This is a genomic window from Rhodovulum visakhapatnamense (genome assembly GCF_004365965.1).
GTDB classification, from domain to species: domain Bacteria; phylum Pseudomonadota; class Alphaproteobacteria; order Rhodobacterales; family Rhodobacteraceae; genus Rhodovulum; species Rhodovulum visakhapatnamense.
This window is the reverse complement of sequence record NZ_SOEB01000008.1, coordinates 1-182015: the sequence shown is the minus strand read 5'-3', so window position 1 is coordinate 182015 and position 182015 is coordinate 1. Positions and strand designations below refer to the sequence as shown.

Sequence of the window (182015 nt, the reverse complement as noted above, 5' to 3'; positions counted from 1 at the left end):
GAATCAGGGGTCTCTCTGGTGAACCGCACCGGCGAGGCGCTGACCGATATCGTCGAGCGCGTCAGCAACATCGCCGAACTGATCGGCGACATCGCGACCGGTGCGCAGGAACAGTCGGTGGGGCTTGGCGAGATCAACGTGGGCGTGACCGAGCTTGACAAGGTGACCCAGCAGAATGCCGCCATGGTCGAGGAGGCGACCGCGGCCAGCACCACGCTCAAGCAGGAGGCATCGACGCTGCAGCAACTGGTGGCACGGTTCCGTCTTCGGAACGCGGCGCCCGGTCGGCCGACGGCGCGGCCGGCCCCTTCCGCCCGCCCCGAAGCTGCGCCCGCCGTGGGCGAGCCTCGCAAGCGCGCGGTCAACGACGCAGGATGGCAAGACTTCTGACGCTTCGGAACCGGCATCCCGACAGCCAGCGCCGGAGGGCTCCCAGGTTTTCTCGACCTGGTCAACGTCGTCCTGGGATCGGGCTGCGTGGGCGCGAACCTCCGGGTGTCGACAGGTCCGGCGGGCTATCCAGGACCGTTCGCCCGTGACATGGTCTAAACCGTTGCCTTTTCTCAGCGCGATTTGGTAGCGTCGGACGTGGGAGGAAAGACCAATGAGCCATGAACCGGTTGCGCCGGCATTGGCGGCCATAGAGTGCGTTCTGGTCGTCGATGATCACCCACTCTATTCCGATGCGCTTGCCGTCGCCCTTCGGCATGCTTTTCCCGATGCAGAGATCCGGACCGCCACGACGCTCGCCGAGGGTCTTGGGGCGCTTGGATCTGGGTTCTTGCCGGATCTGGTGATGCTGGACCTCAAGCTGCCCGATGTGGCCGGGATCAGCGGCTTTGCCCGGCTGCGCGAGCGTCTGCCGCAGGTGCCGATCCTGGTGATTTCGGCGCTGACCTCGGTCGAGGTGGTGACCGCTCTGATGGACGGCGGTGCGGCTGGGTTCGTCCCCAAAGATGCCTCGATCGACGATCTCAGACTGGCCCTGGCCGAGATCCGCGTCGGCAACCGGTATCTGCCGCTGGCCTATCGCCGGGCCTGCCGGTCGGCGATGCGGGCGCCGCGCGCTGCCAGCGCTCAGGAAATCGGTCGCCGCATTGCCGAACTGACACCGCAGCAGGCCCGCATCATGCGGCTGATTTGCGCGGGCAAGCCCAACAAGCAGATCGCCTATGAACTTTCGCTGGCCGAGGCGACCGTCAAGGCGCATATCACAGCGCTGTTGCGTCGGCTTGGGGTGCAGAACCGGACCCAGGCAGCGGTGCTGATCGAAAGCGCCGCCGTCGATGTCGGAGCGGGGTTCTCGGAGGCCGATGCCCGGGCCTTCCTCAGCCAGTAGCGTCCGGGATGGCGCCGCGGCCGGATCCGGGTCCGGAACCCTTGGTGTCGGGCTGTCGCGCACCGCCGACCCGGCGCGTGCCGCGGCCGAGGCGGCGGCACAGATCAACCGGAGCCAGGCGCGGTTCGTGCTGGCCTTCATTCCCGATCGGCTGGCGCGCGCGCCGCTGGCCGAAGCGCTGGCGCGGCAACTGCCGGGCCTGCCCGTCTTCGGATGCAGCTCGGCCGGGCAGATCACGCCCGAGGGCTACGAGGACGACGCGTTGCTGCTGTTGGCCTTTCCGCGCGCCCATTTCCGCTGTGCGACCCGGCTGATCAGCCCGCTCTCGCCGTTTTCCATCGAACAGGTTTCGGCCGAGGCCCGCCGCCTGGCTGCGCAATTCGCCCATAGCGCGCAATGGAACCGGCTGGCGCTGATCTTCGCGGATGGCCTCTCCAAGCAGGAAGACCTGCTGGTCACGGCGCTTGCGGCGGGGCTCGAGGATGTGCCGGTCTTCGGCGGGTCGGCCGCCGATGCGCTGCGGTTCCGGGAAACCGCGATCCTGCAGGACGGGGCGCTGCACCGTGATGCCGCCCTTCTGGTGCTGATCGAGACCGATCTGGACTTTCGCGGGCTCGGCTTCGACCATTTCCTGCCGACCGAACACCTGATGGTGGTGACCGACGCCGTGCCCGAGGAGCGGCTGGTGCTGGAACTGAACGGGGCGCCCGCGGCCAAGGAATATGCCCGGCTCGTCGGCTGTCCGGTCGAGGCGCTCAGCCCGCAGGTCTTTGCCGAACATCCGGTGCTGGTGCGCAACAATTCGATCTACCATGTGCGGGCGATCCAGAAGGTGGCCGAGACCGGGGCGCTTTCGTTCCTGTCGGCAATCGATGACGGGCTTTTGCTGACGCTCGGGCGCGGGCGCGAGATCCTGCGGACGCTCGAGGAGGAGCTTGCTGTGACCGACGCGGCCGGGCGGGCGCCGGACTTCATCCTGGGCTTCGACTGCTTCCTGCGAAAGCTCGAGATCGGGCAGAAGCAGCTGACCGCCCCGGCTTCCGAGATCCTGCGCCGCCACCGGGTGCTGGGCTTCAACACCTATGGCGAACAGCATTGCGGGGTGCATGTGAACCAGACCTTTGTCGGCGTCGCTTTCTTCGAGCCCCGCACCCGGGGGCTGGCATGATCGACCCGGACGAGCCGCCGGAGGTCATCATCGCGCGGCAGGCGCGTATCATCGACGCGCTGATCCGGCGCAGCAACCGCCAGCACGACATGGGCGGTAGCGCATACGGGCTTTTCCAGTCGGCGGTCGCGCTGCAGGGGCAGGTCTGGGCCAAGACCCGCGATCTGGAACGGACATCGACCGAGCTTGAGCGCGCCCGGGTCGACCGCGAAGAGACCCGCCTGCGGCTGAGCGAGGCGCTCGATGCGATGGAAGGCGGGTTCGCGCTGTTCCACGAAGGGCGGCTGCAGGTCTGCAACGACCTTTTCAAGTCTATCCTGCCCGATATTTCCGCCCGCATCCTGCCCGGCCTGACGGTCGAGGACTATTTCCGCGCGGTGCAGTCAAGCCGGGCCCTGGCCGATCCCGACCGCGCCTGCCGCGATCTGGCCGAGGCGATCACCCGACGCACGGCCGATGGGGCGAGTCTGACCTTCGTGCTGGAATTGCAGGGCGACCGCTGGTTCCAGATCGCGCGGCAGCGCACCCGGTCGGACAACCTGATCCTGACCCAGACCGAGATCACCGACATCGTCCGCAAGAACCGGATGGAAAAGGATCTGCTGATCGACATGCAGGCGCATTACCTGCAGGCCGCCTTCGATCACATGACGCTGGGGATTTGCACCTTTTCCCGGACGGGCGAGGTCACGATCCGGAACGGCCGGTTCCGCGAGCTGCTGGCGCTGCCCTATACGCTGGTGCAGGACGGCACGACTTTCGGGCAGATCCTGCGCCATGTAAAAGAGAACCGTCTGGTCGCCGAGGCCGACATTGCCGATATCGACCTCTGGCTGACGCGGCTGCGGGCAGAGGGCCAGCTGCGCCGGCGTCTGCGGCATGCAAGCGGCCGGGTGTTGGATCTGCATGTGCATCTCTTGCCCGATCGGGGCTTTCTGGCCGACATCTCGGATGTGACGCTGGAATCGCGGGCGACCGAGGTGCTGGAAAAGCGGGTCGAGGAACGCACCTTCGAGCTGACCGAAGCCAACCGGCGGCTGCGCGACCAGCATGCGGTTCAGACCCGGGTCGAGGAAGAGCTGCGCCAGGCCAAGGCCGAGCTTGAGGCTGCGATGAGTTCGAAGACGCGGTTTCTTGCCGCCGCGAGCCACGATCTGCTGCAGCCGGTCAATGCCGCCAAGCTGATGATCTCGACGCTGCGCGACAGCGCGCGTGGCAGCGGGCTCGAGCCGATGGTCGAGCGTCTGCAGGGCTCGTTTGCCTCGATGGAATCGCTTTTGCGGGCGCTGCTGGATCTGTCGCGGCTGGAAAGCACCGGGGCGGCGCTGACGCCGGGGCCGGTCTGTCTGGGGCCGATCATGCGGGCGCTGGGCGAGGATTACGCGATGGTCGCGGCCGAAAAGGGCATCCGGCTCGATGTGATCCCGGCCGCACTCTGGGTCGAGAGCGATCCGCAATTCCTGATGCGGTCGCTGCAGAACCTTCTGGTGAACGCGATCCAGTATACCGAAACCGGCCGGGTTCTGGTCGGCTGCCGCCGCCGCGGCGGCCGGGCGCTTTTGCAGGTCTGGGATACCGGGATCGGCATTTCCAGCGAGGATCAGACGCGGATCTTCGAGGAGTTCACCCGGGCAGGCAACGTGCCACCGGGCTCGGGCATGGGGTTGGGCCTGTCCATCGTCGAACGGACTTGCCGGCATCTGGGCCACGATCTAAGCGTCCGCTCGGCCCCGGGGGTGGGGTCGGTCTTCTCGATCGCGCTTGATCGGGTGGAGCCGCCAGAGGCGGTCTGCCGGACGGGCTGCGACGAGCGGGCAGGCGGTGCGGGCGACGGGATCGACGGGGTGCTCGTTCTGGCGGTCGAAAACGACAGCGACGTGCTTTTTGCCATGACGCGCGCGCTTGAATCCTGGGGGGCCGGGGTGCTGGCCGCGCGCTCGACCGCCGGGGCGCTGGGCCTCGTGGCCGAGATCGGCATGGCCCCCGACCTGATTCTGGCCGACTATCAGCTTGATGGCGAGGACAATGGCGTCCTCGCCATCGACGCGCTACGCCGTGCCGCGGGCGTGAGGGTTCCGGCGATCATGATCACCGCCGATGTCAGCGAGGCCCTGCCGCGGATCGCGGCGGACCGGGGCTTTGCGGTGCTGCGAAAGCCCGTCGATCTGGTGCGGCTCCGGCCGCTGATCGGCCGGACCTTGCGGGCGGGCGCGCCGGTCATGGCCGACGAAAGTCTGGCGTGACAGGCAGGGCCGCGCGGCTAGGCTCGGTGGCAGAGGGAGGACGGGCGATGCGCAGCAGGATGGTGGGTCTTCTGGCCGGGCTTTTGCTGGCGGGGGCTGCAAGCGCCCTGTTTGCGGCCGATACGGCGCCCGGCGAGGCCTATGACCTGATCTTCCGGACCGGCACGCTTGACGGGGTGTCGCGCAACGAGGGGCTGGTCTATCGGCGGTCGGTTCAGAACGACGCCCTGCCGGGGGAGGCGGCGGCCGAGACCGGAGAGCTGCGGCTGGTCTTTCCGCCCGGCGCGCCCGACACGGCCGATCTCCGGCTGATCGAGGGCGAGCGGTTTCGCGCCATCGGCAGCTTTCCGGCCGGGGTCGGCAACCCGGTCGCGATGTACTTCGTCGAGAGCGTCGTGCGCGACATGGCCCGGACGATGGGCGGCAGCCCGTTCTACATCCGCAACCGCCTGAAGGAGGCCCTGATGCGCCCGGCCGAACGGCGACCGGTGCGCGCGTCCTGGGGCGCGGGTGAAGTGGCGGCCGAGGTGGTGGTGCTGCATCCGTTCGAGGCCGATCCGGCGCGCGCCCGGATGGGCGCCTTTGCGGATATGGAGATCGCGGTGACGGTCTCGGACGCGGTGCCGGGCTGGTATCGCAGCCTCTCGGCCACGGTCCCCGGGGCCGGGGGCGCGGCCTATGCCGCGCGGCTGACCCTGACAGAGCCCGCAGCGGAGCCGGGGCAATGAGGCGGGCGGTGTTTCTTCTGGCGGTGGCGCTGGGCACCGGGTCGGCCGGGTCGGCGGCGGCCGAGGATGTGGTGGCCGCGCTGAACGACTATCCGACCGCCGTCCGGGCCGATTACGTCTTTGCCTGCATGGCCGTAAACGGGCAGGGGCACGACGTGCTGCAGAAATGCGCCTGTTCGATCGACACCATCGCGTCGATCCTGCCTTACGAGGCCTATGTCGAGGCCGAGACCGTGCTGTCGCTGCAGCAGGTGGGGGGCGAGCGGATGTCGATGTTCCGGACCGCGCCCACGGCCCGGGCCTTCGTGGCCGAGCTGCGCCGCGCCCAGGCCGAGGCCGAGATCGTCTGTTTCGAGTGAGGGCGGGCTCCCGCCCCCGGCCTGCACGGGGCTTCGCCCCGCTTGTCCGGCGTTGGGCCGGGCCGCGCGCCGGGCGCGCGGCGCCTCCGGCGGGGGTATTGGGACCAAGAAGAAGAGTGGGGATCAGATCTGGCCGTCTTTCGGCAGATCCTGTTCGAAGACATGGCCGTCGGTGTCCTCGGCCCGGACATGCAGGCTGGGGGCGCCATTGTCGGCATAGGAAAAGCGGAAGACCGGGTTTTCGCTGATCGAGATGCCGCCCTCGACGCGGAACAGAAGCTCGCCGCCCTGACGCACCTCGATCCGGTCGAGATAGAGCGGCGGGATGAAGAGCTGGGTCACCTGATCGCGCTGCAGGCCGGAATAGTTCGGGTGGCGGATCATGATCTGGGCCTCGCGCCGGGGTGTCGAAAGCGCGGGGGCTGTGTCGGCGAAGGGCTTGAGCCGCATCCGGCCGATATCGGCCAGCGCCAGATCGGGGCTCTTGCTGGCCGGGGCCGAGCAGCCGCCCGAGGCCTTGACGAAGCGGCCGTCCATGAAGAGGCCGGTTCCGGTATCGGCAATCACCCGGACGTTGGAATACTGGTTGACGCGCACCCGAAGCTCGAGGTCAAGCGGCGCCATGGCCGGGCCGAAGACGATGTCGGCGGCCAGCGGCATCGGGTTTTCGTCGATCACCAGGCGGGCGCGGGCGATATGCGCCTCGGGGTCGGTCTGGCGGATCCGGATCGGGACGGTCGCGGCCTCTTCGGCGCGGTAGGGGGCCTCGATTTCGAAGGGCGCGGGGCCTTCGGCGAGCGTCGCGCCTTGGCCCAGGATCTGCGGCCGGATCTCGTCCCAGACCGGGCTTGCGGTCAGCGGGTTGTCGCGGGGGCTGTCTTCGGCGGTTGCGGGCATGGCGGCCAGCGCGGCCAGCGCCGCGGCGATGACGGTCTTCATGGGAACCTCCCTTTCCGCATGAGATACGGATGAGGATGCCATAGCGGCAGGGCTCTGCCCATCGGCCAATGGTCGGTGTCGATCACGCCTGCGGGATCGGGCAGGATCGGTGTCGGGACGCATCGGCAGGGAGGGGGCATGTTCGAGGCGGTCGTGACGCTGTGCCTGGCGCTGTCGCGCGAGATGTGCCGCGAGGTGGCGCTGCCCGGGATCTGGGCTGCCAAGGTTGAGGACTGCCGCGCGGCGCTGGCGGCGGTGTCCGGGGTCACCGGGGGGCCGGAGCTTGTGGCGGACGGGCCGCCGCGGTGCCGGGAGGCGGGGCCCGAGTTGGCCTTCGACGAGATCGCGCCGGGGGTTCTGGTGCATCGGGGCGAGGTGGCCGAGGCCGATCGGGGCAACCTTGGCGACATTGCCAATATCGCCGTTGTGATCGGCACACGCTCGGTCGCGGTGATCGACAGCGGCTCGGCGCGCTGGATCGGCGAGGCGGTCTGGCGGGCGATCCGGGCGCGGACCGCGCTGCCGGTCAGCCATGTGATCCTGACCCATGTGCATCCCGATCATGTCTTCGGGGCCACGGCCCTGACCGAGGCCGGGGCCATGGTGGTGGCCCATGCGGGGCTGGCGCGCGCGCTGGCCGACCGGCAGGCGGGCTATCTCGACAGTCTCGGCCGGCTGATCGGGCCTGCGGCCCTGATCGGTACCGTCCCGCCGCCGGTCGGCCGCGCGGTCTCGGGCGAGGCCGAGATCGATCTTGGCGGGCGGGTGTTGCGGCTTCGAGCCTGGCCGCCTGCCCATAGCGGCACCGACGTGACCGTTCTCGACAGCGCAAGCGGCGTGCTTTTCGCGGGCGATCTGGTCTTCGACGGTCATCTGCCCGCGCTTGACGGCACGGTGCGGGGCTGGGCCGCGGTGCTGGAAGAGATGAGGCAAGACGGTGCCTCCCTGGTCGTGCCCGGCCATGGCGGGCCGGTGCTGCCCTGGCCCGCAGGCGGGGCCGCGACCGCGCGCTATCTGGAGGTTCTGGCGCGGGATGCGCGGGCGGCCGTCGCGAAAGGCGAACGGCTCGGCGACGCGGTCGGCCATATCGCCGCGGAAGAACGCGGGCGCTGGCGTCTGTTCGATGCCTTCAATGCGCGGAACGCGACCGTGGCCTTCACCGAGATGGAGTGGGAGTGACCGCAGCCGCCTGCAGCATCTGCGCGATGGCGTAAAGCCGCTTTTCCAGCAGCACCGGCGTTTCGCAGACATAGGTCAGCGATTTCTGCCGGTCGGTATAGATGCGCTCGTCCCAGGCGATCTGCTCCTCCAGACTGTCGGCGCGGTCGTAATCGGGTGGCTCTGCCGCCATTGCCGCGTCCATCTCGGTGCGCGCCGCGTCGATCCGTTCGGCAAGCGCGGTCTGTTTCAGCGCGTAGGATTGGATCCCTTTCATGATGGTGCGGCGCTGGGCGGCGAGCCGGTCGAAGCTGGCCTGGAACAGAAGCCCCATCAGGTCGGGACCGGCCGCCTGCGCGGCTGCGAACTGCGCCACCTGCGGGCCGAGGTCTTCAAGCGAGAGCCGCCGGAGCGCGAGCCGGGCGGCAAGATCGGTCACGGTCGCGCGGGTCTCGGGGGCGAGGGCGGCGAGCCCCTCGGGGTCGATCGGTTCGGGCCACATCAGGCCCGGCGAAAGCCGGTCGATCTTGCGCTGGATGCAGGGCCAGGTCGGGTCCGAGAAATCGGCCGCCGCCGCGGGCAACGCCCCGCAAAGCGCCCCCAGCACGGCCGCCATCGTCGCAATGGTCCGCATGTCTGATCCTCCCATCGGGGACTCTACCGGACCGGCGCTGCCTGTCCACCGGATCGCATACCAACCAAGGTCGCAATTGCCGGTGGAAGGGGGGGCTTCCATACTCGTAACTTAAGAGAAATCTAAGAACCGTCTCCGGAGGAACTATCCCATGAGAACCCGTGCCGCCGTGGCCTTTCAGGCGGGCAAGCCGCTTGAAGTGACCGAGGTCGAACTGGACGGCCCCCGCGAGGGCGAGGTCCTGGTCGAGATCAAGGCGACCGGCATCTGCCATACCGACGAATTCACCCTTTCGGGCGCCGACCCGGAGGGGCTTTTCCCGGCGATCCTGGGCCATGAGGGCGCGGGCGTGGTGGTCGAGGTCGGCCCCGGCGTGAAAAGCGTCAAGCCGGGCGATCACGTGATCCCGCTTTACACGCCCGAATGCCGCGAATGCGACTATTGCCTGAACCCCAAGACCAACCTCTGTCAGGCGATCCGGACCACCCAGGGCCAGGGGCTGATGCCCGACGGAACCTCGCGCTTTCGCACGCTCGATGGCGATCCGATCCTGCATTACATGGGCTGTTCGACCTTCTCGAACTACACCGTGCTGCCCGAGATCGCGGTCGCGAAGATCCGCGAGGACGCTCCGTTCGACAAGGTCTGCTATATCGGCTGCGGCGTGACCACCGGCGTCGGTGCGGTCGTCAACACCGCCAAGGCCGAACCCGGTTGCCGGGCGGTCGTCTTCGGGCTGGGCGGGATCGGGCTGAACGTGATCCAGGGCCTGCGGATGATCGGCGCCGACCAGATCGTGGGGGTGGACCTGAACCCCTCGAAGAAGCAGATGGCCGAACGCTTCGGGATGACCGATTTCGTCAACCCGTCCGAGGTCGAGGGCGATCTTGTGCCCTATCTGGTCAACCTCACCAAGGGTGGCGCGGATTACAGCTTTGACTGCACCGGCAACGTCAAGGTGATGCGTGCCGCGCTGGAATGCGCCCACAAGGGCTGGGGCGAGTCGATCATCATCGGCGTGGCGCCGGCAGGGGCCGAGATTTCGACCCGGCCGTTCCAGCTGGTCACCGGGCGCACCTGGAAGGGCACCGCCTTCGGGGGCGCGCGCGGCCGGACCGATGTGCCGAAGATCGTCGAGTGGTACATGCAGGGCAAGATCGAGATCGACCCGCTGATTACCCACACCCTGACGCTGGACGAGATCAACAAGGGCTTCGATCTGATGCATTCGGGCGAGAGCATCCGCAGCGTCGTCCTGTACTGAGGCCGCGCGGGATGGATGTGGTCACCCAGAACAGATGCTTCGACGGGGTGCAGATGGTCTGCACCCACCCGTCCGAGGTCTGCGGCACCGACATGACCTTCGCGGTCTACCTGCCGCCCCAAAGCGAAACCGGACCGGTGCCGGTGCTGTGGTATCTGTCCGGGCTGACCTGCACCCATGAGAACGCGATGACCAAGGGCGGCTTTCAGGAACATGCCGCCGCCCATGGTCTGGCCGTGGTCTTTCCCGACACCTCGCCCCGCGGCGAAGGGGTCGCCGATGACGAGGCCTACGATCTGGGTCAGGGCGCGGGGTTCTACGTGAATGCTACCCGCGCGCCCTGGGCCGCGCATTACCGGATGTACGATTATGTGCTGACCGAACTGCGCGATCTGGTGCTGGGGCGTTTTCCGCTGGCCGACCGCCACGGGATCACCGGGCATTCGATGGGCGGGCACGGGGCGCTGACGCTGGCGTTGCGCAACCAGGACCGGTTCGACTCGGTGTCGGCCTTCGCGCCGATTGCCAATCCGACCCAGTCCGACTGGGGCCGCAAGCAGCTAAGCGCCTATCTCGGCGATGACGAAGCCGCCTGGGCATGCTACGATTCCAGCATTCTTCTTGAGGAATACGGCTGGAAGGACGCGATCCTGATCGACCAGGGCGCGGGCGACCAGTTTCTCGATCTGCTGCGCCCCGAGGCGCTGGCGGGCGTTCTGGCCCGCCGCCGGCAGGCGGGGCTCGTCCGGATGCAGCCGGGCTACGACCACAGTTACTATTTCGTCGCCAGTTTCGCGGGCGAGCATGTCGCCTGGCATGCCGACCGGTTGCACCGGCCGCGCAACTGACGGATCGCAGGGAGGAACCGACCATGACCGGAGGGGATCGCAGCACGGGACGGCGCGCGGCCCCCGGCTCCGGTCAGGCCGGGTCTGTGCCTCCTGCCCCGTCGATGACGGACCTGCGGCCGCCCTGACCCGGCCGCGGCACCGGTCCCGGACCATTTCAGCAGAGGAGGGCCACGCCTGACATTTCCGAACGCGGCATCGGAGGGAGGACCAGAACATCCGATCGCCACGCATTCCGGTCTTGAAGCGCCCGGACAGTGTGTCCGTCGCGCGACTGACGCCGGAACAAGGACAAGACCAACGCAAGGGAGTTGAACATGAGAACGATCTACGCCTTGACGTCTGTGATCGCCCTCTCGACGGGCACTGCGGCGCTGGCCAACGATGCGCTGCAGCAGATGATAGACGACCCGACCCAATGGGCGATCCAGATGGGGGACTACGCCAACCATCGCTATTCCAAGCTCGATCAGATCAATGCCGACAACGTGGGCGATCTGAAGGTGGCCTGGACCTTCTCGACCGGGGTCCTGCGCGGCCATGAGGGCTCGCCGCTGGTGATCGGCGACACGATGTACGTGCATACGCCGTTTCCCAACATCGTCTATGCGCTTGATCTGAACGACAATGGCCGCATCAAGTGGCGCTACGAACCCAAGCAGGACACCAGCGTCATTCCGGTGATGTGCTGCGATACCGTCAACCGCGGCGTGGCCTATGCCGACGGCAAGATCATCCTGCATCAGGCCGATACCACCGTCGTGGCGCTCGACGCCAATACCGGCGAGGTGCTGTGGTCGGTCAAGAACGGCGATCCCGAGAAGGGCGAGACCAACACCGCCACGGTGCTGCCGGTCAAGGACAAGGTTCTGGTCGGCATCTCGGGCGGCGAGTTCGGGGTTCGCGGCTCGGTCACGGCCTACAACCTGGAAACCGGCGAGCGCGAATGGCGTGCCTATTCGATGGGTCCGGACAGCGACACGCTGATGGACCCGGAAAAGACCACCATGCTGGGCAAGCCGGTCGGCGTCGATTCCGGCACCGCGACCTGGGAAGGCGACCAGTGGAAGATCGGCGGCGGCACCACCTGGGGCTGGTATTCCTACGATCCCGACCTGAACCTCGTCTATTACGGCACCGGCAACCCCTCGACCTGGAACCCCAGCCAGCGTCCGGGCGACAACCGCTGGTCGATGACCATCATGGCCCGCGATCCCGATACCGGGATGGCGAAATGGGTCTATCAGATGACGCCCCATGACGAATGGGACTTCGACGGCGTCAACGAGATGATCCTGACCGATCAGGAAGTCGACGGGCAGATGCGCAAGCTGCTGACCCATTTCGACCGGAACGGCCTGGCCTATACGCTTGACCGCGAGAGCGGCGAGTTGCTGGTGGCCGAGAAATACGATCCGGCGGTGAACTGGACCACCGGCGTCGACATGGACCCGGATTCCGACACCTACGGCCGACCCGCCGTGGTGGCGGAATATTCGACCTCGCAGAACGGCGAGGACGAGAACACCACCGGCATCTGCCCGGCGGCGCTGGGCACCAAGGACCAGCAGCCCTCGTCCTATTCGCCCAAGACCGGGCTCTTCTACGTGCCGACCAACCATGTCTGCATGGATTACGAACCGTTCCGCGTCAGCTACACCGCCGGCCAGCCCTATGTCGGCGCGACGCTGTCGATGTATCCCGCACCCGACAGCCATGGCGGCATGGGCAACTTCATCGCCTGGGACAACATCAAGGGCGAGATCAAGTGGTCGATCCCGGAACAGTTCTCGGTCTGGTCGGGGGCGATGGCCACGGCGGGCGACATCGTCTTCTACGGCACGCTCGAAGGCTATCTGAAGGCGGTCCGGGCCGATACCGGCGAGGAGCTTTACCGCTTCAAGACGCCCTCGGGCATCATCGGCAACGTGATGAGCTACGAACATGGCGGCAAGCAGTATGTCGCGGTGCTGTCGGGGGTCGGCGGCTGGGCCGGGATCGGGCTCGCGGCGGGGCTGACCAACCCCAATGACGGGCTTGGCGCGGTGGGCGGCTATGCCGCGCTCAGCGACTACACCGCGCTCGGCGGCCAGTTGACCGTGTTCACCCTGCCGGACTGATCCGGCAGTCGCCTGCCAGAGGGACCGGCGCCGCCATGCGTGCGCTTCGGCGGCGCCGGTCCCGACGATAACAGAACAGGGTGCGAAGATGACGAAGATGAAACGCCTGCTTCTCGCGGGCCTTGTGACCGGGATCGCCAGTGCGGGTGCTGCGGCCGACAACGTGGCGCAGCAGGCCGGTAGCGACAGCGCCGCCGTGACCGAAGAGAACGGCCGCTATTTCACCGCCGACGGGATTCCCACCTACAAGGTGGCGGCCGATGGCACGGTCGACTGGCTGACCTTTTCGGGCTTCCGGCGCTATCATTCCGAATGCCATGTCTGCCATGGCCCCGACGGGATGGGCTCGACCTATGCGCCGCCGCTCAAGGATGCGGTCGAGCAGATGGACTATTACGATTTCGTCTACACCGTCTCGAACGGGCGCGAGAATGTCGACGTCTCGCACCAGAAGGTGATGCCCTCCTTCGGACACAACAAGAACGTGATGTGCTATCTCGACGACATCTACGTCTATCTCAAGGCGCGCGGCGACGACGCGATCCCGCGCGGCCGGCCGGCCAAGAAAGAGGCGAAATCCGATGCCATCGCCGAGGACGTGAATGCCTGCATGGGCTGACATTTTCGCGGCAGCGTCCTGCGCGGCCCTGCTTTGCTCCCTGGCGGGCGCCGGGCAGGCGCAAACCTCGGATCTGGTCTCGAAGACCGCGTTCCGGGTTTGCGCCGACCCGGCCAATCTGCCGCTGTCGGACGATCAGGGCGAGGGCTACGAGAACCGGCTGGCCGAGCTGTTCGCCCGCGAGCTGGGGCTGCCTGTGGAGTATACCTGGTATCCGATGGCGACCGGCTTCATCCGCAACACGCTGAGGGCCAATCGCTGCGATGTCGTGATGGGCTATGCCCAGGGCGACGAGATGGTGCTGAACACCAACCATTACCTGACCTCGTCCTATGTGCTGGTGGTGCCGCGCGAAGGGCCGCTGGCCGGGGTCGAGACGCTGTCCGACCCCGCGCTGCAGGGCCGCCGGATCGGCATCGTCGCGGGCAGTCCGCCCGCCACTCATCTGGCGCGGGCCGGGCTGATCGGCATTGCCCGGTCCTATCCGCTGATGGTCGACCGACGCCACGACTCGCCCGCCGAGGACATGCTGAGCGATCTCGCCTCGGGCGAGACGGCGGCGGCGATCCTCTGGGGGCCGATCGGCGGGCCGCTTGTGAAGGTCGGCTATCCCGGGCTGAAGGCGGTGCCGCTCATCCATGAAGAGCTGCCGCCCCGGATGGTCTACCGCATCACCATGGGGGTCCGCCCCGGCGACAAGGTCTGGCAGCGCAAGCTGAATTCGCTGATCCGCCGCCACCGGGGCGAAATCGACGCGATCCTGCGCGAGGCCGGGGTGCCGCGTCTCAATGACATGGGAACGGCGGTGCTGGACGCGGGGCAGTGAGGCGCGGCGCGGCCGCCCTGGCTCTGGTAGCGCTGGCCCTGCCCGTCATGGCGGGTGTGCCGGAGCCGTCCGGCTACCGGATGGGCGACTACCGCGCGCCGGTGCCGGAGACGCTGGAAGGCGCCCGTGTGGTCGGCCCCGAAGAGGCGCATGCGCTTTGGGCGGCGGGCGGGGCGGTCTTCGTCGATGTGCTGCCGCGCGCGCCCCGGCCCGCGAACCTGCCCGAAGGCGCGTTCTGGCGCGACCGCCCGCGGCTCTCGATCTCCGGCGCGGTCTGGTTTCCCAATGCCGGCTATGGCGCCATCGCCCCGGTGACCGATACCTGGTTTCGCGACGGGCTGCGCGCGGCGACCGGCGGCGACAGGACCCGGCCGCTGGTCTTCTTCTGTCTCGACGACTGCTGGATGAGCTGGAACGCCGCCAAACGGGCGCAATCCTATGGCCATAGCAAGGTGATCTGGTTTCCCGAGGGCACCGATGGCTGGAGCTTCATGGATTACCCTGTCGAGGAGCTGACCGCCGCGCCGGGCGAGCCCGTCACGCAGTAACCGGCCCCCTCAATAGCCCGGGAAATCCTTCCCGGCATGGGCGACTATGCCGTCGGTATCGGTCATGGTCGCCTCGGCGCGCCGGGTGCCTGCGGGGACGTCCAACCCGATCTCGGGGTTTTCCGACAGCGAGATCGACCCGGTGAGCGCGGCGAAGGGCTGGCCGTCCAGGTCGATCTTTAGCCTTTCGACGTAGCGCATCGGGATGAACAGAAGCGTCACCTGATCGCGTTGCAGCCCCGAGAGGCTTGGATGGCGGATGCCGATCCCCAGCCGCGCCTCCGGCCCGCCATGGGCAAGCGCGGCCAGCCGCCCGGCGGCGCCAAGGGGCGTCATCTCGAGGTTCATCTCGCCCAGCCGGGCCAGGGTCGCGTCGGGGTCGGTGCCGGGCGGTGCGGCGCAGGCGCCCTGACCCGAGGTCTTGACGAACCCCTCGGCCAGATAGACCTCGCCATCGGCGGTCTCGGCCAGCACATGCAGGGGCGTCGGCCCGTTGATCCGGAAGGTGATGTCGAAGGCCAGCCGGGGGTGTGGCCGGGCAAGCTCCAGCACTGCCGAGACCGGCATCGGGTTCTCGTCCAGCACCACGGTGACGCGCTGGATCAGCCGCCCGCCCGGGCCTTCGGCTTCGACCCCGATCACGGTGCGGGCGTCGTTTTCGGTCCGGTAGGGACTGGCGATCCGGATCGCCTTGCCCGCAGGCAGGGGTGTGCGTCCCTCCAGCAGCATCGGCGCGATGCCATCCCAGGCGGTCTCGGCGGTCCAGGCCGGAACCGGCGCCGCGGCAAGCAGCAGGCACAACAGGACCGGGCGCATCACGGAGCCTTTGCGATGAATCGCCCGAAGGCGCGGGGACCGTCGCCGGTTTCGATCTCGCCGGTGACGGTCAGGGTTTCGGCATCGATCAGGGTGACGCTGTTGGAAAACCAGTTGGCCACGACGACGGTGCGGCCGTCGCCCGCGCTGTCGATGCCTTCGGGATATTCGCCGACCGCGATCTCGGCCTGAGGCGCCAGCGTGGCGAGGTCCAGCACGCTGACGGTATCGGCATACTGGTTGGTGACGAAGGCGCGCCCGGCGGCGAAGGCCACGCCATAGGGTCGGGTGCCGACCGGCAGGGTCCTGAGGAGCGTGCCCGCCTCGGGATCGAGGACGCTGACATCGTCCGAGCCGACATTGCCGACGAAAAGCCGCCCGTCCGGGGCAAAACCCAGGCCGAAGGGGCGGGAGCCGACGCTGACGCGCGCGTGAAGCCCGAGCGTCGCCAGATCGAAGACCGAGACCTGATCGGCATCGCGATCGGCCGAGGCGAGCCAGCGCCCGCCGGGCGAGACCGCAAGCCCCGCGGGCGCGCTGCCGGTGGCAAGCTCCGTCGTGACCGTCATCGCGGCGGCGTCGATGACCCAGATCCGGGCATTGTACCAGTCGGACACGAAGACCCTGCCGCCCGTCACGGCCACGCCCATCGGCCCGCCCTCGAGCGCAAGCCGCCCGGTCTCGGCGCCCGCCGGATCGAACCGGCGCAGCGTCTTGCCCTCGGGCGAGACGACGAAGACCGCGCCGGGCGCCACGGCCACCCCGGCTGGCTTGCCGGTCACGTCGATCCGGGCGCGCTCGGTCCCGGCCGCGAGATCGAGGATCGACAGCCCGTCGCCGTTCTGCACCGTCACATAGGCCAGATCCCCCGCCGCGGCCGGGGCGGCGGCGAGGGCCAGCAGGGCCGCAAGGGCGGCAAGGGGTCTAGGGCGCGCCAAATCGCGCGACCAGCGCATCGAGCCCCGCCTGATAGACCGCCGAGACGGCGGCGATGGCGGCCTCGTCGTTCAGTTCGGGCGGGGGATCGTTGTTGGGATAGCCGCGGTAGAACGCGCCGCGCCATTCGACCTCGGACCCGCCGCCGTCGCGCGGCTTGACCGTCAGATGCGAGGAATAGTTGGTGACCGGCAGAATCTCGACCTTCACGTCGGTGATCCGGTAGGAATAGCTCATCTTGCTGGCGTCGTATTTGTAAAGCACCTCTGAAATCGTCGGCCCGTCGGCCGTGCCAAGATGCAGAACGCGGGTCGCGTCGATGGCATTGCCGCCCTCGCCGTCGCTTGCGGCGACCGCCGGATGCCAGCTCATGTCCTGGAAATTGCCGATGGCGGCCCAGACCTCTTCGGGCGGGGCGGCCAGATCGGCGGTCAGGGTGATCTTCTGGCGCGTCGGTCCATGGGCCAGCGCCATGGCGGGCATCAGGGCGACAAGGCCCGCCAGGGCCGCGCGTCTTGCGATGGGTGTCACGAGTTTCCTCCCTCACTCTTTCCCGAAATAATGGTTGTCCAGGATGTAGCGGATGCCGCGCAGCCAGGACTCGTCGGTGTTCGACCGGATATCGACCGACCGGCCCCGGACCATCCGGCCCTCGGGCATTTCCAGCAGCACCAGGTTCATCGACAGGATCAGGTTCGAGACCTTCTGGACCTCGCCCTCCAGCACATAGGCGGCGCCAAGTTTCCGCCCCATCCGCAGATCGCAGCCATAGCATTTCGCCGGGTTGACCGTGGCCTCCAGCTCGGCGGCGACGGGGGCCAGGTCCATCAGCGTGAAGCCCTCGGCGCGAAAGCGGCGGGCGACCTCGTCCCGAAGCAGGGCAAGCCGGGCCGCTTCGTCGTCGCGGGCGCCGAAATAGGCGCCCTCGGTCGAGGTGTCGAGGAAGGTCAGCCCCAGAAAGGCCACCGGCCCGTTCCGGTCGAGCGGCGGGCCCGTCGGCGCCCCGGCTTGCGCGGCGCCGACGGGCAGCGCGGCAAGCAGGACGGTCAGGGCGAGGTGGCGGAGCATCGTCCCAGCTTAGAAAGGGCCGGGACCGCTTCAATGCGCCTTTAGTATCGGTTTCCCCCGGCCGGGATCGTCTGCCACAGTCGGGCTGCGGGGCCCGGCAAGAGGCCCGACCGGGAGGATAACCATGCGACGCCCGATCTGCCTGCTGCTTGCGGCGGCGCTTGCGGTCCTGTCCGCGGGCGGTGCCGCCGCGCTTGAGGTCCGGGTGGGCGTGATCCGGGTCGACCGGCCGCAGCTGGCACCGATCTCGCGCCTTGAAGAATGGCCCCGGGATCTCGGCTTTGCCGGGGGGCGGCTTGCCGACGAGGACAATGCCACGACGGGGCGCTTTCTCGGCCATACCTATGTCACTGAAACCGCGGCGGTTCCGCCGGACACGGCCGAGGCCGCGCTTGACCGGATGCTGGGCGAGGGCCTGCGGCTGTTCGTGGTGCTGGGGCAGGGGGACGATGTGCTGGCACTGGCCGACCGGGCCGGGGACGGGGCCTTGCTGCTGAATGCGGGCGCGCGCGAGACGCGGCTGCGCGATGCCGATTGCCGGGCCAATCTGCTGCATGTGGCGCCCAGCGAGGCGATGCTGGCCGATGCGGTGGCCGAATTCGCGATCTGGAAGAAGTGGACGCGCTGGGCGCTGATTTCGGGCTCGCATCCCGAGGACCGGGCGATGGCCGAGGCCTATCGCCGGGCGGCAGCGATATTCGGTGCGAAGATCGTCGAGGAGCGGGTTTTCGAGGATACCGGCGGCAGCCGGCGCACCGATACCGGCCATGTCCTGGTGCAGCGCCAGATCCCGGTCTTTTCCGAGGGGATGAAGGACCACGATCTGGTGATCGCGGCCGATGCCTCGGACGTGTTCGCGCCCTATCTGCCGTTTCACATGTGGGACCCGCGCCCGGTGATGGGCGCGGCGGGGCTGCGCCCAGTCAGTTTTCACGCCGCCACCGAGGCCTGGGGCGCGACCCAGTTCCAGCGCCGGTTCGAGGCGCTGACCGGCCGTCAGGTCCGCGAGGAGGACTACCAGGTCTGGCTGGCGCTGCGGGTGCTGGGCGAGGCGGTGACGCGGACCGATACCGCCGATCCGGCCGAACTGCGCGCCTACATGCTGGGCCCGGAGTTCGAGCTGGCCGCCTTCAAGGGCCAGAAGGTGACGTTTCGGGACTGGAACGGTCAGCTGCGCCAGCCGCTCCTGCTGTATGACGGGCGGATCAATGTCAGCGTCTCGCCGCAGGACGGCTTTTTGCATCAGCGCTCGCCGCTCGACACGCTGGGGCTCGACGCGCCAGAGTCGTCCTGCGCGGCATTCAGATAGGGGCGGAAGGGAATGGACATGAAAGCGATGCCGATCGCGCTGGCGCTGGCGCTGGGGGCAACCGGCGCCCAAGCCAACAAGGTCTTCGTCTCGAACGAGAAGGGCAACACCGTCACGGTGATCGACAGCGACAGCTGGACGGTCATCGACGAATTCGCCGCCGGCAACCGCCCGCGCGGCATCACCATCAGCCCGGACGGCACCAAGTTGTACGTCTGCGCCTCGGACGATGACACGGTGCGGGTCTTCGACACCGCCACCCATGACGAGCTTTACACCCTGCCCTCGGGCCCCGACCCCGAGCTTTTCGTGCTGAACCACAGCGGCAACCCGCTTTACATCGCCAACGAGGACGACAACCTGGTGACCGTGGTCGATACCGAGACCCATGCCGTGCTGGCCGAGATCCCCGTGGGTGTCGAGCCCGAGGGCATGGCGATCAGCCCCGACGGGCGGGTCGTGGTCAACACCTCGGAAACCACCAACATGGCGCATTTCATCTCGACCGAGGATTACCAGATCCACCACAATATCCTGGTCGACCAGCGCCCGCGCTATGCCGAATACACCGCCGATGGCCGCAAGCTTTATGTCAGCGCCGAGATCGGCGGTACGGTCAGCGTGATCGACATCGCCGGGGACGGCACGCCCACTCTGGTCGATACCATCCGCTTCGAGGTGCCGGGCGTGCTGCCCGAATGGCTGCAGCCGGTTGGCATCCGCGTCACCTCGGACGGCAAATGGGTCTTCGTGGCGCTCGGGCCCGCCAACCGGGTCGCGGTGATCGACGCGGCGACCGACGAGGTGGTCGACTACATCCTGGTGGGCCAGAGGGTCTGGCAGATGGCTTTCACCCCTGACGAGGCCTTCCTGATCACCACCAACGGCAATTCCAACGATGTCACCGTGATCGACGTGGCGCGCCAGAAGGCGCTGCGCTCGATCCAGGTGGGTCAGCAGCCCTGGGGCGTGGCGGTGACCCCGGACGGAACCCCCGACTGAGCATGTGGAAACGCGCAGCGAGAGGGAGGACATAGATGCTGAAACGACTGACCGGCGTGGCGCTGGCGGTTCTGGCCTTTCTGGGGCCGGCCCGGGCCGAGGATCTGCCGCAACTGCGCGCGGCGGTGCTGAAGATCGGCACCGTGACCTGGGAGCTTGAGACGATCAAGGCCCATGGCTTCGACCGGGCGCATGGGTTCGAGCTGGTGCTGGCGCCCTATGCCGACAATGGCGCGACCCGGGTCGCTTTCGAGGGCGGCGCGGCCGAGACGATGGTCGCCGACTGGATCTGGGTCGCGCGCCAGCGCGCCGCGGGCCGGCCCTATGTGGCGATCCCCTATTCCACCGCGGTGGGCGGTCTGGTGGTGCCCGCGAACAGCGATGCCGAAACGCTGGCCGATCTGGCGGGCGGCAAGATCGGCATTGCGGGCGGGCCTCTGGACAAGTCCTGGCTGATCCTGCGCGCCTATGCGCAGGCCGAATACGGGATGGACCTGGAGGCCGCGACCGAACAGGTCTTCGGCGCGCCGCCGCTAATCTTCAAGGCCGGGAGGTCGGGCGATCTGCAGGGCGCGATCAACTTCTGGCATTTCCTCGCCAAGATGCGCGCGGGCGGCATGCGCGAACTGGTTTCGGTCTCGGAGGCCTCGACCGCGCTCGGGCTCGACCCGGGGACGCCGCTTCTGGCCTACGTGCTGGACGAGGATTTCATCGCGGCCCATCCCGGGATCGACCGCGCGCTTTACGCGGCCTCGCGGGATGCCAAGGACCTGCTGGCAACCGACGATGCCGCCTGGGACGAGATCCGGCCGCTGATGAACGCCGGGACCGACGCCGAGTTCGAGGCGTTGCGGGCAGACTGGCGGGCGGGCGTTCCCGCGCCCGGCAATGTCGCGCCCGAGGCCGCCGACCGTCTTCTCAGGTTGATGGCCGAGCTTGGCGGCGCCGATCTGGTGGGGGAGGCGACGACGCTGCCCGAGGGCACCTTCGCCGTGGTCGAGTGAGCCGCGATGCCGGACCGGATCGTCGTGCCCCTTGTCTCGATCCTGGGGCTTTTTGCGCTTTGGGCGGGGGCGGCCGCGCTGACGGCCGATGCGCAGATCCTGCCCTTTCCCTGGGCGCTGGCCGAACCCCTTGCCGAAGCGATCCGGTCGGGCGAGTTGCCCTATCATCTGGGCCGGACGCTGATCCGGGTGGCCTGGGCCTTCTGTCTGGCGATGGGGCTGGGGCTCGCGCTGGGGCTGGCGATGGGGCGTCTGCCGCGGCTCGACCGCTGGCTCGACCCCTGGCTGGTGGTGTTCCTGAACCTGCCCGCGCTGGTTTTGATCGTGCTCTGCTATCTCTGGATCGGGCTGACCGAAACCGCGGCGATCGTGGCGGTGACGCTGAACAAGATCCCGCAGGTGACGACCGTGATCCGCGAGGGCGCGCGGGCGCTGTCGCGCGATCTGGACGCCATGGCCCGGGTCTACCGGATGCCGGGGCTGGCGCGGCTGCGCCATGTGGTGTTGCCGCAGCTGGCGCCCTTCATCGTGGCGGCGGCGCGCTCGGGCATCGCGGTAATCTGGAAAATCGTTCTGGTGGTCGAGTTTCTGGGCCGATCGGACGGGATCGGGTTCCAGATTCACCTGTATTTCCAGCTGTTCGACGTGACGATGGTGCTGGTCTATGCGCTGTCCTTCGTCGTGGTGATGCTGGCGGTCGAATGGCTGCTGCTGCAACCCTGGGAACGCCGCATCCGGCGCTGGCGCGCGGCATGATCGGCCTGCATCTTCTGTCGAAGCGCTTCGGCGCGGCCGAGGTGCTGGGCCGGATCGACCTGCAGATCGCGGCCGGCGAGACCGTCGCCCTGCTTGGCCCCTCGGGGATCGGAAAGTCGACGCTTCTGCGGATCGTGGCCGGGCTCGATCCCGATTTCGAGGGGCGGGTCCAATGCCCCGAGCGCATCGCCATGGTCTTTCAGGAACCGACCCTGCTGCCCTGGCGGACGGCGCTGCAGAACCTGCGGCTGGTGCATCCGGGCCTCAGCCGGGCGGCGGCGCAGGACATGCTGGCCCGTGTCGGGCTGACCGACAAGGGCCGGGCCTATCCGGCGCAGCTGTCGCTGGGCCAGCAGCGGCGGCTGGCGCTGGCGCGGGCCTTTGCGGGGCGGCCGCAGGCGCTGGTGCTGGACGAACCCTTCGCCTCGCTCGACCCCGAGACCGCCGCGGCCATGCTGGCCCTGACCGAACGGCTGATCGCCGAGGCGCGGCCCGCGACGCTTCTGGTCACCCATGCCCGGGCCGAGGCCGAGCGGCTGGCCTCGCGCATCCATGTCCTTGTCGGCCAGCCGGCCGTGCTGCGGGAGGGGGCGTGATGGCCGAGGCGCTGCGGCTGGAGCATGTCAGCCTGTCCTACGGGGCGCGGCAGGCGCTGGACGATGTGTCCTTCTCGGTCGCACCGGGGCGGTTCTGTGCGCTGCTGGGGCCGAACGGCGCGGGCAAGTCGACGCTGTTCGGGCTGATGACCCGGCTTCTGGTCACCCGCAGCGGCCGGATCGAGATCGCGGGCCATGACGTCGCCCGCGCGCCGCGCAAGGCGCTGGCCCGGATCGGCGTGGTGTTCCAGCAGCCGACGTTGGATCTCGACCTGACGGTGGCGCGCAACATGCGCTATTTCGCGGCGCTGCACGGGCTGTCGGGGCGCGCGGCCGCGATCCGGATCGACGCGGCGCTCGACCGGCTGGCGATGCGCGAGCGGGCGGGCGAGAAGGCGCGCGCGCTGAATGGCGGGCACCGGCGGCGGATGGAGATTGCCCGCGCGCTGGTTCACGAGCCCGACCTCTTGCTGCTGGACGAGCCGACGGTGGGGCTCGATGCGATGAGCCGCAAGGCGATCACCGCGCATGTCCACGATCTGGCCGAGGACGGGCTGAGCGTGCTGTGGGCCACCCATCTGGTCGACGAGATCGGGCCCGGGGACGATGTGGTCGTGCTGCACCGCGGCCGGGTGCTGCGGCAGGCTCTGGCCTCTGACATCGCGGGGCCCGCGGGTCTGGCCGAGGCGTTTCTGGAGATGACCGCCGAGGGCGGCGGGGCATGAACGGCTGGCTGTCCGCCCTGCGCGCCATCGTCGCACGCGAGGCGTTGCGCTTTCTGCATCAGCGCGGAAGGTTTCTTTCGGCGCTGGTGCGGCCACTGGTCTGGCTCGTGGTCTTTGCCGCCGGGTTTCGCGCGGCGCTGGGCCTCTCGATCATCCCGCCCTATCAGACCTACATCACCTACGAGGTCTACATCGTCCCCGGGCTTTGCGGAATGATCCAGCTTTTCAACGGGATGCAATCGTCGCTGTCGCTTGTCTACGACCGCGAGATGGGGTCGATGCGGCTTCTGATGACCTCGCCGCTGCCGCGCTGGTGGCTGCTGTTCTGCAAGCTGACGGCAGGCGTCGCGGTGTCGATCCTGCAGGTCTATGCGTTTCTCGCCATCGCGGCCGGTTTCGGCATCGTGCTGCCGCTGGCGGGCTATCTCTGGGCCTTCCCGGCGCTGGTTCTCAGCGGGCTGATGCTGGGCGCCTTGGGGCTGTTCATCTCGTCGACCGTGCGGCAGCTGGAAAACTTCGCGGGCGTGATGAATTTCGTCATCTTCCCGATGTTCTTCCTGTCGACCGCGCTTTATCCGCTGTGGAAGATGGCCGAAAGCTCGCGGCTTCTGCGCGACATCTGCGCGTTGAACCCCTTCACCCATGCGGTCGAGCTGATCCGGTTTGCGCTTTATCAAAGCCTGAATGGCTGGGCGCTGTTTTGGGTGGCCTCGGGCTTTCTTGTCTTCTTCCTGCTGGCGCTCTGGGGCTACGACCCGGCGCGCAGCCGACCGGGGAGGGACTGAGGCGGTCAGCCCGCCGCTGCGCGCCAGAGGATTTCGGGCGCCTCCGTCGCGGCGAAGGCCTCGGCCCGGGCCAGAAGCGCTGCGTGATGCGGCGACTTGATACAGACCGGGTCGGCCGCCGCCGGATCGCCCGCCAGCGCCATCGCCTGACAGCGGCAGCCGCCGAAATCGACGGTCTTCCGTTCGCAGCCGGAACAGGGCTCGCGCATCCAGCCGGTGCCGCGATAGGCGGCGAAGGCAGCGCCCTCATACCAGATCCCGGCCAGCGGACGGTCGCGGAGGCTGTCGAAGACAAGGCCCGGGATGGTCTGGGCGGCATGGCAGGGTAGCACCGTGCCTTCGGGCGTGACGTTCAGCCCGGTCGTGCCCCAGCCGCCCATGCAGCGCTTGGGATAGTCGGAATGGTAATCGGCCCGGACATAGTCGATGACCAGCACACCCTTCAGCCGGGCACGGGCCTCGGCCACGGCGGCATCGGCGGCGCGGGCCTGGGCGCGGGTCGGCATCAGTGCCGCGCGGTTCTTCAGCGCCCAGCCATGGAACTGGACGGTCGCGACCTCGATCCGCCGCGCGCCCATCTCGACCCCCATCTCGATGGCACGCGGCAGCTGATGCAGGTTCTGGCGGTGCAGGACCGCGTTCAGGGTCAGCGGAAAGCCGATCTGCCCGATCAGCCGCGCGACCTCGAGCTTTCGCTCGAACCCGCCGTGATAGCCGCCGATCCGGTCGGCCATGGCGGCATCGGTGCCCTGCAGCGACAGCTGGATATGGTCGAGCCCGGCGGCATCGAGCGCGCGCAGCCGCTTTTCGGTCAGCCCGATGCCGGAGGTGATGAGGTTGGTGTAAAGCCCGGCCGCCCGGGCCTCGGCCACCAGATCCGTCAGATCGCGCCGGGTGGCGGGTTCGCCGCCCGAGAGGTGGAGTTGCAGCACACCCAGATCGGCCGCCTGCCGGAAGATGTCGGCCCAGGCGGCGGTGTCGAGTTCGCTGTCTTTCCGGGTCAGCTCCAGCGGATTCGAGCAATAGGGGCAGGCCAGCGGGCAGCGATGGGTCAGCTCGGCCAGCATGGCGATGGGGGGCGGGACACTCACTGGCGGATCTCCAGAAAGCGGCGGTCGAGGAGCGCGCCCAGAAAGCCCTGGCTGTCGGCGGCAATTTCGGCCTCGGGGGCGTCATAGGCCGCGGCCAGCGCGGCTGCGATGGCGGCGAAACTGCGGATGCCGTCGATTTCGGCCAGGATCGCCCGGCCGGTCTCGTCAAGCGCCAGCGTGCGTTCGGGCGCCAGCAGCACCCAGCCGCCACGCACCCGGTCCCGATGCAGACGCACGCCGCGCGGCAGGACGGGAATGTCGTCGGGCCCGATCATGATGCCCGCGCAAGCGCCAGCCCCTCGCCCGGCCGCCAGGCGCCGGGCGGGATGCGGGCGGGCGCGACATAGGCGGAATGAAGCGCGTCGAGCTGCGACCACAGAACATCGGTCTTGAAAATCAGCGCATTGGCGGCGGCGTCCTGACGGTCTGCGGTGTCGGCATGATCCAGCACCCAGGCCAGCCCGAAGGCCACGTCCTTCGGCGCCTCGGCCAGGCGCTTGCGGAAATAGGACAGGCTGCTGTCATCGGCGAACGCGTAGTTCCGCAGCAGGCCCTCGATCCGCTCGGCATGGATCTTCGGCGCGAAAAGCTCGGTCAGCGACGAGGCCACCGCCTCGAGCAGCGACCGTTCGCGGACGAAGCGCACATAGGCATCGACGGCAAAGCGGGTGGCGGGCAAAACGCCCGCGCAGGAGGCGACGTAATCGGGATCGAGCCCCACGGCCGAAGCCAGCCTGAGCCAGCGCGCGATGCCGCCCTCGTTGTCCTCGCTGCCGTCGTGATCCTCGATCCGCGAGCGCCAGGCCCGGCGCAGGGCCGGGTCCTCGACCCGCGACAGGAAGGCCGCGTCCTTCATCGGGATGCGGGACTGGTAGTAATAGCGGTTGATGACCCAGGCGCGCACCTGATCGGGGCTGCATTGCCCGCCATGCAGCAGGCCGTGAAACGGGTGCAGGTCGTGATAGCGCTCGGCGCCGATCCGGCGCAGCCGTGCCTCGAAGGCCTCGCGTGTCGCGGGGGTGTTCATGGGACGATCTCCAGTCCATCCTGTCCGACGATCCAGCCCGCCGCCTCTGCCTCGGCCCGTTCGGGGCTGGCAGGATCGAGCACCGGATTGGTGTTGTTCATGTGCACGAAGACCTTCTGTCCCACGCCGAGCCCGGCGAAGGCCCGGATGGACCCCTCGGGCCCGCTCATCGAGATATGGCCCATCCGCCGCCCGGTCTTTTCGCCAAGCCCGGCCCGGATCATCTCGTCATCGCGCCAGAGCGTGCCGTCGAAGAAGACAAGCGCCGCGCCCGTCAGCCGGGCCGCCAGATCGGGGGGGATCGCGGCGCAACCGGGGATGTAGAAGGCCTCGGTTCCGCCTGCCTCCAGCCGGACGCCGACGGTCTGTTCGCCGACGAGGTCGGTTTCGACCGTGTCGCCCTCAAGATAAAGCGCGACCTTGCCCGGCACCGGGAAAAGCTCGGCCGTGAGACCGGGCGCCAGCGCGAAGGGGCGGCCAAGCGCCACCGTCTGGCGCCGGACGAGGCCGGGCTTCAGCGCGCCGAAGATCGGGTTGGCGTCCAGCACCTTGTGGATCGCGGCGGTGGCGATCAGCGCGAAGGGCTGCATCTCTCGCAGGGTCAGAAGCCCCGCCACATGGTCGATATCGCCATTCGTCACAAGAACGGACCGAAGCGGCACGTCGCGCAGCCCGGTCGGATGCAAGGGCGGGCAGTGGGTCAGTTGCTGACGGATATCGGGCGAGGCGTTCAGCACCGCCCAGTCCCGCCCGTTGCCGGTCACGGCCAGCGAGGACTGGGTCTGGGCCGCAATCCGGCCCGCCCGGGCCGCCTGGCAATTCGGACAGCCGCAATTCCATTGCGGCAGCCCGCCACCGGCCGCCGCCCCGAGAATGCGTGCGCGAAGCGCCATCGTCGCGCTCCGCGCGCCGGCGGATCAGAACAGAACGCCGTCGTCTTCGCCGCTGTCGGGGCCGTACATGTTGATTTCCATGCCGCATTCGATTTCGCGGATGACGGGGGTTTTCCAGCTCATTGTGATCTCCTCCCAGAGTCGGTCTTGGAACAGATCCAGAGTGTCCGGCGGAACCGCATGCCGGTCAAAGACTATGTTCTAAGAAAAATTAAGGATCGGGCGCCGACAGCGGCTTAGGGTCAGGACCTGTTGATTTCAGGTGTTTGGCGTGATTCAGCCTCCGCGAGGACACCTGATCGATGAGCAATCTTTACGGGCTGACCCACGTCCAAATGGAGCGCCTGAAGCCGTTCTTTCCCAAGAGCCATGGCAAGCCCCGTGTCGATGATCGTCGCGTCCCCAGCGGCATAATCTTCATCAATCGCAATGGCTTGCGCTGGCGCGACGCGCCGAAGGAATACGGCCCGGCCAAGACCCTCTACAACCGTTGGAAGCGCTGGAGGTGAGTGGCTGAACGCCACTGGTTCGAGAGAAGCCACGAACACGGGATCTTCGCCCGGATCATGGTCGGCCTGTCCGCCGAGCGCGCCGAGCACAAGACGATCATGATCGACGCGACCTATCTCAAGGCGCACCGCACGGCATCAAGCCTTGGGGTGAAAAAGGGGGGCGCGGGCGCCTGATCGGTCGCACCAAAGGCGGCATGACCACCAAGTTGCACGCTATCTGCGACAGCAAGGGACGGCCGCTCAACCTGTTCGTAACGGCAGGACCGGTGAGCGACGACATCGGCGCGCGGGCACTGCTCGGCCCCCTGCCAAAGGTCGGCTGGTTGCTCGGGGATCGCGGCCATGACGCCGACTGGTTCCGGGAAGCGTTGCAAGACAAGGGGATACGCGCCGTTCGGGGCAGATCTGATCCACTGGATCAAATCCTGTCGCCCGTCACCCCCGGCCGGAAACAACGGAAGACGCAGGTGGAATACGACAAGCGTCGATACGAGCGGCGCAACCGCATCGAGATCTTGTTCGGCAGGCTCAAGGACTGGCGGCGCGTGGCGACACGCTACGATCGCTGTCCCAAGGTGTCCCTCCCCGCCATCGCCCTCGCGGCGGTCGTCATCTGCTGGTTATACCCTGACCCTAGTCCGAGGTCAGCTGCAGAACGAAGCCGCGATTGCGCAGGGTCTTGATCTCGAGCCCGTAAGCGGCGGCCGGGGCGAGCTTGCGGCGCAGATAGCCGATATAGACATCGACCACGTTTTCCGAACTGGTGCCCTCGCGCGCCCAGAGCCGGTCGAACAGGGCAGCGCGGGGCAGGACATGGCCGCGATGGGTCCAGAGACATTCAAGCAGCGCGAATTCCCGTTCGGTCAGCGCGACGCTGCCCTCTGGTCCGTGCAGGCTTCGCGTGGCCGGATCGAGCCGCGGCACCGGGTCGCGCCGAGCCCCGGCGGCACGGCGTTCCTGCACCTTCAGCCGTGTCACCAGTTCGTCGAAGGAAAACGGCTTGGCGATGTAGTCGTCGGCCCCGGCATCGAGCCCGGCGGCGCGATCCTCGACCTCGCTCAGCGCCGACAGCATGACCACCGGGGTCCGGTTCCCCGCTGCCCGAAGCGCGCGAACCAGAGCGATGCCGCTATCGGCACCGATCCGGACGTCGACGATGGCGGCGGCGAAGCGGGCGGCGCCAAGTTGCGCCTGCGCCTCGTCGGCGCGATGGGCGCAGACCGCGTCATAGCCGTGCAGCGCCAGCCCGCGCGCCAGCGCCGAGGTGATCTCGGGGTCGTCGTCGACGATCAGGACAAAGGGCCGGGGGCTTACGGTCATCGGCGGGGCTCAGTCGACAAGGGGCACATAGGCGCCGACCAGCGTACCCGGGGCCGTGCCGAGGCGAAAGCCGTCCGGCACAGGGCTTTCGATCGCGATGTGGCCCCCCTGTTGTTCCAGCACCCAGCGGGCCAGCGCCAGCCCGATGCCGAAGCCTTCGCCGGGCGGGGCGGCGCTGCCGCGGCCGAACCGCTCCAGAACGCGGGCCCTGTCCTTCTGCGGGATGCCGGGGCCGTTATCGACGACCCGGACGCAGCCATAGCCCGCCTCTGGTCCGACCGAGAACGCGACCCGGCCGCCCTCGCGGGCGTGGCGCAGGACGTTGCGCGCAAGACCCGCGATCACCTGGCGCACCCAGTTGGGATCGCCCGTTGCCCGAAGGGCGGACCCCGGCACCACTGTCACCTCAAGCCCGGCCGCCTCAAGCTCGGCTCGCGTCTCGGCCAGCGCCTCGGCCAGCGCGATCCGCAGATCCATCGGCTCGGGGCACAGCTCGATCCGACCGCTTTCGGACCGCGCGACCCGCAGCAGGTCGTCGATCCGCCGGCTCAGCCGCTGTGCCCGCGCCTGGATGGTGGCGAAGGCGTCCTGCGGGGCAGCCCCCTTCAGCCCCAGCTCGGCCTCCATAAGGATCACGGTCAGCGGCGTGCGCAGCTCGTGGCTGATATCGGCGAAGAAGCGGCGGCGATCCGCGTCGATGCGGGCCAGCGCGGCATTGGCGGCGCGCAGATCCTCGGTGCGGGCGCGGATCGTGTCGTTCAGCCGGGCGCGGTCGCAGGCCAGCGCCGTTGCCGCGCGGTTGGTCTCGGCGAAAAGCTGGCCGATCTCGTCGGCGGTGCGTTCCGGCAGATCGGGGGCGAAATCGCCCGCGCCGATCCGGCGCGTCGCCTGGCGGGCGCGGTCGAGCCGGTCGAATTGCGGGCGCAGGAGGCCCAGATAGAACCCGCCCACCATCAACGCCGCCAGTGCCGCGACCGCGAGCGCAAGCCCGGTCAGGGACCGGCGCAGGGCGGCGATCCGGGTCAGGATCGCGTCGCGGGTGCGGATCTCGTCGCCGACTGCCTCGTTCAGCAGCGGGTCGAACGCATGGGCAAAGCCGTTCAGGACGCCTTGCAGCCGCTCGCGGTCCCGGGTGTCCGAGGCCAGCCCGGCGCGGGCTGTCCGGAAGAGGGCCTCCATCCGCGCGATGGCAATGCCCTGGCTGGCGCGGCGCGACTGTTCGGCAAGCCCGAGAGCCGCAGCCTCGTCCACGGCCGCCGCAAGGTCCGAACGCATTAGATCGAACGTCCGGTCAAGGTCCGCGGCCGCCGGTGAAAGCCGGGCCGCGCGGGCCTCGGGGGGCAGGCCGGACTGGATCGCCTCGGCCGCCACGACGAGGAAGGTCGAGGCTTCGGTCGAAAGCACCGCATAGCGCGCAAGGCGGCGTTCGGCCTGCAGCGATGCCGCGATCCGGTCGCCGACCCGGTCCATGCCGACCACGGTCAGCGCGCTCGACAGAAGCGCAACCAGTCCGATCATGCCGGCCCCGGCCGCGAGTTTCGTCTTCAGCGAAACGGCCCGGCGCGGCGGCGCGGCAGGATCATGCTGCGTTGCAGCAAAGGCGCCCGAAGATGAGGCATGCGCCGAGCAAAGAGGCACGTTTTCGGGATTCTCCGTGATTTGCACGGTCGGAGACACCGGCTTCTCCTGGAACGGTCCGGCTGGAAGTTTAACCGTTCCAAAATGGAAAGATGCAATACCAAGGGCTGAATTGACAATCGAGGTCCCGCCATGGTCGAATTGCTGTTTGTTGCGTGCGTGAGCCTGTCGCAGACCAATTGCGAAGAGCGCAGCCTGATCTTCACCGATGTCTCGCCGATGTCCTGTATGATGGGCGCCCAGCCCGAGCTTGCGAAATGGGTGCGCGACCATCCGAACTGGACGGTCTCGCGCTGGCAGTGCCGGTACCTGAACCGGACCGAGCGCAAGGTCTGATCGCAACGGCCCGGTGGAACCGGTTCAGACCCGGTGCCATCCGACGCCGCCCCGCGGCCAGATCGTTCTTCCAAAGACCCCTGTCAGGTCCCGGTTCGCCGGGGACCCCTTGCAGACGCCGCGTCCGGCCGGGCCGGTCTCGCCCATCGCCGGGGGGGGGCGCCGAGGCCGTTGGCCGTCCGAAGCCCCGAGAGGGCCTGACGCTTGCCGCCGGGCCGGGCGGGGCGGTCAAAGACGGTCTGGCGCCGTGCGTGCGGCCGGGAATGGCACAGATCGCGGGTACAGGTGCCCGACTGACGCCAAGGCGTGCCGCTGCAATCGCAGCACAATTGCGGCCATGTCTTGTTCGTCGCTTTCCGCCGCTCTACATGCGAAGACATGAAACGGTGGCTTCCCTTCGTCAAATCAGATCCGCTCGTCTCGGTTGTCCGTCTTTCCGGCACGATTGCCGCGTCGGCCCGCGGAAACACGCTGTCCGATGCCGCGCTCGCTCCGGTGATCGAGCGCGCCTTCAAGAAGGGCAAGCCCGATGCGGTCGCCCTGATCGTGAATTCGCCGGGTGGGTCGCCCGCGCAAAGCGCGTTGATCGCCGCGCGCGTCCGGCGGCTGGCCGAGGAACGCGACACGCCCGTCATCAGCTTTGTCGAGGACGTGGCCGCGTCGGGCGGCTATTGGCTGGCCTGCGCGGGCGACGAGATCTGGCTCGATGCCTCGTCGATCGCAGGGTCCATCGGGGTGATTTATGCCGGGTTCGGCTTTCAGGATCTGATCGCGCGCTACGGGGTCGAGCGGCGGGTCCATACGGCGGGCGAAAGCAAGAGCTTTCTCGATCCGTTCAAGCCCGAGAAGCCCGAGGATGTGGCCCGGCTGATCAAGCTGCAGGAGCCCATTCACGACGCGTTCAAGGCACATGTGCGGGCCCGGCGCGGCGACCGGCTGAAGACCGACCGCGATCTCTTCACCGGCGATGTCTGGGTCGGGCAACAGGCCGTCGAGGTCGGTCTGGCCGACGGCATCGGGCATCTGGTGCCCAAGATGAAGGAGCGCTTCGGCGACAAGGTGCGCTTTGCGCTGCATGCGCCGCGGCGGGGGCTCCTGTCGCGGCTGGGCGCCCCGGGCGTTGCCGCCGTGGTGGACGAGGTCGAGGCGCGGCTTCTCTGGTCGCGGTACGGTCTCTAGTCCATGCTGCTGAAGGTCGCGCTTCTGTTTCTCGTCGGAATGGCCGTTCTCGGCATGTTCGGAAAGCTGCGTCTGCCGCGCCCGCGCGGCGGGGCGCGCGCCCTGGGGCGCCGCCGCCCCGTTCGATGCCCGCAGTGCGGGCGGTTCAGGATCGGCAGCGGGCCCTGCCCCTGCGGCAAGGGGTAGGGCCGGATGGCAAGCGATCTGCTGAATGCGGGATTGGGCCTGGCCCTGTTGCTGCTGGCCGGGGACAGTCTGGTCAAGGGCGCGGTGAACCTTTCGTTGCGCCTTGGGGTTCCGGCGCTGATCGTCAGCCTGACGATCGTCGCCTTCGGGACCTCGGCGCCCGAATTGCTGATCTCGATCAAGGCCGTTCTGGACAATTCGCCCGGCATCGCCATGGGCAACGTGGTCGGGTCGAACATTGCCAATGTGCTGCTGGTGCTGGGGATACCGGCCCTGATGACCGGCATTCGCACCGATGAATGCGACACCCGGCGCACCTATGCGCTGATGGTCGGATCGACGCTTTTCTTCCTCTTCGTCTGCATGATCGGGCCGATCACCTGGATCCACGGCATCGGGCTGATGCTGGCGCTGGGCTTTGTGCTGGTCGATGCGTTCCTGTCGGCGCGCAACCATCGCCGCGAGGCTGCGGTCGCGGCCGAGGCCGCCCGATGCACGGCGTCGGACGAGACTGAAGAGGTCGAAGGCGCCGACCCGTCGCTGGGCTGGTTCAAGATCGGCATGTTTCTGGTTCTGGGGCTTCTGGGCCTGCCGCTGGGGGCAGATCTGCTGGTCGATGCCTCGATCAGCATCGCGCAAGAGATTGGCGTGTCCGATACGGTGATCGGCCTGACGCTGGTCGCGGTCGGGACCTCGCTGCCCGAACTGGCGACGACGGTGATGGCAGCGTTGCGCCGCCAGGCCGACGTGGCGATGGGCAACGTGATCGGGTCGAACATGTTCAACCTGCTGGCCATCATCGGCATGGCAAGCTTCTTCGGCGACATCGCGGTGCCGCCCGAGATGTTGCGCTTCGACTTGTGGATCATGCTGGGGGCGGCGCTTCTGCTGACGCCCTTCGTGGTCTGGAAGCTGGCCCTGGGCCGCGCCTGGGGGGCGTTGTTCTTCCTGCTTTACGCGGCCTATGCCGGGGTGCTCTTGCTGTGACCGGCCGGGCGCTCGTCACCGGCGGCGCACCGGGGGTGGTCGTGGCGCTGGCGGTGCATCTGGCCAGAGAGGGCCATGACGTCGCGCTGCACTGTGCGGGCGACCCGGAGGTCGCCGCCCGGACGGTCGCCGAGATCCGCGCCCTGGGGCGCGTCGCGGTGGCGCTCGACGCCGATCTCCTCGACGAGGCTGCGGCCTCTGCCCTGGTGCCCCGCGCGGCCGAGGCGTTGGGCGGGCCGATGACAGTGCTGACCACCGCGGCCTCGGTCTTCGAACATGACACGTTTTCGACCGCGACCCGCCAGAGCTGGGACCGCCATATCGGGGCCAATTTGCGGGCGCCCTTCGTGCTGATGCAGACCTTCGCCGCCCAGGCGCCCGAGGCCGGACGCGACGCTGCGGGCGAAGCGCTGTCCGAAGGTCTGGTCGTCAACGTCATCGACCGGCAGGTGCTGGGCCCCACGCCTGATTTCCTGACCTACACCCTCGCCGAGACGGGACTTTGGGCTCTGACCCGGACGGCTGCCCAGGCGCTTGCCCCCGCGATCCGGGTGAATGCGATCGCCGTGGGCGAAGCCCTGCGCGGGACCCGGTGCGCCGACGCCCCCTACGCGGCGTTCCGGGCCAGCACGACCCCGGTCACGGGGCGGGGCAGCGAGCCGAAGGGGCTTGCGGGCTGCGGGGATGCCGCGGCCGCGCTCGGCTATCTGCTGGCGGCGAAGGCCGTCACGGGGCAAGTGATCTGCGTCGGCGACGTCCATCTTTCAGGGTGATCCGGGCCCGGGATCGCGTGTGTGCAGAGCCCTTGCAGGCGCCGCTGCGTGAGCTTTTCCACGCGTCATGTGAGCGTCACAGTTTCGTAATGATTTCTTAAACAATATCAACGTTTTGCCATGACGCCAAAAAATTTCATTTGAAATCAATATCTTGAAAAGCCGCCCAAAAAGTGGGCAAACCGAGGAGTTGGGCGGAAAACAATGAAAATTTCGAGACGCCCGCAGCTTATCCGCAACCTTATCCACAGAAGTCGTGGATTTGTTTCCCCTTGCCTCCGGCTGTTGCCCATTGCAGGCAGTCTCCGGAATCACGATCTCTGAGCGATGACCCCGACCGCCGACCCCGATACCGCCCCGCGCCCCCGAGGCCATGCCTGCGTCCAGTCCTATCTGGCGACGCTTGACAATTCGCCGGGCGTCTATCGGATGCTCGATTCCGAAAGCCGGGTGCTTTACGTCGGCAAGGCGCGCAACCTCAGGAAGCGGGTGTCGAACTACGCCAAGCCGTCGGGCCATAGCGGCCGGATCTCGCGGATGATTTCGGAAACCGCGTCGATGATGTTTCTGACGACGCGGACCGAAACCGAAGCGCTGCTTCTGGAGCAGAACCTCATCAAGCAGCTCAAGCCGCGCTACAACGTGCTTCTGCGCGACGACAAGAGCTTTCCGAATATCCTGGTGGCCAAGGACCATGCCTTTCCGCAGATCCGCAAACATCGCGGCGCCCGAACCGAGAAGGGCGCCTATTTCGGTCCCTTCGCCAGCGCGGGCGCGGTGAACCGGACGCTGAACCAGTTGCAAAAGGTGTTCCTGCTGCGGAATTGCACCGATTCGGTCTTTGAAAGCCGCAGCCGCCCCTGCCTGCTGTTCCAGATCAAGCGCTGCAGCGGGCCCTGCGTCGGACGGATCTCCGAGGCGGACTATGCGGCCGCGGTGCGGGATGCCGAGGATTTCCTGAAGGGCAAGTCTTCGGGCCTGCAGGAGGCATTGGCGGCCGAGATGCAGCAGGCCTCGGACGCGATGGAGTTCGAGCGCGCGGCCGGGCTGCGCGACCGCATCCGCGCGCTGACCCAGGTGCAATCGGCACAGGGCATCAACCCGCGTGGCGTGGCCGAGGCCGATGTGGTGGCGTTGCATATGGAAGGCGGGCAGGCCTGCGTGCAGGTCTTCTTCATCCGGGCGCACCAGAACTGGGGCAACCGCGACTATTACCCGAAGACCGGCAGCGGCGCCGAGGCGCCGGAACTGCTGCAAGGCTTCCTCGGCCAGTTCTACGACAACAAGGAGCCGCCCCGGCTGATCCTGCTGTCCCATGACATCGAGGACCGCGACCTGATGGCCGAGGCGCTGTCGCAGAAGGCCGGACGCCGGGTCGAGCTGTCCGTGCCCCAGAGGGGCGAGAAGGCCGAACTGGTCGAGAACGCGACCCGCAACGCCCGCGAAAGCCTCGGGCGGCGGATGGCCGAATCTGCGGCGCAGGGCAAGCTGCTGGCGGGCCTGGCCGAGGCGTTTGCTTTGGACGCGCCGCCAAAGCGGGTCGAGATCTACGACAACTCGCATATCCAGGGCAGCCATGCGGTGGGCGCGATGGTCGTGGCCGGCCCCGAGGGCTTTCTGAAAAGTCAGTACCGCAAGTTCAACATCCGCGGCGACAGCCTGACTCCGGGCGACGATTTCGGCATGATGAAGGAGGTCCTGACCCGCCGGTTCCAGCGCCTTCTGAAGGAAGATCCCGACCGCGCGAGCGAGACCTGGCCCGATCTGCTGCTGATCGACGGCGGCGCCGGGCAGGTGGGGGCCGTGGCCGAGATCATGGCCGATCTGGGCGTCGAGGACCTGCCCGTCGTTGGGGTCGCCAAGGGCATCGACCGCGATGCCGGCAAGGAAGAGTTCCACCGCCCCGGCGAACGCCCCTTCGCGCTGAGGCATAACGACCCGGTGCTTTACTTCGTGCAGCGCCTGCGCGACGAGGCCCACCGCTTTGCCATCGGCACCCACCGGGCGAAACGCGCCAAGGCAATGGGCGCGACGCCCCTGGACGAGATCCCGGGCGTCGGCGCCACCCGCAAACGCGCGCTTCTGACCCATTTCGGCAGCGCCAAGGCGGTCGGCCGCGCGGGCCTCGCCGACCTCAAGGCGGTCGAGGGAATTTCCGACAGCCTTGCCGAAACCATCTACGGCTTCTTCCATGAGCGCGGCTGACGCGCTATGACCCGGCCATGAGATGGACTCTCCCCAATATCCTGTCGGTGCTGCGCCTTGCGGCCGCGCCGCTGTTCCCTCTGGTCTATTTCCTCTGGGACAGCCCTGTCGCCGACTGGGTGGCGCTGGTGCTTTTCGTCGGGGCTTCGGTCACCGACTGGGTTGATGGCTATGTCGCCCGGCGCTGGCAGTTGACCAGCCGCTTCGGCGCCATGATCGACCCCATCGCAGACAAGGCGATGGTCCTGGCGGCCCTTCTGGTTGTGGTGGCCAAGTTCGGCATGCCGACCTGGCTGACGCTCGCCGCGACGGTGATCGTCTTCCGCGAGGTGTTCGTCTCGGGCCTGCGCGAATTTCTCGGCGCCCAGGCCGGACGGCTGAAGGTCACCAAGCTCGCCAAATGGAAGACGACGGTGCAGATGATCGCGATCTCGGTGCTGATCGCCCATGGCATCCTGCCCCATGCCGCCATCGAGGGGCTCGGCACCGCGCTGCTGCTGGCCGCCGCCGCGCTGACCCTGATCACCGGGGCCGACTATTTCGCCAAGTCCTGGCCCTATCTGAGGGATGAACAGGCGCGATGATCGACGTGCTCTATTTTGCCTGGGTCCGCGAACGCATCGGCCTGCCGAAAGAGCGGATCGAGACCGCGGCCCCGACCGTCGCGGCGCTGGTCGAGGAACTCTCGGCCCGTGAGGACCGCTATGCCGCCGCCTTCGCCGATCTCTCGGCGCTGCGGGTCGCGGTCGATCAGGATCTCGCAGATTTCGATGCGCCGCTTGCAGGTGTACGCGAAGTGGCCTTCTTCCCGCCGATGACCGGCGGGTAAGATGGACATCCGCGTCCAGGCCGCCCCGTTCGATTTCGGCGCCGAGGCTGGCGCCTTCGCCAGGGGCCGCCGCGACGCGGGCGCCATCGTCACCTTCGCCGGGATCGTGCGCGACGACGGCGGGCTCGCCCGGATGGTGCTCGAACATTACCCCGGCATGACCGAACGCGCTCTCGAGACCATCGCCGCCGAGGCGACGAGGCGTTTCGGGCTTCTCGACTGCCTCGTCATCCACCGCCATGGCAGCCTGACGCCCGGCGAAACGATCATGATGGTCGCGACCGCCGCCCCTCACCGCGCCGATGCCTTCGCGGCAGCCGAATTCCTGATGGACTACCTCAAGTCCCGCGCGCCGTTCTGGAAGAAGGAATTCGGCGCCGACGGCGCGGCCTGGGTCGCGGCGAAGGACGCGGACGAAACCGCGCTCGACCGCTGGGCGCAAGACTGATCTTCTTCTTGGTGCAAATACCCGATCGGCGCCGCAAGGCGGCCAAGGGAAACGGCAAAGGCCCGGTCGCTAGACCGGGCCTTTTCATTTGACTTCAGGACCGAAGGCTCAGCCGATGGCGGCTTCCTTCACGTCCTCGTCGATGAAGGGCAGGTACTGGGCGAAGTTCTCCGAGAACATCCTGACCAGTTTCTGCGCCTGCGCGTCATAGGCCTCCGGGTCGGCCCAGGTGCGGCGCGGGTCCAGCAGGACCTCGGGCACGTCATGCACCGCCAGCGGGACCTCGAAGCCGAAATTCGGGTCCTTGCGGAACTCGGCATCGTTCAGCGACCCGTCGAGCGCCGCGGTCAGCAGGGCGCGGGTGGCCTTGATCGGCATCCGCGAGCCGGTGCCATGGGCGCCGCCGGTCCAGCCGGTATTGACCAGCCAGCAGGTCGCGCCATGCTTGGCGATCTTGTCGCGCAGGAGGTTGCCGTAGGCCTCGGGGCGACGCGGCATGAAGGGCGCGCCGAAGCAGGTCGAGAAGGTGGGCTCGGGCTCGGTCACGCCTTTCTCGGTGCCCGCAACCTTCGAGGTGAAGCCCGACAGGAAGTGGTACATCGCCTGCGCGGGCGTCAGCCGGGCGATCGGGGGCAGAACCCCGAAGGCGTCGCAGGTCAGCATGATGATGTTCTTCGGATGCCCGCCCAGCGAGGTCTCGGAGGCGTTCGAGATGTAGTCCAGCGGATAGGCGCACCGCATGTTCGCGGTCAGGCTGTCATCCTCGAAATCCAGTTCCTTGGTATGCGGGTCGAACACCATGTTCTCGATCACGGTCGAGAATTTCGACGTGGTGGCGTAGATCTCGGGCTCGGCCTCGGGGCTCAGGCTGATGGTCTTGGCATAGCAGCCGCCTTCGAAGTTGAAGGTGCCGTTATCCGACCAGCCATGCTCGTCGTCGCCGATCAGGGTGCGGGCCGGGTCTGCCGACAGCGTGGTCTTGCCGGTGCCCGACAGGCCGAAGAAGATCGCCGTGTCGACCGGATTGTCCTTGGCATGGTTGGCCGAGCAGTGCATCGCCATGATGCCCTTGCCGGGCAGGATGTAGTTCATCAGGGTGAAGACCGATTTCTTGATCTCGCCCGCATATTCGGTGTCGCCGATCAGGATCAGCTTCTTGGCGAAGTTCAGCGCGACCACGGTCTTGGTGCGGCAGCCGTGGCGCTCGGGGTCGGCCTTGAAGCTGGGGCAGTTGATGATCGTGAATTCGGGCACGAAGCTGTCGAGCTGTTCCAGCGCGGGACGGCGCAGCAGGTGGCGCGAGAACAGGCCGTGCCAGGCCATCTCGGTGACGATCCGCACATCCAGACGGTTGTCGGGATCGGCGCCGGCATAAAGATCCTCGACGAAGACCTCGCGACCCTTCAGATGCGCCAGCATGTCGGCATGCAGGCGGTCGAAGGCCTCGGGCTCCATCGGGCGGTTGTTTTCCCACCAGATATGCTCGACCACGTCCGGCGTGCGCACGACGTGCTTGTCCTTGGGCGACCGGCCGGTATGGACGCCGGTGGTCACGAGGAAGCTGCCGCCCTGGCCCAGCGTGCCTTCGTTGCGCTTGAGGGCCTCTTCGACCAACGCCGGTTCCAAGAGGTTGTAATAGACCTTGTTCAGCCCTTCGATGCCCTGGGTCTCAAGGCGCTGATTGGGGTTCACACGTCCGAATTCCATGGTCTGTGCTCCTTGCCACCGCACTTCGGTCGGCGCGGCTATACCATGACGTTTCCATGAAACAACAGGGACCGGAGAGGCGTTAGCGCAATCATAGTTCGATTTTTTTACTGATAGCGCAACCATTTTGCGCGGATTGATAAAATTCGTTCGCGGCCTGCACGGACCCGGCCCCGGAGAGTGTTAGCGGTTAGGTAAACGTTTTCCGGCTTCAATGTGCCGCAATGTAATGCTGCGATTCGCAACGGGCCTGCGATTCGAGCTGTGGCGTGAGTAAATGTTGCGTAGATTCAATTGGTTCCGCTTGTGGACAGGATAAGGAACTCTCCCATGTCTAGGATTGCGCTCGTCGACGATGATCGGAACATCCTCACCTCCGTTTCCATGACGCTCGAGGCCGAAGGGTTCGAGGTGGAAACCTACAATGACGGCCAGGCGGCGCTGGACGCATTCAGCAAGCGCATGCCCGACATGGCCGTTTTCGACATCAAGATGCCCCGGATGGACGGAATGGATCTGCTGCAGCGGGTGCGCCAGAAAAGCTCGATGCCGGTGATCTTCCTGACCTCGAAGGACGACGAGATCGACGAGGTCCTGGGCCTCAGGATGGGCGCCGACGACTATGTCAAGAAGCCCTTCTCGCAACGGCTTCTGGTCGAGCGCATCCGCGCGCTCCTGCGTCGGCAGGAGGTCATCGCCGCCGATGCCGGGCCCACGCCCGAGGAAAGCAAGTCGATGGTGCGCGGCCAGCTCGCCATGGACCCGCTGCGCCATTCGGTGACCTGGAAAGGCATGGATGTGTCGCTGACCGTGACCGAATTCCTGCTGTTGCAGGCGCTCGCCCAGCGCCCCGGCTTCGTGAAAAGCCGCGACCAGCTGATGGATGTGGCCTATGACGATCAGGTCTATGTCGACGACCGCACCATCGACAGCCACATCAAACGGCTGCGCAAGAAGATGCGTCAGGTCGATTCCGACTTCTCGGCGATCGAGACCCTGTACGGCATCGGCTACCGCTACAACGAGGAATAGGCCGACGGTCCGGGGACAGAGCCTGTGCGCGACAGCAAGCGGATGGCAGTTGACGAGGCCGGGTTCGGCGACGATCCCTATGGCTGGGTGGGCGGGCGCGAGATCGACCGCCGCCGGTCGCCCCTGCCAAGCCGGAGCCTCATTTCGCTGAACCGCTCGCCGCTGGCGCGCCGGATCATTGCCGCCAACCTGATCGCCCAGATCGTACTGATCTCCGGGGTGCTCTATCTCAACCCCGCCCGTGACAGTCTGCTGAGCCTGCGCGAAAGCGGGATGGTGGCCGAGACCAAGCTGATCGCCGATGTGTTCGAGGCGCAGATCCCCCAGGGTGCCGCAGTTGACCTGGCCACCTCGGACGGGCTCGACGTCGGGGCCACGCTCGACGCGCTGGAACTGGCCCCGGGGGCCGAGGTCTATGTCTTCGACACCACGCGGGGCCTTGTCGGCCGGGCGACGGGGGTCAAGCGGGCCGACTGGCCGGTGGACGGCTACGAGGATGACGGCCGGATCACCATGATCACCGATGCGCTCTACCGGGTCTGGGAAACGATCCTGAGCCTTTCGGGCAGCGATCGTCTCGCCCCGGATACGGTGGATCCGCGCGTCCAGCTCAAGGATCAGGTCGCGGCCACCCTGACGGAGGGACCGCAGCTTCAGACCGGGGTCGACGCCGAGAACCGCACCACCTTCACCGTCACCACCCCGATCCTGCAGGAGGGCCGCGTGGTCGGCGTGGTCGCCATGGTCTCGGCCAGCGGCGAGATTGACTGGCTGGTCCGGATCGAGCGCGAGCAGGTCCTTCAGGTCTTCGTGATCGCCATTCTGGTGTCGATCGGGCTCAGCCTCGTGCTGGCCTCGACCATTGCCAACCCTTTGTCCGAACTGGCCGCGGCCGCCGAGATCGGACAGGACCGCAATGCCCGCTCGATGAGCCCCGGGCGCGTGCGAATCCCCGATCTCAGCGCCCGCCCGGACGAGATCGGCCGCCTGTCGGCTGCGCTGCGCGGCATGGTGGCCGCGCTTTACGACCGGATCGACGCCAACGAACAATTCGCCGCCGATGTCGCGCATGAAATCAAGAACCCGCTGGCCAGCCTGCGCTCGGCCACCGGCACGTTGCGCGTGGCGCGGCGCGAGGACCAGCGCGCCAAGCTGCTCGACGTGATCGAACATGACGTGCGCCGCCTCGACCGCCTGGTCAGCGACATCTCGAACGCCTCCCGGCTCGACAGCGAACTGGTCAAGGAAGAGGAGACGACAGTCGATCTGGTGCGGCTGCTGCGCGGGCTTGCGGACCATCTGGGCCAGCAGGCGCGCGAACGCGGGATCGACTTCATCGCCGATCTGCCACCCGATCCGATCCAGATCCAGGGGCTCGAGGCGCGGCTGGCGCAGGTCTTCGTCAACCTGATCACCAACGCGATTTCGTTCTGCGAAACCGGCGATGCCGTCCGGATCTGGGCGCGCAAGCGCGACAACCGGGTTCTGGTGGTGGTCGAGGATACCGGCCCGGGCATTCCCGAGCAGGCCTTGACCAAGATTTTCAACCGGTTCTACTCCGAACGCCCGGCCGGTCAGTTCGGCAACCATTCCGGCCTGGGACTTGCCATCTCGAAACAGATCGTCGAAGCTCATGGCGGTGTGATATGGGCCGAGAATATCCGCCCGACCGAGGCCGACCTGACTTCGGAACAACTGGGCGCCCGTTTCGTCGTGGGTCTGCCGATCTGATGCCCGCCCCCGCCGGAGACTGCCGCAGCTGTCATGCCCGCCCCCGAGACCTGCATCCTCCATGCCAGCACAGTCGTCCATCGCGGCCGCGCGGTCCTGATCCGGGGGGCCTCGGGCTCGGGCAAGTCGGCTCTGGCGCTGCAACTGATGGCGCTGGGCGCGACCCTTGTCGCGGATGACCGCACGGTGCTGACCCGCAGCCCCGAGGGTCTTGTCGCCTCCAGCCCCAAGGCGATCCGCGGTCTGATCGAGGCGCGGGGCGTGGGGCTCCTTCGCACTGAAACCGTCGCCTCCGCACCGGTGGTGCTGGCCGTCGATCTTGACATGGCCGAGACCGACAGGATGCCGCCGCCGCGCGAGATCGAGATCCTCGGCATGTCGCTGCCCTTGCTTCGCCGCGTGGATCGGCCATATTTTCCCGCAGCTATCCTGCATTGCCTCATCGCCGGACCCCGCTTCTGATGTCCAACGCCGCCGAGACCGAGCCGGGCCCCCGCCCACAGCGCATCGTGCTGGTGACGGGTGCGTCCGGGGCCGGGCGGTCGACGGCGCTGAACGTGCTTGAGGATCTGGGGTTCGAGGCCATCGACAACCTGCCGATTTCGCTGATCCCGCGCCTTCTGGACGGCCCGATGCCGGGGCCGTCGCTGGCCCTGGGCGTCGATATCCGTACCCGCGACTTTTCGGCCCGGGCGCTGGCCGATCTGATCCGGGCGCTGGCGGCGGCCCCGGGGCTCGAGGCCGATGTGCTGTATCTCGACTGCCGGCCCGATGTGTTGCTGCGCCGCTTTTCCGAAACCCGGCGGCGCCATCCGATGGCCCCGGCCGAAAGCCCGGCGGAAGGGGTCGCGCGCGAGCTCGATATCCTCGGCCCGATCCGCGAACTGGCGAGCAGCCTGATCGACACCTCGGATCTCACGATCCACGAGTTCCGCGCCGAGATGACCGCGCGTTTCGCCCCCGGCGGGGCCGCACCGCTGGCGGTTTCGCTGCATTCGTTCTCTTACAAGCGGGGGTTGCCCCTGGGGCTCGACATGGCCTTCGATTGCCGCTTTCTGCGCAATCCCTACTGGAACCCGACCTTGCGCGCGCTCGACGGGCGCGATCCGGCGGTCGTCGCCCATGTCGCGGACGATCCGCGCTTTACGGCCTTTCTCGACCGGATCTCGGATCTCGCGGCACTGGTGCTGCCGGCCCATCGCGACGAGGGCCGCAGTCATATCTCGATCGGCTTCGGCTGTACCGGAGGGCAACACCGCTCGGTCGCCGTGGCCGAGGCCGTGGCGAAACGGCTTGCGGCAACGGAATGGCAAGTGTCTATAAGGCATAGGGAACTGGAGAGGCGGGCGCAGGGCGCGCCCGCAAGACGAGCGGGAACGGGCGCGTGATCGGAATCGTCATCGTCGCGCATGGGGGGCTGGCGCGAGAATACCTGGCCGCGGTCGAACACGTCGTGGGTCCGCAGCCCGGTGTACGCGCCATCTCGATCGCGCCCGACGACGATCGCGCCGCCAAGCAGGACGAGATCTGCCGCGCCGCGGACGAGGTCGACGAGGGCGGCGGGGTGGTGGTGGTGACCGACATGTTCGGCGGCTCGCCCTCGAACCTGTCGATCCGCGCCTGCGCGCCCGGCGACCGGCGGATCCTTTACGGCGCCAATCTGCCCATGCTGATCAAGCTGGCCAAGTCGCGCCGGATGAGCGTCAGCGATGCCACAGCCTCGGCGCTGGCGGCCGGGCGCAAGTATATCGACAGTTTCGACGCAGGCGGCCTGTGAGGACCCATTGACCAGCAACAGCGTGATCCGAGTGTTCGAGATCGTGAACGAAAAGGGGCTGCATGCCCGGGCCTCGGCCAAGTTCGTGGAATGCGTTGAAGAGCACGATGCCAGCGCCGAGGTGTTCCGCGACGGGATGAGTGCGTCGGGCGATTCCATCATGGGGCTCCTGATGCTGGCCGCCTCGAAAGGCACCAGCATCGAGGTTGCGACCCGCGGTCCCGAGGCCGCCAAGCTCGCGGATGCGCTGGAACGCCTGGTGGCGAACCGGTTCGGCGAGGACATGTGACGCGAGCCCCCGATGCAGGACATGGCTGACCACCGCGCGCCGATGACCGCGCCCGCCCGGAACGCACCGCGCGCGGACCCGTCGGCCGAGCCGCCTTACGACGCGCGCGAGCTTTCCTACGCCCGGACCTTCCCCGACCCGCTTCGCGCCCAGGCGATCCGCGCCATCGAGATCCTGACCGGCAAGCTGACCCTCTTGCGCCTCGTGCGCGAATTCGAGGCGCGGGGCGTTCCCCGGGGCCAGGCCTTCTGGCGTCAGGCGCTGGATGTGATGGGCATTGCCGTCGCGACCCCGCCCGACCAGGTGGCGCGGATCCCGCGCGAGGGCCCGCTGGTGATCGTCGCGAACCATCCACATGGGCTGGTCGACGGCATGGTGCTGGCCGATCTCGTCGGCCGGGTGCGGACCGATTACAAGATCCTGACGCGCTCGCTGCTGACCGGCGTGGCCGAGGTCGCCGAGTTCATGATCCCGGTGCCCTTTCCCCATGCCGAAGATGCTCGCGAACAGAACCTCGAGATGCGGCGCGCCGCGATGGCGCATCTTGGCGAGGGGGGCGCGGTGGTGCTGTTCCCTGCCGGGGTCGTCGCCGCGTCGCCGACCTTCTTCGGCCCCGCAATCGAGGCTGGCTGGAACCCCTTCACCGCCAAGCTGATCCAGCGCTCGGGCGCCCGGGTCCTGCCGGTCCGGTTTCCCGGCGCCAATTCGCGCTGGTATCAGATCGCCAACCGGTTATCGCCGACGCTGCGCCAGGGGCTTTTGCTGCACGAGGTCGTTCACGCCCTGAACCGGCCCCAGTGCCCCGCCGTGGGCGAACCCATAGACCGCGACGTGATCGAGCGCTGGGTGGGCGATCCGCGTGGCTTCGTCGCCTGGCTGCGCGAACGCACGCTGGCCCTGGCCTGACCCAGGCCCCTGTTCTTCTTGGCACAATACCCACGTCCTGACGGGCGTCCTCCGCCCGCGGCGGGTGGTCAGCGCGTGGGAACCGGCGTCTCGCCCCGGTAGTCGTAGAACCCGCGATTGGTCTTGCGGCCCAGCCATCCCGCCTCGACATATTTGGTCAGCAGCGGGCAGGGGCGGTACTTGGTATCGGCCAGCCCTTCGTGCAGAACGTTCATGATCGCGAGGCAGGTATCGAGTCCGATGAAATCCGCAAGCTCCAGCGGCCCCATCGGATGGTTCGCCCCAAGCTTCATCGACTCGTCGATCGACCGGACCGATCCGACGCCTTCGTACAGCGTATAGACTGCCTCGTTGATCATCGGCATCAGGATGCGGTTGACGATGAAGGCCGGGAAGTCTTCGGCCGAGGCGGCGGTCTTGCCCAACGACTCGACCACTTTCAGCAGCGAGTGATAGGTCTCTTCGTCGGTGGCGATACCGCGGATCAGCTCGACCAGCTGCATCACCGGCACCGGGTTCATGAAATGGAACCCCATGAATTTCTCGGGCCGGTCGGTGCGGCTGGCCAGCCGCGTGATCGAGATCGACGAGGTGTTCGAGGTCAGGATCGTGGTCGGTTTCAGATGCGGCTGCAGATCCTCGAAGATCGCCGTCTTGACCGTCTCGCGTTCGGTCGCGGCCTCGATGATCAGGTCGGAAGATCCCAGATCGGTCAGCACCGTGGTGGTCGAGATCCGGCCCAGCGCGGCCTGCTTTTCGGCCTCGGTGATCTTTTCGCGGCTGACCTGGCGGTCGAGGTTCTTGCCGATGATGCCAAGGGCCCGGTCCAGTGCGTCGGCAGAGATGTCGTTCAGCGTGACCTCGTACCCGGCCAGAGCAAAGACATGGGCGATGCCGTTGCCCATCTGGCCCGCACCGACTACCCCGACCGTCTTGACGTCCATCTGCATCCCCCGCCTTGCTGGCGGCACATTGGCCGAAGCGGCGCTGCCGCACAAGGGCGACGTTATCCATAGAATGTGAACTTTAGCGACTTCGAAACGCCGCATGCCCAACCTGAAGAGCGGTGAGTCGCAAGACGCGAGTGGGTGCAAGATGAGCTTCGATAACATGGGCAGCGGATCGCTGGCCTACTTCCCTTGCCGTTACGGCAATTCGAGGTTGCTGTTCAGGGGGCCAAAGAGATCGCTGGACCAACCCTATTGTGCCGTGGTGGGTGGCACCGAGACCTATGGAAAATTCGTGCCGAAGCCGTTTCCGGCGCTGATCGAAGAGGCGACCGGGCTGCAGATGGTCAATCTGGGCTGCGTCAATGCCGGGATCGACGTCTTCCTGAACGACGTCTCGCTGATGGACGTGGTGGCCGGGGCCAAGGTCACGATCTTTCAGGCGCTCGGCGCGCATAACATGTCGAACCGGTTCTACGTGGTGCATCCGCGCCGGAACGACCGCTTCCTGCGTGCCTCGGCGATGCTGAAGGCGCTGTATCCCGGCGTCGATTTCACCGAATTCCACTTCACCCGCCACATGCTGAGCGTACTGAAGCAGAAATCGCCCTCGGCCTTCGAGATTGTGGTGGCCGAATTGCAGATGGCCTGGCAGGCGCGGATGCGCAAGCTTGCGGGGCGCATCCCGGGCGACAAGATCCTGCTCTGGCTGCCAAGCCGCGCGCCGGAGGGCGATCAGCCATCCGACGGGCTGGGACTGGATCCGTTATTCGTAACCCAGCACATGCTGGACACGGTGCGGTCCTATTTCACCCGGGTGATCGAGTTCGAGCCCAGCCCCGAAGCGCTTGCCCCGGGCACCGAGGGCATGGTGCATGGCGAGATGGACCAGGCCGCGGCCGCGTCGCTGCCCGGACCTGCGGTGCATGAAGAACTGGCCGAGGTGCTGACCGTGGCGCTGCACGAGCTGCGCGCGCTTTGACCCCGACCCACCCCGCGTGCCGACATGGAAAGGCCCGCCGGTGCGATCCGGCGGGCCTGTCGTTCAGTGGCGGCGCCCTCAGAGCTTGGAGACCAGCTCGGGCACCGCGTCGAACAGATCTGCGACAAGACCGTAATCGGCAACCTGGAAGATCGGCGCCTCTTCGTCCTTGTTGATCGCGACGATGACCTTCGAATCCTTCATCCCGGCCAGGTGCTGGATTGCGCCGGAAATGCCCACCGCGATGTAAAGCTCGGGCGCCACGACCTTGCCGGTCTGGCCGACCTGCCAGTCGTTCGGCGCAAAGCCGCTATCGACCGCCGCGCGCGACGCGCCGACCGCCGCACCCAGCTTGTCGGCCAAGTCCTCGATCAGCTTGAAGTTCTCTTCCGACCCGACCCCGCGGCCGCCCGAGACGATCACCCCGGCCGAGGTCAGTTCGGGCCGGTCGCTTTTCGCGGCGGTATCCGAGACCCATTCCGACAGCGCCGGGTTGCCCGCAGCCGCCACGTCCGAAACCGGGGCGCCCGCGCCTTCGCCTGCCGCCTCGAAGGTCGAGGTGCGGATCGTCAGGACCTTCTTGGCGTCCGAGGACGTGACGGTCTGGATCGCGTTGCCGGCATAGATCGGCCGGTCGAACGTGTCGGCATCGACCACGCCCACGACATCGGTGATGATCATGACGTCCAAGAGCGCGGCGACGCGCGGCATGATGTTCTTGGCATCGGTCGTCGCGGGCGCTGCGATATGGTCATAGTCGCCCGCCAGCGACACGATCAGATCGGCGGTCGGCTCGGCCAGGCGGTGGCCGTAGATCGCGTCCTCGGCGACCAGCACCTTGGCCACGCCGTCAATCTTTGCGGCGGCCTCGCCCGCGGCCTTGGCATGGGCGCCGACGCACAGCGCGGTCACCTCGCCCAGCGCCCTGGCGGCGGTCACCGCCTTGGCGGTCGCGTCGAGTTGCAGTTCGCCCCCGGTGACTTCGGCAAGCAGCAAAACGGCCATCAGAGCACCCCCGCTTCGTCTTTCAGTTTCGCGATCAGCTCGTCGACCGAGCCCACCTTGACGCCGGCCTTGCGCTCGCGCGGTTCGGCGGTCTTCAGCACGGTCAGGCGCGGCGCGGTGTCGACGCCGTAATCGGCGGGCGTCTTCTCGTCGAGCTGCTTTTTCTTGGCCTTCATGATATTCGGCAGCGAGGCATAGCGCGGCTCGTTGAGGCGCAGGTCGACCGAAACGATAGCCGGCAGCTTGACCTTGATGGTCTGCAGGCCGCCATCGACCTCGCGGGTGACCTCGGCCGCGTCGCCGTCGATCTCGAGCCCCGAGGCGAAGGTGCCCTGGCTCCAGCCCAGAAGCGCCGCCAGCATCTGGCCGGTCGCGTTCATGTCGTTGTCGATGGCCTGCTTGCCGCAGAGCACCAGACCTGGCTGTTCCTCGTCGACCACGGCCTTGAGGATCTTGGCGACGGCCAGCGGCTCGATGTCGTGATGGATGTCCTCGGCGGCGACGATCAGGATCGCCCGGTCCGCGCCCATGGCCAGCGCGGTGCGCAGGGTTTCCTGGGCCTGCTTGACCCCGATCGAGACCGCAACGATCTCGGTGGCCTGACCCTTTTCCTTCAGGCGGATCGCCTCTTCGACGGCGATTTCGTCGAACGGGTTCATCGACATCTTGACGTTGGCGAGATCGACCCCCGTTCCGTCCGCCTTCACGCGGACCTTCACGTTGTAGTCGATCACCCGCTTAACAGGCACAAGGACCTTCATCGGCGTGTGTCTCCCTTGCAGTCGCGCCCCCCTCCGGGGGCAAGTCAATGGTTCCGGAGAGTGTTAGCGAGTCTCAAACCGAGGGAACAGACCAAAAGCGTCGGGAAAGTATATTTCGTCAGGGAAGGTTTCTGCGGCCGTTTGTTGCGCGCCGTGTCTTCGGGCGCATGCCCCGGGCGCTGCGTCCCGCCTATCCCTTGTCGATCAGCCAGTCGAGCGCGGGTGTCGGCAGGACCCGCCGCGCGATGTTCATCAGGTAGGTGGGCGTCGTCACGAAATAGCGCGGGCGCGGGTGTCGCGCTTCCAGCGCATGGACCAGTTTGCGGCTGACTGCGGAGGGCGGCAGTTCGAACCTGTCGCGGCCGCGATCCTCGTAAAGCCGTTGCAGAAGCGAGGTGCGGTACTGGTCCGCCCGGGCGCTGGCCGTCCAGTCGATCCAGCGTTCGAAATGCGGGATCGAGTTCACCCGGATCTTCGAGGTCACCGGGCCGGGCTCGATCAGGATCACCCGGATCGGCGTGTCGCGCATCTCAAGCCGCAGCGTGTCGGTCAACCCCTCCAGCGCGTATTTCGTGGCCGAATAGGCGCCGCGCCATTTCAGCGGCACGAGCCCCAGCACCGAGGAACAGTTGACGATCCGGCCATGGCCCTGCGCGCGCATCGCGGGGATCACCCGCCGGGTGAGGTCGTGCACCCCGAAGAGGTTGGTCTCGAAAATCTCGCGCAGCGCGTCCCGCGGCAGGTCCTCGACCGCGCCGGGACAGCCGAAGGCGCCATTGTTGTAAAGTGCATCGAGTGTGCCGCCGGTGCGCGACAAGGCCTCGTCGACCGCGGCGGCGATGCTTTCTTCGCTGGCGTAGTCGAGCGGGAAGCTTTCCAGCCCCTCGCCGCGCAGGCGCGCGCAATCGGCGTCCTTGCGGCAGGTGGCGAACACCCGCCAGCCCCGCGCGGCGAGCGCGTGGGCGGCATCATGGCCGATGCCAGAAGAACAGCCGGTGATCAGGACGCTGCGTGCCATGACGCGCTGTTGGCATCCGGCGCGCGCCCTGTCCAGCCCCGAGCTGTCCTGCTATTCCACCGGGCAGCCCGAAAGATCGTCGGCGCAGGTCACCAGCGTGCCGGAACAGCTGACCGGTCCGACCTCGGTGCAGCCCGAACAGGACACGCCCCCCGGTCCGCCCGGGTCGCTGCTGCAGCCGTCGCAGCAGAAGGACCGCGACTCGGTCCCCATGTCGATAATGGCGAATCCGGTCCCGACCGAAACGCGGGGCCCGCTGCCGGGAGTGGCCCTGAGCGTGCCATGGCTGCCGGCCTGCGTGCCTGCCGACATGGACTGGTTCTGGGCGAGGGCGGGATCGGGAAGGGCGGCAAGGACAAGAGCGGTGCCCAAGGCGATTGGTGCGAAAAGTTTCATTGGGGTTCTCCCTGAAAAGAAGGGGAGTATACCCTTTTCGCGCCCAAATTGCCACGCGCGGGGCGGCGGCCGGGTCGGGGTCGGCAGGCGGGTTCCGCCTCTGGACTTGTCTGCTTGCCTTATCTAGACGACACCCATGTCAGACGCCACCGACACCCCCAAGATGGACGCCGTGTCCGAACCGCTTCGCCGTGCGATCGGCGACCGCTATCTGACCTATGCGCTGTCCACGATCATGGACCGGGCGCTGCCCGACGCGCGGGACGGGATGAAGCCCGTGCACAGGCGGATCCTGTTCGCGATGCGCGAACTCAAGCTGTCCGCGACCGGGGGGTTCCGCAAGTCGGCCAAGATCTCGGGCGATGTGATGGGCAACTATCACCCCCATGGCGATGCCGCGATCTATGATGCGATGGCGCGCCTGGCCCAGGATTTCAACGTCCGCTACCCGCTGGTGGACGGGCAGGGGAACTTCGGCAATATCGACGGCGACAACCCCGCCGCCAGCCGCTATACCGAAGCCCGCCTGACCGCCGCGGCCGAGGCCCTGATGGAGGGGCTTTCGGAAAACGCGGTCGATTTCCGCCCCAATTACGACGGCACGCTGGAAGAACCCGTCGTGCTGCCCGCGGCCTTTCCGAACCTGCTGGCCAACGGGTCGAGCGGCATCGCCGTGGGGATGGCGACAAACATCCCGCCGCATAACATCGACGATCTGGTCGGCGCCTGCCTGCATCTGATCAAGTCGCCCGAAGCCCATGACGACACGCTGCTGCAATTCGTGCCGGGCCCCGATTTCCCGACCGGCGGCGTCATCGTCGAGCCGCGCGACAGCATCGCCCAGGCTTATCGCACCGGGCGGGGCAGTTTCCGGCTGCGCGCCCAATGGGCGGTCGAGGATCTGGGGCGCGGCCAGTGGCAGATCGTGGTCACCGAGATCCCCTATCAGGTGCAGAAATCGAAGCTGATCGAACGCATCGCCGACCTGATCCAGACCAAGAAGATCCCGATCCTGGCGGATGTCCGGGACGAAAGCGCCGAGGATGTGCGGCTGGTGCTTGAGCCCCGCTCGCGCAATATCGACCCCGAAGTGCTGATGGGCACGCTGTTCCGCAACTCGGATCTCGAGATCCGGTTCAGCCTCAACATGAACGTGCTGATCGACGGGCGCACGCCGAAGGTCTGTTCGCTGAAGGAGGTGCTGCGCGCCTTCCTCGATCACCGCCGCGCGGTGCTGATCCGCCGGTCCGAGCACCGTCTGGACAAGATCGACCATCGGCTCGAGGTGCTGGAGGGGCTGCTGATCGCCTTCCTCAATCTCGACCGGGTGATCGACATCATCCGCTATGACGACGAGCCCAAGGCCGCGCTGATGGCCGAGGACTGGGCGCGGCCGCGCGCCAAGGCGATGTCCGATCGCGACTATGTCTCGCCGCTGCCCGCCGACGGTCCGGGCACGCTGACCGAGGTTCAGGCCGAGGCGATCCTCAACATGCGGCTGCGCTCGCTGCGGCGGCTCGAAGAGATGGAACTGACCGCCGAGCGCGACCGGCTGACCGAGGAACGCGCGGGCCTGCGCGATCTTCTGGACCACGAAGATCTGCAATGGAAGCGGATCGCCGACGAGCTGCGCGAGGTCCGCAAGAATTTCGGCGCCAAGGCGCCGGGGGGCGCGCGCCGGACCCGGTTTGCCGAAGCCGCCGAGGTGGCCGAGGTGCCGATCGAGGCGATGATCGAGCGCGAGCCGGTGACCGTGGTCTGTTCGAAGATGGGCTGGATCCGGGCGATGAAGGGCCATCTGGCCGACGGGTCCGCGCTGAAGTTCAAGGATGGCGACGAGGGCCGTTTCGTGATCCCGGCCGAGACCACCGACAAGCTGATCCTGTTCGGCGCGAACGGGCGGTTCTACACCCTGCCGGTGGCCCAGCTTCCGGGCGGGCGCGGCATGGGCGAGCCGGTGCGGCTGATGGTCGATCTGCCCAATGAAAGCGAGATCGTCGCGCTGTTCATCCATCGCCCCGGCGAAAAGCTCTTGGTGGCCTCCAGTGCAGGCGACGGCTTTGTTGTCGGCGCCGACGAGGTGCTGGCCCAGACCCGCGCGGGCAAGCAGGCGCTGAACGTCAAGGCGCCGGTCGTGGCCAGGGTCTGCGTGGCGGTCTCGGGCGATCACGTCGCCTGCGTCGGGCAGAACCGCAAGGTGCTGGTCTTCCCGCTGGAGGAACTGCCCGAGATGACGCGCGGCAAGGGCGTCCGGTTGCAGAAGTACAAGGATGGCGGTCTGGTCGATGCCACCACCTTCACCCTGGCCGACGGGCTCAGCTGGCGCGATCCGGCCGGGCGCACGCGCACCGAGGCCGACCTGTCCGAATGGCTGGGCAAGCGCGCGGGCAGCGGGCGGATGGCACCGCGCGGCTTCCCAAGGGACAACCGCTTCACCTGAGCGCGAGCGTTGCGTGACCGTGACCCTTGGGCTATTCCGGGTCGGCGATACAACATCTTGCGGGGATCCCATGAGCCGTCCGTTCACGACCCTGAGGTCCGTTCTGCTTGTCGCGGCGCTGGCGCTGTTAGCGGCCTGCGGCGCCAAGGACGATCTCGACGAGCCGCCGGTGCCGCTGGGCGATTTCAGGCTGGGCTATGCCATCGTCGTGGCCAAGAACGCCAAGGACATTCCGCCCTCGCGCCAGGCGACGGCGGAGGAATGGGAGACGGTGCTGAAGGAAGAGCTTGAACGCCGCTTCGGCCGTTATGACGGCGACAAGATCTACCATCTGGGCATCGCGGTCGACGGCTATGCTCTGGCGGTGCCGGGCGTTCCGGTGGTGCTGGCACCGAAATCGATGCTGGTGCTGTCGGCCAATCTCTGGGACGACGCGGCGGGCAAGAAGCTGAACGCCGAATCCGAGCAGCTGTCGGTTGGCGAAGGCCTGAACGGGGCTACCCTGATCGGCACCGGGCTGACGCGGACCAAGGACGAGCAGATGCGCGCGCTGGCCCGGAACGCGGCAAAGCGGATCGAGCGCTGGCTGGTCGAGCACCGCGAGGACTGGCTGAACTACGATCCCGATGCTGCCGTGACCGACGTTGCCCTGGCCGGAGTCGCGGCCGGATCGGCAGCCGACCCGCTGGCCGCCGCGGCGCCCGCATCGGCAGGCGAAATCGTGACGCGTCCGCTGGATACGGCCGCGGAACCGCTCTCGTCCGGCCCGGCGGCGGCCCCGTCCCCGGCGAACTGACGCTTGATTTCCGGCGGGCCAGAGACTAGAGAGCCCGCGATGTTGAATCGGGCCCGGAGGCGGCCCCCTAATCCATGAGGCGCCCAAGATGGGTAAGGCAAAGTTCGAACGGACGAAACCGCACGTTAACATCGGCACGATCGGCCACGTTGACCACGGGAAGACGACGCTGACGGCTGCGATCACGAAGTACTTCGGGGACTTCAAGGCCTACGACCAGATCGACGCGGCGCCGGAAGAGAAAGCGCGCGGGATCACGATCTCGACGGCGCACGTGGAATACGAGACCGAGGCGCGGCACTACGCGCACGTGGATTGCCCCGGCCACGCCGACTACGTGAAGAACATGATCACGGGGGCTGCGCAGATGGACGGCGCGATCCTGGTGGTGAACGCGGCCGACGGCCCGATGCCGCAGACCCGCGAACACATCCTGCTGGCGCGTCAGGTGGGCGTGCCCGCGCTGGTGGTCTTCCTGAACAAGGTCGACCAGGTGGATGACGAAGAGCTGCTGGAGCTCGTGGAAATGGAAGTGCGCGAACTTCTGTCCTCCTACGACTTCCCCGGCGATGACATTCCGATAGTTGCGGGCTCGGCGCTGGCGGCGATGGAAGGCCGCGATCCGGAAATCGGCGAGACCAAGATCAAGGAACTGATGGCTGCGGTCGACGCCTACATCCCGACGCCGGACCGTCCGATCGACCAGCCGTTCCTGATGCCGATCGAGGACGTGTTCTCGATCTCGGGCCGCGGCACGGTTGTGACCGGCCGTGTCGAGCGTGGCGTTGTGAACGTGGGCGACGAGCTTGAAATCGTCGGCATCCGCGACACCAAGAAGACGACCTGCACGGGCGTCGAGATGTTCCGCAAGCTGCTGGATCGCGGCGAGGCGGGCGACAACATCGGCGCGCTGCTGCGCGGCATCGACCGCGACCAGGTGGAACGCGGCCAGGTTCTGTGCAAGCCGGGTTCGGTGACGCCGCATACGGTGTTCGAGGCCGAGGCCTATATCCTGACCAAGGAAGAGGGTGGCCGTCACACGCCGTTCTTTGCGAACTACCGTCCGCAGTTCTACTTCCGGACGACGGACGTGACCGGGACGGTTCAGCTGCCCGAGGGCACCGAGATGGTGATGCCGGGCGACAACCTGAAGTTCACGGTCGAGCTGATCGCGCCGATCGCGATGGAAGAGAAGCTCCGCTTCGCCATCCGCGAAGGCGGCCGCACCGTCGGCGCCGGCGTCGTCTCCAAGATCATCAAGTGATCTGTCTCGCCTGAGCGCGAGCCGGGGCCGCCCTTCGGGGCGGCCCTTTTTGTGTCGGACCGGCAGTTCCCGGGCCTGGTCGGAGCGCCGCAGGCGCCAGGCGATGCGCTGGCCCGGATTGGCTGCCAATGCCTGGTCGGGCCGGTCGAAGCGTTCTCGCAGCGGAACCGCGCGAACCGTGCCCGGGCGGCGGTCAGGCCGCAGGCCAGTTCTGCGTCACGTGTGCCATGGCAGGCCGCCCGGGCCAGGTCGTTGGGCGTAGGCGGGCGCAGGCAGAGGAAGGCCGCCGTGGTGCCCGGGCCTGCCGTCAGCGGCGCGAAACAGCCCGCCAGCGCCTCCATCTGCACGGCGATCCAGGGCTGGCGCCAGTGAAAGCGATCCTGCTGCACCACCACCGCGCCGCCCGGCAGAAGCGCGGGAAAGAAGGTCCCGGCAATCGCGTCGGCGGTGTCGATGGCCTTGACCGCATCGATCGTCAGGATCTCGATCGGCCCGCCAGGCCGGACCGCCGATCGGATCTCGTCCGGCACCAGCGTCACGGGCCGGCGCGCCAGCAGCCGCCGGACGAGCGCCAGGAGATCGGTCCCTTCGAAGGGCGCGATGTCTGCGGCATAAAGCACCTGCGCCCTGACTTCGGGCGGGGCGGTAAAACGGTCACAGGCCAGGACAGGGCGGCAATGGCCCGCCTGCCGCCGCCCCTCGGCCAGCCGGGCGGTCGAGCCTCCGGCAAAGCATCCAAGATCGACGATGGCTCCGGCATCCCGGGCCCAGTCGCGTGCCAGCCAGAAATAGAAGGCCTGCTCGGCCCGCGACAGCATCGTCGGGCCCTCGATGGCCGTGGCGGTCTCTCTGATGTCGGGGCCGGTCCAGGGCGCGCTGTCGAAAAGCGCGCGGGCCTTGCCGCAAGCCCTGGCTTCGCCCCGGACCTGAAACCAGTGCGTCAGGTGAAAAGCCCCCTTGATTCCGCCGACTGCATATCTTAATCGGGCGCACGGCCTAGGGGTGTAGCTCAGTTGGTAGAGCATCGGTCTCCAAAACCGAGGGTCGGGGGTTCGAGTCCCTCCGCCCCTGCCAGGCCGCTTCCAAGTATCTGTCACGGGCGTCTTTTTGACTGGATTTGTCCAACCTTTCGGAAGGGTTGGACACGCCTTTGTGGCTTTTGCGGTCGTCGAGTCGCGCCAGCGCGGCGGCGCCGAGCTTCGTGCGCGGTGCGTTCCGGACATAGACCGCTGCCATCCGCGTGTTCTCGTGCGCGAGGAAGGCCGCGATCTCCCATTCGGTCGCGCCGTGCTCTGCAAGACGGGTCGCGCCCGCTTTTCGAAGCCCGTGAACATTTCCCGAGGGAACATCGGTTCCTGCCTCGGCGGCGCGCGCTTTGAACCAGTTCCCGAAGCCCGCTGCGGTATGAGCGGTTCCGGCCTGCGTCGGCAGAAAGAGCGTCTGGGGTTCGGGAATGCGGGCCAGTTCGGCGGCGAGCTCGGGCAGAATGGGGAGGTCAGCCTCGACGCCGGTTTTACCCCGGCGATACGAAATGCGGCCGGCGTTAGCGTTCTCCCATCCGAGCTTCGCAAGGTCTTGCCGTGCAGCGCGCGTGGTCATCGCCAGAAGCAACGCGAAGCAACATGTCGATTGCGCCGATCATCCGACCACGCGGCGTGACAACGGATCGGCGCCCAACCCGAAACCCATATCTATCAACCCCAAGGGCTCTCGTAATGAAGGAGGGACCACCGGCGGGAAGGCCACGGCCCACGGTCGCACCGCGCTGACGGATTGTCAGACGGGCTTCGGCCTCGACCCGGCCGAAGCGGACTCGAAGAGTATCGGCCATTGCGCCGGTCCTCGTGGGGACGGGCGCAATGGCCCGGTCGAGATCTTCCAGGCTCAAGTCGGGAGTTCGGGCGTTCTGCCCGCGAAGACGCCCCCGGATTGGATCGTGTCGAGATCCCGGGCGCGTTCGGTCTCTGCGGCTTCGGCCTGGGGGTGCGAGGCGACCATCTTTTCCAACGATCCGGCCATCGTCCGCCTGGCCGGTGCCATCGTGCTGGAGCGGAACGATGACGGGGGCATCCAGCGCACCCGATACATGATGCTGGAAACCATCGCACCGATGGGCGATGATCTTGTCATCGGTCTGCCCGCCGCAGCCTCCCGATCACGCAGGCCCGCACCGAGCATCACGGCGACGACCGGCGCCACAGACACCAATCCAAGGAACCGCAGCAGGAGACCCGTCATGGACATCGTGATTTCCTCTGCAGGGGACGGCTGGGAGGCGCGTTTCGGCGACCACCGCTGGCGCTGTGCCGTCGGACGCGGCGGCATCGGTGAAAAACGTGGGGAGGGGGACCATATCAGCCCCGAGGGCTGCTGGCCGATCCGCCGCATCCTCTATCGCCCCGACAGGGTCGCGGCCCCGCCAGCGCCGCACCTGCACTGCATCGCGATCGCCCCCGGAGACGGCTGGTGCGACGCCCCGGATCACCCAGAGTACAACCGTCCGGTCAGACTGCCGTTTCCGGAAAGTCACGAGACGCTCTGGCGCGAGGATGCGCTTTACGACATCGTCGGTGTGCTCGGCTTCAACGACGATCCGGTGGTTGCGGGTGCGGGCAGCGCGATCTTCATTCATGTCGCAAGCCCGGGCTACGGCCCGACCGAGGGCTGTGCCGCTCTGGCCCGTGACGATCTGCTTGAGCTTCTGTCGCGGATCGATGGCGACACCCGGCTCTGCTTCCGCAAGGCTGACTGACAGGCAAAACCGACCGGATGAGCGCCCCGGGATCGGACGACTGAGCGCACTATGGTCTGCTCGGGGGGATCGCGGCCCGGGTCGGAGGGGGCTGGGGCAGTCCTTGAAGACACGCCTGCCGATCGACTTGTTCTTCAGGCAGGCATTGCATCTTTGGAGCCTGGGGACAGGTTGGTCGGCCCGCAAGAAAAATGCCGCAAACTTTCCCAAAACCGTCTTCAAGCCGGACGAAGTTCTGCCCGGGACGTCTCTTAATTTTCCATCGCGAGAGGCGGAGAGGCCGCGCTCTTCTACCGGACGGTCCGGCGACATCGGTCGAATTCTCGGCAGTTTCGACGCCTGACTGCCGGTCGGGCCGGGGCGCCGCCGAAGGCGGGGCGGCGTTCCTCTGACCGTAGAGGGGGATAAACGTTCTTTGATGTTCGTGCGTTAGGTGAGTTCCCGGGGCGAAGTGGGCGGGACGTGACGTCATCGGCCCCGCGGACTGCCCGAAGGGGCGCCATCGTTTCGCGGCGGCGGTGGCCGTCTTCGGTCTGAGGCTGATTAACAAACGTGCAGCGATTATCGGATATCGCGGGGGCAAGCGTTTGCCGGGCTCGTGGGTCAAGCAACGTGCCCGAACGGAATGAGGATCACGATGTCGATCTTTCGCACCGCCGTCTTGGCGCTTCTGGTGCTCGGCCATGGCGGGGCCGCCCTGGCCGGAGACTTCGATGATCAGATGAAAGCCTTCTATCAGGCATCGATCCTGCCCTGGGCCCGGTCGCCGCAGATCCTCGACGCGGTTGCCGCCCAGAATTTGCGGACGGCCGACCTGACCCAGGACGATATCGACCGGCTCGACAAGCAATGGGTCAGCGAGATCGGAACCGGCTCGGCACAGCTGATCGACTCGGTCACACGCAGTCCGGTTTCCGACATGCTGCGCGCGCAGTTGATGGCGATGAAGGGCGCGGTGACCGAAATCATCGTGATGGACGCGCGCGGCCTCAACGTGGCGACGTCGAGCGTTCCGTCCGACTACTGGCAGGGCGACGAGGCGAAATACCAGGAAACCTACGGCGTCGGGCCGGAGGCCATGAATTTCGGCGAGGTCGAATTCGACGATTCGTTTCTGAAATATCAGGGACAGATCTCGTTCACGCTTGTCGACCCCGAGACCGGAACTTCCATCGGCGCGATGACCGTCGCCGTCGATGCAGAAGAGTTCCTTTGACCTGTTCCGCCAAGGAGTGTGATCGTGCAATCCACCTCTCAGACCTCCCGGACCAAGTCGTTCGGATCATCGGTTTTCGTCCGGATCGCCGGGGTGATCGCGCTGACGACCATCATCGTCGCGGTGCTTCTGACCGCCCTGTCGGTGCGATCGACGCTGCAACTCGTCGACAAGTCGGTCGACAGGCTGATGACAGAAATGACCAAGGGCAGCGCCGAGACGCTCGGTGGCCATATCGCCTTCCGCAACGGGGCTCAGATCGAGTCGGAACTGGCGAAATACGTGGCGGGTGCCGGCGAGGAACTGGTCCGGGTGCAGGTCTCTGCCGCCGACGGTAGCATTCTGGCCGAAGCGGGCGGTAGCGCGACCGATCAGGCCGGGCTTCAGCGTCAGATCGACCGTGCGGTCGAGAGCGGCACTACCGCCTATTCCGACGATGGCCTGACGATTGTCGAGCCGGTGCGTTACGGGAAAAGCGGTCGGGTCGTCGGCGTCGTCGCGGCCGTCTGGTCGCAAGAGGCAATGATCGGCCATTTCCTGGCGGATACTGGGCCGGCAATGGCGCTGATCGCGGTGCTTTTCGTCCTGCTCGTTGTCGGTACGACGATCCTTCTGCGCCGGATGATCGGCCGTCCGCTCGACGTGGTCAGCGAGGCAATGGCCTTGGTCGCCGATGGCGCGCTGGACCGTCAGGTCCCCGACACCCAACGCAAGGACGAGATCGGCGTGATCGCGCGCAGCCTTGAGTCACTTCGCGGCAAGTTGCTTGACGCCAAGCATGCCGAGGCCGAGCGCGAGGTCGACGTGGCCGATCAGAAGCAGGCGGTCGAACTTCTGGGGCGCGGTCTTACCGCGCTGGCCTCGGGCGATCTCACCTTCCTGATCGAACGCGAATTCGCCGGGAGCCGCGACAAGCTGCGCGTCGACTACAACGCAACCGTGCAGACGCTGAATGCGCTGATGGGCGCGGTCGTCGAGAACGCGACCGAAATCTCCACCCGGGCCGAAGAGATCAGCGGCGCCTCCGACGACCTGTCGCGGCGGACCGAGAACCAGGCCGCAACCCTGGAAGAAACCGCCGCCGCCATGGACGAGATGACCGCCAGCGTGCGCGCCGCGGCCGATGGCGCGGCCCAGGTCGAGAATGTGGTGCGCGAGGCGCGCGGCCATGCCGAACAATCTGGCCTGGTGGTCAAGGAAGCCATCGGCGCGATGTCCGAGATCAAGAAATCCTCCGACGGCATCAACCAGATCATCGGGGTGATCGACGACATCGCCTTCCAGACCAACCTTCTGGCGCTGAACGCGGGCGTCGAGGCGGCGCGGGCGGGCGAGGCCGGACGCGGGTTCGCTGTCGTGGCGTCAGAGGTACGGGCGCTGGCGCAGCGGTCCTCCGAGGCCGCGAAAGAGATCAAGACGCTGATTTCGTCCAGTTCCGATCAGGTCGAATCCGGTGTCGCGCTGGTCAACCGCACCGGCGAGGCGCTGACCGACATCGTCGAGCGTGTCGGCAACATCGCGGTGCTGATCGGCGACATCGCGACCGGTGCGCAGGAACAGTCGGTGGGGCTGGGCGAGATCAACGTGGGCATCAACGAACTTGACAAGGTTACCCAGCAGAACGCCGCCATGGTCGAGGAGGCGAACGCGGCAGCCACGACGCTCAAGCAGGAGTCTCAGGCGCTTCAATCCCAGGTGGCGAGGTTCCGGCTGCGCAGCGGGGCGGTCGTGGCTTCCGCGATCCGGCCCGAGCCTCGCGGCGAAATCCCGTCATTCGACGTCAAGGATGCTCCCGCCGCACGCGAGTCCAGGAAGCGTGCGGCCAACGAGGGGGGCTGGCAGGATTTCTGACGCCCCCGCTGCCTGGCACCAAAATCCGGGCATGGCGCAGGGCCATCGCCACTTCGAAAAGGCGCGCGCTCTTGGCCGTAGACGCACGGCATGACCTTGTTCGACGGCCACCTCGAGATCGACAGCAATACGATCAAGGCGTTGCATGTGCGTCATCATGGTTTGGAAAAGGAACGCCCTCTTTGCCGGAAGCTACGATGCCGCCGGAACCTTGGCGATCCTCTGTGCCCTGCCCCTAGCGCGCGGCAGCTTCCCGGACCGCGACTTGCCTCACAGACGCAGTGCCATCGTCCCCTTTGGTCCGGTCAGCTTTCGCCGAAATCTGTCGGCCTCGGAGGGAGTATGCACCCTTTGCGAACGAACGCGCCGGATGGCTTTCCATTCCGGCGCGTTCATTGATTTGCCAGACGATCCCAGCCGTGAGATCGGGAGAGACGATGCCGTTCAGGGGCGCTTCACGACCGAGACCAGAGCGGTTTCGAAGCGGCGGGCGAAGTCGGCGCAGTCGCCGAGGGTTTCGGTCCAGCGGGCCGCAAGGGCCGGGCCGCGCAACGCCGGGCGGCGGGCCGGATCGGTCGCCATCGCCACGGCGCGGGACACATAGTCTTCGGGGCCGGTGGCGATGCAGTCGGTCAGTCCGACGGCGGTCAGAAGGCTCGTGCCCATCCGGGCCGAGAAGGTGCGTCCCGCCATCGTCAGCACAGGCAACCCCATCCGCAGGGCGTCCGAGGCGATGGTCCCGGCATTGTAGGGGGTGGTGTCGAGGAAGAGATCGCCAAGTGCGAGCCGTGCCCGGTAACGTGCCGGATCGACCCGGGGCGCAAAGATCAGCCGGTCGGGCGCGAGGCCTGATGCTTGCCAGCGCGCAGACAGGGCGGCGACGCTTTCGGGCGTGTCCTCGATCAGCCAGAACAGCGTCTCGGGCGCGGCTGCCGCGATCCTGCACCAGGCGGCGAAGACGGGTTCGGTGATCTTGTAGTGATGCGAGACGCAGACGAAGACGAAGCGGTCCTCGGGAAGGCCTTCGCTGGCGCGGCTGACCGCGGGAAGGTCGGGCTGGTGGCCGTCATTGGCCTGATAGCAGCCCTCGATCCGCAAGGGGGCAGGGGAATAGCGGGCGGTTTCTTCCTCGGGCACAGTGATCGCGTCGCACAGCAGCCAGTCGAGTTCGGGAACCGGAACCGAGCCGATATAGCCCAGATAGGTGGCCTGGACCGGCGCCGGCTTCCAGCGCAGGATGCCCGGGCGGCCGCCGCTGGTCAGCCCGTTCAGGTCGATCAGGATGTCGATCTCGTCGGCCCGGATGCGCCGCGCGGCCTCTTCGTCGGTCATGGTCCCGACCGGGACATGGTGATCGAGCGCGGCAAGGATGCGGGCACGCACATCGCTGCCGTCTTCGGGCGAGACACAATAGCCGGTGACCTCGAACCGGCTGCGGTCGTGGCGTTCCAGCAGTTCGGCGATCAGGTAGCTCATGGCGTGGCGGCAGAAGTCCGACGACAGATAGCCCAGCCGGATCCGGTCGTGCCGGTAGCCGTCGGGGGGCGCGAGGCGTTCGCCCGGATCGGGGACGTTGCGCGCGATCCAGTCGGCGGCGACGCGGCGCTGCATCTCGGGGTCGTCATGCAGTGCGAGCGTGGCCAGCGGGCCGCACCAGAGTTCGGCCTCGGCGGTGCCGAGCCCCGGCACCGCAAGCTCGGCAGGCGGCCAGGCCGCCATCTTCTGGCGGGTATGCACCAGATGCTGGATCACGTCCGGCTGGTGCGGTTCGATCAGCAGCGAGGCGCGCAGCTCTTCGGCCGAGGCGCCGAGGCTCTTGTCGAGTTCCAGCATCCGCCCCAGCTGCTTGTGCAGCGCCACCCGGCCCTCGGCCGGCGGCAGCGCCTGGCGCAGGAAGGCGATGGCCGCGGCACGGTCGCCGAGGGCCTCGGCCGCCTGGCCCGCGGCGAGCGCGGCCTGCCAGAGGTCCGGTTTCATCCGGAGCGCCTGCACCGCCGCGTCATAGGTTCCGGCGAGATCGCCCGCCACGTTCAGCAGCACCGAGAGGTTGAACCAGGCGGCCCAGGCATCGGGACGCGCGCCGTTCCGGTCCAGCCAGATGCGGTAGATCGCGGCCGCTGACTGCGGGGCGCGGCTGGCCAGATCGACCACGGCGGCGGCGTCGGCGCAGGCCGCGGTCATTCGGGTGAGAGCGTCGAGGTCGGGAACGGGGTCCGGGTCCGTCCGGCCGGTGCGTGACAGGAACCCGGCCGGCGGCGTCGGGCCGCCGGAGGGCAGGAACACGGTCTGGGACATATCGGTCATCGGCACTCTCCTCGGTTTGAGGCAAACTCGCGCTTAGCGGTTAAGACGGGATTGCCATTCGAGCCCAAAAAACGCCGCGATCTTTATCGAGAGTGTCCGACGACGCTTCTTGCCGATTAGCAGCTTCTTTACGGGTTGCGCGGCAGGCTGGCGCGGATCCGAAGTCAGCAGGACTTCGACTGTCAGGCAGATGCGCGCGAGAAGCCGAGGCGTCGCCCCCCGAGTCGGACCCAGAGCCCATGTCGACCCTCAGTAACCTGTCGACCGCGCAGATCGCGGCGTTGACAACTGCAACAATCGCCTCGCTGACCAGCAGCGACATCGCCAGTATCAGTTCGGCACAGATGGGGGCTATGACGACGGCTCAGGTCGGCGCCCTGACCACCATGGCCATCCGCGGCATCGGCTCGGTCCAGGCCTCGGGCCTGACCACGGCCCAGATGGCCAAATTCTCGACCGCGCAGCTTAAGCAATTGTCGTCGCTGGCCATTCGCGGCCTGTCGACCGACAATATCGTGGCGCTGACGACCGCGCAGGCGGCCGAACTGTCCTCGCGGCAGGTCTCGGCGCTCAGTTCCAGCCAGGTCGCGGCGATGGAAACCGCCGATCTGGTCAAGCTGTCGACGATTGCCGTCAAGGGCTTCGGCAAGACGCAGGTGGCGGGTCTGACCACCGGCCAGGTCGCGGCGCTGACGACCGCGCAGACCGCGGTGCTGAGCAGCCTAACCCTGTCGGGCCTGTCCTCGACCCAGGTGGCGGCCCTGACCACGGCGCAGATCGGGGCGCTGACCTCGATCGCGATCAAGGGCCTGACCTCGACCCAGACCGCAGGTCTGACCACGGCGCAGGTCGCGAAGCTGTCGACCGCGCAGATCAAGGCGCTGGGCGTGTCCGCGATGAAGGGTCTGAGCACCGCCAATATCGTGGCGCTGTCGACCGCCCAGGCGGCCGAGATCTCCTCCAAGCAGGTCGCGGCGCTGAGTTCGACCCAGGTCGCCGCGATGGAAACCGCCGATCTGGTCAAGCTGTCGACGGTTGCGGTCAAAGGCCTTGGCAGGACCCAGGTGGCCGGCCTGACCACCGGCCAGGTGGCGGCGCTGACCACGGGGCAGGCGGCGGTGCTGAGCAGTGTGTCATTGTCGGGGCTTTCCTCGACCCAGATGGCGGCGATGACCACCGCGCAGATCGGTGCGCTGACCTCGATCTCGATCAAGGGCCTGACGGCGACCCAGACCGAGGGTCTGACCACGGCACAGCTGGCGAAGCTGTCGACCGCACAGATCAAGGCGCTGGGCAGCTCGGCGATGGCGGGGTTGAGCACGGCCAATATCGTGGCGATCTCGACCGCGCAGGCGGCCGAACTGTCCTCGGTGCAGCTGAAGGCGTTGAGCTCGACCCAGATGGCGGCGATGGAAACCGCCGATCTCGTCAAGCTGTCGACCGCCGCGTTCCGCGGACTTGCCTCTGACCAGATCGACGGGCTTTCGACCGCTCAGGTTGCCGCGATCACCACGGCCCAGGCCGCGGTGATGAGCAGCACCATGCTGGGCAGCCTGTCCTCGACCCAGTTGGCGGCAGTGACCACCGCCCAGATCGGGGCGATGAGTTCGATCGCCATCAAGGGGCTGACCTCGACCCAGACCGAGGGCCTGACCACGGCGCAGCTGGCGAAGCTGTCGACCGCACAGATCAAGGCGCTGAGCGGCTCGGCGATGTCGGGGCTGAGCACCGCCAACATCGTGGCGATCTCGACGGCGCAGGCGGCGGAACTGTCTTCGGCACAGATCCGCTCGCTGAGCTCGACCCAGATGGCGGCGATGGAAACAGCCGATCTGGTCAAGCTGACCACCCTGGCTGTGAAGGCGCTGGGCGAGGATCAGGTCGAAGGCCTGACCACGGCGCAGGTCGCCGCGCTGACCACCGCGCAGGCCGCGGTCCTCAGCGATACGGCCCTGGGCGGGCTGTCCTCGACCCAGATGGCGGCGATGACCACCGCACAGATCGGCGCGCTGACCTCGCGTTCGATCAAGGGGCTTGGCGCGACGCAGACCGAGGGCCTGACCACGGCGCAGCTGGCGAAGCTCTCGACCGACCAGATCAAGGGGCTTGGCGCCTCGGCGATGTCGGGGCTGAGCACCGCGAACATCGTGGCGATCTCGACTGCACAGGCGGCCGAACTGTCCTCGGTTCAATTGCGGGCGCTGAGTTCGACCCAGATGGCGGCGATGGAAACCGCCGATCTCGTCAAGCTGTCGACGGCGGCGATCCGCGGGCTTGCCGCCGACCAGATCGACGGCCTGTCCACCGCGCAGGTCGCGGCGATCACCACGGCGCAGACCGCGGTTCTCAGCAGTTCCATGCTGGGAGAGCTGTCCTCGAGCCAGATGGCGGCGATGACCACCGCGCAGATCGGCGCGCTGGGAACGCTGGCGCTCAAGGGCCTTGGCGCCACCCAGACCGAGGGTCTGACGACGGCGCAGATGGCCAAGCTTTCGACCGACCAGATCAAGGTTCTGGGCTCGTCGGCAATCTCGGGGCTGAGCACCGCGAATATCGTGGCAATCTCGACGGCGCAGGCGGCGGAACTGTCCTCGACCCAGGTCTCGGCGCTGAGCTCGGCCCAGGTCGCGGCGATGGAAACCGCCGATCTGGTCAAGCTCGACACCTCCGCGATGCGGGGCCTCGGGGTCGATCAGGTGGCGGGGCTGACCACGGCGCAAGTCGCGGCACTGACCACGGCGCAGGCGGCGGTGCTGACCGACATCACGCTGTCGGGCCTGTCCTCGACCCAGATGGGGGCGATGACCACCGCGCAGATCGGCGCCCTGACCTCGCGGTCGCTGCGCGGCCTGACCGCGACCCAGACCGAGGGCCTGACCACGGCGCAGATGGCGAAGCTGTCGACCGACCAGATCAAGGCGCTGGGCAGCTCGGCCATGTCGGGGCTCGGTACGGCCAGCATCGTCGCCCTGACCACGGCGCAAGCGGCCGAGCTGAGCTCGGTGCAGATCGCGGCGCTGGGCTCGGCCCAGATGGCGGCGATGGAAACCGCCGATCTGGTCAAGCTCGACACCTCGGCGATCCGCGGGTTCGGGGCCGACCAGGTGTCGGGTCTGACCACGGCGCAGGTCGCGGCGATCACCACGGCGCAGACCGCGGTTCTCAGCAGTTCGATGATGGGCGAGCTGTCCTCGACCCAGATGGCGGCGATGACCACCGCGCAGATCGGCGCGCTGGGAACGCTGGCGCTCAAGGGCCTTGGCGCCACCCAGACCGAGGGGCTGACCACGGCGCAACTGGCCAAGCTCTCGACCGATCAGATCAAGGTTCTGGGTTCTTCGGCGATCTCCGGGCTCAGTACTGCGAATGTCGTGGCGATCTCGACCGCGCAGGCGGCCGAACTATCCTCGACCCAGGTCGCGGCCTTCAGTTCGACCCAGATCGCGGCGATGGAAACCGCGGATCTGGTCAAGCTCGACACCTCGGCGATCAAGGGGCTGAGCTCGACCGGCATCGCGGGGCTGACCTCGGCCCAGGCGGCGGCGCTGACCACCGGACAGATCACCGCGCTGTCCACGTTGCAGATCGGGAATATCTCGACCTCCAGCATCGTCGGAATGGGCACCGCGGCGATCCAGGCCTTTACGACCAACCAGATGGGCGGGTTCAACTCGCAGCAGATCGCGGCGCTGACCACGGCCCAGGTCGCGGCCCTGCAGACCCAGGACATCGCGGCGCTGAGCGATACCCAGACCGAGGCCTTCACCTCGACCCAGCTGGCGGCCATGTCGACAGCGCAGCTGAACGCGCTGTTCCTCTGATCCGGACCCGGGGCCGGCCGCCGCGCCGGCCCCGAAACACCTTTCGATGGCCGGTGCCCCCAGAAGGGCATCGGCCTTTTCCTTTGCCGCGCAGCGGTGTCGGCGGACCGGCGGGTGGCGTTGACAGAGGCGCGCGCCCGGACCTTCTGTCGCCGCAGGGGCGGGCGGCCCAAGGCCCCGGGGTCGCGGCCCTTTTGCCCGAGCGCGGGTGGCGCGCCCGGCCGGACGGTGCGGCAAGATGCGGGCCTGTGCTCCGCGGCCCCCGGGCCTATCGGGAGGCGCGAAAGCGCCGATGCGGGGGTCCGCAGCCCAGGGCGAAACCGTCTTCGCCCGTGGCGTCCCGACCTGCAGGTGCCAACATTCTGGGTGCAGTCCGGTGGAATTTGCCCAAATGTCAGGATAATTCCGAATCGAAGGCGGCATCGGTCCGCCTGAGTTTCGGGAGGAGGCAAGAATGACGGATAGCCCAACGGCATCCCAATCCGGCGTCAGATCGCGGATCGAGGGCTTGCGCGACAGCGAGCCCGCTGACCGGCGCGCGGCCGTTGCCGCGGCGGCCGGTCTCGACGGCGCGGCGATGGAGGCACTGTCGGATGCGACCGCCCTGCCGCTTTCGGTCGCCAATGGCATGATCGAGAACGTCATCGGCACCTTCGAGCTGCCGCTGGGCGTGGCCACCAATTTCGTTGTGAACGGACGCGAGTATCTGGTGCCGATGGCGGTCGAGGAACCCTCGGTCGTGGCGGCGGCCTCCTACATGGCCAAGCTCGCGCGGGCGGGCGGCGGCTTCACCGTCAGCTCGACCGCGCCGATCATGCGTGCCCAGATCCAGATCGTGGGGCTTGGCGATCCGTTCGGGGCGCGCGCGGCGCTCTTGGCGCATCGCGACGAGCTGATCGCGCTGGCCAATACCCGCGACAGCGTGCTGGTGGGCCTGGGCGGCGGCTGCAAGGATATCGAGATCGAGGTCTTCGCCACCTCGCCCATCGGACCGATGGTGGTGATGCACCTGCTGGTCGATGTGCGCGACTCGATGGGGGCGAATGCGGTCAATTCCATGGCCGAGCTGCTGGCCCCCCGGGTCGAGGCGATCTCGGGCGGGCAGGTGCGGCTGCGCATCCTGTCGAACCTCGCCGACCGGCGGGTGGTGACCGCCAGCGTCCGGGTGCCTTTCGAGGCGCTGGGCACGAAGGCTCATGACGGGGCCGAGGTCGCTCGGCGGATCGTCGAGGCCTGCGCGCTGGCGCTGATCGACCCCTACCGCGCCGCGACCCATAACAAGGGCATCATGAACGGCATAGATCCGGTCGTCGTGGCCACCGGCAACGACTGGCGCGCGATCGAGGCGGGCGCGCATGCCTATGCCGCGCGTTCGGGGCGCTATACCTCGTTGACCACTTGGGAAATCGCGGCCGACGGCGCGCTGGTCGGCACGCTGGAAATGCCGATGGCGCTGGGCATCGTGGGGGGCGCCACGCGCACCCATCCGGCGGCGCAGGCCGCACTCAGGCTGATGCGGATCGGCTCGGCGCAGGAACTGGCCGAGGTGACGGCGGCGGTCGGGCTTGCGCAGAACATGGCGGCGCTGCGGGCGCTGGCGACCGAGGGCATCCAGCGCGGACACATGACGCTTCATGCCCGCAACATCGCCATCACTGCCGGGGCGACGGGGGGCGATATCGACCGGGTGGCCAAGGCCATCGTCGCGGCGGGCGACGTCAGCGTCGCCCATGCCAAGAAGGTTCTTGAAGGTGCCTGACTCAGTTAAAAATCCGGGAGAGTTACCCATGACCCAGACGACCCGACGCAAGATCCTGCATCTCGGCGGTGCGGCCGCGCTTGCCGCGCCCGCGATCCTGTCGACCGGCGCGGCCCGCGCGCAAGGCGTCACGAAATGGCGGATGCAGGCGCTCTGGGGCGGCGGCACCACGCCGATGCGCTACGAGGAAGACTTCTGCGCCCGCGTGGCCGAGCTGACCGGCGGCACCTTCGAGATCACGCCGTTTTCGGGCGGGCAGATCGTGCCCTCGGCCCAGGCCTTCGACGCGGTCCGGGGCGGCGCCTTCGAGATGATGAAGACCTTCGACGGCTATACCGCGGGCAAGATCCCGGCGCATGGCTTTTCCTCGACCGTGCCCTTCGGCTTTCCCGAGGCCGACCAGTACGAAGCCTGGTTCTACGAACGCGACGGTCTGGATCTGGTGCGCGAAAGCTATGCCCCCGCCGGGCTGACCTATGTCGCCCCCACCGTCTATGGCGAGGAGCCGATCCATTCGCGGGTCGCGATCCGCAAGATCGCCGACATGAACGGGCTCAAGGGCCGCTTTGTGGGGCTCGCTTCGGCGGTGATGGCGCGGTTCGGCGTCTCGGTCTCGCCGCTGCCGACCTCAGAGGTCTATTCGGCGCTCGACAAGGGGCTGATCGACATTGCCGATCGCGGCGACATCAAGGCCAATTACGAAGAGGGCCTGCACGAGGCCGCGCCCTTCCTGATCCTGCCCGGGGTGCACCAGCCGACGACCGCCACCTCCTATGTCGCCAATACCCGGGCCTATGAGGCGCTCGACGACCAGAAGAAGGCGGCGCTGGCGGTGGCCGCGCGCGAAATCTCGGGGACGCTGCGCCAGAACATCATCGTGTCGAACGGCGAATACCTGGCCAAGTTCGAGGAGGCGGGGGTCGAGATCCTGACACTCGATCCCGAGGACGTCGCCGAGGCGCGCGGCCGGGCGGTCGAGTTCTGGGCCGAGGCCGCCACCGACGATCTGTCCCGTCGCATGATGGACTCGCAGGTCGCGCTGATGAAGGACCTGCGCCTTCTCTAGGCCTGACCCGGTGCCGGCCCCTTGGGGCCGGTACCTCAAGCGGAGCATCCGATGACGACACTGGCCCGGCTTATCACCGCCCTCAACCGCGGGCTTTTCGGCATTGCGAAATGGCTGGTCTACGCCATCGTGCTGCTGATGCTGTGGGAGGTGGTGTCGCGCTATTTCCTGGCCCATCCCACCTCCTGGGCGCCGGAACTGGCGACGCTGATCTTCGGGCCGTTCTTCCTTCTGGGCGGGCCGTACCTTTTGCATCTGGGCGGCCATGTCGCGGTCGATCTGCTGTCGGCCCGGGCGACCGGCGGGCTGGCGGTCCTTCTGCATCTGGCGGGGCTGGCGCTGGCTGCGGCCTTCGGGCTGATCCTGCTGTGGTTCAGCCTGCCGCTGGTCGCGCAGTCGATCAGCTATGGCGAAACCAGCTATTCCGCCTGGAACCCGGTCGTGTGGCCCGCCAAGGCCTTCCTGCCGCTTTGCGCGGGGCTGCTGATCCTGCAGGCGGCGGCCGATGCCGTCTTCGCGATCAAGGGGGCGGATGCGGCGTGATCGAAAGCTCTCTGGTCCTTGTCTTCATGTTCACCGCGCTCGTGGCCTTCATGCTGAGCGGCGCGGGGCTTGCCTTCGTGCTGGGCGCCATCGCCTTCATCTCGACCATTCTTCTGTGGGGGCCGTCGGCGCTGATCGTTGCGGTGCTGAACACCTTCGAGACGATGACCTCGGAATCGCTGATGGCGATCCCGCTTTACGTGCTGATGGCCGCGATCCTGGAAAAGTCCGGCATCATCGAGGCGCTTTACGAGGCGATGGAAACCTGGTTCTCGCGGCTCAATGGCGGGCTTGCGGTCGGCACCATCGCGATCTGTACCATTCTGGCGGCCATGACCGGGGTCGTCGGCGCGGCGGTGGCGGCAATGGGGATCCTGGCGCTGCCCTCGATGCTGGCGCGGGGGTATCATCCGCCGCTGGCCCTGGGCGCGATCTGTGCGGGCGGTACGCTGGGTATCCTGATCCCGCCCTCGGTCGTGACGATCGTCTATGCGATCACCGCCCAGATGTCGATCGGCCAGATGTTCGCCGCAGGCATCGTGCCGGGGCTGATCCTGGCGGCCTGCTATTCGGCCTATATCCTGATCCGGACCGCGATCAATCCCGCGCTGGCGCCGAAGCCGTCCGATGTGGCGACCCTGCCGCTGGGGGTGAAGCTTGCCAAACTGAAAAGCCTGATCCTGCCCGCCGTCGTGGTGTCGGGCGTTCTGGGCTCGATCTATGCCGGGCTGGCGACGCCGACCGAGGCGGCGGCGGTGGGCGTGCTGGGCGCCGCGCTGTCGGCGCTGGTCACGCGCAAGCTCAGCCTGCCGATGCTGTCCGAGGCGGCCGGGGATACGCTTCGGGTCACGGCGATGATCCTCTGGATCACCATCGGCGCCCGGGCCTTCGTGTCGGTCTTTGCCGCGACCGGCGGGGCGGATTCGCTGCTGGGCTTCGTCGAGGGGCTCGAGACCTCGCGCTGGGTCGTGCTGGGCGCGATGGTGCTGGTGCTGGTCTTCCTCGGGCTCTTTCTCGACGAGATCGGGATCATCCTGCTGTGCGTTCCGGTCTTCCTGCCCATCGTCAAGGCGCTGGGCTTCGATCCGCTCTGGTTCGGGGTTCTGTTCATGATCACCGCGCAGATGGCCTATATCACGCCGCCCTTCGGCTATACGCTGTTCTACCTCAAGGGCGTATTGCCGCCGGGGCTGGGCATCGGGCAGGTCTATCGCGGGATCGTGCCCTTCTTCCTGATCCAGCTGGCCGTGCTGCTCTTGTTCGTGGTGTTTCCGGGGATCGTCACCTGGCTGCCCGAAACCCTGCTGCCCAGCCTGAAATGACGGAGGCCCCGCAAACCCCGGGCGCCGACCCCGGCAGGGGTGCGACGCGACGTCCCCCGGGGACGGTTTGGGCTTGGCGCAGCCGGGCAGTCGGCGGTATGGGACGGCGACGCCGCAGCGACATCCTCGGCCTTTCCGGATCTGGCAGGATCGATACCGGCGTCGCGGAGTTTCGCGTGGCGCATCTGTTTATCTTGCAACCCGGCCATCGCCCGCCTCTTCCAGGGAAGGCCGCGCGGATGCGCTTTCCCCATTGCAGAGGCGCCGGATGAGCGTCGCGACCGCCCCCCAAGGCACTGCCGAGACATTGCCCGAGGATGCCTCGCGCGCCCATGCGCCGGGCAAGATCATCCTTTCGGGCGAACATGCGGTGGTCTATGGCGCGCCCGCGCTCGCCGTGGCCGTCGCGATCTATACCGAGGTCTGGTTTCGTCCGATCCATCCCAGCGACGGGCTGAAGACCGTCTTCGCTCAGGTCTCGCAGGGCGCGTTCTATCCGCTTTCGGCGCTGAGCCATTTCAAGCAGTCGCTCGACCGCCGGTTCGAGTCCTTCCTGCGCGGCGAGCTGAAGGTCCAGCAGATCCTGCAGCGGCCCGACGACCTGATCGTCTATACGCTGATGTCGCTGGCGCAGCGGTTGCCGATGCCGGGCAAGAGCCCGGGACATTGCCTGCCGGTGCCGGGCCAGCTTGGCGGCACCAGCGCGCTGCCGGTCGGGGCGGGGATGGGCTCGTCGGCCTCGATCATCGCGGCGACCATGGTGCTTTACGAGACCCTGCTCGACCGGCTGCACAGCACCGAGGAACGCTTTGAATGGGTCCGCTTCTGCGAGCGGCTGCAGCACGGCAAGGGCGGCGCCATCGACGCGGCGGCGGTGACCCATGGCGGCGCGATCCGGGTGCAGGGCGACAGCCGCTTCGCCCCGGCCATCCCGCCCGGCCACGGGCTCTGGCATGGCGAGGGCTGGTACTGGGTGCTGCATGGCAAGCCCGCCAGCTCGACCGGGGAATGCGTGGCAGCCGTGCGCGAGGCCCATGGCACCGATCAGGCGCTGTGGCAGGGCTTTGAGGCTTGCACCGACGCCTTCCAGACCGCGCTTGAGACCGACAGCTCGCCGGTTGCGAGCCTGCGCGAGAACCACCGCCTGCTGACCCATATCGGCGTGGTGCCCGAGGCCGCGGCGCGTTTCGTCGACGAGGTCGAACTGGCGGGGGGCGCGGCCAAGATCTGCGGTGCCGGATCGGTCCGGGGCGAGAGCGGCGGCGTGATCCTCGTGCATCTGCCCGACGCACCCGGGATGGACCGCCTGATGGCCGCCCATCCCGACCTGCGCTGGGCGCCGCTTCACGTCGCGCCGACCGGGGCCGCCTTCGGACCGCCGCAATGAAGGTTTCCGCCCCCGGCTCGATCATGATCACCGGCGAACATGCGGTGGTCTACGGCCATGCCGCCATCGTTGCGGCGGTCGAACAGCGCATCACCATCGAGGTGACCCCGCTGGCCGAGCGGCAACTCCAGATCCTGTCCGACATCGCGCCGCCCGCCACGGTGCCGCTCGACCCCATCGTCGTCGAGGGGCCCTATCGCTTCGTGCTGGCCGCGGCGGCGCGCTTTGCCGGGCGTCTGCCCGGCGGGGCACGGCTGGAGATCGCGTCCGAGATCGACCCGACGCTGGGGCTCGGGTCTTCGGCGGCGGTGACGGTGGCGGCGCTTGGCGCCTTCGCCCGCCTCAGCGGGGCACCGACCGAGGGGCTTCATACCGACGCGCTGGCCGTCGTCCGGCGGATTCAGGGCCGCGGCAGCGGCGCCGATCTGGCCGCCAGCCTCAAGGGCGGGATGAATGCCTACCGTCTTGGTGCCGGCATGCTGACCGGCGCCCCGCCCGAGGCGGCCCGCGCGCAGATCGACCGGCTGCCGATGCCGCCTGCCCTCAGCCTGCGCCATGCGGGCTACAAGACCCCCACGGCCGAGGTGCTGGCCCGGGTCGCCGCCGCGATGGAGGGCCGCGAGGCCGAGTTCGCGGCGCTTTACGACCGGATGGGCGATTGCGCCGCGGCCACCATCGCCGCCGCCACGCGGCGCGACTGGGCGGGCTTCGGCGCGGCGCTGTCGGTCTATCAGGGCTTGATGGCCGAACTTGGGGTCTGCGACGACACGATGGGCCGGATCATCGCCGAGGCAAAGACCACGCCAGGCCTTCTGGGCGCCAAGATCACGGGGTCGGGGCTGGGCGATTGCGTGCTTGCGCTGGGCGCGCGGCCCGAGGGGTTTACGCCGGTCGCGGTGGCAGAAGAGGGACTGAGAATAGATGACTGACCGCGCCCGCGCGATCTTCGACAGCATTCTTCCGGCGCGGCTACCCGGGCCGGTGCCGTTCTCGGCGGCGGCGCCCAGCAACATCGCGCTGTCGAAATACTGGGGCAAGCGCGATGCCGGGCTGAACCTGCCGCTGAACAGCTCGCTGTCGATCTCGCTGGCGGAATGGGGCACGACGACCCGGGTCGCGCCCGCCAGGGACGGCACTGACGCGGTCTGGCTGAACGGCGCGCGGCTGGCCCCCGAGACCGGCTTTGCCCGCAAGGTCGTGGCCTTTGCCGACCGGTTCCGGCGCGGCCAGACCCTGCCGCTGCATGTCAGGACCGAAAACACCATCCCGACCGCGGCGGGGCTGGCCTCGTCGGCCTCGGGCTTTGCCGCGCTGACCCGGGCGCTTGCGGGCAGTTTCGGGCTCGATCTGGCGGACGATACGCTCAGCATGCTGGCGCGGTTCGGTTCGGGCTCGGCCACACGCTCGCTCTGGCACGGCTTCGCGCGGTGGGAGCGCGGCACCCGCGAGGACGGGACCGACAGTTTCGCCCGCCCGCTGCCCGAGGTCTGGCCCGAGTTCCGTATTGCCATCGTCCGGGTCGATACCGGCCCCAAAAGCCAGTCCTCGCGCGATGGCATGGGTCATACGGTTGCGACGAGCCCGCTGTTCGCGGGCTGGCCCGCGCAGGCCGAGGCCGATTGCGCCGCCATCGAAGCCGCCATCGAGGCCCGCGATTTCATCCGCCTGGGCGAGTTGACCGAGGCCAATGCGCTGGGCATGCATGCCACCATGATCGCGGCGCGTCCGGCGCTGGCCTATCTCAAGCCGGAAAGCTGGCAGGTGCTGGACCGGCTCTGGGCGGCCCGCCGCGACGGGCTTGAAGCCTATGCGACGATGGATGCGGGCGCGAACGTCAAGCTGATTTTCCTGGAAGGCAGCACATCCCGCATCGCGGAGCTTTTCCCCGATGCCGCCATCGTCGAGCCCTTCGGGGCTGCGGCAAAGTTCCCGGGGCAGCCCCGGCCCTGAGGCCGGAGCGCCCGGAGAGACGACGGGTTCGGGTCAGCCCAGCACCCGGCGCGCGATGACTTGCGCCTGGATCTCGGCGGCACCCTCGAAGATGTTCAGGATGCGCGCGTCGCACAGGATGCGGCTGATCGTGTATTCCAGCGCGAAGCCGTTGCCGCCATGGATCTGCAGCCCGTTATCGGCGGCCGCCCAGGCGACGCGGGCGCCCAGAAGCTTGGCCATCCCGGCCTCGAGGTCGCAGCGCCGGTCATGGTCCTTTTCCCAGGCCGCGAAATAGGTCAGCTGGCGCGCCACCATGATCTCGACCGCCATCATCGCCAGCTTGTCGGCGACGCGGGGGAAGGCGATCAGCGGCTTGCCGAACTGCTTGCGGTCCTCGGCATAGCGCATCGAGACATCAAGCGCCGACTGCGCCACGCCGATGGCGCGCGCGGCGGTCTGGATCCGGGCCGATTCGAAGGTCTGCATGAGCTGCTTGAAGCCCTGGCCCTCGACCCCGCCCAGAAGGTTCTCGGCCGGGACCGCGAACTTGTCGAAGCCAAGTTCGTATTCCTTCATGCCGCGATAGCCCAGAACCTCGATCTCGCCGCCGGTCATGCCGGGGGTGGGGAAGGGGGTGTCCTCGGTCCCGGGGGTCTTTTCCGCCAGGAACATCGAGAGGCCCTTGTAATCGGTCGTCTCGGGGTCGGTCCGCGCCAGCAGAGTCATCACATGCGCGCGCGCGGCATGGGTGATCCAGGTCTTGTTGCCGGTCACCTCGTAGCTGTCGCCCGCCTTGACCGCGCGGGTCCGGAGCGCGCCCAGGTCGGACCCGGTATTGGGTTCGGTGAAGACTGCCGTGGGCAGGATCTCGCCCGAGGCGATCCTGGGCAGCCAATGCGCCTTCTGGTCGTCGGTGCCACCGCACAGGATCAGCTCGGCCGCGATTTCCGACCGGGTGCCGAGGCTGCCCACGCCGATATAGCCGCGCGACAGTTCTTCGGAGACGACGCACATGGAGGCCTTCGAGAGGCCGAAGCCGCCGAATTCCTCGGGGATGGTCAGGCCAAAGACGCCCAGCTCGGCCATCTCCTCGATGATCTCCATCGGGATCAGCTGATCCTTCAGGTGCCAGTCATGGGCATTGGGCTCGACCCGGTCGAGGGCAAAGCGGCGGAACTGTTCGCGGATCATTTCAAGCTCGTCGTCGAGCCCGGTCGCGCCCAGCGTGACATTGGCGACCTGCTCGCGCATCAGCGCGACCAGACGGGCACGGGCGGCGGGCGTGTTGCCGCCCCGGATCAGCGCGGTCACCGCATCGGAATAGAAGGCGTGATGGGCCTCGGACGAAACGCCCAGTTCGGGCAGGCGGACGATCTCGCCCTGGCTCATCGGGATGCCGCCTGCGATCTGGGCCAGGTATTCACCGAAGGCGATCTGCAGGATCAGCTGTTCGATTTCGCCGAACTTGCCCTGTTCGGTCAGCCGTCCGGCCCAGGCCTGCATCTGGCGCAGCGCCTGGGCATAGGTCGCGAGCCAGGCCAGCCCGTGGGCGGCGTGCTGTTCGGCCTCGACCAGGCGGCCCGAGACGCGGCCCTCTTCGGTCACGCGGGCGGCAAGCGCGGTGCGCGCGGCCTCGGTCACCGCCTCGACCGGCCCGAGCGCGGCCTCGGTCAACGTCAGAAGATCGGCGAGAAGCGCCTGTTCGGCGGGCCTGTCCTGACCGTCATGGGGCATGAATCGTCTCCTTCCTTCGGGCTTGCCGTGACATAGGGCTTTCGCAGATGCAGCGCAACAAAAATTCAATTGTATTGCATGTTTTGAAGGATAATGACCCGTCCATTTTGCGGCTGCGGCATGAGCCGGTCCGGGCTATAGCCAGAGCGGGGAGGCGCGCATGATCCTGGGTATCGACACGGACCTTTTCGCCGCCGCGCTGGCGGTGGCGCTTCTGGCGGGCTTCGTCAAGGGTGCGGTGGGCTTTGCCATGCCGATGATCATGATCTCGGGCCTGTCGAGCTTTCTGCCCGCCGATCTGGCGCTGGCCGGACTGGTGTTGTCAACGCTTTTGACCAACATCGCGCAGGCCTTCCGGCAAGGGGCTGCGGCAGCCTGGGGCTCGGTCCGGCGCTACCGGCTGCTGATCGGTTGCGTGGTGCTGGCGATCGCCCTCAGCGCGCCGCTGGTCGCGATCCTGCCCGACCGGGTCATGTATCTGCTGATCGGGCTGCCCATCGCCGCCTTCACGGTGTCGCAACTGGCTGGGCGGCAACTGATCCTGCCCGCCCGCCACCGCGCCCGGGCCGAGATCGCGATGGGGCTGACGGGCGGGTTCTTCGGCGGCATCTCGGGGGTCTGGGGGCCGCCGGTCATCGCCTATCTGCTGTCCTTCAACACCGAAAAGACCGAGATGGTCCGGGTGCAGGGCGTCGTCTTCCTGATCGGGGCGGTGATGCTGCTGCTGGCGCATCTGGGCTCGGGCGTCCTGAACGGGCATAGCCTGCCGTTCTCGGCGGCGCTGGTGCTGCCCGCGGCGCTGGGCATGTGGGCGGGGGTCAGGCTGCAGGACCGGCTCGACCCCGGCCGGTTTCGCCGTGCCACGCTTGTCGTGCTGGCGGTGGCGGGGCTGAACCTGATCCGGAAGGGGCTGATGGGCTGAGGTCGCAGCCCGAGCCTTGGCTGGGGCTGCATTCCGCAGAGTCCCAGACCCTTTCAGGTTTGACCCAAGCTCGAGACCGGAGGCGATCCTGAGAAGACGCCCCCAGACAGGCGCAACCTGATCGGAAAGGTCCGGGCGCCGAGGCCCGCGCGCTGACCAATCCGTCACGCATCATCAGGCCTGCGCGCGATCCCTGCCTCCCTGCCGAGCGGCACAAGGTCGAGAATTTCCTCCGGACGATCAGACGGCTTCGGCGGATCGCCCTGCGCAGCGAAAGCCCTTCGCCGGGCGGAGGGGCATCGTGCGTCCCGTCTCGGCCCCCGACCGGCCCAAGGGGAATGCAGACAGGACCTAGCGGGCGTTGATCCGTTCGATATAGGCGCGCAGCTCCTCGGCCTCCTGGCGGGCATGTTGCAGCCCGTCCATCGCCGCGTTCAGCTCGGCCTCGGTCTGGTTGAGCTGGTTGGTCAGCTCGGCCTCGCGCTGGTTCAGATAGCCCACCGCCTGATCGCGGGCCTCCTCGGCCTCGTGCAGCGCATGGGCCATGCGGTCCAGTTCGCCCATGTCGGCGGTGGTGGTGCGCCCCAGCCGCTGCACCAGCCAGCAGGCGACCCAGCCAAGCGCGAAGGCCACGAACAGCATGACGCTGGTGACCAGAATGAATTCAGTCCTGTCCATCGATCTGGTCCTCTTCACCGGCATCGGCCGGGTCCTCTGCGTCCCGGGCAGTGTCGTCTACCCCGGTCTCGGGCCCGGTTTCGGCCCCGATATCGTCCTGGGGTTCGGTCCCGGTTTCGTCCTCTCCCTCGGCTTCACCTTCGGCCTCGGACGTCGTCTCGTCGCCGGTATCGGTGGCTTGCGCTTCGGTGTCTTCGGCTTGGGGCGCGTCGGGGTCGGCGTCTTCGATCAGGTGGAACTCGATCCGCCGGTTGGCCTCGCGGCCCTCCTCGGTGTCGTTCCCGGCGACCGGATTGTCCTCGCCATAGCCCTTGGCGGTCAGGTTGCCGACCAGAATGCGGCGGGCCATCAGCGCGTCGACCACCGCATTGGCGCGGGCCTGGCTGAGCCGCAGGTTCATCTCGTCCCGGCCCTGGCTGTCGGTATAGCCCGCGATCTCCATCCTGGCGCGGGGGCAGCCGCGCAGGATATCGGCGATCTCGTCGACCACGCGCAGGGACGCGCCGTCGATGGTGGCCGAGCCCGGGTCGAAGGTGATCTTGTTCTCGGCCAGAACGGCACCGATCTGTTCCACACAGGCGGCCGGATCGGCAAGCGCCGCGCCGGGCGTTTCGGGGGGCTTGCGATAGGTGATCTGCAGCCCGAAGTTCTGCGCATCGCCCAGCCGGTCCGACAGGATCTGCGCGACCCGGGCGCGCGCGGTTTCGTCTTCGGTCAGCCCGTTGATCTGCACGAAATCGGGCTGCACCACGGCCGAGCCGTTCCGGAGCTGCGACAGCGCCTCGAGCCCGGCCAGAACCCGCATCGGCCAGCCTTCGGGCAGCGCGGGATCGAGCCGCAGCGCCGAATGCACATGTTCGCCGCCAAAGCGCGACCGGGCATAGCTTTCGGTCGCGTCGCGCACCATCTGATCGGTCACCCGGCCGCGCATCTGCACCAGGCCCTCGGGGCTCAGCGTCGCCACGAACTCGGCCGGGCCGGGGGCGGCGCCGTCGGTCTTGACCGGGGCGGGCAGAACGGTGTGCAGGGTGAAGGCCTCGGGCAGGTCGGCCTTGAGCGCGGCGCTGGCCCGGTCGAACAGGGCGTTCTGGGTCCCGGCAGCGGCGACCAGCGTCACGTCCGTATCCGAAAAGGTCAGGCTTCCGCCGCCCAGCTCGGCCAGCGCCGCGATGCCACCGGCCGCGGCCGTGCCCCAGTCGGCCGAGGGGGCGCCAAGCCCCAGCGTGCAGGTGGCGTCGTCGGGCGCACCCGCTTCGCGCGCGGCGGCGAGGATCAGCGCGGCCGCGCCTTCGGTATCAGCGGCGCAGGCATCGAAACGCGCGCCCGCCTCGTCCATCAGGAAGCGCAGGGTGAAGGGGGCGATGGTCGGGCGTGGCGCCGAGATGTCCAGAGCCAGATCGAGCCCCTTCGGCGCAGCGGCGCGCAGCTCGCGCTCAAGCCGCGCCTTGTCCTGGGGGCTGTCCGAAATCGCGGTGACGGCGACCCGGTTCGCGGTGATCGAGATCTTCGAACGTTTCAGCCGGTCGAGCGCGATCAGACCGAAGTCAAGCGCGGCGTCCCAGCCACGGGGGGCGGCATCGTCGGCGCTGTCCATCATGTCGGTGACCGGCAGGCGCCCGGCGATCCGGGCCAGCTCGGCGGCCAGGTCCTCGGTGCGCGACTTGCGCGGGATCAGGCCGATCACGGAAATGCCGGTGTCGTTGCGCAGAAGCTCGACCGAAAAGCGCGGCCCGTCCAGCGGTGTCGGCGCGGCCACCTCGATATCGTCGATCAGGTTGGTGCTGTCGACCACGCTGCCCGCGGCGGCAAGCGCATGGAACCGGGCGGCCTCGTCCGGGGCGGTGCCGGACAGATGCATCAGCATGCCGTCGGCCCGCACATTGGCCCAGGGGATGCCGCGGTCGGTCAGCGCCGCCCGCACCGACTGGCGGGTATGGGATTCGATCCAGTTGACCGCAAGCAGCGCCGCGCCGAGGCAAACGGCTGCGGCCAGCGCAAAGACGGCGGGGGCGATCAGCTTCGACAGGAGGTGGCGCATCGGCCGGTCCGGGCTTTGGGGGTCATCGAAGGCCTTTCATCGCTTGGGGGCGGGACAGCGCTTCGGTCAGGCGAGGATCGCGAGACCGAAGCACAGCACCGGGATCAGCCCGGCATCGCGGTTGCTGCGGAACAGCGACAGGCAGCGGTCGGTGTTCTCGGTATCGAGGCGCCGAAGCTGCCAGGACATGTGCAGCGCGAAACCCGCGGTGCCGATCAGCCCCATGAAGGCCGCCGTGCCGCCGGCCGGGTGCAGGAGCGCCAGCAGCACCGCCAGCACCATCAGCGCGGTCGCTCCGAGCAGGAACTGCTGCAGTCGGACGGGCGTGTTTTCGGCAAAGAGCCGCGCGGTCGACTTGACGCCGATCAGGGCGTCGTCCTCCTTGTCCTGATGGGCATAGATGGTGTCGTAGAAGATCGTCCAGGCGATGCCCGCCAGATACAGCAGGACCGGGGCGAGGCTCAGGCTGCCAGTATGGGCGACCCAGGCCAGCATCGCGCCCCAGTTGAAGGCGAGCCCCAGAAAGACCTGCGGCCACCAGGTGAACCGCTTGGCGAACGGGTAGATCGCCACGAGCGCCAGCGAGCCCACGCCCATCGCGATGGTTGCCCAGTTGAAGGTGATGAGGATGAAGAAGGCCGCCAGCGACTGGATCACCATCCAGAAGACCGCCTGCGCGACCGTGACCTGCCCCGACGGGATCGGGCGCGAGCGGGTCCGCGCGACCTCGCCGTCGATGTTGCGGTCGGTGATGTCGTTCCAGGTGCAGCCCGCGCCGCGCATCAGGAAGGCGCCGATGCCGCAGCCCAGCACGATCCACAGATCGATCCAGCGGAACCCGGTCGAGGCCGCGGCCAGCGTCACGCCCCAGAGGCAGGGCAGGTACAGAAGCCAGGTGCCGACCGGGCGGTCGGCGCGCGACAGCCGAAGATAGGGGCGGGTCCAGACGGGGGCGAGCCGATCGACCCAGTTGCCCTTGACGGCATCGGCGACCTGGCCGTCCACGGCTCTGTCCCGGGCGTTGTGGCCCTCTGGCGTTTCGGCGGTGTCGGACATAACAATGGCCCCCATGAACGATCTTCGGTCAGCAAGAATCCGGCTCTATGTAGAGCAGCCCTTGGGGGAAGGGCAAACCGTTCCTCTGACGGGCGATCAGGCGCATTACCTGTTCGCCGTGATGCGGCTGGTTCCGGGCGACCCGGTGCTGGTTTTCGACGGCAAATCAGGGGAATGGCTGGCCGAGGTGGTCGAGGCGAAGAAGCGCGCAGGGGTGCTGATCTGCCGCGAAAACACCCGTCCGCTGCAGCTTCCGCCCGATCTGTGGCTGTGCTTCGCGCCGATCAAGAAAACGCGAACGGATTTCATCGTCGAGAAGGCGGCCGAGCTGGGGGCGGCCCGGATCTGCCCGGTGCAGACCGATTTCACCAATTCCGAACGTATCCGCCGCGACCGGCTTCAGGCCCATGCCGTCGAGGCGGCCGAGCAATGCGGCGGCACCTATGTCCCCGAGGTCGCCGATCTGCAAAAGCTGTCCGATCTGCTGGATGCCTGGCCCGAGGGCCGCAGGCTGATGTTCTGCGACGAGGCGCTGGTGGGCGCAGGGCAGGCGCTGGGTGCGGCGCCGAAGGCCCCGTGGGCGATCCTGATCGGGCCCGAGGGCGGGTTTTCCGACGGCGAACGCGCGCGGCTCCGGGCCTTGCCCTTCGCCCATCCGGTCAGGCTCGGCCCGCGGGTATTGCGCGCCGATACCGCCGCCGTGGCCGCGCTGACCGTCTGGCAGCAGGCGCTGGGGGACTGGGGGTGAGCTTTCTGCGGCCCGAGGCGGTCGCGGCTCTCCGGCGCCGGCGCGAGGTGATCGCGGCGGGCGCCGTCGCGCTGGCCGGGCTCTGGATCTTCGGGCTGGGCGGCTATCTTCTCCAGGCGCTGGGTCTGCTGACGGGTGCGCTGGGCGCGGGGCTCGGCTTCGTCGCGATCCGCCGTAACCGGTTCCGCATTCCGGGCAATGGCCCTGGGATCGTGCAGGTCGACGAGGGCCAGATCACCTATCTGGCGCCCCGGGGTGGCGGCTTTGTCGCGCTGAGCGAGATTACCCGCATCGAGATGGTCTTCGACGAGACCGGCGCGCGCGGCTGGCGGCTGAGCCAGACACGGTTTCCGGAGGTCACGATTCCCGCCTCGGCCAGCGGCGCCGACGCGCTGTTCGACGTGTTCATGGCGCTGCCCTGCGCCAATCCCCGCGCGATCCTCTCGGCGCTCGACCGCAGCCCCGCCGACGGCCCGGTGACGGTCTGGTCGAGGATCGTCCGTCCGGCCTTGACTTGAGCCCGCCCGCGACGCAGGTCTTGGCCGGAACACGAGCGAACAATCTGGAGGCCGCTGGCCCATGTCCATTCCCCAGTCAGGCGGCGGCCCGATCGAATCCCATGCGCAACTGACCGAGTATCTGGCCGCAGGCTGCAAGCCCAAGGCCGACTGGCGGATCGGCACCGAGCACGAGAAGTTCGGCTATTGCAAGGATGCGCTGAAGCCCATTCCCTATGACGGCCCGCGCTCGGTCAAGGCGGTGCTGGAAGGGCTGCGCGACCGCCATGGCTGGGCGCCGGTGATGGAGGGCGAGAACCTCATCGGGCTGCAGAAGGACGGGGCCAATGTCAGCCTCGAGCCGGGCGGCCAGCTGGAACTGTCGGGCGCGCCGCTCGAGACCATCCACCAGACCTGCGACGAGGTCACCGAGCATCTGCGCGAGGTGAAAGGCGTCGCCGACGAGATCGGCGTCGGCTTCATCGGGCTCGGTGCCGCCCCGATCTGGAGCCATGAGGACATGCCGATGATGCCCAAGGGGCGCTACCGGCTGATGACCGATTACATGGACCGGGTCGGGACCATGGGCAAGACGATGATGTACCGGACCTGCACGGTCCAGGTTAATCTCGATTTCGGTTCCGAGGCTGACATGGTGCAGAAGCTGCGGGTGGCGCTGGCGCTGCAGCCTGTCGCGACTGCGCTTTTCGCCAATTCGCCCTTTCTCGACGGCAAGCCCAACGGCATGAAATCCTGGCGCAGCCGGGTCTGGCGCGATCTCGATGCCGCGCGCACCGGCATGCTGCCCTTCGCCTTCGAGGACGGGTTCGGCTTCGAGCGCTATGTCGATTACGCGCTCGATGTGCCGATGTATTTCGTCTATCGCGACGGCCGCTATATCGACGCGCTGGGCCAGTCCTTCCGCGATTTCATGGCAGGCCGTCTGCCCGCGCTGCCGGGCGAGGTGCCGACGCTGTCGGACTGGGCCGATCACCTGACCACGATCTTCCCCGAGGCGCGGATGAAGAAATTCATCGAGATGCGCGGCGCCGATGGCGGGCCCTGGCGCAGGCTTTGCGCGCTGCCCGCGCTCTGGGTCGGGCTGACCTACGATCAGGGTGCGCTCGATGCCGCCTGGGATCTGGTCAAGGACTGGGATGCCGAGACCCGCGACGCCTGGCGGGTTGCCGCCGCGACCGACGGCCTTGCCGCCGAGGTGAATGGCGTCAAGATGCTGGGCCTTGCCCGGCAGGTGGTCGATATCGCCCGCGGCGGGCTCAAGGCCCGCGCCCGGCCCGGACTGGGCGGCATGGTGCAGGACGAGCGTCATTTCCTGCATGCGCTGGAGGACAGCGTCGAGACCGGCAAGACCCCGGCCGACGAACTGCTCGAGCATTACCATGGCGACTGGAACGGCGATCTGAGCCGGATCTACGCGGATTTCAGCTACTGACAGCGCGCCGGATCGCGGCCGCGACCCACCTCCCGATCTGTCCTGTCCCCCTCCCCGGGGGGCAGAGCCTCTGTGTCGGCCTGCCCGCGGCCGGGCGGCAAGAAGGCTTTGCATTTCGATTTCGGGTAGTTGATAAAAACACTCGGAAATGAGGTGCGAGCGAAGGGGACCGCATTGAGGATCGAAGAGATGCACCGCACGCGCGGGCGTGTGGCCGAACGCGCCGGAGACGCCATGGCGGCGCTTCGTGCCTGCGCTTCGGAATGGAACCTGGCGGTTTCCGAAACCGCAGAGGGCGTGATCATGGATCTTCCGGGCGCCCGGCTCGTCCTGCAGCCGACCGGGACCGGCCTTGGCATCGAGATCGCCGCCCCCGACGATGTCCATCTGCGCGCGGCGCAGGACAACTTGACCGAAGTGCTGGCCGGAGGTGGCATCGAGATCGGCTGGGACGATGTGGCGGCGGGCGCCCTGGCTCCGGGCCTGTCCATCGGCGAGGTGATTTCCTGCGGGCAGAGCGCGCCGGGCTTTCTGAGGTTGCGGGTCGGGCTGGCCGATGCGGGCCGCTTCGCCTCGGCAGGTCTGCATTTCCGGCTGCTGCTTCCGCCGCTCGATCGGGATCCGATCTGGCCGCAGATCGGCAAGACGGCGCGGGTCGACTGGCCCGACGGGGCCGATGCGCTGCACCGGGCCGTCTATACCGTTGCCGATCTGGGGACGGACTGGATCGACATGGACATCTTCGACCATCCGGACAGTCCGACCTGCACCTGGGTACGCGACGCCGCTCCGGGCGCGCCGGTCGGGATCATGGGGCCGGGCGGCGGCTGGGTGCCCGAGGGCGATCCGGTCTTGCTGTTCGGTGACGAGACCGCGCTGCCCGCGATCCTGCGGATCCTGCGGCTCTCTGAGAACGAGGTGCGGGCCTGGGTCACGGCAAGCCCCGAGGATCTGAGCGCGCTGAACGCCGACCCGAGGGTGAAGCGGGTCGACGACCTTCTGGCCGCGCTGGCCGGAACCGATCCGGGAGAGGCCGGTTTCGTCTGGGTCGCGGCGGGCGAGCGGATCGCGCGCGAGGCCCGCCGTCATCTGACGGAACGCGGCCTGCCGCGCGACCGGTTCTCTGCCGTGGCCTATTGGCGCTGAGGCCGGGGCGGTGCTCGGCTGACGGAGCGCTCGCGGGAAGTTCAGATCGCGTGGGGCCCGTTGCCTTGAAGGGCGGCGGGCCGGTTCATAGCTCTGCTCCGATCACGCGATGGGGAGAGGCGCAATGAACATCGAACGGCTGTTGCAAGAGGCGCTGGGCTCGGGCCAGGCCCGAGGTCAGAAACCGGAGCAGACCCGGGGGCAGGGCGGTTCGGCGCTGCCGGGCGGTCTTGCGGGGGGCGCCGCCGCGGGCGGGCTGGTCGCGCTGCTGCTGGGCAGCAAGAAGGCCCGCAAGCTGGGCGGCAAGGCGCTGAGCTATGGCGGCATGGCCGCGGTCGGCGGGCTGGCCTACAAGGCCTGGCGCGACTGGCAGCAGAACCGCCCTTCGGGGACCGAGGCCGAGCCGCTGCATCTGCCGCCGCCGCCCGCCGATAGCGGCTTCGACATGGCTCAGGAGCGCGACAGCGCCGGGCAGGATTTCCGCCTGGCGGTGCTGCGCGCGATGATCCTCGCGGCGAAATCCGACGGCCATATCGACGGTGCGGAACATGGCCGCATCCGCGACCGGATCGAGGCGCTGGGCCTCGGAGCCGAGGAAAAGGCCACACTGTTCGACAGTTTTGCCGCGCCCGCCGATCCGGCCGAAGCCGCGCGCCCGGCACGGACCGATGCCCAGCGGGCCGAGCTGTATCTGGCCTCTGCCCTGGCCGTCGATCCCGACACGCCCGACGAACGGCGCTATCTCGACGATCTGGCCCGCCATCTGGCCTTGCCCGAGGGCCTGCGCGGGCATCTCGACCTCGAGGCCGAGGCGGCGCGCCGTCAGGTTGGGGCGTGAGCGCCGCTCTTGCATCCTGACGTTGGGGCAGGGCGCAAGATCAGAGGTTTAACTGTCCTCTCCGCGGGCTAGGCTCTGGCGAAAGCCTTCGGGGAGGAGTGGATATGCTTTCGGTTGTGGCAAGACCTCTGGTGCGCGTGTTCGAGCGCTACCTGCCGGACCCCTATGTTTTCGTGATCATCCTGACCATCGTCGTGATGGCGGCCGCGGTGCTGTTCGAGGGCCGCTCGCCGGTCGCGGTGATCGAGATGTGGGGCGACGGCTTCTGGACGTTGCTGTCCTTTTCGATGCAGATGCTGCTGGTGCTGGTGACGGGCTACATGATGGCCTCGACACCGGCGGTGCGCGGGCTTCTGAACCGTCTGGCCGATACTGCCCGCGCCCCGGCCCGCGCGATCCTGCTGGTGACGCTGGTCTCGCTGCTGGCCAGCTGGATCAACTGGGGCTTCGGGCTGGTGGTGGGCGCGCTGCTGGCCAAGGCCGTCGCCCGCCGCGTCGCGGTCGATTACCGGCTGCTGGTCGCCTCGGCCTACTCGGGTTTTCTGGTCTGGCACGGGGGGCTTGCGGGCTCGATCCCGCTGGCGATCGCGACGCCCGGCCATACCTTCGAGGACCAGATCGGGATTATCGGCACGTCCGAGACCATCTTCGCGGCCTTCAACCTGATCATCGTCGCGGCGCTGTTCATTGCCGTCCCGCTGGTCAACTGGCTGATGCTGCCCAAACCCGGACATGAGATGATCGTCGATCCGGCGAAGCTGGAAGAGCCCGAATTCGGCGGCGGGCCGACCCACCGGCCCTCGGACCGGATCGAGAATTCGCCGATCCTGTCCTGGATCATCGGTGGCGCGGGGCTGGCCTGGCTGGTGATCGACCTGCTGGATGGCGGCGGGCTGACGCTGAACTACATCAACTTCCTGTTCCTCTTCGTCGCGATCATCCTGCACGGTACGCCCCGGCGGCTGCTGGATGCGCTGGCCGAAGGGGTCAAGAGCGGCGCGGGCATCGTCATCCAGTTCCCGTTCTATTCCGGCATCATGGCGATCATGGCCGGGTCCGGGCTGGCGGTCTCGATCTCGGACGGGCTGACCTCGTTTGCCAGCGCCGAGAGCCTGCCGTTCTGGAGCTTCATCAGCGCGGGCGTCGTCAACTTCTTCGTGCCCTCGGGCGGCGGACAATGGGTGGTGCAGGCGCCGGTGATGCTGCCTGCGGCCGAGGCGCTGGGCGTCGATCAGGCGCGGGTCGCGATGGCGGTGGCCTGGGGCGATGCCTGGACCAACATGGTGCAGCCGTTCTGGGCCCTGCCGATCCTGGCCATCGCGGGGCTGAATGCCAAGGACATCATGGGCTTCTGCGTCGTTCAGCTGGTCGTGAGCGGGGTCATCATCGCGTTGGGTCTGAGCTTCCTGTGAGGTTGCCCTCGGCCTGCGGAAAGGCAAGCCGCACCCGCAGGCCGGGGCCGTTGTCCTCAAGCGTCAGGCGCGCGCCATGCAGCCCGGCAATGGCCGCGACCAGCGACAGGCCCAGCCCGTGGCCCGGCGTCGTGCGGCTGCGTTCCAGCCGGTAGAGCCGGCGCAAGACCTTGTCGCGTTCGCCATCGGGCACGCCGGGGCCGTCATCGGCCACGCTCAGGGCCGGAGGATCGGCGCTGACGGCGATGTCGATCCGGCGGCCCTCGGGGGTGTGGCGCAGCGCATTCTCGACCAGATTGGCCAGCGCCTGGGCGATGAGGCTCGGCTCGCCCCGGATGGTGGGCCCGGTTTCGGGGCTGGACAGGCTAAGCCGGTGGCCGGCATCCTCGACCGAGGGCTGGTAAAGCTCGACCACCTGCCGCACGGTGAGGCCCAGATCGAAGGGCTGGAACCGGGCCGAGGCCTGACCGCCCTCGATCTGGGCGATCTCCAGCATGGCGCGGAAGACCGACACCGCGCGGTCGACCTCGGCGCTGGCGCGGTCGGCCAGCTCGGCCGGATCGCCCTCGTCGGGCAGCCGCGCGCGCAGGTCCTGAAGCAGCACCGAAATCCGCTGGAGCGGTGTGCGCAGGTCATGGGCGATGTCGGCGGTGACCTGGCGCAGCGCCTCGGTTGCGGCCTGCTGCCGGGCGGCGAGCCGGTTCACCCCGGCACCGATCCGCGACAGGTCGTCGGCCGGGGCCTGGTCGGGCGGCAGCCGGGCGCTGAGATCGCCCGCCGAGAGCCGGTTCAGCGTCGCTTCGATGCCATCCACGCGACGCGCGGTGCGCCGGGCGATCAGCACGCCGACGCCCAGCGAAATCAACACTGTCGGGCCGAGGCTGAAGGCCAGAAGCGACAGGAAGGTGCGGCGCAGCTCGGCGATGGGGGCGAGGCTTTCGGCCACGATCAGAAGCCCGCCCGCCAGCGGCCGGGCCTCGTGCAGGTAACCCGCAGCCCCCAGCGGCTGGTCGCCCGGGCCCAGATGGATGTCGCTGCCCTCAAGCGTGGCGCGGGCATTGCCCACCTGCCGCCCGTCGGCCGCCAGAAAGACCGTGATCGTCTTGGCCGGATCGGCCGCCCGCGCCCGCGCCCGCACGATGGCCGACAGCGCCGCGGGCGTGGCACTGAGGTCGAAGCTGGCCAGTTCGGCGTCGAGATCCGCGCGGATCGACCGGGCCAGATCGGCGCGGAGCGTCAGATAGGCCCCGCCCAGCGACAGAAGGTTCGCAAGGGCCACCACCGCCACCAGCGCCAGCGCCTGCCGGACGGGGGTCGAGCGCAGCAGGTGCGTAAGCGAGGCCGCGCGGGCGCCCATCTCAGTCGCCGATCCGGTAGCCCGCGCCGCGCACGGTCGCGATCAGTTCCTTGTCGAAGGGCTTGTCGACCTTGGCGCGGAGCCGGCTGATATGGGTTTCGACCACATTGGTCTGGGGGTCGAAATTGATGTCCCAGACCGATTCCAGCAGCATGGTGCGGGTCTGCACCCGGCCCTTGTGGCGCAGCAGATGCTCGAGCAGCGCGAATTCGCGGGGCAATAGGTCGATCCGGCGGCCCGCGCGGCTGACGGTGCGGCGGACCAGATCCATCTCCAGATCGGCCGCCTTCAGCACGGTTTCGGTCTCCTGCATCGGCGGGCGGCGCCCCAGGGCCTCGATCCGGGCCGAGAGTTCTCCGAAGGCGAAGGGCTTGACCAGATAGTCATCTCCGCCCGCCCTCAGCCCGTCGATGCGGTCGTCGACCCCGCTCATCGAGGTCAGGAAGATCGCGGGCGTGGTGACATGGGCGGCGCGCAGCGCGCGCACCAGCGACAGCCCGTCCAGTTCGGGCAGCATCCGGTCGACCACCATCACGTCATAGGCGGTGGCCAGCGCCCGGGTCAGCGCGTCGCGGCCATTGTCCAGGCAATCGACCGAATGGCCCTCCTCGCCCAGCCCGCGGGCGATGAACTGGGCGGTGGTGGGATCGTCCTCGACGACGAGCAATTTCATGGCGAACGGCCTCCGGACCCCGATCCTTGACGCGACTGGCCCTCACTATGGCGCCGCGCGGGGGGCGTTCAACCGCCTCTGCGCCCGGGTTTCGGCCCTGTCACCGGCACGTGAGAGCGATTGCAGGAATGTAATCGGCGCGGGGATGCCGCCGCAATCCGGGGGCGCCATCTTGGGTCCGCAACCGGCGTCACGGCCGGAAGGATGCCCCAGTTCAGGAGACCAAGGACATGTCGAACAAAGCCAAGCGCAATGCCGTTTCGGCCGTGGCGCTCGCCGCGCTCCTCGGGGCGACGGCGGGGATCGGGCTCGACCATGCGGTGCCGGCGGCCAATGCCGCGACGGCGCCCGAAGGCGGGTATGTCGATCTGGTGGCGCGGGTCGCGCCCGCCGTCGTGACCATCGAGGTCGAGAAGACCGCGCCGCAGGCCCAGCTGCAGACCTTCCAGTTCCCCGACGGCTTCCCGATGGAGGAATTCGCCCGCCGCTTCGGCCTGCCGATGCCCGGCTATCCGCAAGGCCCGCGGGGCGAGGCGCCGCGTCTGAAGGGCGTCGGCACCGGCTTCATCGTCTCGCAGGATGGCAAGGTGGTGACCAACGCCCATGTGGTCGACGGCGCCGACAGCGTGACCGTGACCCTGGCCGATGGGCGCAGCTTCGACGGCAAGGTGCTGGGCGCCGACACGGCCTCGGACATCGCGCTGGTCTCGATCGACGGCCAGAACCTGCCCCATGTCGATTTCGGGTCGTCCGACGCGCTGAAGGTCGGTCAGCCGGTGGTCGCTATGGGCAACCCGTTCGGCCTGGGGCAGACCGTCACCAGCGGCATCGTCTCGGCGCTGGGCCGCGACATCAATTCGGGGCCCTTCGACAACTTCATCCAGACCGATGCGGCCATCAACAAGGGCAATTCGGGTGGGCCGCTGTTCAATGAGGAGGGCGAGGTCGTCGGCATCAATACCGCGATCCTGTCGCCCACCGGCGGGTCGGTCGGCATCGGCTTTGCCGTGCCCTCGGACATGGCGAAATCGGTCGTGGCCGACCTTGAGAAAGGCGGTCAGGTCGATCGCGGCTTCCTTGGCGTGCAGATCGGCGGGGTCAGCGAAGAGGTCGCCGCGGCGCTGGGCTTCGACAGCCCGCACGGCACCATGATCGTCGATGTCGCCGCCGACAGCCCGGCCGCCAAGGCGGGGCTGAAGAAGGGCGACATCGTGCTGGCGGTGGACGGCCAGGAGGTCACCGGGCCACGCGATCTGACGCGCTTCATCGCGACCGACGCGCCCGGTACCGATGTGTCGCTGAACGTGTTGCGCGCGGGCAAGTCGATGGATGTCTCCGTCACCCTCGGCAACCGCGCGGATCGGCCGGCCTGACGGCCGGTCGTGACAGGCGGCCGGACGCCACCACCCTCCGGCGTCCGGCCGCGGCCCCGTCTTTCCTTTGTCCGGGCAAGTCCCGTCCCGGGAGGAGGAAGGCTCCGGGCCCTGACATCGCCCGTTCCGACCCTGTTGGCCGGTGCGGCGACCCCGGACCCGATCCTTGCCCCGGGTCCGGTCGGATACTCCCGCGCCCCGGCTGGACACCGGGGTGTAACCTGCCCCGCCCGGCCTCCCCCCGGACGGGGCTTTTTCTTGTGACACGGCGTGCCGACCTGTCCGGACCGCGCGGCCCACGCGTTTGCAAGCGCGCCCGCGCACGGGCCACTGCAGAGGCGATGAAGATCGGAATACAGCAGATTCGGGCGACGCTTGCCGGCGGCAGTCTACCAAGCCTCGACAGGCGGCTGGAAAAGGACGGGCGCGGGGACGCGCGCCCGCCAGAGATGGCGCTGGACGGCCTGGCCTATTCGGCTTGCATCGAGCCGGTCTTGACGAAGCGCAGGTGCCAGGACAGCGCCTCGTCCAGAAGATGCGGCGCGTGCTTGCCGTAAGAGCCTTCCATCGCGCGCTTGTAGTAGTCGCGCAGCGCCGGGCGGAAATCGGGATGGGCGCAGTTTTCGATGATCAGCGCCGCGCGTTGCTTGGGCGCGAGGCCGCGCAGGTCCGCAAGCCCCTGTTCGGTCACGAGGATCTGCACGTCCTGGGCAATGTGATCGACATGGGCCACCTTCGGCACGATGGCCGAGATCTTGCCGTTCTTCGCGGTCGAAGGGGTCATGAAGACCGAGACATAGGCGTTGCGCGCGAAGTCGCCCGAGCCCCCGATGCCGTTCTGAATGCGCGACCCCATCACATGGGTCGAGTTGACGGCGCCGTAGATGTCGGCCTCGATCAGCCCGTTCATCGCGATGCAGCCGAGGCGGCGGACGATTTCGGGGTGGTTCGAGATTTCCTGCGGCCGCAGGATCAGCTTGTCGCGGAACCGGTAGGCATGGTCGTTGAACCACTCCGCAGCGGTGGGGCTCAGCGACAGCGAGGTGGCCGAGGCGCTGCGCAGCTTGCCCGCGTCGAGCAGTTCCAGCATGCCGTCCTGAATGACCTCGGTATAGGCGGTCATGTTCTCGAAGGGCGAATTCATCAGCCCGGTCAGCACCGCGTTGGCGACGTTGCCCACGCCCGATTGCAACGGCAGCAGCTGCGGCGGCAGGCGACCCTTCGAGACCTCGTGCAGGAAGAAGTCCAGCAGATGCCCGGCAATCGACTGCGCCACCTCGTCGGGGGCCTTGAAGGGCGCGTTGCGGTCCGGCGCGTCGGTTTCGACGATGGCGACGATCTTCTTCGGATCGCAGCGGAAATAGGGCTGGCCGATGCGGTCGTTGGGGCTCGACAGCGGGATCGGCCGGCGATGCGGCGGCAGCGCGGTGCCGTAATAGATGTCATGCATCCCGCGCAACGCTTCGCTTTGCCAGTGGTTGACCTCGAGGATGACCTTCTCGGCCTGGTCGAGCCAGGTCTTGTTGTTGCCGATCGAGGAGGACGGAATGAGCTGGCCGTCCGAGGTGATGCCCGAAACCTCGACGATGGCGGTGTCGAGCTTGCCGAGGAAGCCCTGCCACGCCATCGGCGCGACCTGGCTCAGGTGCATGTCGAAATAGTTCATCTCGCCCGCGTTGATCTTTTCGCGGGCGATGGGGTCCGAGTTGTAGGGCAGGCGGAACTCGATGCCCCCGGCCTTGGCCAGAGCGCCGTCAAGCTCGGGGCCGGTCGAGGCGCCGGTCCAGACCTTGACCTGGAACGGGTTGCCCGCGGCATGTTCGGCCTCGATCCGGGCGGCCAGCGCCAGCGGCACCGACTTGGGATAGCCCGATCCGGTGAAGCCGCTCATCCCGATGGTCGATCCGGGTGCAACCAGCGCTGCGGCATCCTCCGCGCTCATCACGCGGTTGCGCAGCGTCGGGTCGCCGATCCTCGATGCGATGGGTTGGGCGATGGTCATGGGCTCCTCCTCCTCGAACTCCCCAACCCGGCCATCCGGTGCGGAGCGGGGAAGTGCTGGTGTTCAGGCGGGAATTCCGGCCCTGGGCGGTCGGAGGGATCCCACGGTTCCGATCTGTTGGACAGACTGCCGCGCCCGACGGCAAGGGTGGATGCCATCATGGCCGCCATGCGCTGAGTGCAATTCTTGTGTTTCGGATGCGTGATTTGAGGGATTTGTGCGCGTGCGGTATAAAATTGCTGTCAGGTGCGATTGTTATCCTGTGCTGCGAGATTGTTTTCAGATGTTCCGGTCTGTCGCGGCAGGGGGGCGATTACATGCGCCTTGCCCAGCCTGCCGTCACGGGCCAGATCCGTCCCGCCATCGACGCCAATCGGCCGTCCCGCCGCCGTCCCGGCGCCGCCGCGCGCTTCGTGGACGAGGGTATACCCACCGAAGAGTCCCCGTCAGGCCGTCTTCCGGTCCGCTGCGAATCATCTGCGAGAGCGGTTTGCCCGGGCCGTCGCGGGCTCAGTTCCCGGTCCCGGCCTTCGGGGCAGAGGCGGCGGGGGCCGGGGGACGAACCCGGAAGACCACGCAATACAGCGCCGGAGCGAACAGCAGGGTGATGCCGGTTCCGGCGATGATGCCGCCCATCATCGCGAAGGCCATCGGCCCCCAGAACACCTCGCGCGCGATCGGGATCAGCGCGAGGCTGGCCGCGGCAGCGGTCAGCAGGATCGGCCGGGCGCGGCTGTCCGAGGCGCCATAGACAGCCTCCCAGGGGCTTTGTCCGGCCCGGATCAGCACGTCGACCTCATGGATCAGGATCACCGCGTTGCGGATCAGGATGCCGACGAGGGCCAGCACCCCCAGCAGCGCGACAAAGCCCAGCGGCGCGCCCGAGGGCAACAGCGCCGCGACCACGCCGATCAGTCCCAGCGGGGCCACGGCCAGCACCACGAACAGCAGCCGGAAGCTTTGCATCTGGATCATGACCAGCGTCAGGATGCTGAGCACCATCACCGGTACCACATCGAGGATCGGGGCCTGGCTTTCGGCGCTGGATTCCTCGGACCCGCCCAGCGCGACGCGGTACTCGGGCGGCAGGTCCTTGGCAAAGGCCGCGATCCGGGGCGTGAGGTCGGCCACGATGGTGGCGGGCTGCTCGTCGGCGCGGATTGCCGCGCCGACGGTGATCGTCGGGACCCGGTCGCGTTGGTGGATTTCCGGCTGTTCGGTGGTCCATTCCAGCCGCGCGATCGACAAGAGCGGGATCGGGTCGCCCGCGGCATTGCCGAATTGCAGCGTCTCGAGCGCGGCGATGGTGGAACGGTCGGCCGCCACGCCCCGGGCCAGCACATCGACCAGCTTGCGACCGTCGCGCAGTTCGGTCACGCCTGCGCCCTCGAACAGACCGTAAAGGGTCTGGGCCACGTCGGACTGGGTCAGCCCGAGCTGGCGCAGCCGCGCCTGATCGAGGATCACCCGCACCACGCGGGCCGGTTCCGACCAGTTCAGGCTGATCGAGGTCAGCCGCGGATCGGCATCCAGCAGCGCCGCCAGATCGCGGGCCCGGTCGCGCAGGGGTTCGATATCGGGGCCGGACAGGCGGTACTGCACCGGCTTGCCGACCGGCGGACCCAGCTCGATCAGGCGGGTGTAGAAATCCGCCTCGGGATGGGCGCGGTCATAGGCCGCGATCTTGGCGCGCAGCCGGTCGCGGGCCTCGAGACCCGGCGTCATCACCATGAGCTGGCCGATATTCTCGCTGGCGGTCGGCTGGTCGAGCGTCAGCACGAAGCGCGGAACGCCGCGGCCGACATAGGCGGTCGAATAGCTGGCCTCGTCCTGCTGGCCGAGCCAGGCCTCGAAATCGGCCATCGCGGCATCGGTTGCGGCAAAGGCGCCGTTCTGGCGCAGCGTGACCTCGACGATGATTTCAGGCCGTTCCGAGGTCGGAAAGAACTGTTTTTCCACATGCCCGAGCCCAGCAACCGAGGCCGCGAAAAGCGCGGAGGTCAGCAGGATCGTCGTCCAGCGAAATCGCATCGCCTTCAGCAGGACCGAGCGGAAGGCCCGGCGCACGCGGCCCGCTGCGCGGTGGGCATGGCGCAGTTTCCTGGGCAGGAAGGTCACGCCGAGGATCGGCGCGAACAGAACGGCGACGATCCAGCTGAGCAAGAGCGAGATCGCAATGACGTAGAACAGCGACCGGGTATATTCGCCCGCCTGGCTGGAATTGAAGGCGATGGGGATGAAGCCCGCGGCGGTGACCAGCGTGCCGGTCAGCATCGGAAACGCAATCGAGGTCCAGGCATAGGAGGCGGCCTTCGTCAGGTTCTCGCCGATTTCGAGCCGCGAAATCATCGTCTCGATGGCGATCATCGCGTCATCGACCAGCAGACCCAGCGCGATGATCAGCGCGCCGAGCGACACCCGCTGCAGTGTGATGCCCATCACGTCGAGCAGCACGAAGGTCATGGCCAGCACCAGCGGGATCGACAGCGTCACCACCATCCCCGCCCGAAGCCCGAGCGAAATGAAGCTGACGGCCAGCACGATCAGCACCGCTTCGGCCAGTGCCTTGGTGAAATGGCCGACCGACTCCTCGACGACCCTGGGCTGGTCGGCGACCTTGTGGACCTCGATCCCGACCGGAAGCCGCTGGGCGACCCCGTCCATCACCGCTTCGAGCTCGGCGCCGAATTTCAGGATGTTGCCGCCCTCGCGCATGCCCACCAGAAGCGCGATGCCTTCATGCCCGTTATAGCGGAAAAGCTCGGCCGGCGGGTCGGCATAGCCCGGGGTCACATCGGCCACATCGGCCAGCGAATAGAAGACATCGCCGGTCCGGAGCGGCGTTGCCGCCAGATCCTCGGCCGAGGCGTATTGCCCGGTGACCCGGATCAGGATGCGTTCGCCCGTCGTGCGGATCGTGCCCGAGGGCACGATGGCGTTTTCCCGCGCCAGCGTGTCCAGCACCGCCTCGCGGTCGAGCCCGAGCGCGGCCAGGCGGCGGTTGGAAAACTCGATATGGATCTCGGGGGCGCGCACACCGACCAGCTCGACCTTGCCGGTCTGGTCGAGCCGCAGGATCTCGGATCGGACATCCTCGACCCGGTCTTCCAGCTCGCGGGGCGTGAAGCCGTCGGCGACGAAGGCATAGATGCTGCCGAACACGTCGCCGAAATCGTCGTTGAAGGAAAAGCCCGCGAATTCCGACGGGAAATCCGCCCGGATGTCCGACATCATGTTGCGGACCCGAAGCCAGGTCGCATCGACCTCTTCGGCGCGCGTGGAATCGCGCAGTTCGACATAGACGACAGACCGGCCGGGATAGGTGACCGAGCGGGTAAACTTGAGCGCGTCGATTTCCTGCAGCTTCTTCTCGATCCGGTCGGTGACCTGGGTCACCGTTTCCTCGGCGGTGGCGCCGGGCAGGGCGGCCGAGACCACCATGACCTTGATCGCGAAGGACGGGTCCTCCTCGCGGCCCATCGACAGATAGGCCAGCGTGCCTGCAACCAGCGAGACCAGCATCAGGAACCAGACCAGCGAGCGGTGGCCGAGCGCCCAGTCCGACAGGTTGAAGCGCGGGCGCAGGCTCATGGGGCCACCCGGGGGCCGACAGCCAGCCCGTCGCGCAGGCAGGCCGCGCCCCTGATCACGATCTCGTCGCCGACCGAAAGGCCTTCGGTGATCTCGATCCGGTCGGCAAGCTGCCGCCCGATGCGGACGGCCACGCGCTCGACCCGTCGGTCGGGCGGCAGCACACGCCAGACCGCCGGATCGGTTTCGGACCCGGTCAGGGCGGTCGCGGGCAGGGTCATCACGGGCAGATCCAGTTGGGCGAGGGTGGCCGACACAAGGCTGCCGATGCGGAAATCGGAATCGCCTTCGGTGATCGTCAGGCGCAACCGCCGGGTGCGGATATTGTCGCCGATGACCGGTTCGACCAGCCGCAGCCGCGCCTTGCGGGGATTGGCGAATTCGGCATGGACCACGACCTCGAACTGCGCATCGCGCGGCAGAACCTGCAGGAATTCGGTCGGCACGTCGATCACCGCCTCGCGGCCCTTCAGATCGGCAAGGGTCAGGATCGGGGTGCCCGCGGCGACCACCGTGCCCTCCTCGACTTCGGTCGAGAGCACGATCCCGTCATTCGGGGCGACCAGCGTGCCATGGCCCAGCGCATCGCGCGCCCGGGCCAGATCGGCCTGGGCGGCCTCGGCCTGGGCCTGGGTCGCATCGCGCGTGGCCTCGGCCTCTTCCAGCTGAGCGCGGGGCGCGATCCCGCGCTCGGCCAGGGTGTTCACGCGCTCGAAGCTTTGACGGGCAAAGGCGGCTTCGGCAAGGGCCGCGCTCAGCGCCGCGCGGGCCGAGGCGACGTCTTCCTGCAGGCTCACCCGATCAAGCGTCGCCAGCACGTCGCCGCCCGCGACGCGGTCGCCGGGATCGACCTCGATCCGGGCGACGCGGCCGATGGTCTGAAAGGCCAGATCGGTGCTGTGCGTGGCCGCGACCACTCCGGCAAAGGCGCGCTTTCGGGTCGGATCGGAACTGACTGTCTCCGAGACCACGGGACGCCCGGTGGCCGGAATGTCGCCGCAGGCCGGGCTTGCCGAGTGGGCGGCCGCGGGAAGGGTCGCAAGGGCAAGAACGAGCAGGCGGATCATTCGGAGCCCTCAAGCGGGCGAACCTCGCGCCCTGGGAAAAGGTACTGGGACCCGGCGCCGACCACGGCTTCGCCCTCGGCCAGGCCCGCGGCAATGCGGATGCCGCCGTCGGTATAGGCGCCGATCTCGACCGGGGCGAGCCGAACCCGGCTGTCGGCGGGGTCGACTGTCCAGACGGCCGGGCCGTCGGCGGTCGCTGTCAGCGCCGTCCAGGGGACCGTTATCGCCGTCTGGCGGGCCAGGGTGACGACCCCAACGACCGGCTGGCCGATGGAAAAGAGCTGCGCGGCCGTGCCATTGATGCGGACCTTGGTCTCGACCGTGCCATTGCCGCCCACGACCGGCGCAAGCTCGCTGACCGGGGCGCTGGTGCCGGGGCCGGGGCCGCCCTCCAGTGGGCTCAGCCGCACGTGGCTGCCCAGAAAGGCGCCGAGTTCGGGGATGTCGGGGACCTGGAACACCGCCTCGCGCGGGCCGCGATTTGCCAGGGTCACCACCGTCTGCCCGGCGGCCATGACCTGGCCCGGCTCGGCCGAGCGGTGGGTCACGATCGCGGGCTCGATGGCGCGCAGCACGGTGTCCTCGGCGGCGCGGGCAGCGACGGCGCGCCGGGCCCTGGCCCCGTTCCGGTCGGACCGGGCCGACAGATAGGCCTGCACCGCGGCATCGAGGTCGGATTGCGTCGTGTTGCCCTCGTCCAGCAGGCGCGTCGCCCGGTCGCGGGCCTGCCGGGCCTGCACCAACGCCGCCTCGGCTGCCTGCAGAGCAGCCGTGGCCGCACGCAGCCGGGCGTTGGCCTCGGTGGGATCGACCTGCGCGATCACGTCATTCCGGTCCAGCTCGTCGCCCGCTTCGACTGCCACCTCGACGATACGGCCGCCGTCCCGGAACGAGGCGGGGTAATCGTCCACCGCCTCGATTGTGCCGGTCAGGGTGTAGGTGGTTTCGGCGGATTCGGCACCGACCCGGATGATTTCCACCGGCAGAGGCTGGTCTGCCCCGGCCGGAGCCGCAGCCAGAAGAAGGGCGCCCAAGGCGCAGATCCCATGCCGAGTTGGTCTCAAGTCGCACTCCGATGCCCGGCGGGCGCGGTTCTCCCACCGGTTCGGGATACCTTTCGCATGGTTTCGAACCTGTCAATACGCGCAGACCCGACCCGGGAGCGGGCCGTGGGGGAAGGACGGGTCAGGCTCCGGCCGTCCGGGGGGCGCCGCGTCGTGCTGCGAAGACGGTGGCGCAGACGATCATCACCCCCGCAGCCAGCAGGAAGGGTCCACCGGGCAGGTGCAGGGGCGCGTCGGGGCGGCTGAACAGGAAGAAGGTCTGGGTCATCACCAGCGGCGAGGCGATCATCGCGACCGACCGCAGCGAACTGACCATGCCCTGCAACTCGCCCTGCTGGTTGTCGTCGGCCGCCTTCGACATCATGCCCAGAAGCGCGGGCGTCACCACCGCGCCAAGCGCGATCATCGGTGTCAGCACCAGAACGGCGGTGCCGTTGCCGATCAGGCCGATGGCGATGAAGGCCAAGAAATTATAGCCAAGCCCGTACCAGACCGCGATCCTCTCGCCCATCACGCGCAGCACGACGCGGATCAGCCCGCCCTGCACGATGGCGACCCCGATCCCGAACATCGCCAGCGAAATGCCGACGGTGCCCGTGCTCCAGCCAAAGCGGTACTGGGTGAAATAGGCCCAGATCGCCGGATAGATGAACATCGCGAATTCATAGAGGAAAAACAGCAGCAGAAGCGGCCGGATGCCGGGCAGGCGGCCGATGGCGCGGAACGCACCCAAGGGGTTTGCGCGGCGCCACTCGAACGGGCGGCGGATGCGGTCGGTGACGGTCTCGGGCAGAACGAGCGCGCCGAAGATCAGGTTCAGCGTGGCCAGCGCCGCGGCGGCCCAGAACGGCGCGCGCGGGCCCAGCTCGCCCAGAAACCCGCCGATGAGCGGCCCGATCACGAAGCCGATCCCGAAAGAGGCGCCGACCATGCCGAAGCGCGCGGCCTTTTCCTCGGGCTTCGAGATGTCGGCCAGAAAGGCGCTGGCCGTGGCCTGCGTCGAGGCGGTGACGCCGCCCACGACGCGCGCGGCCAGCAGCAGCCAGATCGAGCCCGCCAGCGCCATCACCACATAATCGAGCGCCATCGTCGCCAGCGAGATCAGCAGCACCGGGCGGCGGCCGAACCGGTCCGAGAGGCTGCCGACGGTCGGGCCGCAGAGAAACTGCATGACCGCGAAGACGGTGGACAGGACCCCGCCCCAGACCGCTGCCTGGCCAAGGTCCGTGCCGCCGTCGATGTCGCGGATCAGATCCGGCATCACCGGCAGGATCAGCCCGATCCCGATGGCGTCGAGCACCAGCGTCACCAGGATGAAGACGATCGGAAGACGGTTAGGGGGCTGGGGCATGGCGGGCCTTCCGCGGGAAAGAACGCCCTCGGCATAGCCCGGCGGCGTGTCCGGTTCAAACCCCCTTCGCGGGGACGGGCGGCAGGCCGAGGATCGCGCGGGCCTCGACGGGGCTGGCGACCGGGCGCCCGTGGCGCGCGCAGAGCTCGGCCGCGCGCCGCACCGGCGCGGCGTTCGAGGGCGCCAGTCTGTCGTTGTCGAGCCGGACATTGTCCTCGAGCCCGGTGCGGGTATGGCCGTCCGGCGCGATGAACCATTCATTGATCTCGATCTGGTGGCGCCCGATCCCAGCGCCGCACCATTCGGCATCGGGGGCGATCCGCTTCAGCGTCTCGACATAGAATTCGAAGCTCGGGCGGTCGGCGGGCATCGCATTCCTGACTCCCGTCACGAACTGAACGTAAAGCGGCGCCTTCAGGCGGCTGTCCCGGCTCATCTTCACCGCCTGGAAGATATGGCTCAGATCGAAGGCCTCGATTTCGGGCTTCACATCGGATTTCTGCATTTCCGAGGCCAGCCAGTCGACCAGATCGGGCGGATTCCCGTAGACTCGTGTCGGACAATTGTTCGATCCGACCGCAAGCGAGGCCATGTCGGGGCAGAACGGCGGCATCCCGCCCCGGACCGCGCCGGCGCCCGACCGCCGCCGATCGAGACGTGCACGATCATGCCGGGGCAGTGCTTGCGGATGCCCTCCATCAGGCGGGCGAATGTCTCGGTGCCGGCGCTTGGGCTCTGGTCGTCATTGCGGACATGGCAATGGGCGATGGCGGCCCCGGCCTCGAAACAGTCCTGCAGGCTTTCGACCTGCTCGGCCAGGGTGATCGGCACCGCCGGATTGTCTTCCTTCCCCGCGACCGAACCGGTGATCGCCGCGCAAAGGATACGGGGCCGGGTCATCCGGCGGCGCGCAACAGAAGGGCCGCCAGCGCTTCGGGCTGGGCCAGGAAGGGCGAGTGCGAACAGTTTAAGGCGTCGATCCGGTCCGCAGGCCAGTCCGCAGTCATGGTCGCCTGATAGTCAGGGGGAATGGTGCGGTCCTGCAGGCAACGGATATAGCGTTTCGGAACAGACCTATAGCGCTCGCTCAGCGCGATCGGTGTGGCCTGGGGCAGGATCGGCTGCGGCCCCAGCCGGGCCTTGGCGTAGGCCACGGCCTCGTGCGGGCAATCGTGAAAGAGCTTGTCGCGCACCTTCTCGGGATCGAAACTGAACGAAACCCCGTCCTCGGATTTGACGATGGCGTCAAGCAGGGGCTGGCGCGGCCCGGCGCGGCGCATGTCGACCAGCGAGAGGCCCGTGACCGGGACATAGGCGCAGACATAGACCAGCGACCGGATCTTCTCGGGTGCCTTCTCGGCGGCGGCCGAGATCGGGAAACCGGCCATCGAATGGCCGACCAGGATCACCGGTTCGTCGATGGCGTCGAGGATCGCATCGGCATAGAGGTCGAGCGTGACATCGGCCAGCGGCGTCGGATCGTCGCCATGTGAGGGGAGGTCGATGGCGCGGGCCTCGGCCCCCGCGTTCCGAAGGGCGGGCAGCACGTCGCGCCAGCACCATGCCCCGTGGCAGGAGCCATGGATCAGAAGAAAAGCGGTCATGCCGGGAGGTCCTTCGAAGGATGACCGCGGAATGTTCGATTTTTGCGTTTCGAATGCCCAAAAAACCAGAATATCCGCCGTTCAGAGGAGGCGTGAGGTTCGAATTTCACCATTCTCGCGACGCTTTCTCAGTCCGCGACATGGCCGATCTCTTTCAGGAAGGCGGTCAGGACATCGGCATAATCGCCGGGCTTCTCGACGCAGGGCAGATGGCCCGCGCCGCGGATCAGGTGAAAATGCGCGCCCTTGATCAGGGCCGCCGTCTCTCGCACCAGATCGGGCGGGGTCGAGCCGTCCTCGCTGCCCGCAATGGCCAGGGTCGGCAGGGTCAGGCTGGCGGTCGGCGTGTAGAAATCGGTGCCCGAAATGGCGGCGCAGCAGCCCAGATACCCCTCGACCGGCTGGCGGGTCAGCATGTTGCGCCAGAGCGCGCAGTCGGGGCTTTGTCGGAAGGGGCGCGAGAACCAGCGGTCCATCGTGCCCTCGGCCAGGGCCTCGATCCCGCCTGCGCACACCATCGCCATCCGGTCCTGCCAGATCGCGGCCGTGCCGATCTTGGCGGCGGTGTTCGACAGCACCATCGCCCGGACCAGGTCGAGCCGCTTGACCGCCAGCCCCTGCGCGATCATCCCGCCGATCGACAGGCCGACGAAGACGCAATCGCGGACCCCCAGAAACTCGAGCAGCCGTTCGGCATCGCGCACCAGCACGCCCATCGCATAAGGGCCGGGCGGACAGGAGGACAGGCCGTGGCCGCGCATGTCATAGCGGATCGCGCGCAGCCCGGGCGGCAACAGCTCCACCACGGCGTCCCAGACCCGCAGGTCGCAGCCCAGCGGATTGGAAAAGACCACGGGCGGTCCGTCGGGGTCGCCATCCTCACGGTAATGCAACGCGACGTCGCCCAGATCGGCGATCTTCATGCGGGGGGTCCTCCCTGATTTTCGCGGCGCAGGATGGCCGAGCGCGCCCGAAGCGTCAATCAGCGCAGCCGGATATGGGCCATGATCTGGCCATGGTCCGAAACGATGCGGGCGGCGGGCGACTGCGGTTCGGCCCCATCGGTGATGTGGTCGTTATAGGCGCCGAAATGGATCATCTCGCCGATCCGGTCGGCCCGGTCCGGGTCGAAATGGCGCGACAGAAGGATCGCGTCCAGCGCCTGATAGACCCCGGCGAAGGAGGCGGTATAGACCATGTCGCGCAGGCTCTTGCGCATGAAAAGCTGCGCTGCGGCCTGAAGTCGGACGCGGTCGATGGCCTCGCGGATCTGCTCGGATTCGGCTGCGGTATAGCGGTCGTCGGGGCCTTGCGGGGTGGGCCGCCGCATCCAGCTGTAATCGGGCAGGGGCCGTTCGCCGCAGATGATTTCATGGGTGGCCGACCGGTCGTCGTCGTTCAGATCGCCCAGAACGATCACTGGCCGGTCGAGCGCAAGTTCGTCCAGTACGAGGCGCCGCAGCACCCAGGCTTCGGACATCCGCCGCAGCCCCGAGCGGAGCGCGCCCATCGCCCGGCCCGCCGGGTCGTAGTCCAGAAGGTCGATTTCGGGCGAGAAGCGCGCGCCATGGGGGCGCACGAATTCGCCAAGCCGCGATTTCAGATGGGCGTTGAAGACGGTGACGACATGATCGCCGACCGGGATGCGCGCCTTGAGGATCGGCCGGGTCAGCCGCCGGATCTGATAGCTGCCCGCATCGCCCCCGCCCAGATGGTGGAACGGCACGTCGACGGGCGGGTCGAGCAACTGGATCGACTGCGGCTGGTCGGCAAAGCCGAAGCGCGACAGGATCGCGACGCCGGGCCGCCTTTCGCCGGGGCCGGAATCGGCAATGTTGGGGGCGAAGGCCAGCGCGGTCTCGCCGTAGCTGTCATAGCGCTGCTTGCGGTGGATCGCCTTCCGGCCGGGTTCGGCCCCGGGCTGCCCGGCCGCGTTCGACTGCTCGCCGCGCCTGTCGGCCAGCGCGATCACCTGTTGCAGCGGTTCGGGTTCGAAGATTTCCTGAAAGCCCACGATGTCGGGATTCATCCGGGTCAGCTGATCGGCCAGCCAGTCCTGCTTCCAGGCATGTTCGACTGAGCTGTATTTCTCGAAACGATAATATTCGCGATCCGGGCCGATCAGGTTCTGGGCGTTGAATGTTGCAATCGTGAAAGTCGTCATGGCGCTTCCCCGTAGCGGTCGAGCGCCATGCGGAAGGTCTCTGCCGAGACATTGCCACCCGATGCAATGGCGATGACCGCCTCGCCCGCGACGTCCCTTGGATGATAGAGCGCGGCCGCCAGAGCCACCGCGCCGCCCGGTTCCAGCACGATCTTCAGCCGCTCGAAGGCCGCGGCCATGGCGCGCAGCGCCTCGTCCTCGCTGACCACGATCCCGGGGCCGCAAAGCCGGGACATCACGGGAAAGGTCAGATCGCCCGGCGAGGGCGTCTGGATCGCGTCGCACAGCGAGCCCGCGCGGCGGGTATTGGTCTCGATCCGGCCCGCGACCAGCGAGCGGGTGGCGTCGTCGAAGCCCTCTGGCTCGACCGGGCGGACGCGCAGCCCCGGCGCCCGGGCCTCGAGCGCGAGCGCCACGCCCGAGGTCAGCCCGCCGCCGCCGCAGGGCACCAGCACCTCGGCCGTGTCGATCCCCGCCTCGGCGGCCTGGGCCGCGATCTCGAGCCCGCAAGTGCCCTGGCCCGCGATCACCTGGGCGTCGTCGAAGGGGCGGACCAGCGTCAGGCCGCGTGCCTCGGCCAGCTCGGCGCCGATGGCGTCGCGGTCGCCGGTGGCGCGGTCATAGGTCACGACCTCGGCGCCAAGCGCGCGGGTGTTGGCGATCTTGGGGCCGGGCGCATCCGAGGGCATCACGATGACGGCGGGCGCGCCCAGCATCCGTGCGGCCAGCGCCACGCCCTGGGCATGGTTGCCCGAGGAAAAGGCGATCACGCCGCGGGCGCGGGCCTCGGGCGACAGCGCCGAGAGCGCCGACCAGCCGCCCCGGAACTTGAAGCTGCCCGTGTGCTGCAGGCATTCGGCCTTGACCAGAACGCGCCGCCCCGCGAGGTCGTCGAGAAAGGGCGAGGACAGAAGCGGCGTCAGCCTTGCCTTGCCCGCGAGGCGGGCGGCGGCGGCGTCGATCAGGTCGATGGTCATTTCGAAATGCGCTCCAGCAGGATCGCGATGGCAGCCACCGCGTCGGGTTCGTCAAGAAAGGGCGTATGCCCGCGGTCGGGGATCTCGGCAAAGATCATGTCGGGGCGGCGGCGGCGCATCTCGGCCGCGGTCTCTGGCGAGAGGATGTCGGAATGCGCGCCGCGGATCAGCGCCAGCGGCAGCCCCGCGAGCGCGTCGAAGAGCGGCCAGAGATCGGGCAGCGCGTCGGTTGCCGATTGTTCCATCACCGCATGGCGGAGCGCCGGGTCATAGCGCAGCGCCAGCCCGTCCTCGGATTGCCGCCAGAGCCGCCGGGCATAGCTGCGCCACTGGTCGCGGGTCACGCCGGGGAAGCGGTCGCGCATGCCGATCTCGAGCCGCCGGGCGGCATCGTCATAATCGGAATAGTCCGGGGGGATGCCGAGATAGGTCATGATATGGGCCAGACCCCTCGGTTCGACCAGCGGGCCGATATCGTTCAGGCAGATGCCCGACAGGCGGTCCTTGTGGCCGGCCGCCAGCATCATCGCGATCAGCCCGCCGCGCGAGGTTCCGAGGATCGCGGCCTTCGGCAGCCCCAGATGGTCGAGCAGGTTCAGCGCGTCGCGGCCTTCGCGGATCAGGTTGTAATTCATGAAATCCGGGTCGGGGTCGGACCCGCCGCGGCCGCGGGTGTCCAGCCGGATGACCCGGGCGCGGTCGGCGAAGGCGTCGACCACCGGTTCGAAATCGTCCATGTTGCGGGTAAGTCCCGCGAGGCAAAGCAGCGGCGTGCCGGTGCCGCACTCGTCATAGGCCAGCATCCTGCCGTCATCGGCCGCGAACCGGATCATGCTATGGCCTCCGCCAGGTGCGGAATCCCGGAAAGATCGGCCAGCACATGGGCCGGACGCCAGGGCAGGCGGTCGACCGGCTCGTTCGCGCGGTTGACCCAGGCGGACACGAAACCGTAGCCCGCCGCGGCGCCCGCGTCCCACCCGTTCGACGAGACGAACAGGACCTCGGACCGGTCGCATCCGAAGCGCTGGCCCACAAGGTCGTAGACCGAGGGGTGGGGCTTGTAGATGCCGACGCTTTCGACCGACAGCAGATCGTCGAGCAGGGCGCCGAGACCGGCGGCCTCGACCGCGTCAGCCAGCATGTCGGGCGTGCCGTTCGACAGGATCGCCGTCGCCTTGCCTGCGCGCTTGAGGGCCTCGAGCATGGCGGGGACCTCGGCATAGGCGTCGAGTTCGCGATAAAGCGCCATCAGCCGGGCACGCAGCCCCGCATCGCCCGCCAGCCCCTGCGCCTCGAGCGCCCAGTCGAGCGCCTCGCCGGTGACCTGCCCGAAATCGGCATGGGCCCCGGTGATCGCCCGGAGCCAGGTATATTGCAGCTGCCTGGCGCGCCAGGCGGTGGCCAGGGCGGGCCAGCTGTCCGCCAGACAGGCGTGATCGGGCTCGGACGCGGCGCGGCGGGCGGCGGCGGCCACGTCGAAAAGCGTCCCGTAGGCGTCGAAAATACAGGTGGTGATCGGCATGTCGTCCTCCCTCGTGGGGCGAGATTGGCACAGCGATGTGACGGGTGGAAGGTTCCGCCATGCCGCTGACGCACGAATCCGGTTAGGCTGCGGGCGGCAACCGGAGGAGGAAACGATGTCGCAGAACCACGGCAAGGTCTGGTGGACGGAACTGATGACCCATGACGTTCCGGGCGCACTGAAATACTACAAGGCGGTCTGCGGCTGGCATTTCCAGCCGATGCCGATGGGGGCGGGGGTCTACCATGTCGCCCATTGCGGCGCTCAGCCGGTGGCGGGGGTCATGGACATGGCTATGCTGCCGGGCATGGAGACCGCGCCCGCGGACTGGTTCAGCTATTTCGCGGTCGACCGCCTGGACAAGGCGCTGGAGGACACCCGCAGCCGGGGCGGTTCGGTTCTGCGCGAGCCCTTCGACGTGCCCGGGATCGGACGCATCGCCATCGTCCTGGACCCGACCGGCGCGGCGATGGGGCTGATCACGCCGGCACGCTGAACCGGCGCGGCGTGTCCGGGCGACAGGGTTTACATCTGGGACCGACAGTCTAGGCTTGTGCCACGTCCGGAGTACCCGCGCGATGCGCGCGGCCTCCGCAAATCCACCCGCCTCAGTGAAAGGAACCGTGCATGACCCAGGTTCAAACGGGTGACAAGGTCCGTATCCATTACACCGGCACCCTGGCCGACGGCTCGACCTTCGACAGCTCCGAGGGTCGCGACCCTCTCGAATTCACCGTGGGTTCGGGGCAGATCATCCCCGGGCTCGACGCCGCCCTGCCGGGCATGTCCGAGGGCGACAGGAAGACCGTCGAGGTGCCCTGTGCCGAGGCCTATGGCGCGCATAATCCCGATGCCACCCAGGCGATTCCGCGCGCGCAGGTGCCCGACTCGGTTCCGCTGGAAATCGGCACCCGGCTCAATGTGCAGACCTCCGAGGGCGAGGTGCTGCCGGTGACCGTGGCCGAAGTGACCGAAGAGACAGTGGTGCTGGACGGAAACCACCCGCTGGCGGGCAAGGATCTGACCTTCGAAATCGAGCTGGTCTCGATCGGCTGAGCGCCCCTGGAAACGCGAAGACCCGGGCCTGGCCCGGGTCCGTGCCCCGATGGTCGGGGAAAAGACCGTGCGTCCTCAGAGGTTCTCGAACCGCGGCATGCCGAGGACGTGGTAGCCGCCGTCGACGGTGACGATCTCGCCGGTCGTGCAGGCGCCGTAGTCCGAGGCCAGATAGACCGCGGTGCCGCCGATGCAGTCCAGCGTCGCGTTCCGGCCGAGCGGCGCGTTCATTTCGGTATGGCGGAAGGTCTTGCGCCCGCCCGAAATCGCGGCGCCGGCCAGGGTCTTCATCGGGCCGGGCGAGATCGCGTTCACGCGGATGCCTTCGGGGCCGAGATCGTTGGCGAGATACCGCACCGCGGATTCCAGCGCGGCCTTGGCCACGCCCATGACGTTGTAGAAGGGCGTCACCCGGTTCGAACCCTGATAGGTCAGCGTCAGGATGGTGCCGCCATTGGGCATCAGCGGCTGGGCGCGCCGCGCCACCTCGATCAGCGAGTAGCACGAGATCGTCAGCGAGTTCCTGAAGTTCTCGCGCGAGGTGTTGATGAACCGGCCGGTCAGCTCGGTCTTGTCGGAATAGGCGATGGCATGAACCAGAAAATCGAGGCTGCCCCATTCCTCGGCGATCCGGCCGAAGGCGGCATCGAGCGAGGCGTCGTCGGTCACGTCGACATCGACCAGGAAGTTCGACCCCACGCTTTCGGCCAGCGGCTCGACCCGCTTGCCGAAGGCTTCGCCCTGATGCGAGAAGGCCAGCTCTGCCCCCTCGTCGGCCATTGCCTTGGCAATGCCCCAGGCAATCGACCGGTCATTGGCGACGCCCATGACGAGGCCGCGCTTTCCTTTCATCAACTCAGGCATTGCAGGTCATCCGTGATATTTGCTCATCACCAGGGTCGCGTTGGTGCCGCCGAACCCGAAACTGTTCGACAGCACGCTGTCGATCTCGATGCCCTCGCGCAGTTCGGTCACGATCTCGCCCGGCCGGATTTCGGGGTCGAGTTCGGTGACATTCGCCGAAGCCGCCATGAACCCTTTCTGCATCATGATCAGCGAATAGATCGCCTCATGCACGCCGGTCGCGCCAAGGCTGTGCCCGGTCAGCGACTTGGTCGAGCCGATGGGCGGCATGCTGTCCTCGCCGAAGACCTCGCGCACGCCCCTGACCTCGACGATGTCGCCCGCGACGGTCGAGGTGCCGTGGGCGTTGATGTAGTCGATCCTGCGGCCTTCGGGCAGGGTGCCGAGCGCCAGCTTCATCGACCGCACGCCGCCCTCGCCCGAGGGGGCGACCATGTCGTAGCCGTCCGAGGTCGCGCCGTAGCCGGTGACTTCGGCATAGATCGTGGCGCCCCGGGCCTTGGCATGTTCCAGCTCTTCCAGAACCACGACCCCGCCGCCTCCGGCGATCACGAAGCCGTCGCGGGTCGCGTCGAACGGGCGCGAGGCGGTTTCGGGGGTGTCGTTGTACTTCGACGACATCGCGTTCATCGCGTCGAAGAGGCAGGACAGCGTCCAGTCGACCTCTTCGCCGCCGCCCGCGAAGACCACGTCCTGCTTGCCCATCTGGATCAGCTCGGTCCCGTTGCCGATGCAATGCGCCGAGGTCGAGCAGGCCGAGGTGATCGAGTAGTTCACGCCCTTGATCTTGAAGGGCGTGGCCAGGCAGGCCGAGTTGGTCGAGGACATGCAGCGCGTGACCATGAACGGGCCCATCCGCTTGGGGCTGCCCTTGTCCTTGACGGTCGAGTGCGCGACGAAGAAGTTCGCGGTCGACGGGCCGCCCGAGCCCATGATCAGCCCGGTGCGCGGGTTCGACACCTCGCCCGGTTCAAGCCCGGCATCGGCGATGGCCTGTTCCATGGCGAGGTAGTTATAGGCTGCGCCCGCGCCCATGAAGCGCAGCTGACGCTTGTCGATCGAGGCTTCGAGGTCGATCTGCGGGATGCCCGCGACCTGACTGCGGAAGCCGTTCTCGGCATAGACGGGTTCGAAGCGGATGCCAGAGCGGCCGGCGCGCAGGGACGCCTCGACCTCGGCGGTGGAATTGCCGATGGGCGAGATGATGCCCATGCCCGTGATGACGACGCGGCGCATGGCGGTCTCCTTTCCTAAGATGGATCAGCTTTCAGACAGAGCGACCTTCATGTCCTTGACATGATAAATCGTTTCGCCATCGGCCTCGACCCTGCCATCGGCCACACCCATCGTCAGCCGACGGGTCTGGATGGCCTTGGTGAAATCGACGAAATAGCGGATCAGCTTGCGCTCGGGGCGGACCATGCCGGTCAGCTTGACCTCGCCCACGCCCAGGGCGTAGCCGCGGCCTTTCCAGCCGCGCCAGCCGAGGTTGAAGCCGGTCAGCTGCCAGAGCCCGTCAAGCCCGAGGCAGCCCGGCATGATCGGGTTGCCGGGGAAATGGCACGAAAAGAACCACAGGTCCGGACGGATATCGAACTCGGCCACGACATGCCCCTTGCCGTGCTCGCCGCCCTCGGCGCTGATGTCGGTGATGCGGTCCATCATCAGCATGGGCGGTTCCGGCAGCTGCGCGTTGCCGGGGCCGAACAGCTCTCCCCGCGCGCATTTCAGGAGCTCGTCCTTGTCGAAGCTCGTCGGAAAATCGGTCATACGGGACCCGTCCCCCCCTTTGGATTGGCCTGTTTCGCGTCCCGCCCCCTCTATCACCGCGCCTTGCGAAGTGGCAATAGTGCCCCGATGCCGCGCCAAAGCGTCGCTGCAGATCAGAATCATTTGAATTACAGGGTTGATCGCACCATATATCGCCCATGGCACAGCTGAATGAAAACCCCAATAATCCCGACGCAATCGAGCGCGGCAGCCGCTGGCTTTCCAAGGCCGGTCTGCGCCCGACCCGTCAGCGGGTGAGCCTTGCCTCGCTGCTGATCGGCGACGGCAACAACCGCCACGTCACGGCGGAAACGCTGTATGCGGCGTCCTGCGCGACCGGCGAGAAGGTGTCGCTTGCGACGGTTTACAACACGCTTCGGGCCTTCTGCGATGCAGGCCTGATGCAGGAAGTCATGGTCGACGGGACGAAAAGCTATTTCGATACCCGGGTCGACGACCATCCGCACTTCTTCTGGGAAGACGAGCACCGGCTGAGCGATGCCCCGGCGGGCGAGCTGGAAATCGCCAAGCTTCCCAAGGCCCCCGAAGGCGCCGAGATCTCGAAGATCGACGTCGTGATCCGGCTGCGGCGGATCTGACCCCTGAGCCGCTTCCGCAAGGAAGCGGCGACGAAAAGGACATATGGTGTCCGGGAAAGGGGTCTTTCCCGGGCTCTTTGTTTTTGCGGCTGCCGGGGACCGCGCCCACCGGGTCTCAGAACCACTGACCGGGTTCCATCAGCCCCAGATCCATCAGTTGCTGGGACTCCCAGCGAAACGCGTCCGACATCGGCCAGCGGAAATGCGCGATCTCGAACCGCGAGCCGGGATTGGTGCGCAGTGCCTTGGCGGCCCGGAACGAACAGATCGCCGCCGTCAGGGTGTTGTGCCAGGGGCAGGCATAGGTGTTCATCTCGGGCTCGTTCAGAAGATGCCCGTCAAGCAGCCGCAGCCCCGGCCGCGCGCGAAACAGGCCGATCCGGTCGATTCGCCGCCGGTCCTCGGGGATGTGTTCCTCGAACCGCCAGCGCAGCCCGCCGAAGAAGTCGAGTTGCCGCTCGAGCAACCGGCCGGTCGCAGGATCGGTTCGGGGCCGGGCGAAATAGCCCGTGCGGTCCAGCATGGCGCCGTCGCGCGAGACCCCGTTGGGGCACTGCTCGAGATCGGCGGCATAGAGATCGACCACATAGGTCAGCATCGCCTCGCGCCGTTCTTCGGCATGGAAGGCCAGCATCTCGCCGATGCTGCGGTTTTCGCAGAACGGGAAGAACAGGTATTCGGCATTATAGCAGTAATGCAGCCAGACCCCGGGGGCCTTGGCGATCACCGCGGTGACAGCCCGGGGCAGGGCGCCCTCGGCCAGGGTGTCGTAGGTCACGCGGTGCACCCGCTCTGCCGCACCGGGCGACAGATCCAGCCCCTCGGGCGTGAACAGGACCAGCGTGCCGAAGCCCAGCGCATCGAGATGGTCGACGGTGCTTTCGACCTCGATCTCGTCCTCGACGAAGATCAGCGCGACCGGGCGCGGGCCGAGCGCGCCGCGCGCCCGTCCCAGAAACTCTGCCAGCCCCGCATATTGCCCCGCCATGGCGGTCCTCCTCGGCCTTGGGCGCAGGGTCGGGCAGGGCGCGCCCATATGCAAGCGGGATGCAAGCGTTGCGGCCCGCGCCCGGTTTCGTGTAGGACAGCGCGCAACCGACCCGGCAGACCGGTCCGCAGACCGGAAGGACGCGCGCATGACCTCCCCCACTCCTCCGACCCGCAAGCTGTTCATCCGGACCTATGGCTGTCAGATGAACGTCTATGACAGCGAACGGATGGCCGAGGCGCTGGGCCCGTCGGGATATGAGCTGACGGACAGCGCCGAGGGCGCCGACCTGATCCTGCTGAACACCTGCCATATCCGCGAGAAGGCGGCCGAGAAGGTCTATTCCGAACTCGGGCGGCTGCGGGCGCTGAAGGTCGAGAACCCGGACCTGAAGATCGGCGTGGCGGGCTGCGTCGCCCAGGCCGAGGGCGAAGAGATCCTGCGCCGCCAGCCGCTGGTCGATCTGGTGGTGGGACCGCAAAGCTATCACCGCCTGCCCGAGCTCGAGGCGCGGGCGCGCGGCGGCGCCAAGGCGCTCGACACAGATTTCCCCGAAGAGGACAAGTTCGACCGTCTGGGCGGGCGCCCGAAGGCGCCGCGCGGCCCGAGTGCTTTCCTGACCGTGCAGGAGGGCTGCGACAAGTTCTGTGCCTTCTGCGTGGTGCCCTATACGCGCGGCGCCGAAGCCTCGCGCCCGGCGTCGCAGGTGCTGGCCGAGGCCCGCGATCTGGCCGAACGCGGCGTGCGCGAGATCACGCTGCTGGGCCAGAACGTCAATGCCTATCACGGCGCCGGTCCCGGCGGCGACTGGGGGCTGGCCCGGCTGATCCGCGAACTGGCCGCGATCGACGGGATCGAACGGTTGCGTTATACCACCTCGCATCCGAACGACATGTCGGACGACCTGATCGCCGCCCATGGCGAACTGCCCGAACTGATGCCTTACCTGCATCTGCCGGTGCAGTCGGGGTCCGACCGGATGCTGAAGGCGATGAACCGCAAGCACACGGCCGAGGACTACCTGCGTCTGGTCGAGCGCGTCCGCGCGGCCCGCCCCGATCTCCTGATGTCGGGCGATTTCATCGTGGGTTTCCCGGGCGAGACCGAGGCCGATTTCGAGGACACGCTGGCGCTGGTGCGCGCGGTGAATTACGGCCAGTGCTATTCCTTCAAGTATTCGCCCCGCCCCGGCACCCCCGCGGCCGAGCGCGACCAGGTCGACGAGGACGTCAAGACCGACCGGCTGTTGCGGCTGCAGGCGCTGCTGACCGACCAGCAAGTGGCGGCGCAGGCGGCGATGGTCGGGCGCCGGGTGGGCGTGCTGTTCGAGAAGGCCGGGCGGATGCCGGGCCAGCTCGTCGGCAAGTCCGATCACCTGCAGGCGGTCCATGTCGAGGCGCCCGAGACGCTTCTGGGCCGGATCGCCGAGGTGGCGATCACCGGAACCGCGCCGAACTCGCTGGCGGGCGTCCTGGCCGGGTGACGCGCGCGGAGACCGAGCACGCCGGAAAAGACCGCCGGGAACCGATCCGGCCGGTCGCCGGTTCGGTCAGTGCGAAGCCAAGTCCGGGCAAGAAGCGCAGGCGCGTTCTGCACAAGCCCTGGTCGCCGCGCACGCGGGGTTAGGTCTTTTTTGTTTCAACGAGGTGAAACATCGCAGCTATCGCTTGCGCCCTTACCGGGGCGTTGGCACCATATCTGCACGGGATTCAACCGACGGAGTCTTTATTGGGCATCAGCGCTCTGACCCCCCCGCCGAAGGTCGAAGACGTCCACGAGACGTTTCTCGAGTTTCCGGACAACCGCCTTCTGATCGACCTTTGCGGCGAATTCGACCGCAATCTCGCGCAGATCGAGCACAAGCTCGGCGTTCACATCCTCCGACGGGGCAACCGGCTGGCGATCGTTGGCGAAGGCGCGGCCCGCGGGCAGGCGGCGATGGTGCTGCAACAGCTTTACGCCCGGCTCGAGGGCGGCAAGCCGCTTGAGGCGGGCGATATCGACGGGGCGCTCCGGCTGGGCGATTCCGCCGATGGCACCGGTGCGCGGGCGGGCGACCAGCTGGAGATGTTCCATGGCGGGCGGACCGAGGTCCATACCCGCAAGAAGATGGTCGAACCGCGGACCGAGGCGCAAAAGGCCTATGTGAAGGCGCTGTTCGAGAACGAGCTTTGCTTCGGGATCGGTCCGGCCGGGACCGGCAAGACCTATATCGCGGTGGCGGTGGCGGTGAACATGTTCATCGGCGGCCATGTCGACCGGATCGTTCTCAGCCGTCCTGCGGTCGAGGCGGGCGAGAGGCTGGGCTTTCTGCCCGGCGACATGAAGGAGAAGGTCGACCCCTACATGCAGCCGCTTTACGACGCGCTGCACGATTTCCTGCCGGGGCGGCAACTGGCCAAGCTGATCGAGGAGAAACGGATCGAGATCGCGCCGCTTGCCTTCATGCGCGGCCGCACGCTGGCCAATGCCTTCGTGGTGCTCGACGAGGCGCAGAACGCGACCACCATGCAGATGAAGATGTTCCTGACCCGACTGGGCGAGGGCAGCCGCATGGTCATCACCGGCGACCGGAGCCAGGTCGATCTGCCACGCGGCGTGTCGAGCGGGCTGGCCGATGCCGAACGGCTGCTGAAGGACATCGACAACATTTCGTTCAACTATTTCACCGCCAAGGATGTGGTGCGGCACCCGCTGGTGGCCCGGATCATCGAAGCTTACGACGCCGACGATGCGAAAGCCTGACCCGGTTGCGAACGGACTGTAACGCCGCCGGGTTTCGCGGTAGACGACGCGGCCATGAGCATCGAGATTCTCTTCGAGGACGACCGCTGGGCCGCTGCAGGTCTGGCGCAGCTGGCCGAGAGTGCCTGCCGCGAGACGCTGACGCATCTGGAGTTCGATCCCGAGATCCACGATATCAGCGTGCTGGCCTGCGACGATGCGCGCATCGCCATCCTGAACGCCGAGTTCCGCGACAAGCCTGCGCCGACCAACGTGCTGTCCTGGCCCGCCGAGGATCTGGCGGCCGAGGAGGATGGCGAGGCGCCGCTGCTGCCCGAGCCGGATTTCGAGGGCGAGCCTGTGGAGCTTGGCGATATCGCCATCGCCTGGGAGACCTGCGCCCGCGAGGCCCGCGAGCAGGGCAAGGCGTTTAATGATCATGTAACGCATCTGATGGTACACGGATGCCTGCATCTGTTGGGATACGACCACATTCGTCCGCGGGATGCCGCCCGGATGGAGGGGATCGAGGTGGAAATACTTGCCAAACTCGGTCTGGCTGACCCATATGACTGAGACGGGCCAAAATGCCCGGGAGTTTCGGTAAGGATTGATGGGCGACGAGACGGACGGGTCGTCTAGGGCCGCGCAAGGCGCGCTAGACACCGACAATCTGGACAGCCGGGGCCTTCTGGGCCGGCTGGTAGCGGCGATCCTGCCTGCAGGCGCCGAAGAGTACGAAGAAGGCGGGGACAGCGTCGCGGCCAACGGGGTCGCGCGACCGGCCTTGACCCATGGCATCGGCAACCTTGCCAAAATGCGGGTCGAGGATGTGGCCATTCCCAAGGCCGAGATCGACGCCGTGCCGCTGGACATCTCGATGGAGGATCTGGTGCAGGTTTTCCGCGAATCCGGGCTGACCCGGCTGCCGGTCTATGACGGCACACTCGACTCGCCCATCGGCATGATTCACCTCAAGGATTTCGCCCTGCGCCACGGGTTCAACGGCAAGGACACGCCCTTCGTGCTGAAGGACATGATCCGGCCGCTGCTGTATGCGCCGCCCTCGATGCCGATCGGGGTGCTCTTGCAGAAGATGCAGAGCCAGCGGATGCACATGGCGCTGGTGATCGACGAATATGGCGGGGTCGACGGTCTGGTGACCATCGAGGATCTGATCGAGCAGGTCGTCGGCGAGATCGAGGACGAACACGACATCGACGAGGGCGCGCTCTGGACCGTCGAGAAGCCCGGGATCTATCTTGTGCAGGCCCGCGCGCCGCTGGATGCCTTCGAGGACGAGATCGGCCTGCGGCTGCTCGATGCCGAGGAAGAGGAAGAGGTCGATTCGCTTGGCGGTCTGATCTTCATGATGGTCGGTCGGGTGCCCGCGCGGGGCGAGGTGATCCGCCATGCCTCGGGCGCCGAGTTCGAGGTGGTCGACGCCGATCCGCGCCGGATCAAGCGGCTGCGGGTGCGTCTGCCCGCTGTGACCGCCGCCGCTGCGGCCTCTGCCTGACCCGAATGCGGGCCGGTCCGTTCCGCCGGGTGCTGGCCCGGCCCGCCTGGGTGGCCTTCGGGCTGGGGGTGGGTCTTGCGCTGGGGCAGGCCCCTTGGTCGCTCTGGCCGCTGGCGCTGTGCGCGCTGGCCGCCCTGATCTGGCTGGTGGCCCGGGCGGAAACGCCCGGACGTGCGGCGCGGATCGCCTGGGCTGGCGGCGCGGGGCAGTTTGCGCTGGCGCTGTCCTGGATCGTCGATCCCTTCCTTGTCGATATCCGCCAGGACGGCTGGATGGCGCCTTTTGCGCTGGTGCTGATGGCCGGAGGGCTGGCGCTGTTCTGGGGCGCGGCCGGGGCCTTTGCCGGATGGGCAGGGCGCGGTCCGCGCGCCCGGGCGCTGGCCTTCGTGCTGGCGCTGTCCGCGGCGGAACTGGCGCGCGGCTATGTCCTGACCGGCTTTCCCTGGGCGCTGCCCGGCCATGTCTGGATCGGGGCGCCGCAGATGCAGCTGGCCGCCCTCACAGGGCAATACGGGCTGACCCTCGTCACGCTTCTGGTCGCGGCGCTGCCGGTCCTGCTGCCGGTCGGGCCGGGCCGGAGCCTTGGCGCCGGGTTTGCCGTGGCAGCGGTGGCGGGGCTCGGTCTGTGGGGCGCGGCGCGGCAGGCGGTGCCGGTGCCGACGGAGGCCGATCCGCCGCAGGTGCGGCTGATTCAGCCCAATGCGGCGCAGCATCTGAAATGGCGCCGCGACATGATCCCGGTCTTCTGGGAGCGCCAGCTGGCCTATACCGCCGAACCGGGCGACCCGCTGCCCGATCTGATCGTCTGGCCCGAAACCGCCGTGCCTTTCTGGCTCGAGACCGCCGGGGACGGGCTGGAGACCATCGCAGAGGCGGCGGGCGGGGTGCCGGTTGCGGCGGGCATCCAGCGTGCCGACGGGCCGCTGGCCTATAACAGCCTCGCGGTGATCGGCGCGGGCGGTCGGCTTCTTGGGCTTTACGACAAGCATCATCTGGTGCCCTTCGGCGAGTACATCCCCGGGGCGGCTCTGCTCGGGCGGTTCGGTATCCGGGGGCTCGCGGCGAACGATGTCTATGGCTATGCGCCGGGGCCGGGGCCGCGGCTGCTCGATCTGGGCGCGCGGCTCGGGAAGGCGCTGCCGCTGATCTGCTACGAGGCGGTGTTTCCGCAGGATCTGCGCGGGACCGCGCGGCCGCGCTGGCTGTTGCAGATCACCAACGACGCCTGGTTCGGCACCAGCACCGGCCCCTATCAGCATCTGGCCTTGGCGCGGCTGCGGGCGGTCGAGACCGGGCTGCCCTTCCTGCGCGCGGCCAATACCGGGGTCTCGGCGGTGATCGACGGGCATGGGCGGGTGCTGGCCAGCCTGCCGCTGGGGCAGCAGGGCCAGATCACCGCCCCGTTGCCCCCGGCGCTGGCCCAAACGCCCTATGCGCGCACCGGCGACTGGCCGGTCTTTCTGGTGCTTTGTCTGGGGCTGGCCGCTTTCGTCGCAACCCGCGCCCTGAAATAGACATTGATTCCTGACAGGTGGCGGCGTAAGCCCGACCGGTCGAACCGTCACAACGGCTTCCTGGCGTGGCGGGGATAGCATCAACGGAGCGCCTTTCCATGACACGTCAAAACTACGTCTTCACCTCCGAATCCGTTTCGGAAGGACACCCCGACAAGGTCTGCGACCGCATTTCCGACGCGGTTCTGGATGCCTTCCTCGCCGAGGAACCCAATGCCCGCGTTGCCTGTGAGACCTTCGCGACCTCGTCGCTTGTGGTGATCGGCGGCGAGGTCGGGCTTTCGGACAAGACCCGCCTGAAACAGCTGATGGGCTCGATCGGCGAGATCGCCCGCGAGTGCATCCGGGATATCGGCTACGAGCAGGACAAGTTCCACTGGAACACCTGCCATGTGCTGAACTTCCTGCACGAGCAATCCGCCCATATCGCGCAAGGCGTGGACAAGGACGGCGCCGGCGACCAGGGGATCATGTTCGGTTACGCCACCGACGAGACGCCCGAGCTGATGCCCGCGCCGATCCAGTACGCCCATGCGATCCTGCGCCGCCTGACCGAGGCCCGCAAATCGGGCGCCGAGCCGACGCTGAGGCCCGATGCCAAGTCGCAGCTGAGCGTGCGTTATGAGCATGGCCGCCCGGTCGCGGTCGACTCGATCGTGCTCTCGACCCAGCATGCGAGCGAGGATCAGACCTCGGACGACATCCGCGCCATCGTCGAGCCCTATATCCGCGAGGTCCTGCCCGAGGGCTGGCTGCATGAGGGCACCGAATGGTGGGTCAACCCCACCGGGACCTTCGTGATCGGCGGTCCCGACGGCGATGCCGGGCTGACCGGGCGCAAGATCATCGTCGACACCTATGGCGGGGCGGCCCCCCATGGCGGCGGTGCCTTCTCGGGCAAGGACCCGACCAAGGTGGACCGGTCGGCGGCCTATGCGGCGCGCTATCTGGCCAAGAACGTGGTCGCGGCGGGTCTGGCCTCGAAATGCACGCTGCAGCTGTCCTACGCCATCGGCGTGGCCAAGCCGCTGTCGATCTATGTCGACGCCCATGGCACCGGCAAGGTGCCGGAGGCCGAGATCGAGAAGGCGGTCGGGCAGGTGATGGACCTGACCCCGCGGGGCATCCGTCAGCATCTGGGTCTGGACCGTCCGATCTATGCCCGGACCTCGGCCTATGGCCATTTCGGCCGTATGCCCGAGGAGGATGGCGGCTTTTCCTGGGAGCGGACCGATCTGGCCGAGGCGCTGAAGAAGGCGTTCTGAGGCGGGACCGCGCCGGGCCTTTCCGGGTCCGGGAGCGCATTTTTTGGGGGGCGCGTGCCGGCCGGTGCGCGCCCCTCTCGCAAGACCGTTTCGGTCAGAGCTTGACCGCCGCGCGGGCGCGGCCTATGGCGCGGCCGATGAGCGACGACACCCGCAAAAGCCCCGACCAGAGCTCCGGCCCCGCCGAGGGTGCGCCCGCGCGCGCCTGGCGCAATTTCTACGGCCGCCGCCACGGCAAGACCCTGCGGCAGACCCAGAAGGGCTATCTCGACAGCGATCTGGCGGCGCTGGCGCCGGGACCGGTCGGCTGGGACGAGAACCCAGACCGCGCGCCGCTGGATCTTCAGGCGCGCTTCGGCGGGCGTGAGGTCTGGCTGGAGGTGGGCTTTGGCGGCGGCGAGCACATGGTGCATCAGGCCGCGACCCATCCCGAGGCGGCGATCATCGGCTGCGAGCCCTTCATCAACGGGGTCGCGATGCTTCTGGGCAAGATCCGCGAGGCCGGGGTCGACAATCTGGCGGTGCATCCGGGCGATGCGCGCGATCTCTTCGATGTGTTGCCCGAGGCCAGCATCTCGCGCGCCTTTCTGCTGTATCCCGACCCCTGGCCGAAGGCGCGCCATCACCGGCGGCGCTTTGTCACGCCCGAATTCCTGGCGCCGCTGGCGCGGGTGCTGAAACCGGGCAGCACCTTCCGGGTCGCGACCGACATTCCCGACTATGTACGCCAGACGCTGGTCGAGGTGCCGAGGGCGGGGTTCGAGTGGCTGGCCGAGTGCCCCGAGGACTGGCGTGCGCCCTGGGACGACTGGATTTCGACCCGTTACGAGCAGAAGGCGCTGCGTGAGGGGCGGGCGCCGCATTACCTGACCTTCCGCCGGCGCTGAGCCGTTGCGCCCCCGACCCGCGCGCCGCGCGCCGGGGCAGGGTCGCGTCAGGGTATTTGGACCAAGAAGAAACCCGCAAGCGATCCGGGCAGGGGCCGCCGGCAGGGGCCGGAGCGCCGCCTCCGGACGCGGAAGGGGACGTCATGTCCGATATCCGGATCACCAACTGCCACATCCACACCTTAACCGCCGCCCATGCGCCGCTTTACTATCCTGCGCCGCCGGTCGCCGCGATCCGGGCCTGGCCGGGGCTGTTGCACGGGTTGCGCCACGCGGCACGGCTGCAGCCCTGGGAAGGACCCCATGAGGCGGTCCTGCAGCTTGATCATTTCCGCAAGACCGGTTGTCGCGAAAGCCAGCGCGCCGTGTTTCTCGAGGCGCTGCGGCACTATCCGGCCAGCGCGCGCTTCGTCGTTCTGCCGATGGATCTGGAATATTGCGGCCACGGCCCGGTGCCGGTGGGGCTGAAGGCCCAGCATCGCGAGCTTTACGAGCTGAGCCGCGACCCCGGGCTGGGGCATCGGGTCATTCCCTTCGCCACCCTTCATCCCGACCGGCCGGATGCGGTGGCCGAGCTTCGGCGCTGCCTCGACGAGTACGGCTTCCGGGGGGTGAAGATCTATCCCCGGCTCGGCTATGCCCCGAGCCACGAGATCCTGATGCGCGAGGTCTATCCGCTTTGCGTCGAGCGCGGACTGCCGGTCGTCTCGCATTGTTCGCGCGGGGGCGTGCGGCACCGGCGCTGGACCCCGGCCCGGGCCGATGCGGTCACCGATCCGGCGGCGCATGTGCCGGTGTTGCGCGCCTTTCCCGAACTCAGGCTGTGTCTCGCGCATTTCGGGGGCGACGCGGACTGGCTGTCGTTTCTGGCCGAAGGGCTTGACCCGCTCGATCCCGAGGCCCGGCGGCGGAACTGGGTCACGAAGATCGCCGACATGATCGAGAGCGGGGCCTATCCCAATCTTTATACCGACATCTCCTATACGGTCTTCAAGGTCCCGGCCTGCATGCCGCTGCTTACGCTCTTCATGGAAAGCGAGCGGCTGGCCGCGCGCATCCTTTTCGGGTCGGATTTCTACATGCTTCGGCAGGAGGATCTGTCGGAAAAGGCGGTCTCGATCCGGCTGCGCGCGGCGCTGGGCGAGGCGCGGTTCCGCCAGATTGCCGAGACCAATCCCGAAACCTGGCTGGGCGAGCGCTAGCGGACGCGGCAGGCCAGAGGCTGGACGGCTTGGCCCGCATTGGGTAAGCCGCAGGGACCCAGTCCGAGGAGCCTTCCGCATGTCCGCCCATGGCGATCCGATCCCGATGACCGCGCGCAGATCCGGCCCGCTGCGGGGCGAGGCCGTGGTGCCCGGCGACAAGTCGATCAGCCACCGTGCGCTGATCCTGGGCGCGCTGGCGGTCGGCCAGACCCGGATCTCGGGGCTGCTCGAGGGGCAGGACGTGCTGGATACCGCGAAAGCGATGCGGGCCTTCGGGGCCGAGGTCACCCATGAGGCTCCCGGCGACTGGACCGTGCAGGGCGTGGGCGTGGGCGGCTTTGCCGAGCCCGCCGACGTGATCGACTGCGGCAATTCGGGCACCGGGGTGCGGCTGATCATGGGGACGATGGCGACTTCGCCCGTGACTGCCACCTTTACCGGCGATGCCTCGCTGAGAAAGCGGCCGATGGGGCGGGTGACAGATCCCCTGGCGCTGTTTGGAACGCGCGCCTTCGGGCGACAGGGCGGGCGGCTGCCGATGACGCTGATCGGCGCGGCCGATCCGGCCCCGGTCCGCTATGTCGTGCCGGTGCCGTCGGCGCAGGTGAAATCGGCCGTGCTGCTGGCCGGGCTGAATGCGCCGGGCGAAACCGTGGTGATCGAGCGCGAGGCGACGCGCGACCATACCGAGCGGATGCTGGCGGGTTTCGGCGCGACGCTTCGGATCGAAGAGGCGCCGGAGGGCCGGGCCATCGTGCTGACGGGCCAGCCCGAGCTGGTGGCCCAGACCATCGCGGTGCCGCGCGACCCGAGTTCGGCGGCCTTCCCGGTGGCGGCCGCGCTGATCGTCGAGGGCTCGGACGTGCTGGTGCCGGGGATCGGGCTGAACCCGACCCGGGCGGGGCTTTTTACCACGCTGCGCGAGATGGGCGCCGATCTGGTCTATGAAAACGAACGCGATGAGGGGGGCGAGCCGGTCGCCGATCTGCGCGCGCGGTTCTCACCCGCGATGACCGGGATCGAGGTGCCGCCCGAGCGCGCGCCCTCGATGATCGACGAATACCCGATCCTGGCGGTGGTCGCGGCCTTTGCCAGCGGCCCGACGATGATGCGCGGGATCGGCGAATTGCGGGTCAAGGAAAGCGACCGGATCGCGGCGATGGCCGCCGGGCTTCGGGCCTGCGGCGCCGAGGTCGAGGAGGGCGAGGACTGGATGATCGTCCATGGCCTGGGCGCGGGCGGGCTGCCCGGGGGGGCGGCCTGCGCCACCCATCTCGATCACCGGATCGCGATGTCCTTCCTCTGCGCGGGGCTGGCGGCGCAAAAGCCGGTCTCGGTCGACGATGCCGGGCCGATCGCAACCTCTTTCCCGATCTTCGAGGGGCTCATGACGGCGCTCGGCGCCGAATTCGACAGGGGCGACGCATGAGCGTGACCGGCGGGTGCCTGTGCGGCGCGGTCCGCTACCGGATCGACGGGCCTCTGAGCCCGGTCGTCGCCTGCCATTGCAGCCAGTGCCGCAAGGCAAGCGGCCACCATGTCGCCTCGGCCTCGGCCCCGCGCGACAGCATCGCCGTCGCGGGCGAGCTGCGCTGGTTCACCTCGTCGGCGAGGGCGCGGCGGGGCTTCTGCCCGGTCTGCGGGTCGAACCTGTTCTGGGACGGGCAGGGCCCCGACATGGCCATTCATGCGGGCAGCTTCGACGGCGATCCGGGCGTCCGGCTGGTGGCCCATATCTTCTGCGCCGACAAGGGGGCCTATTACGAGATCGCGGGCGGGCTGCCGCAGGCCCCGGCGGGGCGGTCCGGTCTGCCGGAGGACATCGCATGAGCTTTACGGTGGCCATCGACGGTCCGGCGGCAGCGGGCAAGGGGACGATCAGCCGCGCGGTCGCCGCGCATTTCGGCTTTGCCCATCTCGATACCGGGTTGCTGTACCGGGCGGTGGGCGCGCGGATGCTGGACGGGCTCGACCCGGTCGAGGCGGCGCGGACGCTGGATCCCGAGGCGCTGGAGCGTGGCGATCTGCGTGCCCCCGAGGTGGCCCAAGCCGCCAGCAAGGTCGCGGCGATCCCCGAGGTCCGGGCGGCGCTGGTCGATTTCCAGCGCGCCTTCGCGATGCGCGCGGGCGGCGCGGTGCTCGACGGGCGCGACATCGGCACGGTGATCTGCCCCGAGGCAGCGGCGAAGCTGTTCGTTACCGCCTCGGATACCGTCCGGGCCGGGCGGCGGTTCCGCGAATTGTCGGACAAGGGCGTCGAGACCAGCCTCGAGGACGTCCTGGCCGAGATGCGCGAACGCGATGCCCGGGACAGCGCGCGCGCCGCGGCCCCGCTGCGCCCTGCGGCAGATGCGGTGATCCTCGACACCTCGCGCCTGACGATCGACGAGGCGGTGGCGGCGGCAATCGAGACCATCCGGACCCGGCAGCCGGACTGAGCCGGTCCGGGCCGTCGGTCAGACGCTGTGGCGGATCGGCCTCGGTTGGCGTGGCTCTGCGCCAAAAGGCTTGCCGATTCGGCCGATCCGTGCGATGGAGCCGCGGTCCGAAACACGCAAGCAACAGGGGGCGTGACATGCAGATCACCTATCGCGCGTCCTTCTGGCGATTCGGCTCCCTTGTCGGCACCGGCGTATCGCAGCGAACTTATTCGCACCGATGATCCGGTCGGCCTGACCCGTCAGGCCTGAGCCCGCACCCTCCGACCATCCGCTGTCCAGATCCCGGCCGCGCTGCGCGTGCTTTCGTCCGGACTCCCTTTTCATCACGACACCATTCAATGGGCGTCCCCGCAGGGGGAGGCCTGCGGAGACAAATCATGAACATCCTCGCAGACTGGCGGGCTTGCCGGATCGAACCGCCGATACCCATCGCGATCGTCATCGAGCAGCACGGCGCCTGGAGCGTGCTGTTTGCGGCGATCGCCGCAATCTTCGACGGGCGCGGCCGTCCGGGCGATGCCCGGCTGGGACGGCTCGACAACCACCTGCGGCGCGACATCGGCCTGCCGCCGCTGCCGCCCCGTCGGTCCGAACCGCCGCGCTGGATGTGAGGGCGGGATCGGGGCGACCAACTGCCGGTCCCCGCCCGGATGGCGTCGGGCGGGGGCTGCCCCCTTGCGGGATGGGCAAAAACCCTATATTAGAGCGCCCGTCGAAAAAGGCGAAAACGCCGGTGGCGAAGGCGAGCAGGGGTCGGACGTTCTCCGGCCCTCTTTGTTATACGGAACGGCGCCCGCACTGACCAATCCAAGACCGGCGGAGACAACCGCCCGGCCAGAAAACAGATCGTAAAGGAAACCTGAGACCACATGGCTCAAAGCACATCCATGGAGGACTTCGAAGCCCTCCTCAACGAAAGCTTCGAAATCGACACGCCGTCCGAAGGCAGCGTTGTCCGCGGCAAGATCATCGCCATCGAGGCGGGTCAGGCCATCATCGACGTCGGTTACAAGATGGAAGGCCGCGTCGATCTGAAGGAATTCTCCAATCCGGGCGAGGCCCCCGAAATCGCCGTCGGCGACGAGGTCGAGGTCTACCTGGATCGCGTCGAAAACGCCCGGGGCGAAGCCGTCATCAGCCGTGACAAGGCCCGCCGCGAAGAAGCCTGGGACCGTCTGGAAAAAGCCTATGCCGAGGATTCCCGCGTCGAAGGCGCGATCTTCGGTCGCGTCAAGGGCGGCTTCACGGTCGATCTGGGCGGCGCCGTGGCGTTCCTGCCCGGCAGCCAGGTCGATGTGCGTCCGGTGCGCGATGCCGGCCCGCTGATGGGTCTGAAACAGCCGTTCCAGATCCTGAAGATGGACCGCCGCCGCGGCAATATCGTGGTCTCGCGCCGCGCGATCCTCGAAGAGTCCCGTGCCGAGCAGCGCGCCGAAATCATCGGCAAGCTCAACGAGGGCGATGCCGTTGACGGCGTGGTCAAGAACATCACCGAATACGGCGCCTTCGTCGATCTCGGCGGTGTCGACGGCCTGCTGCACGTCACCGACATGGCCTGGCGCCGGGTCAACCACCCGTCGGAAATCCTGTCGATCGGCGAGACCGTCAAGGTTCAGGTCATCAAGATCAACAAGGAAACCCACCGTATCAGCCTCGGCATGAAACAGCTGCAGGCCGACCCGTGGGATTCGGTCGAGCGGAAATTCCCGCTGGGCACCGTCCACAAGGGCCGCGTGACCAATATCACCGACTACGGCGCCTTCGTCGAGCTGGAGCCCGGTGTCGAGGGTCTGGTCCACGTCTCGGAAATGTCCTGGACCAAGAAGAACGTCCATCCCGGCAAGATCGTCTCGACCTCGCAGGAAGTCGACGTCATGGTGCTCGAGATCGACACCGCCAAGCGCCGCGTGTCGCTGGGCCTGAAACAGACCATGCGCAACCCGTGGGAGGTCTTCTCGGAGACCCACCCGATCGGCACCGAGGTCGAGGGCGAGGTCAAGAACATCACCGAATTCGGTCTGTTCATCGGTCTCGACAACGACATCGACGGCATGGTTCACCTCTCCGACCTCAGCTGGGACCAGCGCGGCGAAGAGGCGATCCAGGACTACCGCAAGGGCGACATGGTGCGTGCCGTGGTCACCGAGGTGGATACCGACAAGGAGCGCATCTCGCTGTCGGTCAAGGCGCTTGAAGGCGACCCCTTTGCCGAAGCCGTTGGCGGCGTGAAGCGCGGCTCGATCATCACCGTCACCGTGACGGCGATCGAGGATGGCGGCATCGAGGTGGAATACGAAGGCATGAAATCCTTCATCCGCCGCTCGGATCTGTCGCGTGACCGGTCCGAACAGCGCCCCGAGCGCTTCCAGGTGGGCGACCATGTCGACGTCCGCGTGACCAACATCGACACCAAGACCCGTCGTCTGGGCCTGTCGATCAAGGCGCGCGAGATTGCCGAAGAGAAGGAGGCCGTCGAACAGTATGGCAGCTCGGATTCGGGCGCCTCGCTGGGCGACATTCTGGGCGCCGCGCTGAAAGGCGAAGATCGCTGATCGCGACCCTGTGCTGAACGGGAACGGCTCCGCAACCTTTGCGGAGCCGTTCTTTTTTGCGAATCGCAGGCGCCGAGTCGCGGCTTTTGCCCGGGCGTTATCCGCCCCTGGCGAAGTCAATTCCGGATTGGCAGCCCCCGCTTTGCAACCCTGACGTGTTTCAGGTGCTTTCACCCGTCTTTTCAATGGGTTTCTGTTTCGCAGCCGCGCATTTCGCGGCTATAGTCCGCAAGCCTCAGCTGCGCATAATCGGCAATGGCCTTGACCTAGGGACAGACATCAAATGATCCGTTCGGAATTGATCCAGAAAATTGCAGAAGAGAACCCGCATCTTTATCAGCGGGATGTCGAGAGAATTGTGAATACCATCTTCGAAGAGATCATCTCGGCCATGGCACGGGGAGATCGGGTGGAGTTGCGCGGTTTCGGCGCGTTCTCGGTCAAGCAGCGCGACTCGCGCACCGGGCGCAATCCGCGCACCGGCGAGTCGGTGCAGGTCGACGAGAAATGCGTGCCTTTCTTCAAGACCGGCAAGCTGCTACGTGATCGGCTGAACGGAAAATAACAACCGAGTCTCCGCTATGCGCCTGATCCGCTACCTGTTTCTCGTCCTTCTCGCCATCTGCCTCGTGGTCGTGGCGACCGCCAATCTCGACCCGGTCTCGGTGACGCTGTTGCCCGGCGAACTGGCCACCTATTCGGGGGTCCAGTTCACAGCGGAAGTCCCGCTTTACGTCGTGGGCTTCGGCGGCATGCTGCTGGGCCTCTTGATCGGCTTTTTCTGGGAGTGGCTGCGCGAAAGCAAGCACCGCACGGACGCGTCGCGGCGGCGGCGCGAGGCCGCCCGGATGCAGCGCGAGCTTGACCGGCTTCAGGCCGAAAAGCGCCGCAACGACGGGCATGACGACGTGCTGGCCCTGATCGAGAAGGGCAGCAGCACCCGCTAGGGGCCGGCCATGTCTGACAGTATCCGGGTCAAGATCTGCGGGCTGACCTCGCCCGCCGCCATCGAGGCCGCGGCGCGGCTGGGTGCGTCCTATATGGGCTTCGTCTTCTTCCCCCGCTCGCCCCGTCATCTGGAGATCGAGGCGGCGTGCACGCTGGCCATGGCGGTACCGCCGGGTCTTGCCAAGGTCGCGCTGACCGTCGATGCCGACGACGCGGCGCTCGAGGCGCTGCTCGACCGGGTGCCGATCGACATGCTGCAACTGCACGGGCAGGAAAGCCCCGACCGGGTGGCCGAGCTGCGCGCCCGGTTCGGGCTGCCGGTGATGAAGGCGGTCGGTGTGGCGGACGAGGCCGATTTGCCCGCCCTGGCCGATCATGCCCGGGTCGCCGACCAGATCCTCGTCGATGCCAAGCCGCCGAAGGATGCGGCCCTGCCGGGCGGCAACGGGCTGGCCTTCGACTGGCGGCTGATCGCCGGACGGCGCTGGCCGGTGCCCTGGATGCTGGCGGGCGGGCTCACGCCCGGCAATGTCGCCGAGGCCATCGCGCTGACCGGCGCGCGGCAGGTCGATGTCTCGTCGGGGGTCGAATCGGCGCCCGGGGTCAAGGACGAGGCCCTGATGGGCCGGTTCATCGCCGCCGCGGGCGGCAAGGAGAAGACATGAAGGGACTTCTGGGACTGATCGCGGTTTTGGCGGTGGCCGGGCTGGCGCTGGCCTTCACCAAGCCGACCGAGGCCGATTTCGAGGCCGCGCTCGAGACGCAGTTGCTGGACCGGATCGACCGGGCCGAGCCCGACATGCAAAGCAATCCGGCCAGCGCCGTTTTGCTGGCGACCTGCAAGCTTGGCCGCACCCAATGCGCCGAGCTGATCCGGTCGATGATCTCGCTCGACTATCGGGACAAGGTGCTGTTCGCGGTGGCCGACGTGTCGCTGGGCGGGCGCGAGGGCGGGGTCTGTTACGGCGCCGCGACGCGGATCTTCTGCCGCGAGACCGGAAACGGGGCCGCAAACGGGCGCTGACCCCTTGCCGCGCGCGGTCCGCGCCAGTAGGCAAGGGCGACTGACCCGCGCGGGAGGCTCCCATGCCCGATGACATCCTGAATTCCTACAAGACCGGCCCCGACGAGAACGGCCGGTTCGGCATCTTCGGCGGCCGCTTCGTCTCCGAGACGCTGATGCCGCTGATCCTGGAGCTCGAGGCGCAATACGAGCACGCCAAGACCGATGACAGCTTCTGGGCCGAGATGGACTTTCTCTGGAAGCACTATGTCGGCCGCCCCTCGCCCCTGTATTTCGCTGAGAGGCTGACCGAGCGGCTGGGCGGGGCCAAGGTCTATTTCAAGCGCGACGAGCTGAACCATACCGGCGCGCACAAGATCAACAACGTGCTGGGCCAGATCATCCTCGCCCGCCGCATGGGCAAGACCCGGATCATCGCCGAGACGGGCGCCGGGCAGCACGGCGTCGCGACCGCGACGGTCTGCGCCAAGTTCGGTCTGAAATGCGTAGTCTACATGGGCGCGACCGATGTCGAACGGCAAAAGCCGAACGTCTTCCGCATGCGCCTCTTGGGCGCCGAGGTGGTGCCGGTCACCTCGGGCCGCGGCACACTGAAGGACGCGATGAACGACGCGCTCCGGGACTGGGTGACCAATGTCCGCGACACGTTCTATTGCATCGGCACGGTGGCGGGGCCGCATCCCTATCCGGCCATGGTGCGCGACTTCCAGTCGATCATCGGCACCGAGGCCAAGGCGCAGATGCTGGAGGCCGAGGGCCGTCTGCCCGACACCATCATCGCGGCCATCGGCGGCGGGTCGAATGCCATGGGACTGTTCTATCCCTTCCTCGACGATGCCTCGGTCCGGATCATCGGGGTCGAGGCCGGGGGCCATGGTGTCGACGAGAAGATGGAACATTGCGCCTCGCTGACTGGCGGGCGTCCGGGCGTTCTGCATGGCAACCGGACCTATCTGTTGCAGGACGAGGACGGGCAGATCCTCGAAGGCCATTCGATCTCGGCCGGGCTCGACTATCCGGGCATCGGGCCGGAACATGCCTGGCTGCACGATATCGGGCGGGCCGAATATGTGTCTGTCACCGACCGCGAGGCGCTGGCCGCGTTCCAGCTGTCCTGCGAGACCGAGGGCATCATTCCCGCGCTGGAGCCCAGCCACGCGCTGGCCCATGTGATGAAGATCGCGCCCGGGCTGCCAGCCGATCACCTGATCTGCATGAACATGTGCGGAAGGGGCGACAAGGACATCTTTGCCGTGGCGCGCCATCTGGGCTTCGGCATGGACGAGGCCTGACAAGAGGCGCTGGTCGCGCCCCGCACGGACCGTTTCGGCGCCGTGTCGTTCGGGACCCGAATGTCAGCCTTCGTCGGCGTGCAGCGTCAGCACCTCGAGCGGCACCACCTCCAACGCGGCGCGATGGGTGGCGGTCAGCTTGACCCGCGGCGCGCAGCCCTCGTCATGGGCCTGCAGGAAGCGCGCGGCGCACAGGCACCAGCAGTCGCCCGGGGTCAGGCCCGGAAAGCCGAATTCCGGGCGCGGCGTGGTCAGGTCGTTGCCGACATATTTCGAATAGGCGAGGAATTCGGCGGTCATCACCGCGCAGGCCGTATGGCTGCCGGTATCCTCGGGGCCGGTGTCGCAACAGCCGTTGCGATAGAACCCGGTCAGCGGCACGGCCGAACAGGGGTCGAGCCGACCGCCCAGGACGTTCAGCGAGGGAGCCTTGCGGTCTGTCATATCCGTCCTTCCCTGTCGTCGGGTGTCTCTGCCGCGGTCCAGCGGACCCAGCGGCCGTGGAAATCGGCGCGGCCGACGGCGCGCGGGGGGCCGCCGGGCCAGAGCGTGATCCGAAGCGCCGCGCCGTCGCCGCCATCGGCCTCCATCTCGACCCGGGCCAGCGGCGCGGTCTCGGTGGCCCGGGCGCCGGCTTCGGCGATCAGCCGGTCGCCCTCGGCGTGCGCCTCTTCGGGCAGGTACTGCCAGGCCACGGTGTGAAAGATCATGTGCAGCGCGCCGGGGGACGGGTCAGCCAGCCGCCGGGCCAGCCAGGGCAGGGCATCCTCGCGGTCGACCGGGGCAGGGGGCTCGGCCAGGGCCGCATCGGTCAGGCGCCGCCGGTCGGGCTGGTCGGGCCAGAGATAGGCCCGGAGCCGCAGCGCGCCCTCGGGCGTGCTGCCCTCGATCGGGTTCAGATCGACGCCGCGCCGGTCGATCACCCGGGGCGTGGCCTGCGGAGGGACGGGGCCCTGCCAGTCAGGGGCAAGGCGCAGCCGGGCATCGGCCGGTCCATAGGACCCCTCGGGCAGATCCAGCGCGTAGCGGTCCCAGTTCAGGTTCAGCCCGGCGCTGGCGCCGATCTCGGACAGCACCAGCGGCAACCCCGTCGCCGCCGTCAGCCAGTGCCCCGCCGCGATCAGCACCGCCGAGCGGCGCACCTCGTTGGTCTGGGGCGGGCTGTCGAGCCAGCGCATCAGTTGGGCCTCATGGGTCGTGAAGGCGGCCTCGATCTCTGCCCAGAGGCCGTCCGGGTCGGGATCTTCGGGCGGGTAAAGCGCCGCCAGACCGGACGCCGCGCCCGACAGCACCAGCCCGTGCAGCGCACCCGCGAGCCTTAGCGGCACCGACTGTCCGCCCGCGCCAAGCGCGCCCTTCCAGCCCAGCAGCCGGTCCGCGACAGCGCCGCCGGGCCGCAACCGCTCGGCCGCAAGCCGCAGAAGCCCGGCGGTGAAGGGCGATCCCAGCCGCGCGCAGGCCGCGGCCTGATCGGTGCAGGCGGCCCGCAGGTCCATCTAGCGGAACCGGTCGGCGAGTTTTTGCAGCGCCGAGCGCGGGTCCTCTGCCGGCTCGGGCGGCGGGGCGGCGGATTTCGGCGCCGGTGCGGGGGCTTCGGCCGGGGGGCCGTTCCGCGCGGGCGCAACCCGCAGCGCCACTGCGTTGAGAAATTTCGCGCCCTCGCCCCGCGCCAGATCGGCGGCACCGTCCGAGAGGCCGCGCAGCAGATCGTCCAGCCAGTCGCGGTCGGCCTTGGCGAAATCGGACAGCACATAGCCCGAAACCCGGTCCTTGTGCCCCGGATGGCCGATGCCCAGCCGCACGCGCTGGTAATCCGGCCCCAGATGCTGGTGGATCGAGCGCAGCCCGTTATGGCCCGCATGCCCGCCGCCCGACTTCAACCGGCATTTGCCCGGGGCGAGGTCCAGCTCGTCATGAAACACGGTCACATCGGCGGGGGTAAGCTTGTAGAACTGCACCGCCGCCTGCACCGCGTCGCCCGACAGGTTCATGTAGGTTTCGGGCTTGAGCAGGATCACCTTCTCGGGGCCCAGCCGCCCCTCGGCGGTCTGGCCCTTGAACTTGGCCCGCCAGGGCGAGAAGTGATGGTCGCCGGCGATCCGGTCGACCGCCATGAAGCCGATATTGTGCCGGTTGCCCGCATATTGCGCGCCCGGATTCCCGAGGCCCACGAAGAGACGCATTCGTGATCTCCTGCCGCTTGCTCTTTTGTCCTTGATGCCCTGAACTGCGGCAAAAGGCCAGAACCGGCCGGATCGGGAACGAGGAGGCGACCCATGTATCTGACGATGAACCGTTTCAAGGTAAAGCCGGGCTGTGAAGAGGCGTTCGAGGAGGTCTGGAAGACCCGCGACAGCCATCTGAAGACGGTGCCGGGGTTCGTCGGGTTTCACCTGCTGAAGGGTCCCGACAAGGAGACCTACCGGCTTTACGCCTCGCATACCTTCTGGGAGAGCGAGGCCGCCTTTGCGGCCTGGATGAAATCCGAGGCCTTCCGCGCGGCGCATAAGGGCGCCAAGGGGCCGTCCGACATGTATCTGGAGCCGCCCGAACTGGAGATCTTCGAATCGGTCCAGGCCCTGAGCTAGACCGGCCCCACCGGGGGGCCCCGCAGTGCTGCGGGGGCCACCGATCTTCTCGAATAGTCTTCGGACTCAGGCTTGTAGAGGGGGCGCGGGCATCGCGGGCGCGCCCCGTACCGCGCGCGTTGCTCCGGGGCCGGGGGGGAAACCCTTTGGCAACGCCCCCGTGCCTACCCTGTCTGTCAAGCCCCATGGCTGGGGTCGATCCAGACGGCGAGGCATTCCCATGCGTGACCCGGTCCGAGTTCTCTTCCTGTGGTTTCCCCTGCACAGCCTGATCGTACTGATGACGGTCCTTGGCGGGGTCGGCGATGCGCGGGCCGTGCCGCTTGCGATGGACCCGCAGTTCGAGGCTGCCGTGACGGGTGACTGGGGCGCCGATCCTGCCACGCTGACGGACGGGGTGGCGACGGCGCGGCTGCAGGCGGGCATCCTTTGTGCGGCCTGGGCGCGCGACATGATCGGCCAGCACTGGCGCCGCCTCGATCATGAGGATGGCCCCGGCACCTGGTCGGCGGATCGCCAGACGCTGTGGTTTCAGCTGGGCTGGATCGACGAATTCGAGCGGCGCTATCTTCGCCCCCGGATCGATGCCGAAAGCCAGCAGGCCCTGCAGGCCGCCTGGTGGCCCGGGGGCGTCTCGACCCCTGCAGGCAGTTCCGAGGCGGGGCAGATTCACCGGCTTTGCCTGCGCCTGCCGGGGCTGTTCGGGTCGATCGACCCCGATGCCCCGCCGGGCGACCCTGCGATGCTGCGCTAGCCGCCAAAGGAAAACGGGGCCCAGCGGGCCCCGTTCGTCGAAAGCTTGCGGCGATCCGCCAGCGGCAGCCGATTATTCCTCGACCGCCTCTTCCTCGTTATCCGCCGAGCGCAGGCCCGACGGGGCCGAGATGTTGGCGATCACGAAGTCGCGGCCGGTGATGGTCGGCGTGGTGCCTTCGGGCAGCGCAATGTCCGAGATGTGGACAATGTCCCCGATGTTCAGCGCCGAGACGTCGACCGTCAGTTTCTCCGGGATGTCGCCGGCGGTGACCACCAGTTCGACCTCGGGACGGACCACGGTCAGAACACCGCCGCGCTTGAGGCCCGGGGATTTCTCTTCTCCCACGAACTCGACCGGGATGAAGAGGTTGATCCGCGAGGTGCGGCGCAGCCGCATCAGGTCCACATGGGTCGGCAGGTCCTTGACCACGTCGCGCTGAACGCCGCGGCAGATCACCCGCACGTCTTCCTGACCGTCGACCTTCAGGTTGAACAGCGTCGAGAGGAAGCGGCCCGCCTTCAGGCGCTTCAGCAGCTCGTTGTACTTGAGGTTGATCGGAAGCGGCTCGGCGCCGCCGCCATAGACGATACCGGGGACGAGGTTCTCACGGCGTGCTTGACGAGCGGCCCCCTTGCCTGTCCCCGTCCGTACCGTGGCGTTAAGATCAGGGATCTCACCAGCCATTGGTCTATTCTCCTAAGGTTGTGGGCATCCTCCAAGGGTGTATGCCCGATGAAGCCGTGCCCATAGCCGAGCCGGGGCCGGATTGAAAGGGGGAAAATGGGCCGCTCAGGCCCAAGTCAGGCCTCGTTCAGACCCAGTCGCCCTCGAAATCCCTCGGCACCAGCAGGATGTCGCGGTCGAGCCCGGCGATGGTCTTGCGACCGCACAGCGCCATGGTGGTGTCGAGCTCCTTGTGGATCACCTCCAGCGCCCGGGTCACGCCCGCCTCGCCCATCGCGCCCAGCCCGTAGATGAAAGCGCGGCCGATATAGGTGCCCTTGGCCCCCAGCGCGACCGCCTTCAGCACGTCCTGCCCGGACCGGATGCCGCCATCGACATGCACCTCGATCTGGTCGCCCACGGCCCGCAGGATCGAGGGCAGCGCGCGGATCGAGCTGAGTGCGCCGTCGAGCTGCCGCCCGCCATGGTTCGACACGACGATGGCATCGGCCCCGACATCGAGCGCGCGGCGTGCGTCCTCGGCATCGAGAATGCCCTTGAGGATCAGCTTGCCGCCCCAGTCGTCTTTCAGCTTCTTCACCTGCGACCAGTCGAGCCGCGGGTCGAAATTGCCGGCCGTCCAGTCGACCAGCGACGAGGCGTCGGTGACGCCCTTGGCGTGCCCGATGATGTTGCCGAAGAAGCGGCGTTTCGTTTGCAGCATCTCAAGCCCCCAGCCCCATTTGGTGGCCAGGTTCGCCATGGTCGGGAGGGTCATCTTGGGCGGGGCCGACAGGCCGTTCTTAAGATCCTTGTGGCGCTGGCCGAGGATCTGCAGATCGAGCGTCAACACCAGCGCCGAGCAGTTCGCGGCCCTGGCCCGCTCGATCAGGTTGGCGAGGTAGTCCTGGTCGCGCATCACGTAAAGCTGGAACCAGAACGGCTTTTTGGTATGGGCCGCGACGTCCTCGATGGAACAGATCGACATGGTCGACAGGGTAAAAGGCACGCCGAATTTTTCGGCGGCGCGGGCGGCCTTGATCTCGCCATCGGCGGCCTGCATGCCGGTCAGCCCGACCGGCGCCAGGGCCACCGGCATCGCCACATCCTGCCCGATCATCCGCGTGGCGGTCGAGCGGCCCTCCATGTCGACCGCGACCCGCTGGCGCAGCCGGATCTTCGCGAAATCCGAACTGTTGTCGCGGAAGGTCTGTTCGGTCCAGCTGCCCGTCTCGCAGTAGTCGTAGAACATCTTGGGCACGCGGCGTCTGTAAATCCGGTGCAGGTCTTCGATCGTGGTGATGACGGGCATTGCCTTCCCTCGCTTTGGTAAGCTGCCATTACCAATCGCCGGGGGGCGCCGCAACGGCGAAGGGCGGTTTTCAGGCCGCTGCCGGGCGGGCGGCGATCAGGCGGTTGACCAGATGGGTGAAGACCGCCGCGCCGAGGATCGGGATGACGAGGTTCACCAAGGGCAGGCTCAGCGGCACCGCCATCAGCAGCCCGGCCAGGAAGATCGTCGCGCCATGGCGGCTGCGCAGCTCGCGCGCGCCCTGACGGCCGAGCCGCCGCATCGCCGCCATCTGGAAATATTCTCGCCCCAGAAGGAACCCGTTCACCGCCCAGAAAAGGAACGGCGCGAACGGTCCGACGAAGAAGTAAAGCACCAGCGCCACGAGGTTGACCGCCAGCACGACGCCAAGAAAGCCAAGACTGTCGCGGATCTGGTCGAAGACCGGGATCGGGGCGACCGGCGGCAGGGTCGGATAGTGCCGCGCCTCGACCGCCTCGGCCACGTCGTCAAGGAAGATGCCCGTGAAGGCCGAGGCCACCGGCACCATCAGAAACACCGACATCACGATCATCAGCAGGAACGAGGCGCCCGACAGGATCTCGTCGACCCAATTGACCTCGCCGATCCAGGGCAGTGTAAAGCTGTCGGGGACGAGCCAGCCGATAAGGAAGAAGATCGCGGCATAGATCGCGGCCAGCAGCAGCACCGACAGGCCGACGCCCAGAAACAGCACCCGGCGGAACGCCCGGTCGCCGATCTGGCCCAGCGTCTTGAGAAAGGCGGTCAGGATCATTCGGATACCCATTCGGTGATTGCGGTGATGTCGGGGCGCGGCCGGTCGGGCGGTGCCGCCGTTTCGGTGCCGATATGGACGATCCCCGCGACGGTTTCGGTCTCGGCCAGCCCCAGACCCTCGGCCAGGAAGCCGCGGTCATGGGCGGGCCAGCCGGTCAGCCAGTTGGCGCCCCAGCCCGAGGCAAGCGCGGCATTCAGCAGCGCCAGGCACACGGCGCCGGCGGAATGGATCTGCTCGATCTCGGGCACCTTGGACGAGGGTTTCGGCGCCGAGACGACGACCACGGCCAGCGGGCTTTGCGCATAGGCCGAGGCGGCCTTGGCGATGGCCTCCTCGGGCTGGCCAAGGGCGGCTCCCCGCGTCCGGACCAGCGCTTCGAGCCGGGTCAGCGCGGGCTTTTCCAGCACGATGAAGCGCCAGGGTTCAAGCTTGCCGTGATCGGGGCTGCGGGCGGCGGCGGTCAGGATCGGGATCAGCGCGTCGCGGGTCGGGCCGGGTTCGGCCAGGGTCTTGGCGGGGCGCGACCGGCGGGTCAGCAGGAAGTCGAGCACCTCGGGGCGCGGGTCGGGCATGGGCCACCTCCTCTTTACGCCTATATGGCGGCGGTCGGGGGCGGGGTTCAAGCCCGGCTTGACGCCTATATGGCGGCGGTCGGGGGCGGGGTTCAAGCCCGGCTTGACGCGCCGCCGTGGCCGGGGCAGCAAGGCGGGCATGACCGATCTGACCCATCTGGCGGTGCCCGGCACCGAAATCGCGGTGCGGGTGACGCCCCGGGCCTCGCGCGACCGGATTCTGGCCGAGGAGGGGCAGATCAGGGTCTACGTCACCGTGGTTCCCGAGGACGGCAAGGCCAATGCCGCGGTGACGAAGCTTCTGGCCAAGGCGCTGGGCGTTCCGAAATCCCGGCTGGACCTGGTGCGCGGCCAGACCGCCCGCGACAAGCTTTTCCGGGTTCTTTAGCAGAGGGCGCCGCGCCCGATCCTGCCGGGGCTGCCCTGACCGGGATTGCGCGCTCCGGCCGACAGGACAGACCTCCTGGCGCCGTCGGGGGCCGGTATCCTGGGCTCAGGCGCCTGAGGGGTCGCCATCCCGGTGATGACCGGGATCGTGCATAGGGGAAGCGACAATGCCCGGGCCGCCGAAGCGCGGCACATCAGGCGGGCAGGGCCTCCCCTCTGCCCCGACGCGATCCCGGCAGGCACGCCGCCGGAATCATTCACTTTTCCGATCCTAGGCGGCGTTCGACGAGCGGAACGGCACGACCGAGCCGGCCGCCGGATATCCGTCATTGGCGGTGCGGAAAATCGACACCTGCGCCGCAAGCTCGCGCGCCTCCGATGCCAGACCCTGGCTGGCCGCGGTCGCCTGTTCGACCATCGCCGCGTTTTGCTGGGTCACGGTGTCGAGTTGACCGACTCCGGTGTTGATCTCGTTCAGCGTGATCGCCTGTTCCGAGGCGCCTGTTGCGATTTGCGAGATATGTTCGCGCATGCCGGACATGGCGTCGATGATCCGGGTCAGTTCGCTGCCGGCATTGTTCACCAGGCCGACCCCGAGCTTGACGTTTTCGGTGCTTTCCCGAACCAGCACGCTGATTTCCCCCGAGGCCTCGCCCGAGCGCTGGGCCAGGGCCCGCACCTCGGAGGCGACCACGGCAAAGCCGCGCCCGGCTTCGCCCGCGCGGGCGGCCTCGACCCCGGCATTCAGCGCCAGAAGATTGGTCTGGAAGGCGATATCCTTCATCACCGTGAGGATCTGCGAGATCTTCTTGGACGAGCCGTCGATCCGGGCCATCGCCTCGACCGCGTCGCTGACGACCCGCCCGCCGCTTTCGGCCGTGGCCATGGCGCGGTCGGCCGACTGTTCGACATCCTTGATGGCGCTGGCCGCGCTCCGGACCGTTGCCGTCAGTTCGTCGATGGCGGCGGCGGTTTCTTCCAGCGTGGCGGCCTGTGTTTCGGTCCGCCGCGACAGGTCGGACGAGGCCTGGCCGACTTCCTGAGCGGTCCGTTCGACGATGCTGGAGACGTTCTTGACGGTGGCGATGGTGGTGGAAAGCTGACCGACGGCGCTGTTATAGGCATCGGCCAGCGCGGCGATGTCCGGCAGGCTCGATCCCGGCACGCGGTGCGAAAGATCGCCCGACTGAAGCCGTTCCAGCCCCTTGGCGATTTCGTCGATGCCATCATGGCGCTCGGTGATGTCGGTCGCGATCTTGATCACCCGGGTGGTGTGGCCGTTCTCGTCGAGGCAGGGGGCATAGGTCGCCTGGATCCAGATGATCGAACCGTTCTTCCGGACCCGCGGGAACTGGTCGGTGAAGGATTGACCGTTGCCCAGCCCGTCCCAGAAGGCCTTGTAGGCCGGTGTCTTGACATGGTCGGGGTCCACGAACATCGAATGGTGCCGCCCGGCGATCTCGGCCTCGGTATAGCCGAGCGCGTTGAGAAAGTTCGCATTGGCGGTGATGATCGTGCCGTCCGGCCTGAACTGGATCGTCGCCTGCGTGCGGTCGATCACCGCGAAGAATGCCTTCGCCAGATCGGCTTCATCCTTCGCCGCGCTGTTTCGCTTTGACCGGCCGAACATCGTGAACCTCCTCCAAACGCATAGGTTGACAGAGGGCTTAAGCCGGAAGCGTTTCTTTTTCTATAATGATTATAGTTTGTAGTTAAATGGTATATAGAAACTCCCTTTGAATTCAGTGGCATGTCCTGGGGTAAAGGCGTCATTATGGCTAACGCACACCGCACCGGCGCGCAACCTGACCACGTGGTCCGCGGCCCTTGGGCCGCGCGCTGTGGGTGTGAGGCAGGCCGACGGTCTAGCCGCGGCCGCGCCAGAACAGTTCGCGCCCGAAGGAATAGAGCACGCCCGAGCTGAACAGCACCAGCAGCACGCCCACCACCTTCAGCAACCCGGCGATCCAGGACAGGACCGGCCAGGCCGGCAGGGTGTAGCCCACGATCGCCAGCCCGAGGCCCGCTAGGCCGAGCACGGCGAAGTCCCGCGCCATCGCGGCGGGGGTTTCCCAGCCCAGCGTATCGAGCATGGTCAGTCGCGGGGGCCGCTCGTCCTCGCGGTCGAGCGCGGGGTCGCGGAGCGCGGGCAGCTGGACCGGCCGGTCCTGCAGGTCGGTCGCGGATGCAGGCACGACCGGGGTGGCGGCGGGCGCGGTCTCGCGGCGGGTGCGTCGCGGCAGGGCGCTCTTCCAGTGATCCGCGCGGTCCGGGTTGCGCAGGTACAGCACACAGCCCCCGACCACGGCCAGCACCACAAGACAGACCGCCGTGAAGGTCGGACCGATCAGCAGTCCGCACAGCACGACAAGATAGAGCGCCAGCAAAAAGAGCGCGATCCGGCCTCCCTGGCCGATGAGCTTCCGTAGGGACGGCATGTTGCACCTCTCTGACTGATAGCTAGCTGGGGTTTCGGACTGGATATGGGGCGATGCAAGCGGAAATGTCAGTGGCGGTTTGCCGCGTGCAGGTCCAGCCCGAAAATTCACGGGGACAAAGTCGCCCGCCGGGGCGGGGGGGCGGGGACGGGGCCATGCCCGGCCGGAGGGGGTGTTTTTCCTTTCGCCATCACCCGGGAATGACGCAACAGGGGTTGAGACGCCCCGAAAGCGGTGCATGTCATAGCGCGCCGCAGACAGCCTTGCCGCGACCGATCCGGTCTTCGGTCCGGTCTTCGATCCGGGGGCGAAAAGGGACGAGCCCGGCCGTTCTGAGGCCAGTGAGACGAGAACGAGGGAGCGCGGGTGACAGAGCGCATGACAAGCCGGCCCGATCCGGCCCCGCGCAGGAAACTGGCGCGCTCGGGCCGCCTGTTGCTGACCGCGGCCTTCATCGGTATCGCGGTCTGGCTGCTGCGCGAAGCCACGCGCCAGATCGAGTTCTCCGAGATCACCGATGGCTTGCAGGCCGTGACGCGGCCGCAGATCGCGCTTGCGGTGCTGGGAACGCTCGTCAGTTTCGTCTTTATCGGGGCGCTCGATCTGCTGTGCCTTAAAGAGATCGCTCCGGGTCGGGTGCCGGGGCGGGTGTCGGTGGCCACCGGGGCGGCGGCGACGGCGGTCTCGAACCTGCTGGGCGCCGCCTATGTGACCGGCGTCGGGGTGCGCTACCGGGTCTATTCTGTCTTCGGTCTGGGCGCCTCGCAGGTGGCGGTGCTGTTTGCCCATAACAGTCTCGCCTATTCGCTTGGGGCGCTGGTGCTTTATGGCGCGGTCCTTGCCGTGCATCCGGCCAGTATCGAGGGCGTTCTGCCGCTTTCGCCGCTGCTGCAGACGGTGATCGGTCTGTCGCTGCTGGCGCTGACGGCGCTGATCTGGGGGGCGATCCGCCTCCGCGCGGGCCGGCCGGTCCGGGTTTTCGGGCGGCGCATTCCGATGCCCGGCTTCGGCACGGCGGTGGCGCTGACCGGCGCGGTGGTGTTCGATCTGGTCGCGTCGGGGCTGGTGCTGCACGTGCTTTACCCGCCCGACCTGTCCATCGGCTTTCTCGAATTCCTGGCGGTTTTCGGCATCGCCATCAGTCTGGGGATTCTCAGCCATTCGCCGGGCGGCCTTGGTGTTTTCGAGGCCACGATCCTGACCGCGACCGGGGCGCATGGCCGGGCCGATGCGCTGGCCGCGCTGATCCTTTATCGCGCGGTCTATACGCTTTTGCCGTTCCTGGCGGCCCTTGTCGCGGCCGGGGTGTTCGAGCTGCGCACCAACCGCGCCGCGCTGGCCCGGACCGCGCAGCGGGTCGGCGCGCGCCTCCGGCCCGCGGTCCCCGCCATCGCGGCGGGTCTTGCCTTCGCGGCTGGCGGCGGTCTGCTGCTGTCGGGCCTGCTGGGACCCCTCGGACCCGAGATCGCCGTGTCGCCGGAACTGAGGGCGCTGGCGCAGCTGCTGGCCATGGGCCTCGGTCTGGTGTTGCTGGCGCTGGCCGGGGCGCTGGCGTTGCGGCTCCGAAGGGCACCGGCGCTGACCCTGGCGGCACTGGCCGCAGGCAGCATGGCGGTTCTGGCCGAGGGGCGTCCGGTCGAGGCGGCGCTGCTGCTTGGCCTCGTCGCCGGGCCGTTCTGGCTGCTGCGCCGGCTGCTTTAGGCCGTCGGTCGGGCCGCTTCGGGCAAGCGCGCAACTGGACAGCCAGCGCATAACGGCCCATGGCAGGGACCCGAGATGTCGCCTGTCAAGAGCCGCTGGCCGCTCTTCCGGCCCCCGAAAGCACGTCCGCTGTGCGTAATGGAACAAGAGTTGCCATTGAAGCGGGTTTCGGTTCGCGAAATACAGAGACCCGAAGCCATTCCCCCTCAGGAGCTCCCCCATGTCCAACAAGACGCTCGACCTGCTGTCCAAACGCCGAACGCAATACGCCCTTGGCAAGACCCTTCCGATCCCGGCCGATGCGGTCGAAGAGCTGATCAAGACGGCGATCCGCCACGCGCCCTCCTCGTTCAACTCGCAAAGTTCGCGGGCGGTCATCCTGTTCGGCGCCGAAAGCGAGAAGGCCTGGTCGCTGATCGAGGCCGAGCTGCGCAAGATCGTTCCCGAAGACGCCTTCGCGCCGACCGCCGCCAAGATGGCCGGATTTGCCGCCGGCGCTGGCACGGTGCTGTTCTACGAGGATCAGGATACGATCCGCGGCCTGCAGGAGCAGTTCCCGCTTTATGCCGATGCGTTCCCGGGGTTTGCGAACCATTCCGCCGGGATGGCGCAGCTGGCGGTCTGGACCGCTCTGGCCGAAGAAGGCATCGGCGCGAGCCTTCAGCACTACAATCCGGTGGCCGATGCCGCGCTGGCCGAGGCCTTTGGCGTGCCCTCCAGCTGGAAGCTGATCGCCCAGATGCCCTTCGGGTCCCATGCGGGCGAGATCGGTCCCAAGACCTTCATCGAGGATGACAGCCGCTTCATCACCCTCGGCAAGTAACCCGGCCGGGCGGTCCTGTCCGGCAAGGCGCGGCGGTCCCGACGGGGCCGCCGTTTTGGCGTCAGGCGCCGCGCCGTTCGGTCAGGCGTCTTCGGGCGGTCCGAACAGCGCGGTTCCGGGATAGTGCAGGGTATTGTGGAACAGGGCCGGGCTGTCGGCCCGATTGCGATAGCCATGTGCCCGGTCGGCCGGAAAGCGCAGCCCGTCGCCCGCCTGGCATGTCTTCCAGATGTCGTCCAGCAGCACCTCGACCTGGCCTTCCGTGACGAAGATGTCCTCGACCACGCCGGTATCATGCGCGGCCGACAGGTGGACCTGCCCCGGGTCGAGCGTCACCAGAAAGGTTTCGGACCCGAAGACCGGGTCGAAGGGAAAGATCGTGCGCATGGCGATGCTGCCCTCGAACCGCATGGGCCGCGCGGTGGCGGGCGTGAAGGTGCCCGTGGTCTGCACCAGATCCTCGATCAGCGCCGTCAGGGGCAGCTGGAAGCCGCGCGCCAGCTTCCAGAGCGTGGCGATGGTGGGGCTCGATTCGCCGCGTTCGATCTGGCCCAGCATGGCCTTGCTGACGCCGGTCAGGTCGGCGGCCTGCGCCAGGCTCAGCCCCGCCCGGGCGCGGGCGGCCCTGAGATTGATCCGGATCTTCGTCTCTGTCATCCCTGTCGCGGCTCTTGTGCGCTATAGCGTCCGACCGTTATAACGGCCGAACCCGGGCCTCTTCCGTCACAGTCCTAGCCCCGGGGCACAGGAAAGGCACGAGCGGAATGATTTTCGGGCTGAAAATCTCGCATCTGGTCGCGGGCTTCATTGCGGTCCTGTTGGGCTATACCAGCAGCGTCGCGATCATCTTTCAGGCCATTGACGTGCTGGGGGCCAGCCAGGCCCAGGCCAACAGCTGGATGCTGGCGCTGGGGCTCGGGATGGGGGCCAGCGGCCTGATCCTGTCGCTGCGCTACCGGATGCCGATCCTGACCGCCTGGTCGACGCCGGGGGCCGCCCTTCTGGTGATCAGCCTCGACGGCGTGCCGATGAACGAGGCCATCGGTGCTTTCGTCTTCTGCGGGCTCTTGCTGACGCTGACCGGGCTGACCGGCTGGTTCGAGAAGCTGTCGCATCTGATCCCCGATGGCATCGGCAATGCGATGCTGGCGGGCATCCTCTTCCAGTTCGGGCTGGGCATCTTCGCCTCGACAGAGGACAACCTGCCGCTGGTCGCGGTCATGGGCGCGGTCTATCTGGCCGGGCGGCGCCTTTTCCCGCGCTTTGCGATCCCCGCGGTGCTGCTGGCGGGCTGCCTCTTCTGTGCCGTGACCGGCGCCTTCGACAGCGGCGCGGCGGTCGATCTGTCGCTCGCGCGCCCGGCCTTCGTGATGCCCGCGCTGTCGCTGCCGGTGCTGATCGGGGTCGGGCTGCCGCTTTTCATCGTCACCATGGCCTCGCAGAACACGCCCGGCATCGTGACCCTCAAGGCCGCGGGCTACGCGCCGCCGGTCTCGGCCTGCGTGACGGTGACCGGGCTGACGACGCTGCTGCTGGCGCCCTTCGGGGGCTATGCGTTCAACCTGGCGGCCATCACGGCGGCGATCTGTGCGGGGCCGGAGGCGGACGAAGACCCCGACACCCGTTACCGCGCGGTGGTGGTGGCGGGGCTGCTTTACTGCCTCGTGGGGCTGATGGGGGCGGCGGTGATCAGCCTTTTCCTGATCGCGCCGAAGGCGCTGGTGGTCACCGTGGCCGGGCTTGCGCTTCTGAACACCATCGGCACCAGCCTGCATGCGGCGCTGGCCGCGCCCGAGCGGCGCGAGGCGGCGCTGGTGACCTTCATGACCACTGTGTCGGGGATCGGCTTTCTGGGCATCGGCGCGCCCTTCTGGGCGCTCTTGCTGGGCATCGGCACCGGGGCCGTGCTGGCGCCGCGCCGATCCCGCGCAGCGGCGCCGGACCGGCGCCCGGCCTGAGCGCGCGCTTATTTCCACGCGCGCGGGCGGGTCCGGTCCAGTTCCGGCGGGATCGGGATGAACTCGGCCGCGTCCCCCGGCGGCAGGTGGAACGGGCCATTGGCCCAGTCGGCGGCCTGCCAGTCGGCCCGGGCCTGGGCGATGCGGTCCTTCGAGGACGAGACGAAGTTCCACCAGATATAGCGCGGCCCGTTCAGCGTCGCGCCACCCAGCGCCATCAGCCGGGCGCCCTGCGGTCCGGCCATGACGGAAATCGCATCGCCGGGGCGGAAGATCATCATGCGCCCGGCCTCGAACCGATCGCCCGCCACCTCGATCGAGCCCTCGGCGACATGGATGCCGCGATCTTCGTGATCGTCGGGCAGCGGAAAGCGCGCGCCGGGGGCCAGCACGACATCGAGGTAGAAGGTTTCCGACGGCAGCGTCACCGGGCTTTCGGCGCCATAGGCCCGGCCGAGGATCAGCCGCGCTTCGGCACCGCCCGCCTCGATCACCGGCAGCGCGTCCTTGCCGTGATGTTCGAAAGACGGCGCGGTCTCTTCGCGATCCTCGGGCAGGGCGATCCAGGTCTGGATGCCGAACAGGCTGTGCCGGGTGCCGCGCGTGGCTGCGCTCGTCCGTTCGGAATGGGTCACGCCGCGGCCCGCGACCATCCAGTTCACCTCGCCCGGATAGATCATCTGATGGCTGCCGATGCTGTCGCGATGCTCGAATTCGCCGCGATACAGATAGGTCACGGTCCCAAGCCCGATATGCGGGTGCGGGCGCACGTCGATCCCGCCCGCGGTGAGGAATTCGGCAGGGCCCATCTGGTCGAAGAAGATGAACGGGCCGACCATCTGCCGCTTTGGCGAGGGCAGCGCGCGCCGCACCTCGAAGCCGCCGATGTCGCGGGCGCGCGGAATGATGAGGGTTTCCAGCGCGGCGCAGCCCGCCGCGCCGCTTTCGGGGTCCTGGGTCGGGTTCCAGCTCATGTCGGGTCTCCTGCCGGTCCTGCCCGTGGCGCAAGGCGCCCCGCGGCCGCCAGAGTCAAAATGTGGCCGACCGCCGCGATGTCCAGTCCCGGCGGAGGGTCCTTGTCACCCGGCCGGGCGCGATCCGCGTCAATGTCAATTCGGGGCTTGACCTTCCCGCCGCTGGAAGCTGCATGAAGGGGGAAATTCCGGATCTCAGGAGGATGCCCAGATGAAATTCAGCGTGCCCGACATGACCTGCGGCCATTGCACCGCCGCCATCGAGAAGGCCATTCGCCAGCGCGACCCGTCGGCCGAGATTTCCTGCGACCTGGGAACCCATACGGTCGAGACCAAAACCGCGCTGCCCGAGGCCGAGATCGCGGCCGCGATCGAAGACGCGGGCTATTCGGCCGCCACGGTCTGACCGGCCCTTGACCCGCCCGGACCCGGGCGACGCTGGACGATCAGACTCCGCAACGGGCGGCTTCCGGTCTTGCGCCTGCCTCAGAGCGGTCGCAGGGGATCATGGCACCGGCGCGGTGCAGATCGGCCCGGGTCAGAAGCGGCCGGACCCGTACCGTGCAGGGCGCGACCAGCCCCATTGCCCCGAGCCTACGCGCGAGGCCGGGCATGCTCGACGAAGGCGTTGATATTGGCGGCGTGCTGAAAAACTACGACCGCACGAACTACGAGGTTCAGCGTTCGTATTGTCACCCGGAAATGGTCGCCGAAGCCGAAGCGTCGGTTGTGCAGTAATGGCACAGGCGGCGCAGGATATGGCGGCAATTGCCGCATGGGCCGAAGCGTCCAGCCCGGCGCGTGTCCGGGCACCCATGGGTGGCGACTGGATTTGGCCCGCGCCCTTCGCCGCGCTGTTGCCGGTCGACCCCGAGCGCCCGCAGGGCCGCAGCACGACCTATCCGACCTTGCCGACGGCGGCTTGGTGTTTTTCGTGCAGAAGACGGGCCAGCTTGCCGCCACCTTCGGCGCTGACCGCCTGCCACGGGCCGTAGACGGGCTTCCGTCGCCCGCAGAGCGCGTGGCGCACCTGTTCGGGCACCGGCCAGGGGTAGGGGCCGTCGTATTTCGCGAAGAGCGCGCCTTGATTTCCTCAAGGGTTTCCCTGCGTCGGCTCAGGGCTTCCCCAAGGTCGGAGGAGCCCAGGGATCGGATGATTTCCCGCTTGCCGACCGCCGGTCTCAACTCGACAGGAACGGTGAATCGCAAGGCGTAGACAGCGCCGCGCTTGAAGACGCCCTTGGGCAGAACTGTAAAGGTCACGTCGGTAAATCTCCCGTACACGAGAGAGCGTAACTCTTTGAAAAGAGGGGAGAATGGTGGGCGACCCTGGAATCGAACCAGGCGTGGGTCTCCCCGGCGGAGTTACAGTCCGCTGCCGCACCTTGCAGCACGTCGCCCTGAGTGAGGCGCTGGATACGCAAGCTGTGGGGGCGCGTCAACAGGAAAATCCCTTGCGGCGGCAGCGCCGAGGCGCCATGGTCGCCGCCTGTCGGAACAGGGGCGATGACGTGGCCAAGAAACCCACCTGGGTGATCGAGAAGGAACGCGGGCGACGGGCCGCCGCGGCCGAGACAGTCTGGCTTTTCGGGATGCACGCGGTGCGCGATGCGCTGGAAAACCCCCGCCGCGACAAGCTGCGGCTGGTGGTGACGAAGAATGCCGCCGACCGGCTGGCCCCGGCCATCGCCGCCGCCGGGATCGAGCCCGAACTGTGCGATCCGCGCCGCTTTGCCGCGCCGCTCGACCCCGAGTCGGTGCATCAGGGGGCGGCGCTCGAGGTGCGGCCGCTGGACTGGGGCAAGCTTGGCGATGTCTGCGACCCGGGGACGGGGCCCGCGCTGACGGTGCTGCTCGACCGGGTGACCGACCCGCATAATGTGGGGGCGATCCTGCGCTCGGCCGAGGTGTTCGGGGCCCGGGCGGTGATCGCGCCGCACCGCCATTCGGCGCCCGAGACCGGAGCGCTGGCCAAGACCGCCTCGGGCGCGCTGGAACGCCAGCCCTATCTGCGGGTGCCGAACCTGGCGCGGGCGATGGAAGAGCTGAAAGAGCTGGGCTACAGCCTGATCGGGCTGGACGGCGAGGCGCCCTCCACGCTGGCCGAGGGGCTTGCCGGGATTGGCGCGGCCCCGGTCGGGCTGGTTCTGGGGGCCGAAGGGCCGGGCCTGCGCGAACTGACCCGTGCCACCTGCGACCGGCTGGTGCGTATCCCCGCGGCGGGCGGGTTCGGGTCGCTCAATGTCTCGAACGCGGCGGCGGTCGCGCTTTATGCGGCGGCGGTGCGCCCCTAAGATGGCCTCCCGGGCCTGACAAAGGCGGGGCCCGTAGTCTTCGGATCACAGTTCCATGAGCGGGCTGGAAAAGACCGCGCTGCGGTCCCATGTCTTAGGCGAAGGGCGGAGGCCCGGAACGCCTTCGTCCTGCTTCACTGTCCCTCGTTCCGCGACTGGCGCCCGGAAATTCCGGGCGCCTTTTTTTAACGTTCGTGCCTTCTCGCCGCCGGGCCGGGCCGAGTCAAGCGCACTCAGGTCCCATAGGCCCGCGCCTCGGCGGTTTTCACCGTCTCGGCGGCGGCCACCAGCGCCCCTGCGATCCGGTCCAGTTCGGCCCTTGACAGATGGGCGGGCAGCCGTGCGTCGCAGGCCCGCATCAGCATCGCCCGGGTCTTGGGCAGATCGCGCCGCGGCCCGCCCGGAAGATCGTCGAGAAACCCCCAGTTCCAGAACGCCCGCGCATTGTCGGTGCTCAGCCCGAAGACCTGCACCTGCACCCCAAGCGCGGCGGCGGCATCCTGAAAGGCGCGCGCTTCGTCGTCGGTCTCGAAGCCGACGAGGTTGAACTGGATCGAATCCGGGGCGCGCGTTTCGGGGGGCAGGGGCGGCGGGACCGACAGCCAGGGCGACCGGTTCAACAGCGCGGCGACGTGGTCGTGATTGGCCCGGCCCTCGCGCACCCGGCGGGCGACCTCGGGCAGCTGCGGGCGGATCACCGCGGCCGAGAGGTTCTGCATCCGCATGTTGTAAAGCGGCAGGCGGTTCTGCCAGCGGGCAAAGGCCGCGGCCAGCCCGTCATGCTTTTTCCAGTTATGTTCGTAGGCGCCCGACATGATGACGGCGCGGGCCAGAAGGTCGGGGTCTTCGGTGATCAGCATCCCGCCCTCTCCGCCATTCACCAGCTTGTAGGACTGGAACGAGAAACAGCCGATCCGGCCCAGCGTGCCGATCTTGCGGCCGTGCCAGAGCGTGCCCAGCGAATGCGCCGCATCCTCGATCAGCGGGATGCCACGGGCGTCGCAGGCGGCGGCGATGGCGTCCATGTCCGAGGTGTGGCCGCGCATGTGGCTGATCAGGACGGCAGAGATGTCCTCGTCCAGCCGGGCCTCGAAATCCTCGATATCAAGCCGGAAATCGGCGCCGACCTCGGTCAGCACCGGGACGCAATCGGCATGGATCACCGCCGAGGGGACGGCCGCGAAGGTGAAGGCCGGGATCAGCACCCGCGCCTCGCGCGGCAGGTCCAGCGCCTTCAGGGCCAGAAACAGCGCCGCCGAACAGGACGAGACCGCCAGCGCATAGGGAACGCCCAGAAGCGCCGCGAAATCGCGTTCAAGCAGCGTGACCGGCGCGTCGGCGGCAGCGGTATAGCGGAACAGGTCCCCGGTGCGCAGCAGGCGGTCGATCTCGGCGCGGGCGCTTTCCGGGATCGGTTCGGCATCGTAGACAGTGCGGGAGCGGGTCATGCGGTCACCTTATCCGACGTCGTCTCGATGGACGACCCTATCCGACCGGAAGTGACTCAGAGATGTGACAGGATGGCGACGATTGGAAATCAGAGCCCGACTGTGTCCCGCAAAGCATACCAGGCCATCGCCATCGCCAGAAGCGGCGCGCGCAGCGCCGCGCCGCCGGGGAAGGGCGGGCAGGGCAGGCGGGCGAAGGTCTCGAAGGCCTCGGCCTCGCCCCGCACCGCCTCGGCCAGTACCCGGCCCGCAAGCGTGGCCATCGCCACCCCGTGGCCGGAAAAGCCCGAGGCTGAATAGATGCCCGGCGCGGGCGTACCAAGATAGGGCAGCCGCGACCGGGTGATCGCCAGCGTGCCGCCCCAGGCATGGGTCAGCGCGACATCCGAAAGCTGCGGGAAGACCTGCAGCATCGGCTTGCGCACCAGCGCCCGGATGTCTTCGGGGAAGCGGTAGCCATAGCTTTCGCCGCCGCCGAACAGAAGCCGCCCGTCGGGCGAGAGCCGGAAGTAATTGACCACGAACTTGCTGTCGGCGACCGCTACATCGCGGGCCAGCACCGAGGCCGCGCGCGGCCCAAGCGGTTCGGTCGCGACCATGTAATTGTTGATCGGCATGACCCGGGCCGCGACCCGGCGGTCGAGCCCCCCGAGATAGCCGTTGGCTGCAAGGATCACCCGGTCGGCGATGATCCGTCCGCGATCCGTCACCACCACGGCGCCCGCATCGACCCGCTCCACCAGCGTCGTCTCGTGGATCGTGGCGCCCGCCGCGGCCGCGGCGCGGGCAAGCCCCAGCGCGTAGGCCAGCGGGTTGAGATGGCCCGCGCCCCAGTCGATCACCCCGCCCCGATAGCCGGGGGCGGCGACGATGGCGTGCAGCTGGTCGCGGGTCAGCGGCTCGACCAGATCGTAATCGTAGTCGCGGCGCAGCTTTTCGGCATAGGCATGGGCCTCGCGCGTGCCCCGGTCGGACCATTCGGCATAGACGATGCCGGGGCGAAAGTCGCAGGCGATGGCGTGATCGCGGATCAGGTCCGAGACCAGCCCGCGCGCCGCCTCGGCCAGATGCCACAGCTTTGCCGCGGGGCCGTCGCCCAGCATCGCCTCGAGCGCGTCCTGATGCAGCCGCTGGCCCGAGCCGACCTGTCCGCCATTCCGCCCCGAGGCGCCAAAGCCCACCCGGTGGGCCTCGACCAGCACGGTGTCGAGCCCGGCCCGGGCCAGATGCAGCGCTGCCGACAACCCGGTATAGCCGCCGCCGACGATGCAGACATCGGCGCGCCGGTCGCCGTCAAGCGGCGCGAAGGGCGGCAGCGGCGGGGTGGTTTCGGCATACCAGCTGGCGGGATAGGCCCCGCGGCGGTCGTTGGCGAAGAGAAGGTTCATACGTTCAGCAGCAGATGTTCGCGTTCCCAGGGGCTGATGACCTGCAGGAACTGCTTGTATTCCAGCTCCTTGACCGCCGAATAGACGGTGCAGAATTCCTCGCCCAGCACCTCGCGCATCGGCGAGGCCGCCTCGAAGAGATCGAGCGCCTCGGCCACGTTGCGGGGAATGTCCTCGTCGCCCGAATAGGCGTCGCCGGTGAATTCGGGCCGGGGCAGCAGCTCTTCGACGAGCCCCAGATAGCCGCAGGCGAGCGAGGCCGCGATGCCCAGATAGGGGTTGCAATCCATCCCTGCCAGCCGGTTTTCGACCCGCCGCGCCTCGGGTTCGGCGACCGGAACTCTCAGCCCGGTGGTGCGGTTGTCGCGCCCCCAAAGCAAATTGATGGGGGCCGCGAAGTCCGGGACGTAGCGGCGATAGCTGTTCACATAGGGCGCCAGCAGCGCGATCACCGAGGGCATGTGGGTCTGCATGCCAGCGATGAAATGCAGGAAGGCCGGGCTTTCGCTGCCATCGGCGTTCGAAAAGATGTTCAGCCCGGTCCGCGCATCGACCACCGAATGGTGGATATGCATGGCCGAGCCGGGCTCGTCCTCGATGGGCTTGGCCATGAAGGTGGCGTAGCAGTCGTGCCGCATCGCCGCCTCGCGGATCAGCCGCTTGAAATAGAAGATCTCGTCGGCCAGTTTCACCGGGTCGCCATGGCGCAGGTTCAGTTCCACCTGCCCCGCGCCGCCTTCCTGCAGGATGCCGTCGATTTCCAGCCCCTGCGCCTCGGCGAAATCGTAGATGTCGTCGATGACGGGGCCGTATTCGTCGACCGCGCTCAGCGAATAGGCCTGACGCCCCGCCGCGCGCCGGCCCGAGCGGCCCATCGGCGGCTGCACCGGTTCCGACGGGTTGGTGTTGCGGGCGACGAGGAAGAACTCCATCTCGGGCGCCACGATCGGCATCCAGCCACGGTCGTTGTACAGTTTGACGATCCGTTTCAGCACGTTGCGGGGCGCCGTCGGCACCATCTCGCCCTGCTGGTCGAAGACATCGTGAATGACCTGCAGCGAACAGTCGGCGGCCCAGGGCGCGGCCGAGGCGGTGCTGAAATCCGGCGTCAGGATCATGTCGGGCTCGGTGAAGGCCCGGCCCTCGATATCGGCCCAGTCGCCGGTGATGGTCTGCTGGAAGATCGAGTTGGGCAGATAGAACCGGGTCTGCGTCACGAACTTGCCCGCGGGCATGGCCTTGCCGCGGGCGACGCCCGCGAGATCGGCCACGATGCACTCGACCTCGTCGAGGCGGCGCCCCTCGAGATACGCGCGGGCGGCCTCGGGAAGCTGGTCGCGCCAGTCTTTCATGGCTCAGCGCCTTTCGGTGAAGAAACGGGCGATCCGCGCGGCCATCGCGGCCGAGTCGGTGGGCAGGTCCAGCCGGGCGCGGGCCTCGGCCAGGGTCTCGTCGGGCACCACGCCGGGGCCGCGCTCTTCGATCAGGCCCTTCTCGAAGGCCGGGGCGAATTCCGGATGCGGCTGCACCGTATAGGCATGCTCGCCATAGATCAGCGCGGCATGGGCGCAGCCGGGCGCGCTGCCGACCGTTTCGGCGTCATGCGGCGGCTCGACCACCTGGTCCTGGTGCCAGGCGTTCAGCCGGTAGTCCTGCCCCTCGATCCGGTAATCGCGCGGGCCGACCGACCAGCCGCCCGCGAATTTCTCGACCCGGCCGCCCAGCGCCTGGGCGATGATCTGGTGGCCGAAACAGATGCCGACCAGCGGCACGCCGCCCGAATAGGCCTGCCGGATGAACTCTTCCAGCGGGTGGATGAAGGCGTGATCCTCATAGGCGCCAAAGCGCGACCCGGTGATCAGCCAGCCTTCGGCGGCGTGGATCGAGGGCGGGAACTGCATGTCGAGCACGGGCCAGGTGTGGAAGGTGAAGCCGTGGCCTTCGAGCAGCCGCACGAACATGTCGGGATAGTCGCCATGCGCCGCGCGAAGCGCGTCGGGCGCGTGGCCTGTCTGCAGGATACCGATCTGCATGGGAGTCTCTTGATTATGTGCGCTCAACCTAGTCTTGCCGCGTGCGGCGGGCAAGCCCCCGCGCCGCGCCCGGACCGGGCTCAGACAGTGTCGAGATACAGCGCCATCTGCGCGTCCTCGTCGAGCCCGGCGATACGGCGCGCTTCCTGCCGCTTGGTCATGGTCAGGTTGCGGATCAGCCCGCGGCGGAAGATCCGGGCCATGCGCGGGCTATGTTCGAAGGCGTCGATCGCGCCCTGCCAGCAGGTCGGGATCTGCGGCAGGTCGAGTTCATAGGCATTGCCGGTGATAGGCGGCGGCGGTTCAAGCTGTTCCTCGACGCCCTGCAACGCTGCGCCGAGGATCGCCGCGATCATCAGATAGGGGTTGATGTCGCCGCCCGCGACGCGGTGCTCGATCCGGCGGGCGCGGGGGCTGCCGCCGGGAATGCGGATCGCGGCGGTGCGGTTCTCATGCGCCCAGCAGATGCCGGTGGGGGCGTGGTTGCCGGGCACCAGCCGGTCATAGCTGTTGGCATGGGGCGCGAGGATCAGCGTCATGTCGGGCATTGCCGCAAGACAGCCCGCCACGGACTGGCGCAGAAACCCCGAGCCCTCGGGGCTGGCATCGTCGAAGATGTTGTTGCCGCGCGCGTCGAGCACGGAGAAATGGGTATGCAACCCGTTGCCGACATCATCGGCATAGGGCTTGGCCATGAAGCTGGCGGCAAACCCGTGGCGCCGGGCCATGCCGCGCACCAGCAGCTTGAACAGCCAGGCGTCGTCGGCGGCCTTCATCGCGGGGCCGTGCATCATGTTGATCTCGAACTGGCCGGTCCCGGCCTCCGAGATCGCGGCATCGGCGGGAATGTCCATCGCCTCGCAGGCGTCGTAAAGATCGGTGAAGAAGGCGTCGAAGGCGTCGAGCGTGCGCAGCGACAGGATCTCGCCCGCCTCGCGGCGCTTGCCCGAGCGGGGCGAGCGCGGCGGGTGCAGCACCTCGTCGCTGTCGTCGATCAGGTAGAATTCAAGCTCGGTCGCCACCTGCGGTGCCCAGCCCCGACGCTCGTATTCGTCAAGCACCACCGCCAGCGCATGGCGCGGGCAGCCCTCGAAGGGGCGGCCCTGTTCGTCGAACATCCACAAGGGCAAAAGCGCGGTCGGCGCGTCGAGCCAGGGCATCGGCACGAAGCCGCGCCCGGTCGGGCGCAGCACGCCATCGGCATCGCCGGTTTCGAAGACGAGCGGGCTGCCCTCGATATCCTCGCCCCAGATGTCGAGATTCAGCACCGACAGCGGAAAGCGGGTGCCTTCCTCCTCGATCTTGCCCGCAAAGCGCGAGGGCACACGCTTGCCGCGGGCCTGACCGTTCAGGTCGCAGGCGGCCATCCGGATGGTGCGGATCTCGGGATTGTCGCGAAGCCAGGGGCTCATCGGATGACCTGCGGGCGGATCCTCAGGCGCGGCCGGTTTTCGGACGGCATGTGGCGGTTCAGGCGGCGGTTGATCAGCCCGAAGAGGCCGATGATCGCAAGGGTCACGAGGATGAAATAAAAGGCCACGATGGGATAGGGGATGAAGGGGTTGAAGGTCTTGTCGGCGAAGTAGTTCGCATAATAGAGCGCGTCTCCCTTCTGCTGCCAGGCCGGAAAGCCGGAAAAGTAAACCAGCGTCGTGGCATGGAACAGAAAGATCGCCTCGTTGGTATAGGCGGGCCAGGCCAGCCGCAGCATGGTCGGCCAGACGATCCGCCGGAACCTGGTCCAGCCCGCCATGCCATAGGCATCGGCGGCCTCGATATCGCCCTTGGGCACCGAGCGAAGCGCGCCGTAGAAGATCTCGCCGGAATAGGCGGCGGTGTTCAGGAACAGCACGACCAGCGCGCCCGCCCAGGCGCGGGTCAGCCAGCCCGTCTCGGCGGTGATGTGGGTGAAGATCAGGTTCAGCTCGATCCCGTTCCTCGGCAGCAGCACGAAGGCCTGGTAGGCCAGGAAGAACTGGATGAAGAGCGGCGAGCCGCGGAAGACGAAGATGAACCATTCGGCGGGCTTGCGGACGACCCAGGCGCCACTGTTGCGCGCCACCGCGACCGCGGTTGCGAGAAAGAAGCCGAAGAACAGCGCAAGCGCCCCGAAATAGATGTTCCAGACCAGCCCCGAGCCGATCAGGGTGAACTGCTCGCACAGGGTGAAGTCCGATCGCGGCAGCAGCCGCTCGCCATAGCCGAGCGAGCGGAAGGCGTAATCCTGGAATGTCTGCACGCAGCTCATTGCGCGGCCTTTCGCTGGGCTTCGCCCGCCAGCGTCGCCTGGCCATGCGAAAGCCGCGCCGTCAGCCTGCTCAGCACCGCCTCGGAGACCCGGGTCAGCATCAGGTAGAAGATCAGCAGGCCGAGGAAGTAGTAGAGCCGCCAGTCGGGATGCGGATAGGCGAAGATCGAGGTCTTCGAGCCGCCCAGCTCTCGCGCCCAGTAGACGATGTCCTGCACGCCCAGCAGGAACAGCAGCGGCGTGGCCTTGATCAGGATCATCCAGAGGTTCGACAGGCCAGGCAGCGCATAGATCCACATCTGCGGCACCAGGACCCGCCAGAAGGACTGGCGCGGGGTCATGCCATAGGCCTCGGCGGTCTCGATCTGGGCGCGCGGCACCGCGCGCATCGCGCCGTAAAGCACATTGGCGGCGAAGGCGCCGAAGACCACGGCAAAGGCCAGCACCGCCAGCGCGAAACCGTAGGTTTCATGCGCCCATTGCGGGCTGGTCGACAGCGGCAGCTTGGCCGCCGGGCAGACCACGAAATCGCTGCCCTGCCGGACCGGATCGGTCCAGTCGGGGCATTTGACCTTGTGGCGCAGCCACTCGAACCCCTGATCCATCGCGACCGGGACGAAGAGGAAGAAGACGATATCGGGAATGCCCCGGACCATCGCGGTATAGGCCCGCCCGACCATCCGCAGGGGCCAGATCCGCGAGCGCGCGGCCATGGCGCCGCCGAAACCGAACAGCAGGGCTGCCGGGGCGGTGATCGCCAGCAGGGCGAGCACGACCAGGAAGGACTGGTAGAACGCCATGTGCTTGCCGCTGGTGAGATAGCAGGCAAGCCAGTTCAGACCTTCGAGGGTGGAGGGATCGGCGCAGGACGCGAACATTTGGGACTGGCGAGGCGGGGCGAACCGGCCGCCCCGCCCGCATCTGTCTTACCAGCGGGGCGAGTCTTCGCCCATCCACTTGATGATGAGCGCGTTCATGGTGCCGTCATCCTTCATGGACTGGATAGCGGCGTCGAACTTGTCCTTCATCTCGGGGTCGGACTTGCGGAAGGCCATGCCGATGCCGTTGCCAAGCGGGGTGTCCTCGCCGACGAAGACCATGTCGCCCTCGTTCACGACCGGCACCAGCACGTCCTTGTCGGCCAGGACCGCATCGGCCTCGCCGTTGCGCACCGCGGCGATGCATTCGTCGGAGGTGGGGTATTCCAGCAGCGTCGCGCCGGTATCGACCACGTGGTTGGCCTGGATCGTGCCGGTCTGGGCCGAGATCACGCCGCCTTCAAGATCGACATCGTCGCTCAGCGCCGCATAGGACGACATCGAGGGGGGCGTGTAGGGCTGGGTGAAGGCGACGACTTCCTCGCGCTCGGGCGTGATGCTCATGCCGGCGATGATGCTGTCGTAATTGCCCGAGACAAGGTTCGGAATGATCGAATCCCAGTCATTGGTGACCCAGGTGCAGGTCAGTTCGGCGCGTTTGCAAAGCTCGTCGCCCAGCTCGCGCTCGAGGCCGTCGACCTCGCCCGCATCGTTGATGAAGTTGTAGGGAGGGTAGGCGCCCTCGGTGCCCAGACGCACCACGTCCTGCGCCAGCGCCATGCCGACCGAAAGGGCCAGGGCGGCGGTGCCAAGGATCAGCTTTTTCATCGGATATCTCCCATGTTGTCTTACGTGAGGCCGTTCAGGCGGCCGTTGCACTCAGGAATTGCTGAAGGCGGGTCGAGGACGGCGCGCCGAACACCTTCTGGGGCGGACCCTGTTCCTCGATCAGGCCCTGATGGAGGAAGACGACGTGGTCCGAGACATCGGCCGCGAGCCGCATGTCATGGGTCACAAGGATCATCGTGCGCCCCTCTTCCGCCAGCACCTTGATGACCCGCACGACTTCCTGTTGCAACTCGGGATCGAGCGCCGAGGTGGGTTCATCGAACAGCAGCGCGCGGGGTTGCATCGCCAGCGCCCGGGCGATGGCGGCGCGCTGCTGCTGGCCGCCCGAAAGCTGGGCGGGAAAGGCGTCGCATTTGTCGCCGATGCCGACCTTGTCGAGCAAAGACCGCGCGCGGCCCTCGACCTCGTGCCGGTCCTCGCCCAGGACGGTGACGGGGGCCTCCATCACGTTCTGCAGGATCGTCATGTGGGACCAGAGATTGAATTGCTGGAACACCATCGACAGGTTGGTGCGGATGCGGATCACCTGGTGGCGGTCGGCGGGATGGCGCGCGGGGCCGGTGCCGCGCCACCTGACCGGTTCGCCCTCGAAGAGGATCTCGCCCTGCTGGCTGTCTTCCAGAAGATTGGCGCAGCGCAGAAGCGTCGATTTGCCCGAACCCGAGGACCCGATCAGCGAGACCACATGCCCTTTCGGCGCGCTGATCGACACGCCTTTCAGGACCTCAAGATCGCCATAGCTCTTGCGCAGATCGCGAATGTCGAGAACGGGCGGGGTAGGTTCAGTCACGCGAAAACCGCTGCCTTGTCATTGTACGGGCTCGGAGTAGGGCGCAATTCGGACCTGATTGCAACGGGGAAACGGCGCCCCGAGAGGCGAACGCACAGGATTTGGGCAATGTGTCCCGGCCGTTCGCGCATAGGGGTTGTGGTGGCGGTGCGCCTGTCGCGCGTCGCGCCGGGAACGGGTGTCAGTCGGCGTGTTTCGCCTCGGCCCGCTGGCGGGCCAGCGCGCTGTCGCGGTCGTTGACGCCGAGAAGGCTTGCCACCAGCCGCAGCAGGCCGTCCTCCTCGTCGTCGCGCACACCGTCGGCCAGAACCACTTCCCACAGTGCTTCGACCACGCCTTCGCGGTGCTCGTAGGGCACGGCGTCCTTGATCGCGCGGGTAAAGCGGACGGTATCGGGGGCCTGCGCCTCCAGCGTTTCGGCACGGCTGCGCAGCTCCAGCGCCTGGTCGGGGCTCAGCGTATAGCGCGCCGCGAGAATGCGCGAGATCCGCGCGGCCTCCTCGCGGGCATAGTCGCCATCGGTCCGCGCGATTCGCACCAGAAGGGCCGCCAGCGCCAGCCGGGCGTCGGGATCGTCGAGCCGGTCGGGGTCGGGGCCGATCAGGCGGTTGAGGAAGTCTGCGAACATGGGGGGGATATAGGCCTGTGTCGCGCGCCGGGAAAGGCGTTTTGCACCCGGTCGGGGCCCTGCGGTTCAGCCGGTCGTGCCGGAGAGCGCCGAAAACAGCCGTCCGAGGGTCGCCGCCTCGGCGTCGAGCCCCCAGGGCGGGTTGACCACGAAAAGCCCCGAACCGATCAGCCCGTGACCGTCGCGCGCGGGTGGAAACCGCACCTCGTGGCAAAGCGCCTCGGGGAAGGCCGCGCGCAAGGCCGCCGTCATCGGCGCATGGGCGCCCGCGGGCAGGATCGGATACCACAGCGCCAGCGTACCTACGTTCCATTTGCGGTGAAGCGCCGCCATATGCCGGGGGATTGCCGCGTAATCGGCCTTCACCTCGTAGCTTGGGTCGATCAGCATCAGGCCCCGCCGGGGCGTGGGCGGGGTCAGCGCCTGCGCCGTCTCGAATCCGTCCCGGGCCAGCACATGCGCGCCGAACGGGGCCATCGCGGCTTCCAGTGCGGCGCGCTCCTGCGGGTGCAGCTCGGCCAGATGGAGCGCGTCGCCGGGCCTCAGTGACAGCGCCGCCAGCAGGGGCGAGCCCGGATAGGCCGTGGCGCCGAAGCGTTCGCGGACCTCGGCCAGCCGTTGCCGGTAGGGATGGGCCTCGGGCAAGCGCCGCTCCATCACGCCGATGCCCGCGGCCGCCTCGCCGGTCCGGACCGCCTCCGCCGCGGCCAGATCGTAAAGGCCCCGCCCGGCATGGGTCTCGATATAGCTCAGCGGCTTGTCCTTGCGGGTGAGGTAGTCGAGCATCGCGCACAGCAGCGCGTGCTTGTGCACATCGGCGAGGTTTCCCGCGTGATAGATATGCTGATAGGACAGCATGGCGTGGCGGCCCCGCGCGCGGTCCTCAGACCAGGCGCGAGACCTCGACCGCGGCGCGCACGAAATCGGCAAACAGCGGATGCGGCGCGAAGGGCTTCGATTTCAGCTCGGGGTGGAACTGCACGCCGATGAACCAGGGATGGTCCTTCCACTCGACGATCTCGGGCAGGCGGCCGTCGGGCGACATGCCCGAGAACACCATCCCGCAGGCCTCGAGCTGCTTGCGGTACTTGATGTCGACCTCGTAGCGGTGGCGGTGGCGCTCCTCGATCACGGTCGAGCCGTAGATCTCGGCCACCTTCGAGCCCTTCAGCAGATGCGCGGTATAGGCGCCCAGCCGCATGGTGCCGCCCTTGTCGTCGCCAAGCTTGCGTTTCACCATCGCATTGCCCTGCACCCATTCCTTGAGGTGGTAGACGACGGGGGTGAACCGCTTCTTGCCGGCCTCGTGGTCGAACTCCTCCGACCCCGCATCGGACAGCTCGGCGACGTTCCGGGCTGCCTCGATCACCGCCATCTGCATGCCGAGGCAGATCCCCAGATAGGGCACACCGCGGGTGCGGGCGAACTGGGCGGCCTTCATCTTGCCCTCGGTGCCGCGCTCGCCGAAGCCGCCGGGCACCAGGATCGCGTGGAAGCCCTCCAGCCAGGGACCCGGGTCCTCGCGTTCGAAGATCTCGGCGTCGATCCATTCGGCCTTGACCCGGACCCGGTTCGCCATGCCGCCATGGGTCAGCGCCTCGGCGATGGATTTGTAGGCGTCTTCCAGCTGGGTATACTTGCCGACGATGGCGACGCGCACCTCGCCCTCGGCGTTGAAGATCCGGTCGGAGACGTCTTCCCATTTCGAAAGATCGGGCTTCGGCGCCGGGTTGATCTGGAAGGCATCCAGCACCGCCTGGTCCAGCCCCTCGCGGTGATAGGCCAGCGGCGCCTCGTAGATCGACTTGAGATCCTGCGCCGCGATCACGCTGTCGGGGCGCACGTTGCAGAACAGCGCCAGCTTTTCGCGCTCCTTCGCAGGGATCGGGCCTTCCGAGCGGCAGACCAGCACATCGGGCGCAATGCCGATCGAGCGCAACTCCTTGACCGAGTGCTGGGTCGGCTTGGTCTTCAGCTCGCCGCTGGCCTTGATGTAGGGCAACAGCGTCAGATGCATGAAGATGCACTGGCCGCGCGGCTTGTCCTGGCTGAACTGGCGGATCGCCTCGAAGAAGGGCAGCCCCTCGATATCGCCGACCGTGCCGCCGATCTCGCACAGCATGAAATCGACCTCGTCCTCGCCGGCGGCGATGAAGTCCTTGATTTCGTTGGTGACGTGCGGAATGACCTGAATGGTCTTGCCCAGATAGTCGCCGCGGCGCTCTTTCTCCAGCACGTTGGAATAGATCCGCCCCGACGAGATAGAGTCCGTCGATCGCGCGGCGACCCCGGTGAAGCGTTCGTAATGCCCCAGATCGAGGTCTGTTTCGGCCCCGTCATCGGTGACGAAGACCTCGCCATGTTCGAACGGGCTCATCGTGCCGGGGTCGACGTTCAGGTAGGGGTCCAGCTTGCGCAGCCGGACGGTAAAGCCGCGGGCCTGCAGCAGAGCCCCCAGCGCGGCCGAAGCCAGGCCCTTGCCCAGCGACGACACAACCCCGCCCGTGATGAAAATGAAGCGTGCCATGTGGCTGGAGTCTCCCGTGACTAATGCTCGAATGTCTGCTGGATTCGGGGCGCGCGCGCCCCAGCATCACGGGACTTGGACTATAGCGGATTCGCGACGGAGCCGCAACCGGACCGCAAGATGCTGGGGCGGGTCTGTGGCCCGAATCAACGTGTTGTGGTGATTTTGTGGCAGCCACGCGGTCCCGGCCGGTCGGGCCGCGCGGTGGGGCGGGGCGCGGTCTAGTCCGCGCGGGGCGGCGCAACCGGTGTGTCGCTGGGTGCGACGGGGGCGGGGGGCAGAAGCCCGGGCTCGGTGGCGGGCGCCTCGCCGGGTGCCGCCTCGTCCTGGGCGGCCGGGGCCGGGATGCCCAGCCGGTCGACGACCGAGGTGCCTGCGGCGTTTTCGGCGGCGATGATGGTCAGAGCGACGGAACTGGAGATGAAGCAGACCGCGAAGAACCAGGTCAGCTTGCCCAGCGGCGTGGTCGGGGCGCGGCCGGTGATCGTGCCACCCCCACCCATGCCGAGCCCGCCGCCTTCGTTGCGCTGCAACAGCACAATGCCGATCAGGCAGACGGCGAGGATCAGATGAACGATGAGGATGACGTTTTCCATATGGAGCGGCCCCGGCTTTGACTTGGCGCGTACCTATGCCGAACGGGCCGCTCCCGCAACCCCTCAGGCGCTGGCGGTCTTGCCGGCGGTCTTGCTGGTCGACCGGGCTTTCTTGGCGTTCGCCGCCTTGATCTTGCCGGGCGAGCGCCAGCTCATCGCGCCGCCGAGGATCAGCGACAGCAGGACCGCGCCGCCCCAGACGTTGAAGCTGTTCATTTCCATGCTGAGCGTGCCGTTGCCGACGAGGATGTAGCCCAGGAGGCCCAGGATGATCAGCAGCAGCACGATCCCCAGCAGGCCAAGCGTGCGGACGGCGGCGACGAGGTAGATCAGCAGGGCCAGGGCCAGCATCACGCCGATACCGATGACCAGCGGTTTGTCGGTTGCGTAATTGGCCTGGGCCCAGGTGATATAGTTGTACGGGGTCGGATTGTAGGTGGCGGCGAGCAGCAGGAAGGCGACCAGCCAGCGAAGCAGGAATCCGGACATTCATGTTCCTCCGTGATTATTTTGATGTGCCGACTCGACAAGAGTTTAACGCGGCCTAGGGCGGATGCGTCGACTTTCGGGCGGCCTCATCGTCGCAGGGCCGAGCCGATCCGGGGCCCGTCAAGGCGTCTGCGACGCGATGTCCCGCGCGGATCTAGTCGTCCACGTCGTCGATATCGGCCTGTCCCGAAAGCTTCCGCCGGATGATGCTCCAGCCCAGTCCGACCCCCAGAACCAGCGACAGCGCCAGCAGCCCGATCCACGTGTTGAGCCCCGGATCGTCCAGACGGATCACGTTCCAGTCGACCAGCACCCAGAGCAGTGCTCCGACGAGCGCCGCCACCAGCGCCATGCCGAACGGCCCGATCGAGCGCAGCGTGGCGCGCAGGTAGATCGCGTAGCCGGTGAACAGCAAAAGCCCCGCCAGCACGACCATCGGCGTCTGGCTGTCCCAGCCCGAGATCGCCCAGCGGACGTAATTCCAGGGGGTTGGGTTGTAGGTCAGGGCCAGCAGCAGGAAGGCGACCAGCCAGCGAAGCAACAATGCGGCCATTTCGGGCTCTCCGTTCGTTCGTGTTTCGTGCGTCCTGCGGCGAATCTAGCCATCCGGGCGGCGGTGTCGCCGAGTTTTTGCCTTGCCTCGTCGCCGCAGGCGTTTATACCTGCGCGGGTTTGCATGGCAGCAGCTTGAAAGGAATTGGCCGTGGCCAATGTCGTCGTCGTTGGCGCCCAGTGGGGCGACGAGGGAAAAGGCAAGATCGTGGACTGGCTGTCCGAACGCGCCGATGTGGTGGCGCGCTTTCAGGGCGGGCACAACGCGGGCCATACCCTGGTGATCGACGGAACCGTCTACAAGCTGAACGCGCTGCCCTCGGGCGTGGTCCGGGGCGGCAAGCTCAGCGTGATCGGCAACGGGGTCGTGCTCGACCCCTGGCATCTGGTGAAAGAGATCGAGACGATCCGCGAGAAGGGCGTCGAGATCACGCCCGAGACGCTGATGATCGCCGAGAACACGCCGCTGATCCTGCCCTTCCATGGCGAACTTGACCGCGCCCGCGAAGGCCAGAACACCCTGGCCAAGATCGGCACCACCGGGCGGGGCATCGGCCCCTGCTACGAGGACAAGGTCGGCCGCCGGGTGATCCGGGTCGCCGATCTGGCCGACGCCGCGACGCTGGAACTGCGCGTCGACCGGGCCCTGGTGCACCACAATGCGCTGCGCGCGGGGCTGGGCCTGCCCGAGATCGACCGCGACGCGCTTCTGGCGAGCCTGCGCGAGATCGCGCCCGAGATCCTGAAATACGCGGCCCCCGTCTGGAAGGTGCTGAACGAGAAGCGCCGCGCCGGCAAGCGGATCCTGTTCGAGGGGGCCCAGGGGGCGCTTCTGGACATCGACTTCGGCACCTATCCCTTCGTGACCTCGTCGAATACCATCGCCGGTCAGGCCGCGACCGGCACCGGCATCGGCCCGGGGGCTGTCAATTTCGTGCTGGGCATCGTCAAGGCCTACACGACCCGCGTGGGCGAGGGGCCGTTCCCGACCGAGTTGCACGACGAGGACGGCGAGCGTCTCGGTACGCGCGGCCATGAATTCGGCACCGTCACCGGGCGCAAGCGCCGCTGCGGCTGGTTCGACGCGGTGCTGGTGCGCCAGACCTGCGCCACCTCTGGCATGACCGGGATCGCGCTGACCAAGCTCGACGTGCTGGACGGCTTCGAGACGCTGAAGGTCTGCGTGGGCTACGAGCTTGACGGCACACGGCTCGATCACCTGCCGACTGCCGCCGATCAGCAGGCGCGCTGCACACCCGTCTACGAGGAACTGCCGGGCTGGCAGGAATCGACCGAGGGCGCGCGCAGCTGGGCCGACCTGCCCGCCAATGCCATCAAGTATGTGCGCCGGGTCGAGGAGCTGATCGACTGTCCGGTGGCGCTTTTGTCGACCTCGCCCGAGCGCGACGACACCATCCTCGTCACCGATCCGTTCTCCGACTGATGGCCCTGTCCTGGAAAGCCCGCCGCCGCTGGTCGCTGGTGATCCTGCTGATCGGATTGCCCGCCTATATCGTGGTGGCCGTGAGCGTGATGAACGCGCTCGGCCGCCCGTCCTTCCTGGTCGAGCTTCTGGTCTATGTGGCGCTGGGCATCGTCTGGGCGCTGCCCTTCCGCTTTGTGTTCCGCGGCATCGGACAGCCTGACTCCGACGCGGCACGAAACGACGAAACCGCCGGGAAAACCGGGCGGCGCGACGGCTGAACGGTGGTTTCGTGCCTCAGGCGATGCGGTTGGCGGACCTGTCTTCCCGGTCGCCGGTCGCGTCGTCGATGACGAACTGGCCGCGCCGCAGCCGCCGGAACCGCCCGTCGCGCAGGTGAGTGCCGAAGGCCCGCAGCATGTCCTCGCGCTGAAAGCCGTCGCCCGCGATGCTGCGGGCCAGTTCGATCACCTGCGGCCGGGTGAAATAGGTCACACCGTCCTGCCGCATCAGATAGGCGGCCCCGGCCTCCAGCAATCCGGCAAGATCGGTCGGGTCATGCGCGCCGAGATCGGCGGCGAAGGCGCGCAGCCGGGCCTCGGTCGCTGGAAGAACCGGCGTGTCGAGCCGCAAGGTCCCGTGGTGTTCGCCGACGGCGGCGGTTTCGGAGCGGACAATTTCCTTCGGTTCGTCGATCCGCTGTTCGGTCACCAGAATCAGCGGGGCCAGCCGGCCGCGATCCCAGTCCGCCGAAGTCTCGCGGTCGCCGCGGACCACCTCTGCCAGCACCTGGCGATAGGGGCGGGTCTGGCCGTCGTCATCGCGGCGCAGGCGGTTGCCGATCCGCCGCTCGGCCACCGTGGCGGCGACCGCCGCTTTCAGATGGCCGATCGAGGCCTGGCGGCGTTTCTGTTCGGGTCCGGCCAGCTTGGTATTGGTCTCGTCCAGCAACCGCTGAAGCGCCAGTTCGTGATCGGCAAGATCGGCCGACCGGCTGCGCTCGGCAGGGGCCTGACGGGCCGGGACCGCATCGCCGGATGCGGGATGCGGGCCTGGGCGCGGATCGGCCAGCCGAGCCGGGGCGGCATCGGCCTGGAGTGCGGCCAGTTCGGCCTGAAGGTCGGCCGCGTCGGGTTCCGGCAGCCGGGCGTCGGGGTCGGCCGGAGGGGCGAGCGGCCGTTCGGGCGTGTCGGGCCATGCGTCGGTCAGATCGTCCCGGCGCAGCTTCAGCACCCGGGCGCGCGCCTGCCGCGGCCGGGCCGGCGCCGCGGTGGTTTCTGCGGACTCGGGACCCGGGTGCGAGGCGGCATTGGCCGCCGGGCCGCGATCCGCCGGGCGACGCTGCAACTCGGGACCGGAGGCCGCTGCCGTGTGCGGTCGGTCCTCGGTGGCCGCGGCCCGGGCGGGCGCATCCGGCCGGAGGCTGTGCCGGGCCGCGACGCCGGTGTCGCTGTCAGGACCCGCCTTCTGTCGAAGGGGGGAGGAAGCCCTGCCCGGATCCGCCGGGCGGTCCGGCGGTCGGGCGAAAGGGCGCTGCGGGCCCTGCGCGGGCGCCGCGAGTTCGTCGGTTTCGTCCTCGAAAACGGGTCCGGCCAGTTCGGCATCCGTGGCATGGGCGGTTTCCACCGCCGCGCGAATGCGCGCCAGCTTGGCGGCGACGGATTCGGGTTCGTCGGCGCGCGGCGGCAGCACCTTGGACGGTGCTGGCGCCGCATGCGAGACCTGCGCCGCACCCGCGACCGGGCTTTCGCCAGAGCGCAGCACGACCCCATCCAGTTCGACCCGGGCCTCGACCCGGCGGCGCACCTCGCGTTCGGCGATGCGTTGAAGGGTTTCGGCATCGGGCGGCGGAGGTTCGGCGCCGAAATATCGGTCTTCGGCCGCAAGGTCCCGGTAATATTCGGTGACCGCCTTCATCATGCCAAAGGAATCCTCGAACCCCTCCAGCTTGCAGGAGAAGGTTCCATAGGAAACCGTCAGGGTCTTGGTCGGACCAACCATCCGAAACTCGCTTTCTCCCCGGACACTACACGCCTATGTTTACCATAGTGCGGTTCCAGAGAATGAACAGAAAGCGGAATTTTCAAGGTTTTTTCGTCATTTCGGGACTGTCCGACACAATCTCTCCCAAAGGTTGCCAGAATGCCGACACAATTCGTCCATCATTCCGACAAGATCACGCTTCTTGGCGGCGCCTCGGTCGATCCGGCGCTTTTGAGTCGGGCGCTGGTCATCGCACCGGCCCTGGTCGCGGCCGATGGCGGGGCGGATACGGCGCTGGCGGCGGGACGGATGCCCGAGGCGGTGATCGGCGATTTCGACTCTATCTCGGCGGCGGCGCGGGCGGCGATCCCGGACGAGCGCCAGCACCCGGTGGCAGAGCAGGACAGCACGGATTTCGAGAAATGCCTCCGGCATGTGGCGGCGCGGCTGATCCTGGGGCTCGGCTTCCTCGGCGACCGGTTCGACCATGGCCTGGCGGCGGTCAACACGCTGGTGCGCCACCCCGACCGGCGCTGCCTGCTGATCGGCGACGACGATCTCTGCTTTCACTGCCCGCCGGAACTGGCGCTGGACCTGCCGCCGGGCTCGCGGTTCTCGCTCTTTCCGATGGCCCCGGTGCGCGGCACCAGCAGGGGTCTGCACTGGCCCATCGACGGACTCGATTTCGCCCCGGGCGGCCGGATCGGCACCTCGAACCGGGTCTCGGGGCCGGTGCGGCTGCGGATGGAAGGGCCGGGCATGGCGGTGATCCTGCCGGTCGCGGCGCTGGACGCGGCGGTCGCGGCGCTCATGGGGCCGGAGGCGGCGGCCGCGTCAGGCTGAGCCGACGTTCGCGCAGGAAGACGTAAAACCCCGAGCCGATGATGAGGGCGATCCCGGCCAGCGCCTCGATATCGGGCAGGTCGTCGAAGATCAGATAGCCCAGAGCCGCCGCCGCGACGATTTCAAGATATTGCAGCGGGGCGATGACGGCTGTCGGTGCCAGCCGCAGGGCCCCGCTGATCAGGAGATGCGAGACGGTGGCCGCGATCCCGACCCCGGCCAACCAGACCCAGTATGGGCCCCGCGGCCAGACCGGGTCGAGCGGTCCGATCCCCGACCCGTCGCAGAGGACCAGCACCGGCAGGACGATGAAACTGGCCGCGACCGCTGTCCAGGCCTGCAGCGCCACAGTGGGCATCCGCCGCGCGATCTGTCGGGTCAGCACCATATAAGCGGCAAAGCAGAAGGCGGTGGCCAACGGCAGCAACGCTACCGCGCCGAAGGCCGCAAAGCTTGGCCGGATCACCAGCATCGCCCCCGAGAACCCGACCGCCGAGGCGACGATCCGGCGCCAGCCCACGGATTCGCCCAGGAAAAGCGCGCCGAGCAGGGTCAGGATGAAGGGCTCGACAAAGAAGATCGCGATGGCATCGGCCAGCGGCATCGCCTGCAACGCGGCAAAGAATGCGGTCGTCGCACAGAGGATCAGCCCGGCCCGCACCAGATGCAGCGCCGCCTCGCGCGCCGAGGGCCGAACGATCTGACCCAGCGCGACGGCCAGCGGTACCAGGATAAGGGCCTGCAGACCGAACCGCGCGGCGGCGATCTGCCCCACGGGGATCTCGGCCGAGGCGAGCTTGGCAAAGCTGTCCATCACCGGGGCGGTGACGGTGAAGCCGATCATCAGAAGGATGCCGGGCAGGATGCGGTCGGTGCTTTGGGTCATGCGGCCGATCTGACCGGAACCGGGCGCGCCGGTCCAGCGGTTTCGCCAGCCTGCCGGACCGCCCGGGGCGGTGAGGGGCGCTTCGCCGACGGGGCGGGATCAGCTCGCCTGACCGAGCACCATGCTTTGTGCGACCGCGCCACGGGCCGCATCCGCATGCACGGGCGACTGATAGGTCTCGAGCTTGGCAAGGAAGCTCTCGAGCCAGGCGGTCGGTTGGCCCGCGAGGCGCGAATAGCTGATCTGCGCGCGCGTGGTCGAGAACATGTCCATCGGTTGTGTGAAATCCGGGTCCCTGACATCCATTCCGGCCTCGCGCAGACAGTCGACCAGATGCGACTGGAACGTCTCGCCATGGATTTCGAGATGAAGCAGGAAATCGTGATCCTCGAAGCCCGCATCGCGCAGGTCCCTGGCCATGGCGTCGATCTCTCGCGGCGAGATGTTGGCCATGTCGTAGCGGGCGAAGATGTCGGCGATGGCATCGGGGCCGCGGGGGGCGTCTGCCGGGCTTGCGGCGGCGGGTCCGGAGGCTTCTTCCGCCGCCTTGGCGAAATCGGACGACCGGACCCCGGCGGTGCCGCTGGCGCGCGTGTAATTCGCAATGCTTTGCGCGAAGGCGTTGTGTCCCTGAACATTCATCGATGATTCTCCCTCGAAGGCGGCCCGGCCTTGCGGGTCGGGGCAAGCATGGCCGTCTCCGATGAACGGTTTGCTAACGCGCGCCGGGCCGTGTCGGTGCCGCAGGAGACGGCACGGCAAAAGGGGCCGCGCGATGGCGGCCCCTTGTTCTGCTGACGTGGAGAAGGGTCAGCCCGTCCACTCGGGCAGCGATTTCAGCGTGTCTTCGGTCTGGACGGTGGTGACTTTCAGATCGCCGTCCTCGCCATGCGAGATGTCAAGCTCGCCATAGGCCAGTTCGACCTGTTTCTCGCCGATGCCCAGGAAGCCGCCGACATCGACGATCACCCGGTCGATCTTGCCGTCATCGGTCAGCACAAGCTCGCCGATCTCGCCGATCTTCTTGCCATCGGCGCCGATCACCGGCTGACCCTGCAGATCCTCGGCGGTCAGCTCGGCCCGTTCGCTGTCCGAAAGCGGCGCGCCGGCTTTGGTGCCCATGTCGCTGTCTTCAGCCTTGGCCTGCTTGGTCTGCATGCCGAGGAAGTCGCCGTCATTGTCCATGGCGGCCCGGTCATAGGCGTCCTTGCCTTCGAGGGTCGACGGATCGCCCTGGAAGACGACGAAATACTCGCCCTCGTCATCCGCGTCGGGCGCGAATTTCAGGCTCTGCATGTCGAGCGCGACCTCGCGCTCGCCCACGCCCAGGAACCCGCCGATATCGGCGATCACGGCTTCGACCGAGCCATTGCCGTCGATATAGACGTCGCCGATCTCGCCCACGTCCTCCCAGCTGTCGGGAGCGTCGGTCAGGTCGGTCATCGACACGCCCTCATCGGTGCCGGTGTCGACATAGATGCGTTTGCCGATCAGGGTGTCGGCGCTCATCGACTGGCCGGCCACATCGACATCCGGAGCGGAAATCGGACCGCCCTGGCTCTGGGCGAGGGCGGGCATGGCGACGAGAGTGGCAAGGGCGGTGGTCGCAAGAATACGTTTCATCTGTGAACCTCCTTCTTCGTGTGGCGGTGCCGGTCCGGCGCCGCTTCCATGGCCAGACAACGTGGTCGGGGCCTGCTGGTTTCAGAAAACGCCCAGAAAAAGGACAGAAAATCTTAGGAACCTGCCCGGTTTCCGTGCGTTTCGACGCGCCCGTTCCGACTCTGGTCCATCTGCCATTCGGGGCGCGTCCGCGGCGGCTCCCGGTTCGGCATCGGGCGACCGCGCCGCCTGGCGGGACCGGCCTGCCGCCGGTACGGGCCGGTCCGGGCCGGTCCGGGAACCGCAGGGCAGAGCCCGGCGTTGTCCGGGGACATCGCTTCCGACACTCGGAACCAGGCCATCAGAAAAGGAACATCCGTCATGGAAGTCACAGGGATCGGCGGTCTTCTCGTCCTCATTCTCGATATATGGGCCATCGTCTCGGTCCTGAATTCCGGTGTCGCGACCGGCAACAAGGTGCTCTGGATCCTGTTGATCCTGCTGTTGCCGCTGATCGGCTTCATCATCTGGCTGATCGCGGGGCCGCGCTCCGCCGTCATCCGCTGAGGTCCGGCCAGACAAGCCTGCGGCCAACGCCATGCATGGATTCACCGAAAGCAGTGCGGCGCGTGCCGCAGCGACCGGTCCGGTCGAGGAGCTTGAGCTTCTTCTGACCGCGGCCGAGGCCTATCCGGCCCTCGAGCGCGCCTTTCTGGAGGCGCGCCACACCATCTCGGCCAGTTTCCGTATCTTCGATGTGTCGACCCGGCTTCGCTCGCCCGAAGCCCGGGCGGTGGGAGAGGACTGGTTCGACCTTCTGGTCCATACGCTCGAGCGCGGGGTCCGGGTCCGGCTGGTACTGGCCGATTTCGACCCGATCGGCGCGGCCGACCTGCACCGGCTCAGCTGGAACGCCCGGCGCAAGCTGATTGCCGCTTGCGAGATCGCCCGAGCGGGAAGCCTCGAGGTGGTCAGCGCCCTGCACAGCGCGCGGGCCGGGATTGGCGCGCGGCTGGTGCTTTGGCCCGGCGCGCATGGCAAGCTGCGCGTGGTGCTGGCCGAGCTGAACGCCCTTTCTGAGGACGCGCGCGCGCGGTTTCTGGAAGAAGCCCCGGGGCTTGCCCGGATCACCCGCACCCGGCGCGACGGCCGGATCGTGGCGGTGCCCGGCGTGCCGGATCTGACTCCGGCCACCCATCACCAGAAGATGGCGGTGTTCGACGGGCGTCTGCTGTATGTCGGCGGGCTCGATCTGAACGAGCGGCGCTATGACACGCCCCGCCACCGCCGCGCGCCCGAGCGGACCTGGCATGACGTCCATGCGCTGGTGCGCGGGCCGGTTGTCAGCGCGGCCGAGGACCATCTCGAGGGCTTTCTTTCGATCGTGGCCGGCCAGCGCCCGCCGGGTCCGGCCGCGCCGGGGTTCCTGCGCACGCTGTCGCGGCCCGCGCGGCGTGCGCCGTTCCGCTTTTCGCCGTTGCCGGTGGTGACCGAGATCGAGCGGGCGCATCTGTCGCGCATCGCCGCGGCCGAACATCTGGTCTATCTCGAAACCCAGTTCTTCCGGCATCTGCCGCTCGCTCAGGCGCTCGCCCGCCGGGCCGAGGCGCGCCCCGAGTTGCGCGCCATCCTGGTGCTGCCCGCGGCCCCCGAGGACGTGGCCTTCGAGAACAGCAGCGGGCTCGACGTGCGCTATGGCGAGCATCTGCAAAGCCGCTGCCTGGGCCTTCTCTACGACGCCTTCGGTCCGGACCGGGTGCTGGTGTTGTCGCCGGTGCAGCCGCGCCGGATCGTTGACGCCGACGGCCGCGAGGCGCTGCAGGACGCGCCGATCATCTATGTGCATTCCAAGGTGTCGATCTTCGATGATCGCGCGGCGATCCTGTCCTCGGCCAACCTGAACGGCCGGTCGATGCGCTGGGATACCGAGGCGGGGATCGAGCTGACCGCCGCCCCCCATGTCGAACAGATCCGGACCCGGGTCATGGGGCACTGGCTGTCGCGCGACGCCGACGGTCAGGTCGATCCGGAGGCGCTGGACCCCGCGACCGCCTTCGAGCACTGGCGGGTGCTGGCCGATCTCAACAGCCGACGCCGCCCCGAGCGGCGCGAAGGGTTTCTGGTGCATTACGATTCCGACCCCGCGCGCAAGCTGGGTCTGCCGGTGCCAGGAGTGCCGCCCGAGATGGTCTGACGCGGCATCCGCAGCGCGGGTGGCGGTTGTCCCGGGTTTGCGGGGACGCAGAGAGCGGGGCGGGTCGGACCTGCCCCGTTTGCTGTCTGCAAGGGGCGAGACTGCAGATCGGGCCGCGTCGGTCATCCAGGGCCGAGGCCGGGTCAGACGGATTCAGAGGGCTCGGGGTCGGGCATCATGTCCGGTTCGGGCTCGTCGAAGATGTCGAGCATCGCCAGAACGATCACCAGAACCGGGATCGCGATCACCCCGCCGAGAGGTCCCCAGAACCACAGCCAGAAGACCAGAGAGACGAAGATCGCCAGCGGGTTCACCGCGATCCGGCGGCCGACGAAGGTCGGCGTGACGACCTGCGACTCGATCCCGTTCAGCACCAGATAGATCGCGGCCGGCAAGACCGACGCCCAGCCGTCGAAGACGATCAGCCCGCCCAGAAACAGCGCCGCCACCATCGTCGCGGGACCCACGTAAAGCACGAAGTTCAAAAGCGCGGCTCCCGCGCCCCAGGCGATGGCCCCGGGCATGCCCAGCACCCCCAACGCCACCGCCAGCGCGATGCCGAGCCCGGCATTGATCAGTGTGATGGTCAGGAAATAGACCGCCACCAGACGCTCGGCGGTGCGGATCCGGGTCAGGATGGCCCCGCGCCCCAGCCGCCGACCGGCAAAGCTGGCGATCCAGGCATAGACCTCGGAGCGGGTCAGCAGAAAGAAGAAGAGCGCCGCGATGAAGATCAGGATCTGGGCACCGATCCGGGGCGCCACGAACAGCGCGTCGGTCAGGGTCGGGATCGAGGGGGCGGCGGTCTCGTCCCCGCCACCGCCGCCCAGCGCGCGCTGGACCTCGTCGCCGACCTGGCCCAGATTCTGCACGAAGCCGCGGAAATCGTTGACCACGCCCCGCAGTTCCCAGCGGATCGTCGGCCATTGGTCGACCAGCCGTCCGACCAGCGGTTCCAGCGCGAAGGCCAGTGCCCCGACCGCGAGGATGCCCAGCATCGGCAGCGCCGCCGCGACCGGGGTGCGCGGCAGTTTCAGCCGCCGTTCGAGCGAATCCGCCAGTGGCGACAGGATGATCCCCGCAACCAGCGCCAGACAGAGCGGGGCGAAGATGTCTTCGGCCAGTTTCAGCGCGGCAAAGCCAGCGACGGCCGCCAGAATGATGAGGGCTGTGCGGGACGCCGGATCGATGCGGAATGTGGGGTCTGTCATGGCCGGTCAACGCGCCTGCGGGCGCGCGGTTCCTGCCGCGGTTCCTGCGGTGCAGGGGAGCCGCGAAAGATATGTCGCGCCGGGGCGTATCAGCGTGTCCTTGCGGAACCCTTTCCGACCCTGGGACGTTGATTGGGCAGACACGAACGAAAAGGAGGAATTCGATGAATACGGATATCATTCAAGGGAAATGGAAACAGATCAAGGGCCGGGCGCGCGAAGCCTGGGGTGCGCTGACCGATGACGAACTGGAGCGCACCGAAGGCGACCGCGAACAGCTGGTCGGCCTCGTCCAGGAACGCTACGGCAAGGCCCGTCAGGAAGCCGAGCGCGAGGTGGACGAGTTCCTCTCGAAGTTCAGCTGACGCGGCCGCTTCAAGACCCGGGCGCCCTGTCCCTCGTGGACGGGGCGCCCGTTCCTGTGTGGCGCAGGTTCGTTTGGTGCCCATCCACAAGGACCGCCCGCCGCCGGAGCGGTCGCGAGGACTGCCTGTTTTTCCGGCGATTACCGGAATTTCCCCAAGGGAAGGCGGCGTCTTTCCGCGGGAACGGTATCGGTAATTGCATTGTTAATGCACTTGCCGCGACGTTCCGTCTATGATCGAAGCTCACGGACCCTCTTACAGGAACGGAGCCCCTCGATGCCGCACGCGGCTGCGCCTTTTACGACGTACTGCCCGACCTATGTGGTGCTGGAAAGGGACGCGCTGATTTCGGCCGATCTCATTCAGGCGATCGAATCGCTCGGGCCGTGCCGCGTGATGCATTTCTCGTCGATCGAGCAGGTGACGCCCGCGCTCGAAGGCGTGGGGGCGGTCGATGCGGCGTTTCTCGAGATGCGGGTCGACGACGCGCTGTCGAGCGGCCTTGCGGCGCATCTCGCCAAGCACGGAGCCCGACTGGTGCTGACCCTTGGCGAGGATGTCGAGCGGGTCATGGGCGAGGGCTGGCGCCTGTTGCTGCGGCCCTTCACCGAACGCATGGTCCATGACGCGCTGATCGAGACCAGTGTGGCCTGACGCCGGGCGGCGCGGGCGCTTCTGTCGCGCGCCGCTTGCGACAGCTCAGGCGTCTTCGGCCGGGCGCAGATCCTCGGGCAGAAGGGCAGGCGGCGTCAGCCCGCCCACGGGGTCGGCCAGCAACTCCTGGGCCAGGCTCAGCCGCTCGGGGCTGTCGCCGACCAGCGTCCAGAGGCGGCGCATGTCCTCTTCCAGCCGATCCCCGGAAATCTCGCCCGCGTCGCGCAGCCGTTCGAACTCGGCGATCACGTCGACCGCGTAGTCGGTCAGGCCCATCGCCTGAAGCTGGCCGCCCTCGCGAGCATCCTCGGCCACGGCATGGGCAAAGGCAAAAAGCACGACCTGCGACAGCGCCTCGCCAATCGAGGCGCCGTGCTCCATCCGGTCGGCGATCAGGGCCTCGCCGGCAAAGGTCATCTCGATCCCGATCACCGCCAGCGCCTCGCGCAGGTTCTCCATGAGGGCCGGGTCGGCATTGTGGCGCAGCGGCACCGTCTTCACCGGAGCGGGACTGCCGCCCAGCTCTTCGGTATAGCCGCGCAGGTTGCGCGGCGCGGCGCGGCGGGGCATCGGCAAGGGCAGGTCGTCGGCCGCCGGAGCAGGAGCCGGAGCCGGAGCGGCGACAACAGTGGTCGGCTGCTCGGGGGGCGCGATCTGAGGCGCGGGGGCCGAAACAGGGGCCGGATCGGCCGGTTGCTGGACGTTGGCCGGTTGCGGCGCGGGTTCAGCCCGGGCCTCGGGCGCGGGGGCCTTGGCCTCGGGGGGGGCGGGCTTGCTGGTGGGGGCTTTGGCGGCAGCGGTCCTGGCCGGTGCGGTCACCGGCGGTTTGGCCGGAGTTTCGGCGGCGCCTTCGGCGGGGCTGTCCTCGGCGGCGGTTTCGCCCAGGGCCAGACCGGCAGCGGTCGGGCGCAGCAGGGCGACGGGCATCGCACCGAAGATCCGGCGCAGAAGGAAGGGCTTGCGCTGGATCTCTTCCACCAGCCCCAGCGCCTTCAGCCGTCCCAGCGGGCGCGAGACTTCCAGCCCCCGCCCGCGCGCCCGCACCAGCAGCAGGTCGCGCCCGAAGGGGCCTTCTTCGGCATGGATCTGGCGGATGATCGCCAACAGGTCGAGTTCGACGGATTCGAGCGGTTTGTCTTGCATCTTGCCCTCGCAGCCCAAGCGCTGGCGGCATGGCAGATCGGCCCTGCCGCGTCAATCGAACCGGCGTCGCGGCGGGCGGCTGGGCGCCCACCCGCCCGCCGTGCCTTTGGCGCGGGCGCATGTCCCAAGGGAGGCGCGGCGCGCCGACGGGGGCGATCCGGCGCAAGAAGACGGCGATCCGCTCGCCTTCCCCGCCGGGTCCGGGGCGGAGGCCTAGCGGCGCTTCATCGCGTCCAGCAGCGCCGCGCCAAGGGCGCCGGGCGCGTCGTCCCGGGCCTTGCCGCCGGCGGGCCCCGAGGCGTGCCGCGACGGACCGTTCCCGGGGCCTTTGCCAGATCCCTTGCCAGCTCCCTTGCCTGGGCCTTTCGGACCCGCGCCGCGTCCCGGCCCCTTGCCCGCCGAACCGCGCGCGCCGTCGCGGGGGGGGGCCTCGGCCCCGCCCTCCTTGCGCATTGACAGCCCGATCCGCTTGCGGGGCACGTCGACCTCGACCACCCGGACCTTCACCACATCGCCCGCCTTCACGACCTCATGCGGGTCCTTCACGAAACGGTCGGCCAGTTGCGAGACATGGACGAGCCCGTCCTGATGCACGCCGATATCGACGAAGGCCCCGAAGGCCGCGACGTTGGTCACCGTGCCTTCCAGCAGCATGCCGGGGCGCAGGTCGGTGATCTCCTCGATGCCGTCGGCAAAGCTTGCCGTCACGAATTCGGGCCGCGGGTCGCGCCCGGGCTTGGCCAGTTCCGACAGGATGTCCTTGACGGTCGGCAGGCCGAACCGGTCGTCGACGAACGCCATCGGGTCAAGCGTACCCAGCCGGGCCTCGTCGCCCATCACCGCGCGCAGATCGCGCCCGCAGGCGGTCACGATCCGGCGCGCGACGTCATAGGCCTCGGGGTGGACGGCCGAGGCGTCAAGCGGCTCGTCGCCGCCGGTGATCCTGAGGAAGCCCGCGCATTGCTCGAAGGCGCGGGGCCCGAGACGCGCGACCTTCAGCAGGTCCTTGCGTTTCGAGAACGCGCCGTTCGCGTCGCGATGGGCGACGATGGCCTCTGCCAGAGAGCCCCCGAGCCCCGAGACCCGCGCCAGCAGCGAGGCCGAGGCCATGTTCAGATCGACGCCGACCGCGTTCACCGCATCCTCGACCACACCGTCCAGCGCGCGGGCCAGCCGGTGCTGGTCGACATCGTGCTGGTACTGGCCGACGCCGATGGCCTTGGGTTCGATCTTGACCAGTTCCGCCAGCGGGTCCTGCAGCCGCCGCGCGATCGAGACGGCCCCCCGCAGCGACACGTCGAGCCCGGGAAATTCCTTCGCCGCCAGTTCCGAGGCCGAATAGACCGAGGCGCCCGCCTCGCTGACAATCACCTTCTTCGGTTTCGGCGCGGGCAGGTCGCCCAGCAGCTCGGCCACCATCCGTTCGCTTTCGCGGCTCGCGGTGCCGTTGCCGATGGCGATCAGATCGACCCCATGCTTGCGGATCAGCGTGGCCAGCGTCGCCTGTGCGCCCCGAAGGTCGTTCTTCGGCTGGAAGGGATAGATCGTGGCGGTGTCCAGCAGCTTGCCGGTCGCATCGACGACCGCCACCTTGCAGCCCGTGCGGATGCCGGGGTCGATCCCCATCGTGACCTTGGCCCCGGCAGGTGCTGCCAGCAGCAGGTCCTTGAGATTTCGGGCAAAGACCCGGATCGCCTCGTCCTGGGCGCGGGTCCTGAGATCGCCCATCAGGTCCAGCATCATCGACAGGCTCAGCTTGGTGCGCCAGGTCCAGCCCGCCGCGTCGCGCAGCCAGCGGTCGCCGGGGCCCTCGCCCCGCACATCGAGCGCGCCCGCCACCATGGCCTGCACCCGGGGCAGCCCCTCTTCGGGCTCGGGGCCGATATCGACCGTCAGCACGCCCTCTTTCGAGCCGCGCATGATCGCCAGCGCCCGGTGGCTCGGCATCGTGGCCCAGGGCTCGCGATGGTCGAAATAGTCCGAAAACTTGGCCCCCGCCTGTTCCTGCCCCTCGACCACCTTCGCCGTCACCAGCGCGCTGTCCTGCAGGAAGCTGCGCAGCCGCCCGATCAGGTCGGCATTCTCGGAAAGCCCCTCGGCAAGGATGTCGCGCGCGCCCGCCAGCGCCGCCTTCACGTCGGGCACGGCCTCGGAAAGATAGCCCTCGGCCAGCGCCTCGGGGGCGGCGGCGCGGTCGCCAAGGATCGCCTCGGTCAGCGGGCCGAGCCCGTTTTCGCGGGCGATCATCGCGCGGGTCCGGCGCTTGGGCTTGTAGGGCAGGTAAAGGTCTTCCAGCACCGCCTTGGTCTCGGCCTTCCGGATCTCGGCCTCGAGCGCCTCAGTCAGCTTGCCCTGCTCGCGCACCGACTCGAGGATCGTCGCCCGCCGCGCCTCGAGCTCGCGCAGATAGGTCAGCCGTTCGGCCAGATCGCGCAGCTGGGTGTCGTCGAGCCCGCCGGTCGCCTCTTTCCGGTAGCGGGCGACGAAGGGAACGGTCGCGCCGCCGTCAAGCAGCTCGACCGCGGCGGCGACCTGATGCGGCTGGGCGCCGATTTCGGTGGCGATGGTGCGGGCGATGCGGGGGGCAAGATCGGCGGTCATGGCGGTCCGAAGTCTGGGTCAGGGGGCGACAGCCTAGCCTGTCGGGCGTCCGCAGCCAAGCGGCGGAATCCCGCCGGTTCGGGGCCTTGCGCAGGACGATGCCGATCGCGAGACTGCGGCCCGGACGGCGAAGGGAAGAGCATCTTGGAAATCATGTTGATCGTGTTCGGGGGCATCTACGGCCTTCTCGTGCTGGTCGGGCTGCCGGCTTTGATAATTGCCTATCTCGGGCTGCGCACGGAAAATGCCGATCTGCGGACCCGACTGGAGCAACTGGTCAAGGAGGTCGAGATACTGGTCCGGGAGGTCGCGGCGCTGCGGCAGGATGCGCCGCAGCAGACCCCGCCGGAGCAGACCGAGCGCTCTGCGGCCCTTTCGCCCGAGCCCGACCCCGGTCCTGCGCCGTTGACGGCGCCCGTGGCCCGGCACGACGAGCAGGCCTCGCCGGTCTCGGCCCCGCCGCAGGCGGCGCCGCCCGAACCGCAGGGGCCCACATTGGCCGACCGCCTGGCGGGCTGGCTGCGGGAAAACTGGACGCTGGCGCTGGCCGCGCTGTCGCTGATCCTCGGCGGGCTCTTCATGGTGCAATACGGGGTCGAGCAGGGTCTGCTGACCCCGCCGCTCCGGGTGCTGGGGGCGCTGGTGTTGGGGGCCGCGCTGATCGCGGGCGGCGAGGCGATCCGGCGGCGCCATGGCGACACCGCGGCGCCGAACCTGCGGCATCTGCCCTCGACCTTCTCGGGCGCGGGCACGGTCGTTCTCTTCATCGCGATCCTGTCGGCCCATGCGCTTTACGGGCTGATCGGATCGGTTCCGGCGCTCGCGGGCATGGCCGTGGTCTCGGTGGTGGCGATGCTGCTGGGCTGGCTTTACGGTCCGGTGCTGTCGGCCATCGGCCTTCTGGGCGCCACGGCTGCGCCCTTCTTCGTCGGCGGGTCCTCGGACAAGGCGGTTCTGCTTTACCCCTATTTCGCGATGGTGGGGCTTGCCGGGCTGGGCATCGACACGTTCCGGCGCTGGGCCTGGGTGTCGGGGCTGGCGCTGGCGCTGCCTGCAGGGGCGCTGGGGCTCTTGTGGTTCCATGCGCCCGACGCACGCGGGCTGGCGCTGGCGGCGCTGGCACTGGCGGCGGGCGCGGTGCTGATCCCGGCCCGCAGCCTGCGGCCCGGCGCCGATGGCCCGACCGTGACCGAGGGCCTTGGCGGCGCGCGGCCCGCCTTTCCGACCTGGCTTGCGGCGGCGGGACTGGCGCTGGCCAGCGGGGCGGGGCTTTGGCTGGTGCTGGATGCGCTGCGCCCGACCGAGGCCGCCATCGGCTTTGCGCTGCTTCTGGTGCTCTTCGCGGGGGCGGTGCTGGGGCTGGCCCGGGCGCCCGCCTTCGAGGATCTGGCGATCCTGCCCGGGGGCGCGGCGCTTCTGGCGCTTGGGCTGCATGCGGCGGGCGACGGCCCGCTTTACCGCGCCTTTCGCGCCGGGATCGACCGGATGCCCGAGAGCCCGGCGCCCACGACCGTCTGGTGGCTGGCGGCAGGTGGCGCGGCCCTGTCGGTCATCGCCTTCCAGCGGCTCCGCCAGGCCGAGCCCGACGGCCCAAACCATCGCGGGTTCTGGGCGCTGGGGGCGGCAGTGCTGCTTCCGGCGACGCTGCTGATCCTCGAGGTCTTCTGGGCGCCCGCCGAGGTGACGGGCGCCTACCCCTGGGCGCTGGCGGTGATGGCCGGGGCGGCGCTGATGGTGCTGCTGGCCGAGCGGCGTTCGGCGCTGGGGGGCGAGGGCCGGGCCTTCGAGACCGGGCTTTTCGCGGCCTCGGCGCTGATCCTGATCGGGCTGGCGCTGTTCCTGCTGCTGACCAAGACGGCGTTGACCCTCGCGCTGTCGGCAATGGCGGTTGCAGCGGTCGCCATCGACCGGCGGCATCCGATGCGGCCTCTGGGCTGGCTTGCACAGCTGGGGGCCGCGGTGATCGGCTACCGGCTGGTGTTCGACCCGGGCGTCGACTGGGCCATCGACGTCGCGGGGCCGCTCGATGCGGCGCTGGCCCATCTGGGGCCGCTTGCCGCCTTTGCCGCGATGCGGGTGCTGGCGCGGCCCGACCGGGGTGCGGTGCGGGCGCTGGCCGACTCCGCGCTGGTGACGACGGCGGCCATCGCCGCCACCGTGATGCTGCGGCGCTGGGCCGGACCCGAGGGGTTCGAGACCCATTGGGCCATGGGCCTGACCGCCACGGTCTGGACGCTGGCGGTTCTGGCGCAGATCTGGCGGCTGCCGCACGATCCGGGCCTGCTGCGCCCGCTGAGGATCCTCTTCGCGGCGCTCCTGAGCCTCTCGGCGCTGACGGCGTCCATCTTGCTGCTGAGCGATCTGGCACAGCTTCTCGACCCCGGCCTTGCCAGTCGCCGCGTCGCCGGGCCGCCGGTGTTCGACAGTCTCGCGCTGGCGCTCTGGCCGCTGGCCTTGGTGCTGGCGGCGGGGGCGCGCTGGCTGGGCGAGCCGGGGCGGCCTGGCGCGCGGCTGTTGCGGCCGGGTCTGGCGGGGCTGTCCGCGGGGGCGCTGGGCCTCTGGGGCTGGCTTGAAATCCGGCGGCTCTGGCGCGGGCCGGAGTTGTCGCTGCCGGGGCCCAGCGATGGCGAGCTTTACAGCTATACGCTGGCGCTGCTGCTGGCCTCGGGTCTGGGGCTGGTCGCGGCCGTCCTGATGCGCTCGCACATGCTGCGGCGGCTGGCCATGGCGGGGGTCGGGCTGACCGTGGCCAAGGTGTTCCTGATCGACATGTCGGGGCTGTCCGGACTGGTGCGGGTCGCGTCCTTCGTCGGGCTGGGCCTGGCGCTGGCGGGGCTGGCCTGGCTCGACCGCGCGGTCAGCCGGATCTGGGAGAAGGGCTGAGGCCGGGCCGGCTCAAAGCCCGGTCGCGTTGACGTAGATCGCATAGACCGAGCTGGTGGCGCAGATCAGCAGACGGTTCCGGGCGGGGCCGATGAAGCACAGATTGGCCACCGTCTCGGGCACCGCGATCCGGCCCAGCATCGTGCCGTCGGGGGCGAAGCAATGCACCCCGTCCCCGGCCGAGCTCCAGAGGTTTCCCGCCCGGTCCAGCCGGAAGCCGTCGAAGACGCCGGTTTCGCAGCGGCAGAAGGGCACGCCCTCGCCGACCCCGGTGCCATCGGCCAGGACCGGATAGGCGTGGATCTCGGGCGGGCAGGCGGGGTCATGGGTGATGCCGGTATCCGACACGTAAAGCACGCTGCCATCCGGCGAAAAGGCCAGCCCGTTCGGTTGCCGCAGATCCTCGATAACAGCCTCGAGCGCACCGTCCGGGCCGATCCGGTAGACGTTCTGGGCGCCGATCTCGCCTTTGGCCGCGACGCCCTCATAGTCGCTGTCGATGCCGTAGGTCGGGTCCGAGAACCAGACCGACCCATCTGCATGCACGGTCACGTCATTGGGCGAATTCAAACGCTGGCCGCGATACCGGTCGGCCAGTACGGTCCGCGTCCCGTCGGGCTCGATCCGGGTCACGGCGCGGCCGCGATGTTCGCAGCGGATCAGGCGTCCCTCGCGGTCCACCGCGTGGCCGTTCTGGTTCTGCGCGGGGCATTCGAAAACCGAAACCGATCCGTCGGTCGCGTCCCAGCGCATCACGCGGTCATTGGGGATGTCGGACCAGATCGCGTATTTCCCGGCCGGAAACCAGGCAGGCCCCTCGCACCAGCGCCCGCCGGTCCAGAGCCGGTCGAGCCGGGCATGGGGATGGATGAGCCGGGCAAAGCGGCCGTCGCGGATGTCGTAAAGCGGGGCGGTGTCGGTCATGGGGCCTCACGAGGGGGAATGCGCGCTGCGGCCATGGACCAGCAGCAGGCACAGGATGACGCTGCCATGGATCACCTGCCGCCCGGCTTCGGGCATCTGCATGATCGACAGCACGGAATTGAGAGGCACGATCAGCACCACTCCGGCGAAGGTGCCGGCATAGCGGCCCTGACCGCCCAGAAAGCGGGTGCCGCCGATCACGACCGCGGCGATGGCGGGCGGCAGGAACGGCGTGCCGATGCCCTGACAGGCCTTGGCCGAACAGCCCGCCAGCAACACGCCTGCGAGCGCCGCGCAAAGCCCCGACGCGGCGAAGGCGCCGACGATCACCCGGCGGCTGCGGATGCCCGCCAGATAGACCGCGGCCTCGCAGGTGCCGGTGGCATGGATCTCGCGGCCGAAGGCGGTGCGGCGCAGCAGGACGGCGATCCCGACCGAGACCGCCAGCCAGACGAAGCTCGCGGCCGGAACGCCCGCGAGCTTTCCGGCGGCCAGCAGGCGCATCGTGTCGGTGGCGCGGTCCTGGGGCGCCAAGCCCCCGGTCTGGGCCACCATCAGCCCGCGCAGCACGGAATCGACGCCAAGCGTGAAGATCATCGAGGGGATCCGCAGCACCGAGACGCCGAGCCCGTTGAAAGGCCCCGCGGCCAGCCCGACCGCCAGCCCGGCCGGGATCGCCCTGGGGCCGCCGACCGCGGTTGCGACCATCGTCGCGGCGGTCATTGTCCAGGGCACCGGCAGGTCGATATGACCCGGCAGGATCACCATCATCATCCCTGTTGCCACGATCCCCAGAAAGGCACCGGTCCGCAATTTCTGCAGCAGATAGCCCGGCATCGGCAAGGGTGCGGTGCCCGCCGTGGCCAGCGCGCAGGCCGCACCGAGCACCAGGATCGCCGGCACGAAGCCCGAGGCGATCAGCACCGGCCGGGTCTCGGGGGAAAGCTGGGATAACGCCATTGCCATGCCCCGTTCTCGCCGAGAGGGCATGGATCGGCCCCGCCTCGCAGGCGAAATCGACCGCCTCCAGCGCCTGCGTCCCGGCAAAGGCCTTCGAGACGCGGGACAGCCGGATCATGGGGTCTGTGGGGGGCATGAGGCGGAAACTCCGACGCGGCGGGGCAGGGGCAGGTCCTCTGCCCTCCTTCCCTGAGGCGGCAGAGGACCCGTAGACGGTCAGTTGGTGTCGGCCTCGCTTTGTGCCACGATCGCAGGCCCGGTGATATTCACCCCGCAGGGCGGACACTCGTTCACGGTGAAGAAGGTGTCGGGCAGATCTTCCAGTCGTTCACGCCATCCTGCAACTGGTCGTAGGTCGCCACGGGCAGCGGCACCGAAATCAGTTGCGGCACCGGATTGCCCTCGAGCGCCGAAATCGCGGCCTTCATCGCGATGGCCACCAGACCCGGCGACTGGCCGATCGAGATGCCCCTCAGGCCCTCGTCGGCATGCTGAGCGACGAGCTTGCGAAAGCCGTTTTCGGATTCGCCCGCCACCGGCACCATCGGATGGCCGGAAGCGAGCATCGCCTGCACCACGCCGGTGGTGCCGCCCTGGGCGAGGATGGCGTCGAAATAGATGCACCGCGATGGCGTCGGCCAACACCTTCTGCGCCGCGCCGTCATCCCATTTGCCCACCGCCGAGACCCGCTGCCCGCCGCCGCCCGGCTCGTCGAGCAGCTGGCCGATGCCCGGCGAGCGGTCGCGGTCGACCGGGTCGCCGGGCAGCCCGCGCATCTCGAGGATGCGGCCCGAGGTCTTGCCCTCGGCCTTCAGCTGATCCAGCACGAAGCCTGCCCAGGTCCGGCCCATCGCCAGCTGGTCCTCGTTGACCTGCATCACCCTGTCGGTGTCGCGCACATTGTCGAAGGGCACCAGCACCACGTCGTTGCGGTCCGCCAGCCGGATCACCCGGTCGAAGCCGTCGGGCGCCACCGCGATGGCGACGATGGCGTCATAGGCCTGATTGATGACGTCCTCGATCGCGCCCAGTTGCACGGCGGCGTCGGTGCCGGTCGAGACCACCTTGAATTCGGCGATCCGGTCGCGGATCGAGGGGGCTTGGGCGAAGGCCTTGGCGGTCTTGATCATCTGGATGCGCCAGCCATTGCCGACAAAGCCGTTGACGATGGCGATCCGGCAGGGTCCCTCGCGCGGGGGCCATTGCAGATAGCCGGTGCCCGCGCTCCGGGACGCAAGACAGTCCGGGTCCGCGCCCGGTCCGGGTACGCCTTGCGGACCGGCCAGAGCCAGACCCGATGACAGAAGGCCCCCCGCCAGCGCGGGGGCGATCAGGCGAACAGCCTTTATGTCGTCCTCCCTCGGAGCTCTTTCGCGCGCCTTCTTGCCGTTGTTGCCGGGCCGCCTCGTTCCGGTGTCGGTCACGGGCGGTTCTGGTCCAAGTCCCGTCCGGCCCGGCCGGTCGTTCCGCCCGGCGCCCCCATCGGGCCCCCCATTGGGCCGCCGGTCGCGTTCTGCGCCGCGCCTATCGGGGCCCGGCAGAACCCGCTCAGGGGTCGAAATTCCCCCCCCCCGCCTGCAGATGCGCGCGCATGCGGTACTGGTAGGCGAGCCGGTCGCGGGCCTCCAGCGCGTCGAGGATGGTGGCATGTTCGCCAAGCGTCTCGGTGGCGTATATCTGCTGGGTCTTTCCGGTCGCCATGATCCGCAGGATCACCGGCTTCATGATCTTGTAGACGTCGAGGATCGCCTTGTTGCCCATCACCGCGATCAGCCGCGTGTGCAGGCGAAAGTCGATCTCGGCGGCCTCGTCGCAACTGGCGGCCCCGCGCAGCCGTTCGTTGATTTCCCGCAGCTCGGCAATGTCGGCGCGGGCGACACGGTCGAAGATCAGATCGACGCTGGCGATCTCGAGCAGACCGCGAAAGCCCTGGATGTCGGAAAAGGTCTTGCGCGAGACCTCGAGCGTGTTGAAGGAAAAAAGCTCCAGCGCGCGTTCCATGCGGTCGTCGACGATGGTGGCCCCGACCTTGGGGCGGACGGTGACGATGCCATAGGCCTTGAGAATGCGCATCGCCTCGCGCACGGTGTTGCGGCTGGCCCGGAACCGGTCGCAAAGTTCGCGCTCGGTCGGCAGGCTGTCGCCCACCCTGAGGCCCTCCGACGCGATCAGAGCGCGCAGCTTTTCGGCCAGATCCTCGACGGCCGACAGCCCCGAGGGGGCGCCGACGGATCTGGGCGCCGCAGCGCCGGTGGATGTGCCCGGCTTTGCCGAGAGGCCGGTATTTCCCTCCACCCCTGGCGGCGGACCGTCCTCTTCGCGCATGAGCCGCTCCTCGTTTCGGAATGAAATTGTGGAATTGAACCTAGGCTCAGGACCCATTGATCTGCTTGAAACCGCTACGGCTGAATGATTCAAGCTCTCGGACTGACGGTGGGTGATGATGAGCAACCTTTTCTGGCTGACCGACGAGCAGATGGAGCGGTTGAAGCCGTTCTTTCCAAAGAGCCATGGCAAGCCGCGGGTCGATGATCGGCGCGTGTTGAGCGGAATAATCTTCATCAATCGCAATGGGTTGCGCTGGTGCGATGCGCCTCG

At 68.0% G+C, this 182015-nt stretch carries 176 protein-coding genes, 2 tRNA genes, 5 pseudogenes and 1 riboswitch; of the genes and pseudogenes, 101 read left to right on the top strand and 82 right to left on the bottom strand.

Annotated features, from left to right (window positions below):
* The 6 genes from EV657_RS09730 to EV657_RS09705 all read left to right on the top strand — a co-directional run.
* On the top strand, window positions 1-390 hold a 390-nt coding region (locus EV657_RS09730; protein WP_243837526.1), incomplete at its 5' end, for a methyl-accepting chemotaxis protein.
* Window positions 391-604: 214 nt separating this feature from the next.
* On the top strand, window positions 605-1339 hold the full coding sequence (locus tag EV657_RS09725) for a response regulator (RefSeq protein WP_075784589.1): 735 nt from the start codon (window positions 605-607) through the stop codon (window positions 1337-1339).
* Complete coding sequence (locus EV657_RS09720; protein WP_134077758.1) at window positions 1314-2507, top strand: FIST N-terminal domain-containing protein; 1194 nt, start codon at window positions 1314-1316, stop codon at window positions 2505-2507. The genes EV657_RS09725 and EV657_RS09720 overlap by 26 nt, the downstream gene beginning before the upstream one ends.
* Window positions 2504-4750 carry a PAS domain-containing hybrid sensor histidine kinase/response regulator gene (locus EV657_RS09715; protein WP_113669025.1) on the top strand — a complete coding sequence of 749 codons (2247 nt, stop codon included), beginning with the start codon at window positions 2504-2506 and terminating at the stop codon, window positions 4748-4750. The genes EV657_RS09720 and EV657_RS09715 overlap by 4 nt, the downstream gene beginning before the upstream one ends.
* Window positions 4751-4797: 47 nt before the next feature.
* A complete protein-coding gene (locus EV657_RS09710) occupies window positions 4798-5478 on the top strand; it encodes a hypothetical protein (protein ID WP_243837525.1) in 681 nt (226 codons plus the stop codon).
* A complete protein-coding gene (locus EV657_RS09705) occupies window positions 5475-5837 on the top strand; it encodes a hypothetical protein (RefSeq protein ID WP_075784592.1) in 363 nt (120 codons plus the stop codon). Before EV657_RS09710 ends, EV657_RS09705 begins: the two co-directional genes overlap by 4 nt.
* Before the next feature lie 123 nt (window positions 5838-5960).
* Here the strand turns inward: EV657_RS09705 and EV657_RS09700 are convergent, their stop codons facing one another.
* Window positions 5961-6776: a quinoprotein dehydrogenase-associated SoxYZ-like carrier gene (locus EV657_RS09700; protein WP_134077757.1), complete on the bottom strand. Its 816-nt coding sequence runs from the start codon at window positions 6774-6776 to the stop codon at window positions 5961-5963.
* A gap of 138 nt (window positions 6777-6914) precedes the next feature.
* On the opposite strand from EV657_RS09700, the gene EV657_RS09695 reads away from it, so the two are divergent.
* Window positions 6915-7955 (top strand): quinoprotein relay system zinc metallohydrolase 2, encoded by a 1041-nt coding sequence (locus EV657_RS09695; protein ID WP_134077756.1) that lies wholly within the window; start codon window positions 6915-6917, stop codon window positions 7953-7955.
* Here EV657_RS09695 and EV657_RS09690 read toward each other — a convergent pair.
* Entirely contained in the window at window positions 7933-8568 is a 636-nt protein-coding gene (locus EV657_RS09690) for a hypothetical protein (protein WP_113669022.1), read from the bottom strand. The genes EV657_RS09695 and EV657_RS09690 overlap by 23 nt on opposite strands.
* 151 nt (window positions 8569-8719) lie before the next feature.
* Between EV657_RS09690 and EV657_RS09685 the strand changes: the two genes are divergently transcribed.
* From EV657_RS09685 to EV657_RS09660, 6 genes are all read left to right on the top strand, one after another.
* Window positions 8720-9832: an S-(hydroxymethyl)glutathione dehydrogenase/class III alcohol dehydrogenase gene (locus tag EV657_RS09685; RefSeq protein ID WP_134077755.1), complete on the top strand. Its 1113-nt coding sequence runs from the start codon at window positions 8720-8722 to the stop codon at window positions 9830-9832.
* An 11-nt stretch (window positions 9833-9843) separates the two neighbouring features.
* Window positions 9844-10680: an S-formylglutathione hydrolase gene (gene fghA, locus EV657_RS09680; protein WP_075784597.1), complete on the top strand. Its 837-nt coding sequence runs from the start codon at window positions 9844-9846 to the stop codon at window positions 10678-10680.
* A 317-nt stretch (window positions 10681-10997) separates the two neighbouring features.
* Complete coding sequence (gene xoxF5, locus EV657_RS09675; RefSeq protein WP_075784598.1) at window positions 10998-12800, top strand: lanthanide-dependent methanol dehydrogenase XoxF5; 1803 nt, start codon at window positions 10998-11000, stop codon at window positions 12798-12800.
* A gap of 88 nt (window positions 12801-12888) precedes the next feature.
* A complete protein-coding gene (locus EV657_RS09670; RefSeq protein ID WP_113669019.1) occupies window positions 12889-13419 on the top strand; it encodes a c-type cytochrome, methanol metabolism-related in 531 nt (176 codons plus the stop codon).
* Window positions 13403-14245, top strand: a complete 843-nt coding sequence (locus EV657_RS09665) for a substrate-binding domain-containing protein (protein WP_134077754.1) — start codon at window positions 13403-13405, stop codon at window positions 14243-14245. Before EV657_RS09670 ends, EV657_RS09665 begins: the two co-directional genes overlap by 17 nt.
* A complete protein-coding gene (locus EV657_RS09660) occupies window positions 14242-14793 on the top strand; it encodes a PQQ-dependent catabolism-associated CXXCW motif protein (RefSeq protein ID WP_134077753.1) in 552 nt (183 codons plus the stop codon). Before EV657_RS09665 ends, EV657_RS09660 begins: the two co-directional genes overlap by 4 nt.
* Before the next feature lie 9 nt (window positions 14794-14802).
* Here the strand turns inward: EV657_RS09660 and EV657_RS09655 are convergent, their stop codons facing one another.
* The 4 genes from EV657_RS09655 to EV657_RS09640 are packed head-to-tail and all read right to left on the bottom strand — an operon-like array spanning window position 14803 to window position 17613.
* Window positions 14803-15609, bottom strand: coding sequence for a quinoprotein dehydrogenase-associated SoxYZ-like carrier (locus EV657_RS09655; protein WP_134077752.1), 807 nt, complete (start codon window positions 15607-15609; stop codon window positions 14803-14805).
* Entirely contained in the window at window positions 15609-16565 is a 957-nt protein-coding gene (locus tag EV657_RS09650) for a YncE family protein (protein WP_134077751.1), read from the bottom strand. Before EV657_RS09650 ends, EV657_RS09655 begins: the two co-directional genes overlap by 1 nt.
* Window positions 16534-17028 (bottom strand): SRPBCC family protein, encoded by a 495-nt coding sequence (locus tag EV657_RS09645; RefSeq protein WP_178390763.1) that lies wholly within the window; start codon window positions 17026-17028, stop codon window positions 16534-16536. Before EV657_RS09645 ends, EV657_RS09650 begins: the two co-directional genes overlap by 32 nt.
* A gap of 60 nt (window positions 17029-17088) precedes the next feature.
* Window positions 17089-17613, bottom strand: a complete 525-nt coding sequence (locus EV657_RS09640) for a DUF3280 domain-containing protein (RefSeq protein ID WP_134077750.1) — start codon at window positions 17611-17613, stop codon at window positions 17089-17091.
* A gap of 124 nt (window positions 17614-17737) precedes the next feature.
* On the opposite strand from EV657_RS09640, the gene EV657_RS09635 reads away from it, so the two are divergent.
* Genes EV657_RS09635 through EV657_RS09605 form a run of 7 tightly spaced genes read left to right on the top strand, consistent with a single transcriptional unit; the run spans window position 17738 to window position 23790 of the window.
* Complete coding sequence (locus tag EV657_RS09635; protein ID WP_134077749.1) at window positions 17738-18922, top strand: ABC transporter substrate-binding protein; 1185 nt, start codon at window positions 17738-17740, stop codon at window positions 18920-18922.
* An 18-nt stretch (window positions 18923-18940) separates the two neighbouring features.
* Window positions 18941-19924 (top strand): YVTN family beta-propeller repeat protein, encoded by a 984-nt coding sequence (locus tag EV657_RS09630; protein ID WP_208323251.1) that lies wholly within the window; start codon window positions 18941-18943, stop codon window positions 19922-19924.
* A gap of 35 nt (window positions 19925-19959) precedes the next feature.
* A complete protein-coding gene (locus EV657_RS09625) occupies window positions 19960-20928 on the top strand; it encodes an ABC transporter substrate-binding protein (RefSeq protein WP_134077747.1) in 969 nt (322 codons plus the stop codon).
* Between the two features lie 6 nt (window positions 20929-20934).
* Window positions 20935-21684 (top strand): ABC transporter permease, encoded by a 750-nt coding sequence (locus tag EV657_RS09620; protein WP_134077746.1) that lies wholly within the window; start codon window positions 20935-20937, stop codon window positions 21682-21684.
* A complete protein-coding gene (locus tag EV657_RS09615; RefSeq protein ID WP_134077764.1) occupies window positions 21681-22280 on the top strand; it encodes an ABC transporter ATP-binding protein in 600 nt (199 codons plus the stop codon). The genes EV657_RS09620 and EV657_RS09615 overlap by 4 nt, the downstream gene beginning before the upstream one ends.
* Entirely contained in the window at window positions 22280-23005 is a 726-nt protein-coding gene (locus EV657_RS09610) for an ABC transporter ATP-binding protein (protein WP_075784610.1), read from the top strand. The genes EV657_RS09615 and EV657_RS09610 overlap by 1 nt, the downstream gene beginning before the upstream one ends.
* Entirely contained in the window at window positions 23002-23790 is a 789-nt protein-coding gene (locus tag EV657_RS09605) for an ABC transporter permease (RefSeq protein ID WP_134077745.1), read from the top strand. The genes EV657_RS09610 and EV657_RS09605 overlap by 4 nt, the downstream gene beginning before the upstream one ends.
* A 5-nt stretch (window positions 23791-23795) precedes the next feature.
* Here the strand turns inward: EV657_RS09605 and pqqE are convergent, their stop codons facing one another.
* The 5 genes from pqqE to pqqA are packed head-to-tail and all read right to left on the bottom strand — an operon-like array spanning window position 23796 to window position 26924.
* A complete protein-coding gene (gene pqqE, locus EV657_RS09600) occupies window positions 23796-24881 on the bottom strand; it encodes a pyrroloquinoline quinone biosynthesis protein PqqE (protein ID WP_134077744.1) in 1086 nt (361 codons plus the stop codon).
* Window positions 24878-25156: a pyrroloquinoline quinone biosynthesis peptide chaperone PqqD gene (gene pqqD, locus EV657_RS09595; protein WP_113669006.1), complete on the bottom strand. Its 279-nt coding sequence runs from the start codon at window positions 25154-25156 to the stop codon at window positions 24878-24880. The genes pqqE and pqqD overlap by 4 nt, the downstream gene beginning before the upstream one ends.
* On the bottom strand, window positions 25153-25908 hold the full coding sequence (gene pqqC, locus EV657_RS09590) for a pyrroloquinoline-quinone synthase PqqC (RefSeq protein ID WP_134077743.1): 756 nt from the start codon (window positions 25906-25908) through the stop codon (window positions 25153-25155). The genes pqqD and pqqC overlap by 4 nt, the downstream gene beginning before the upstream one ends.
* Window positions 25905-26801: a pyrroloquinoline quinone biosynthesis protein PqqB gene (pqqB, locus tag EV657_RS09585; RefSeq protein ID WP_134077742.1), complete on the bottom strand. Its 897-nt coding sequence runs from the start codon at window positions 26799-26801 to the stop codon at window positions 25905-25907. The genes pqqC and pqqB overlap by 4 nt, the downstream gene beginning before the upstream one ends.
* Window positions 26802-26825: 24 nt before the next feature.
* On the bottom strand, window positions 26826-26924 hold the full coding sequence (gene pqqA / locus EV657_RS09580; RefSeq protein WP_075784616.1) for a pyrroloquinoline quinone precursor peptide PqqA: 99 nt from the start codon (window positions 26922-26924) through the stop codon (window positions 26826-26828).
* Window positions 26925-27103: 179 nt separating this feature from the next.
* On the opposite strand from pqqA, the pseudogene EV657_RS09575 reads away from it, so the two are divergent.
* Window positions 27104-27996: pseudogene (locus EV657_RS09575) on the top strand (IS5 family transposase).
* Here the strand turns inward: EV657_RS09575 and EV657_RS09570 are convergent.
* Together EV657_RS09570 and EV657_RS09565 are read right to left on the bottom strand one after the other, a co-directional pair.
* Window positions 27947-28633 (bottom strand): response regulator transcription factor, encoded by a 687-nt coding sequence (locus EV657_RS09570; protein WP_075784617.1) that lies wholly within the window; start codon window positions 28631-28633, stop codon window positions 27947-27949. The pseudogene EV657_RS09575 and the gene EV657_RS09570 overlap by 50 nt on opposite strands.
* Window positions 28634-28642: 9 nt before the next feature.
* Complete coding sequence (locus tag EV657_RS09565; RefSeq protein WP_134077741.1) at window positions 28643-30151, bottom strand: sensor histidine kinase; 1509 nt, start codon at window positions 30149-30151, stop codon at window positions 28643-28645.
* Window positions 30152-30403: 252 nt separating this feature from the next.
* Here EV657_RS09565 and EV657_RS09560 point away from each other — a divergent pair, with 252 nt between their 5' ends.
* The 8 genes from EV657_RS09560 to EV657_RS09520 all read left to right on the top strand — a co-directional run bounded on the left by EV657_RS09560 (window position 30404) and on the right by EV657_RS09520 (window position 37214).
* Window positions 30404-30607 (top strand): hypothetical protein, encoded by a 204-nt coding sequence (locus EV657_RS09560; protein WP_134077740.1) that lies wholly within the window; start codon window positions 30404-30406, stop codon window positions 30605-30607.
* Between the two features lie 378 nt (window positions 30608-30985).
* Window positions 30986-31786, top strand: a complete 801-nt coding sequence (locus EV657_RS09555) for a S49 family peptidase (RefSeq protein ID WP_113669002.1) — start codon at window positions 30986-30988, stop codon at window positions 31784-31786.
* A gap of 192 nt (window positions 31787-31978) precedes the next feature.
* The gene (locus EV657_RS09545) at window positions 31979-32959 is read left to right on the top strand and encodes a calcium/sodium antiporter (RefSeq protein WP_075784622.1); all 981 of its coding nucleotides are present in this window, start codon (window positions 31979-31981) and stop codon (window positions 32957-32959) included.
* A complete protein-coding gene (locus tag EV657_RS09540) occupies window positions 32956-33732 on the top strand; it encodes an SDR family NAD(P)-dependent oxidoreductase (protein WP_134077739.1) in 777 nt (258 codons plus the stop codon). The genes EV657_RS09545 and EV657_RS09540 overlap by 4 nt, the downstream gene beginning before the upstream one ends.
* A gap of 327 nt (window positions 33733-34059) precedes the next feature.
* Complete coding sequence (uvrC, locus tag EV657_RS09535; RefSeq protein WP_075784624.1) at window positions 34060-35937, top strand: excinuclease ABC subunit UvrC; 1878 nt, start codon at window positions 34060-34062, stop codon at window positions 35935-35937.
* Between the two features lie 17 nt (window positions 35938-35954).
* Entirely contained in the window at window positions 35955-36521 is a 567-nt protein-coding gene (gene pgsA, locus EV657_RS09530) for a CDP-diacylglycerol--glycerol-3-phosphate 3-phosphatidyltransferase (protein WP_075784625.1), read from the top strand.
* Window positions 36518-36766, top strand: a complete 249-nt coding sequence (gene moaD / locus EV657_RS09525) for a molybdopterin converting factor subunit 1 (protein WP_134077738.1) — start codon at window positions 36518-36520, stop codon at window positions 36764-36766. Before pgsA ends, moaD begins: the two co-directional genes overlap by 4 nt.
* 1 nt (window position 36767) lies before the next feature.
* Complete coding sequence (locus EV657_RS09520) at window positions 36768-37214, top strand: molybdenum cofactor biosynthesis protein MoaE (RefSeq protein ID WP_075784626.1); 447 nt, start codon at window positions 36768-36770, stop codon at window positions 37212-37214.
* Window positions 37215-37322: 108 nt separating this feature from the next.
* Here EV657_RS09520 and EV657_RS09515 read toward each other — a convergent pair whose 3' ends face one another.
* On the bottom strand, window positions 37323-38921 hold the full coding sequence (locus EV657_RS09515; protein ID WP_134077737.1) for a phosphoenolpyruvate carboxykinase: 1599 nt from the start codon (window positions 38919-38921) through the stop codon (window positions 37323-37325).
* A 330-nt stretch (window positions 38922-39251) separates the two neighbouring features.
* On the opposite strand from EV657_RS09515, the gene EV657_RS09510 reads away from it, so the two are divergent.
* From EV657_RS09510 to EV657_RS09480, 7 genes are read left to right on the top strand one after another with little or no spacing between them, the layout of a single operon-like run.
* Window positions 39252-39953 (top strand): response regulator transcription factor, encoded by a 702-nt coding sequence (locus EV657_RS09510; protein ID WP_075784628.1) that lies wholly within the window; start codon window positions 39252-39254, stop codon window positions 39951-39953.
* A 42-nt stretch (window positions 39954-39995) separates the two neighbouring features.
* Window positions 39996-41684 carry a sensor histidine kinase gene (locus EV657_RS09505; RefSeq protein ID WP_113669028.1) on the top strand — a complete coding sequence of 563 codons (1689 nt, stop codon included), beginning with the start codon at window positions 39996-39998 and terminating at the stop codon, window positions 41682-41684.
* Window positions 41685-41717: 33 nt separating this feature from the next.
* On the top strand, window positions 41718-42146 hold the full coding sequence (locus EV657_RS09500) for an HPr kinase/phosphorylase (protein WP_113668999.1): 429 nt from the start codon (window positions 41718-41720) through the stop codon (window positions 42144-42146).
* On the top strand, window positions 42146-43072 hold the full coding sequence (rapZ, locus tag EV657_RS09495; RefSeq protein ID WP_134077736.1) for an RNase adapter RapZ: 927 nt from the start codon (window positions 42146-42148) through the stop codon (window positions 43070-43072). The genes EV657_RS09500 and rapZ overlap by 1 nt, the downstream gene beginning before the upstream one ends.
* Window positions 43069-43461, top strand: a complete 393-nt coding sequence (locus tag EV657_RS09490; protein WP_075784632.1) for a PTS sugar transporter subunit IIA — start codon at window positions 43069-43071, stop codon at window positions 43459-43461. Before rapZ ends, EV657_RS09490 begins: the two co-directional genes overlap by 4 nt.
* Before the next feature lie 7 nt (window positions 43462-43468).
* Window positions 43469-43750: an HPr family phosphocarrier protein gene (locus EV657_RS09485; RefSeq protein ID WP_075784633.1), complete on the top strand. Its 282-nt coding sequence runs from the start codon at window positions 43469-43471 to the stop codon at window positions 43748-43750.
* Window positions 43751-43771: 21 nt separating this feature from the next.
* Window positions 43772-44656 carry a lysophospholipid acyltransferase family protein gene (locus EV657_RS09480; protein ID WP_371412540.1) on the top strand — a complete coding sequence of 295 codons (885 nt, stop codon included), beginning with the start codon at window positions 43772-43774 and terminating at the stop codon, window positions 44654-44656.
* A 68-nt stretch (window positions 44657-44724) separates the two neighbouring features.
* Here the strand turns inward: EV657_RS09480 and EV657_RS09475 are convergent, their stop codons facing one another.
* On the bottom strand, window positions 44725-45600 hold the full coding sequence (locus EV657_RS09475) for a 3-hydroxybutyryl-CoA dehydrogenase (RefSeq protein WP_075787478.1): 876 nt from the start codon (window positions 45598-45600) through the stop codon (window positions 44725-44727).
* Window positions 45601-45751: 151 nt separating this feature from the next.
* Between EV657_RS09475 and EV657_RS09470 the strand changes: the two genes are divergently transcribed.
* Window positions 45752-46585 carry a DUF6473 family protein gene (locus tag EV657_RS09470; protein ID WP_075784634.1) on the top strand — a complete coding sequence of 278 codons (834 nt, stop codon included), beginning with the start codon at window positions 45752-45754 and terminating at the stop codon, window positions 46583-46585.
* A 78-nt stretch (window positions 46586-46663) separates the two neighbouring features.
* Here EV657_RS09470 and EV657_RS09465 read toward each other — a convergent pair whose 3' ends face one another.
* The 4 genes from EV657_RS09465 to EV657_RS09450 form a co-directional block, all read right to left on the bottom strand.
* A complete protein-coding gene (locus tag EV657_RS09465; protein ID WP_075784635.1) occupies window positions 46664-47590 on the bottom strand; it encodes an electron transfer flavoprotein subunit alpha/FixB family protein in 927 nt (308 codons plus the stop codon).
* On the bottom strand, window positions 47590-48351 hold the full coding sequence (locus EV657_RS09460) for an electron transfer flavoprotein subunit beta/FixA family protein (RefSeq protein ID WP_075784636.1): 762 nt from the start codon (window positions 48349-48351) through the stop codon (window positions 47590-47592). The genes EV657_RS09465 and EV657_RS09460 overlap by 1 nt, the downstream gene beginning before the upstream one ends.
* A gap of 190 nt (window positions 48352-48541) precedes the next feature.
* Window positions 48542-49369, bottom strand: a complete 828-nt coding sequence (locus EV657_RS09455; RefSeq protein WP_134077735.1) for an SDR family NAD(P)-dependent oxidoreductase — start codon at window positions 49367-49369, stop codon at window positions 48542-48544.
* A 51-nt stretch (window positions 49370-49420) separates the two neighbouring features.
* Entirely contained in the window at window positions 49421-49765 is a 345-nt protein-coding gene (locus EV657_RS09450; RefSeq protein WP_113668997.1) for a hypothetical protein, read from the bottom strand.
* Between the two features lie 136 nt (window positions 49766-49901).
* Between EV657_RS09450 and EV657_RS09445 the strand changes: the two genes are divergently transcribed.
* The 4 genes from EV657_RS09445 to EV657_RS09430 all read left to right on the top strand — a co-directional run bounded on the left by EV657_RS09445 (window position 49902) and on the right by EV657_RS09430 (window position 55339).
* Entirely contained in the window at window positions 49902-52205 is a 2304-nt protein-coding gene (locus EV657_RS09445; protein WP_134077734.1) for a DNA topoisomerase IV subunit A, read from the top strand.
* Between the two features lie 70 nt (window positions 52206-52275).
* A complete protein-coding gene (locus EV657_RS09440; RefSeq protein WP_113668995.1) occupies window positions 52276-53001 on the top strand; it encodes a hypothetical protein in 726 nt (241 codons plus the stop codon).
* An 88-nt stretch (window positions 53002-53089) separates the two neighbouring features.
* Window positions 53090-54265 (top strand): elongation factor Tu, encoded by a 1176-nt coding sequence (tuf, locus tag EV657_RS09435; RefSeq protein WP_113669937.1) that lies wholly within the window; start codon window positions 53090-53092, stop codon window positions 54263-54265.
* Between the two features lie 998 nt (window positions 54266-55263).
* A tRNA-Trp gene (locus EV657_RS09430) sits at window positions 55264-55339 on the top strand.
* A 195-nt stretch (window positions 55340-55534) separates the two neighbouring features.
* On the opposite strand, the pseudogene EV657_RS22710 reads toward EV657_RS09430, so the two are convergent.
* Window positions 55535-55864 (bottom strand): annotated as a pseudogene (locus EV657_RS22710) (tyrosine-type recombinase/integrase); the annotation flags it as partial.
* Between EV657_RS22710 and EV657_RS22160 the strand changes: the two are divergent.
* From EV657_RS22160 to EV657_RS09405, 4 genes are all read left to right on the top strand, one after another.
* A complete protein-coding gene (locus tag EV657_RS22160) occupies window positions 55857-57017 on the top strand; it encodes a L,D-transpeptidase family protein (protein WP_243837522.1) in 1161 nt (386 codons plus the stop codon). The pseudogene EV657_RS22710 and the gene EV657_RS22160 overlap by 8 nt on opposite strands.
* Window positions 57018-57120: 103 nt before the next feature.
* The gene (locus tag EV657_RS09415) at window positions 57121-57360 is read left to right on the top strand and encodes a hypothetical protein (RefSeq protein WP_134077733.1); all 240 of its coding nucleotides are present in this window, start codon (window positions 57121-57123) and stop codon (window positions 57358-57360) included.
* Window positions 57361-57654: 294 nt separating this feature from the next.
* Window positions 57655-58233: a hypothetical protein gene (locus tag EV657_RS09410; protein WP_134077732.1), complete on the top strand. Its 579-nt coding sequence runs from the start codon at window positions 57655-57657 to the stop codon at window positions 58231-58233.
* Between the two features lie 24 nt (window positions 58234-58257).
* A complete protein-coding gene (locus EV657_RS09405; protein ID WP_166673682.1) occupies window positions 58258-60084 on the top strand; it encodes a methyl-accepting chemotaxis protein in 1827 nt (608 codons plus the stop codon).
* A gap of 444 nt (window positions 60085-60528) precedes the next feature.
* Here the strand turns inward: EV657_RS09405 and EV657_RS09400 are convergent, their stop codons facing one another.
* The gene (locus EV657_RS09400) at window positions 60529-62388 is read right to left on the bottom strand and encodes an O-linked N-acetylglucosamine transferase, SPINDLY family protein (RefSeq protein WP_243837521.1); all 1860 of its coding nucleotides are present in this window, start codon (window positions 62386-62388) and stop codon (window positions 60529-60531) included.
* 239 nt (window positions 62389-62627) lie between these two features.
* On the opposite strand from EV657_RS09400, the pseudogene EV657_RS09395 reads away from it, so the two are divergent.
* The 9 genes and pseudogenes from EV657_RS09395 to mvaD all read left to right on the top strand — a co-directional run.
* Window positions 62628-65114: pseudogene (locus EV657_RS09395) on the top strand (beta strand repeat-containing protein); the annotation flags it as partial.
* A gap of 210 nt (window positions 65115-65324) precedes the next feature.
* Window positions 65325-66209, top strand: a complete 885-nt coding sequence (locus EV657_RS22705; RefSeq protein ID WP_371412641.1) for a hypothetical protein — start codon at window positions 65325-65327, stop codon at window positions 66207-66209.
* Between the two features lie 454 nt (window positions 66210-66663).
* Window positions 66664-67968 (top strand): hydroxymethylglutaryl-CoA reductase, degradative, encoded by a 1305-nt coding sequence (locus EV657_RS09390; protein ID WP_134077730.1) that lies wholly within the window; start codon window positions 66664-66666, stop codon window positions 67966-67968.
* A gap of 28 nt (window positions 67969-67996) precedes the next feature.
* Complete coding sequence (gene dctP / locus EV657_RS09385; RefSeq protein ID WP_134077729.1) at window positions 67997-69034, top strand: TRAP transporter substrate-binding protein DctP; 1038 nt, start codon at window positions 67997-67999, stop codon at window positions 69032-69034.
* Window positions 69035-69085: 51 nt separating this feature from the next.
* Window positions 69086-69577: a TRAP transporter small permease subunit gene (locus tag EV657_RS09380; protein ID WP_113670797.1), complete on the top strand. Its 492-nt coding sequence runs from the start codon at window positions 69086-69088 to the stop codon at window positions 69575-69577.
* Window positions 69574-70899: a TRAP transporter large permease gene (locus EV657_RS09375; protein ID WP_243837520.1), complete on the top strand. Its 1326-nt coding sequence runs from the start codon at window positions 69574-69576 to the stop codon at window positions 70897-70899. The genes EV657_RS09380 and EV657_RS09375 overlap by 4 nt, the downstream gene beginning before the upstream one ends.
* 268 nt (window positions 70900-71167) lie before the next feature.
* Window positions 71168-72286, top strand: coding sequence for a mevalonate kinase family protein (locus tag EV657_RS09370; RefSeq protein ID WP_075786821.1), 1119 nt, complete (start codon window positions 71168-71170; stop codon window positions 72284-72286).
* Window positions 72283-73215, top strand: a complete 933-nt coding sequence (locus tag EV657_RS09365) for a mevalonate kinase family protein (RefSeq protein ID WP_134077728.1) — start codon at window positions 72283-72285, stop codon at window positions 73213-73215. The genes EV657_RS09370 and EV657_RS09365 overlap by 4 nt, the downstream gene beginning before the upstream one ends.
* Window positions 73208-74236, top strand: a complete 1029-nt coding sequence (gene mvaD, locus EV657_RS09360) for a diphosphomevalonate decarboxylase (RefSeq protein ID WP_134077727.1) — start codon at window positions 73208-73210, stop codon at window positions 74234-74236. The genes EV657_RS09365 and mvaD overlap by 8 nt, the downstream gene beginning before the upstream one ends.
* Before the next feature lie 33 nt (window positions 74237-74269).
* Here mvaD and EV657_RS09355 read toward each other — a convergent pair whose 3' ends face one another.
* Window positions 74270-75952 (bottom strand): acyl-CoA dehydrogenase family protein, encoded by a 1683-nt coding sequence (locus EV657_RS09355; protein ID WP_113670793.1) that lies wholly within the window; start codon window positions 75950-75952, stop codon window positions 74270-74272.
* 160 nt (window positions 75953-76112) lie between these two features.
* Here EV657_RS09355 and EV657_RS09350 point away from each other — a divergent pair, with 160 nt between their 5' ends.
* A complete protein-coding gene (locus EV657_RS09350; protein WP_113670792.1) occupies window positions 76113-76874 on the top strand; it encodes a sulfite exporter TauE/SafE family protein in 762 nt (253 codons plus the stop codon).
* 351 nt (window positions 76875-77225) lie between these two features.
* Here EV657_RS09350 and EV657_RS09345 read toward each other — a convergent pair whose 3' ends face one another.
* The 3 genes from EV657_RS09345 to ubiA all read right to left on the bottom strand — a co-directional run bounded on the left by EV657_RS09345 (window position 77226) and on the right by ubiA (window position 80646).
* Window positions 77226-77552 carry a hypothetical protein gene (locus EV657_RS09345; RefSeq protein WP_075786816.1) on the bottom strand — a complete coding sequence of 109 codons (327 nt, stop codon included), beginning with the start codon at window positions 77550-77552 and terminating at the stop codon, window positions 77226-77228.
* Window positions 77539-79590 carry an OmpA family protein gene (locus EV657_RS09340; RefSeq protein WP_134077726.1) on the bottom strand — a complete coding sequence of 684 codons (2052 nt, stop codon included), beginning with the start codon at window positions 79588-79590 and terminating at the stop codon, window positions 77539-77541. Before EV657_RS09340 ends, EV657_RS09345 begins: the two co-directional genes overlap by 14 nt.
* A 66-nt stretch (window positions 79591-79656) precedes the next feature.
* Window positions 79657-80646 (bottom strand): 4-hydroxybenzoate octaprenyltransferase, encoded by a 990-nt coding sequence (ubiA, locus tag EV657_RS09335; RefSeq protein ID WP_113670790.1) that lies wholly within the window; start codon window positions 80644-80646, stop codon window positions 79657-79659.
* A gap of 13 nt (window positions 80647-80659) precedes the next feature.
* Between ubiA and EV657_RS09330 the strand changes: the two genes are divergently transcribed.
* The 6 genes from EV657_RS09330 to EV657_RS09305 all read left to right on the top strand — a co-directional run bounded on the left by EV657_RS09330 (window position 80660) and on the right by EV657_RS09305 (window position 86740).
* A complete protein-coding gene (locus EV657_RS09330) occupies window positions 80660-81394 on the top strand; it encodes a 16S rRNA (uracil(1498)-N(3))-methyltransferase (RefSeq protein WP_134077725.1) in 735 nt (244 codons plus the stop codon).
* On the top strand, window positions 81391-81912 hold the full coding sequence (locus EV657_RS09325; RefSeq protein WP_134077724.1) for a hypothetical protein: 522 nt from the start codon (window positions 81391-81393) through the stop codon (window positions 81910-81912). Before EV657_RS09330 ends, EV657_RS09325 begins: the two co-directional genes overlap by 4 nt.
* A 61-nt stretch (window positions 81913-81973) precedes the next feature.
* The gene (locus EV657_RS09320) at window positions 81974-83344 is read left to right on the top strand and encodes a glutamate--cysteine ligase (RefSeq protein ID WP_134077723.1); all 1371 of its coding nucleotides are present in this window, start codon (window positions 81974-81976) and stop codon (window positions 83342-83344) included.
* A gap of 189 nt (window positions 83345-83533) precedes the next feature.
* Window positions 83534-84490, top strand: coding sequence for a siderophore-interacting protein (locus EV657_RS09315; RefSeq protein WP_113670787.1), 957 nt, complete (start codon window positions 83534-83536; stop codon window positions 84488-84490).
* A gap of 124 nt (window positions 84491-84614) precedes the next feature.
* The gene (locus EV657_RS09310; RefSeq protein ID WP_113670786.1) at window positions 84615-85328 is read left to right on the top strand and encodes a tellurite resistance TerB family protein; all 714 of its coding nucleotides are present in this window, start codon (window positions 84615-84617) and stop codon (window positions 85326-85328) included.
* A gap of 104 nt (window positions 85329-85432) precedes the next feature.
* Window positions 85433-86740, top strand: a complete 1308-nt coding sequence (locus EV657_RS09305; RefSeq protein ID WP_075786809.1) for a short-chain fatty acid transporter — start codon at window positions 85433-85435, stop codon at window positions 86738-86740.
* Here EV657_RS09305 and EV657_RS09300 read toward each other — a convergent pair.
* Together EV657_RS09300 and EV657_RS09295 are read right to left on the bottom strand one after the other, a co-directional pair.
* Window positions 86712-88097: a sensor histidine kinase gene (locus EV657_RS09300; RefSeq protein WP_134077722.1), complete on the bottom strand. Its 1386-nt coding sequence runs from the start codon at window positions 88095-88097 to the stop codon at window positions 86712-86714. The genes EV657_RS09305 and EV657_RS09300 overlap by 29 nt on opposite strands.
* Window position 88098: 1 nt before the next feature.
* A complete protein-coding gene (locus EV657_RS09295; RefSeq protein ID WP_113670784.1) occupies window positions 88099-88770 on the bottom strand; it encodes a winged helix-turn-helix domain-containing protein in 672 nt (223 codons plus the stop codon).
* A gap of 230 nt (window positions 88771-89000) precedes the next feature.
* On the opposite strand from EV657_RS09295, the gene EV657_RS09290 reads away from it, so the two are divergent.
* Window positions 89001-90143, top strand: coding sequence for a Do family serine endopeptidase (locus EV657_RS09290; protein WP_134077721.1), 1143 nt, complete (start codon window positions 89001-89003; stop codon window positions 90141-90143).
* A 469-nt stretch (window positions 90144-90612) separates the two neighbouring features.
* Here the strand turns inward: EV657_RS09290 and EV657_RS09285 are convergent, their stop codons facing one another.
* From EV657_RS09285 to EV657_RS09230, 12 genes and pseudogenes are all read right to left on the bottom strand, one after another.
* Window positions 90613-92145 (bottom strand): acetyl-CoA hydrolase/transferase family protein, encoded by a 1533-nt coding sequence (locus EV657_RS09285; protein ID WP_113670782.1) that lies wholly within the window; start codon window positions 92143-92145, stop codon window positions 90613-90615.
* Between the two features lie 510 nt (window positions 92146-92655).
* Window positions 92656-95736, bottom strand: coding sequence for an efflux RND transporter permease subunit (locus EV657_RS09280; RefSeq protein ID WP_166673681.1), 3081 nt, complete (start codon window positions 95734-95736; stop codon window positions 92656-92658).
* The gene (locus EV657_RS09275) at window positions 95733-96803 is read right to left on the bottom strand and encodes an efflux RND transporter periplasmic adaptor subunit (protein WP_134077720.1); all 1071 of its coding nucleotides are present in this window, start codon (window positions 96801-96803) and stop codon (window positions 95733-95735) included. Before EV657_RS09275 ends, EV657_RS09280 begins: the two co-directional genes overlap by 4 nt.
* Complete coding sequence (locus EV657_RS09270; RefSeq protein WP_165828188.1) at window positions 96800-97837, bottom strand: efflux RND transporter periplasmic adaptor subunit; 1038 nt, start codon at window positions 97835-97837, stop codon at window positions 96800-96802. The genes EV657_RS09275 and EV657_RS09270 overlap by 4 nt, the downstream gene beginning before the upstream one ends.
* A 151-nt stretch (window positions 97838-97988) precedes the next feature.
* On the bottom strand, window positions 97989-99218 hold the full coding sequence (locus tag EV657_RS09265; protein ID WP_134077719.1) for a TCR/Tet family MFS transporter: 1230 nt from the start codon (window positions 99216-99218) through the stop codon (window positions 97989-97991).
* A 55-nt stretch (window positions 99219-99273) separates the two neighbouring features.
* Window positions 99274-100118, bottom strand: a pseudogene (locus EV657_RS09260) (3-oxoadipate:acetyl-CoA acetyltransferase).
* On the bottom strand, window positions 100115-100822 hold the full coding sequence (locus EV657_RS09255; RefSeq protein WP_134077718.1) for an alpha/beta fold hydrolase: 708 nt from the start codon (window positions 100820-100822) through the stop codon (window positions 100115-100117). The pseudogene EV657_RS09260 and the gene EV657_RS09255 overlap by 4 nt, the downstream one beginning before the upstream one ends.
* 128 nt (window positions 100823-100950) lie before the next feature.
* A complete protein-coding gene (pcaD, locus tag EV657_RS09250; protein ID WP_134077717.1) occupies window positions 100951-101745 on the bottom strand; it encodes a 3-oxoadipate enol-lactonase in 795 nt (264 codons plus the stop codon).
* Between the two features lie 59 nt (window positions 101746-101804).
* Entirely contained in the window at window positions 101805-102986 is a 1182-nt protein-coding gene (locus EV657_RS09245; RefSeq protein ID WP_134077716.1) for an endonuclease/exonuclease/phosphatase family protein, read from the bottom strand.
* Window positions 102983-103963 (bottom strand): threonine ammonia-lyase, encoded by a 981-nt coding sequence (locus tag EV657_RS09240; protein ID WP_134077715.1) that lies wholly within the window; start codon window positions 103961-103963, stop codon window positions 102983-102985. The genes EV657_RS09245 and EV657_RS09240 overlap by 4 nt, the downstream gene beginning before the upstream one ends.
* Window positions 103960-104796 (bottom strand): alpha/beta fold hydrolase, encoded by an 837-nt coding sequence (locus tag EV657_RS09235; protein WP_134077714.1) that lies wholly within the window; start codon window positions 104794-104796, stop codon window positions 103960-103962. The genes EV657_RS09240 and EV657_RS09235 overlap by 4 nt, the downstream gene beginning before the upstream one ends.
* The gene (locus EV657_RS09230; protein ID WP_134077713.1) at window positions 104793-105485 is read right to left on the bottom strand and encodes a haloacid dehalogenase type II; all 693 of its coding nucleotides are present in this window, start codon (window positions 105483-105485) and stop codon (window positions 104793-104795) included. The genes EV657_RS09235 and EV657_RS09230 overlap by 4 nt, the downstream gene beginning before the upstream one ends.
* A 115-nt stretch (window positions 105486-105600) precedes the next feature.
* Here EV657_RS09230 and EV657_RS09225 point away from each other — a divergent pair, with 115 nt between their 5' ends.
* The gene (locus tag EV657_RS09225) at window positions 105601-105981 is read left to right on the top strand and encodes a VOC family protein (RefSeq protein WP_075786796.1); all 381 of its coding nucleotides are present in this window, start codon (window positions 105601-105603) and stop codon (window positions 105979-105981) included.
* A 131-nt stretch (window positions 105982-106112) separates the two neighbouring features.
* A complete protein-coding gene (locus tag EV657_RS09220) occupies window positions 106113-106541 on the top strand; it encodes an FKBP-type peptidyl-prolyl cis-trans isomerase (protein ID WP_075786795.1) in 429 nt (142 codons plus the stop codon).
* A 75-nt stretch (window positions 106542-106616) separates the two neighbouring features.
* Here EV657_RS09220 and EV657_RS09215 read toward each other — a convergent pair whose 3' ends face one another.
* The 3 genes from EV657_RS09215 to fabA are packed head-to-tail and all read right to left on the bottom strand — an operon-like array spanning window position 106617 to window position 109175.
* The gene (locus EV657_RS09215; RefSeq protein WP_113670771.1) at window positions 106617-107405 is read right to left on the bottom strand and encodes an enoyl-ACP reductase FabI; all 789 of its coding nucleotides are present in this window, start codon (window positions 107403-107405) and stop codon (window positions 106617-106619) included.
* Window positions 107406-107411: 6 nt separating this feature from the next.
* Window positions 107412-108641: a beta-ketoacyl-ACP synthase I gene (gene fabB / locus EV657_RS09210; RefSeq protein ID WP_134077712.1), complete on the bottom strand. Its 1230-nt coding sequence runs from the start codon at window positions 108639-108641 to the stop codon at window positions 107412-107414.
* A gap of 24 nt (window positions 108642-108665) precedes the next feature.
* Window positions 108666-109175 (bottom strand): bifunctional 3-hydroxydecanoyl-ACP dehydratase/trans-2-decenoyl-ACP isomerase, encoded by a 510-nt coding sequence (gene fabA, locus EV657_RS09205; protein WP_075786792.1) that lies wholly within the window; start codon window positions 109173-109175, stop codon window positions 108666-108668.
* 158 nt (window positions 109176-109333) lie between these two features.
* On the opposite strand from fabA, the gene irr reads away from it, so the two are divergent.
* Window positions 109334-109774, top strand: coding sequence for a Fur family transcriptional regulator Irr (gene irr / locus EV657_RS09200; protein WP_108023795.1), 441 nt, complete (start codon window positions 109334-109336; stop codon window positions 109772-109774).
* Window positions 109775-109889: 115 nt separating this feature from the next.
* Here the strand turns inward: irr and EV657_RS09195 are convergent, their stop codons facing one another.
* On the bottom strand, window positions 109890-110762 hold the full coding sequence (locus EV657_RS09195; RefSeq protein WP_134077711.1) for a hypothetical protein: 873 nt from the start codon (window positions 110760-110762) through the stop codon (window positions 109890-109892).
* A 148-nt stretch (window positions 110763-110910) separates the two neighbouring features.
* On the opposite strand from EV657_RS09195, the gene miaB reads away from it, so the two are divergent.
* The 18 genes from miaB to trpB all read left to right on the top strand — a co-directional run bounded on the left by miaB (window position 110911) and on the right by trpB (window position 128133).
* Window positions 110911-112245, top strand: a complete 1335-nt coding sequence (miaB, locus tag EV657_RS09190) for a tRNA (N6-isopentenyl adenosine(37)-C2)-methylthiotransferase MiaB (RefSeq protein ID WP_134077710.1) — start codon at window positions 110911-110913, stop codon at window positions 112243-112245.
* A gap of 245 nt (window positions 112246-112490) precedes the next feature.
* Window positions 112491-113507, top strand: a complete 1017-nt coding sequence (locus EV657_RS09185) for a PhoH family protein (RefSeq protein WP_113670767.1) — start codon at window positions 112491-112493, stop codon at window positions 113505-113507.
* Window positions 113508-113561: 54 nt separating this feature from the next.
* Window positions 113562-114062 (top strand): rRNA maturation RNase YbeY, encoded by a 501-nt coding sequence (gene ybeY / locus EV657_RS09180; RefSeq protein WP_134077709.1) that lies wholly within the window; start codon window positions 113562-113564, stop codon window positions 114060-114062.
* 37 nt (window positions 114063-114099) lie between these two features.
* On the top strand, window positions 114100-115005 hold the full coding sequence (locus EV657_RS09175; RefSeq protein ID WP_075786786.1) for a hemolysin family protein: 906 nt from the start codon (window positions 114100-114102) through the stop codon (window positions 115003-115005).
* Window positions 115006-115010: 5 nt separating this feature from the next.
* Window positions 115011-116519 (top strand): apolipoprotein N-acyltransferase, encoded by a 1509-nt coding sequence (gene lnt / locus EV657_RS09170; RefSeq protein WP_113670766.1) that lies wholly within the window; start codon window positions 115011-115013, stop codon window positions 116517-116519.
* A gap of 41 nt (window positions 116520-116560) precedes the next feature.
* A riboswitch (SAM-SAH riboswitch) is annotated at window positions 116561-116610 on the top strand.
* Between the two features lie 7 nt (window positions 116611-116617).
* Window positions 116618-117784: a methionine adenosyltransferase gene (gene metK, locus EV657_RS09165; protein WP_075786784.1), complete on the top strand. Its 1167-nt coding sequence runs from the start codon at window positions 116618-116620 to the stop codon at window positions 117782-117784.
* Window positions 117785-117921: 137 nt separating this feature from the next.
* Window positions 117922-118671 carry a tRNA (guanine(46)-N(7))-methyltransferase TrmB gene (trmB, locus tag EV657_RS09160; protein ID WP_075787653.1) on the top strand — a complete coding sequence of 250 codons (750 nt, stop codon included), beginning with the start codon at window positions 117922-117924 and terminating at the stop codon, window positions 118669-118671.
* Between the two features lie 143 nt (window positions 118672-118814).
* Complete coding sequence (locus tag EV657_RS09155) at window positions 118815-119873, top strand: amidohydrolase family protein (protein WP_134077708.1); 1059 nt, start codon at window positions 118815-118817, stop codon at window positions 119871-119873.
* A gap of 79 nt (window positions 119874-119952) precedes the next feature.
* Complete coding sequence (aroA, locus tag EV657_RS09150) at window positions 119953-121305, top strand: 3-phosphoshikimate 1-carboxyvinyltransferase (protein WP_134077707.1); 1353 nt, start codon at window positions 119953-119955, stop codon at window positions 121303-121305.
* Window positions 121302-121706 (top strand): GFA family protein, encoded by a 405-nt coding sequence (locus EV657_RS09145; protein ID WP_134077706.1) that lies wholly within the window; start codon window positions 121302-121304, stop codon window positions 121704-121706. Before aroA ends, EV657_RS09145 begins: the two co-directional genes overlap by 4 nt.
* Window positions 121703-122314, top strand: a complete 612-nt coding sequence (locus tag EV657_RS09140) for a (d)CMP kinase (protein ID WP_075786780.1) — start codon at window positions 121703-121705, stop codon at window positions 122312-122314. The genes EV657_RS09145 and EV657_RS09140 overlap by 4 nt, the downstream gene beginning before the upstream one ends.
* A 380-nt stretch (window positions 122315-122694) precedes the next feature.
* Complete coding sequence (locus tag EV657_RS09135) at window positions 122695-122928, top strand: hypothetical protein (RefSeq protein ID WP_134077705.1); 234 nt, start codon at window positions 122695-122697, stop codon at window positions 122926-122928.
* A 258-nt stretch (window positions 122929-123186) separates the two neighbouring features.
* On the top strand, window positions 123187-124869 hold the full coding sequence (gene rpsA / locus EV657_RS09130; protein WP_134077704.1) for a 30S ribosomal protein S1: 1683 nt from the start codon (window positions 123187-123189) through the stop codon (window positions 124867-124869).
* Between the two features lie 283 nt (window positions 124870-125152).
* Window positions 125153-125434 (top strand): integration host factor subunit beta, encoded by a 282-nt coding sequence (ihfB, locus tag EV657_RS09125; protein WP_075786777.1) that lies wholly within the window; start codon window positions 125153-125155, stop codon window positions 125432-125434.
* A gap of 16 nt (window positions 125435-125450) precedes the next feature.
* Entirely contained in the window at window positions 125451-125816 is a 366-nt protein-coding gene (locus EV657_RS09120; protein ID WP_075786776.1) for a lipopolysaccharide assembly protein LapA domain-containing protein, read from the top strand.
* A 9-nt stretch (window positions 125817-125825) separates the two neighbouring features.
* A complete protein-coding gene (locus EV657_RS09115; protein ID WP_134077703.1) occupies window positions 125826-126482 on the top strand; it encodes a phosphoribosylanthranilate isomerase in 657 nt (218 codons plus the stop codon).
* Window positions 126479-126841, top strand: a complete 363-nt coding sequence (locus EV657_RS09110) for a hypothetical protein (protein WP_075786774.1) — start codon at window positions 126479-126481, stop codon at window positions 126839-126841. Before EV657_RS09115 ends, EV657_RS09110 begins: the two co-directional genes overlap by 4 nt.
* 62 nt (window positions 126842-126903) lie before the next feature.
* Window positions 126904-128133: a tryptophan synthase subunit beta gene (trpB, locus tag EV657_RS09105; protein ID WP_075786773.1), complete on the top strand. Its 1230-nt coding sequence runs from the start codon at window positions 126904-126906 to the stop codon at window positions 128131-128133.
* 63 nt (window positions 128134-128196) lie between these two features.
* Here the strand turns inward: trpB and EV657_RS09100 are convergent, their stop codons facing one another.
* Genes EV657_RS09100 through pth form a run of 3 tightly spaced genes read right to left on the bottom strand, consistent with a single transcriptional unit; the run spans window position 128197 to window position 130316 of the window.
* On the bottom strand, window positions 128197-128577 hold the full coding sequence (locus EV657_RS09100) for a DUF2237 family protein (protein WP_134077702.1): 381 nt from the start codon (window positions 128575-128577) through the stop codon (window positions 128197-128199).
* A complete protein-coding gene (locus EV657_RS09095) occupies window positions 128574-129629 on the bottom strand; it encodes a DUF2332 domain-containing protein (protein WP_134077701.1) in 1056 nt (351 codons plus the stop codon). Before EV657_RS09095 ends, EV657_RS09100 begins: the two co-directional genes overlap by 4 nt.
* On the bottom strand, window positions 129630-130316 hold the full coding sequence (gene pth / locus EV657_RS09090; protein ID WP_134077700.1) for an aminoacyl-tRNA hydrolase: 687 nt from the start codon (window positions 130314-130316) through the stop codon (window positions 129630-129632). It lies immediately after the preceding gene.
* Between the two features lie 93 nt (window positions 130317-130409).
* Here pth and hmuQ point away from each other — a divergent pair, with 93 nt between their 5' ends.
* Together hmuQ and EV657_RS09080 are read left to right on the top strand one after the other, a co-directional pair.
* On the top strand, window positions 130410-130721 hold the full coding sequence (gene hmuQ / locus EV657_RS09085) for a heme-degrading protein HmuQ (protein ID WP_134077699.1): 312 nt from the start codon (window positions 130410-130412) through the stop codon (window positions 130719-130721).
* 220 nt (window positions 130722-130941) lie between these two features.
* Window positions 130942-131475, top strand: coding sequence for a hypothetical protein (locus EV657_RS09080; protein ID WP_133260476.1), 534 nt, complete (start codon window positions 130942-130944; stop codon window positions 131473-131475).
* Between the two features lie 72 nt (window positions 131476-131547).
* On the opposite strand, the gene EV657_RS09075 is transcribed toward EV657_RS09080, so the two are convergent.
* The 4 genes from EV657_RS09075 to EV657_RS09060 form a co-directional block, all read right to left on the bottom strand.
* A complete protein-coding gene (locus tag EV657_RS09075; protein WP_113670755.1) occupies window positions 131548-132162 on the bottom strand; it encodes a 50S ribosomal protein L25/general stress protein Ctc in 615 nt (204 codons plus the stop codon).
* Window positions 132163-132289: 127 nt separating this feature from the next.
* The gene (locus EV657_RS09070; protein ID WP_134077698.1) at window positions 132290-133453 is read right to left on the bottom strand and encodes an alpha-hydroxy acid oxidase; all 1164 of its coding nucleotides are present in this window, start codon (window positions 133451-133453) and stop codon (window positions 132290-132292) included.
* 70 nt (window positions 133454-133523) lie between these two features.
* Complete coding sequence (locus tag EV657_RS09065; protein ID WP_113670753.1) at window positions 133524-134228, bottom strand: EI24 domain-containing protein; 705 nt, start codon at window positions 134226-134228, stop codon at window positions 133524-133526.
* A complete protein-coding gene (locus EV657_RS09060) occupies window positions 134225-134803 on the bottom strand; it encodes a nitroreductase family protein (RefSeq protein WP_113670752.1) in 579 nt (192 codons plus the stop codon). Before EV657_RS09060 ends, EV657_RS09065 begins: the two co-directional genes overlap by 4 nt.
* A gap of 139 nt (window positions 134804-134942) precedes the next feature.
* On the opposite strand from EV657_RS09060, the gene EV657_RS09055 reads away from it, so the two are divergent.
* Window positions 134943-135191, top strand: a complete 249-nt coding sequence (locus tag EV657_RS09055; RefSeq protein WP_075786763.1) for a DUF167 domain-containing protein — start codon at window positions 134943-134945, stop codon at window positions 135189-135191.
* 270 nt (window positions 135192-135461) lie between these two features.
* Here the strand turns inward: EV657_RS09055 and EV657_RS09050 are convergent, their stop codons facing one another.
* Window positions 135462-136820 (bottom strand): methyl-accepting chemotaxis protein, encoded by a 1359-nt coding sequence (locus EV657_RS09050; RefSeq protein ID WP_134077697.1) that lies wholly within the window; start codon window positions 136818-136820, stop codon window positions 135462-135464.
* A 235-nt stretch (window positions 136821-137055) separates the two neighbouring features.
* The gene (locus EV657_RS09045; protein ID WP_134077696.1) at window positions 137056-137628 is read right to left on the bottom strand and encodes a hypothetical protein; all 573 of its coding nucleotides are present in this window, start codon (window positions 137626-137628) and stop codon (window positions 137056-137058) included.
* 378 nt (window positions 137629-138006) lie between these two features.
* Here EV657_RS09045 and EV657_RS09040 point away from each other — a divergent pair, with 378 nt between their 5' ends.
* Window positions 138007-139329 (top strand): putative bifunctional lysylphosphatidylglycerol flippase/synthetase, encoded by a 1323-nt coding sequence (locus tag EV657_RS09040; protein WP_166673680.1) that lies wholly within the window; start codon window positions 138007-138009, stop codon window positions 139327-139329.
* A gap of 220 nt (window positions 139330-139549) precedes the next feature.
* On the top strand, window positions 139550-140152 hold the full coding sequence (locus tag EV657_RS09035) for a nitroreductase family protein (RefSeq protein WP_134077694.1): 603 nt from the start codon (window positions 139550-139552) through the stop codon (window positions 140150-140152).
* A gap of 81 nt (window positions 140153-140233) precedes the next feature.
* Here EV657_RS09035 and EV657_RS09030 read toward each other — a convergent pair whose 3' ends face one another.
* Complete coding sequence (locus EV657_RS09030; protein ID WP_134077693.1) at window positions 140234-140809, bottom strand: helix-turn-helix domain-containing protein; 576 nt, start codon at window positions 140807-140809, stop codon at window positions 140234-140236.
* 107 nt (window positions 140810-140916) lie between these two features.
* On the opposite strand from EV657_RS09030, the gene EV657_RS09025 reads away from it, so the two are divergent.
* Window positions 140917-142110: a benzoate/H(+) symporter BenE family transporter gene (locus EV657_RS09025; protein ID WP_134077692.1), complete on the top strand. Its 1194-nt coding sequence runs from the start codon at window positions 140917-140919 to the stop codon at window positions 142108-142110.
* An 8-nt stretch (window positions 142111-142118) separates the two neighbouring features.
* On the opposite strand, the gene EV657_RS09020 is transcribed toward EV657_RS09025, so the two are convergent.
* A complete protein-coding gene (locus tag EV657_RS09020) occupies window positions 142119-143084 on the bottom strand; it encodes a pirin family protein (protein ID WP_134077691.1) in 966 nt (321 codons plus the stop codon).
* 211 nt (window positions 143085-143295) lie between these two features.
* On the opposite strand from EV657_RS09020, the gene EV657_RS09015 reads away from it, so the two are divergent.
* Entirely contained in the window at window positions 143296-143490 is a 195-nt protein-coding gene (locus tag EV657_RS09015; protein WP_075786755.1) for a heavy-metal-associated domain-containing protein, read from the top strand.
* Between the two features lie 206 nt (window positions 143491-143696).
* On the top strand, window positions 143697-143822 hold the full coding sequence (locus tag EV657_RS22515) for a hypothetical protein (RefSeq protein ID WP_256359800.1): 126 nt from the start codon (window positions 143697-143699) through the stop codon (window positions 143820-143822).
* Window positions 143823-144179: 357 nt separating this feature from the next.
* On the opposite strand, the pseudogene EV657_RS22700 reads toward EV657_RS22515, so the two are convergent.
* Window positions 144180-144347, bottom strand: a pseudogene (locus tag EV657_RS22700) (DUF6538 domain-containing protein); the annotation flags it as partial.
* 54 nt (window positions 144348-144401) lie between these two features.
* A tRNA-Tyr gene (locus EV657_RS09010) sits at window positions 144402-144485 on the bottom strand.
* 77 nt (window positions 144486-144562) lie between these two features.
* On the opposite strand from EV657_RS09010, the gene rlmB reads away from it, so the two are divergent.
* Window positions 144563-145378, top strand: a complete 816-nt coding sequence (gene rlmB, locus EV657_RS09005; RefSeq protein WP_134077690.1) for a 23S rRNA (guanosine(2251)-2'-O)-methyltransferase RlmB — start codon at window positions 144563-144565, stop codon at window positions 145376-145378.
* 233 nt (window positions 145379-145611) lie between these two features.
* Here the strand turns inward: rlmB and EV657_RS09000 are convergent, their stop codons facing one another.
* The 15 genes from EV657_RS09000 to EV657_RS08930 form a co-directional block, all read right to left on the bottom strand.
* Window positions 145612-146826 (bottom strand): DegT/DnrJ/EryC1/StrS family aminotransferase, encoded by a 1215-nt coding sequence (locus EV657_RS09000; RefSeq protein ID WP_134077689.1) that lies wholly within the window; start codon window positions 146824-146826, stop codon window positions 145612-145614.
* Window positions 146827-146915: 89 nt separating this feature from the next.
* Entirely contained in the window at window positions 146916-148214 is a 1299-nt protein-coding gene (locus EV657_RS08995; protein ID WP_113670737.1) for an NAD(P)/FAD-dependent oxidoreductase, read from the bottom strand.
* Window positions 148211-149566 carry a glutamine synthetase family protein gene (locus EV657_RS08990; RefSeq protein WP_075786749.1) on the bottom strand — a complete coding sequence of 452 codons (1356 nt, stop codon included), beginning with the start codon at window positions 149564-149566 and terminating at the stop codon, window positions 148211-148213. Before EV657_RS08990 ends, EV657_RS08995 begins: the two co-directional genes overlap by 4 nt.
* A 3-nt stretch (window positions 149567-149569) precedes the next feature.
* Window positions 149570-150247, bottom strand: a complete 678-nt coding sequence (locus EV657_RS08985) for a type 1 glutamine amidotransferase (RefSeq protein ID WP_075786748.1) — start codon at window positions 150245-150247, stop codon at window positions 149570-149572.
* An 80-nt stretch (window positions 150248-150327) separates the two neighbouring features.
* Window positions 150328-151659 carry a glutamine synthetase family protein gene (locus tag EV657_RS08980; protein ID WP_134077688.1) on the bottom strand — a complete coding sequence of 444 codons (1332 nt, stop codon included), beginning with the start codon at window positions 151657-151659 and terminating at the stop codon, window positions 150328-150330.
* The gene (locus EV657_RS08975) at window positions 151656-152495 is read right to left on the bottom strand and encodes an ABC transporter permease (protein WP_075786746.1); all 840 of its coding nucleotides are present in this window, start codon (window positions 152493-152495) and stop codon (window positions 151656-151658) included. Before EV657_RS08975 ends, EV657_RS08980 begins: the two co-directional genes overlap by 4 nt.
* Window positions 152492-153373, bottom strand: coding sequence for an ABC transporter permease (locus EV657_RS08970; protein ID WP_075786745.1), 882 nt, complete (start codon window positions 153371-153373; stop codon window positions 152492-152494). The genes EV657_RS08975 and EV657_RS08970 overlap by 4 nt, the downstream gene beginning before the upstream one ends.
* A gap of 48 nt (window positions 153374-153421) precedes the next feature.
* Entirely contained in the window at window positions 153422-154141 is a 720-nt protein-coding gene (locus EV657_RS08965) for a transporter substrate-binding domain-containing protein (RefSeq protein WP_113670734.1), read from the bottom strand.
* 34 nt (window positions 154142-154175) lie between these two features.
* A complete protein-coding gene (locus EV657_RS08960) occupies window positions 154176-154952 on the bottom strand; it encodes an ABC transporter ATP-binding protein (protein ID WP_134077687.1) in 777 nt (258 codons plus the stop codon).
* 181 nt (window positions 154953-155133) lie between these two features.
* Window positions 155134-155580, bottom strand: a complete 447-nt coding sequence (locus EV657_RS08955) for a tellurite resistance TerB family protein (RefSeq protein WP_113670732.1) — start codon at window positions 155578-155580, stop codon at window positions 155134-155136.
* A gap of 66 nt (window positions 155581-155646) precedes the next feature.
* Window positions 155647-156438: a 23S rRNA (adenine(2030)-N(6))-methyltransferase RlmJ gene (locus tag EV657_RS08950; protein ID WP_075786741.1), complete on the bottom strand. Its 792-nt coding sequence runs from the start codon at window positions 156436-156438 to the stop codon at window positions 155647-155649.
* Window positions 156439-156463: 25 nt separating this feature from the next.
* Entirely contained in the window at window positions 156464-158107 is a 1644-nt protein-coding gene (locus EV657_RS08945; RefSeq protein WP_113670731.1) for a CTP synthase, read from the bottom strand.
* 221 nt (window positions 158108-158328) lie between these two features.
* Complete coding sequence (secG, locus tag EV657_RS08940) at window positions 158329-158703, bottom strand: preprotein translocase subunit SecG (protein ID WP_134077686.1); 375 nt, start codon at window positions 158701-158703, stop codon at window positions 158329-158331.
* Window positions 158704-158766: 63 nt separating this feature from the next.
* Window positions 158767-159192 (bottom strand): DUF6524 family protein, encoded by a 426-nt coding sequence (locus EV657_RS08935; RefSeq protein WP_134077685.1) that lies wholly within the window; start codon window positions 159190-159192, stop codon window positions 158767-158769.
* Window positions 159193-159346: 154 nt separating this feature from the next.
* The gene (locus tag EV657_RS08930) at window positions 159347-159745 is read right to left on the bottom strand and encodes a DUF6524 family protein (protein ID WP_108027297.1); all 399 of its coding nucleotides are present in this window, start codon (window positions 159743-159745) and stop codon (window positions 159347-159349) included.
* 150 nt (window positions 159746-159895) lie between these two features.
* Between EV657_RS08930 and EV657_RS08925 the strand changes: the two genes are divergently transcribed.
* Complete coding sequence (locus EV657_RS08925; protein ID WP_075786736.1) at window positions 159896-161188, top strand: adenylosuccinate synthase; 1293 nt, start codon at window positions 159896-159898, stop codon at window positions 161186-161188.
* On the top strand, window positions 161188-161448 hold the full coding sequence (locus tag EV657_RS08920; protein ID WP_075786735.1) for a DUF2842 domain-containing protein: 261 nt from the start codon (window positions 161188-161190) through the stop codon (window positions 161446-161448). Before EV657_RS08925 ends, EV657_RS08920 begins: the two co-directional genes overlap by 1 nt.
* 16 nt (window positions 161449-161464) lie before the next feature.
* Here the strand turns inward: EV657_RS08920 and EV657_RS08915 are convergent, their stop codons facing one another.
* Window positions 161465-163168, bottom strand: coding sequence for a hypothetical protein (locus EV657_RS08915; protein WP_134077684.1), 1704 nt, complete (start codon window positions 163166-163168; stop codon window positions 161465-161467).
* A 141-nt stretch (window positions 163169-163309) separates the two neighbouring features.
* Between EV657_RS08915 and EV657_RS08910 the strand changes: the two genes are divergently transcribed.
* A complete protein-coding gene (locus EV657_RS08910) occupies window positions 163310-163993 on the top strand; it encodes a thiamine diphosphokinase (protein ID WP_134077683.1) in 684 nt (227 codons plus the stop codon).
* Here EV657_RS08910 and EV657_RS08905 read toward each other — a convergent pair.
* The 3 genes from EV657_RS08905 to EV657_RS08895 form a co-directional block, all read right to left on the bottom strand.
* Window positions 163959-164879: a DMT family transporter gene (locus EV657_RS08905; protein ID WP_134077682.1), complete on the bottom strand. Its 921-nt coding sequence runs from the start codon at window positions 164877-164879 to the stop codon at window positions 163959-163961. The two genes, EV657_RS08910 and EV657_RS08905, sit on opposite strands and share 35 nt — an antisense overlap.
* 99 nt (window positions 164880-164978) lie before the next feature.
* Window positions 164979-165521, bottom strand: coding sequence for a hypothetical protein (locus tag EV657_RS08900; protein ID WP_113670726.1), 543 nt, complete (start codon window positions 165519-165521; stop codon window positions 164979-164981).
* 168 nt (window positions 165522-165689) lie between these two features.
* Window positions 165690-166502, bottom strand: coding sequence for a PRC-barrel domain-containing protein (locus EV657_RS08895; RefSeq protein WP_075786730.1), 813 nt, complete (start codon window positions 166500-166502; stop codon window positions 165690-165692).
* A 360-nt stretch (window positions 166503-166862) separates the two neighbouring features.
* On the opposite strand from EV657_RS08895, the gene EV657_RS08890 reads away from it, so the two are divergent.
* Together EV657_RS08890 and EV657_RS08885 are read left to right on the top strand one after the other, a co-directional pair.
* Entirely contained in the window at window positions 166863-167048 is a 186-nt protein-coding gene (locus EV657_RS08890) for a PLDc N-terminal domain-containing protein (protein WP_075786729.1), read from the top strand.
* A gap of 31 nt (window positions 167049-167079) precedes the next feature.
* Window positions 167080-168675 (top strand): phospholipase D family protein, encoded by a 1596-nt coding sequence (locus tag EV657_RS08885; RefSeq protein WP_113670725.1) that lies wholly within the window; start codon window positions 167080-167082, stop codon window positions 168673-168675.
* A gap of 143 nt (window positions 168676-168818) precedes the next feature.
* On the opposite strand, the gene EV657_RS08880 is transcribed toward EV657_RS08885, so the two are convergent.
* Window positions 168819-169886, bottom strand: a complete 1068-nt coding sequence (locus tag EV657_RS08880; protein ID WP_134077681.1) for an AI-2E family transporter — start codon at window positions 169884-169886, stop codon at window positions 168819-168821.
* Window positions 169887-170050: 164 nt separating this feature from the next.
* Between EV657_RS08880 and EV657_RS08875 the strand changes: the two genes are divergently transcribed.
* Both EV657_RS08875 and EV657_RS08870 read left to right on the top strand, forming a co-directional pair.
* Window positions 170051-170251 (top strand): CsbD family protein, encoded by a 201-nt coding sequence (locus EV657_RS08875; protein WP_113670723.1) that lies wholly within the window; start codon window positions 170051-170053, stop codon window positions 170249-170251.
* Between the two features lie 276 nt (window positions 170252-170527).
* Window positions 170528-170905, top strand: coding sequence for a hypothetical protein (locus tag EV657_RS08870; RefSeq protein ID WP_081382186.1), 378 nt, complete (start codon window positions 170528-170530; stop codon window positions 170903-170905).
* A 45-nt stretch (window positions 170906-170950) separates the two neighbouring features.
* On the opposite strand, the gene EV657_RS08865 is transcribed toward EV657_RS08870, so the two are convergent.
* Window positions 170951-172048: a hypothetical protein gene (locus tag EV657_RS08865; RefSeq protein WP_134077680.1), complete on the bottom strand. Its 1098-nt coding sequence runs from the start codon at window positions 172046-172048 to the stop codon at window positions 170951-170953.
* A gap of 213 nt (window positions 172049-172261) precedes the next feature.
* A complete protein-coding gene (locus EV657_RS08860; protein WP_113670807.1) occupies window positions 172262-174649 on the bottom strand; it encodes a Tex family protein in 2388 nt (795 codons plus the stop codon).
* Between the two features lie 153 nt (window positions 174650-174802).
* Here EV657_RS08860 and EV657_RS08855 point away from each other — a divergent pair, with 153 nt between their 5' ends.
* Entirely contained in the window at window positions 174803-177532 is a 2730-nt protein-coding gene (locus tag EV657_RS08855) for a DUF2339 domain-containing protein (RefSeq protein WP_243837528.1), read from the top strand.
* A 12-nt stretch (window positions 177533-177544) separates the two neighbouring features.
* Here EV657_RS08855 and EV657_RS08850 read toward each other — a convergent pair whose 3' ends face one another.
* The 4 genes from EV657_RS08850 to EV657_RS08835 form a co-directional block, all read right to left on the bottom strand.
* Window positions 177545-178456, bottom strand: a complete 912-nt coding sequence (locus tag EV657_RS08850) for an SMP-30/gluconolactonase/LRE family protein (RefSeq protein ID WP_134077678.1) — start codon at window positions 178454-178456, stop codon at window positions 177545-177547.
* Window positions 178457-178462: 6 nt separating this feature from the next.
* Window positions 178463-179422, bottom strand: coding sequence for an ABC transporter permease (locus EV657_RS08845; RefSeq protein WP_243837518.1), 960 nt, complete (start codon window positions 179420-179422; stop codon window positions 178463-178465).
* A 210-nt stretch (window positions 179423-179632) separates the two neighbouring features.
* Window positions 179633-180841, bottom strand: coding sequence for a substrate-binding domain-containing protein (locus EV657_RS08840; RefSeq protein ID WP_243837517.1), 1209 nt, complete (start codon window positions 180839-180841; stop codon window positions 179633-179635).
* A gap of 124 nt (window positions 180842-180965) precedes the next feature.
* Window positions 180966-181742 carry a FadR/GntR family transcriptional regulator gene (locus tag EV657_RS08835; protein ID WP_081382184.1) on the bottom strand — a complete coding sequence of 259 codons (777 nt, stop codon included), beginning with the start codon at window positions 181740-181742 and terminating at the stop codon, window positions 180966-180968.
* Between the two features lie 118 nt (window positions 181743-181860).
* Between EV657_RS08835 and EV657_RS08830 the strand changes: the two genes are divergently transcribed.
* Window positions 181861-182015, top strand: a 155-nt coding sequence (locus EV657_RS08830; RefSeq protein ID WP_134077675.1) for a transposase, incomplete at its 3' end; no start/stop codon positions are given.

What these genes read in the sequence shown, in the direction of transcription:
- EV657_RS09615 (WP_134077764.1), top strand. Translation starts at nt 21,681, where the DNA reads ATGATCGGCCTGCATCTTCTGTCGAAGCGCTTCGGCGCGGCCGAGGTG.
- EV657_RS09610 (WP_075784610.1), top strand. Translation starts at nt 22,280, where the DNA reads ATGGCCGAGGCGCTGCGGCTGGAGCATGTCAGCCTGTCCTACGGGGCG.
- EV657_RS09330 (WP_134077725.1), top strand. Translation starts at nt 80,660, where the DNA reads ATGAACGATCTTCGGTCAGCAAGAATCCGGCTCTATGTAGAGCAGCCC.
- EV657_RS09460 (WP_075784636.1), bottom strand. Translation starts at nt 48,351, where the DNA reads ATGAAGGTCCTTGTGCCTGTTAAGCGGGTGATCGACTACAACGTGAAG.
- EV657_RS09630 (WP_208323251.1), top strand. Translation starts at nt 18,941, where the DNA reads ATGAAAGCGATGCCGATCGCGCTGGCGCTGGCGCTGGGGGCAACCGGC.
- EV657_RS08885 (WP_113670725.1), top strand. Translation starts at nt 167,080, where the DNA reads ATGCATGGATTCACCGAAAGCAGTGCGGCGCGTGCCGCAGCGACCGGT.
- EV657_RS09115 (WP_134077703.1), top strand. Translation starts at nt 125,826, where the DNA reads ATGTCTGACAGTATCCGGGTCAAGATCTGCGGGCTGACCTCGCCCGCC.
- EV657_RS09340 (WP_134077726.1), bottom strand. Translation starts at nt 79,590, where the DNA reads ATGCGCCACCTCCTGTCGAAGCTGATCGCCCCCGCCGTCTTTGCGCTG.
- fabA (WP_075786792.1), bottom strand. Translation starts at nt 109,175, where the DNA reads ATGACCGATTTTCCGACGAGCTTCGACAAGGACGAGCTCCTGAAATGC.
- EV657_RS22705 (WP_371412641.1), top strand. Translation starts at nt 65,325, where the DNA reads ATGTCGGGGCTCGGTACGGCCAGCATCGTCGCCCTGACCACGGCGCAA.
- EV657_RS09110 (WP_075786774.1), top strand. Translation starts at nt 126,479, where the DNA reads ATGAAGGGACTTCTGGGACTGATCGCGGTTTTGGCGGTGGCCGGGCTG.
- EV657_RS09380 (WP_113670797.1), top strand. Translation starts at nt 69,086, where the DNA reads ATGACGACACTGGCCCGGCTTATCACCGCCCTCAACCGCGGGCTTTTC.
- EV657_RS09095 (WP_134077701.1), bottom strand. Translation starts at nt 129,629, where the DNA reads ATGGACCTGCGGGCCGCCTGCACCGATCAGGCCGCGGCCTGCGCGCGG.
- metK (WP_075786784.1), top strand. Translation starts at nt 116,618, where the DNA reads ATGACACGTCAAAACTACGTCTTCACCTCCGAATCCGTTTCGGAAGGA.
- EV657_RS09025 (WP_134077692.1), top strand. Translation starts at nt 140,917, where the DNA reads ATGATTTTCGGGCTGAAAATCTCGCATCTGGTCGCGGGCTTCATTGCG.
- EV657_RS09080 (WP_133260476.1), top strand. Translation starts at nt 130,942, where the DNA reads ATGCGTGACCCGGTCCGAGTTCTCTTCCTGTGGTTTCCCCTGCACAGC.
- EV657_RS09670 (WP_113669019.1), top strand. Translation starts at nt 12,889, where the DNA reads ATGACGAAGATGAAACGCCTGCTTCTCGCGGGCCTTGTGACCGGGATC.
- pqqA (WP_075784616.1), bottom strand. Translation starts at nt 26,924, where the DNA reads ATGAGCTGGAAAACCCCCGTCATCCGCGAAATCGAATGCGGCATGGAA.
- EV657_RS09445 (WP_134077734.1), top strand. Translation starts at nt 49,902, where the DNA reads ATGTCAGACGCCACCGACACCCCCAAGATGGACGCCGTGTCCGAACCG.
- EV657_RS08845 (WP_243837518.1), bottom strand. Translation starts at nt 179,422, where the DNA reads ATGGCAATGGCGTTATCCCAGCTTTCCCCCGAGACCCGGCCGGTGCTG.
- EV657_RS09285 (WP_113670782.1), bottom strand. Translation starts at nt 92,145, where the DNA reads ATGACCATCGCCCAACCCATCGCATCGAGGATCGGCGACCCGACGCTG.
- EV657_RS08835 (WP_081382184.1), bottom strand. Translation starts at nt 181,742, where the DNA reads ATGCGCGAAGAGGACGGTCCGCCGCCAGGGGTGGAGGGAAATACCGGC.
- EV657_RS08875 (WP_113670723.1), top strand. Translation starts at nt 170,051, where the DNA reads ATGAATACGGATATCATTCAAGGGAAATGGAAACAGATCAAGGGCCGG.
- EV657_RS09480 (WP_371412540.1), top strand. Translation starts at nt 43,772, where the DNA reads ATGGCTGACCACCGCGCGCCGATGACCGCGCCCGCCCGGAACGCACCG.
- EV657_RS09710 (WP_243837525.1), top strand. Translation starts at nt 4,798, where the DNA reads ATGCGCAGCAGGATGGTGGGTCTTCTGGCCGGGCTTTTGCTGGCGGGG.
- EV657_RS09220 (WP_075786795.1), top strand. Translation starts at nt 106,113, where the DNA reads ATGACCCAGGTTCAAACGGGTGACAAGGTCCGTATCCATTACACCGGC.
- moaD (WP_134077738.1), top strand. Translation starts at nt 36,518, where the DNA reads ATGATCGACGTGCTCTATTTTGCCTGGGTCCGCGAACGCATCGGCCTG.
- EV657_RS09665 (WP_134077754.1), top strand. Translation starts at nt 13,403, where the DNA reads ATGCCTGCATGGGCTGACATTTTCGCGGCAGCGTCCTGCGCGGCCCTG.
- EV657_RS09510 (WP_075784628.1), top strand. Translation starts at nt 39,252, where the DNA reads ATGTCTAGGATTGCGCTCGTCGACGATGATCGGAACATCCTCACCTCC.
- EV657_RS09440 (WP_113668995.1), top strand. Translation starts at nt 52,276, where the DNA reads ATGAGCCGTCCGTTCACGACCCTGAGGTCCGTTCTGCTTGTCGCGGCG.
- ubiA (WP_113670790.1), bottom strand. Translation starts at nt 80,646, where the DNA reads ATGTCCGACACCGCCGAAACGCCAGAGGGCCACAACGCCCGGGACAGA.
- fghA (WP_075784597.1), top strand. Translation starts at nt 9,844, where the DNA reads ATGGATGTGGTCACCCAGAACAGATGCTTCGACGGGGTGCAGATGGTC.
- EV657_RS09280 (WP_166673681.1), bottom strand. Translation starts at nt 95,736, where the DNA reads ATGAGCCTGCGCCCGCGCTTCAACCTGTCGGACTGGGCGCTCGGCCAC.
- EV657_RS09650 (WP_134077751.1), bottom strand. Translation starts at nt 16,565, where the DNA reads ATGCGCTGGTCGCGCGATTTGGCGCGCCCTAGACCCCTTGCCGCCCTT.
- EV657_RS09635 (WP_134077749.1), top strand. Translation starts at nt 17,738, where the DNA reads ATGCGACGCCCGATCTGCCTGCTGCTTGCGGCGGCGCTTGCGGTCCTG.
- EV657_RS09565 (WP_134077741.1), bottom strand. Translation starts at nt 30,151, where the DNA reads ATGATCGGACTGGTTGCGCTTCTGTCGAGCGCGCTGACCGTGGTCGGC.
- EV657_RS09240 (WP_134077715.1), bottom strand. Translation starts at nt 103,963, where the DNA reads ATGACCATCGACCTGATCGACGCCGCCGCCGCCCGCCTCGCGGGCAAG.
- miaB (WP_134077710.1), top strand. Translation starts at nt 110,911, where the DNA reads ATGACCTCCCCCACTCCTCCGACCCGCAAGCTGTTCATCCGGACCTAT.
- EV657_RS09020 (WP_134077691.1), bottom strand. Translation starts at nt 143,084, where the DNA reads ATGAGCTGGAACCCGACCCAGGACCCCGAAAGCGGCGCGGCGGGCTGC.
- EV657_RS09310 (WP_113670786.1), top strand. Translation starts at nt 84,615, where the DNA reads ATGAACATCGAACGGCTGTTGCAAGAGGCGCTGGGCTCGGGCCAGGCC.
- EV657_RS09040 (WP_166673680.1), top strand. Translation starts at nt 138,007, where the DNA reads ATGACAAGCCGGCCCGATCCGGCCCCGCGCAGGAAACTGGCGCGCTCG.
- EV657_RS08930 (WP_108027297.1), bottom strand. Translation starts at nt 159,745, where the DNA reads ATGGCCGCATTGTTGCTTCGCTGGCTGGTCGCCTTCCTGCTGCTGGCC.
- EV657_RS08870 (WP_081382186.1), top strand. Translation starts at nt 170,528, where the DNA reads ATGCCGCACGCGGCTGCGCCTTTTACGACGTACTGCCCGACCTATGTG.
- EV657_RS09300 (WP_134077722.1), bottom strand. Translation starts at nt 88,097, where the DNA reads ATGGGCGCCCGCGCGGCCTCGCTTACGCACCTGCTGCGCTCGACCCCC.
- EV657_RS09000 (WP_134077689.1), bottom strand. Translation starts at nt 146,826, where the DNA reads ATGACCCGCTCCCGCACTGTCTACGATGCCGAACCGATCCCGGAAAGC.
- EV657_RS08880 (WP_134077681.1), bottom strand. Translation starts at nt 169,886, where the DNA reads ATGACAGACCCCACATTCCGCATCGATCCGGCGTCCCGCACAGCCCTC.
- EV657_RS08890 (WP_075786729.1), top strand. Translation starts at nt 166,863, where the DNA reads ATGGAAGTCACAGGGATCGGCGGTCTTCTCGTCCTCATTCTCGATATA.
- EV657_RS09515 (WP_134077737.1), bottom strand. Translation starts at nt 38,921, where the DNA reads ATGGAATTCGGACGTGTGAACCCCAATCAGCGCCTTGAGACCCAGGGC.
- EV657_RS08920 (WP_075786735.1), top strand. Translation starts at nt 161,188, where the DNA reads ATGGCCCTGTCCTGGAAAGCCCGCCGCCGCTGGTCGCTGGTGATCCTG.
- EV657_RS09295 (WP_113670784.1), bottom strand. Translation starts at nt 88,770, where the DNA reads ATGAAATTGCTCGTCGTCGAGGACGATCCCACCACCGCCCAGTTCATC.
- EV657_RS08945 (WP_113670731.1), bottom strand. Translation starts at nt 158,107, where the DNA reads ATGGCACGCTTCATTTTCATCACGGGCGGGGTTGTGTCGTCGCTGGGC.
- EV657_RS09725 (WP_075784589.1), top strand. Translation starts at nt 605, where the DNA reads ATGAGCCATGAACCGGTTGCGCCGGCATTGGCGGCCATAGAGTGCGTT.
- EV657_RS08970 (WP_075786745.1), bottom strand. Translation starts at nt 153,373, where the DNA reads ATGTTCGCGTCCTGCGCCGATCCCTCCACCCTCGAAGGTCTGAACTGG.
- EV657_RS08975 (WP_075786746.1), bottom strand. Translation starts at nt 152,495, where the DNA reads ATGAGCTGCGTGCAGACATTCCAGGATTACGCCTTCCGCTCGCTCGGC.
- lnt (WP_113670766.1), top strand. Translation starts at nt 115,011, where the DNA reads ATGCGGGCCGGTCCGTTCCGCCGGGTGCTGGCCCGGCCCGCCTGGGTG.
- EV657_RS09570 (WP_075784617.1), bottom strand. Translation starts at nt 28,633, where the DNA reads ATGACCGTAAGCCCCCGGCCCTTTGTCCTGATCGTCGACGACGACCCC.
- EV657_RS09520 (WP_075784626.1), top strand. Translation starts at nt 36,768, where the DNA reads ATGGACATCCGCGTCCAGGCCGCCCCGTTCGATTTCGGCGCCGAGGCT.
- pqqB (WP_134077742.1), bottom strand. Translation starts at nt 26,801, where the DNA reads ATGGCGCTTCGCGCACGCATTCTCGGGGCGGCGGCCGGTGGCGGGCTG.
- EV657_RS08935 (WP_134077685.1), bottom strand. Translation starts at nt 159,192, where the DNA reads ATGTCCGGATTCCTGCTTCGCTGGCTGGTCGCCTTCCTGCTGCTCGCC.
- EV657_RS09225 (WP_075786796.1), top strand. Translation starts at nt 105,601, where the DNA reads ATGTCGCAGAACCACGGCAAGGTCTGGTGGACGGAACTGATGACCCAT.
- EV657_RS08965 (WP_113670734.1), bottom strand. Translation starts at nt 154,141, where the DNA reads ATGAAAAAGCTGATCCTTGGCACCGCCGCCCTGGCCCTTTCGGTCGGC.
- EV657_RS08860 (WP_113670807.1), bottom strand. Translation starts at nt 174,649, where the DNA reads ATGACCGCCGATCTTGCCCCCCGCATCGCCCGCACCATCGCCACCGAA.
- EV657_RS09035 (WP_134077694.1), top strand. Translation starts at nt 139,550, where the DNA reads ATGTCCAACAAGACGCTCGACCTGCTGTCCAAACGCCGAACGCAATAC.
- EV657_RS09695 (WP_134077756.1), top strand. Translation starts at nt 6,915, where the DNA reads ATGTTCGAGGCGGTCGTGACGCTGTGCCTGGCGCTGTCGCGCGAGATG.
- EV657_RS09705 (WP_075784592.1), top strand. Translation starts at nt 5,475, where the DNA reads ATGAGGCGGGCGGTGTTTCTTCTGGCGGTGGCGCTGGGCACCGGGTCG.
- EV657_RS09690 (WP_113669022.1), bottom strand. Translation starts at nt 8,568, where the DNA reads ATGCGGACCATTGCGACGATGGCGGCCGTGCTGGGGGCGCTTTGCGGG.
- EV657_RS09155 (WP_134077708.1), top strand. Translation starts at nt 118,815, where the DNA reads ATGTCCGATATCCGGATCACCAACTGCCACATCCACACCTTAACCGCC.
- EV657_RS09355 (WP_113670793.1), bottom strand. Translation starts at nt 75,952, where the DNA reads ATGCCCCATGACGGTCAGGACAGGCCCGCCGAACAGGCGCTTCTCGCC.
- EV657_RS09555 (WP_113669002.1), top strand. Translation starts at nt 30,986, where the DNA reads ATGAAACGGTGGCTTCCCTTCGTCAAATCAGATCCGCTCGTCTCGGTT.
- EV657_RS09455 (WP_134077735.1), bottom strand. Translation starts at nt 49,369, where the DNA reads ATGGCACGCAGCGTCCTGATCACCGGCTGTTCTTCTGGCATCGGCCAT.
- rpsA (WP_134077704.1), top strand. Translation starts at nt 123,187, where the DNA reads ATGGCTCAAAGCACATCCATGGAGGACTTCGAAGCCCTCCTCAACGAA.
- EV657_RS09345 (WP_075786816.1), bottom strand. Translation starts at nt 77,552, where the DNA reads ATGGACAGGACTGAATTCATTCTGGTCACCAGCGTCATGCTGTTCGTG.
- pcaD (WP_134077717.1), bottom strand. Translation starts at nt 101,745, where the DNA reads ATGAAGATCGCCGATCTGGGCGACGTCGCGTTGCATTACCGTGAGGAT.
- EV657_RS09140 (WP_075786780.1), top strand. Translation starts at nt 121,703, where the DNA reads ATGAGCTTTACGGTGGCCATCGACGGTCCGGCGGCAGCGGGCAAGGGG.
- EV657_RS09475 (WP_075787478.1), bottom strand. Translation starts at nt 45,600, where the DNA reads ATGGACGTCAAGACGGTCGGGGTAGTCGGTGCGGGCCAGATGGGCAAC.
- pth (WP_134077700.1), bottom strand. Translation starts at nt 130,316, where the DNA reads ATGCGTCTCTTCGTGGGCCTCGGGAATCCGGGCGCGCAATATGCGGGC.
- EV657_RS08915 (WP_134077684.1), bottom strand. Translation starts at nt 163,168, where the DNA reads ATGGTTGGTCCGACCAAGACCCTGACGGTTTCCTATGGAACCTTCTCC.
- EV657_RS09060 (WP_113670752.1), bottom strand. Translation starts at nt 134,803, where the DNA reads ATGCCCGACCCGCGCCCCGAGGTGCTCGACTTCCTGCTGACCCGCCGG.
- EV657_RS09370 (WP_075786821.1), top strand. Translation starts at nt 71,168, where the DNA reads ATGAGCGTCGCGACCGCCCCCCAAGGCACTGCCGAGACATTGCCCGAG.
- EV657_RS09720 (WP_134077758.1), top strand. Translation starts at nt 1,314, where the DNA reads ATGCCCGGGCCTTCCTCAGCCAGTAGCGTCCGGGATGGCGCCGCGGCC.
- EV657_RS09315 (WP_113670787.1), top strand. Translation starts at nt 83,534, where the DNA reads ATGCACCGCACGCGCGGGCGTGTGGCCGAACGCGCCGGAGACGCCATG.
- aroA (WP_134077707.1), top strand. Translation starts at nt 119,953, where the DNA reads ATGTCCGCCCATGGCGATCCGATCCCGATGACCGCGCGCAGATCCGGC.
- EV657_RS09050 (WP_134077697.1), bottom strand. Translation starts at nt 136,820, where the DNA reads ATGTTCGGCCGGTCAAAGCGAAACAGCGCGGCGAAGGATGAAGCCGAT.
- EV657_RS09500 (WP_113668999.1), top strand. Translation starts at nt 41,718, where the DNA reads ATGCCCGCCCCCGAGACCTGCATCCTCCATGCCAGCACAGTCGTCCAT.
- EV657_RS08850 (WP_134077678.1), bottom strand. Translation starts at nt 178,456, where the DNA reads ATGACCGACACCGCCCCGCTTTACGACATCCGCGACGGCCGCTTTGCC.
- EV657_RS09545 (WP_075784622.1), top strand. Translation starts at nt 31,979, where the DNA reads ATGGCAAGCGATCTGCTGAATGCGGGATTGGGCCTGGCCCTGTTGCTG.
- EV657_RS09055 (WP_075786763.1), top strand. Translation starts at nt 134,943, where the DNA reads ATGACCGATCTGACCCATCTGGCGGTGCCCGGCACCGAAATCGCGGTG.
- EV657_RS09120 (WP_075786776.1), top strand. Translation starts at nt 125,451, where the DNA reads ATGCGCCTGATCCGCTACCTGTTTCTCGTCCTTCTCGCCATCTGCCTC.
- EV657_RS09255 (WP_134077718.1), bottom strand. Translation starts at nt 100,822, where the DNA reads ATGACCGCTTTTCTTCTGATCCATGGCTCCTGCCACGGGGCATGGTGC.
- EV657_RS09715 (WP_113669025.1), top strand. Translation starts at nt 2,504, where the DNA reads ATGATCGACCCGGACGAGCCGCCGGAGGTCATCATCGCGCGGCAGGCG.
- EV657_RS22515 (WP_256359800.1), top strand. Translation starts at nt 143,697, where the DNA reads ATGCTCGACGAAGGCGTTGATATTGGCGGCGTGCTGAAAAACTACGAC.
- EV657_RS09065 (WP_113670753.1), bottom strand. Translation starts at nt 134,228, where the DNA reads ATGATCCTGACCGCCTTTCTCAAGACGCTGGGCCAGATCGGCGACCGG.
- EV657_RS08900 (WP_113670726.1), bottom strand. Translation starts at nt 165,521, where the DNA reads ATGAATGTTCAGGGACACAACGCCTTCGCGCAAAGCATTGCGAATTAC.
- mvaD (WP_134077727.1), top strand. Translation starts at nt 73,208, where the DNA reads ATGACTGACCGCGCCCGCGCGATCTTCGACAGCATTCTTCCGGCGCGG.
- rlmB (WP_134077690.1), top strand. Translation starts at nt 144,563, where the DNA reads ATGGTCGCCGCCTGTCGGAACAGGGGCGATGACGTGGCCAAGAAACCC.
- EV657_RS09245 (WP_134077716.1), bottom strand. Translation starts at nt 102,986, where the DNA reads ATGACGACTTTCACGATTGCAACATTCAACGCCCAGAACCTGATCGGC.
- EV657_RS09505 (WP_113669028.1), top strand. Translation starts at nt 39,996, where the DNA reads ATGGCAGTTGACGAGGCCGGGTTCGGCGACGATCCCTATGGCTGGGTG.
- EV657_RS09685 (WP_134077755.1), top strand. Translation starts at nt 8,720, where the DNA reads ATGAGAACCCGTGCCGCCGTGGCCTTTCAGGCGGGCAAGCCGCTTGAA.
- EV657_RS09465 (WP_075784635.1), bottom strand. Translation starts at nt 47,590, where the DNA reads ATGGCCGTTTTGCTGCTTGCCGAAGTCACCGGGGGCGAACTGCAACTC.
- EV657_RS09015 (WP_075786755.1), top strand. Translation starts at nt 143,296, where the DNA reads ATGAAATTCAGCGTGCCCGACATGACCTGCGGCCATTGCACCGCCGCC.
- EV657_RS09410 (WP_134077732.1), top strand. Translation starts at nt 57,655, where the DNA reads ATGTCGATCTTTCGCACCGCCGTCTTGGCGCTTCTGGTGCTCGGCCAT.
- EV657_RS08995 (WP_113670737.1), bottom strand. Translation starts at nt 148,214, where the DNA reads ATGAACCTTCTCTTCGCCAACGACCGCCGCGGGGCCTATCCCGCCAGC.
- EV657_RS09290 (WP_134077721.1), top strand. Translation starts at nt 89,001, where the DNA reads ATGTCGAACAAAGCCAAGCGCAATGCCGTTTCGGCCGTGGCGCTCGCC.
- EV657_RS08895 (WP_075786730.1), bottom strand. Translation starts at nt 166,502, where the DNA reads ATGAAACGTATTCTTGCGACCACCGCCCTTGCCACTCTCGTCGCCATG.
- rapZ (WP_134077736.1), top strand. Translation starts at nt 42,146, where the DNA reads ATGTCCAACGCCGCCGAGACCGAGCCGGGCCCCCGCCCACAGCGCATC.
- EV657_RS09645 (WP_178390763.1), bottom strand. Translation starts at nt 17,028, where the DNA reads ATGCCCGCCATGGCGCTGGCCCATGGACCGACGCGCCAGAAGATCACC.
- EV657_RS09450 (WP_113668997.1), bottom strand. Translation starts at nt 49,765, where the DNA reads ATGAAACTTTTCGCACCAATCGCCTTGGGCACCGCTCTTGTCCTTGCC.
- pqqD (WP_113669006.1), bottom strand. Translation starts at nt 25,156, where the DNA reads ATGATCGGGCCCGACGACATTCCCGTCCTGCCGCGCGGCGTGCGTCTG.
- EV657_RS08980 (WP_134077688.1), bottom strand. Translation starts at nt 151,659, where the DNA reads ATGAGCCCCTGGCTTCGCGACAATCCCGAGATCCGCACCATCCGGATG.
- EV657_RS09390 (WP_134077730.1), top strand. Translation starts at nt 66,664, where the DNA reads ATGACGGATAGCCCAACGGCATCCCAATCCGGCGTCAGATCGCGGATC.
- EV657_RS09145 (WP_134077706.1), top strand. Translation starts at nt 121,302, where the DNA reads ATGAGCGTGACCGGCGGGTGCCTGTGCGGCGCGGTCCGCTACCGGATC.
- EV657_RS08905 (WP_134077682.1), bottom strand. Translation starts at nt 164,879, where the DNA reads ATGACCCAAAGCACCGACCGCATCCTGCCCGGCATCCTTCTGATGATC.
- EV657_RS08955 (WP_113670732.1), bottom strand. Translation starts at nt 155,580, where the DNA reads ATGTTCGCAGACTTCCTCAACCGCCTGATCGGCCCCGACCCCGACCGG.
- EV657_RS09070 (WP_134077698.1), bottom strand. Translation starts at nt 133,453, where the DNA reads ATGCCCGTCATCACCACGATCGAAGACCTGCACCGGATTTACAGACGC.
- EV657_RS08865 (WP_134077680.1), bottom strand. Translation starts at nt 172,048, where the DNA reads ATGCAAGACAAACCGCTCGAATCCGTCGAACTCGACCTGTTGGCGATC.
- EV657_RS09365 (WP_134077728.1), top strand. Translation starts at nt 72,283, where the DNA reads ATGAAGGTTTCCGCCCCCGGCTCGATCATGATCACCGGCGAACATGCG.
- EV657_RS09045 (WP_134077696.1), bottom strand. Translation starts at nt 137,628, where the DNA reads ATGCCGTCCCTACGGAAGCTCATCGGCCAGGGAGGCCGGATCGCGCTC.
- trpB (WP_075786773.1), top strand. Translation starts at nt 126,904, where the DNA reads ATGCCCGATGACATCCTGAATTCCTACAAGACCGGCCCCGACGAGAAC.
- EV657_RS09100 (WP_134077702.1), bottom strand. Translation starts at nt 128,577, where the DNA reads ATGACAGACCGCAAGGCTCCCTCGCTGAACGTCCTGGGCGGTCGGCTC.
- EV657_RS08855 (WP_243837528.1), top strand. Translation starts at nt 174,803, where the DNA reads ATGTTGATCGTGTTCGGGGGCATCTACGGCCTTCTCGTGCTGGTCGGG.
- EV657_RS09625 (WP_134077747.1), top strand. Translation starts at nt 19,960, where the DNA reads ATGCTGAAACGACTGACCGGCGTGGCGCTGGCGGTTCTGGCCTTTCTG.
- EV657_RS09265 (WP_134077719.1), bottom strand. Translation starts at nt 99,218, where the DNA reads ATGCCCCAGCCCCCTAACCGTCTTCCGATCGTCTTCATCCTGGTGACG.
- EV657_RS09275 (WP_134077720.1), bottom strand. Translation starts at nt 96,803, where the DNA reads ATGATCCGCCTGCTCGTTCTTGCCCTTGCGACCCTTCCCGCGGCCGCC.
- EV657_RS09030 (WP_134077693.1), bottom strand. Translation starts at nt 140,809, where the DNA reads ATGACAGAGACGAAGATCCGGATCAATCTCAGGGCCGCCCGCGCCCGG.
- EV657_RS09400 (WP_243837521.1), bottom strand. Translation starts at nt 62,388, where the DNA reads ATGACCGATATGTCCCAGACCGTGTTCCTGCCCTCCGGCGGCCCGACG.
- pgsA (WP_075784625.1), top strand. Translation starts at nt 35,955, where the DNA reads ATGAGATGGACTCTCCCCAATATCCTGTCGGTGCTGCGCCTTGCGGCC.
- EV657_RS09075 (WP_113670755.1), bottom strand. Translation starts at nt 132,162, where the DNA reads ATGGCTGGTGAGATCCCTGATCTTAACGCCACGGTACGGACGGGGACA.
- EV657_RS09700 (WP_134077757.1), bottom strand. Translation starts at nt 6,776, where the DNA reads ATGAAGACCGTCATCGCCGCGGCGCTGGCCGCGCTGGCCGCCATGCCC.
- EV657_RS09235 (WP_134077714.1), bottom strand. Translation starts at nt 104,796, where the DNA reads ATGATCCGGTTCGCGGCCGATGACGGCAGGATGCTGGCCTATGACGAG.
- irr (WP_108023795.1), top strand. Translation starts at nt 109,334, where the DNA reads ATGGCACAGCTGAATGAAAACCCCAATAATCCCGACGCAATCGAGCGC.
- EV657_RS09470 (WP_075784634.1), top strand. Translation starts at nt 45,752, where the DNA reads ATGAGCTTCGATAACATGGGCAGCGGATCGCTGGCCTACTTCCCTTGC.
- EV657_RS09230 (WP_134077713.1), bottom strand. Translation starts at nt 105,485, where the DNA reads ATGCCGATCACCACCTGTATTTTCGACGCCTACGGGACGCTTTTCGAC.
- tuf (WP_113669937.1), top strand. Translation starts at nt 53,090, where the DNA reads ATGGGTAAGGCAAAGTTCGAACGGACGAAACCGCACGTTAACATCGGC.
- EV657_RS09350 (WP_113670792.1), top strand. Translation starts at nt 76,113, where the DNA reads ATGATCCTGGGTATCGACACGGACCTTTTCGCCGCCGCGCTGGCGGTG.
- secG (WP_134077686.1), bottom strand. Translation starts at nt 158,703, where the DNA reads ATGGAAAACGTCATCCTCATCGTTCATCTGATCCTCGCCGTCTGCCTG.
- pqqC (WP_134077743.1), bottom strand. Translation starts at nt 25,908, where the DNA reads ATGAACACCCCCGCGACACGCGAGGCCTTCGAGGCACGGCTGCGCCGG.
- hmuQ (WP_134077699.1), top strand. Translation starts at nt 130,410, where the DNA reads ATGTATCTGACGATGAACCGTTTCAAGGTAAAGCCGGGCTGTGAAGAG.
- EV657_RS08910 (WP_134077683.1), top strand. Translation starts at nt 163,310, where the DNA reads ATGCCGACACAATTCGTCCATCATTCCGACAAGATCACGCTTCTTGGC.
- EV657_RS09560 (WP_134077740.1), top strand. Translation starts at nt 30,404, where the DNA reads ATGGTCGAATTGCTGTTTGTTGCGTGCGTGAGCCTGTCGCAGACCAAT.
- EV657_RS09605 (WP_134077745.1), top strand. Translation starts at nt 23,002, where the DNA reads ATGAACGGCTGGCTGTCCGCCCTGCGCGCCATCGTCGCACGCGAGGCG.
- EV657_RS09640 (WP_134077750.1), bottom strand. Translation starts at nt 17,613, where the DNA reads ATGCTCCGCCACCTCGCCCTGACCGTCCTGCTTGCCGCGCTGCCCGTC.
- uvrC (WP_075784624.1), top strand. Translation starts at nt 34,060, where the DNA reads ATGACCCCGACCGCCGACCCCGATACCGCCCCGCGCCCCCGAGGCCAT.
- EV657_RS09655 (WP_134077752.1), bottom strand. Translation starts at nt 15,609, where the DNA reads ATGCGCCCGGTCCTGTTGTGCCTGCTGCTTGCCGCGGCGCCGGTTCCG.
- EV657_RS08950 (WP_075786741.1), bottom strand. Translation starts at nt 156,438, where the DNA reads ATGCTGTCCTATCAGCATATCTATCACGCGGGAAACCTCGCCGATGTG.
- EV657_RS08990 (WP_075786749.1), bottom strand. Translation starts at nt 149,566, where the DNA reads ATGAAAGACTGGCGCGACCAGCTTCCCGAGGCCGCCCGCGCGTATCTC.
- EV657_RS09175 (WP_075786786.1), top strand. Translation starts at nt 114,100, where the DNA reads ATGGGCGACGAGACGGACGGGTCGTCTAGGGCCGCGCAAGGCGCGCTA.
- EV657_RS08985 (WP_075786748.1), bottom strand. Translation starts at nt 150,247, where the DNA reads ATGCAGATCGGTATCCTGCAGACAGGCCACGCGCCCGACGCGCTTCGC.
- ybeY (WP_134077709.1), top strand. Translation starts at nt 113,562, where the DNA reads ATGAGCATCGAGATTCTCTTCGAGGACGACCGCTGGGCCGCTGCAGGT.
- fabB (WP_134077712.1), bottom strand. Translation starts at nt 108,641, where the DNA reads ATGCGCCGCGTCGTCATCACGGGCATGGGCATCATCTCGCCCATCGGC.
- EV657_RS09215 (WP_113670771.1), bottom strand. Translation starts at nt 107,405, where the DNA reads ATGCCTGAGTTGATGAAAGGAAAGCGCGGCCTCGTCATGGGCGTCGCC.
- EV657_RS09195 (WP_134077711.1), bottom strand. Translation starts at nt 110,762, where the DNA reads ATGGCGGGGCAATATGCGGGGCTGGCAGAGTTTCTGGGACGGGCGCGC.
- EV657_RS09135 (WP_134077705.1), top strand. Translation starts at nt 122,695, where the DNA reads ATGAACATCCTCGCAGACTGGCGGGCTTGCCGGATCGAACCGCCGATA.
- ihfB (WP_075786777.1), top strand. Translation starts at nt 125,153, where the DNA reads ATGATCCGTTCGGAATTGATCCAGAAAATTGCAGAAGAGAACCCGCAT.
- xoxF5 (WP_075784598.1), top strand. Translation starts at nt 10,998, where the DNA reads ATGAGAACGATCTACGCCTTGACGTCTGTGATCGCCCTCTCGACGGGC.
- trmB (WP_075787653.1), top strand. Translation starts at nt 117,922, where the DNA reads ATGAGCGACGACACCCGCAAAAGCCCCGACCAGAGCTCCGGCCCCGCC.
- dctP (WP_134077729.1), top strand. Translation starts at nt 67,997, where the DNA reads ATGACCCAGACGACCCGACGCAAGATCCTGCATCTCGGCGGTGCGGCC.
- EV657_RS09320 (WP_134077723.1), top strand. Translation starts at nt 81,974, where the DNA reads ATGTCCATTCCCCAGTCAGGCGGCGGCCCGATCGAATCCCATGCGCAA.
- EV657_RS09305 (WP_075786809.1), top strand. Translation starts at nt 85,433, where the DNA reads ATGCTTTCGGTTGTGGCAAGACCTCTGGTGCGCGTGTTCGAGCGCTAC.
- EV657_RS09620 (WP_134077746.1), top strand. Translation starts at nt 20,935, where the DNA reads ATGCCGGACCGGATCGTCGTGCCCCTTGTCTCGATCCTGGGGCTTTTT.